The sequence below is a fragment of the Pandoraea commovens genome, from assembly GCF_902459615.1.
In the GTDB taxonomy this organism is placed as follows: Bacteria; Pseudomonadota; Gammaproteobacteria; order Burkholderiales; family Burkholderiaceae; genus Pandoraea; species Pandoraea commovens.
In genome coordinates, this window is sequence record NZ_CABPSA010000002.1 from 1 (window position 1) to 230,686 (window position 230,686).

Annotated in this window: 194 protein-coding genes, 2 tRNA genes, 3 pseudogenes and 2 riboswitches (1 of these 201 cut by a window edge); of the genes and pseudogenes, 85 read left to right on the forward strand and 114 right to left on the reverse strand. The window is 63.3% G+C overall.

The genetic code is table 11. The features are described 5' to 3' along the window. The first annotated feature begins 398 nt into the window (after positions 1-398). The gene (locus PCO31010_RS06305) at positions 399-2,045 is read left to right on the forward strand and encodes a phospholipase D-like domain-containing protein (RefSeq protein ID WP_150663540.1); all 1,647 of its coding nucleotides are present in this window, start codon (positions 399-401) and stop codon (positions 2,043-2,045) included. Between the two features lie 125 nt (positions 2,046-2,170). Here PCO31010_RS06305 and PCO31010_RS06310 read toward each other — a convergent pair whose 3' ends face one another. The 4 genes from PCO31010_RS06310 to PCO31010_RS06325 all read right to left on the reverse strand — a co-directional run bounded on the left by PCO31010_RS06310 (position 2,171) and on the right by PCO31010_RS06325 (position 7,255). Beyond that, the gene (locus tag PCO31010_RS06310; RefSeq protein WP_150663541.1) at positions 2,171-4,696 is read right to left on the reverse strand and encodes a TonB-dependent siderophore receptor; all 2,526 of its coding nucleotides are present in this window, start codon (positions 4,694-4,696) and stop codon (positions 2,171-2,173) included. 148 nt (positions 4,697-4,844) lie between these two features. Beyond that, positions 4,845-5,855, reverse strand: a complete 1,011-nt coding sequence (locus tag PCO31010_RS06315; RefSeq protein ID WP_246184485.1) for a FecR domain-containing protein — start codon at positions 5,853-5,855, stop codon at positions 4,845-4,847. Next, positions 5,852-6,376 carry a sigma-70 family RNA polymerase sigma factor gene (locus PCO31010_RS06320; RefSeq protein ID WP_150663542.1) on the reverse strand — a complete coding sequence of 175 codons (525 nt, stop codon included), beginning with the start codon at positions 6,374-6,376 and terminating at the stop codon, positions 5,852-5,854. Before PCO31010_RS06320 ends, PCO31010_RS06315 begins: the two co-directional genes overlap by 4 nt. 165 nt (positions 6,377-6,541) lie before the next feature. Further along, positions 6,542-7,255 (reverse strand): M24 family metallopeptidase, encoded by a 714-nt coding sequence (locus PCO31010_RS06325; RefSeq protein ID WP_150663543.1) that lies wholly within the window; start codon positions 7,253-7,255, stop codon positions 6,542-6,544. Between the two features lie 256 nt (positions 7,256-7,511). Between PCO31010_RS06325 and PCO31010_RS06330 the strand changes: the two genes are divergently transcribed. After that, on the forward strand, positions 7,512-8,477 hold the full coding sequence (locus PCO31010_RS06330) for a GlxA family transcriptional regulator (protein WP_373275423.1): 966 nt from the start codon (positions 7,512-7,514) through the stop codon (positions 8,475-8,477). Positions 8,478-8,573: 96 nt separating this feature from the next. On the opposite strand, the pseudogene PCO31010_RS27175 reads toward PCO31010_RS06330, so the two are convergent. Then, positions 8,574-8,728, reverse strand: a pseudogene (locus tag PCO31010_RS27175) (integrase core domain-containing protein); the annotation flags it as partial. 378 nt (positions 8,729-9,106) lie between these two features. Between PCO31010_RS27175 and wecB the strand changes: the two are divergent. From wecB to PCO31010_RS06390, 11 genes are all read left to right on the forward strand, one after another. Continuing rightward, positions 9,107-10,264 (forward strand): non-hydrolyzing UDP-N-acetylglucosamine 2-epimerase, encoded by a 1,158-nt coding sequence (gene wecB / locus PCO31010_RS06340; RefSeq protein ID WP_150663545.1) that lies wholly within the window; start codon positions 9,107-9,109, stop codon positions 10,262-10,264. A gap of 91 nt (positions 10,265-10,355) precedes the next feature. Further along, complete coding sequence (locus PCO31010_RS06345; protein WP_246184486.1) at positions 10,356-12,623, forward strand: cellulose biosynthesis cyclic di-GMP-binding regulatory protein BcsB; 2,268 nt, start codon at positions 10,356-10,358, stop codon at positions 12,621-12,623. Between the two features lie 19 nt (positions 12,624-12,642). Then, positions 12,643-14,349, forward strand: a complete 1,707-nt coding sequence (locus PCO31010_RS06350) for a glycosyl transferase family protein (protein ID WP_150663546.1) — start codon at positions 12,643-12,645, stop codon at positions 14,347-14,349. Further along, the gene (locus PCO31010_RS06355; protein WP_150663547.1) at positions 14,346-16,574 is read left to right on the forward strand and encodes an NfrA family protein; all 2,229 of its coding nucleotides are present in this window, start codon (positions 14,346-14,348) and stop codon (positions 16,572-16,574) included. Before PCO31010_RS06350 ends, PCO31010_RS06355 begins: the two co-directional genes overlap by 4 nt. 16 nt (positions 16,575-16,590) lie before the next feature. Then, a complete protein-coding gene (locus tag PCO31010_RS06360; protein ID WP_150663548.1) occupies positions 16,591-17,292 on the forward strand; it encodes an alginate O-acetyltransferase AlgF in 702 nt (233 codons plus the stop codon). 116 nt (positions 17,293-17,408) lie between these two features. Further along, positions 17,409-18,392 carry an alginate O-acetyltransferase AlgX-related protein gene (locus PCO31010_RS06365; protein ID WP_150663549.1) on the forward strand — a complete coding sequence of 328 codons (984 nt, stop codon included), beginning with the start codon at positions 17,409-17,411 and terminating at the stop codon, positions 18,390-18,392. Between the two features lie 35 nt (positions 18,393-18,427). Next, positions 18,428-19,510 carry an alginate O-acetyltransferase AlgX-related protein gene (locus PCO31010_RS06370; RefSeq protein ID WP_246184487.1) on the forward strand — a complete coding sequence of 361 codons (1,083 nt, stop codon included), beginning with the start codon at positions 18,428-18,430 and terminating at the stop codon, positions 19,508-19,510. A gap of 134 nt (positions 19,511-19,644) precedes the next feature. Continuing rightward, positions 19,645-21,540, forward strand: a complete 1,896-nt coding sequence (locus PCO31010_RS06375) for an HAD-IIIC family phosphatase (RefSeq protein WP_217426144.1) — start codon at positions 19,645-19,647, stop codon at positions 21,538-21,540. Then, positions 21,537-21,788 carry an acyl carrier protein gene (locus tag PCO31010_RS06380; RefSeq protein ID WP_150663552.1) on the forward strand — a complete coding sequence of 84 codons (252 nt, stop codon included), beginning with the start codon at positions 21,537-21,539 and terminating at the stop codon, positions 21,786-21,788. The genes PCO31010_RS06375 and PCO31010_RS06380 overlap by 4 nt, the downstream gene beginning before the upstream one ends. 53 nt (positions 21,789-21,841) lie before the next feature. Then, positions 21,842-23,434 (forward strand): MBOAT family O-acyltransferase, encoded by a 1,593-nt coding sequence (locus tag PCO31010_RS06385; RefSeq protein WP_150663553.1) that lies wholly within the window; start codon positions 21,842-21,844, stop codon positions 23,432-23,434. Positions 23,435-23,443: 9 nt separating this feature from the next. Beyond that, positions 23,444-23,851, forward strand: coding sequence for a VOC family protein (locus tag PCO31010_RS06390; RefSeq protein ID WP_150663554.1), 408 nt, complete (start codon positions 23,444-23,446; stop codon positions 23,849-23,851). Positions 23,852-23,887: 36 nt separating this feature from the next. On the opposite strand, the gene PCO31010_RS06395 is transcribed toward PCO31010_RS06390, so the two are convergent. Next, entirely contained in the window at positions 23,888-24,874 is a 987-nt protein-coding gene (locus PCO31010_RS06395; RefSeq protein WP_246184488.1) for a DUF4434 domain-containing protein, read from the reverse strand. 267 nt (positions 24,875-25,141) lie between these two features. Here PCO31010_RS06395 and paaA point away from each other — a divergent pair, with 267 nt between their 5' ends. The 8 genes from paaA to PCO31010_RS06435 all read left to right on the forward strand — a co-directional run bounded on the left by paaA (position 25,142) and on the right by PCO31010_RS06435 (position 31,647). Beyond that, positions 25,142-26,149, forward strand: a complete 1,008-nt coding sequence (gene paaA, locus PCO31010_RS06400; RefSeq protein ID WP_039393800.1) for a 1,2-phenylacetyl-CoA epoxidase subunit PaaA — start codon at positions 25,142-25,144, stop codon at positions 26,147-26,149. A 70-nt stretch (positions 26,150-26,219) separates the two neighbouring features. Beyond that, the gene (gene paaB, locus PCO31010_RS06405; RefSeq protein ID WP_039393802.1) at positions 26,220-26,516 is read left to right on the forward strand and encodes a 1,2-phenylacetyl-CoA epoxidase subunit PaaB; all 297 of its coding nucleotides are present in this window, start codon (positions 26,220-26,222) and stop codon (positions 26,514-26,516) included. Positions 26,517-26,579: 63 nt separating this feature from the next. Further along, complete coding sequence (gene paaC, locus PCO31010_RS06410; RefSeq protein WP_150663555.1) at positions 26,580-27,383, forward strand: 1,2-phenylacetyl-CoA epoxidase subunit PaaC; 804 nt, start codon at positions 26,580-26,582, stop codon at positions 27,381-27,383. A gap of 16 nt (positions 27,384-27,399) precedes the next feature. Beyond that, entirely contained in the window at positions 27,400-28,008 is a 609-nt protein-coding gene (gene paaD / locus PCO31010_RS06415; RefSeq protein ID WP_150663556.1) for a 1,2-phenylacetyl-CoA epoxidase subunit PaaD, read from the forward strand. Between the two features lie 54 nt (positions 28,009-28,062). After that, positions 28,063-29,151: a 1,2-phenylacetyl-CoA epoxidase subunit PaaE gene (paaE, locus tag PCO31010_RS06420; RefSeq protein ID WP_150663557.1), complete on the forward strand. Its 1,089-nt coding sequence runs from the start codon at positions 28,063-28,065 to the stop codon at positions 29,149-29,151. A 140-nt stretch (positions 29,152-29,291) separates the two neighbouring features. Continuing rightward, a complete protein-coding gene (locus PCO31010_RS06425; RefSeq protein ID WP_150663558.1) occupies positions 29,292-30,080 on the forward strand; it encodes a DUF1835 domain-containing protein in 789 nt (262 codons plus the stop codon). 9 nt (positions 30,081-30,089) lie between these two features. Continuing rightward, the gene (locus PCO31010_RS06430; RefSeq protein WP_150663559.1) at positions 30,090-30,746 is read left to right on the forward strand and encodes a TetR/AcrR family transcriptional regulator; all 657 of its coding nucleotides are present in this window, start codon (positions 30,090-30,092) and stop codon (positions 30,744-30,746) included. 244 nt (positions 30,747-30,990) lie between these two features. Further along, positions 30,991-31,647, forward strand: a complete 657-nt coding sequence (locus PCO31010_RS06435) for a GNAT family N-acetyltransferase (RefSeq protein ID WP_150663560.1) — start codon at positions 30,991-30,993, stop codon at positions 31,645-31,647. Positions 31,648-31,732: 85 nt separating this feature from the next. Here the strand turns inward: PCO31010_RS06435 and PCO31010_RS06440 are convergent, their stop codons facing one another. After that, the gene (locus tag PCO31010_RS06440; protein ID WP_150662005.1) at positions 31,733-32,221 is read right to left on the reverse strand and encodes an Lrp/AsnC family transcriptional regulator; all 489 of its coding nucleotides are present in this window, start codon (positions 32,219-32,221) and stop codon (positions 31,733-31,735) included. A 242-nt stretch (positions 32,222-32,463) separates the two neighbouring features. Further along, positions 32,464-32,673, reverse strand: coding sequence for a hypothetical protein (locus PCO31010_RS06445; RefSeq protein ID WP_039393813.1), 210 nt, complete (start codon positions 32,671-32,673; stop codon positions 32,464-32,466). A gap of 629 nt (positions 32,674-33,302) precedes the next feature. Here PCO31010_RS06445 and PCO31010_RS06450 point away from each other — a divergent pair. Continuing rightward, positions 33,303-36,869: an indolepyruvate ferredoxin oxidoreductase family protein gene (locus PCO31010_RS06450; protein ID WP_150663561.1), complete on the forward strand. Its 3,567-nt coding sequence runs from the start codon at positions 33,303-33,305 to the stop codon at positions 36,867-36,869. 133 nt (positions 36,870-37,002) lie between these two features. Here the strand turns inward: PCO31010_RS06450 and PCO31010_RS06455 are convergent, their stop codons facing one another. Further along, positions 37,003-39,282 carry an NADP-dependent malic enzyme gene (locus PCO31010_RS06455; protein WP_150663562.1) on the reverse strand — a complete coding sequence of 760 codons (2,280 nt, stop codon included), beginning with the start codon at positions 39,280-39,282 and terminating at the stop codon, positions 37,003-37,005. Between the two features lie 337 nt (positions 39,283-39,619). Continuing rightward, positions 39,620-40,867: an MFS transporter gene (locus PCO31010_RS06460; protein ID WP_150663563.1), complete on the reverse strand. Its 1,248-nt coding sequence runs from the start codon at positions 40,865-40,867 to the stop codon at positions 39,620-39,622. A 387-nt stretch (positions 40,868-41,254) separates the two neighbouring features. Here PCO31010_RS06460 and PCO31010_RS06465 point away from each other — a divergent pair, with 387 nt between their 5' ends. Next, positions 41,255-41,944: an orotate phosphoribosyltransferase gene (locus tag PCO31010_RS06465; RefSeq protein ID WP_039393823.1), complete on the forward strand. Its 690-nt coding sequence runs from the start codon at positions 41,255-41,257 to the stop codon at positions 41,942-41,944. 114 nt (positions 41,945-42,058) lie between these two features. After that, positions 42,059-42,457 (forward strand): fluoride efflux transporter CrcB, encoded by a 399-nt coding sequence (gene crcB, locus PCO31010_RS06470; RefSeq protein ID WP_150663564.1) that lies wholly within the window; start codon positions 42,059-42,061, stop codon positions 42,455-42,457. 45 nt (positions 42,458-42,502) lie between these two features. Here crcB and PCO31010_RS06475 read toward each other — a convergent pair whose 3' ends face one another. Next, positions 42,503-43,360, reverse strand: coding sequence for a helix-turn-helix transcriptional regulator (locus PCO31010_RS06475; RefSeq protein WP_150663565.1), 858 nt, complete (start codon positions 43,358-43,360; stop codon positions 42,503-42,505). A gap of 180 nt (positions 43,361-43,540) precedes the next feature. Here PCO31010_RS06475 and PCO31010_RS06480 point away from each other — a divergent pair, with 180 nt between their 5' ends. Continuing rightward, complete coding sequence (locus tag PCO31010_RS06480; protein ID WP_150664157.1) at positions 43,541-44,338, forward strand: class I SAM-dependent methyltransferase; 798 nt, start codon at positions 43,541-43,543, stop codon at positions 44,336-44,338. A 122-nt stretch (positions 44,339-44,460) separates the two neighbouring features. On the opposite strand, the gene PCO31010_RS06485 is transcribed toward PCO31010_RS06480, so the two are convergent. From PCO31010_RS06485 to PCO31010_RS06500, 4 genes are all read right to left on the reverse strand, one after another. Next, on the reverse strand, positions 44,461-45,243 hold the full coding sequence (locus PCO31010_RS06485; protein ID WP_373275340.1) for a peptidylprolyl isomerase: 783 nt from the start codon (positions 45,241-45,243) through the stop codon (positions 44,461-44,463). 72 nt (positions 45,244-45,315) lie between these two features. Next, positions 45,316-45,876, reverse strand: a complete 561-nt coding sequence (locus tag PCO31010_RS06490; protein ID WP_039393831.1) for a DapH/DapD/GlmU-related protein — start codon at positions 45,874-45,876, stop codon at positions 45,316-45,318. A 298-nt stretch (positions 45,877-46,174) separates the two neighbouring features. Beyond that, entirely contained in the window at positions 46,175-47,128 is a 954-nt protein-coding gene (gene panS / locus PCO31010_RS06495; RefSeq protein ID WP_150663567.1) for a ketopantoate/pantoate/pantothenate transporter PanS, read from the reverse strand. A gap of 234 nt (positions 47,129-47,362) precedes the next feature. Next, the gene (locus tag PCO31010_RS06500; RefSeq protein ID WP_150663568.1) at positions 47,363-49,024 is read right to left on the reverse strand and encodes a DEAD/DEAH box helicase; all 1,662 of its coding nucleotides are present in this window, start codon (positions 49,022-49,024) and stop codon (positions 47,363-47,365) included. A gap of 338 nt (positions 49,025-49,362) precedes the next feature. On the opposite strand from PCO31010_RS06500, the gene PCO31010_RS06505 reads away from it, so the two are divergent. Then, on the forward strand, positions 49,363-50,286 hold the full coding sequence (locus PCO31010_RS06505; protein WP_150663569.1) for a LysR substrate-binding domain-containing protein: 924 nt from the start codon (positions 49,363-49,365) through the stop codon (positions 50,284-50,286). 54 nt (positions 50,287-50,340) lie between these two features. On the opposite strand, the gene PCO31010_RS06510 is transcribed toward PCO31010_RS06505, so the two are convergent. The 3 genes from PCO31010_RS06510 to mprF form a co-directional block, all read right to left on the reverse strand. Continuing rightward, positions 50,341-51,648: a solute carrier family 23 protein gene (locus PCO31010_RS06510; RefSeq protein ID WP_150663570.1), complete on the reverse strand. Its 1,308-nt coding sequence runs from the start codon at positions 51,646-51,648 to the stop codon at positions 50,341-50,343. 250 nt (positions 51,649-51,898) lie between these two features. Then, positions 51,899-53,683 (reverse strand): virulence factor family protein, encoded by a 1,785-nt coding sequence (locus PCO31010_RS06515; RefSeq protein WP_217426145.1) that lies wholly within the window; start codon positions 53,681-53,683, stop codon positions 51,899-51,901. Further along, positions 53,680-56,430: a bifunctional lysylphosphatidylglycerol flippase/synthetase MprF gene (gene mprF, locus PCO31010_RS06525; RefSeq protein ID WP_150663573.1), complete on the reverse strand. Its 2,751-nt coding sequence runs from the start codon at positions 56,428-56,430 to the stop codon at positions 53,680-53,682. Before mprF ends, PCO31010_RS06515 begins: the two co-directional genes overlap by 4 nt. A gap of 570 nt (positions 56,431-57,000) precedes the next feature. Here mprF and PCO31010_RS06530 point away from each other — a divergent pair. After that, positions 57,001-58,200, forward strand: coding sequence for a serine hydrolase domain-containing protein (locus PCO31010_RS06530; RefSeq protein ID WP_174984446.1), 1,200 nt, complete (start codon positions 57,001-57,003; stop codon positions 58,198-58,200). Here PCO31010_RS06530 and PCO31010_RS06535 read toward each other — a convergent pair. Beyond that, positions 58,172-58,534: a GIY-YIG nuclease family protein gene (locus PCO31010_RS06535; RefSeq protein WP_246184489.1), complete on the reverse strand. Its 363-nt coding sequence runs from the start codon at positions 58,532-58,534 to the stop codon at positions 58,172-58,174. The genes PCO31010_RS06530 and PCO31010_RS06535 overlap by 29 nt on opposite strands. A gap of 106 nt (positions 58,535-58,640) precedes the next feature. Between PCO31010_RS06535 and PCO31010_RS06540 the strand changes: the two genes are divergently transcribed. Continuing rightward, positions 58,641-60,095: an SLC13 family permease gene (locus tag PCO31010_RS06540; RefSeq protein ID WP_150663575.1), complete on the forward strand. Its 1,455-nt coding sequence runs from the start codon at positions 58,641-58,643 to the stop codon at positions 60,093-60,095. Here the strand turns inward: PCO31010_RS06540 and PCO31010_RS06545 are convergent. The 10 genes from PCO31010_RS06545 to PCO31010_RS06590 all read right to left on the reverse strand — a co-directional run bounded on the left by PCO31010_RS06545 (position 60,059) and on the right by PCO31010_RS06590 (position 71,346). After that, the gene (locus PCO31010_RS06545; RefSeq protein ID WP_150663576.1) at positions 60,059-60,496 is read right to left on the reverse strand and encodes a hypothetical protein; all 438 of its coding nucleotides are present in this window, start codon (positions 60,494-60,496) and stop codon (positions 60,059-60,061) included. The genes PCO31010_RS06540 and PCO31010_RS06545 overlap by 37 nt on opposite strands. Before the next feature lie 109 nt (positions 60,497-60,605). Beyond that, positions 60,606-61,244 (reverse strand): hypothetical protein, encoded by a 639-nt coding sequence (locus tag PCO31010_RS06550; RefSeq protein ID WP_150663577.1) that lies wholly within the window; start codon positions 61,242-61,244, stop codon positions 60,606-60,608. Positions 61,245-61,306: 62 nt separating this feature from the next. Then, positions 61,307-62,683 carry a type III secretion system translocon subunit SseC family protein gene (sctE, locus tag PCO31010_RS06555; RefSeq protein ID WP_174984449.1) on the reverse strand — a complete coding sequence of 459 codons (1,377 nt, stop codon included), beginning with the start codon at positions 62,681-62,683 and terminating at the stop codon, positions 61,307-61,309. Between the two features lie 113 nt (positions 62,684-62,796). After that, on the reverse strand, positions 62,797-63,324 hold the full coding sequence (locus PCO31010_RS06560; protein ID WP_246184490.1) for a CesD/SycD/LcrH family type III secretion system chaperone: 528 nt from the start codon (positions 63,322-63,324) through the stop codon (positions 62,797-62,799). After that, positions 63,321-63,947 (reverse strand): hypothetical protein, encoded by a 627-nt coding sequence (locus PCO31010_RS06565; protein ID WP_150663579.1) that lies wholly within the window; start codon positions 63,945-63,947, stop codon positions 63,321-63,323. The genes PCO31010_RS06560 and PCO31010_RS06565 overlap by 4 nt, the downstream gene beginning before the upstream one ends. A gap of 71 nt (positions 63,948-64,018) precedes the next feature. Beyond that, positions 64,019-64,564, reverse strand: coding sequence for a hypothetical protein (locus PCO31010_RS06570; protein ID WP_150663580.1), 546 nt, complete (start codon positions 64,562-64,564; stop codon positions 64,019-64,021). A gap of 10 nt (positions 64,565-64,574) precedes the next feature. Further along, complete coding sequence (locus PCO31010_RS06575; RefSeq protein ID WP_150663581.1) at positions 64,575-64,997, reverse strand: hypothetical protein; 423 nt, start codon at positions 64,995-64,997, stop codon at positions 64,575-64,577. Between the two features lie 225 nt (positions 64,998-65,222). Beyond that, positions 65,223-68,897, reverse strand: coding sequence for a hydantoinase B/oxoprolinase family protein (locus tag PCO31010_RS06580; protein WP_150663582.1), 3,675 nt, complete (start codon positions 68,895-68,897; stop codon positions 65,223-65,225). A gap of 113 nt (positions 68,898-69,010) precedes the next feature. Further along, positions 69,011-70,336, reverse strand: a complete 1,326-nt coding sequence (locus PCO31010_RS06585; protein ID WP_150663583.1) for an MFS transporter — start codon at positions 70,334-70,336, stop codon at positions 69,011-69,013. Between the two features lie 188 nt (positions 70,337-70,524). Continuing rightward, positions 70,525-71,346, reverse strand: coding sequence for a putative hydro-lyase (locus PCO31010_RS06590; protein WP_281357709.1), 822 nt, complete (start codon positions 71,344-71,346; stop codon positions 70,525-70,527). 247 nt (positions 71,347-71,593) lie between these two features. On the opposite strand from PCO31010_RS06590, the gene PCO31010_RS06595 reads away from it, so the two are divergent. After that, a complete protein-coding gene (locus PCO31010_RS06595; RefSeq protein ID WP_150663584.1) occupies positions 71,594-72,526 on the forward strand; it encodes a LysR family transcriptional regulator in 933 nt (310 codons plus the stop codon). Between the two features lie 96 nt (positions 72,527-72,622). Here the strand turns inward: PCO31010_RS06595 and PCO31010_RS06600 are convergent, their stop codons facing one another. The 37 genes and pseudogenes from PCO31010_RS06600 to PCO31010_RS06780 form a co-directional block, all read right to left on the reverse strand. Continuing rightward, on the reverse strand, positions 72,623-72,964 hold the full coding sequence (locus tag PCO31010_RS06600) for a cytochrome C oxidase subunit IV family protein (RefSeq protein ID WP_039393862.1): 342 nt from the start codon (positions 72,962-72,964) through the stop codon (positions 72,623-72,625). 8 nt (positions 72,965-72,972) lie between these two features. Continuing rightward, positions 72,973-73,674: a heme-copper oxidase subunit III family protein gene (locus PCO31010_RS06605; RefSeq protein ID WP_150663585.1), complete on the reverse strand. Its 702-nt coding sequence runs from the start codon at positions 73,672-73,674 to the stop codon at positions 72,973-72,975. Between the two features lie 32 nt (positions 73,675-73,706). After that, positions 73,707-74,351: a cytochrome c oxidase subunit 3 gene (locus PCO31010_RS06610; protein WP_150663586.1), complete on the reverse strand. Its 645-nt coding sequence runs from the start codon at positions 74,349-74,351 to the stop codon at positions 73,707-73,709. After that, the gene (locus tag PCO31010_RS06615) at positions 74,348-76,210 is read right to left on the reverse strand and encodes a cytochrome c oxidase subunit I (protein ID WP_150663587.1); all 1,863 of its coding nucleotides are present in this window, start codon (positions 76,208-76,210) and stop codon (positions 74,348-74,350) included. The genes PCO31010_RS06610 and PCO31010_RS06615 overlap by 4 nt, the downstream gene beginning before the upstream one ends. A 499-nt stretch (positions 76,211-76,709) precedes the next feature. After that, positions 76,710-77,837: pseudogene (locus PCO31010_RS06620) on the reverse strand (cytochrome c oxidase subunit II); the annotation flags it as partial. Positions 77,838-78,018: 181 nt separating this feature from the next. Next, entirely contained in the window at positions 78,019-79,326 is a 1,308-nt protein-coding gene (locus PCO31010_RS06625; protein ID WP_150663589.1) for a glycosyltransferase, read from the reverse strand. Positions 79,327-79,361: 35 nt separating this feature from the next. After that, positions 79,362-81,347 (reverse strand): polysaccharide biosynthesis protein, encoded by a 1,986-nt coding sequence (locus PCO31010_RS06630; protein ID WP_150663590.1) that lies wholly within the window; start codon positions 81,345-81,347, stop codon positions 79,362-79,364. 19 nt (positions 81,348-81,366) lie between these two features. Next, positions 81,367-81,927 carry a sugar transferase gene (locus PCO31010_RS06635; protein ID WP_150663591.1) on the reverse strand — a complete coding sequence of 187 codons (561 nt, stop codon included), beginning with the start codon at positions 81,925-81,927 and terminating at the stop codon, positions 81,367-81,369. Between the two features lie 58 nt (positions 81,928-81,985). After that, entirely contained in the window at positions 81,986-82,939 is a 954-nt protein-coding gene (locus tag PCO31010_RS06640; protein WP_150663592.1) for an NAD-dependent epimerase/dehydratase family protein, read from the reverse strand. Positions 82,940-82,977: 38 nt separating this feature from the next. Next, positions 82,978-83,973, reverse strand: a complete 996-nt coding sequence (locus tag PCO31010_RS06645; protein ID WP_150663593.1) for a WaaS/CpsH family glycosyltransferase — start codon at positions 83,971-83,973, stop codon at positions 82,978-82,980. Continuing rightward, entirely contained in the window at positions 83,966-84,625 is a 660-nt protein-coding gene (locus PCO31010_RS06650) for a serine O-acetyltransferase (protein ID WP_246184491.1), read from the reverse strand. Before PCO31010_RS06650 ends, PCO31010_RS06645 begins: the two co-directional genes overlap by 8 nt. After that, the gene (locus tag PCO31010_RS06655) at positions 84,544-85,680 is read right to left on the reverse strand and encodes an NAD-dependent epimerase/dehydratase family protein (RefSeq protein ID WP_150663594.1); all 1,137 of its coding nucleotides are present in this window, start codon (positions 85,678-85,680) and stop codon (positions 84,544-84,546) included. The genes PCO31010_RS06650 and PCO31010_RS06655 overlap by 82 nt, the downstream gene beginning before the upstream one ends. Before the next feature lie 31 nt (positions 85,681-85,711). Continuing rightward, a complete protein-coding gene (locus tag PCO31010_RS06660; protein ID WP_150663595.1) occupies positions 85,712-86,989 on the reverse strand; it encodes an oligosaccharide repeat unit polymerase in 1,278 nt (425 codons plus the stop codon). A 126-nt stretch (positions 86,990-87,115) separates the two neighbouring features. Beyond that, on the reverse strand, positions 87,116-89,122 hold the full coding sequence (gene asnB, locus PCO31010_RS06665; protein WP_150663596.1) for an asparagine synthase (glutamine-hydrolyzing): 2,007 nt from the start codon (positions 89,120-89,122) through the stop codon (positions 87,116-87,118). A gap of 2 nt (positions 89,123-89,124) precedes the next feature. Further along, positions 89,125-90,327, reverse strand: a complete 1,203-nt coding sequence (locus PCO31010_RS06670; RefSeq protein WP_174984452.1) for a lipopolysaccharide biosynthesis protein — start codon at positions 90,325-90,327, stop codon at positions 89,125-89,127. Positions 90,328-90,500: 173 nt separating this feature from the next. Next, on the reverse strand, positions 90,501-91,616 hold the full coding sequence (locus PCO31010_RS06675) for a DegT/DnrJ/EryC1/StrS family aminotransferase (protein ID WP_150663598.1): 1,116 nt from the start codon (positions 91,614-91,616) through the stop codon (positions 90,501-90,503). Beyond that, complete coding sequence (locus PCO31010_RS06680; RefSeq protein WP_150663599.1) at positions 91,613-92,095, reverse strand: acyltransferase; 483 nt, start codon at positions 92,093-92,095, stop codon at positions 91,613-91,615. The genes PCO31010_RS06675 and PCO31010_RS06680 overlap by 4 nt, the downstream gene beginning before the upstream one ends. Then, positions 92,092-93,156 (reverse strand): Gfo/Idh/MocA family protein, encoded by a 1,065-nt coding sequence (locus PCO31010_RS06685; protein WP_150663600.1) that lies wholly within the window; start codon positions 93,154-93,156, stop codon positions 92,092-92,094. The genes PCO31010_RS06680 and PCO31010_RS06685 overlap by 4 nt, the downstream gene beginning before the upstream one ends. Before the next feature lie 111 nt (positions 93,157-93,267). Continuing rightward, positions 93,268-94,434, reverse strand: coding sequence for a nucleotide sugar dehydrogenase (locus PCO31010_RS06690; RefSeq protein WP_150663601.1), 1,167 nt, complete (start codon positions 94,432-94,434; stop codon positions 93,268-93,270). Beyond that, positions 94,431-94,802 carry a MarR family EPS-associated transcriptional regulator gene (locus PCO31010_RS06695; protein ID WP_150663602.1) on the reverse strand — a complete coding sequence of 124 codons (372 nt, stop codon included), beginning with the start codon at positions 94,800-94,802 and terminating at the stop codon, positions 94,431-94,433. Before PCO31010_RS06695 ends, PCO31010_RS06690 begins: the two co-directional genes overlap by 4 nt. Before the next feature lie 280 nt (positions 94,803-95,082). Next, a tRNA-Ala gene (locus PCO31010_RS06700) sits at positions 95,083-95,158 on the reverse strand. A gap of 104 nt (positions 95,159-95,262) precedes the next feature. Beyond that, entirely contained in the window at positions 95,263-96,972 is a 1,710-nt protein-coding gene (gene soxB / locus PCO31010_RS06705; RefSeq protein WP_150663603.1) for a thiosulfohydrolase SoxB, read from the reverse strand. 100 nt (positions 96,973-97,072) lie between these two features. Then, entirely contained in the window at positions 97,073-97,567 is a 495-nt protein-coding gene (locus PCO31010_RS06710) for a TlpA family protein disulfide reductase (protein ID WP_150664162.1), read from the reverse strand. Between the two features lie 123 nt (positions 97,568-97,690). Continuing rightward, complete coding sequence (gene soxX, locus PCO31010_RS06715) at positions 97,691-98,341, reverse strand: sulfur oxidation c-type cytochrome SoxX (protein WP_150662036.1); 651 nt, start codon at positions 98,339-98,341, stop codon at positions 97,691-97,693. Between the two features lie 19 nt (positions 98,342-98,360). Then, complete coding sequence (gene soxA / locus PCO31010_RS06720; protein WP_150664163.1) at positions 98,361-99,179, reverse strand: sulfur oxidation c-type cytochrome SoxA; 819 nt, start codon at positions 99,177-99,179, stop codon at positions 98,361-98,363. A gap of 171 nt (positions 99,180-99,350) precedes the next feature. Further along, positions 99,351-99,662 (reverse strand): thiosulfate oxidation carrier complex protein SoxZ, encoded by a 312-nt coding sequence (gene soxZ, locus PCO31010_RS06725; RefSeq protein WP_150663604.1) that lies wholly within the window; start codon positions 99,660-99,662, stop codon positions 99,351-99,353. Positions 99,663-99,695: 33 nt separating this feature from the next. Then, positions 99,696-100,163 (reverse strand): thiosulfate oxidation carrier protein SoxY, encoded by a 468-nt coding sequence (soxY, locus tag PCO31010_RS06730; RefSeq protein ID WP_039393898.1) that lies wholly within the window; start codon positions 100,161-100,163, stop codon positions 99,696-99,698. A gap of 108 nt (positions 100,164-100,271) precedes the next feature. Next, positions 100,272-100,601, reverse strand: a complete 330-nt coding sequence (locus PCO31010_RS06735) for a c-type cytochrome (protein ID WP_150663605.1) — start codon at positions 100,599-100,601, stop codon at positions 100,272-100,274. Between the two features lie 81 nt (positions 100,602-100,682). Continuing rightward, positions 100,683-101,930 carry a c-type cytochrome gene (locus PCO31010_RS06740; RefSeq protein ID WP_246184493.1) on the reverse strand — a complete coding sequence of 416 codons (1,248 nt, stop codon included), beginning with the start codon at positions 101,928-101,930 and terminating at the stop codon, positions 100,683-100,685. Next, positions 101,914-103,326: a sulfite dehydrogenase gene (gene soxC, locus PCO31010_RS06745; RefSeq protein ID WP_150663606.1), complete on the reverse strand. Its 1,413-nt coding sequence runs from the start codon at positions 103,324-103,326 to the stop codon at positions 101,914-101,916. The genes PCO31010_RS06740 and soxC overlap by 17 nt, the downstream gene beginning before the upstream one ends. A gap of 32 nt (positions 103,327-103,358) precedes the next feature. Further along, positions 103,359-103,706, reverse strand: coding sequence for an ArsR/SmtB family transcription factor (locus tag PCO31010_RS06750; protein ID WP_150577994.1), 348 nt, complete (start codon positions 103,704-103,706; stop codon positions 103,359-103,361). A gap of 402 nt (positions 103,707-104,108) precedes the next feature. Further along, entirely contained in the window at positions 104,109-105,911 is a 1,803-nt protein-coding gene (locus PCO31010_RS06755) for a ShlB/FhaC/HecB family hemolysin secretion/activation protein (RefSeq protein ID WP_150663607.1), read from the reverse strand. A 209-nt stretch (positions 105,912-106,120) separates the two neighbouring features. Further along, positions 106,121-107,434, reverse strand: a complete 1,314-nt coding sequence (locus tag PCO31010_RS06760) for an NAD(P)/FAD-dependent oxidoreductase (protein ID WP_150663608.1) — start codon at positions 107,432-107,434, stop codon at positions 106,121-106,123. An 11-nt stretch (positions 107,435-107,445) separates the two neighbouring features. After that, positions 107,446-107,931, reverse strand: coding sequence for a c-type cytochrome (locus PCO31010_RS06765; RefSeq protein ID WP_150663609.1), 486 nt, complete (start codon positions 107,929-107,931; stop codon positions 107,446-107,448). 26 nt (positions 107,932-107,957) lie between these two features. Beyond that, positions 107,958-108,755 (reverse strand): BON domain-containing protein, encoded by a 798-nt coding sequence (locus tag PCO31010_RS06770; RefSeq protein ID WP_150663610.1) that lies wholly within the window; start codon positions 108,753-108,755, stop codon positions 107,958-107,960. A 120-nt stretch (positions 108,756-108,875) separates the two neighbouring features. After that, on the reverse strand, positions 108,876-109,463 hold the full coding sequence (locus PCO31010_RS06775; protein ID WP_039393910.1) for a phosphoheptose isomerase: 588 nt from the start codon (positions 109,461-109,463) through the stop codon (positions 108,876-108,878). Between the two features lie 131 nt (positions 109,464-109,594). After that, entirely contained in the window at positions 109,595-109,948 is a 354-nt protein-coding gene (locus PCO31010_RS06780; protein ID WP_150664165.1) for a YraN family protein, read from the reverse strand. 104 nt (positions 109,949-110,052) lie between these two features. Between PCO31010_RS06780 and rsmI the strand changes: the two genes are divergently transcribed. The 3 genes from rsmI to PCO31010_RS06795 all read left to right on the forward strand — a co-directional run bounded on the left by rsmI (position 110,053) and on the right by PCO31010_RS06795 (position 111,638). Next, positions 110,053-110,937 (forward strand): 16S rRNA (cytidine(1402)-2'-O)-methyltransferase, encoded by an 885-nt coding sequence (rsmI, locus tag PCO31010_RS06785; RefSeq protein ID WP_150663611.1) that lies wholly within the window; start codon positions 110,053-110,055, stop codon positions 110,935-110,937. 181 nt (positions 110,938-111,118) lie between these two features. Beyond that, positions 111,119-111,361: a type II toxin-antitoxin system Phd/YefM family antitoxin gene (locus PCO31010_RS06790; RefSeq protein WP_150663612.1), complete on the forward strand. Its 243-nt coding sequence runs from the start codon at positions 111,119-111,121 to the stop codon at positions 111,359-111,361. Continuing rightward, a complete protein-coding gene (locus PCO31010_RS06795) occupies positions 111,348-111,638 on the forward strand; it encodes a type II toxin-antitoxin system RelE family toxin (protein ID WP_150663613.1) in 291 nt (96 codons plus the stop codon). The genes PCO31010_RS06790 and PCO31010_RS06795 overlap by 14 nt, the downstream gene beginning before the upstream one ends. A 45-nt stretch (positions 111,639-111,683) precedes the next feature. Here PCO31010_RS06795 and PCO31010_RS06800 read toward each other — a convergent pair whose 3' ends face one another. The 5 genes from PCO31010_RS06800 to PCO31010_RS06820 form a co-directional block, all read right to left on the reverse strand. Beyond that, on the reverse strand, positions 111,684-119,003 hold the full coding sequence (locus tag PCO31010_RS06800; protein ID WP_174984459.1) for an NEL-type E3 ubiquitin ligase domain-containing protein: 7,320 nt from the start codon (positions 119,001-119,003) through the stop codon (positions 111,684-111,686). 330 nt (positions 119,004-119,333) lie between these two features. Continuing rightward, positions 119,334-120,128, reverse strand: a complete 795-nt coding sequence (locus tag PCO31010_RS06805; protein WP_150663615.1) for an ABC transporter ATP-binding protein — start codon at positions 120,126-120,128, stop codon at positions 119,334-119,336. Between the two features lie 2 nt (positions 120,129-120,130). Continuing rightward, the gene (locus PCO31010_RS06810; protein ID WP_150663616.1) at positions 120,131-121,039 is read right to left on the reverse strand and encodes an ABC transporter permease; all 909 of its coding nucleotides are present in this window, start codon (positions 121,037-121,039) and stop codon (positions 120,131-120,133) included. A 282-nt stretch (positions 121,040-121,321) separates the two neighbouring features. Next, a complete protein-coding gene (locus PCO31010_RS06815) occupies positions 121,322-122,308 on the reverse strand; it encodes an ABC transporter substrate-binding protein (protein ID WP_150663617.1) in 987 nt (328 codons plus the stop codon). A 428-nt stretch (positions 122,309-122,736) separates the two neighbouring features. After that, positions 122,737-123,372, reverse strand: coding sequence for a septal ring lytic transglycosylase RlpA family protein (locus tag PCO31010_RS06820; protein WP_150663618.1), 636 nt, complete (start codon positions 123,370-123,372; stop codon positions 122,737-122,739). Between the two features lie 189 nt (positions 123,373-123,561). On the opposite strand from PCO31010_RS06820, the gene PCO31010_RS06825 reads away from it, so the two are divergent. After that, positions 123,562-124,218: an MBL fold metallo-hydrolase gene (locus tag PCO31010_RS06825; protein ID WP_150663619.1), complete on the forward strand. Its 657-nt coding sequence runs from the start codon at positions 123,562-123,564 to the stop codon at positions 124,216-124,218. An 8-nt stretch (positions 124,219-124,226) separates the two neighbouring features. Further along, positions 124,227-125,000, forward strand: a complete 774-nt coding sequence (locus PCO31010_RS06830) for a 3'-5' exonuclease family protein (RefSeq protein ID WP_150664166.1) — start codon at positions 124,227-124,229, stop codon at positions 124,998-125,000. Positions 125,001-125,061: 61 nt separating this feature from the next. Here the strand turns inward: PCO31010_RS06830 and arsC are convergent, their stop codons facing one another. Then, the gene (arsC, locus tag PCO31010_RS06835) at positions 125,062-125,412 is read right to left on the reverse strand and encodes an arsenate reductase (glutaredoxin) (protein ID WP_150662045.1); all 351 of its coding nucleotides are present in this window, start codon (positions 125,410-125,412) and stop codon (positions 125,062-125,064) included. A 276-nt stretch (positions 125,413-125,688) separates the two neighbouring features. Between arsC and PCO31010_RS06840 the strand changes: the two genes are divergently transcribed. Then, the gene (locus PCO31010_RS06840) at positions 125,689-126,513 is read left to right on the forward strand and encodes a leucine-rich repeat domain-containing protein (RefSeq protein ID WP_174984462.1); all 825 of its coding nucleotides are present in this window, start codon (positions 125,689-125,691) and stop codon (positions 126,511-126,513) included. On the opposite strand, the gene PCO31010_RS06845 is transcribed toward PCO31010_RS06840, so the two are convergent. Beyond that, entirely contained in the window at positions 126,439-128,172 is a 1,734-nt protein-coding gene (locus PCO31010_RS06845; RefSeq protein ID WP_150663621.1) for a hypothetical protein, read from the reverse strand. The two genes, PCO31010_RS06840 and PCO31010_RS06845, sit on opposite strands and share 75 nt — an antisense overlap. 336 nt (positions 128,173-128,508) lie before the next feature. Between PCO31010_RS06845 and PCO31010_RS06850 the strand changes: the two genes are divergently transcribed. The 5 genes from PCO31010_RS06850 to PCO31010_RS06870 all read left to right on the forward strand — a co-directional run bounded on the left by PCO31010_RS06850 (position 128,509) and on the right by PCO31010_RS06870 (position 133,430). Further along, positions 128,509-129,756 (forward strand): dienelactone hydrolase family protein, encoded by a 1,248-nt coding sequence (locus tag PCO31010_RS06850; RefSeq protein ID WP_150663622.1) that lies wholly within the window; start codon positions 128,509-128,511, stop codon positions 129,754-129,756. Positions 129,757-129,880: 124 nt separating this feature from the next. Beyond that, the gene (locus PCO31010_RS06855) at positions 129,881-130,411 is read left to right on the forward strand and encodes an energy transducer TonB family protein (protein WP_150663623.1); all 531 of its coding nucleotides are present in this window, start codon (positions 129,881-129,883) and stop codon (positions 130,409-130,411) included. A 57-nt stretch (positions 130,412-130,468) separates the two neighbouring features. After that, positions 130,469-131,263: a 2-oxo-tetronate isomerase gene (gene otnI, locus PCO31010_RS06860; protein WP_150663624.1), complete on the forward strand. Its 795-nt coding sequence runs from the start codon at positions 130,469-130,471 to the stop codon at positions 131,261-131,263. Positions 131,264-131,929: 666 nt separating this feature from the next. Continuing rightward, on the forward strand, positions 131,930-132,379 hold the full coding sequence (locus PCO31010_RS06865; protein ID WP_039393924.1) for a CoA-binding protein: 450 nt from the start codon (positions 131,930-131,932) through the stop codon (positions 132,377-132,379). Between the two features lie 112 nt (positions 132,380-132,491). Then, positions 132,492-133,430 (forward strand): alpha/beta hydrolase, encoded by a 939-nt coding sequence (locus PCO31010_RS06870; protein WP_150663625.1) that lies wholly within the window; start codon positions 132,492-132,494, stop codon positions 133,428-133,430. Between the two features lie 187 nt (positions 133,431-133,617). Here PCO31010_RS06870 and PCO31010_RS06875 read toward each other — a convergent pair whose 3' ends face one another. Continuing rightward, positions 133,618-134,445 carry a transporter substrate-binding domain-containing protein gene (locus PCO31010_RS06875; RefSeq protein WP_174984580.1) on the reverse strand — a complete coding sequence of 276 codons (828 nt, stop codon included), beginning with the start codon at positions 134,443-134,445 and terminating at the stop codon, positions 133,618-133,620. Positions 134,446-134,700: 255 nt separating this feature from the next. Between PCO31010_RS06875 and hemE the strand changes: the two genes are divergently transcribed. The 7 genes from hemE to PCO31010_RS06910 all read left to right on the forward strand — a co-directional run bounded on the left by hemE (position 134,701) and on the right by PCO31010_RS06910 (position 147,930). Next, a complete protein-coding gene (gene hemE, locus PCO31010_RS06880) occupies positions 134,701-135,771 on the forward strand; it encodes a uroporphyrinogen decarboxylase (protein ID WP_281357711.1) in 1,071 nt (356 codons plus the stop codon). Positions 135,772-136,166: 395 nt separating this feature from the next. Next, on the forward strand, positions 136,167-138,650 hold the full coding sequence (locus PCO31010_RS06885) for a primosomal protein N' (protein ID WP_150663628.1): 2,484 nt from the start codon (positions 136,167-136,169) through the stop codon (positions 138,648-138,650). A 138-nt stretch (positions 138,651-138,788) separates the two neighbouring features. Further along, on the forward strand, positions 138,789-140,126 hold the full coding sequence (gene sorA, locus PCO31010_RS06890; protein ID WP_246184495.1) for a SorA family sulfite dehydrogenase catalytic subunit: 1,338 nt from the start codon (positions 138,789-138,791) through the stop codon (positions 140,124-140,126). Positions 140,127-140,140: 14 nt separating this feature from the next. Further along, positions 140,141-140,491 (forward strand): SorB family sulfite dehydrogenase c-type cytochrome subunit, encoded by a 351-nt coding sequence (gene sorB, locus PCO31010_RS06895; protein ID WP_246184496.1) that lies wholly within the window; start codon positions 140,141-140,143, stop codon positions 140,489-140,491. Positions 140,492-140,640: 149 nt separating this feature from the next. Beyond that, positions 140,641-144,555: a trifunctional transcriptional regulator/proline dehydrogenase/L-glutamate gamma-semialdehyde dehydrogenase gene (gene putA / locus PCO31010_RS06900; RefSeq protein WP_150663629.1), complete on the forward strand. Its 3,915-nt coding sequence runs from the start codon at positions 140,641-140,643 to the stop codon at positions 144,553-144,555. 471 nt (positions 144,556-145,026) lie between these two features. Next, positions 145,027-146,580: a sodium/proline symporter PutP gene (gene putP, locus PCO31010_RS06905; RefSeq protein ID WP_150663630.1), complete on the forward strand. Its 1,554-nt coding sequence runs from the start codon at positions 145,027-145,029 to the stop codon at positions 146,578-146,580. A 207-nt stretch (positions 146,581-146,787) separates the two neighbouring features. Beyond that, on the forward strand, positions 146,788-147,930 hold the full coding sequence (locus PCO31010_RS06910; RefSeq protein WP_150663631.1) for a branched-chain amino acid ABC transporter substrate-binding protein: 1,143 nt from the start codon (positions 146,788-146,790) through the stop codon (positions 147,928-147,930). A gap of 140 nt (positions 147,931-148,070) precedes the next feature. Here PCO31010_RS06910 and PCO31010_RS06915 read toward each other — a convergent pair whose 3' ends face one another. The 9 genes from PCO31010_RS06915 to PCO31010_RS06955 form a co-directional block, all read right to left on the reverse strand. Next, complete coding sequence (locus PCO31010_RS06915) at positions 148,071-149,576, reverse strand: alanine/glycine:cation symporter family protein (protein ID WP_150663632.1); 1,506 nt, start codon at positions 149,574-149,576, stop codon at positions 148,071-148,073. Positions 149,577-149,877: 301 nt separating this feature from the next. Then, the gene (locus tag PCO31010_RS06920) at positions 149,878-151,944 is read right to left on the reverse strand and encodes a bactofilin family protein (protein WP_150663633.1); all 2,067 of its coding nucleotides are present in this window, start codon (positions 151,942-151,944) and stop codon (positions 149,878-149,880) included. Between the two features lie 21 nt (positions 151,945-151,965). Further along, complete coding sequence (locus PCO31010_RS26765) at positions 151,966-152,166, reverse strand: hypothetical protein (RefSeq protein ID WP_150663634.1); 201 nt, start codon at positions 152,164-152,166, stop codon at positions 151,966-151,968. 78 nt (positions 152,167-152,244) lie between these two features. Further along, positions 152,245-154,170 (reverse strand): hypothetical protein, encoded by a 1,926-nt coding sequence (locus PCO31010_RS06930; RefSeq protein ID WP_150663635.1) that lies wholly within the window; start codon positions 154,168-154,170, stop codon positions 152,245-152,247. 223 nt (positions 154,171-154,393) lie between these two features. Then, positions 154,394-155,797, reverse strand: coding sequence for an L-serine ammonia-lyase (locus PCO31010_RS06935; RefSeq protein WP_150663636.1), 1,404 nt, complete (start codon positions 155,795-155,797; stop codon positions 154,394-154,396). Between the two features lie 139 nt (positions 155,798-155,936). Then, positions 155,937-158,864, reverse strand: coding sequence for an aminomethyl-transferring glycine dehydrogenase (gene gcvP / locus PCO31010_RS06940; RefSeq protein ID WP_150663637.1), 2,928 nt, complete (start codon positions 158,862-158,864; stop codon positions 155,937-155,939). Positions 158,865-159,018: 154 nt separating this feature from the next. Continuing rightward, positions 159,019-159,402 carry a glycine cleavage system protein GcvH gene (gene gcvH, locus PCO31010_RS06945; RefSeq protein WP_039393944.1) on the reverse strand — a complete coding sequence of 128 codons (384 nt, stop codon included), beginning with the start codon at positions 159,400-159,402 and terminating at the stop codon, positions 159,019-159,021. A gap of 77 nt (positions 159,403-159,479) precedes the next feature. After that, positions 159,480-160,586: a glycine cleavage system aminomethyltransferase GcvT gene (gene gcvT / locus PCO31010_RS06950; RefSeq protein ID WP_150663638.1), complete on the reverse strand. Its 1,107-nt coding sequence runs from the start codon at positions 160,584-160,586 to the stop codon at positions 159,480-159,482. A 173-nt stretch (positions 160,587-160,759) separates the two neighbouring features. Further along, positions 160,760-160,874, reverse strand: a riboswitch (glycine riboswitch). Between the two features lie 8 nt (positions 160,875-160,882). Next, positions 160,883-160,979, reverse strand: a riboswitch (glycine riboswitch). Positions 160,980-161,090: 111 nt separating this feature from the next. Next, positions 161,091-162,074: a zinc finger Ran-binding domain-containing protein gene (locus PCO31010_RS06955; RefSeq protein ID WP_150663639.1), complete on the reverse strand. Its 984-nt coding sequence runs from the start codon at positions 162,072-162,074 to the stop codon at positions 161,091-161,093. Between the two features lie 320 nt (positions 162,075-162,394). Between PCO31010_RS06955 and PCO31010_RS06960 the strand changes: the two genes are divergently transcribed. Together PCO31010_RS06960 and PCO31010_RS06965 are read left to right on the forward strand one after the other, a co-directional pair. Continuing rightward, positions 162,395-164,503 (forward strand): UvrD-helicase domain-containing protein, encoded by a 2,109-nt coding sequence (locus PCO31010_RS06960; protein WP_150663640.1) that lies wholly within the window; start codon positions 162,395-162,397, stop codon positions 164,501-164,503. 555 nt (positions 164,504-165,058) lie between these two features. Beyond that, positions 165,059-165,835, forward strand: a complete 777-nt coding sequence (locus PCO31010_RS06965) for a metallophosphoesterase (protein WP_150663641.1) — start codon at positions 165,059-165,061, stop codon at positions 165,833-165,835. Positions 165,836-165,931: 96 nt separating this feature from the next. Here PCO31010_RS06965 and PCO31010_RS06970 read toward each other — a convergent pair whose 3' ends face one another. Beyond that, the gene (locus PCO31010_RS06970; RefSeq protein ID WP_150663642.1) at positions 165,932-166,831 is read right to left on the reverse strand and encodes a c-type cytochrome; all 900 of its coding nucleotides are present in this window, start codon (positions 166,829-166,831) and stop codon (positions 165,932-165,934) included. 393 nt (positions 166,832-167,224) lie between these two features. Here PCO31010_RS06970 and PCO31010_RS06975 point away from each other — a divergent pair. Continuing rightward, positions 167,225-167,300: transfer RNA gene (locus tag PCO31010_RS06975), tRNA-Arg, on the forward strand. Between the two features lie 58 nt (positions 167,301-167,358). Here the strand turns inward: PCO31010_RS06975 and PCO31010_RS06980 are convergent. Then, entirely contained in the window at positions 167,359-167,892 is a 534-nt protein-coding gene (locus tag PCO31010_RS06980) for a hypothetical protein (RefSeq protein ID WP_150663643.1), read from the reverse strand. Next, positions 167,892-168,599: a flagellar basal body L-ring protein FlgH gene (locus PCO31010_RS06985; RefSeq protein ID WP_150663644.1), complete on the reverse strand. Its 708-nt coding sequence runs from the start codon at positions 168,597-168,599 to the stop codon at positions 167,892-167,894. The genes PCO31010_RS06980 and PCO31010_RS06985 overlap by 1 nt, the downstream gene beginning before the upstream one ends. A gap of 327 nt (positions 168,600-168,926) precedes the next feature. Here PCO31010_RS06985 and PCO31010_RS06990 point away from each other — a divergent pair, with 327 nt between their 5' ends. The 4 genes from PCO31010_RS06990 to PCO31010_RS07005 all read left to right on the forward strand — a co-directional run bounded on the left by PCO31010_RS06990 (position 168,927) and on the right by PCO31010_RS07005 (position 172,425). Further along, positions 168,927-170,033, forward strand: coding sequence for an ATP-binding protein (locus PCO31010_RS06990; RefSeq protein WP_150663645.1), 1,107 nt, complete (start codon positions 168,927-168,929; stop codon positions 170,031-170,033). A 113-nt stretch (positions 170,034-170,146) separates the two neighbouring features. Then, positions 170,147-170,959, forward strand: a complete 813-nt coding sequence (locus tag PCO31010_RS06995; protein WP_150664168.1) for a response regulator — start codon at positions 170,147-170,149, stop codon at positions 170,957-170,959. Positions 170,960-171,001: 42 nt separating this feature from the next. After that, complete coding sequence (locus tag PCO31010_RS07000) at positions 171,002-171,478, forward strand: hypothetical protein (RefSeq protein ID WP_150663646.1); 477 nt, start codon at positions 171,002-171,004, stop codon at positions 171,476-171,478. 344 nt (positions 171,479-171,822) lie between these two features. Further along, a complete protein-coding gene (locus tag PCO31010_RS07005) occupies positions 171,823-172,425 on the forward strand; it encodes a BPSL1445 family SYLF domain-containing lipoprotein (protein ID WP_150663647.1) in 603 nt (200 codons plus the stop codon). Between the two features lie 86 nt (positions 172,426-172,511). Here PCO31010_RS07005 and PCO31010_RS07010 read toward each other — a convergent pair whose 3' ends face one another. From PCO31010_RS07010 to PCO31010_RS07020, 3 genes are all read right to left on the reverse strand, one after another. Further along, positions 172,512-173,393 (reverse strand): ABC transporter permease, encoded by an 882-nt coding sequence (locus PCO31010_RS07010; protein ID WP_052252378.1) that lies wholly within the window; start codon positions 173,391-173,393, stop codon positions 172,512-172,514. 23 nt (positions 173,394-173,416) lie between these two features. Continuing rightward, positions 173,417-174,250, reverse strand: coding sequence for an ABC transporter ATP-binding protein (locus tag PCO31010_RS07015; RefSeq protein WP_150663648.1), 834 nt, complete (start codon positions 174,248-174,250; stop codon positions 173,417-173,419). Positions 174,251-174,451: 201 nt separating this feature from the next. Beyond that, the gene (locus tag PCO31010_RS07020) at positions 174,452-175,492 is read right to left on the reverse strand and encodes an ABC transporter substrate-binding protein (protein WP_373275341.1); all 1,041 of its coding nucleotides are present in this window, start codon (positions 175,490-175,492) and stop codon (positions 174,452-174,454) included. 262 nt (positions 175,493-175,754) lie between these two features. On the opposite strand from PCO31010_RS07020, the gene PCO31010_RS07025 reads away from it, so the two are divergent. The 12 genes from PCO31010_RS07025 to PCO31010_RS07080 all read left to right on the forward strand — a co-directional run bounded on the left by PCO31010_RS07025 (position 175,755) and on the right by PCO31010_RS07080 (position 188,331). Further along, positions 175,755-176,426, forward strand: a complete 672-nt coding sequence (locus PCO31010_RS07025; RefSeq protein WP_046290162.1) for a response regulator transcription factor — start codon at positions 175,755-175,757, stop codon at positions 176,424-176,426. After that, complete coding sequence (locus PCO31010_RS07030; RefSeq protein WP_246184497.1) at positions 176,419-177,813, forward strand: sensor histidine kinase; 1,395 nt, start codon at positions 176,419-176,421, stop codon at positions 177,811-177,813. Before PCO31010_RS07025 ends, PCO31010_RS07030 begins: the two co-directional genes overlap by 8 nt. A 371-nt stretch (positions 177,814-178,184) precedes the next feature. Further along, positions 178,185-178,985 (forward strand): sensor histidine kinase, encoded by an 801-nt coding sequence (locus PCO31010_RS07035; protein ID WP_150663649.1) that lies wholly within the window; start codon positions 178,185-178,187, stop codon positions 178,983-178,985. Further along, positions 178,982-179,641: a response regulator gene (locus tag PCO31010_RS07040; RefSeq protein ID WP_010807699.1), complete on the forward strand. Its 660-nt coding sequence runs from the start codon at positions 178,982-178,984 to the stop codon at positions 179,639-179,641. Before PCO31010_RS07035 ends, PCO31010_RS07040 begins: the two co-directional genes overlap by 4 nt. Positions 179,642-180,176: 535 nt before the next feature. After that, positions 180,177-181,574, forward strand: a complete 1,398-nt coding sequence (locus PCO31010_RS07045) for a flagellin N-terminal helical domain-containing protein (RefSeq protein ID WP_150663650.1) — start codon at positions 180,177-180,179, stop codon at positions 181,572-181,574. Between the two features lie 156 nt (positions 181,575-181,730). Continuing rightward, positions 181,731-183,776, forward strand: coding sequence for a flagellar filament capping protein FliD (fliD, locus tag PCO31010_RS07050; protein WP_150663651.1), 2,046 nt, complete (start codon positions 181,731-181,733; stop codon positions 183,774-183,776). Positions 183,777-183,791: 15 nt separating this feature from the next. Next, positions 183,792-184,226: a flagellar export chaperone FliS gene (gene fliS / locus PCO31010_RS07055; protein WP_150663652.1), complete on the forward strand. Its 435-nt coding sequence runs from the start codon at positions 183,792-183,794 to the stop codon at positions 184,224-184,226. Continuing rightward, complete coding sequence (locus PCO31010_RS07060) at positions 184,219-184,557, forward strand: flagellar protein FliT (protein ID WP_150578041.1); 339 nt, start codon at positions 184,219-184,221, stop codon at positions 184,555-184,557. The genes fliS and PCO31010_RS07060 overlap by 8 nt, the downstream gene beginning before the upstream one ends. Before the next feature lie 41 nt (positions 184,558-184,598). Continuing rightward, positions 184,599-186,002, forward strand: a complete 1,404-nt coding sequence (gene fliK / locus PCO31010_RS07065; RefSeq protein ID WP_150663653.1) for a flagellar hook-length control protein FliK — start codon at positions 184,599-184,601, stop codon at positions 186,000-186,002. After that, a complete protein-coding gene (locus PCO31010_RS07070; protein WP_150663654.1) occupies positions 185,999-186,370 on the forward strand; it encodes an EscU/YscU/HrcU family type III secretion system export apparatus switch protein in 372 nt (123 codons plus the stop codon). The genes fliK and PCO31010_RS07070 overlap by 4 nt, the downstream gene beginning before the upstream one ends. A gap of 296 nt (positions 186,371-186,666) precedes the next feature. Further along, positions 186,667-187,038 (forward strand): hypothetical protein, encoded by a 372-nt coding sequence (locus PCO31010_RS07075; RefSeq protein WP_150663655.1) that lies wholly within the window; start codon positions 186,667-186,669, stop codon positions 187,036-187,038. A 96-nt stretch (positions 187,039-187,134) separates the two neighbouring features. Continuing rightward, positions 187,135-188,331 carry an ATP-binding protein gene (locus PCO31010_RS07080; RefSeq protein WP_150663656.1) on the forward strand — a complete coding sequence of 399 codons (1,197 nt, stop codon included), beginning with the start codon at positions 187,135-187,137 and terminating at the stop codon, positions 188,329-188,331. Positions 188,332-188,410: 79 nt separating this feature from the next. Here the strand turns inward: PCO31010_RS07080 and fliE are convergent, their stop codons facing one another. Then, on the reverse strand, positions 188,411-188,746 hold the full coding sequence (gene fliE / locus PCO31010_RS07085; RefSeq protein WP_150663657.1) for a flagellar hook-basal body complex protein FliE: 336 nt from the start codon (positions 188,744-188,746) through the stop codon (positions 188,411-188,413). 361 nt (positions 188,747-189,107) lie between these two features. Between fliE and fliF the strand changes: the two genes are divergently transcribed. The 13 genes from fliF (at position 189,108) to fliR (ending at position 200,841) form a co-directional block, all read left to right on the forward strand. After that, entirely contained in the window at positions 189,108-190,805 is a 1,698-nt protein-coding gene (gene fliF, locus PCO31010_RS07090) for a flagellar basal-body MS-ring/collar protein FliF (RefSeq protein WP_150663658.1), read from the forward strand. Next, positions 190,792-191,790, forward strand: a complete 999-nt coding sequence (gene fliG, locus PCO31010_RS07095; protein WP_150663659.1) for a flagellar motor switch protein FliG — start codon at positions 190,792-190,794, stop codon at positions 191,788-191,790. Before fliF ends, fliG begins: the two co-directional genes overlap by 14 nt. A gap of 19 nt (positions 191,791-191,809) precedes the next feature. Further along, the gene (gene fliH, locus PCO31010_RS07100) at positions 191,810-192,469 is read left to right on the forward strand and encodes a flagellar assembly protein FliH (protein ID WP_150663660.1); all 660 of its coding nucleotides are present in this window, start codon (positions 191,810-191,812) and stop codon (positions 192,467-192,469) included. A gap of 344 nt (positions 192,470-192,813) precedes the next feature. After that, positions 192,814-194,190: a flagellar protein export ATPase FliI gene (gene fliI, locus PCO31010_RS07105; protein ID WP_267919856.1), complete on the forward strand. Its 1,377-nt coding sequence runs from the start codon at positions 192,814-192,816 to the stop codon at positions 194,188-194,190. 12 nt (positions 194,191-194,202) lie between these two features. Next, positions 194,203-194,655: a flagellar export protein FliJ gene (fliJ, locus tag PCO31010_RS07110; RefSeq protein ID WP_150663661.1), complete on the forward strand. Its 453-nt coding sequence runs from the start codon at positions 194,203-194,205 to the stop codon at positions 194,653-194,655. 19 nt (positions 194,656-194,674) lie between these two features. Then, the gene (locus PCO31010_RS07115) at positions 194,675-196,129 is read left to right on the forward strand and encodes a flagellar hook-length control protein FliK (protein ID WP_150663662.1); all 1,455 of its coding nucleotides are present in this window, start codon (positions 194,675-194,677) and stop codon (positions 196,127-196,129) included. Between the two features lie 316 nt (positions 196,130-196,445). After that, positions 196,446-196,880 (forward strand): flagellar basal body-associated protein FliL, encoded by a 435-nt coding sequence (fliL, locus tag PCO31010_RS07120; RefSeq protein WP_231965115.1) that lies wholly within the window; start codon positions 196,446-196,448, stop codon positions 196,878-196,880. Positions 196,881-196,887: 7 nt separating this feature from the next. Then, on the forward strand, positions 196,888-197,886 hold the full coding sequence (gene fliM, locus PCO31010_RS07125; RefSeq protein WP_039394002.1) for a flagellar motor switch protein FliM: 999 nt from the start codon (positions 196,888-196,890) through the stop codon (positions 197,884-197,886). Beyond that, the gene (gene fliN / locus PCO31010_RS07130) at positions 197,886-198,332 is read left to right on the forward strand and encodes a flagellar motor switch protein FliN (RefSeq protein WP_150663663.1); all 447 of its coding nucleotides are present in this window, start codon (positions 197,886-197,888) and stop codon (positions 198,330-198,332) included. Before fliM ends, fliN begins: the two co-directional genes overlap by 1 nt. 116 nt (positions 198,333-198,448) lie before the next feature. After that, entirely contained in the window at positions 198,449-198,907 is a 459-nt protein-coding gene (gene fliO / locus PCO31010_RS07135; RefSeq protein ID WP_174984471.1) for a flagellar biosynthetic protein FliO, read from the forward strand. A gap of 59 nt (positions 198,908-198,966) precedes the next feature. Further along, on the forward strand, positions 198,967-199,737 hold the full coding sequence (gene fliP, locus PCO31010_RS07140) for a flagellar type III secretion system pore protein FliP (protein ID WP_150664171.1): 771 nt from the start codon (positions 198,967-198,969) through the stop codon (positions 199,735-199,737). Positions 199,738-199,753: 16 nt separating this feature from the next. Then, the gene (gene fliQ, locus PCO31010_RS07145) at positions 199,754-200,023 is read left to right on the forward strand and encodes a flagellar biosynthesis protein FliQ (protein WP_039394013.1); all 270 of its coding nucleotides are present in this window, start codon (positions 199,754-199,756) and stop codon (positions 200,021-200,023) included. A 26-nt stretch (positions 200,024-200,049) separates the two neighbouring features. Beyond that, on the forward strand, positions 200,050-200,841 hold the full coding sequence (fliR, locus tag PCO31010_RS07150; RefSeq protein WP_150663665.1) for a flagellar biosynthetic protein FliR: 792 nt from the start codon (positions 200,050-200,052) through the stop codon (positions 200,839-200,841). 99 nt (positions 200,842-200,940) lie between these two features. Here fliR and flgL read toward each other — a convergent pair whose 3' ends face one another. From flgL to flgB, 11 genes are all read right to left on the reverse strand, one after another. Further along, positions 200,941-202,176 carry a flagellar hook-associated protein FlgL gene (gene flgL / locus PCO31010_RS07155; protein WP_150663666.1) on the reverse strand — a complete coding sequence of 412 codons (1,236 nt, stop codon included), beginning with the start codon at positions 202,174-202,176 and terminating at the stop codon, positions 200,941-200,943. 18 nt (positions 202,177-202,194) lie between these two features. After that, positions 202,195-204,183, reverse strand: a complete 1,989-nt coding sequence (gene flgK / locus PCO31010_RS07160; protein ID WP_150663667.1) for a flagellar hook-associated protein FlgK — start codon at positions 204,181-204,183, stop codon at positions 202,195-202,197. A gap of 132 nt (positions 204,184-204,315) precedes the next feature. Further along, positions 204,316-205,203: a flagellar assembly peptidoglycan hydrolase FlgJ gene (gene flgJ, locus PCO31010_RS07165; protein WP_150663668.1), complete on the reverse strand. Its 888-nt coding sequence runs from the start codon at positions 205,201-205,203 to the stop codon at positions 204,316-204,318. Position 205,204: 1 nt separating this feature from the next. Further along, on the reverse strand, positions 205,205-206,296 hold the full coding sequence (locus PCO31010_RS07170; protein ID WP_052253141.1) for a flagellar basal body P-ring protein FlgI: 1,092 nt from the start codon (positions 206,294-206,296) through the stop codon (positions 205,205-205,207). A gap of 113 nt (positions 206,297-206,409) precedes the next feature. Further along, complete coding sequence (locus tag PCO31010_RS07175) at positions 206,410-207,132, reverse strand: flagellar basal body L-ring protein FlgH (protein WP_217426147.1); 723 nt, start codon at positions 207,130-207,132, stop codon at positions 206,410-206,412. 51 nt (positions 207,133-207,183) lie between these two features. Further along, positions 207,184-207,966 (reverse strand): flagellar basal-body rod protein FlgG, encoded by a 783-nt coding sequence (gene flgG, locus PCO31010_RS07180; RefSeq protein WP_039394029.1) that lies wholly within the window; start codon positions 207,964-207,966, stop codon positions 207,184-207,186. Positions 207,967-208,020: 54 nt separating this feature from the next. Beyond that, complete coding sequence (locus PCO31010_RS07185) at positions 208,021-208,764, reverse strand: flagellar basal body rod protein FlgF (protein WP_046290182.1); 744 nt, start codon at positions 208,762-208,764, stop codon at positions 208,021-208,023. Positions 208,765-208,807: 43 nt separating this feature from the next. Then, entirely contained in the window at positions 208,808-210,064 is a 1,257-nt protein-coding gene (gene flgE, locus PCO31010_RS07190) for a flagellar hook protein FlgE (protein ID WP_150663670.1), read from the reverse strand. Positions 210,065-210,155: 91 nt separating this feature from the next. After that, entirely contained in the window at positions 210,156-210,884 is a 729-nt protein-coding gene (gene flgD / locus PCO31010_RS07195) for a flagellar hook assembly protein FlgD (RefSeq protein ID WP_150663671.1), read from the reverse strand. 24 nt (positions 210,885-210,908) lie between these two features. Further along, positions 210,909-211,313 (reverse strand): flagellar basal body rod protein FlgC, encoded by a 405-nt coding sequence (gene flgC, locus PCO31010_RS07200; RefSeq protein WP_039394038.1) that lies wholly within the window; start codon positions 211,311-211,313, stop codon positions 210,909-210,911. 5 nt (positions 211,314-211,318) lie between these two features. Next, entirely contained in the window at positions 211,319-211,759 is a 441-nt protein-coding gene (gene flgB, locus PCO31010_RS07205; RefSeq protein WP_150578058.1) for a flagellar basal body rod protein FlgB, read from the reverse strand. A gap of 387 nt (positions 211,760-212,146) precedes the next feature. On the opposite strand from flgB, the gene flgA reads away from it, so the two are divergent. The 6 genes from flgA to PCO31010_RS07230 all read left to right on the forward strand — a co-directional run bounded on the left by flgA (position 212,147) and on the right by PCO31010_RS07230 (position 216,016). Next, on the forward strand, positions 212,147-213,205 hold the full coding sequence (flgA, locus tag PCO31010_RS07210; RefSeq protein ID WP_174984479.1) for a flagellar basal body P-ring formation chaperone FlgA: 1,059 nt from the start codon (positions 212,147-212,149) through the stop codon (positions 213,203-213,205). Positions 213,206-213,354: 149 nt separating this feature from the next. Beyond that, complete coding sequence (flgM, locus tag PCO31010_RS07215) at positions 213,355-213,690, forward strand: flagellar biosynthesis anti-sigma factor FlgM (protein ID WP_150663673.1); 336 nt, start codon at positions 213,355-213,357, stop codon at positions 213,688-213,690. After that, positions 213,687-214,145 (forward strand): flagella synthesis protein FlgN, encoded by a 459-nt coding sequence (locus tag PCO31010_RS07220; RefSeq protein ID WP_150663674.1) that lies wholly within the window; start codon positions 213,687-213,689, stop codon positions 214,143-214,145. Before flgM ends, PCO31010_RS07220 begins: the two co-directional genes overlap by 4 nt. A gap of 620 nt (positions 214,146-214,765) precedes the next feature. Continuing rightward, complete coding sequence (locus PCO31010_RS07225; protein ID WP_150663675.1) at positions 214,766-215,194, forward strand: hypothetical protein; 429 nt, start codon at positions 214,766-214,768, stop codon at positions 215,192-215,194. A 1-nt stretch (position 215,195) separates the two neighbouring features. Then, positions 215,196-215,453, forward strand: coding sequence for a CBU_0592 family membrane protein (locus PCO31010_RS27180; RefSeq protein WP_425495004.1), 258 nt, complete (start codon positions 215,196-215,198; stop codon positions 215,451-215,453). After that, positions 215,453-216,016: a flavoprotein gene (locus PCO31010_RS07230; RefSeq protein ID WP_150663676.1), complete on the forward strand. Its 564-nt coding sequence runs from the start codon at positions 215,453-215,455 to the stop codon at positions 216,014-216,016. The genes PCO31010_RS27180 and PCO31010_RS07230 overlap by 1 nt, the downstream gene beginning before the upstream one ends. On the opposite strand, the gene PCO31010_RS07235 is transcribed toward PCO31010_RS07230, so the two are convergent. The 13 genes and pseudogenes from PCO31010_RS07235 to PCO31010_RS27070 form a co-directional block, all read right to left on the reverse strand. Then, positions 216,013-216,741, reverse strand: coding sequence for an RNA polymerase sigma factor FliA (locus tag PCO31010_RS07235; protein ID WP_150663677.1), 729 nt, complete (start codon positions 216,739-216,741; stop codon positions 216,013-216,015). The two genes, PCO31010_RS07230 and PCO31010_RS07235, sit on opposite strands and share 4 nt — an antisense overlap. Positions 216,742-216,778: 37 nt before the next feature. Next, entirely contained in the window at positions 216,779-217,663 is an 885-nt protein-coding gene (locus PCO31010_RS07240) for a MinD/ParA family ATP-binding protein (RefSeq protein WP_150663678.1), read from the reverse strand. Then, positions 217,656-218,897 (reverse strand): annotated as a pseudogene (gene flhF / locus PCO31010_RS07245) (flagellar biosynthesis GTPase FlhF); the annotation flags it as partial. The gene PCO31010_RS07240 and the pseudogene flhF, both read right to left, overlap by 8 nt. A gap of 20 nt (positions 218,898-218,917) precedes the next feature. Continuing rightward, complete coding sequence (gene flhA, locus PCO31010_RS07250; protein WP_150578067.1) at positions 218,918-221,023, reverse strand: flagellar biosynthesis protein FlhA; 2,106 nt, start codon at positions 221,021-221,023, stop codon at positions 218,918-218,920. Between the two features lie 3 nt (positions 221,024-221,026). Continuing rightward, positions 221,027-222,178, reverse strand: a complete 1,152-nt coding sequence (gene flhB / locus PCO31010_RS07255; RefSeq protein WP_150663680.1) for a flagellar biosynthesis protein FlhB — start codon at positions 222,176-222,178, stop codon at positions 221,027-221,029. A 148-nt stretch (positions 222,179-222,326) separates the two neighbouring features. Further along, on the reverse strand, positions 222,327-222,950 hold the full coding sequence (cheZ, locus tag PCO31010_RS07260; RefSeq protein ID WP_281350031.1) for a protein phosphatase CheZ: 624 nt from the start codon (positions 222,948-222,950) through the stop codon (positions 222,327-222,329). Positions 222,951-223,003: 53 nt separating this feature from the next. Beyond that, positions 223,004-223,402, reverse strand: a complete 399-nt coding sequence (gene cheY, locus PCO31010_RS07265) for a chemotaxis response regulator CheY (RefSeq protein ID WP_039401766.1) — start codon at positions 223,400-223,402, stop codon at positions 223,004-223,006. 145 nt (positions 223,403-223,547) lie between these two features. Beyond that, positions 223,548-224,627, reverse strand: a complete 1,080-nt coding sequence (locus PCO31010_RS07270) for a protein-glutamate methylesterase/protein-glutamine glutaminase (RefSeq protein WP_039394065.1) — start codon at positions 224,625-224,627, stop codon at positions 223,548-223,550. Then, positions 224,624-225,301 (reverse strand): chemoreceptor glutamine deamidase CheD, encoded by a 678-nt coding sequence (cheD, locus tag PCO31010_RS07275; RefSeq protein WP_150663681.1) that lies wholly within the window; start codon positions 225,299-225,301, stop codon positions 224,624-224,626. Before cheD ends, PCO31010_RS07270 begins: the two co-directional genes overlap by 4 nt. A gap of 1 nt (position 225,302) precedes the next feature. Next, the gene (locus tag PCO31010_RS07280) at positions 225,303-226,244 is read right to left on the reverse strand and encodes a CheR family methyltransferase (RefSeq protein ID WP_150663682.1); all 942 of its coding nucleotides are present in this window, start codon (positions 226,242-226,244) and stop codon (positions 225,303-225,305) included. A 53-nt stretch (positions 226,245-226,297) separates the two neighbouring features. Next, positions 226,298-227,932, reverse strand: coding sequence for a methyl-accepting chemotaxis protein (locus PCO31010_RS07285; RefSeq protein ID WP_150663683.1), 1,635 nt, complete (start codon positions 227,930-227,932; stop codon positions 226,298-226,300). A gap of 210 nt (positions 227,933-228,142) precedes the next feature. Next, positions 228,143-229,936 (reverse strand): methyl-accepting chemotaxis protein, encoded by a 1,794-nt coding sequence (locus PCO31010_RS07290; protein WP_150663684.1) that lies wholly within the window; start codon positions 229,934-229,936, stop codon positions 228,143-228,145. An 80-nt stretch (positions 229,937-230,016) separates the two neighbouring features. Beyond that, positions 230,017-230,686, reverse strand: the end of a protein-coding gene (locus PCO31010_RS27070) for a methyl-accepting chemotaxis protein (RefSeq protein ID WP_150663685.1). The gene runs 1,724 nt beyond the window's last position; only the last 670 of its 2,394 coding nucleotides appear in the window; the start codon falls outside the window, past its right edge — the gene reads right to left on this strand; the stop codon is at positions 230,017-230,019.

Consider the following 230,686-nt stretch of genomic DNA (forward strand, 5'->3'; position numbering starts at 1 on the left):
TCAACAGTTTTTTTCGCTTTCTTCGTTCGTCGCCGTAGCGACTCACAAGCTTCAAAACCACTAACCACCGGGCTTTGCGGCCCGTCGCTTCAACCTCGTCGCTGCTTTCGCTGCGTCGCTGTCGTTGCGAGAGACGGAATATTAGTGAAAACCCGGAACGCTGGCAAGCACTTTGTGAAAATAATTTGAAAAGGGCAAAAAAAGGCCCGCGTCGTGAGCGGGCCAAGATCCATGGGACAGGACACATGGAGGAGACGAGTTCACTGTATCCGGGCCACCCCGGGCGACGCAACGAATGAAATCGCATATGCTTCCTGAAAGCTTTCCTATATGGAAAGGCGAGGCCTGCGTCGCAGTCTCCGTGCGTTCCCCTCTATCTCTATATAAGAGCGTTTGAGATGTTCCTAGCGCGCGCCCTTCTGTCTTGCCTCGTCCAGCCGTTTCGCCGTTGGCGCATCGCGACGCTCATTCCGCTCGCCATCCTGGCGGGGGCTTGCACGTCAGTACGTCCGCCGCCGGAGCCATCGCCGTGGACATCCCACACGCCAGCCGCCAAGCCCGGTGAACTGGCCACCGCCCTCGCCCCCGCCATTCGCACACATCCGGGCCAATCCGGCTTCCAGTTGCTCTCGACGGGTTCCGCCGCCTTCACCACGCGTCTCGCGCTCGTTCAGTCTGCCCAGCACAGTCTCGACGTGCAGTACTACAGTGCGGGCGAGGACATCACCGGCCGTCTGCTGCTCCAGTCGCTGATCTACGCGGCCGATCGCGGTGTGCGTGTGCGCATGCTGGTCGATGACATCAACCGTCGCCACACCGACCCGGCCTTCGCCGCGCTGGACCAGCATCGCAACATCGAGGTCCGGGTCTTCAACCCGTTCGGCACCCGCGACACCACGCTACTCGAACGGGCGGGCAACCTCCTCACTCAGTTCGACCAGCTCAACCGCCGTATGCACAACAAGGCGCTGATCGCAGACAACCAACTAGCGATCGTCGGTGGCCGCAATCTGGGAGACGAATACTTCGACGCCAATCCCGATCTCTCCTTCCGCGATTTCGACCTCTTGTGCGCCGGACCGGTGGTCGAGGCCGTCTCCCGAAGCTTCGATCACTTCTGGACGAGTCCCCAGTCATACCCCCTCAAGCAGGTCCAATCGAAGATCGACAAGGAGACGCTGGACGCCACGCGCGACGCCCTCGCCCAACACTGGCACGACGCCGAGAATGTCCCCGCCGGGCACGAAGCGCTGAACCAGCCGTCCCTCGCCGCCGGACTTCGCGACGGCACGGTCCCACTCTTCTGGGCGCCTGCCGAACTCGCCGCCGACACTCCGGACAAACTCGACGCCCCCGCCACCGAAACCCAAAGCGCCCCGGCCGACAAACTCCGCCAGCTCGCCGCCAAGGCGCAAAGCGAGGTGCTGATCATCTCGCCCTACTTCGTGCCACTGGATGGCGGCGTCCGGTTCCTGTCGACGCTGGCGCAACGCGGCGTCAAAGTCCGCGTGCTGACGAACTCGCTGGCGGCGACCGACGTCGTCCCCGTCCACGCGGGATACGCGCGCTACCGTCCGGCCCTGCTGCAAGCAGGTATCGAACTGTACGAATTCAAGCCAATCCGCTCCGATAACGGCGAACGCCCCACGCGACGCGTCACGTTCGGCGGGTCATCGAAGGCGAGTCTGCACGGCAAGGCGTACGTGATCGACCGGCGCGACGTCGTCCTCGGCTCGTTCAACCTCGACCCTCGTTCGGTGCGCCTGAACACCGAACTGGCGATCGTCATCCACAGCCCCGAATTCGCCGAGCGTATGGCACGCATCTTCGACCAGGCGACGTCGCCGCGCAGCAGCTTCCGGGTCGAGCTGGCGCCGCCGGGCACAGCGCCGCCCACACCGACGCCACCGACAATGCCCGCACTTCGCTGGGTCGGCGAGGAGAACGGCAAGCCGCGCATCTTCGACGTAGAACCCTACGCGACCTTCAGCCGCAACGCCGTCGCGGGCGCGTTCACGCTGCTTCCGAGCGACGACTTGCTCTGAGTACCGACCGTCAGTCGGCACGACGGCGACGCACCGACTCGGTGGACGAAAAACCGCCGCCCCGGCCTCCCGGGTGCGGCGGTTTCTATATATAGAGACGACGGAATGCCAGCCTGCGCCGTCGCTCAGAACTCGAACGTCGCCGACAACGTTGCGGAGCGTGCGTCGCCGATGGCCACCACCGTCTGGCTGACACTCGACGGGTAGTAGGTCTTGTTGAACACGTTCTTCACGTTGAGCTGATAGTGAACGGGATGCCGTCCGATCTTCGTGTCGTACGTCGCGAACACATCAGCGACGAAGTACGCGGGCAGCGTAAAGCTGTTCGCCGAATCACCCGGGCGCGCCCCGATGTATCGCCCCACCGCTCCGAGGCGCAAGTTGCCGCTCCCATCGCCCAGCACCGGCCCCCAGTCATACACCCCTGCCAGCGACGCCGTATGCCGTGCCGCATTGACCAGCGTGTTGCCGGTGTACATCGGATCGTCGGTGATCTTCGCATCGATGAATGCGTAGCTCGCGATCACGTTCCAGCGCTGCCCGATGCGTCCCGACACATCCAGCTCGACGCCCCGCGAGCGCGCCGCCCCGGAGGTGCGCCAGTCCAGCGTACTGCTCCCGGGCACCGCCTGCGACACGAGCACGTTGCGCTTGTCGATGTTGAACACCGCAAGGTTGCCGCTCAGCCCGTTCGGCATGTCGAGCTTCGCCCCGACCTCGTACGACTTCGCGTGCTCGGGTGCGACGTTCGAGTCGATGACCACGCCCGTCGACAACGGCGCAATGGTGGACGTCGGCTTGAGCGACTCGGAATAGCTACCGTAGAACGACAGATACTCCCGAGCCTTATAGACAACGCCCGCGCGCGGCAGCCACTTCGAGTCGCTGATGTTCGTGTTTGCCTTGAACGGCCGCCCCTTGCCTGCGACCTGGCTATACGTCAGCAACCGCACGCCACCGACGACAATCCAGCGATCGGTCAGATGGATGGCGTCCTGGAAGAACAGCGAAGCGTCGTGCAGCGTATCGGTCTGATCGCTATCGGCGGCAGACACCGTACTCGGGATCACCTCGCAGCCGTACACCGGATTCAGATAGGAGAACGTGCACTTCGCGGCCTGACGCAGCAGATCGCGCCGATAAATACGTCGATACTCCCAGTCTCCGCCGAATTGCAGGTCGTGACGCATGCCTGCGAGCGTCACCTTGCCGTCGAGATACGCCGTACCGAAGCTGTCGGTGCTGTCCGAGCCGAGCGTACCGTCATTACTGCGCGAGACGATCCCCGTCGTGGAATTCACGCCGGTAATGCGCAACTGCCCCGCGTCGTACGTCTCGGTGTTGTAGCTGTAGCCGAAGTGCGCCTTCCAGTCCGGATTGAACTGATGGTCGACGGTGATCTGCGCCAGATGGGACTGCCCGGCCATTTCGTTGTGGACGTCATCCAGACGCTCCCGTGCCGAAATCGCCAGCGGCCGGTTCGTCTTCGGGTCCAGCGCGGTGCCCCGGTCGAACGGGGTCAGAAAGTTACGGTACTCGTAGGAGGCGACGACCTGCGTATCGCGTCCGTAATAGGCGAGCGTCGGAGCGACGAGTGTCTCACGCTGCGAACCGAAGACGCGCCAGTACTGCTGATTGTTCTGATCGACGACCAGCCGGTAAGCCAGTCCCGAATCACCGATCGGTCCGGTCGTATCGAGCGTCTCCTCGACGCCGTTCTTACCGTGCCCATAGGTCGTGCCCGCCACGCTCACTGCGGTGTAAGGCTTGAGCAGGGGACGCTTGCTCACCACGTTGATCACGCCGCCGGGGTCCATGATCCCGTAGAGCAGCGACGTCGGCCCCTTGAGCACTTCGACCGAATCCGCGTTCGCGTTCAGTCCGCGGCCCTGCACGAGCGGCATACCGTTGTGCATGATTGAGCCGTCGCGATTGCCGCCGAAGCCGCGCTTGAGCAGCGTGTCCTGCGTACTTGCCAGCGTATTGCCCTGCACGATGCCGCTGACATTGATCAGCGCCTCGTCGAGCGTGCGGGCACGCTGGTCGGCGAGCACCTGACGCGGCACCACGTTGATGGCCTGGGGGATGTCGAGGATCGGGGTGTCCGAGCGTGTGACGTTCGCGTCCACCGGCAGACGGTAGGCATCGGACCACGCCTGACCTTGCACGTGGGTCGTCGGCAGTGCGACGTCTCCCGAACCGCCACCGGCGGCCAACGTCGCAGCCGCCGGGGCCGCCTGTGGCACGAGCGTGTAACCGGCCCCTTGCGGCGCCGCCGTCAGTCCGGTGCCCGCGAGCATCTGACCGAACGCCCCCGGCACATCGAAGCGGCCTTGCACGCCGGGACTCTGACGCCCCGCCGTCAGGGCAGGCGTGTACGTCAACAAGATGCCCGCTTCGCGTCCGAAGCGCGTGAGCACCGCGTCGAGCGCGCCCGCCGGGATGTCATAAGCCCGTGCAGCGGCAGCGACTTTGGCCGTCACGGGTGCCTGATCGGACGTCTGCGCATGAGCGACGCCCGCACCAAACGTCGAAGCGAACGACGCAAACGTCAGCGCGACGCCAGCGCAGACGCGGCGTCGACGCAACCCGGTAGCAGTGGATGGCAGGGCACGCGATAGTTCGGGGAATGCGGGTAAAGCGACGGCCATGATGTGAGATCTCGTTCAGGCAATGGAGAGAAGGTTTCACTTCCCTTGTCACGCGAGACCGGCAAATCAGCTCACTGACCGTAAAGAAATTTGAAAAAGAGGGCGGGACGTTCGCCAACGAGTACTCAGGCGTGGTGCGTCCGGCTGCTCATCCGCGAGGTCCGACCGTCGCCCAGTACCGCGTGACGGAAGACACCGATACGGGCAATGCGTGCGGCAGCACGCCGAGAATGGCGTCGATGTCGGCCAGCGGATAGGTGCCGGAGACGCGCAGCGACGCCACCGCCGGATCGCACCGCAAATAGCCGCGCCGATAGCGCGACAGCTCGGCGAGGAAAGCGTCGAGCCGCATGTCGACGGCGACGAGCATGCCGTCGGCCCACGCGCCGTCACCATCCGCCAGCGGCAGCGCCGCCTCGACGCCGCTGGCGTTGAACGTCGCCTGCTCGCCTGCGTGAACGATCCGCACGCTCGCAGTGTCGGTTGAGGACGTACCTTTCGGTGTCACGCGCACGGCGCCTTCGAACACTTGCACGGAGGCGTCGCTGCGTCCGTCGATCTGACCATCGATCTGACGCGCGACGAAACGCGTTCCCAGCGGCTGGAGCGTGCCGTGTGCCGTGGCGACGATCAGCGGCCGGGGCGGTACGTGCGTCACGTCCTTGCCGGTCGTCACCATGATTTCGCCTTCGACGAGACCGATGCGTCGCACGTCGCCGTCCATCGACAAACGCACGGCGCTGCGAGTATTGAGAACGAGCGTCGTGCCGTCGGACAGACGCAGTGTGCGTCGCTCGCCCGCCCCGGTGCGCGCATCGGCGCGCAGCCATTGCACCGCCATCGGATCACTGGCGACCCACGCGCCGGTGCCGACGAACAGCGCGCCGACGATGGCCTTCACCGCCATACGGCGTCCGCGCGAGCGGGGTGCGCGCAGCGCGGCCTGCGCAACGGCCGCCCCCAACGTGCCCGACACGTGACGCATACGGCGGTCGGCGTTCTCGATATGAAGCCACGCACGCTCGTGCTCCGGATTCGCCGCCCGCCAGCGCGCGCATGCGGTGCGCAACGTCTCGGTGGCGTCGCCGCTTTGCAGCGTCACCCACCACTCGACGGCTTGCTGGGCAATCGTCGCGTCGAAAGTCGCGGAGCGCGTCACGCCGTCTCCATCGCGAAGAAACACTGCGTGCCCGCGCGCACGAGATGACGTTTCACCGTCGCCAGTGAAATGCCGAGTTCGGTGGCGATTTCGGGATACGTGAGGCCGTCGAGTTGCGCCAGCAGGAAGGCGCGTTTGACGAGGGGCGGCAGACCATCGAGACAACGGTCGATTTCGAGCAACGTCTCCAGCACGATGGCGCGCTCTTCGGGAGACGGAGCAAGGCCTTCGGGTTGTTGCGCGAGGGCGTCGAGATAGGCGCGCTCGATCTGCTCGCGTCGCCAGTAGTTATAGAGGACGCGCTGCGCGACGGTCGTCAGGAACGCGCGCGGCGACGCCAGCTGGCGTGGCGGATCGCGCTCCAGCAGACGGACAAAAGTGTCATGCGCGAGATCGGCCGCGCGATGCGAACAGCCGGTCTTGCGATGCAGCCAGCCATGAAGCCAGCCGTGATGATCGTTGTAGAGTCCCCGCAGCGTACCCAGCGAAGTGTCGCGCTGCAGCGTGTCGTCGGCGGGCATACGCCCCTCCTGTCCCCGGGCCAGGTGTGGCCGCAAGGCTCAGGCACCGTTTTGCAAATGAGAATCGTTCGCAGTATAGCAAACAAGTTTCACTGGCATGGGACGGACGGTGCGCCACCGTCGCTACGCGTGGCGCGTATGCGACAGCGGCATCCGGCGATGCACTTAGTAATAGGCGTCCTCAAGCAGCATGTCTTCGAAGAACGCACCGAAACGCTGCTGCGGGTCACGCAGGTGAATCTCCAGAATCCATCGCATGGCGGACGGCGTGGTCTCGAAGTCCGCCAGCGAGCCGGTGTGGATCGCGGCGTGAGGGAAGTCCGAGACACGGTGGCCGGGCAGGTCGAAATTCAGCGCCCAGCCCATACGGCGTGCGACGTCGGCGGCGTAGGCATAGAGCGCTTGTCCGGTCGATCCTTCGTGCTGCCACTTTTGGCGGACGTCATGAAACAGCGCCTCGGCGTCGCGGGCGCAGCGCTCGTACTCGTCATGCTGACCGACGACGAAGCTCGCACCGCCGTCGCCTTCCCAAGCTTCGAAACGCGGCGCAATGTCGATGAAGAAGAGATCGTTCTCGCCGAGCACGACGCCCGGCTCGGACGGCCGGCGCATCGGCTTGAGTGTGTTTTTGCCGAAGCGAACGCGCGTCGGGTGCCAGCTCAGCTCCAGACCTGCGGACGTCAGCACGCCCTTGGCCATCGCGACGGCGTCTTCCTCGACCATGCCGGGACGCACGTTCGCCGCGATGTCGCGAATCGCGGTGCGGGTCTTGTTACGGGCGGCGAGCATGCCGTCGACGGAGAACGCGGGGCCGACGCGCTCGGCCAGCGAGGCTTCGTCGGGATAACGGACGGCGGCGGAAGTCACTTGATTGGACATCGAATACCTCTCGGTGGATGCGGTTGTTCTGGGGGGCATGCGACGGGGTTGCCGTCGCTCAGAGCATTCTCGAACCGCCGCTACGCCGCGCCGGGCAACGCGAGCGGGTCGATCAGGCCAACCAGCGGCATCTTCGTGCCAGCGTCCGGCCGACATCTTGCCGATGAGTCGCTTTCTGCCAAAATGGGTCGCATCAACGCCAGTGTTTCCCTGTCGCTTTGCCCCAACCTGAACCGTCTTCCACCGAATCGTCATGATCCGTAACGTCGCCCTGCTGGTCTTTCCCGGCGTGCAATCGCTCGATGTGAGCGGGCCGCTGGACGTCTTCGCCGAAGCCAATCGCTTCCTGCTGCCCGGTGATCAGTACCAGACGGAGGTCATCGGCACGCAGCACGGGGCCATTGCCTGCTCGAACGGCATGGCGTTGCTGCCGCGACGTCACTATCAGGACGTCGGCGGACACGTCGATCTGCTGCTGGTGGCGGGCGGCCCGTCGCTGCTCACAGACGATCTCGGGCCGAACGTCTATCGCTGGCTGAGCGACATGGTCCCGCGTGCACGCCGCTACGGCTCGATCTGCAACGGCGCGCTGATCCTGGCGGCGGCGGGCCTGCTCGACGGCAAGCGCGTCACCACACACTGGAACGATGTGGACGTGCTGGCCGAGCGCGCCCCTGGTGCGAATATCGAAGTCGACCGGCTGTTCATTCAGGACGGGAGTCTGTACACGTCGGCGGGGGTGACGGCCGGGATCGATCTGTCGTTGCATCTGCTAGCGCAGGATCATGGGCAGGAGGTAGCACTGAACGTGGCGAAGCGTCTGGTCGTCTTCACGCAGCGCGCGGGCGGTCAGTCGCAGTTCAGTCCGTACCTGACGCCCTACGCCGAGCCGAACTCTCCCGTCGCACAGGTTCAGCATTACGTGCTGGAGCATCTGGCGGAGCCGTTGTCGGTCGGCGATCTCGCGGCAGTGGCGAAGATGAGCGTACGCAATTTCTCCCGCGTATTCGCACGCGACGCGGGTGTGACGCCAGCCGACTTCGTAAGCGCCGCCCGCGTCGATGCCGCGCGCGTCATGCTGGAGAACGGCAACGCGCCGCTCAAGACAGTGGCGTGGGAATGCGGCTTCGGCGACCCGCACAACATGCGCAAGGTGTTTCAGCGTCGCTTCGGCGTGTCACCGCAGCAGTATCGGGAGAATTTTGGGCAGCCGCAGGGGTAATTCCGCGCAGCCCCGCCAACAGCGCGCCTCATCCGTCGAACACATCGTCCCCATCCGACGGGACTGTGCGCCCGACCTTCCCGTGTCTCCAATCACCATCAGGTGATGGCTGATGTCTCGATGGGCTTGCGGTGCACTCGCGTATCTCACGTTAGGCACACATTCCGTTTCAATCTTCGGAACAGACGCTCCATCGGCGAGTTGTCCCAACAATTTCCGCGTCGGCTCATGCTTTGCTCAATCCGGTCGCGCCGAAAATGCCTAGCCGACGACGCGGCACATCCGCCAAAGACGGCCGCCACAGACTGCCGATTCAGATGTTCGAAACCTGGGGGACGACGAGGGGACGTTGGTCAATTAATATCCCGCTCGATTCAGTCGCGTTGTTAGAGAGCACAGAAAAATACGCGAAATAAGCGGAGAAATTGGGACGTCCTTGTACGCGGCAGCAAATGATCGACGGATGATTGTTGTTGCCACAAGGTTGCTTTTTAGGTAGTACGCCGATTCATTGAACAGTGTTAGCGTCGCCGTTCCATTCTCGTGTCAACTAGGCCGCGCGCGGCGGACCAAGTAAAAAGCGCTGCACCACGTGCGCGTCAAGCAGACTCTGAATGGAATGATGAACGATGAAAGTTCTGTCTATTTTCGGAACGCGTCCCGAAGCCATCAAGATGGCTCCGCTTGTGGCTGCCCTTGGCCAGGAAGCGAGCATTAAGAGCGTCGTATGTGTGACAGGTCAGCACCGCGAGATGCTCGACCAGGTCATGTCGTTATTCGATTTAACTTCGAAGTACGATCTTGGCGTGATGGTCCCGAACCAAACGCTCAATGGGTTGTTCGCGCGCGCGGTCGAACGAATTGACGCAGTACTCGAGGAAGAGAAGCCTGATTATGTGCTGGTACATGGCGATACCAGCACGGCGTCTGCTTGCGCGCTTGGCGCATTTCACCGTCGCATTCCCGTCGGTCACGTTGAGGCGGGGCTGCGCACGGGAGATCTTGCCAGGCCGTTCCCGGAAGAAATGAATCGTCGTGTGGTCGATGCGATCGGCGACTGGCTGTTTGCGCCTACAGCCACCTCCAAAGCCAACCTGCTACGCGAACACCTGCAGGGCCGCATCGCGGTGACCGGCAATACGGTGATCGACGCACTCGCCATCCTCACATCGCGCCTTCGTGACGATTCGCCGCTCTCGAAGGACGTCGCCAAGCGATACCCTTGGGTCGACACTCATCGCCGCATGCTGCTCGTGACGGGCCATCGCCGCGAGAGCTTCGGCGATGGTTTCAGAAACATATGCGCTGCGTTGGCCGACCTGGCCCGGCGCCGAGATTTGCAAATCGTCTACCCCGTGCACCTTAATCCGGCCGTACGCGACGTTGTGATGAGGGAGTTGTCCGGCTTCGACAACGTGCACTTGATCGATCCGCTTGATTATGTCGACTTCGTCTGGTTCATGCAGCGGGCATACATCATTCTCACGGACTCAGGGGGCGTGCAGGAAGAGGCCCCGTTTCTTGGCAGGCCAGTGCTGGTCATGCGCGACGTAACAGAACGGCCCGAAGCCGTCGAGGCTGGCACAGTCGCGCTGGTCGGTGCCCATCGCGAGCGGATTGTGTCGGGTGTGACACGCCTGCTCGACGACCTCGCGTATCACGCGTCGTTTTCGCGACGAATCAATCCTTACGGCGACGGTCACGCAGCCAAGCGTATCGTCGACGCACTGTGCGGACGCCCATTCGCGGAGTTCGATCCCTGCTGCGAGAGCGCCAACAATGTTTGAGTTCTCGAGCGTCATTTCCGCGGCAATGCAGGTGCCGTTACATTTCGTGATGTCGCCGTTGCGCAACGTCACGCCTATTCACGGAAGAGCCATGTCGTTGTCCAACCCTATGCCCCTCCAGAGTGTTCCCTCCCGCCAGCCTTTGCGCGCATTGCGCACGGTGCCCCGGGCAACTTCGACCCTGCTGTGCTGCGTGCTGGCCGCCGGTGTGTGGCTGCCTGGCATGGCGAACGCCAGTGCATTGGGCGACGGTATCCGGTCGCTGGGCACGGGGGCGAACCTCACGCGCAGCATTGCGCTGGCCGACCTGGGCATCACGGCGCCGGTCGTTCTCTCGGGCGACGCCAATCAGGACTTCTATCTGCCGGTCCCCAAGGGCCTGCCGCTCTCCGATGCGTCGATCTCGTTCGACGGCCGCTATCTGAAGGGCGAAAAAGGCCCGGCGTCGTTCGTGCTGTCCATCGACGGACAGCCGATGACTTCGCAATCGATGCCCGATGGTGACGGCCCGCTCCAGCGCACGCTCGCCGTGTCCTCGCGACCGCGTGAGAACGGTTTCGTGCGTCTCGGCGTGAACTGGCATTCGCGCACGGGCAACAACCGCTGCGAGCCGGACCAGTCGCTGGCTAACTCGGTGACGATCACGCCGCAGACGCGCCTGACGTATCGCGTCGATCAGAAGTCGGTGAGCAGCCTCGACGACGCGTGGAGCACGCTGCCGGGCTCGCCCGCACTGCTCGTTGCGTCGAAGACGCTCACGAAGGAAGCCTTCGACAGCGCTTGGCGTATCGGCGTGGCGCTCGAGCGAAACGGCAAGCGCGTGGTGGTGCGCGCACTGCCTGCCGTCGGAGACACGGTCGACACGCGCGACGTGGTCGTGCCCGCGGCGCTGGCCGGGGTGCCCGCGTTCGCCGCGATCAAGGACAACAACGCAGCCCACAAGCTGGCTAACGACGCCGAACTGGGCGCGCTGCTCGCTGTCGGCGCACCCGCCGTGAGCGGTGAAGTTGCTGTGGCCGATGCCGCGCTGCGCACGCGTCTGGTCGCCGCCCTCGACGCACTGCAAGCGCAACTGACCAACGACAGCGATGCTGCTGAGGCGTTCAAGACGTGGCGCACACAACGTGCCGCACTCGCCACGGAAACGTTGGGCGCGAAGCAGGTCCGCCTCGTGTCGATGGGCGCTCAGTCGGTCATCGCCATCGCGGGCGATGCCGGCGCCCAGGCCGCAGGTCTGTTCGACGACTCGCTGCGCCGGATCCTGCTAAGCAACAGCGTGAGCGCGCCGATCGCACACACGCCGGACATTGAGGACAAGCAAGTCGTGCGTCTGTCGAGCCTCGGCGGCTCATCCGACAGCTTCGACGTGCTCGCGCGCGGCGACTGGACGGTGAGCTTCCCGCTTTCCGCTGTGGCTTCGGGCGGACGCATGCCGGGCGAAATCTCGCTGTATCTGTCGGCGGCGCCAGGACCGGCGGCCTCCAAGCCGGTGGCGACCGTGTTCTGGAACGGCATTTTGCTTGCGGCCAAGCAACTGGATGCGAATGGCCATCCGGAGCAGCTCAAAGCGCGCGTGCCGGGCTATGCGCTCGGCGTGAACAACACCCTGCGCGTGTCGGTACAGCGGCAGCCGTATTCGGCCGACTGTAACGAGATTCCGCAGGCCTTCCCGGTCAATGTGTTGCCTGTAGCCAGTTATGTTCGCCCGGGCAAGGCCGAGCCGGACGGCACGTTCGTCGGGTTGCTGCCGCTCATGGCGGGCAACCCGCAACTGATCGTGCCGGAGCGCTATCTACAGTCGGCGCCGGATAACATTCGTCGCGTGATCGGCATTGCGGCCGCTAGCGGTCTGTCGCCGTCGCGCGCCGAACTGACGATCGCAGCTGCCGGCAAGAGCGTGAAACCGAGCAAGCCGTTCGTCGCGATGGAAGTGGCGGTCGAAGGCGCGAAGCCTTCGGCAGTCGTGACCGATCGTCAGCGTCTGGAGATCGGCGGCAAAGACGCCAAGTGGCTCGATATCACGGGGCTGCAACGTCTGTCGACCGCAGAAGTCGTGCGTGGCGATGGTCAGGACGGTCTGCTCTGGTACGCCATTGGCGAGACGAAGGCCGACGTGGGCGTGCCGTTCCTGCTCAATCGCGGCAACCTGGCGATTATCGGACCGACCGGTCCGGTGGCCTGGATCGACACAAGCAACCCGGACGCGAGCGAACCGCCGGGCGCCGGCGAGAGCGCGTTCTACGAATGGCGTCGTTACGTTTCGTGGGGCGTGCCGGGCATCGCCATCGTGTTGCTGGTCATGCTGCTGATTCTTGTGCTGGCGCTGCGTGCGGGCCGCAAGAAACCCGACAGCCATTGATCGGTAGAGACACGTCGCCGTGATCTCCTCGCTCTATTGGCCCTATCTGGTCGCCGACTATTACCACGCGCTGGAAATTGCCAGCGCGGTGGTCGGCATCGTCATTCTGCTCTCGAGCGCCGACGATCTGTTCGTCGATGCCTGGTACTGGGTGCGCCAGATCTACCGGTCGCTGTTCATCCGGCGACGCTACACGCCATTGCAGGCATCGCAACTGCGAGAGGTGCGTGAGCAGCCGCTCGCGATCATGGTGCCGGCGTGGCTGGAGTACGACGTGATTGCCGCCATGCTCGAGAGCATGGTGGGCACGCTCGAGTACAAGAACTACATGGTCTTCGTAGGCACGTATGCGAACGACGCGAAGACGAAGACCGAAGTCGAGCGCATGCGCAGGCGCTACCGCCAGCTTGTGCATGTACAGGTGCCGCACGACGGACCTACCTGCAAGGCGGATTGCCTGAACTGGATCGTCCAAGCGATCTTCAAGCAGAACCAGTCGCAGCCTGAGCCGTTCGCGGGCGTGATCCTGCATGACAGCGAAGATGTGCTCCACCCGTTGGAGCTGAAGTACTACAACTATCTGCTGCCGCGCATCGACTTCGTTCAGTTGCCGGTGACGTCGCTGGAGCGCGAGTGGTATGAACTCGTCGCGGGCACGTACATGGACGAGTTCGCCGAATGGCACACCAAGGATCTGGTGGTACGCGAAAGCCTGTCGAAGATGGTGCCGTCGGCGGGCGTGGGTACCTGCTTCTCACGCAAGGCGCTCGAAGAACTGGCAGCCGAGACGAATAACCAGCCATTCAATACCGACACGCTGACCGAGGACTACGACATCGGCGCGCGCCTGGCGCGCAAGGGGATGAAGCAGATCTTCGGCAAGTTCCCGGTCGAATACGTGGTCAAGCGCGCCGGGCTGTTCGGTTTCGGCAAGGAAAAAGTCTCCACGATTCGCATGCCGCTGGGCATTCGCGAGTACTTCCCCAACACGTTCAGGACAGCATATCGGCAAAAGGCTCGCTGGACGCTGGGCATCGGGCTGCAGGGCTGGGCGCAGGTCGGGTGGCAGGGATCGCTCGCCACGAAGTATCTGCTGTTTCGCGATCGTAAGGGGCTCGCGACATCGTTCATCGCCATTCTCGCCTATGTGCTGTTGCTGAACTTCCTTGTCTTCCTGATCGCCGACAAGATGGGCTGGTGGACGATCTACTATCCGTCGGTATTTCCGCCGGGTGGATGGCTTGTAACCCTCATGGGGATCAATGCCTTCGCGCTGGCGCTGCGCGTAATTCAGCGCAGCTACTTTGTGTTTCATATGTACGGCTGGGAGCACGCGTTGCTTGCCATGCCGCGCATGGTGATCGGCAACTTCATCAACGCTATGGCCGCCGCGCGCGCCTGGCGCCTGTTCATCGTCCACCTTGTGACGGGCAAGCGACTGGTGTGGGACAAGACGATGCACGACTTTCCCACGACCGATCAGCTCACGCAGCAGCGTCAGCGTCTGGGCGAATTGTTGATGTCCTGGCAGGCCATTGACGAGACGAAGCTGGCCTATGCACTGGATGTGCAAAAGCGCGAAGGCCGTCCGCTTGGCGAGATTCTCGTCGAGCAGGGGTGGCTGGACGAAGCCACACTGCACGAAGCGATTTCATTTCAGCAAGGTGTTCCGGGGCTTCCGTCACCTGACGCAGAACCCCATATTTCAAGTAGCGCGGCCACATGACGTTCTTCTCCCGCACCCTTTGCTACACAGCCGTGTTAGCCAGTCTTTCGGCCGGCGCGGTTGCGGCACCCGCCAGCGCGGCGCGCGCCGAAGTCCCGCTGGAAGGCGAGGCGTGGCAGTTCGGAGACGCTGCTTTCAAGGCGTATAACCGTAAGGACTACGCCGCTGCCCAGGCGCAGGCCGCGAAAGCATTGGCTTTACGGCCGGACGTCACGCGCCTGTGGTTGTTGCGTGTCTACGCCTTGCAGAACATGGGGCGTACGAAGCAAGCGCTTGACGTCACGGAGCAGGCACTGGCACAAGGGCACCGGGATCCGGCACTAAGCGCGGCACGAGATAACCTGCGTATCGCACTCGCCCCCAAGGCCAGTGGCGGCAAGGGCGGCACAATGCAGTCCCCGGCGTATAAGGCGGGAGATGCGGCTTACAAGGCCTATGCTGCCGGCCGTTATGACGAGGCCGAGCGCAACGCTCGTGAGTCATTGCGCTACGAGCCGAACAGCGCGGGCATGCGCAGTCTGTTGATCTATTCGCTGGAGCGTCAGGACAAGGCGCAAGCGGCCGCCGACGAAGCAGATGCAGCACTACGTCTCACGCCGAGCGACGAAGCCCTTCAGGCGCTGCGCGACCGTATGCATCGCCGGCTGGCCACGGCGCCTGCGCTGGCCGCGTGGGACGCGTATCGCGAGCGCGACTACGTCAAGGCGGTCGGGCTGGCGCGCCAGGCCGTTCGTCAGGCACCCGACGTGCAGAGTTATCGCTACCTGCTGACCGGGGCCTTGCTGAGCGAAGGACAATACGCCGAGGCTGACGCCGCCGCTTCGGACGCGCTCTCGCAAGACGGGGAGGACGCACTTTCGCTCGCGATGCGCGGCTTCGCCCGCCAGAAACTCGATCGTCCGGACGACGCTCGCAAGGATTTCGACAAGGCAGTGGCGCAGGACTGGCTCTCGGAGCAGCAGCTCGCGAGCGTTAAACGCATTGCCGCCGACACCCAGCAACGCACGGGCCGACCGCGTGCGCGTAGCGCCGCGGATGAAGCGCCGGTGGTCTTCTGCACGTCTGACTCGCAGGACGTACTTTGCAACCTTCTGCCTGCCGGTTCGAGCCTGGCGGGTGCGGGGCCCGGGTACGAAGCCGCGTCGCAGGCGTATGCATCGATGGCCAGGAAGGACTATGACGCAGCGGCCAAAGCGGCTCGCGAGGCACTCGACGCCGCACCGGATAACCTCGCGTACCGTCTGCTGCTCGTCAACGCGCTGAGTCTCGCGGGGCGCAAGCGCGAGGCGCGGGAGGTTTATGCCCCGATTGCGACGTCGGGGAGCGAGGTGCCGCCCGAGAGTCTGCTCGACGCGGCTTACAGTGCGCAGCGCCTCTATGACAACAAGCAGGCGAGCTACTGGTTCTCGCGCGCGATCGACGCGGCGGATGACGGCCAGATCGAACTGGAACCGCAAGCGCGCCAGAACGTGCGTCAGGCCGTATCGGACCTGGATCGCACGTGGGGTTTCAACGCCGCGCTCGGGTACGGCACGGTCGGTGTCATGAACTCGGCCTTCGCGCCTTCGCTCAGCGCTCGCAAGACCCTGCAGTCGTCGCAAGAAATCTTCTGGCGCCCGCCAGTGATAGGCAACCGCGACGGCAGCACGTTCGAGCTGTATGCGCGGATGAATCAAGCGCTCTATGACGGCACCGGCGGTGTTACCGGACTCTCGACAAATCAGGGCGTGCTGGGCGCACGTTGGAAGCCGTTCGGTCGGCAGAATTTCGTGTTCGCGGTGGAGAAATTCATCCCTCTGGGCAGCAACAGCCGGACCGACTGGCTGCTGCGGGCCGCGTGGTCGGAAGGGGAAGGCGGGAGCCTGCGTGTCGACAAATCGAACTGGCAGTACTGGCAGTTGTACGCGGAAGGCGACTACTTCATCGATCATCCGCAAACGCTGGGCACTGCCGAAGCGCGCTATGGCCGGGCTTTTCGCATGGACAGCATCGACAGCAACCTCGTCGTCACACCTTATCTGGGCGCCACGGCCGGTTTCGACAGTCTGCTCGCGCAGCGCTTCACGATGGGTGTTGGCCCGGGCCTGACCGCACGCTGGTGGTTCCGCGAGGACAAATATCATGCGCCGCAATCGTTCATCGATCTGAACGTACAGTATCGCGTGCGCATCGCAGGCGACGATCGCTCTCAGGGCATTTTCGCCGGTCTCTATTTCTCATATTGAAGACGTGATAACAACCATGTTCGGATTCCTCAAACGCGTACCGTGCGCAAACCGGGCACTCGCCGCAACGGCGCTGGCGACGGTCGGTCTCCTGGCGCACGCCGCGCCCGCCGATGACATCGCCAAGCTGTATGCGTTGCCGCCCGAAGGATCGGTCTACGTGCGCGTGCTCAACGCGAGCAACGTGGCAGTCAACGTGCAATTGGGTGCTGGCGCGAAGGCCGAATCGCTCGCCGCGGACCACAAGATCGTGTCCGACTATCGCGTGTTGCCCGGCGCTCAGGCGTATACGCTCAAGGTCAACGGTCGCGCGGTGGAGGTGGCGGGCAAGTCGCCGAAGGGCGGTTTCGTGACGCTGGTTATCGACGGCTCGCACGCCAGTGCACCGGCCAGGGCAATCGTTGATGAGAGTCCTGCGGCCGATGGGCTGAAAGCGGAACTCGCGGCATACAATCTCGTGCCCGGCTGCCTGGCCAAAATCGGTGTGGCTAACGGTCCGACGGTCTTCCCGGGTGTGGCTGATGGCGCACGCAACGCGCGTGCCATCAATCCGGTGTCGGCCTCGCTGGTCGGGTCGTGCGCGGATCATGCTTCTGCGCCGCTGGCGCTGCCGGCGCTCAAGGGCGGTGACCGCTACAGCGTGTTCCTCGTGGGAACGACGCAAGCGCCCGTGCTGGTCGGTGCGACGAATCGGACGCAACCCTATCGCGCCAACTGAGGTGAATATCGAGGCTCCTGTGCGCGCGCTGCGCAGCCGGTCTCGGAGAACCGGACGCCGCCGCGGAGCGGTCGCATGTCAGCGCCAGAACACGACAATCCTTCTTCGTAAGCATTATGAAAATCAACGCTGATTTCCCGGGATTCGCCCGGAAACTGCTGTCCGGCCTGATGATTGCCGGGGCATGCCTGGCGGCCACGAGTGCGCACGCGCAAGCGGTGCTCATCGGCAAGGACGATTGGCTGTTCTACGCTCAGGACAACATGACCGACGCAGGCCGCGCCGGCATCGACAACTCCGTCAATTTGATGCGCGCCGCGCGTGATGCGCTCAAGGCAAAAGGTATCGGACTGGTGGTGGTAGTGGCCCCACTGAAGGCTCGCTTTTACGAAGACAAGCTTCCCGCAGGTACGGCAATCGCCCCCGCCGTGCGCGAGCGCTACGCGCAGATCATCGACAGCCTGCGTCGCGCGGATATTCAGACAGTCGATCTGATGCCCGTACTCAAGAGCGTGGAGCACGACGACCAGACCGCCTTCTTTCAGAAGGATTCGCACTGGACGGCCTGGAGCGCTGAAGCCGCTGCCGCCGCGACCGCTGAAGTCATCAAGAAGAACTGGACGCTTACCGGCCAGGCAGGCACAGGTAAGAAGCTGGGGCACTGGATCAAGGAGCGCCGCTTCGCGGACTTTGCCGAGCTGATGACGGCTGCGCAGCGCAAGGCCGTGGGCCAGGAGATTTATGTCGTGCGCTCCAACAAAGCCGATGAAGGTGGTCTGCTCGACGACGCGGCATCGCCCGTACATGTCGTCGGCAATAGCTTTGTCCAGCCATATCTGGGCTTCCCGCAGGCGCTGTCGGCGGACATCGATCGGCGCGTAGGCCTGACCTGGAAATATGGCAACTTCGGCCCGTGGGCCGTATTCGCTCAGTACCTTGAGTCGCCGGCGTTCCAGCAGGCGCGTCCGCAAGTCGTCGTGTGGCAGCTCAATGAAGTCCAGATGCTGTACGGCCCGAATACGAGCGGGCAGTGGGACGCAGCATCACTTATGACCGACGCTGCATGGCGCGACCGCGTCGCGGCCGCCATCGCCAAGTAACGCATATGAGTTTGTCGACTTCTTCGCGAGATGCGGTGGCGACACCGCCCGCGGCGACCTCCCATCTCCTGAGCGCCTTGTGCTTCGGGATGTTGATGGTCCTGGGGCTGATCTACGGCGTGTACGAGTCATCCAAGGCTGGGCTCGGTGACTACACGCCGAAAGCATGGCTGGACGGCACGGCGGGCAAACGTCTGGATACAACGCTGGCGCTACCGTACCGCGAACCGGTTGAAACCGCCGATGCGGCGTTGCGCTACGTGGCGTTGGGTCAACTCGGCACGCAGGTGCAGCAGGGCTGCCCCGGATGGCTGTTCTACACCGATGGCGTGCGTGCGCCGGTTGCCGACGTGCGTGCCGAGATCGGCAAGCGAATTGCGCTGATGAAGCAGCTCGCGGGCCGGCTGCGTGCCGCAAATGTGCAGGTGTTGGCAGTGACGGTGCCGGATAAGTCGCGTATTGCCGCGAATGCGCTGTGCGGCCTGACGCGTCCTGCGGACACGATGATGGGCATGACGATGTGGCAGCAGGCCCTTTCAGATGCCGGAGTTCCTCACGTCGATCTGATGCAACTGCTTGCATCGATGCCTGACGCTTTCTACCGAACCGACGTTCATATGAATCAGACGGGGGCAGCCGCCGCGGCGCAGGCAGTCGCCCGGGCTGCGCTTGCGTTACTGGGGCAGAAGGGTTCGTTACGCTACGACGTGTCGCGCGCGCCGCGTGCCGAGCCGCGCGTCGGTGACTTGCTGGTGCTCGCGGGGCTGGGCAAGGCGCCGGACGGCTGGCGCCCGGCGCCGGACAGCTACGTGCCGGAGACCTTTACGTTGCCCGCAAGCGGAGGCTTGCTCGACGACGGTCCACCTGTTGAAGTTTTGCTCGCCGGCAGTTCGAATTCCCGCCGAAGCAACTTCGCCGAGCAGTTGGGGCAGGCGCTCGGCCAACCGGTATGGAATCAGAGTCGCGACGGCGGCAAGTTCGCCGACGCGCTCGTTCACACCATGCAGGATCGTGATCGCTGGCCGAAGAGCCTGAGGCTTGTGATCTGGGAGATGTCGGAGATGTCGCTGCTCCAGCCGTTGACCGAGCAGGAGAAATCGCTGCTGCAGGGTGGCTAGCGCATGAACACGACGTCGGCGGCACAGAAGCGCAAGTTCCGACGTATCGATACGGACCCACGCTGTGCGGGTAGGCCCTGTCGGATTGCCTGGCGCGCACGCAGCGCCACCACTATTTCAATGGACACATGCTCATGCCGGAGCTGAACTGGTTGCCTCGCACGCCCGACTGGGCGAAGCAAGTGGATGCCCTTCCAAAGGACGTTGCGCCCGCATGGAGCGAGCTGGTTCGGCTCGCCAATGAGAATCTGGACTTCGTGCAGACGGGGAAGCTGGACAAGCGTCTGGTCAAGGCCTATGGCGCTCAGGCGCCAGCGGATCTGACAACAACCCCGGTGCGTCTGGCGGTCCTTGGCTCGTCCACGATGGATCATCTGCTGCCCGGTCTGCGGGTGGGGGCGCTGCGTCGTCAGCTATGGACACAGATGTACGTGCCGGATTACGGTCAATATCTGCGCGAGACCCTCGATCCGTCCTCCGGTCTGTACGCATTTGCCCCGAACGTCGCGTTGTGCGCTTTCGATACACAGCACCTGATCGGCAACGAGACGGCCGCCATGACGGCGGCGGACGCCGATGCGATGGTGGCGGGCGCCATCGATAACCTGCGCGAGCTTTGGCGCCGTCTGAGAGAAGATATTGGCGCCCATGTGATTCAACAAACGCTGATGCCGACCCACGTCGCGCTCATGGGCAACAATGAGCAACGCATGCCGGGGTCGGCGCGCTGGCTGACGCGCCGACTCAACGAGGCCATGCGCCAGGCGGCTGACGCGGCGGGGGTCGACATCCTCGCGCTGGACGATGCCTGCGAGCAGGATGGGGTAAGCGCTTGGCACGATCCACGGCTATGGCTGCGGGCGAAGCAGTACGTCACGCCTGCCGCGGGGCCGGCCTATGGCGAACTGGTGGCGAGACTTGTCACGGCGCGCCGGGGCGGCAGCGCAAAGTGTCTCGTGCTCGATCTTGACAACACGTTGTGGGGTGGGGTGATCGGCGACGATGGCCTGGCCGGCATTGTCTTGGGACAGGGCAACGGCGAGGGCGAAGCCTTCGCCGCATTTCAGCGTTACGCGCGGGATCTGACGCGCCGAGGAGTGATCCTCGCCGTTTGCTCCAAGAACGACGAAGCCAATGCGCTGCAACCGTTCACGTCGCATCCCGAGATGGTGCTCAAGCGAGAAGACATCGCGTGCTTCGTCGCGAACTGGCAGGACAAGGCAAGCAACCTGCGCTCGATAGCCTCGCAGCTCAATATCGGACTCGATGCGCTGGTGTTCGCGGATGACAATCCGTTCGAACGTAATCTTGTGCGCCGCGAACTACCGATGGTGAAGGTTCCTGAGATGCCGGAAGATCCCGCGTTGTATGCGGCGACCGTTGCAAGAGGCGGCTACTTCGAAGGGGTGGCACTGACCGCCGAGGATCGCGAACGCGCGGGCCAGTATCAGGCCAACCTGCAACGCGAAGTCATGCGCACCAGTCAGAAGGATCTTGCGTCGTATCTGGCCAGTCTGCAGATGGTGCTGGAATGGAACACATTCAACGAGACCGATCTTCCGCGCGTCGTTCAGCTCATGGGCAAGACGAACCAATTCAATCTGACGACGCGCCGTCATACCGAAGACGACGTTCGGGAGATGATGCGCGATCCGCGCGCCGTCCTGTTGCACTTCCGACTGAAGGACAGCTTTGGCGATAACGGCATTATTGCCGTCATCGCCGCCCTGCCAGAGGCGACGGCCGGGGACGATTGGCGCATCGATACGTGGCTGATGAGCTGCCGCGTACTCGGTCGCGAAGTCGAGCGCGCCACGTTGGGTGTGCTCGCAGAGCAAGCACGCGCCGCCGGGGCCAAACGCCTGATCGGCGAGTATATTCCCACCGCGAAGAACGGCATGGTCAAGGATCATTTTCGAAACCTTGGATTTACGCCGTTTGCCGGACACGAGAACGCCTCCGAATGGGTGCTGGACCTTGGCGAATTCTCTCCACAAAGTGCACCCATGGAAATCAGGAGCATGAAATGACCGACAACGACATCCTCGAAGCGCTGACCGACATCTTTCGCGACATTTTTGACGACGACTCGGTCGTGATTACGGCGCAATCGTCGGCTGCCGACTTTGACGCCTGGGATTCTCTGTCGAACGTGAACATCATGGTCGCGACCGAAATGCGTTTCGGTGTGCGGTTCAAGACGTCGGAGATCGAAGGCCTGAAGAACGTTGGCGAACTCATCGAGCTGATCAAGAAGCAATTGGCCGCGAAGGGCTGATCTCGATATAGCCGCAAGCGTCCCTGCGACCTTTTTGACACAGATTTCCCGGTATGCTGTTCAACTCCCTGCCGTTTCTCCTGCTGTTCCTGCCCATCTCTTTGGGCGGGTACTACCTCGCGGGAGCGTTGCGCCCCATCGCGGCGGCCGCATGGCTTTGCATCGCCTCGCTGGTGTTCTATAGCTGGTGGAACCCGGTGTTCGTCACGTTGCTGCTCGGGTCGATTGCGTTTAACTATGTCGTGAGCCTTGGCATTCTGTCGACGGAAAACCGTCCGCGTCTGCAATCATGGATTCTCGCGGGCGGCATTGTCGCGAACCTCGGGCTGCTGTTCTATTACAAGTATCTCGTCGCGTTGCTCGATTTCCTCGCGGGATACGGCCTCGTCTCGCATAGCGTGAGCGAGATGATCCTGCCGCTCGGCATCTCGTTCTTCACATTCACTCAATTGGGCTTTCTGCTCGATTGCCGCGCGGGTGTGGTCCGTGAGCGGGGCTTTGTCAGCTATGTCTTGTTCGTCACATTCTTTCCGCACCTGATCGCGGGGCCGATTCTGCATCACAAGGAAATGATGCCGCAGTTTGCCGACCGCGAGAGTTACCGGTTCAAGGCGGAGAATCTCTCGATCGGCGCGACCTTGTTCATCATCGGTCTCGCCAAAAAGGTGCTGCTCGCGGACAGCATCGCACCGTGGGCCGAAGCAGGCTTCAACGCACCGGGTGAGTTGCAGTTCATGGCGGCATGGGGAACCGCGCTGGCCTATGCACTGCAGTTGTACTTCGATTTTTCGGGGTACTCGGACATGGCGATGGGCCTGGCGAAAATGTTCGGCATTCGCTTCCCACTCAACTTCAATTCGCCCTACAAATCCACCGGCATCATTGAGTTCTGGACCCGGTTCCACATGACGCTCACGCGTTATCTGACCGCGTATCTCTATACCCCGGTGGCGATGGCGATCACGCGAGCCCGGGCACGCAAGGGACTGCCGGTTGGCCGCAAGGCAACGACGACCGCGCGTGGCTTCGGCAGCATGATCTTGTTTCCGACGGTCTTCACGATGGGGCTCGCCGGTATCTGGCACGGTGCAGGGCTTCAGTTTCTTATCTTCGGTCTGCTGCATGGCATGTACCTGAGCGTGAATCACGCCTGGCGCCAGTTCGGCCCGAAGCGCGCGCAGCCGGCGGCTGGGTTGGTGCGCGCCGGGTATATCGTGCTGACGTTCCTCTGTGTTGTATTCGCGTTGCTATTCTTCCGTGCCCACAGCACGCATGACGCGTTCATGCTCATCGGCAACATGCTCGGTTTGAACGGTCTGGAGCCCTTGGCGCCGGTGTTGTATCCGTTGCATGCCCTTGCGCACGCGGCGCCTGAGTGGACCACCGGCGACGTGTTGCGCCTGTTCCTGGAGCGCTGGAGTCAGGGCCTGCTGATCGCGGTGCTGCTCGTGGTGGTGTGGTGTGCACCCAACTCGAACCAGATCATGAACGTGTATTCGCCCGCGTTGGAAGGACCCGCTGCGGGCGCACCGCGCTGGCTGCAATGGCGCCCCACGCTCGCGTGGACCGCTTTGTCGATGGTCGTGTTGGCGTACGCCGCGCTCAACCTGCACAAGACGGCCCGCTTTCTATACTTCCAGTTCTGACGCCAGATCATGCTGACCGACCTTGGTTGTACCTTTCATCACATTGGGATCGCCTGTCGCGACCTGGACGCAGAGCAGGCCTACTGGGAATTGCTCGGATATTCGCAGGAGTCGGCGGAGTTCGAGGATCCTGTCCAGCGGGTGCGCGGGCGCTTTCTGACCGGGCCGGGGCCGCGTCTGGAACTGCTCGCACCCAGCGCCGAAGGCTCACCGGTCGAGGGCGTGCTCAAGCGTCGCACGAAGATGTACCACCAGGCATTCGAGACCCGCGAATTTGATCGTGCCCTCGCAGCACTGGAAGACACGGGGGCACGCCGCACGGCGGAACCTGCCCCAGCCGTTGCATTTGGCGGGCGTCGCATCGTCTTCCTGTTCCTGCCCAACGGCAACATCATCGAGATTATCGAAGGCGCGTGAGACGGCCTGTCCCAGCGGCGATTTCCGACTTCTCGGTCAGCGTAGTGCCGCTTGCCAGCGCCGCAGCAGTACATGTGCCTCTGGTGTGTCGCCCAGAACCCACGGGTCGATCGCGAAGGCGATCACTCGTTGGGCGCCGTAGTCACGCGCGATTTCCCATTGCTTCTCGATGCGGGTGAAGCTCGCCGCGTGTGCCTTGAAATCGGTGCCGTCCTTCTTGCCGTCGGGCGCGCTTTGGAACAGTTCGAGTATCAGATCGAATTTCGTGCCACGTGAGACGAACAGGTCACGCAGGGGCGCGAGTGCCACGTAATTTTCGATGCCCCACTCGCCCACACCGTCCTGAATCATCGGATAAACGTCGGAGCGATCGAGCAGCGCGCGCCACAGCTCCGCCAGCGATCCCGGCCCCGGAATATGACTGTAGAAAGTGGAGATAGCGGGAGCACGCGCGCAGGATTCGTGCGACAGGCGTGAGACTGCGTCGAGCCACGTCGCGAGTTTGTCGAGCCGCGTCGGGTCAGACCAACTGTATTGCTCGATCTCGTGCGGCAGATACCAGCCTCGAAACGCCGGGTGTCGTGGCAGAGCGCTGTTATGCAGCGTGAGCGCGATGCGCTCGCGTGCATCGTTCAGATAGCGCTCCAGCAGCCCGGCGTCGGGGCTGCCGAGCACGGTCCACCAACGCTCGTCGTAAGGCACCCCCAGATACACGCCCATGCCTTGAGCATGGCATTCATCGAGCAACAGCTTCAGGAGTGCGGGTGACGCCTGCCACTCGCTCGCGGGATTGCCGGTCAGCGCGATCCACTGAATGAAGAGTTCCCGGCACCCCAGTGCGCGCGTCATGGCAATGCGGGCACGCCATTGCTCGGGACGCCAGTCCAGATGCTCGCGCCAGAGCTGCAGGAAACTCCCTCCGATCTCGACACGCTCGCTACAGGCGGAGAGCGGCAGGCAAGCAGCGATCACCGCGGCCTGCATCAGACGGCGGCGCATCGGGGAGACGATGAGTTGGCGCATACAGTTCGAAGGAGTCAGGCAGACGAGAGTGTAAGCGCAATTGTTTCGCGCTTGAGTCTAGTTTTGACCTGTTCGGATATTCCGGGGACACATGACCTCCGCATAGCCCCGCCGCCAACCTCGGCGCGCAATCTCATTTCCACTGAAAAATCTCAAGCGCTGTAGAAAACCACACCTCTCCGGCCTAATGGAAAACATTTATTGACCGACCGGCCGGTCGGTTTATAATGCGTTCCATATCCCCACATGCCGCGGAGGCCTTCCTCTATGTATACGCAAGCCATCGATCTGGCCGGCAACAGCCCCAAGGGCGTGCAAGCCCTGAGCGAGGCCGAGCAGGCGCAGCAAGCTCGCTTCGACGCGCGCGTCGCCGCCGACCAGAAGATCGAGCCGCAGGACTACATGCCTGCCGAGTATCGCAAGACGCTCGTTCGCCAGATCTCGCAGCACGCGCACTCGGAAGTCGTCGGCATGCTGCCGGAAGGCAACTGGATCTCGCGCGCGCCCAGCCTCAAGCGCAAAGCCATCCTGCTCGCCAAAGTGCAGGACGAAGCCGGTCACGGTCTCTATCTCTATTCCGCCGCCGAAACGCTCGGCACGTCGCGCGACCAGATGATCGACGCCCTGCACTCCGGCAAGGCCAAGTACTCCAGCATCTTCAACTACCCGACGCTCACGTGGGCCGACGTCGGTGTGATCGGCTGGCTTGTCGATGGCGCCGCCATCATGAACCAGGTGCCCCTGTGCCGCTGCTCGTACGGTCCGTACGCGCGCGCCATGATCCGCGTCTGTAAGGAGGAGTCGTTCCACCAGCGTCAGGGCTTCGACGCCCTGCTTGCGATGATGAGCGGCACGCAGTCCCAGCGCGACATGGTGCAGGAAGCGGTGAACCGCTGGTGGTGGCCGGTGCTGATGATGTTCGGCCCGAGCGACAAGGAATCCATCCACAGCACCCAGACCATGAAGTGGGGCATCAAGCGCATCTCGAATGACGACCTGCGCCAGAAGTTCGTCGATGCCGCCATCGAACAGGCCAAGGTGCTCGGCGTGACCTTCCCCGATCCGGACCTGAAGTGGAACGAAGCCCGCAAGGCCCACGACTACGGCGAGATCGACTGGAGCGAATTCTGGCGCGTGGTCGGCGGTGACGGCCCGTGCAACAAGGAACGCGTCGGCACCCGCGTGGCCGCCCACGAGAAAGGCGCCTGGGTGCGCGATGCCGCCCTCGCCCACGCCGCGAAACAGCGCCAGCGCGCCGAGAAGCAAGCGGCATAAGCAGGCTGCTGAGCAAGCTGCATAAGCGGTTGCAAGAGCGCGCCGCCCTCACAAGACATCAGGAACGATCATGACGCAAGCAAGCAACAAGGAATGGCCCCTCTGGGAAGTGTTCGTGCGCAGCAAGATGGGCCTCGAACACAAGCACAGCGGCAGCCTGCACGCCGCCGACGCCGAGATGGCGCTGCGCATGGCGCGCGACGTCTACACGCGCCGCCAGGAAGGCGTGAGCATCTGGGTCGTGCCGTCGGTCGCCATCACGGCCTCGGCTCCGGAAGACAAGGCCGAGCTGTTCGATCCGGCCGCCGACAAGATCTACCGTCACCCGACCTTCTACCAGTTGCCGGAAGAAGTGAACCACATGTAAGCGGCTGCGCGCCGACGTGACGAAACGCACGTCAATGGCGCGCCCCAAGCGAGACCCCAGAACATGAAACCGACGCAGGAACATCTGTCCTATCTGCTGCGCCTCGCCGACAACGCGCTGATCCTCGGTCAGCGCAACGCGGAATGGTGTGGTCACGGCCCCGTGCTGGAAGAAGACATCGCGCTCACCAACCTGAGCCTCGATCTCATCGGCCAGGCACGCATGCTGTATCAGCACGCCGCCCAGCTCGAAACCGAACTCACCGGCTTTGCGAAGCAGGAAGACGACTACGCCTTCTGGCGCGACGAATTCGCCTTCCGTAACTGGACGCTCGTCGAGCTGCCCCACTACGGCCCGACTGCCGGCACCACGGCTGCCGAGCGCGATTACGCCGTCACTATCGTGCGCAACTTCCTCTACTCGGCCCTGATGGTCGAAGTGTGGCAAGCGCTCGCGCAGTCGACCGACGAAACGCTCGCCGCCATCGCCGCCAAGTCGGTCAAGGAAGCGCACTACCATCTGCACCACGCACGCGACTGGCTCGTGCGCTTCGGCGACGGCACGGAAGAATCGCATCGTCGCGCACAGGCCGCGCTCGACTATCTCGTGCCGTACATGAACGAGATCTTCAAGCGCGACACGCTCGAAGACACGGTGGCTGCCGCCGGTACCGGCGTGACGATGGCCGATCTGAAGGACGCATGGCAAGCCACCGTGAGCGACGCCCTCGCGGAAGCCACGCTCACCGCGCCGGTCGGCGGTGCGTTCGAGAGCACGGGCAAGTTCGGTCATCACTCCGAGCACATGAGCTATCTGCTCGGCGAGATGCAGGGTCTGGCCCGTCAGCATCCCGGCGCCACCTGGTAAGCCACGCGCGCACATCATGCCTACGACGAACCTGTTTGCCGACGCGATGACGAATCTGCCGCTCACCCCTCCCGTTGCGCCCGACGTGCTCACGCCGGCCTCGGAGGCGTCGCTGCCGCTCGCCTGGCAAACGCTCGAAGCCGTGCCCGACCCGGAGATTCCGGTCGTGTCGATTCGAGAGCTCGGCATTCTGCGCGATGTGCGCGTGGTGACGAACGACGAAGGCCGCGCGGCGTTCGAGATCGTGATTACACCCACGTACTCGGGCTGCCCGGCGATGCAGCAGATCGCCGAGGACATCGCGGCGGCCATGACGCGCGCAGGCCTCGGCCCGTGGCACGTCAAGACCGTGCTCGCGCCCGCGTGGACGACGGACTGGATCAGCCCGGAAGCCCGCGAAAAGCTGCGCGGCTACGGCATCGCGCCGCCCACCGGGGCGCAAGCGGTGTCGGCCGACGCGCCGCGCAAGATCACGTTCTATGGCCGTCCGAAAGACGGCGTGCCGTGCCCGCACTGCGGCTCGACGCATACCGAAGTCGTCTCCGCCTTCGGATCGACCGCCTGCAAGGCGCATTACGTTTGCCGCACGTGCCAAGAGCCGTTCGACTACTTCAAGCCATATTGATTGGCGGATTGACCCCGCGTTGACCCCGCGTTTGACCCAATTGGGAAGCTGACAATGACGACCCCGCAATTCCATTCGCTGACGATTCGCGAAATCCGGCCCGAGACCGCCGACGCCATCTCCATCGCCTTCACGGTGCCGGACACGCTGCGCGACGCCTATCGCTTCACGCAAGGCCAGTTCCTCACGCTCAAGACCGAGATCGACGGTGAAGAAGCCCGTCGCTCCTACTCGATCTGCGTAGGCGTCCCCGAATACGAAGCCACGGGCGAACTGCGCGTGGGCATCAAGCGCGTACCCGGCGGCAAGTTCTCGAACTTCGCGAACGATCAGCTCAAGCCGGGACAGCAACTCGACGTGATGACGCCTGACGGCCGCTTCTTCACGCGTCTGTCGGCCACCAACGCCAAACATTACGTCGGCTTCGCCGGTGGCTCGGGCATCACGCCGATGCTCGCGCTCATCAAGACCACGCTCGCCACGGAGCCTGACAGCCAGTTCACGCTCGTCTACGGCAACCGCTCGGTGCCCGCGATCATGTTCGCCGAGTCGCTCGAAGACCTGAAGAACACGTATCTGGGTCGTCTGCGTCTGTATCACGTGCTGTCGGACGAAGCGCAGGAAGTCGAGCTGTTCAACGGTCTGCTCAATCAGGACAAGTGCAGCGCGTTCCTGGAGACGCTGATTCCGGCAGCGAGCATCGACGAAGCTTTCATCTGCGGCCCCGGCCCGATGATGGACGCCGCCGAAGCCGCGCTGGCCGCCGCCGGTGTCGCCAAGGAAAAGATTCACGTCGAGCGCTTCGGTGTGCCGTCGCCGCAAGCGGGCGTGAAGCCGGTCGTGATCACCGACGACACGCCGATGGCCGAGTTGGTCGTCGTGATGGACGGCAAAGAGCGTCGCCTGCGTCAGCCGTATGAAGGTCAGAGCATTCTGGACACCGGTCTCGCCGCTGGCCTGTCGCTGCCGTACGCCTGCAAGGGCGGCGTGTGCTGCACGTGCCGCGCCAAGGTGCTCGAAGGCGAAGTCGCCATGGAAAAGAACTACACGCTCGAAGACTACGAGGTCGAACAGGGCTTCGTGCTGACGTGTCAGGCGCGTCCGCTCACGGAACGCGTCGTGGTCAGCTACGACGAGCGCTAATCGAACGCCTGTTTGCCGCCGCGTGCGAACGCGACGGCAACGCGAGCGAAACTTGCGTGAAATCCCGCCAATGCGTCGATTATTCCGGGCATTACGGGAGCGTCAACCCGAGGTAGCGGGAATACCGTAAACTACCGGGCATGAATACCATCCATGTCGTCTGTGGCGATATCGCCGCGCAGCAATTGCGTGCGGCGATGGCGCAAGCGCAACGCGCCGACCCTATCCTGGTTCTGCGCGACGATCTGGCCATCGGCCCGTTGCGTGAGATCGACGAGAACGAACGTCAGCGCGCCGCTTTCTGGCAACGCGTCATCCCGTCGGCCGGTCGCGACTACGCCGGCGAGCTGCGCGAGGAACTGGCGTCGCTGCAACGCCTCGTCGAAGGCGACAACGCGGTGGTGTGCTGGCACGGCGACAGCGCGTCCGATCAGTTGACGCTGCGTCGCGTGGCCTTCATGCTGCGCGGCACGCCCGCCCGCCTGAACGAGATCGTGCTGCGAGGTAGCGACCTGACGGGTGCGGTGAACGGGAGCGACGCGAACCGTCGCACCAGCGTCGGCATGTACGCCCCGGAGGTGCTGGCCGAGCGCTTCGTTCGCATCGCCCCGATCTCGCTGCTGCGCATTGGCCGTCTGTCGCTGGAATGGCGGGCGCTCAAGCAAGTGAATACGCAGGTCCGTCGCTGGGTGCACAACACGTTCGAAGGCGCGACGTTCGCCGAGATCGACGATCAGATTTTGACCCGCGCCCCGGTGGCCTGGACACCGATGGCGGCATTTCTCGGCGAAATGATGCCGCGCGTCGAAGGTTTTTTCGCCACCGACAGTTTTCTTTTGTGGCGCTGCCGCGAACTCGGTGCGGCAGGCCGACTCGCGTTACGCGGTGACACCACGGCCGCCGCCGCGTGCGATTTACGACTGGAGTAACCCCCGTTTATGGCACGTACCAAAGCGCCCGATCACGAATCGCAGCGCGAACAGATTCTCGACGTCGCCGCCGACGCCTTTGCCCGCGCGAGCTATCCGAGCACGTCGATGTCCGAACTGGCCGCCGCCTGCGGCACCTCCAAGGCCCGGCTGTATCACTACTACGCCAGCAAGGACGCCATCCTCTTCGATCTGCTCGAGCGCTACACCAAGCGCCTGATGCTGATCGTCACCGAGGTCGAGGCGCTCGGCCAGCGTCGCGGCCTGTCGGAGCGCGACACCTTCCACGAACTGATCCGTGCGTTCCTCGACGAGTACGAGACATCGCAGACGCGTCACATCGCCCTGCTCAACGACGTCAAGTTCCTGAACGACGAACAACGCGAGATCGTGCTCAACCGCCAGCGCGATGTGGTCGCCGCATTTGCGCGCCAACTCACGCGCGCCTTCCCCGACCGGGTCGCCAAGCACAACCAGACCGCGCTGACGATGATGCTGTTCGGCATGATCAACTGGACCTTCACCTGGCTCAAACCGGGCGGCCGCATGCGTTATCGCGACTTTGCCAATGAAGTCATCGCGGTGCTCGAACATGGCCTCGCAGCCCCGCTGCCTGACGGAATCGAAGCCGCCATCCCGGCCCCGGCGATACCTGCGAAGCCATAATCGGAGTTAGTGGTCACTTATGCAAAAAGGGCGAACTCTCGCTCTTTTTTGTTGCCTCGCAGCAACTCTTATAGAAGAGCCGTCAGACGAGAAATCCAGAAAAGACGCCATTCTTCAGAGACTTAGACACTTCCTTCCACGGTCGAGGCTTAATTTCCTAGGGTTTTTACCTAGCCCTTCGGGTATAATTCTTTTGCGTCGCACAATCAGGTGGACGCACTAAAGATTACCCAAGGATTACGCCATGACTGCCCCGAACCACACGCCCGACGTCGCACGCGCGACGGTTGCCGCCAACGAGCGGTCGAGCGTGTTGATTCGTGAGCTGACGTCCGGCGACATCCATCGACTCCAGCGCCATTTCCTGGCGCTCGGCGAAGAAGACCGCCTGCTGCGCTTCGGTCAGGCCGTCTCCGACGACATCGTCACGCGCTACGTCGCCAGCCTCGATTTCTCCCGTGACAGCGTCTTTGGCGTCTATGACGACAATCTCGCGCTCGTCGCCGTGGCTCACGTCGCCCAACTGCCGGAAGGCAAGAACGGTCGTGTCGCGGAGTTCGGCGTCTCGGTGCTCGAATCGGCCCGTGGGCTGGGCATCGGCTCGCGCCTGTTCGAGCGCGCTGCGATCCATTGCCGCAACAAGCGCGTCGACACGCTGTACATGCACTGCCTCTCGCGCAACGCCCGCATGATGCGCATTGCGAAGAAGGCCGGTATGGAGATCAACTTTGCCTACGGCGAGGCAGACGGCTACCTGAGCCTGCCCCCGGCCGACACGCAATCGATGCTCTCGGAAATGATGCAGGATCAGATCGCCGCGTTCGACTACGCGCTCAAGCGGCAGTTGCGCAACGCGCGTCGTCTGGTCGGTGCGCTGCTGCCGAATCAGCGCGCAGCCTGAACCGCGGCCTGACGCTTCGGCGTCGCCCATGAAAAAACCCGGCCTCAGCCGGGTTTTTTGCTTTCTCGCGTTCGTCGAGCGCGATTCAGGGCAACGGCAGCGCCGTCGTTTCCTTCAACTGATCGAGCACGAAGCTGGTTTTGACGTCCACCACGCTCGGGTGCACAAGCAGTTGCGTCTGCATGAAGCGCGAGAAATGCGCCATATCGCGCACATGTACACGCAGGAGATAATCCATGTCGCCCGCCATCGCGTAGCAGCCAACGACCTCCGACCACGAATCGACAACGCTGCGGAAATGTTCGATCACCGAACCGCCCTCCCCGTCGCCCGGGTGACGCTTGTCGAGTCGCACATTCACATAGGCCAGCAGTCCGAGCCCAAGCCGTGTAGGCTCCAGCAAGGCGACGTAGCCACGAATCACGCCAGCCTCTTCAAGGCGACGAATGCGACGCAGGCAAGGGCTCGGCGAGAGCCGCACCTGTTCGGCGATTTCGAGATTGGAAAGACGCCCGTTGCTTTGCAGCAAGGCGAGAATCCGCCGGTCGATCTTGTCCAGTTCCAGCTTTGACATACCCCCTCCCTGTTTTTGGTATTTATGCGCAATATTATTGCGCATAAACTCACTTATGAGGAAGTTGGTATCAAAAATAGCCGGTTACGGGAAATTACAGCGGATGAGAATCGAGAAAGCGGGCAAGAAAAAGGCGCCCGCCGCTTCCGGCTGCGCCCTGTGTCCGTCAATAAATGAGGGGTTTGAATGGAACGCCGACGTAGCCGTTTGGCGCCCGATTCGGGTGGATCGGGCCGATGGGATTATCGGCGCTGGAATTCTCGCGGATCGATCGTGCGCTGGTCGAGCGGGCCTTCGTAACGCTGCGGCGTTTGGGTGGTGCGCTGCTGCGTAATCGGGGTAGGTTCGGCCGTCTTGTCGCGCGCCAGTTCGTCGGCGCGGGCGACGCTCACTTCCAGGGTCAGGAACGAAGCGGAAACCAGCAGGAATTTGGCGATGTTTCGTTGATTCACAGTGACTCCTTCTTACGTGTCGCTTTGTTGTTGCTGCGTGCTTTCACAGCACGCTATGAATGTGCCCGAGGCGACGATAACGGCTTTGTCACGCATCGGGTAACGCATTAGTGAGCATTCTGCCCGCTGCGTTCCCATTCGCCCCGCACCGTTACACGTTGTTACCCCCGTGTCAGAAGGCACCGACAAGCGTACGGTTGCCGACATAATCGCGACACATTGCCGCCATTTTGGGGAGGATTCCTAAAGCACGGAAGCGGCTCAATGCCGCACCTGTCGCTTATATGGGGGGTGTCCGGCCGGAAGACCAGACAGGGTTTACGCCATGCGTCTTACGTTTACGTAAACGTCATAATCCTCGTTATACTGCCGTCGATCGGCAACCCATGGAACGTCGCCGCCAACGTCATCCGCCGTCAGGCAATGGCATGACACCGGTGCTACCATGAGTCCGACTGGCATCAGCATCACGAAAAAAGGCCCCGCCCGACGAGTGACATCACGAATGTGAGCCCTCGGAAGCGCAAAATCAAAAGGCCGGCATTCACGCTGCCGTCCTGCTTCACGAGAGCGGGAGGGGCAGGAAGTTTTGGCGATCCCAAAATCAGTGAGAGTGAGGAGCACACCCCATGAACGCCCCCGTCAATCCGAGCTTGCTGGCCGCACTAGAATCGGTCACGCTCGACGACAAATACACGCTCGAGCGCGGTCGCGCTTACATGAGCGGCATCCAGGCCCTGGTTCGACTACCGATGTTGCAGCAGGCGCGCGACGCCGCTGCCGGGCTCAATACCGCAGGTTTCATCTCGGGCTATCGCGGCTCGCCGCTGGGCGGTCTCGACCTCTCGCTCTGGAAAGCGAAGCAGCACCTCGCCGGTCATAACATCGTCTTCCAGCCGGGTCTGAACGAAGACCTCGCGGCCACGGCCGTGTGGGGCTCGCAGCAGGTCAATCTGTATCCCGCCAAGTTCGATGGCGTGTTCTCCATGTGGTACGGCAAGGGCCCGGGCGTCGACCGGTCGATGGACGTACTCAAGCACGGCAACTCGGCCGGCTCGTCGAAGCACGGCGGTGTGCTGGTGCTCGCAGGCGACGACCACGCCGCCAAATCCTCCACGCTCGCGCACCAGTCCGAACACGTCTTCAAGGCGGCCGGCATTCCGGTGCTGTTCCCGTCGAACGTGCAGGAGTATCTCGACTACGGCCTGCATGGCTGGGCGATGAGCCGCTACTCCGGACTGTGGGTCGCCATGAAGTGCGTGACGGACGTGGTCGAATCGTCGGCCTCGGTGATGATCGATCCGCACAACGTCGACATCCGCCTGCCGAACGATTTCATCATGCCGCCCGACGGCCTGAACATCCGCTGGCCCGATCCGCCGCTGGTGCAGGAAGCGCGGATGATCGACTACAAGTGGTACGCCGCCCTCGCCTACATCCGCGCCAACAAGCTCGATCGCGTAACGGTCGACTCGCCCAACGCGCGCTTCGGCATCATGACGGGCGGCAAGGCGTATCTCGACGTGTGTCAGGCACTCGCCGACCTCGGTCTGGACGACGCCACGTGCCAGCGCATCGGCATCCGTCTGTACAAAGTGGGCTGTGTGTGGCCGCTCGAAGCGCAAGGAGCGCGCGCGTTCGCACAAGGACTTCAGGAAATTCTGGTGGTCGAGGAAAAGCGTCAGATCCTCGAATACCAAATCAAGGAAGAGCTGTACAACTGGCGCGATGACGTGCGTCCGCGCGTGTACGGCAAGTTCGACGAAAAGGACGGTGCCGGTGGCGAATGGTCGGTGCCGATGGCCAACTGGCTGTTGCCCGCACATTACGAACTCTCGCCCGCGCTCATCGCGAAAGCCATTGCCACGCGTCTGGAAAAGTTCGAGTTGCCGAGCGACGTGCGCGAGCGCATCGCCACGCGTCTGCGTGTAATCGAAGCGAAGGAACAGGCGCTGGCCAAGCCGCGCATCGCCGTGGAGCGTAAGCCGTGGTTCTGCTCCGGTTGCCCGCACAACACGTCGACCAACGTGCCCGAAGGGTCGCGCGCCATCGCAGGCATCGGCTGCCACTACATGACCGTGTGGATGGACCGCAAGACGGACACCTTCTCGCAAATGGGCGGCGAAGGCGTGCCCTGGATCGGTCAGGCGCCCTTCTCGTGCGACGAACACATCTTCGCGAACCTCGGCGACGGCACCTACTTCCACTCGGGTCTGCTGGCGATTCGGGCAGCGATCTCGTCGAAGGTCAACATCACCTACAAGATTCTGTACAACGATGCGGTCGCGATGACCGGCGGCCAGCCGGTCGACGGCACGCTTACCGTGCCGCAGATCGTGGCGCAGGTCGATGCCGAAGGTGCGGCAAAGATTGTCATCGTGACGGACGAACCGGAGAAGTACGACGGCGTGAAGCTGGTGGGCGACATCCCCGTCTATCACCGCAGCGAACTCGACCGTGTACAGCGCGAATTGCGTCTGGTGAAGGGCACGTCGATTCTGATTTACGACCAGACGTGCGCCACCGAGAAGCGCCGCCGCCGCAAACGCGGTGCGTATCCCGATCCGGCCAAGCGTGTGGTCATCAACGAGTCGGTCTGCGAAGGCTGCGGCGACTGTTCGGTGAAGTCGAACTGTCTGTCGGTGGAGCCGCTGGAGACGGAATTCGGCACGAAGCGTCAGATCAACCAGTCGACTTGCAATAAGGACTTCTCGTGCCTGAACGGCTTCTGCCCGAGCTTCGTGACGGTAGAAGGCGGCCAGCTCCGTAAGCCCAAGACGGCACAGGTCGACAGCAGCGGTCTGCCGCCGTTGCCGGAACCGGCACTGCCGACGATTGCGCGTCCGTACGGCATTCTCGTGACGGGTGTGGGCGGCACGGGCGTGGTGACGATCGGTGGCCTGCTCGGCATGGCGGCGCACCTGGAGAACAAGGGCGTCACGACGCTCGACGTGACCGGTCTCGCCCAGAAGGGTGGCGCAGTGACGAGCCACGTGCAGATTGCGCAACAGCCCGAAGACATTCACGCCACGCGTATCGCCATGGGCGACGCGCGCGTGGTGATCGGCTGCGACGCCATCACGACCGCCAGCGACGACACGCTCTCGCGCGTGCAGCACGGCGTGACGAACATCGTCGTGAACAGCGCGCACACGCCGACGGCCGAGTTCATCCGCAACCCGAACTGGCGCTTCCCCGGCGCAAGCACGGAGAACGACATTCGTGCAGCGGCTGGCGAGAACGTCGATTTCGTCGACGCGAACCATCTCTCGCTGCGACTGCTCGGCGACACGATCTACACGAACCCGTTCGTGCTGGGCTACGCGTGGCAAAAGGGTTGGGTGCCGCTTTCGTACGCAGCACTCACGCGCGCCATCGAACTGAACGGCGTCGCCATCGAGAAGAACAAGCAGGCGTTCGAGTGGGGACGTCGCGCCGCACACGACCTCGCCACGGTGCGCAAGCTCGCGCAGCAAGGTGAAGCGCCCGAGTCGTCGGCCACCGGCGGCAAGCTGATCACGCTGCATTCGCCGCGCGCGCTCGACTTGCTGATTCAGCGTCGCTACTACCAGCTCGTCGCGTATCAGGATCGCGCTTACGCAGAGCGCTTCAAGCAGACGGTGGATCGTGTGCGTGCTGCTGAGTCGGCCCTGCCGAACGAGAGCTCGCAAATGCCGCTGACCGAAGCCGTCGCCCGTGCGCTGCACAAGCTCATGGCCTACAAGGACGAGTACGAAGTCGCGCGTCTGTACACCGACCCGGCGTTCATGAAGAAGCTCAACGAGCAGTTCGAAGGCGACTTCTCGCTGCGCTTCCATCTCGCCCCGCCGTCGCTCGCCAAGCATGACGACAAGGGCCATCTCGTGAAGAAGGCGTACGGTCCGTGGATGATGAAGGCGTTCGGCGTGCTGGCGAAGTTCAAGGGCCTGCGCGGCGGTGCGTTCGATATCTTCGGTCGGACGGAAGAGCGTCGCACCGAGCGTGCGCTGATCGGCGAATACGAGGTGCTGGTGAACGAACTGCTGTCGCGTCTGAACGAGCACAACGTCTCGCTGGCCGTGCAACTCGCGGAGCTGCCGCAGGAGATTCGCGGTTACGGTCACGTGAAGGAGCAAAACCTTGCGGCCACGCGCATCAAGTGGACGAAGTTGCTCACGCAGTTCCGTGACGGCGATTCGCATCGCGTCGCCGCCTGATTCGTCGACACTGACGACGGCTGTTCCATAAAAAATCCCGCCAGCGCGTAAGCGACTGGCGGGATTTTTTTATGCGTGTCCGACGGTGACGTTCACCGGTGATCCACCGGCGGATGCCTCCATCAGCCCAGCATCAACGCGTGACGTTCGCCGCAGCGACGGCCGTCATGTTGATGATGCGGCGCACGGTCGCGGCGGGCGTCAGGATGTGAACCGGCTTGGCGCAGCCCAGCAGGAACGGACCCACCGTCACACCTTCGCCGCCCGTCATCTTGAGCAGGTTGTACGTGATGTTGGCCGCTTCCACGTTCGGCATGACGAGCAGGTTCGCTTCGCCCGACAGACGCGATGCCGGGTAAGCAGCGCGACGGATCGTCTCCGACAGCGCGGCGTCGCCGTGCATTTCGCCGTCCACTTCCAGCGACGGGGCACGTGCGGCCAGCAATTCGGCGGCGCGAGCCATGCGCTGAGCCGATGCCGACTTCACGCTGCCGAAGTTCGAGTTCGAGAGCAGCGCCACCTTCGGGGCGATGCCGAAGCGCTCGATTTCCTTCGCGGCCAGCACGGTCATTTCGGCGAGCTGTTCCGACGTCGGCACTTCGTTCACGTACGTGTCGCTGATGAACAGGTTGCGGTTCTCCAGCATCAGCAGGTTCATCGCCGCGTAGTTCTCGACGCCCGCTGCACGGCCCAGCACCTGATCGACCACATCCAGATGGCGGTGGTACGTATCGATCATGCCGCAGACCATGCCGTCGGCTTCGCCCAGATGCACGAGGATCGCACCGATCAGGGTGTTGTCCTTACGCATGGCGGCCTTGGCGACTTCCGGCGTCACACCGTGGCGTGCGCCAAGGTTGTGATACGCCTGCCAGCAGCGCTGATAGCGCGCGTCGTCTTCCGGATTCACGATCTCGAAGTCGACACCCGGCTTGAGCTTCGAGCCGATCTTCTGCAAACGCATTTCCACCACGGCCGGACGACCGATGATGATCGGCTTGGCGATACGCTCGGCCAGCACGAACTGCGCAGCGCGCAGCACGCGCTCGTCTTCGCCTTCGGCGAATACGATGCGGGCAGCGTCGTTACCGAAGCGGGCACGCGCGGCAGCGAACACCGGACGCATGATGAAACCGGTGCGATACACGGTCGTGCCGAGTTGTTCGCGGTAGGCGTCCATGTCCTTGATCGGACGCGTGGCCACCCCCGAATCCATTGCAGCTTGCGCCACGGCCGGGGCGATCTTGATAATCAGACGCGGATCGAACGGCTTCGGAATGATGTATTCCGGACCGAATTCGAGCGACTGGCCTTCATAGGCACGCGCGACTTCTTCGCTTTGCTCTTCTTCCTGCGCCAGTTCGGCGATGGCACGCACGGTGGCGAGCTTCATCTCTTCCGTAATGGTGGTGGCACCCACGTCGAGCGCGCCACGGAAGATGAACGGGAAGCACAGCACGTTGTTGACCTGGTTCGGGTAGTCCGAACGGCCCGTAGCGATGATGCAGTCCGGACGCGCAGCCTTGGCGATTTCCGGGCGGATTTCCGGCTCCGGGTTGGCGAGCGCGAGAATCAGCGGCTTCGTGCCCATCGTCTTGACCATGTCGGCGCTCAGCACGCCGGCGGTCGAGCAGCCGAGGAACACGTCTGCGCCGTTGCTGGCGTCGGCCAGCGTACGGGCTTCGGTCGCCACGGCATAACGCGCCTTGCTCTCGTCGAGCTTGTCGCGACCCGTGTGGATCACGCCCTTCGAGTCGAGAACGAGAATGTTCTCTTTCTTGAGGCCGAGGTTCACCAGCAGATCCAGACAGGCGATGGCGGCAGCGCCTGCGCCCGAGCAAACCAGCTTGACCTTCGCGATGTCCTTGCCGACGACCTTCAGGCCGTTGAGGATAGCGGCCGAAGCGATGATGGCGGTGCCGTGCTGATCGTCGTGGAAGACCGGAATCTTCATGCGCTCACGCAGCTTCTTCTCGATGTAGAAGCACTCCGGCGCCTTGATGTCTTCGAGGTTGATGCCGCCCAGCGTCGGCTCCAGCATGGCGATGGCTTCGACCAGCTTGTCCGGGTCGTGCTCGGCGAGTTCGATGTCGAACACGTCGATACCGGCGAACTTCTTGAACAGGCAGCCCTTGCCTTCCATGACCGGCTTGGCGGCGAGCGGGCCGATGTTGCCCAGACCCAGCACGGCCGTACCGTTGGTAATCACGCCCACGAGGTTGCTGCGCGACGTGTAGCGATTGGCGGCGAGGGGGTCTTCCGCAATGGCTTCACAGGCGTAAGCGACGCCGGGGGAGTAAGCCAGCGACAGATCGATCTGGTTCGACAGCGGCTTGGTCGGCGTCACCGAGATTTTGCCCGGACGCGGGTTCTCGTGGTACGCCAGGGCGCTTTGTTTCAGTTGTTCATCCATATCTCGATACCTAAGAACTGGGCGACGGCCGGGCCTGTGCCGCATGCGGGCAGCGTCTGGACTCAGCCGTCTTTTGACGGATCACGGCGGGGGGAAGAGCCAACCGGAGGGATTCGGCGATTGTGTCGTCGACGGGGGTTCTTCGCAGCGCAATGGCGTGATGACCATCGCTTCCCCGATCCTGAATACCGCGCTCGCGCGCGTCGGACCGTGGGACTTGCGGTGGCCGGTGCTCACCGCAGGACGCAAAGTGTACACCTTGCGCCGCAAGCGTGATGCCGCACGCACAGCAAGGCTGGCGTGCGGCTGGGAACGAAATATCGCCTGCCGGAGCGCCTTACAGCAGCGCTTCGCCGCGACGCTCCGGAATCAGGAACAGCGTCGCGAGAATGTCGAGCACATAGATGCCCGCAAGGAACACAAGCGCCATCTTGAACGAGTACGCCGCCGCCAGCGCACCGACCGTCAGCGGGCCGAAGCCGCCGACCGCACGGCCGATGTTGAACAGCACGTTTTGCGCCGTGGCGCGCGCTGCCGTCGGATACAGCTCCGAAATCAGCGCGCCGTAGCCACCGATCATGCCGTTCACGAACATGCCCATCACCGCGCCGCCGATCAGCAGCGCGAACTGGGACTGAAGCTGTGCGTAGACGAACACCATCACGACCGCGCCGATCTGATAGCCGATGAACGTCGGACGACGCCCGAACCGATCGGCCAGACGGCCGAACAGCCAGATGCCGAACGCCATGCCCAGCACGGTCACAGCCGTCCACATGGCCGACTTGGTGAGCGAATAGCCGAACGTCTTCGACAGATACGACGGCATCCAGATCATCAGGCCGTAGTAGCCGAAGTTCTGCACCGAACACAGGATCGCCACGCCGAGGCTCGCGCGCGTGGTCGCACCATCTTTCACCAGCAGCTTGAGCGGCGCATGTTCGCGCGGCTGTTGCTGTTGGGCGAGGAACATCTCCGGCTCGCCCAGCGTGCGACGCATGACGAACGACACCACCGCAGGCAGCAAACCGACGGCGAACATGCCGCGCCAGCCGATGACCGGCAGCAGCAGCGGCGTGAGGAGTGCGGCAGCCAGCACCCCGGCCTGCCAGCCCAGACCGACGAACGACGACGCGCGCGCACGGCGTTCCGGCGCGCAGGCTTCCGCCGCCAGCGCCATGCCGATGCCGAACTCGCCGCCCAGACCGATACCGGCGATGGTTCGGTACGCCAGCAGATCCCAGTAGCCCTGCGCGAGCGAGCACAGACCGGTGAACACCGCAAACAGCAAAATCGTCCACGAGAGCACGCGCACGCGGCCGTAGCGGTCCGAAAGCATGCCGAAGACGATGCCGCCGACGACCGCACCGATGAGCGTCCACGTCACGAGCGCGCCGGACTGCGCGCTGGAAAGCGCCAGATCGGCCGCGATGGCGGGGAGGATGAAGCCGAGGATCAGCAGATCGAAGCCGTCCATGGCGTAGCCGATGGCCGAAGCCCACAGGGCGCGGTTCGCGTAAGCGGTGTCATGCTTCGCGACGGCGGAGGCCGGTGCGGCAAGGGAAGGCGAGGAATCGTTGGGCATGGGAATGGTCTGGACGGGTCTGATTTTCGGCGAGAGTGTATGCCTGTCATAAAGGCTCGGCAACTGTCTCTTTTTTTGGACACATCTGTCGGAGACGCTTTCTCATATGCGCCGTGCGCGCACACTGTGCGTACTAGTGCGTCGACGAATGTACGCTCAGTGCATAATTGACCTCGCATTTGCTGAAACTTGTGGCATAATTCGCGTTTAAGCGCAGGCCGTTCGTCGCAAGACGCGCCGCCCGCTGCCTCAGACGGTGTCCCGCCGCAGTAAGCTGTTCATCTGCGTAGCGTGTTTTGCGCGGTATCGGGCGCGGCACACCGCTGACTCATCAACGACTCCTGGCTGCACGCCGCGTGGCGGGCAGCTATGCTAAGGAACCGCATCATGATTGGCATCGACCGCCAGGCGATTTCCGACATCACCGCCAAGATCCTGCTCGAAGTGGGCGCGGTGCATTTCAACGCCGAGAAGCCGTACATCTTCACCTCGGGCTGGGCCAGCCCGGTCTACACCGACTGCCGCAAGCTGATCTCGTACCCGCGCGTGCGCCGTACGCTGATGGACTTCGCAGAGGCCGTCATCATTCAGGACGTGGGCTGCGAGCAGTTCGACACAGTCGCTGGCGGTGAAACCGCAGGCATTCCGTTCGCTGCCTGGATCGCCGACAAGCTGATGCTGCCGATGCAGTACGTCCGCAAAAAGCCGAAGGGTTTCGGCCGCAATGCGCAGATCGAAGGCGACCTGCCGGAAGGCTCGCGCGTGCTGCTCGTCGAAGATCTGACGACCGACGGCCGCAGCAAGATCAACTTCTGCAAGGCGCTGCGCGAAGCCGGTGCGAAGGTGAACCACGTGTTCGTGGTGTTCCACTACGACATCTTCCCGGAAAGCCGTCAGGTGCTGAAGGACATCGACGTGGAGCTGCACTCGCTCGCCACGTGGTGGGACGTGTTGCGTGTCGCGAAGCAGCAGAACCACTTCGACACGAAGACGCTCGACGAAGTCGAGAAATTCCTGCACGCACCGGCCGAGTGGTCGGGCGCGCACGGCGGCGCCACGTCGTTCCCGAAGGACTAAGTCCTTTGGCCATGTCAGTGGCATCGCACGCAGTATTCGCTTGAGAGGCGAGGACGGTCAGCTCGAAACAGCTGGCCGTTTTTTTTTCTGTGGGATGGTCGGGAGGAATCACACATGCTGGCTTCGGTCGTCGCCATCAGCATTGGCGCTGCCCTCGGCGCGCTGCTGCGCTGGGTACTGAGCGTGCAACTCAACGCCATCCTGCCGACGCTTCCCCTCGGCACCCTCACCGCCAATCTCGGCGGCGGCTATCTCATCGGCATCGCCGTTGCGCTGTTCAGCTACATTCCGTCGATCCCCGTCGAGTGGCGGCTGTTCGTCGTCACCGGGTTTCTCGGCGGCCTCACCACGTTCTCGACGTTTTCCGCCGAAGTCACCACGTTGCTACGCGAAGGCCAGATCGGCTGGGCGTCGCTCGTCGTCGTCGTGCATGTGGGCGGCTCGCTCGTCATGACGCTGCTCGGCATGGCGACCGCCACGCTGCTCGTGCAGTGGCTGCGTCCGGCGGGTTAAGCAACGCATTGGCGACGCGTCGACTCGGCCTTTCGGCGTCGCGGCTCACGCCAGCAACATCACCAACTTGACGTCGTCGTGCCCCGACAGCCGGAACGTCACCTGCGCGAAATCGATGTCACCGCGCTCGGGGTGATGGAAACCACGCCGTCCGCCTTCGCGCTCCACCACGTCCTGCTGCGACCACAGCGCCGCAAACACGGGGCTCTCCCGTTGCAGCGCATCGGTCAGCGCGCGCACCGGCGTGTCGTCCAGATACGCGCTGCACTCCGCACGAAACTCGGCAACGACGCGCCGCGCACGGCTTTCCCAATCCTGAATCAACGTGCGCGCGCCCGCGTCGAGGAAGATGTAGCGCAGCAGGTTCTTCGTGCCAGCAGCCCCTGCACCGCCTGACACGCCCGGCGCATCGAGCCAGCCACGAAAGATGTCGGCCGCCGCCGCGTTCCAGGCGAGCACATCCCAACAGCGGTCCAGCGCGTAGGCAGGTGCGGCCACCGCCGCCACCGCCGCTTGCACTTGCGCCGTCGCATGATGCGGCAGCGGTGCTGCGCCCCGCTCCGGATCGCGTTTGCCCGCGAGGTCGAACAGATAGGCCCGCTCGGCGCGCGAGAGCCGCAGCGCGCTCGCCACAGCCGCCAGTGCCCCCGCCGAGATCGATACCTCCCTCGCCTGCTCGATCCACGTGTACCAGGTCGACGACAAGCCGCATAACTGTGCGACCTCCTCACGGCGCAGCCCCGGCGTGCGACGTCGGCCCATCGGTGGAAGACCGACGGCGGCAGGCGTCAGTCGTTCGCGATGGGCACGCAGAAAGTCACCGAGCGCCCGACGCTGGCGAGCATCGTCGTTGTGGGGCGAAGTCGGCGTATGCTCGGCCGAAGGCGAGGAAGGTGCGGGCATGGGGGTAGTTTTCATACCAGGATAAACAGGCAACTTGTACCGGTATCGGTGAGCCATTATCGTGAGACCCATCGATGTCGCGCAAGCCCCCCCGTACATACGGAATACACGGAACATGCCGAGCAAGACGCGACAGATTGCACCCCGCCCCACAGACGAAGGAGACTCCCCGTGAGCAACATGAGCGACACCCACCGGTCCAAAGCCACCCCCTCGCATGAGGCGCACAATGCCGTCGTCACCGGCCAGTTCGGCCCTCAGGCATCGGCCTATCTGACGAGCGCCAACCATGCGCAAGGCGCCGATCTGGAGCAACTCGCCGCGATTGCCCGCGCGCACCCGAATGCGCAAGTCCTCGATCTGGGTTGCGGCGCAGGTCACGTGAGCTTCTTCACCGCGCCGCACGTCGCCCGTGTCGTGGCGTATGACCTCTCGGCGGACATGCTCGGCGTCGTTGCGGGCGAAGCGGCCAAGCGCGGGCTGACGAACGTCGACACGCAACTCGGCGCAGCGGAATCGCTGCCGTTCGCCGACGCGTCGTTCGATCTCGTTTTCAGCCGCTACAGCGCGCACCATTGGGCGGACGTCGGTGCGGCACTACGCGAGATGCGCCGCGTGCTCAAGCCGGGCGGCCGCGTCGTGATCTGCGATGTCGCCTCCAGCGGACAGCCGTTGTTCGACACCTACCTGCAAGCGGTGGAAGTGCTGCGCGACACCTCACACGTGCGCGACTACACGTCGGGCGAATGGCTGACGATGGCGGCAGGCGCGGGCTTCTCGGTGGCATCGCTCACCCCGCGCACGCTCGACCTCGACTTCAAGACGTGGACGACACGCATGCGCACGCCTGAACCGATGCAAGTGGCCATCCGCGCCCTGCAAACGGCGATGGCGGACGGCGTACGACAGCACTTCAAGATTCAGGACGACGGTTCGTTCACGCTCGACACGCTCACGCTCGAACTGATCGTCGGCTGACGACGACGGAGGACGTCAAAAAAGGGCGCTGCCCGAGCTGCTTCGTTCGCGAAGTCAGCTCGGGCAGCGCCCTTTTGCATGCATTGCGCCTAACGCGCGTAATGCGCCTAATGCCGCGCCGATTACTGCATGCGTGTCGGTCCTTCACCCTCGTTCCAATCCTGCATTTTGTTCTCGTCGTTCGCACCGCTGATCTCGGCGGCGTCTGCGAGCAACGCCACGTAGTGACGTAGCGCACGCGCACGCGCCTGCTCGTACAACTGCGCGGCAATACGGTCGGCCACGCGCTCGAACGGCGGCATGCGGCCTTTCACGCGACGCTCGATACGCAGGACATGAAATCCGTAACGCGTATTGACCAGCCGCGGCAACACTCCCAGCCGGTCGCCGCAGAACAGCACCAGTTCGAACTCCGGCGCGCCGCTGCCACGTGCGAGCATGCCGAGGCTGCCGCCACTGCGTCCCGACGGACAATCCGACATCGCCTGCGCGACGGTTTCGAACGACGTCGGCTCAGCGAGCACGGCATCGAGCGCAGACTGCGCGCGCCCCAGCGTGCTGGAGAGCGGCACGCCTGCCGACAAGGCAAACAGGATGTGACTCGCCTGCACTTTGTCGCCCACGCGGAACTGCCCGGCGTGATCGTGAAAGTAGGTCCGGCACTCAGCTTCCGTGGGATGACGCACCTGCACGTCGCGTGTGAAGAGCGCGTCGACGACCGCGTCGTCGCTCGCCCCGGCGTCCTCAGCCAGCAGGCGCAGATCGCGCGCCCGCTGGCGCAGCAACTCGCGACTCACGAGTGCACGTTGCGCCGCCGCTTCCGGATCGGCCGCGTCCCGATGCTGATCGATCTCATCGGCGACGCGGCGTGCGTCGATGACAATACCGTTGACACTCAAAGACATGACGGACTCCAACAAAACGTTCATGGCCACCGCGCACTCGCCAGCAACATGCTGGCGAGTCGCCACCTATCGTCAAAACTCGTTCTGAATCCGACGATAGGCGCGCGCGAGCTGCACATTCGTGCGGCTCACCGATTCGGAGAACTCGCGCGCATCGACAGTGACCTTCGGGATGGTCGCGAGATCGGTCTCGCGGCTGATATGTGTGGTCGAGGGAATGTAGAAGTTTTCAGGAATATCTCGCCCGTCGATCACGCTGTTGTGTCGCACCACCACGCCGTCGTGCACGACGCAGTTGAACAGCACCGAATTGAAACCGATGAAGACGTTGTTACCGATCACGCAAGGTCCATGCACGATGGAGCGATGGGCGATGGACGTGTTCTCGCCGATAGTCACGCGTGCGCCGTCTTTCGAATGGATCACGACCCCGTCCTGAATATTGGAATTTGCGCCGATCACGACCGGCTCCATCTTGCCGTCTTCGTCGACCTCGTCGGCGCGAAGCACCGCATAAGGTCCGATGAAGACGTTCTCACCCACGATGATCTGGCCGCACAAAATGGCCGTGGGATCGACGAACGACGTTTCGTGCACCACGGGGTAATCCCCGCGCGGATTCTTTCGCAACATGCTTGAGTCACTCCAGACCGCTCGCTCGTACGCCGGACCACGACAGCACATCGCGCAACAAAGCCATACGCGCAATGCGGACTGTCGGCGCTGGTCACGCCGGAATACGCCCTGTGGGCGAGCGGGGGAAGGGAAACACGGACGGGCGCCGTGCTACAGACTCTCTCACCGCCGCGAACGGTATATCGAAGTTGTAGGCGATGAGAGACGGAAAGGCAAATGTCCGCGATGACGGTGCGGACTCCCGTTGCGCGCTGCACACACCGGTGTGCGGCACGCAGAAAACTCGATGCGAAACTCAGTGCGTCGGACGCGTTGCCGTCGCCTGGTTGTCGTTGGCTGTGCCCGTCGGGCGACCGCGCCAGTAACCCGCGAGCAGCGAGCCCGAGAGGTTGTGCCAAACGGAGAACAGTGCCCCCGGCAATGCCGCCAGCGGCGTGAAGTAGACCTTGCCGAGCGTGGCGGCCAGACCCGAGTTCTGCATACCGACTTCGATGGCCAGCGTGCGGCAGATCGATTCGTCGAAGCCCAGTAGACGACCGCCCCAGTAACCGCCGAGCAGCCCCAGTCCGTTGTGCAGAATCACGCCCACCATGACCAGCGGACCCACCGTGGCAATGTTGCCCTGATTCGCCCCGACGACGGCGCCGATGATGAGCACGATCGCCACCATCGAGACCAGCGGGAGAACACCTTCGATGGCACGCACCACGCGGCCGAAGAAGTGATTGATGAGCAGACCCGCGCCAATCGGCAGCGCCACGATCTGAAGAATCGACAACAACATACCCTCGACGTCCACAGCAATCGAGGCATCGACGTACAAGCGCGTGAGCAGCGGCGTCGCGAACACGCCGACGAGGGTCGACATGGCACTGATGGTGACCGACAGCGCAACGTCGCCGCGGGCGAGATAGATCATGACATTCGATGCCGTGCCGCTCGCTACGCTGCCAACAAGCACCATGCCTGCCGTCAGATCGGGGGGCATGTGAAGCACGCGTGCAATGATCCAGGCGGCCAGCGGCATCACCAGATAGTGCAGCACCACACCCGCAACGATGGGGGCGGGACGGGTGAATACACGCTTGAAGTCGTCGAACGTCAGCGTGACGCCCATCGCAAACATCACCACGGTGAGCAGTGCCGTGACATGCGGCGTAATGCCGGTGAAACTGCCCGGCGAGAAGAAAGCGAAAACGGACAGCAGCAAGGCCCACAAGGGGAACAGCCGGGTGACACGGGCGATCATGAGAGTCTCGGGCGCAAAAAGTTAATATTTTACTTATTTTGCGCAGCGCACCCGTCGGGGCTGACCCTGAGTCACCTGACAGCACTCGCGAAGGCGCGTCTTTGCGCTCGTTCGCGTGCGTGCCGGAGCATGCATGCCGAAGCTGCCGGGCGGCATCTCTCAGACCCATGCCGCAGCTCAAATTCACCGGAATGTTGAGCTGCGTGCACATCGTCGATGCCTCCGGCGAAGCGCTTAATCGCGCTTCGGTTTGCCCATCAGCAGCGCGCCACCGGCGCCGTCGCGGCGCGCCGGACGCGGACCGCGCTGGCCGAAGTCGCCGCGCTCGCCGCCACCGCTGCCGTTCTGCGTGCGCGGTGCGTTCTGTCCCTGACGCCCATTGCCGCCACCTTGTGCGGCGCGCGCGGGTGCGCGCTGAGCGTCACCCGGATTGCCCGGACGCTTCGGTGCCTGTTCGCGGCGTCCGGCGGACTGCGCGACGTTGATGCTGTTGCCAGCATTACCACCGTTCCCGCCATTGCCACCATTGCCACCATTCCCGCCCTGACGGCCGCTGCGTTCGCCCTCGCGACGCGGCTTTGCTTCACCGCTCTGGCGCGCGCCACGGCCACCGTCACGAGATTCGCGAGGCGCACGTACGCTTTGACGCGCGTCGTCGCCACCGCCATTGCGGCCGCCACGACCACCGCCGCCACCTGCGCCACGACCGTTACCCTGCTGATTCTTGCGAATCGGCTGTGCGACGGCGTGCGGATCCGGCTCAAAGCCCGGAATGACTTCGCGGTCGATGGTTCGCTTGATGAGACGCTCGATTTGCTGGAGCAGTTGATGCTCGTCCACGCACACGAGGGAGACGGCTTCACCGTTCGCGCCTGCACGACCCGTACGGCCGATGCGGTGCACGTAGTCTTCCGCCACTTCCGGCAGATCGAAGTTCACGACGTGCGGCAGTTGGTCGATGTCGATACCGCGCGCAGCGATATCGGTCGCGACCAGCACTTGCAGCGTGCCGCTCTTGAACTCGGCGAGCGCACGCGTGCGTGCGCCCTGACTCTTGTTGCCGTGAATGGCGAGTGCGGGAATGCCGCCCTTCGTCAGTTGCTCGGCCAGACGGTTCGCACCGTGCTTGGTGCGCGTGAAGACCAGCACCTGAAACCAGTTGTGCTCGCGCACGAGGTGTTCGAGCAGTTCGCGTTTGCGATCGCGGTCGACCGGATAGATCTTCTGGTCGACGGTCTCGGCCGTAGTGTTGCGACGCGCGACTTCGATCAGCGCGGGCGACTTAAGCAAGCCGTCGGCCAACTGTTTGATTTCGTCGGAGAACGTTGCCGAGAAGAGCAGGTTCTGGCGTTGTGCGGGCAGCACGGCCAGCACACGACGGATATCGCGAATGAAGCCCATGTCGAGCATGCGATCCGCTTCGTCGAGCACGAGAATTTCGACGCCGGACAGATCGACCGTCTTCTGTTGCATGTGGTCGAGCAAACGGCCCGGCGTGGCAACGAGGATGTCGACGCCGCGTGCGAGTTGCTTGACCTGCGGCACCATCGACACGCCGCCGAACACGGTCATGGAGGTCAGACGCAGGTACTTACCGTATTGCGTGACGCTCTCTTCGACCTGAGCGGCCAACTCGCGCGTGGGGGTCAGCACGAGAGCGCGCACCTTACGCTTGCCGTTGGCGGCAGCCGGTTGCGAACGCGACGAGAGCATTTGCAGGATAGGCAGCGTGAAGCCTGCCGTCTTACCGGTTCCGGTCTGTGCACCGGCGAGAAGATCGCCGCCTTGCAGAACGGCCGGAATCGCTTGCAGTTGAATCGGGGTCGGCTGCGTGTAACCGAGATCGGCTACCGCACGCAAGATGTCGGCCGACAGGCCGAGCGTTTCAAAAGACATATAAAGACCAATGCGCGGACTCCACGATGTGTGTCCCCGCGCGTATCGATGTTGTTTGTTCTTGATGGAATGCCCGCGTGGGCGTGCGACACGCATCGCGCTCATCCGGGCGACGCGTCTGAAGACGCCAGCAAGACGACCCGCCAGCGGATGAAACTCTGGGGCTTGGCGGGCGAGACCGTCGCGGGTACGGCCGTGTCTTGAAAGCGCGTAGTTTACCATGCGCCCTTGCCCAAGTCAGTCGACATCGCGCCCGGACGAACCGCTACACTGATGGCACACCGTCCTGCATCCGTGCCCAGCGCCTGTCCATCTCGTGCCCATCTCGTGTATCTCTCATGCGATTTGACCTGACCGATCTGCGTCTTTGCCTCCTGGTGGCCGAAGCCGGCAGCATCACCGGCGGCGCCGAGCGCGCACATCTCACACTGGCCTCCGCCAGCGCCCGCATTCGCGGCCTTGAAGAGACGCTGGGCGTTGCGTTGTTCATGCGCCATCCTCAGGGCGTCGTGCCCACGCCCGCCGGACGCGCTCTGCTTGCGCACGCTCGACGCGTGCTGCTTCAAATCGAGCAGATGCGTGGCGAACTCGGCGAGTACGCCGCTGGCCTCAAGGGCAACGTGCGCATCGCGTCGAACACGGTCGCCATGTCCGAATTCCTGCCCGATCTGCTGGGCGCGTTCCTCACCGAGCATCCCAACGTGGAAATCGCCTTGCGCGAACAGACAAGTCCCGCCGTCGTGCAGGCCGTACTCGAAGGCGCAGCGGACATCGGCGTGGTATCCGACTGGATCGAGCTGACGGGGCTGGAGACGGTGCCGTTCCGGCAGGACCGTCTGGTGATCGTTACGCCGCCGGGACACGCGCTGACAGCACACGAAGGCGTGGCGTTTGCCGACGTGCTCGACGCGGAGTTCATCGGCCTGCCCGCGCAGAGCGCGCTGGCCGAGCACATCGACGGTCATGCCAGACGCGCGGGACGCGCCCTGCACTACCGCCTGCGGCTGCGCGACTTCGACAGCCTGTGCCGTGCGGTGGCGACGGGCGCTGCGCTGGGCATCGTCCCGTTGAGCGCCGCCCATCGCTCAGCCGCCGTACTGGACATCGGCATCGTGCCGCTGATCGACCCGTGGGCGCTGCGCACGCTGGTGCTGTGCATGCGCGAGCGCGACGCCCTGCCCGTCTACGCACGCCAGTTGCTCGATCACTTGCAAGCGCCGCCCGTCGACACCAACCACACAAACAAAAACGGCACGACGTAATTGTCGTGCCGCTTTAGTCTCACGCCCCGGTACTCACAGGCGTAGGGTGAACCGTTACATCGCCGCCGGGCGCGACGCACCGCGTCCGCGCAGCAAGGCGTACAGAATGATCGCGCCGAACGTCGCGCAACCGATGCCGCCCAGCGAGAAGCTTCCGAACTTCAGCGTGAAGTCGCCCGCGCCCAGCACCAGCGTCACTGCCGCGACGATCAGGTTGCGATTGTCCGAGAAGTCGACCTTGTTCTGCACCCAGATGCGCGCGCCAGCCACCGTAATCAGACCGAACACCACAATCGATACGCCACCCAGCACCGGCCCCGGAATCGTCTGGATCACTGCGCCGAACTTCGGCGAGAAGCCCAGCACCAGTGCCAGCACCGCCGCGACCGCGAACACCAGCGTCGAGTAGATCTTCGTCACGGCCATCACGCCGATGTTCTCGGCATACGTCGTCACGCCCGTGCCGCCGACGCTGCCCGACACGATGGTCGCCAGCCCGTCGCCAAGGAATGCGCGCCCCATGTAACGGTCGAGGTTCTGTCCCGTCATGGCGCTCACGGCCTTGATGTGCCCCAGATTCTCAGCCACCAGAATGATGGCGATGGGTGCGAGCAGCACCATCGCTTCCGGCTTGAACACCGGTGCGGCGAAATGCGGCAGACCGAACCACGCGGCGTTGGCCACGACAGCGAAGTCGATGGGCTTACCGAGTCCCATGCCGTTCGTCAGCACGGCGTAGAGCACGTAGGCGAGCAGCAGGCCGACCAGAATCAGCAGACGCTGGACCATGCCGCGCGCGAACACGGCCACGAGACCTACGCACAACACCGTCGCCAGTGCCATCCACGTGTCGAAGCTGGTGGCCGAGACGCCCTTGACCGCGACCGGGGCGAGGTTCAGGCCGATCACCGCGACGACCGCCCCCGTCACGACCGGCGGCATGAGCGCTTCGATCCAGCGTGTGCCGACGACCATCACGATCAGCCCGATGATGGCGTAGAGCACCCCGCACGCAATGATCCCGCCGAGCGCGACGGGAATGTTCAGGTTCGGGCCGCTGCCCGCATAGCCCGTCACCGAAATGACCAGACCGATGAACGCGAAGCTGGAGCCGAGATAGCTGGGCACGCGTCCGCCGACGAGCACGAAGAACAGCAACGTGCCGATACCCGACATGAAGATCGCGAGATTCGGATCGAAGCCCATGAGCAACGGGGCCAGCACGGTCGAGCCGAACATGGCGACCACGTGCTGCACGCCCATCGCGATGGTCTGCGGCCACGGCAGACGCTCATCGGGGGCGATCACGCGCCCCGAGGCGGTGTCCTGCGATTGCCACTTCGGAAAGTAACCCTCGGCCATATCGATCTTCTCCTGTGTGTCGTGCCGTATCGTGTGGTCCCTACCGTGCGCATCACACGCCAAACACGCTAAGTGTGTGAGGCGATAGGGAAAAACTGGCCGCAGTGTACGGAGCGCCCGCACGGAAGGCAAGGCGAGAAAGCGCGGATACCTCGCGGTTACCCGATACGTTGGGACGGCACGACAGATGAGAGAGCGTCTGCCCGGCCGCGACCGTCCGTCGATGCCGGGCGGGGCGGACGGGCGTGGATCAACGCTTGGCGAGTCCCTGCAGGATCACGTCCGCCAGCGCGGTGTAGTTGCCGTCGAAATGGTGCCCGCCGGGCATCTTCACGACCTGCACCCGTTTGGGATCGAGTCCGGGACAGTTGCTGTCGTCCTCGTCCGCGCCATAGATGCACATCGCCATGCCATCGGGCAGACGCTCCACCTCGGGCCGGATCGGCAGCCCGTTCTGGCTCGACATCACCCAGTTGGTCATGCGGAACTCGAAATCGGCCTTCTGACCGAGTCCCATCAGCACCAGCAGGCCCACACGCTCACGCGCCGGCGGCGGCATCCGGTTGACCATGAACGGCAGCACATCGGCCCCCTGCGAGTAGCCGATCAGGATCGCGCGCTTCTTGTTCCAGCGAGTCTGATAGAAGCGCATGAGACGGTCGATGTCGAGTGCGCCCGACGCGGGGGTGCGCGCCGACCAGAAGTACCGCAGCGAATCGACACCCACGACGGGAATGCCATGCGCGGCAAGTGCCCCGGCGACATCGCGATCGAGCCCGGCCCAGCCGCCGTCGCCCGACATCAGGATGGCGAAGGTATCGGCCAGATTCGCGGCAGGTTTGCCCGTCGCTGGCACCTCGATCACGGGTAAATCGGCCACGGCCGCAGGCGGTCGCGCCGTGCCTGCCACATGGTGCGCATTCAGACGCCGGAACGCATTCTTGTACTGCGTCACCCAATCGGCCAGCACCGGCGTGGACGAAGCGCCGGTCGCCGAGGCGGACGTCGTACCGCTCGTATCCATCGCCCCCAGACTGCCCGCCAACCCGCCCACGAGCCAGTTTGAATTGGGTGTGCGCGCGGCGAACTCCTGCGCGACGTGGTCCGAGCAACGCGGTGCGCGCGCAGGACTCGCAGGGCCGCCGGACGGGCCGCCCATCGCCAGCCACGGAGCGCTCATCACCGGCGCGGGTAGCAGACGCATCGGTGCGCCGCCCGGCGTGTGTGTGATGCCGCGCCCAAAATGCACGCCTTCGCCCTGACACAGCGGGCGCGACATCGGCAGCACCGGACAGAAGTCGACGGACAACGCGCCGGAGAACGTGTCGCTACCGGCCTGCGCGAGCATGGCGTACGCGAACGTGCCGCCCACGCCATCGCCCACAAGAATCGGCGGGGTGTAGCCCGGCAGTTTGACGGCGGCCTCGACCCATCGGCCGAAGTTATCGAGATCGCCCGCCGCGTAGACGCACGCGATGTCGTCCTTGGTGTAGTTCGCCATCAGCCGCGCGGTGTCGATGCCCGCGACCAGCGCGCCGGTGTCGGCCAGCGCACGGGCCATGCGTTCGGCGCGTGGCGTCCAGCCGTCGTCGTCGGAGAAGAACAGCACCGTCGCGTTGGGTTCGCCCTCCGGCCGGAAAATGGGAACGCTCTCGAAGCGTCCGTGCGTCATGATCTCGGGGGCAGCGCCGCCCGAGCCTGCATTACCGGCGCTACGAAAGGCCGCCGCGCCAGCCGCCGCAGCTGCTGCCTGCGGCATGACCGGTGCGGGGACGCTCGACGCTGCGGCGCGCGATTGCGCCACCGGTCCGGCTTTCGGCGCGGGCTTGAGCACGTTCAATGGATTGCCGCCATTGGCTGCTGGTTCGGCGGGCTTCGACGTCTGCGCTATCGCGCAAGTGGCGGACACGGTGATCGCGAGCGCCGCCGCATACCGCGCAGCCCGCGTCATGCGCGCGCGTCCGACGTCCGGTTTCACCGATCCCGCTCGCCCGCCGTCGCCCTTGCCATCCATCGCCATCGCGCTCCCTGTCATTTCGTAATCATCCCTTTCCAGCCACCGCCCACGAGCGCGGCGACGTCGGCCAGCGTCAACATCGGTGCAATACCGCCCGGTGTCATCAGATAGCGCGCCTCCCATTGCGGATCGAATTTGTCCTTGAAGCTGCGCAGCCCCCGGAAGTTGTAGAAGCGCGCGCCGTGCGCGAACATCATCCGCCCGAAGCGGTGCCAGCGCGGCGCAAGCTGATGCGTCTCCATGCCCGACATCGGCGCCATGCCCAGACCGAAGCGTTGATAGCCCTGCGCCTTGAAATGCAGCATCAGTTTCGCGAAGAGGAAGTCCATCGTGCCCGGTGGCGAATCGGGCACCTGACGCATCAGATCGATGCTCGCTTCGATGCGCTGCACATCGGGGCACATCAGCGTGGCGAACGCGACGAGCCGGTCTTCGCGCCGCACGAGCGCCACCGGCTGACGCGCGACGTACGTATCGTCGAACGCCCCCAGCGAAAAGCCCTTCTCGCGTGTGTGCTGACGCGCAAGCCACGCATTCGACACAAGCCGCATCTCCGCCAAATGAGGCGCAACGTTCTCCGGCGGCACAATCTCCAGCGTCAGTCCTTCACGCTCACCGCGCGTCACACCATGACGCAGATTCGCACGACGCGCGCCTTGCAGACCGAACTCCGGCAGCGAGACGAACGCCTCCTCACCCAGTTTGTACGCGCGCAGTCCTGCGTCGATGTAAAGCGGCAACGCCTGCGGACGCGTCTTGTAGAACGCCGCGCGACCACCGTGCGCATCGGCCAGTTCGATAAACCGCCAGATCAGCTCCGGCCATTCCTTCTGATCGCCGACCGGGTCCGAGAGCGACACCCACGAGCGGCGATGCTTCGCGTACATGATGAATGCGTTACCCGACGGTGAGAACAGGAAGCTCTTGTCGCCCATCAGCGCGAGGCACGCGTCGGCGGCAGGTTGCTTGCGGATGACGGCCTTCGCGCGCGCCAGTTCGTCTTCCGTCGCGGGCACCATCGCGCCCGGCGATTGCCGCAGCAATTGCCATAACGACAACCCCAGTCCGATTACGGCGACGACCATCAGCGCACGCATCGAGCGCGGCGCATCGCCGTCGAACGTGAATTGCCACCAGAGTTGATTCGCGTAACCGACGCGTCGGTACGACATGAACATCAGCCAGGTACACGCGCCCAGCACCGACAGCACGGCGATGATCCAGCCCGGTTCGAACGACTGCGTGAATAGCGACGAGCGCCGGTCAAACTGCTTGCGCGAGACGAGCAGCAAGGTCGCGAGTACGGCCAGCACGAAGAATTCCGACAGCGCGATGCCCTTCGGAATCGCCAGCACCGCCGCGATGACGGTGAGGCCCAGCGAGCCCCACCACGCCGCGTCGAGCCGGTGCAGCAGTCCGCGCGCGAGGAACAGCATCGACAGCCCCGCCACGCTGCCCAGCAGGTGCGACACCTCCACGAGGAACAGCGGCACATGGCGTCTCAGGAAGTCCTCGGCATCGCGCGTTGCAGGCGTCACCCCTGAGATCAGCAGCATCACACCGGCCACGAGCGTGAGTGCCGCGAGCAAGCCGGGGAAAAGGCGCACGGCGGCACGTCCGATCGGGGCGGCCGGTCCCTGCCGCAATTCGAACGCCGCGAGCAGGCACGCGGCGAAGATCAGCGGCAGCAGATAGTAGATGCCGCGATACAGCACCAGCGCCCCCGCGACCTGACTGATCGGTGCGTGGCCGTTCGTCGCCAGCAGAATCACCGCTTCGAACACGCCGACGCCACCCGGCACGTGGCTAAGCACGCCGAGCGCCATCGCGATGGCGTAGAAGACGACGAACGTCGGCAGATCGACCACACCGGCGGGCAGCAGGCACCAGAGCGCGGCGGCGGCCATGCCGAGGTCGGCGGCGGAAATCACCAACTGACGCAACGCGAGGCGCAGCGGCGGCAACGGCATCGACCAGCGGCCGAAGATCGCGACCGAGCGTTTGCGGGCGCACAGGACGAGGAACGCGGCCGCGCCCGCCAGTAGCAGCACCGCGAAGGCCTGCAACATCCACGCGGGAATCGGCACCAGCGCCGAGACGCGCGACGCGCCCCACAACATCCCCAGCGAGCCGAACACCGTCATCCCGAGACCGAACGCCCCGGCGTTGAACGCGACGGCCTGCGCGACCTTCGAGGCATCGACGCCCGCTGCCGCGTACATCCGCATGCGCACCGTGCCGCCTGTCAGCACGCCCAGACCGACGGAGTTGCCCAGCGCATAGGCGATGAACGACGTCAGCACGACGGTCGAGCGCTTCACCTTCGCCCCGGCGAACGCCAGTCCAGAGATGTCGTAGCCGGTGAGCGCCGCATAGCTCGCCAACGTTGCCAGCATGGCAAGCACGAGGCGCGTGACCGGCGTGGCGTGAATGGCCGCGATCACGTTGTCGTAATGCACGTGTCGCAACATGTGATGCAACGCGTCGAAGACAAACAGGCCAAGCAGCAACACACCGGCGACGATCAGCCACGGGCGGGCCGCACTCCACGGAAAGCGTCTGATCAGGCGGATAGGCGCAGGCAAGGCCTGCCAGGCGGCCTCGACCGGCGACGGGGAGGAAGCACTGGGTAATTCGGGCGGGTTGCCGTCACCCCCGCCAGCGGCAGAGGCCGCAGCGCCGTGTCCGGCAGTGGCCGGAGAAAGCGCCACAGGGGAAGCTGGATCGGCGGGCCGGCTCGGGCGCGCACGGGACGGTTCAGTCATGTTTCGGTCGTTCCTTCGGCCGGCACGACGTCATCGGGACGCCGCCCTTAAGGCCTGTGGGCGAGTCGGAGCCTGTCAATCTTGGGAGATAGCTTACACCGCGATGCGTAACAGGTCTTGTCGGTGCGCCACTGACAAGGGCTTCACTTACGATGCCGGAACGCCCGCAAAACGCCGCCGGACGGGCGTCTGCGGTCGATGCTTCACGTTATGAGGAAGTTTCGGCAGCGCAATATCGGTGACGTTCGCTGCGCCATGCCCGTCGCACGGGGCTGCGCCCGGCCGATTGCATCCGCCTATCGCCAGAAATGCGCGATATATGCAACTTAATGTAAAATGCGCAGGTTTTGCTGGGTATTTACCCGAAGTTTTTCCTACACTTCGATTTCGAACATCGCCGCAAAGCGGCACGTGCGCACTCCGAACCATTCCGACTCCGAAGAGAGTTGATTCGCGGTTCGAAGTTTTGTGCGCGGGGGGAGTTAAGTAATGAACGTCGAACGGCATAGCCGTCCGGCAGCAGGGGCACGTTGTACAAAGCTATGGGCGATGTCAGGCGATTGGCATGACATGGCACGGGCTATGGGGCGTACCGGCGCGTCTGCACGCCGTGTTGTCCTGACTATCCTGCTGGGCGCTGCCACACTGATGACGGCGAGTCACGCGCTCGCCCAGACGCCGTCAAGCGCGTCGTCCGCCGCATCCGCCACCGGTGCGGTCGTCGCCCTGCCATCATCGGGCGCGGTCACGCCGATCAAGCCCGCCGTGCCGATCGGTCAGTCGACCATCGCGCAGGGTGTCGCGCAGCTCAAGGAGCGCTACAACCTCTCGCATGTCTGGCTGCGCACCGAGTCGGACGGCGGCGTCGCGCTCGAAGCCGCCACGCCGGGCGACGAAGTCCAGCAATTGCTGCCCGTCGCGAGCCTGTCGAAGTCGGTGACGGCTATCGGGATCGCGCTGCTGGTACAGCAAGGCAAGTTGTCGCTCGACGCCAAACTCAGCGATCTGCTCACCGACTACGCAAAGGAACACGGCAAGCCGCTCGACCCGTCGTTACGCGATCTGACGGTGCGACGCCTGCTCGCCCACCGCGCGGGGCTCGCAACGAACGGTTTCAACGATCCGGTCAACGGTCTGTTCAGCGGGCTGGCGATCCGTCGTGTGGGCGGTAGCGCCGACTTCTTCAACTATCTGGATGCGGGCGAGGCCAGCCATTCGACGGGCCGCTCGGACTTCGTCTATTCGAACGTCTCGTATCTGTTGCTCGGGATGGTGATCGAGGCGGTGTCCGGCGAGGATTACAAGGACTTCTGCGAGAAGAACATCTTCGCGCCGCTGGGCGTGACGGATGCGAAGCTGCCCGAAAGCTGGCGTCTGCTTGCACCGTTCGCGGGCTGGCAGATGTCGACGGGCGCGTTGCTCAAAGTGTGGCGCGTGTTCGACGTCCGTCACCCGAGTCTGCTCACGGAGAAGACGCTGCGCACGTTGTTGCTCGATAAGCAGTCGGGGCCGGTGAATTCGGATCGCGATGTGTATTACACGCTCGGCGTGTTCCTGCTGCCGGGGGCCGGGGATCGAAGCTATCGCATCAGTCACGACGGCATCGCCGACTTCTTCCGCACGCAGTCGACCTATTACACCGTGGTGGAAAAGACCGTGCCGGGTGACAGTTGGGCGCTGGTGGTTTCGCCGATTCCGTCGCGCGGCCAGTTCGGTGCGCTGCAACGCGACGTGCGACGCATCATTCGACAGGCGCGTCTGGTGCCTTGAGGGATGACTCGGCGACGGGGGCGTCGCTGAGGAAATCTGAGAAGTCGCAGACGTACGTCCCCGCAATCAGGCCGCGTTTCTGCGACGCACTCAATTGCTTGATGCGGTACTCGGCACGCGAGGCCGTCGACCGGTCGGAAAACGACAGTGAGAGCAACACCCGCGACGGCGGATACGCCCGTGTGAAGCGCGCCCCCTTCCCCGCCACATGCGCCGCATAACGCGCCTCCACGTCGACCGTGATCCCCGTGTAAATGCGTCCACCGGCACACTCCAGCAAATAGAGATACCAGGGCTTCGGTGCGGCGACGATTGCGACTTCGTTCGTTTCCAACGTCTGAATTTGCTTCTGAAGGGATGCCCGTATTGTAGTCGCACCATCCCATAGACCGAACCATGTAAGATCGCTGTTCTGGCCCATCATCAAAACGACAAGCGCCATGAACGAAACGGTTTCGTCGGAGACACTGCACGCTTCGAATCTCTTGCGTCGCGAACGATTGCGCGCCCGGTTGCGGGCGCTCGGCGGTTACGCCGCGTTCGCGCTTCTCGCACTCGCGCTTTGGGCTGCGAGTCACGGAAGTACAACGCTCGGGCTATCGCCCACGGCGGCGCAAGCGGCTGTCCTCGTGCTCTTCACCATTGGCGCGTGGGCGTTCGGTCTGTTCCCCGAACCCGTCACTACGTTGACCTTCTTCCTGCTCGCAACGCTGCTACACGTCGCGAAGCCCGAAGTCATCTTTGCCGGTTTCCATTCCGCCGCATGGTGGCTCGTCTTCGGCGGTGCCGTCACCGGGCTGGCCGTGCGCACGACCGGGCTCGGTTCGCGACTTGCGTCCACGGTGTTCGCGCTCAAGCGTCCGACGTACCCCCGCTATGTCGCGTCCGTCATGGTGGCCGCCGTCGGCCTCGCCTTCGTGATGCCCTCGACCACCGGCCGCATTCTGCTGCTCATCCCCATCGTGCTCGCGCTCGCGGATCGCATCGGTCTCACCGAAGGGCGACGCGGACGCACCGGTCTCGTGATGATGGTCGCCGCCGCGAGCTACATGCCACCGACGACGATCCTTCCCGCGAACATTCCGAACAGCGTGCTGATGGGCGCGGCCGACGCCTTCTATGGCGTGAAGCTGCATTACGCGCCGTATCTGCTGCTGCACTTCCCTGTGCTCGGAGCACTCAAGGCAGTCATTCTCGTGTGGGTCGTCTGTCGTCTGTTTCCGGACGACGGTCCGCTCACGAACACATCCACCACGACCCCGCCTGCGCTGACGAACGACGCCCGCCATCTGTCCATTCTGCTAGCGCTTGCGCTCGCAGGCTTTGCGACGGACGCATGGCACGGCATCTCCCCCGCGTGGATCTCCGTGGCTGCTGCGATCATTTGTCTGCTGCCCGCGATTCATATCGTGACGCCGAAAACCTTCACCGATCAGATGCAGATCACACCGCTCATCTACGTCGCAGGGTTCCTCGGGGTAGGCGCCGTCGTCGCGGATAGCGGACTGGGAGAGAAAGTTGCGCGGCTATGTCTGGACGCCGTGGGCATGGTGCCCGGCACGCCGGTCATCAATGCTGCATGGCTCATCGCCATCGGCGCGGCCATCGGGCTTGTGGCGACCCTGCCCGGTCTGCCCGCCGTACTCACACCGCTCGCGGGTCAGCTCTCCACAGCGAGCGGCCTGCCGCTCTACACCGTCCTGATGCTTCAGGTGCCGGTGTTCTCCACGGTGTTGTTGCCGTATCAAAGCCCGCCGATGATGATTGCGATGCACCTCGGCGGCGTCGGCATGCGCGACGGCACACGGCTGACCGTCGTGATGACGGTCATCTCGCTCGTGCTGCTTTTCCCGTTGGACTATGTGTGGTGGCGTGTGCTCGGCATGTTGCCGTAAGCTACCGGAGATGAAGACGACGACGTGTCGCGAGCGGCCATGCGACGCGTCGGAACCCCTTGATGATCGCGGCAGAACACCAGCCAGCGATCGCCGTCCTCGTCGCGCCAGAATGCGCCTTCGCGCTCCAGAATCGCGCCCAACCGAAGCCTCACTTCACGCAGATGCGCGTCGCTCACGCCCGGCAGAATCATCCCGCGCACGTAGCTCAGATGCGGCACCGTTCGCAACAACGTACGGATCAGCTGACAGAATCGCCTCACCGCCTGATCGCTTGACCGCGCATCGGCATCCAGCCGGAAATCGGTAATCGTCAGCACGTAGCCCGCAGCGACTTTGTCGAGACGATGACAAAGGGACAACTCGCCGTTCTCGACGCGTTGTCCCAGAGTAATGTGCATGCGTTCGCAGACCTCCGCGCGCGCCGTGAAACGGTGAGTCCTGAAAAATGCCGCAACGGCGCGCTCGCAGACTGTCATGAATGGGTCACTGGATAAGTCACTGGCTGAGTTAGCGGATGGCTTCGTAAAGCTTGGTGAGATGTTGCCCTGCGAGGCCGTACAACTGACGCGTGACCTCGCGCAACTCACCGCTCGCCGCATCGATACGCTGACGCAAACGGTCGTTGCTCTTGCGCGTCTCGTCGGTCAGTCCGGTGGCGAACTCGCCGACCACCTCGTTATCGCGTCCCCGGTTCGATAGGTCGGCGGCCGCAAACTCGAACGCCGGTTTTCCGAACTGTCCGACGCCGCTCACCACACCACCGAACATCTGCCCGATCTCCATCTTGTCGCGCATGCCGTAGCGCGCACCGATCACACTGCCGCCGAGCGACATGAAGCCCGTGAAGAGCGACCCGCCAGCGGAGGTCATCGCAGACTCGTAGTGCTTCTTGTTGGCGCGATATTTCTCGTCGCGCGCCGCCACGCCTCTCGCGAACAGCATCACGTCGTGACGTGATCGGTACGACTGATCTGTGTTGCGCTCGCCGGCGCGAATTTCCATCATCAGCTTCACCAGTTGCATGAGCGTCACCAGTCCGTCGACGGCACGTCCGCCACGATCCGGCATCCGAACATCAGACACCCACGCGCTGCGCTCACTCTGCGCCGTGGTCTGCCACGACGTCGTCGTTGCTATACCTGCCATTTATGTACCCCTTTTTGGAAGACGCGACCGAAGCCGCGTCGATGATCGATAACACGCACCGCTCACGCCATCGAGGCAGCGATGCGAATGCGCACAGCGCCCGTCTTGGTCACCGCGTCGCTGGCCGATTCTGCGATCTCGCCCTGCTGCGCCGACAACGTCTCCATGCGTTTGGCGACACGCTTCTTGTCGTCGCCGTTGAGCTCCATCAGGAACTGCAACCACATCATTTCCGTTCCCATGTCGCGCGCCTGGCGTTGCAGCTTCGCGCGCTGAATGCCGATCGCGCCCGCCGTGATCTCGCGCGCGCCGACCACGCCACCGCGAATCACACCGGAGAGCGACCACATGCCACGCACGATGGCCCGACGTCCCTGCGAGCCGATCTGCTTGCCGAACGACTTCGTCACATCGGTCGCCGTCACGCGTGCGCCCTTGGCCACTTGCTTGCCCGTCGACTTGACGACGTTGTCGAACGACCGCGACACCATCCGCTCGACCATCTCCTGCGTGAATTGCTCGGCCATGCGGTTAAAGCCGCGCTTGACCAGATTGCGCGCAGTGCGCGTGCCGTTCTGCGCGAGCGACTTGCCGACGCGTTTGCCGACTTCCATACCGACCTGATACGAGACCTCGGAGACGACACGCTGTTTGATCGCGCCAATCGCTGCGTCGTCACCCGCCTTCACCGCTTTCGTGAGCGCGTCGCCCGCGCCGCCCTTCATCACACGCGTGGCAGTCTTCGTCACCGAGCGAGATGCCATGAATCCGCGCACCGACGTACCGAAGCCAACGATCATCCCAAGCGCCTGAAACGCCATTTGCGCGTAACCCCACTTCGTCGCTTCCGCCTCGTACTTCTCGGCGTTCTTCGGGTCGACGAGCGCCATCGTTTTGTAGACCGCCGCGCCGATGCCCGCAACGCCCGCGCCGACGTCCGCAATACCGCCTGCAATCATCAGCGGGTTCATCGTCAGCACGCCGGTCACGACCTTGACGGCGCCGACAACGACATCGATCGCCGCAACGACCCAGTCGAAGATCACACCGAAGATGCCGCCCTTGCGCGCCTTGTCGGCGTCTTTCGTGGCGGCGTCCATCTGCTCGCGGAATTTCTGGAGGTCTTCCTGCCGCAGCTTGTCCTGACGCTCCGCCAGCAGCTCCAACGCCTTCTGTGTCGACTTCGCCGTGTCGCCCATCGCTTGCATCGATATCATCGACGCCACCATCACGAGTGTGGACGGATCGAGCGTTTCGAGACTCGCCAGATCGGTCACACCGAACTGCGATGAGGGACGCATGCCGTCCGCCGCCATCGCATTGCCCAGCGAGTACAGGCGTTGCAGCAAGCGAGCAAACGCACCCTCCGCGTCTTGCCACGCCCCGGCGTCGGTCGCATCGGGAAGGAAGTCTTCCAACGCGAGCCAATCGTCGGACATCGTGTCGTTTCGCACGGCATGCGGCGCGGGCGTGTCCGTGCGCTGCCTCGTTGGCTCCCGAACATCACCCAGGGATGACGGACGGTATGCCGCGCCTACTGCGCCAATCACAGTCATGTGTTTCCTTTCGATGGAGAAGTTGACAGCGCGTCGCACCGGGCGCGCGCCGAATGTGCGAGCTTGCGATGTTGCGCGTTCTCGCCGCAAAGCCTCAGCGTCGCGAGGTAGGCCTTCGTCGCGTAAGACGCATTGCCCACGCTCTCGTAACTCATGCCCGCCAGATACGACGGGCGTGGGTCTGCCGCGCGGATCACACCGGCCTTGGCGAAGCACGGCAGCGCGTCGTCGTGCTGGCCGAGTCGCTGATAGCACAGGCCAAGACCGAACCAGTCGTCGAACGACCATTGGTCGAGCGTGGCGAGCATGAAATAGACGCGCTGGGCGGCCGCGATCTCGCCTTCCTTGAAGCGCTGAAGCGCGTACGCACGAACACACGCCAGATCGCCTTCGTCCAGATCCGCAAGCATGCGCAGCGCGCCGCCCCGCTCGAAGAAGCGCGAGAAGATCGCCGCTGCGTCGGCGGCTGACGCGTCATGCGTCTCACACGCCTGCGCCGAGGACGTCAATGAAGAAGCGTTCACGAGCGCATCGAGCCGTTGATCTGATTGAGCTGCTGCCCGCGCGAACTGATGATCGTGTTGGCGAGCGTCGAGACGCCGTTGTATTCCTGCAGGAACTTGTTGATTTCGATGTTCTCGATGGTGCGGCTGTCGGTCGCTTCTTCACCCCGGCTGTCCGCTGCTGCCTTGAGCGCGCGCAGATGGTCGGCGCGGTAGTCGCCCGACGACCCTGACGGTCCTGAATAACCGTCCTCGCCGATCTTCTTGCTGCGCGACTCCCAGTCCATTAGCGTCTTCTTCGTGCCACTGTCGTCGATGCTGATCTTGAGGTCGTGCTTGTCGAAAAATTCACGGATACCATCGCCGACTTTGGTCGTTGCCGTCGTGCTGGTGCCGAGCTTGTTGATGAGCGTCTCGATCTGATTCGCCACATCGCGCGCCTCGCGACCGTGCGCCTGACGCGCGCGCATCGAGTCGATCTTCAGCTTGGCGTCGCCGCAGCTGGCCTGCATGAGCGTGGCGGCGTGCGCCAGCAACAGCGAGTGAATGTCGACGGTGCGCGCGGACGTCAGCGTGACGTCCGGCGACATCTGCTGCGAGGCCGACGCGCCGTAGCGATACGCGTTCGATTGGATTGAAGTCATGAGGTCGTTCCTGAATTCGATTAGATATGAGGGAGGCAGACAGAGATGAGACGTGAAGTTAAAGACAGCCGTCAGAGGCTGCTGGTGATCTTGCTCATGATGTCGCGCAACTTGACGATGACCGCGTTGCTCAACGTCAGCGCGTTCTCGTAGCGCGACAGAAACTGCTTGAGTTCGATCTGTTCGACGGTGGTCGACTCGCTCGCGCCCGACGCCATCGACTGCACGCTGGCCCTGAGGCTGGCCAGGGCGGCGGTGCCAAGCGCACCCGACGCGGGCGACGTCGACATCAGCGCGTTGCGCACCACAAACTCACGCAATCCATCCGGCAAAGTCACTGTGGATTCGCCTGCGCGCAAGCGCCGCTGCATCTCGTCAATCGACGTCAGCCAGTTACGGGCATCGCGAGCGTTCGCCGAACGGGCGCGCGCCTTGCCCAGCCATTCGTCGACGCGCACCTGCAAGCCGTCCATCTGCTCGCTTGCGCGCTGCATCGTGCTCAACAGCGGGTTGTCGCCTGCGCGGCTTTGCGATGCGGAACTCGCACCCTGCGCAAACGCGCCACCCAGTCGCGGCGCGTGGTGCGTGGAGGGCATGTCGATGGTTCGATAGATCATGAAGCCTCCGTCACGCGCAGGTCCGATGCATCGCCCGGCTACGCGCCGGGACGCGCCCCGCTTCAGCGTCCGTCGCGGGCACCTCGGCGTTCAACCGTTCGATCACACCGGCCAGAGCGACGGCCATGCGTTCGATCTCGCGCGCTTCGCGCTGAAATGCTTCGCTGTCGAGGAGGGCATCGAGACGGGCAAGCTTGTCCGTCGCCTGCGGTGTCCCAGCCTTTTCCATCCGCTCGATCTCGTCGAGTACTGTCTGATAGTCGAGCGTCTGACGTGCCAGCTTGCGACCGGCCATCTGGATTTCGCCACAAGCGCGCTCGTACTGCGCGAGCAGGGCATCGGGGTCATGCGTTTCCGGGAGCGGGGAAGAGGACGTCGCCTCAGTGGCGTTCAGAGCGTTCGGCTCTTGGGGTGTTGCGGACATCTGGGACATTTCAGGGCACCTCCGTACGTTTCGTAGCGGTTGTCATCACGACAACGGCATCGTACGGAGGTCCTCATGGTGCGCCTTTGCAAAGCCCGCAATCCCTTCCGGGAACCGGTCTCACTTCAGTCATTTCCCAGTGACGAAGCGGTTACGCGCATCGCGTTGCACGATGCGCAGCCCCTTATCCGGCGGGACGTTCCGGTCACGCGACTTTAGATCGAGCCTTCGGCTTCACGCCTGCCCGAAGCCACCGCCTCCCGGCGTCTCCACGACAAAGATGTCGCCCGGCTGCATCTGCGTGCGTCCGATGTGTGCCAACTCCTCGCGCGAACCGTCTACGCGTTCAACGTAGTTGGCACCCAGAGCGCCCGTCCCACCGCCCTGTGCACCGAACGGTGCGTGCACACGATTGTTGGAGAGAATCGACGCCGTCATCGGTGTGAGGAAGCGAATGCGTCGCACCGCGCCGTTACCGCCTTGCCAGCGTCCGCTGCCGCCCGACCCCGCACGAATGCGATGACTCTCGAGACGCACCGGATAGCGCCACTCCAGCACTTCCGGATCGGTCAGACGCGAGTTCGTCATGTGCGTCTGCACAGCATCCGAACCGTTGAAGCCGTTGCCCGCCCCGCTGCCGCCCGAGATGGTCTCGTAGTACTGGTACGTCTCGTTGCCGAAGGTGAAGTTGTTCATCGTGCCCTGGCTCGAAGCCACGCTGCCGAGCGCACCATAAAGCGCGTTGGTGATCGCCGACGACGTCTCCACGTTGCCCGACACCACTGCCGCCGGATACACGGGGTTGAGCATCGACCCCTCCGGCACGATCACCGTGAGCGGTTTCAGACAGCCTGCGTTGAGCGGGATGTCGTCGTCCACAAGTGTGCGGAAGACATACAGCACCGCCGCCATGCACACCGCACGCGGGGCGTTGAAGTTGTTCGGCAGTTGCGCCGACGTACCGGTGAAATCGATGGTGGCGCTTCTCGACGCCTGATCGACACGAATCGTCACGTCGATGACCGCCCCGTTGTCGAGCGGATAGCGGTAGTGCCCGTCGCCCAGCGCTCCGATCACGCGACGCACCGCCGCTTCGGCGTTGTCCTGCACGTGCCCCATGTACGCGAGTACGACGTCGCGCCCGAAGTCGTTCACCATGCGGCGCAGCTCGTCCACGCCCTTCTGGTTCGCCGCCACCTGCGCGCGCAGATCGGCCATGTTCTGGTCGATGTTGCGCGCCGGGTAGCGTGCGCCGCCGAGCAGCTCGCGTGTCTCACGGTCGCGCAGCTCGCCTGCGGCCACGAGTTGCCAGTTGTCGATCAGCACGCCCTCTTCTTCGACGTGCGTGGAATCCGGCGGCATCGAGCCCGGCGTGATCCCGCCGATATCCGCGTGATGGCCACGCGATCCGACGTAGAACAGCGGCTCCGCCACACGTGAACCCGATGCACCGTCGTCATCTTTGACGAACACTGGCGTGATGACAGTGACGTCCGGCAAGTGCGTACCGCCGTGATACGGGTCGTTAAGCATGAAGACGTCACCCTCGCGCATGCGCCCGCGATTGCGCTCGATCACCGTCTTGATGCTCTCGCCCATCGATCCCAGATGGACCGGCATGTGCGGTGCGTTGGCGATGAGGTTGCCGTCACGGTCGAACAGCGCGCACGAGAAGTCCAGACGCTCCTTGATGTTCACCGAGTACGCCGTGTTTTGCAGACGCAACCCCATCTGCTCGGCAATCGACATGAAGAGATTGTTGAAGATTTCAAGGCGCACCGGATCGGCCTGCGTGCCGAGTCCGCGCTGTGTCTCCCGGGGCACCACGCGCGTGAGCACGAGGTTGCCCTGCCCGGTCATCTGCGCCTGCCAGCCCGGCTCCACGACCGTCGTGCCGCTCTTCTCCGCCACGATGGCGGGACCGTCGAGGGTGTCGCCCGCGAGCAGCGTGTCGCGCTCGAACAGCGCCGCGTCGTGCCACGTGCCAGCGGCGTAGAGCTTCACCTGATCGATGGCTTGCGGCGCACCGGACGTGCGTGCTTCGAGCGGGGCAATGTCGACCGGCGCATCCGACAGTCCGATGGCCTCGACCGATGCCACTTCGACGATCAGCGCCGCCCCGTCCATCAGGAACGAATAGCGCTGACGGTACGCGGCTTCGAACGCGTCGCGCATCTGCGCCACGCTGCCGAACGGCACGGCGATGGCCGAGTCCGTGCCCGCATAACGCACGTGCACGCGGCGCACCGTCTCGATACGCGACGGTGGCACGCCCTGCGACAGGAGCGCATTCACCGCATCGTCGGCCAGCGCGCCGAGCGCGTCTTCGAGGGCCACAAGACCGTCATCAGCCAGCGGCGCTTCGATCATGCGTTCGCGCATCGCCGTCTGGTCGGCCAGACCCATGCCGTAGGCCGACAGCACGCCCGCGAGCGGATGAGCGAAGACCTGGGTCATGCCGAGCGCGTCGGCCACACCGCATGCGTGCTGACCGCCCGCGCCGCCGAACGTCGTCAGCACATAGCGGCTCACGTCGTGACCGCGCTGCACGGAGATTTTCTTGATGGCGTTGGCCATCGCGCCGATGGCGATGTCGAGGAAGCCCTCGGCGAGCGCCTCGGGGGTCTGACGGCGGCCCGTCGCCTTCTCGATCTCGGCGGCCAGTGCCGTGAACTTCGCGACCACGACGTCGCGGTCGAGCGGTTCGTTGGCGTGCGGACCGAAGACCTTCGGGAAGTGCGCGGGTTGAATCTTCCCGAGCATGACGTTGCAGTCCGTGACCGCGAGCGGGCCACCGCGACGATACGCCGCCGGACCGGGGTTCGCGCCCGCCGACTCCGGCCCAACGCGCAGGCGCGTGCCGTCGAACGACAACACCGAGCCGCCCCCCGCCGCCACCGTGTGAATGCTCATCATCGGCGCACGCATGCGCACCCCGGCGACCTGCGTCTCGAACACGCGCTCGAACTCGCCGTTGTAGTGCGAGACGTCCGTCGACGTGCCGCCCATGTCGAAACCGATCACGCGCTCGAAGCCCGCTGCGCTCGACGCACGTACCATGCCGACGATGCCGCCTGCGGGACCGGAAAGAATCGCGTCCTTGCCCTGGAAGTTGTCGGCGCGCGTGAGGCCACCGCTGCTCTGCATGAATTGCAGATTCACGCCCGGCATTTCCTTCGCCACCTGTTCGACGTACCGGCGCAGGATCGGCGACAGATACGCGTCCACCACGGTGGTGTCGCCGCGCGAGACCAGCTTCATCAGCGGCGAGACTTCGTGTGAGACGGAGACTTGCGTGAAGCCGATGTCGCGCGCCATCGCGGCGAGCGTCTTCTCATGGGCCTGATAGCGGTAGCCATGCATCAGCACGATGGCCATCGCGCGGATACCCTTCGCGTAAAGCGCTTCGAGCGCACTACGGGCGGACACCACATCCAGCTCGCGAACGACTTCGCCGTGCGCACCCACACGCTCGTCGATTTCCACGACGTCGGCGTACAGCGCTTCGGGCAGTGCGATGTCGAGATCGAACAGTCGCGGGCGATTCTGATACGCGATGCGCAGTGCGTCGCGAAAGCCGTGCGTCGTGACGAGCGCCAGCGGTTCGCCCTTGCGTTCGAGCAAGGCGTTGGTCGCTACGGTCGTGCCCATCTTCACCATATCGACGAGATCGGGCGTGATCGGCTCATCGGCGCTCAGCCCCAGCAGGTGCCGGATGCCCGCGACGGCTGCGTCGCGGTACTGCTCCGGGTTCTCCGAGAGCAACTTGTGCGTGACGAGCGTGCCGTCCGGGCGGCGCGCCACGATATCGGTGAAGGTGCCGCCACGGTCGATCCAGAACTGCCAGCGCGACGCGGTCTGATGCGCGGGTGCGCGGTTTTGGGCGGAGGGCGTGAGAGCGTTCGTCATGATGTCATTCGCAAAACGGGGGGTGTCAGTCAGGGGATCAGGCGAGAAGCGATAACGCGGCGATAACGTGGCGATGACAGGCGGTGCGCGGGGCACCGCCTTGCGTCAGTCGATCAGTGCGTGGTGGTTTCAAGCGATTCGAGTTCGCGACCGCGCGTCTCGGGCAGCGTGAGTGCTGCGATGATCAGCACGCCGTAGGCCACACCGGCGAAGATGCCGATGGTCGTGCCCAGGCCGTATTCCTTCGAGAGCATGCCGATCAGGAACGGGAACAGTGCGCCGACGGCACGGCCGACGTTGTAGCAAAAGCCTTGCCCTGAGCCGCGAACCCGCGTGGGGAACAACTCGGTCAGGAACGCGCCCATGCCGCTGAAGATGCCCGATGCGAAGAAGCCGAGCGGGAAGCCGAGCCAGAACATCGCGCTATCGGTCAGCGGCAGCGAGGTGTACGAGAACGCAATCACCATCGAGCCCACAGCGAACAGAATGAAGTTCGGCTTACGGCCAAGACGGTCCGTCAGATACGAACTCGCGAGGTAGCCGACCCACGAGCCGAAGATGATCATCGCGAGATAGCCGCCGGTGCCCATCACGGTGAGGTGGCGCTCCGTCTTCAGGAACGTCGGCAGCCAGGTCGTGATGGCGTAGTAGCCACCTTGTGCGCCGGTCGTGAGCAATGCAGCGCGAATCGTCGTGGAGAGCAGCGCCGGGCTGAAGATGGCGGTCATGCCGGGCGCGTCTTCCGACTTCGTCTGCTTGGCCTTCTCCTTCTGGTACACCTCCGGCTCCTGCACATAGCGGCGGATGAACAGCACGAGCAGTGCAGGCAGCAGCCCGATCAGGAACAGCGCACGCCATGCCAGTTCGCCCGGCATCAGCGAGAACAGCACCGAGTAAAGGATGGCCGTTAGCCCCCAACCGATGGCCCAGCCCGATTGCACGAGACCCACAGCTTTGCCGCGGTCCCGAGCACGGATGACTTCGCCGATGAGCACAGCGCCCGCCGTCCATTCGCCGCCGAAGCCGAAGCCCATGAGCGCACGCGCGGCGAGCAGTTGATGGTAGTTCTGTGCGAGGCCGCACAGCCCGGTGAACACGGCGAACCACAGCACCGTGAGTTGCAGCGTGCGCACGCGGCCGATGCGATCCGAGAGGATGCCCGCGACCCAGCCGCCGAGGGCCGAGGCAAGCAGCGTGAGTGTGCCGATGAAGCCCGCGTCGGCGAGGCTGATGCCCCACGTGGCGATCAGCGTCGGGATGACGAAGCTCAGCATCTGGGTGTCCATGCCGTCGAGCATGTAGCCGACCTTGCAGCTCCAGAACGCGCGCTTCTCGCGCGGTGTGGCGTCGCCGTACCAGCCGAACAGGCTACCGCCCGCTTCGGCGGGCGCAGAGGAATCTGTGCCTACGGGGGGCGCGAGGGGGGTTTTGCTTTCCATGAGAATAAGACTCCGGTGATGTCCTGACTTGCCGTGTGATGCACTCGGGCCGCGCTCATCCGACAGGCGTAAGTCGTCACCGGCGGGCAATACCTCTCCCGCCGCAGCCCTTTATGGCGCGGTTCTTTTGCTGATTCGTTAATGCCGGGTGGTGCGAGTGATGCGGGTATTGCGGGTCCTGAATGACTTCAGAAGACGGCCAGCGACGCGTTCGTGATATCCGTCATCAGCATGTAGCCGGGACGATGCCCGATCGCGAGCGGCAGCTTTGCGCCCATGAGCGCCGTTTGCGGCGTGACGCCACAAGCCCAGTACACGGGCAGCTCACCGTCGCGAATCGTCACGGCGTCGCCGAAGTCCGGTTTCGCCAAGTCCGCAATGCCCAGCGCCGACGGGTCGCCGATATGGATCGGCGCGCCGTGCACGCCGGGAAAGCGGCTCGTGATCTGGACAGCGCGAATGGCGTCTGCGCCCTTCATCGGCCGCATCGACACGACCAGTTCGCCACCGAACTTACCGGCGCGCTGATTCGCGATGTTGGTGCGGTACATCGGCACGTTGCGGCCCTCATCCACGTGACGCAGCGGAATGCCCGCCTTGGCCAGCATGTCCTCGAACGAGAACGAGCAGCCAATGGCGAACACCACGAAGTCGCTCTGCCAGAACTCGGCGAGGTTATCGACCTGGGCGTCGAGCTTGCCGTCGCGATAGACGTTGTAGCCCGGCACGTCGGTGCGGATATCGACTTCGCGGCCCAGCGCGGGCACGTGCCATTGTCCGGGCTCACCAACGCCCAGCAGCGGACACGCCTTCGGATTGCTCTGGCAGAAGCGCAGGAAATCGTGCGCATGCGCTACCGGCACGATAGCGAGATTCGCCTGTGCAAAGTCGCCGCAATAGCCAGCGGTCGGCCCACGGAACTGCGCCGAGCGCACGGCCTGACGAAATTCGTATGGCGTAATGGTGTCGCGTTGCGAAGTGAAGTCGTGCGGGGTGGCTCGGTGGTTCATGGCAGATCCAGCTTGAGGGGGAGACGCCAATGCGGCATCGGATGGGAGAAGCATAGGAAGAAAAAAAAGTTGCCGCTAACGAGTTTTTGTTCGCCTCTGTGTATAGAATTTCTTAACGACCTCGGGGGTTTTCCCGAGGTCCGTTGCATTTATTTTCACTGCACCGTTCAGCACACTGCACACCTTGCGTCGCAGACTTTGGGCCGCTTCCCGCCCCCTCCCGGTCCATCGACGCTCACGGAGCCCCATGAACACGCGCTTTCTCGAAACCTTCGTCACGCTCGCCAAGCTGCGCAACTTTCGCGCAACGGCCACGGCGTTGCATGCGACGCCTGCGGCCATCTCGCAGCGGCTCAAGGTGCTGGAAGAGGAGTTGAAGACCGAGCTTGTCGACCGCGACAGCCGCGAGTTTCGACTCACACCGAACGGGGAATACCTGCTGGGCTATGCGAAGGCGGTGGTGGAGGCTGCGCGTCGTTTGCAGGCGGCGGCGTCCGGGGAAAGCACGTTGCGAGGACGGCTGCGTTTGGGGGTGATCGAGACGGTCGTGCACAGCTGGCTGCCGAACTATCTGCGACGCCTCGCCGCCGACTATCCGACGCTCGAAGTCGAGCTGACGGTCGACGTCTCCGTGCAGTTGCAGCGGCGTCTCATGGCCGACGAACTCGACCTCATCATTCGTGTGGAAGGCAGCGACGACAGCAGCGTGGTGTGCAACGCACTCGCCAACTATCCGGTGCACTGGATTGCGCGCAAGGGGATGTTTCCGAACACGCGCAGCGGGCTCGCGAAGCAAGTCTTACAGCATCCAATCCTGACCTACGGACGCGGGACCGCGCCGCATCGCGCGCTGGAAGACATCGTGGCCAAGCTGGCCGGCGTGCACGGCGTGCCGCTGTCCGAGACGCGCATTACCGGCTCGCCGTCGATTGCCGTGATCGTGCAACTGGTGCGCGACGGGTTCGGCGTCGCCGCAATTCCGCGTCTGTTCGTCGACGCGTTGATCGCCAACGGGGAAGTCGTCGAGTTGCCCTTGCAGCCAGCGCCGCCGTCCATCGTGGTGTCGATGTCGCGCCGTGCCGATGCGCCGCTGTTCGTGCACGGTGCGGGCACCGCCGCGCGCGCCGCATGTGCGGAGTACTGTCAGAAGAGCGACCGGCGGTTGGTGGAATTGCTGTGAGGCGCCGACGTTGCTGACGTTGCTGACGTTGCTGACGTTGCTGACGTTGCCGACGTTGCCGACGTTGCCGACGTCGCTAACGAATCGCTATGCCACTCAGTGAAAGTGCGCCAGCCGCGTGACGAACGTGAAGTCCGCCTCCGACGCCATCAGCGACATCAGCACTAGCAGCGCCAACGGCGGAATCAGAATGGCGTAGACGAGCGCGAGCCGCTCCCATCGCATGTGCATGAACACCGCGACGATGAGACCCGCCTTGGCGATCATCAGCGCGAGAATCAATCCCCATCGCAGATAGCCCTGGAGATTCGCGTAGTCGACGAGATACGAGAACGTCGAGAGCACGAACAACAGCCCCCATACCTTCAGGTAGAGGCCGACTGCGTGTTGTTGGCCGGTGTGACCGGCACTTTGCGTCGCTGCCGCAGAGGATTCCATCGCGCCTCCTACCAGAGATAAAACAGCGCAAAGATGAACACCCACACGAGATCGACGAAGTGCCAGTACAGGCCCGCGATCTCCACCAGTTCGTAATTGCCGCGTCGCTCCAGCGTGCCGTTGAGCACTTTACGCATGACGGTCAGCAAATAGATCACGCCCGCGCTGACATGCAGCCCGTGAAACCCCGTGATCATGAAGAAGCACGCGCCGAACTGCGCCGCCCCCATCGAATTGCCCCACGGACGAATGCCTTCGTGCACGATCAGGTTCGTCCATTCGAAGGCTTGCATGCCGACGAAGGCGATGCCGAAATACGCCGTCGCGAGAATGCACGCTGCGGTCTTGTCGCGGTCGCGCCGGTAGGCGTAATTCACCGCCATCGCCATCGTGCCGCTGCTCGTGATGAGCACGAACGTCATGATCGCAATGAGCAGGAGCGGCACCGGATGTCCGCCCACGTTGAGCGCAAAGATCTCCGCCGGATTCGGCCACGGTGCAGTAGTCGACATGCGCACCGTCATGTAGCCGATCAGGAAGCTGCTGAACACAAAGGTGTCCGAGAGCAGGAAGATCCACATCATCGCCTTGCCCCACGGCACACGGAACGTGGCGCGGTCGCCGGACCAGTCGGTGACGACGCCGCGCCAGCCGTCAGGCGGTGTGATGGCAGACGCAGCGGAGGATGGGGTGGACGATGGCGTATTCACGGGGCGTCTCCTGGCCGGGCCGATGTATGGACTTACGGCGCAACGCCGGTGCCGCACAAACGCTGCGCGATCTCCGGCGTGAGATTGACGATGGCCGCGAACAGCACCACCCACAACACAAACAGGAAATGCCAGTACTGTGCGGTGAGCGAGAGACGTCTGGCCCGTGTGGTGTGCGTCACACGACGCGGAATCAGCAACGCCCACGCCACCACACCGCCGATCAGATGCAGCGCGTGCAGCCCTGTCAGCAAGTAGAAGAAGCTGTTGGCCGGGTTGCCCGACACGCCGTAGCGACGCAGCGCGAGATCGCGCCATACCCAGAGTTGTCCGGCAATGAACGCGAGTGCGAGCGCACCGGCGAGTGCCCAGTCGCGCCGCGAGCGTCGTAGTTCACCTCGCTTTGCCTGCGACGCTGCCGACTGCATCACGATGCACGCCGCCGCCAGCACGCCTGTGTTGACCCACAGCGCATTGACGGGCGGCAACGGACGCCAGTCGCCAAGGCTCATGCGCATGACGTACGCCACGAGCATCAGCGCAAACAACATGCCGATCACGCCCATGAGCCACCAAAGCGCCACCTGCGACGCCGCACGTCGACGCGGTTGCATCACGGGAACGCCGCCGGGAATGCCATCCGGTGGCATCGGCGGCCACGACGGAACGGGCCTCATGGTGTCGCTCCTTTCGGGGCATCGGGCGAAGGCGGTGCTTTGCCGCCACCGCCGTGCAGCGCCGCCGAGTCGCCATCCACCAGCGTGGCGGGACGTCGCGGATCGGGGGCGAGATTCTGCGGCACGAAATCGTCGATGTCGCCCGGCACGCTGTATTCATAGGGCCAGCGATATGTCGTCGGCAACACCGCGCCCCAGTTGCCGTGGCCGGGTGGCGCATGCGGTGTCTGCCATTCGAGCGACGCCGCGCGCCACGGATTCAGACCGGCCGGTTTGCCGTGTCGCACACTCCACGCGAGGTTGAACAGGAACAACAACTGCCCCAGCGCGACGAAGAACGCGGCGACCGAGATGTAGGTGTTCATCGTGTGCGCGGACTCGGGGATGAAGCTGTAGTTCTGGAACTCGTAGTAGCGTCGCGGCATGCCGAGAATGCCGAGGTAATGCATCGGGAAAAAGATCGCGTAAGTGCCGAGGAACGTGATCCAGAAGTGCCACTGACCGAGGCGGTCGTTCAGCCGTCTGCCGGTGACCAGCGGATACCAGTGGTAGATCCCGCCGAAGACCACCAGCAAGGGGGCGACGCCCATCACCATGTGAAAGTGCGCGACGACGAAATAGGTGTTCGACAGCGGCATGTCCACACTCACGTTGCCGAGGAACAGCCCGGTCAGTCCACCGATCACGAACGTGCTGATGAAGCCGATGGCGAACAGCATCGGCACGGTCAGATGGATGTCGCCACGCCAGAGCGTGAGTACCCAGTTGTAGACCTTGATCGCAGTCGGGATCGCGATGATGAGCGTGGTCGTCGCAAACAGAAATCCGAAGTACGGATTCATGCCACTGATGAACATGTGGTGCGCCCACACGACGAACGACAGCACGCCGATGGCGAGAATCGCCCAGACCATCATGCGGTAGCCGAAGATGTTCTTGCGCGCGTGAACGCTGATGAGATCGGACACGATGCCGAACGCAGGCAACGCGACGATGTAGACCTCGGGGTGGCCGAAGAACCAGAAGAGATGCTGAAACAGCAGCGGACTGCCGCCGCGATAATCGAGCGGCTGTCCCATCGACACCACCGCAGGCATGAAGAAGCTCGTGTGCAGCGTCTTGTCGAGCAGCATCATCACGCCGGAGACGAACAGCGCCGGGAAGGCGAGCAGCGCCAGCACCGTCGCCATCACGATGCCCCACACGGTGAGCGGCATGCGCAACAACGTCAAGCCTTCGGTGCGCGCCTGCAAGGCCGTGGTGACGTAGTTCAGGCCGCCCATCGTCGCCGCGACGATGAAGATCAGCAGAGAGACGAGCATGAGCACGATGCCCCACTCGGTGCCCGGTGTGCCGGGCAGGATGGCTTGCGGTGGATAGAGTGTCCAGCCTGCACCGGTCGGACCGCCGGGCACGAAGAAGCTCACCATCAACACGATCACGGCCAGCAGATACACCCAGTAACTGAGCATGTTCAGGAACGGGAAAACCATGTCGCGCGCGCCGACCATCAGCGGAATCAGGTAGTTGCCGAAACCGCCGAGGAAGAGCGCTGTGAGCAGATAGATCACCATGATCATGCCGTGCATGGTGACGTACTGATAGTAGTGACTGGCGTCGATGAACGAGAATTTGCCGGGGAAACCCAGTTGCAGACGCATGAGGTTAGACAGCACCAGCCCGACCAGTCCGACGGCAATGGCGGTGCAGGCGTACTGCACGGCGATCACCTTGTGGTCCTGGCTCCAGACGTACTTCGTCCAGAAACTCTGCGGGCCGTCGTGCCCACCATAACCACCATGGTCGCCGTGGGCACCGGCATGGGTGGAACCGTCGGCATTCTCGGCATTGCCAGTCATGACGTTGTCTCCCTTTGTTGCCGGTGCGGCCCGCGCGTGGCGCTTTGCGACGCGCGTCGGGCTATGGCGCCGGTCTGATCATCGGCACACTCGGTTGCGCCGGTCCCGACGATTGCGGACCGGTGGACTGCCGCGGCGGGATCGCCAGCGGCGGGGCGTATGTGTTCGGATCGTTCTGCAACGGCAACCCCGGCGTGCCCCCTTGGCGGCGCGCAGGCTGTGACGGCGGCTGTGTGCCCTGATTCGTCTGGTTGCCAGGTGCGGATGGCGTCAGCGGTGCGTATTGCACCGGCGGGCGCGGCGACTGAAGCGTGTTCTGCGCGAGCAGCATCACGGGCGTTTCGGTGCGGGGCGAAGACTGCGCGGGGACGACGGCAGCCGCCAGGGCAGCGGCGGTGAGCGCAATAGCGAGATGTCGGACAGGTTTGGGCATGGCGGACGAATGAGGTGTGTCGGATGAAGCAGACGGCGTGGTCGGCGTGGTCGGCGTGGACGGCGCTGGCGCCCCGGGCTGCGCCGCCGGTTGGGCGCTCAGCGTCCGGATGTAGGCGATGAGCGCCTTCAGATCGTCGTCGCTGAGTTCCAGTTTAGGCATGATCGGGGCGAAGCCCTTGGGCACGCGTGCCGTCGGGTTGCGGATGAATTCGGTGAGATAAGCGTCGTCGACGTGCGCTGAACTGCCATCCTGAAACGTCTCCGTCTTCCCGTAAAGCCCGTGCCAGGTCGGGCCGACGCCTGCCGAACCGTCCACCGAATGGCAACCGGCGCATCCTTTGGCTTGCGCTAGCAACTTACCCTTCGCGGCGAGCGGGTCCAGCGCGCCCGCCCCGGCGTGCTTCGTTTGCAGTGCAGCAAAGGTGGGGAGCTTGGCCACCCAGGCGTCGTAGGCGGGCTTGTCGTCCACGACCACCACACCACGCATGTTGGCGTGACCCACGCCGCATAGCTGGGCGCAGAGGATGTCGAAGCGTCCGGTGCGGGTCGGTGTGAGCCACATCTGCGTGACCATGCCCGGGACCATGTTCATCCGCGTGCGAAACGGGGGAACGTAGAAGTCGTGAAGCACGTCTTTGGCGCGCAGCAGCAATTTCACCGGCTGGCCGACGAGCAGGTGCAGCTCGGGCGCGTCGACGATGCGATTGTCCTGATTCGCCGGATCCTTGGGGTTCAGACCTAGCGGATTGTCGGCGGTGACGTAGCTGGGATCCGACGTGCCGAGCCGCCCGTCCGGCCCCGGCAGACGGAAGCGCCACTGCCATTGCTGGCCGACGACTTCGACGACATGGGCGTCCTTTGGCGCGTCGATCAGCTTCGCGTAGACGAATAGTCCCGGCGCGAGCATCGCGACGATGCCGACCGTCGTAATGCCGATCAGCCAGAATTCGAGACGTCGGTTATGAGGTTGATACGCCGCACGGTGCCCGTCGCGATGGCGGTAGCGAAAAATCGCCCATGCAACGAAAAGATTGATGACGACGAAGGCTACGCCGGTGATCACCAGCGTAAGGGTGAGGGTGTCGTCCATCTGGTGCCAGTTCGACGCCAGCGGGGTCTGCCACCACGGACTCCAGAAATGAAACGCGAGCGCCGCAGCGACAACGACGATCAGGAGGATGGGCAGGGCCATGACATGCCTCGACGGCTCGCCGCACGGTCGCGCGCGGCGCACCTTCTCTAGGCTAGACGCTGGCTTCCCGGAGTCAAGTCAATTCTGACCACCCGACGCGATTGTCGGGTCTGCGCCGCTGCGGCGCATCAATCCATGAAAGCGGCTTGCATAAGCGGACGCCCTGCGCCCGCTTACAGCCTTACGACGCGCGGCCCTGCGCCTTGCCGAGCAGCGTTCTGGCGAGATCGCGATATCCGTCGAGCAGCGGGCGCACGCGTTGCGGGTCGTCCATATGCGGCAACGTTTCGTTCGCCCCCTGTTCGACGACGCGCTCGAACGCCGTCGTCATTTCGTCTGCCGTGTGCAGGCAGAGGCTCCGTGCGCAATACGTTTCGAGCAGACGGTCCACGTCGGAATTCTGGTGCAGCGAAACCGGATAGATCGGCTTGCCCAGTGCCATGTATTCGAAGATCTTGGTCGAGACCACGCCCTTGTTACCCGGCGCGAAATACGCCAGGAACATCAGCACGTCGGCGTTCTGCTGAATTGCGCGCGCCGTGTGGTGATTCACGTGCGGCACGAAGATCACGTCGTTGCCGCCGCCCAGTGCTTCCCACGCCGCCTGCACCGGTGCGCACGCGCCGACGAAGATCACCTGAAGACGATCGGCCGCCGCCGGGTTGCGCTCGCGCAACTGGCGGATGCCGCGCGTGAGCGAATCCAGATCGTAGAATCCGATCGGTGTGCTGCCCGTATAGACGGCCTTGATGCGGTTCGGATCGATGTCAGGATTCAGCGCACGCCAGTCGATCTCGCGCGGTGCCGACGGCTCGAAATAGTGCGTTGCGACATTGAACAGCGTGCCGACCTTCACACCGTAATTCGATTCGAATTCTTCGGCCAGTCCGTAGGACACCGTGGTCACGGCATCTGCGCGACGGAGCACCGCCCCTTCGATGGCACGCTTGATGCCACGGTTGCCGCCCAGCGAATCGTGTAGCGCCCAGGCGTCGCGCATATCGACCGACAACGTCACCTTCTGCGGAAACCGGCGCTTGAGCAAGGCCCCCACGACGGCCATCGAGAACGGTGGCGACGACGCCATGATGACCACGTTCCCCTGCGTCTCCCGCAGCAACTGCGCGCAGCGTCGATACAGCGCAATGACGTTGGGCAGATAGAGATCGATGAAGAACGTGTGCTTGATAAAGCGAATGATGTTGATGACCGTGCCTTCGCGCACCGACGCCTTGGCCACCGACACGTTCATCACGGCCTCGCGAAACGCTTCGATTTGCTCCGGCGAATCGAACGTCTTCTCCAGTACGCGATTCGCTCCCTGCACATTGAACACGCGCACCGGACAGTTCAGACCGGTGAAGACCTTGCTCCAACGTTCTTGCCGGAAACTACCGGCGCGCTGCCCTTCGAATTCGGAAGTCAGGAACCAGGTCTCGATGGGCTGGCTGGCGCTCGCTTGCGAGGGCATCGCGATAGAAGAAGTCATGAATAGGGTCTGAATGAAAAAATCGATCCGCGCGCTTAGTTGCGCCGCGTAAGCCTGTCGGCGACCGGCGCAACATGCACCACGTTGCCGCCGGACACAGCGGGCGTCGGCGCAGGAAGGCCCGGGCCGGTGATTTCGCACAAGTGGTCGCGAATCTTCTCGCCGTAATTGAAGCCGGACACACAGCGTCGCAGATAGTCGATGATGGCGGCGTGATCGCCTCGCTCGCAAGCGCGGCGCAATCCGCTGAGCAGCCCGTTGAGTTCGCTCAACGGGAAGAAGTGTTCGTTGGCCATCATGATCTTCTGATGTGCCGTGCCGGTCGTGTCATCGCCGATCAGCAATTCCTCGTAGAGCTTTTCACCGGCGCGCAGTCCGGTGAACTGGATCTCGATATCGCCGTGGGGATTGGCTACGTCGCGCACCGAAAAACCGCTCAGGTGAATCATGCGTCGCGCCAGATCGACGATGGTGACCGGCTCGCCCATGTCGAGCACGAAGACCTCGCCGCCGCGTCCCATCGCGCCCGCCTGAATGACCAGCTGCGCCGCTTCCGGGATCGTCATGAAGTAACGCGTGATGTCCGGATGCGTGACCGTCACAGGCCCACCATCGCGAATCTGGCGGCGGAACAACGGCACGACCGAGCCGGAAGACCCCAGCACGTTGCCGAATCGCACCATGCAGAAGCGGGTGCGACCGGTCGCCGCGGCCGAATGCGCCTGCAGGATGAGTTCGGCGCAGCGCTTCGACGCGCCCATCACATTGGTCGGACGCACCGCCTTATCGGTCGAAATGAGAACGAACGATTCGACGTCCGCTGCCAGTGCCGCGTTGACGGCAGCGAGCGTACCGAAGGTGTTGTTCAGCACGCCTTCGGTCAGATTGAATTCAACGAGCGGCACATGCTTGTATGCCGCAGCGTGATAGACCGTCTCGATGCCATAGCGTCGCATGATGTCGGTGAGACGCGTCTCGTTGGCCACCGAGCCAAGCACCGGAATCACCTGTGTCGTCGAGCGGCGCAGCGATGCCAGTCCCTGAAGCTCCTGATCGACCGAATACAGCGCGAATTCCGATTGCTCGTAAAGTACAAGGATTCTGGGCTGATGCAGGATGATCTGACGGCACAATTCCGAGCCGATCGATCCCCCCGCGCCGGTGACCATCACGGCCTTGCCACGAATGTTGGCTTGCAACAACGTCTGATCCGGCGGCACGGCGTCCCGGCCGAGCAGTTCGTCGATGCTGACTTCCCGGATATCGGAGAGCTGGACTTCACCGCCGACCAGATCCTCCATGCCGGGCACCACGCGAACTTCGACCTGCAGCTTTTCCAGCTTGCGGATGATCTCGTGCCGACGGCTGCGGCTGGCAGACGGAATCGCGAGCAGCACCTGTTCGACGTTGTAACGGGCAATCAGATGCGGCAACGCGTCGCTCAAGTGGACTTTCACGCCCAGGATTTCCAGCCCTTCCATGCGCTGTGCGTCGTCGATGAAAGCGACCGTACGGTACTGCGCGCCGGCGCGCAGTGCCATCGCCAACTGGCGACCGGCGCTGCCCGCGCCGTAAATGGCGACTCGCTGCGCATTCATGGCGCGCGATCCTTCGGCCTGCCGCAGGATCGCGCGTGCGATAAAGCGGCTGACACAAATATAGAAAACCGAAATGAACCAGTAGATGGCCAATGCGCCGCGCGGAATCGGTGCCAGTTGCAGCAACGTCAGCACGCCGACGAACAAGCCGATCGACAGCGTGACCCCAACGGTCACCATCAGCAGCGCGCGCTCTTCGATATAGCGCACGACCGCCCGATACAACCCGATTCGGATAAAGATGGGAATCGCGGTGAGCGACGTCAGCAAATAGACCCACGGCGCATGAAGCTGTGGAAAATGCCACGCATCGAGACGAAGACCGATGGCAGTCCACAGGGAAAGCGGCAATAGGAAAGCATCGGCGGCCAGCATCACGGCGCCCTTCACCGAGCGAGGCATATCTGCGATGTATCGAATCATGACATTTCGTCCCGGCTGATCAGTGCGCTACACCTTCGCGAACCACGACTTTGAGGAAGGTCAGCACCAGAATTCGGAAGTCGAACACGAACGAACGGCGCTCCATGTACTCCACGTCGAACTGCACTTTGACGGGAATCGGCAAGTCGTCGCGACCATTGATCTGCGCCCAGCCGGTCAGGCCGGGACGCAGCACGTCCACGCCTCGCTCCGTGCGCAGTGCAATCAGGTCGTCCTGATTGAATAGCGCGGGGCGCGGTCCAACAAAGCTCATTTCCCCGGTCAGAATGCTCCAGAGCTGCGGCAGCTCGTCGAGACTCGTCTTGCGCAGGAAGCCACCCAGTGGCGTGATATGCGACTTCGAGTCCTTCAACAAGTGCGTAGCGACCGCCGGCGTATCGATGTACATCGTGCGGAACTTCGGCATCCGAAAAATCTTGTTCTTCCGACCCACGCGATCGGACCAGTACACAGCCGGCCCGCGCGACGTGACGCGCACAAGAATCGCTATGACCAGCATCGGCACCAGCAGGACAACGCCTGCCGACAACGCCAGAATAAAATCAAACGCACGCTTCATCGCTTCTTCCGAGGGGTAAGTCGACACGCCCGGGGGCGTCCCCGCTTACGTATCCTTGTTATTGTTTTGTCGAGTGCTGCCCGGCATACCACTCGCCGGTGCGGCGCAATCCCGCGCCCGACGTCACGGGCGCCTGCCAGCCCAGTTCGTTGCGCGCAAGAGACGCGTCGACGACCAGACTTCCGCACAATTTGCTGTACAACGCGCCCTTTCCTGCGAGCGTCGCCGCGCCCTGCAACAATGCTTGCGGCACCGGCAAAAGTCGCGCGGACCGACCCATTCCCGACGCCAGCTCGCGCAATACCTCCGGCAACGCCAGTGGTTTGTCGTCGGCGATCACAAACGTCTTGCCAGCCGCACGCTCATCCTCGATGCACACACGCAGGAAATCGCAGAGATTGTCGACGCCGACATAGCTGCGCAACGCGGACACCGACCCAAGGGGCAGCGGCAGACCGGTCGCGACCAGCTTCAGAAGTCTCAGGAAATTGCCGGGACATCCCGGGCCGTAGACGAGCGGCGGACGGACCACGACGACGCCCATGGACGTCTCCCCCTCCAACCGCTTCAGACCCTGCTCCGCCTCCCACTTCGAGACGGCGTAATCCTCGCTCGGCTGCGGTGCGTCGCGCTCCGTGAACGGTCCGCGGGCATTGCCGAGCGCCCCATTCACGCCGATCGAGCTGACGAAGACAAAACGCTTTACGCCGGCTTCGCTCGCCTGACGCGCAAGGTTCAGCGTGCCGTCCGTGTTCGTGCGACGGAATTCCGTGAGCGGATCCTGCGCGGCATCCTGTAAGACGTGCGCGCGTGCGGCAAGATGCACGACCGCGTCGCAACCGCTCAGTGCCGCGCGCCAATCCGTGTTGCCATCGATGTCGCCCATTGCGACGGTGCCGTCGCGACCATCGCGCGAACCGACGACGACATCGAATCGACCTGTCGCACGCAGCGCCCGTACGAGCACCTGTCCGACAAATCCCGTCCCTCCCGTGACCAAAACTCTAATCATTGTTCTCTCATCTCGACACGTTCCTCATGAAACAAGGATCAATCTTCCAGTGTTTCGTCCATCCATCCCGCGATACTGTACTTTCGGTAAATTTCAGGAGCGCTGGCACGATACGGAGTCGTGAGAAAATCCGCAGGAATTTCCGGCCGGTGCCGGTCGATGCAGCAAACGTTGCTGGCATCGTAGAAATCATAATCTCGGATGCGCTGATTCGTTGTAACGAGTTTTTTCTGCGCGCCGAGCGTTTCCAGCGTACGGATCGTCAATCCCGTCTGGCTGGGGTGCTCGATGTCGAGAATGCCTAGCGAACGACGGAAAACCGACTGAACATCGCTTTTGGCGACGGGTGCGAAGCGGAAATCCGACTTCGGCGCCTGACGCATCGTGGCGTTAGTCACCCGATACGCCCAGTAGACCCAAGGTGCCTGGAGATACAGGTAGAAGAAGCAATTTGTCTTCGCCGGCACCGCCTGCTTTACGCGTGAGGCCACGGCCCAGCGATCCGTATGCGCTGTGCCGATAAAACTCAGATCATACTCGTGTGAATCGGATTCAACCGGTGTTTGCTCAAACCCCGACGAGAAAAACAATGGTCGGAAGACCATGCCATAGGTTTGCGCGGACTTGCGGTCGAACGAGAGGGTGCGGTCGAACAACGGCAAATTGGGCAGCACAGCCGCCCGATTGTCCATCGAATCCCACATATAGAGCACGAATCGTGCGCCCGGATAAGCGGCGCGCAGGAATCGCAACATCTCCGGCGACAATGTCTGCCCGTTGACCACGAAGATGAGGTCGTAGTGCGTGCGCCCGAAGGTCTCGAGCGACTGCTTATAGAGACGGGTTGCCGCCCCGATGACCCAATCGCGCCGGAACCGCGTCACTGCGGTCATGAACGGCGTATCGAACGGGCGATCGGCGAGGACATCCACCTTGGCACCACGCCGTTCGAGTTCGGCGCGAATTTCCTGATCGTAGCCAAAGAACCGGGGAGCGATCAGTAGTGCTTGCTTGCCTTGCAGAGATTCAGACATTTTCAACGTCACGGGGAATGACAACCTTCGCCGGGACACCAACAGCAAGCGCGCCTTCGGGAACGGATTCCACCACCACGGCATTCGCGCCCACGCGCGCCCGGTGGCCAATACTGATACCGCCGAGCAACTTCGCTCCGGCGCCAACGATCACATCGTCGCCCAATACCGGGCGTGCGTCTTCCGAATACCCGATGTCGAGTTCCTTCGCACCGAGCGTCACGCCCTGGAAGATCGTGGCATTCTCACCGACCGATTTCGCACCGATGACCGTGCCCTGCGTATGCGGGAAAAACACGCCTTTCCCGATCGGGCAACGCGGTGAAATCTCGATGCCGAAGACCACGAAGTTAAGCAACGACACGATTTTCGCGAGCGGCCCCAAATGCCAGCTCTGTAACCGGAACGCGCAGCGGCACAGCAGCACCGGCGCGAAGCGCGGCGACAGCATGTGCAGCCAGAGGCCCGGGGACGCGTTGACGTGCGCACCGGTCATCAGGAACCGGTATCGCAGCAAATCCGCGCGCAAGTATTGCCTTAAGGAAAACGTTGTCGAAGGCATCGGGTTCGTCAACCCATCAACTTGCGTTCGACCAACTCCTTGTTGGCTTGCTCCAGCTTGTCTTCCGGCAACGGCTGCGTCTTCACCCATGCGGCGAATCGCGACAGTCCTTCGCTCAGCGACACCTGGGGCTTCACGCCAAGGCGTTCGTTCAGTCGCGAGACATCCGCAAAATTGTGACGAATGTCGCCAAGGCGGAACTGACCCGTGACCTTTACATCGGGCGTACCACCCAGTGCGACGGTCAGCTCGCGCGCGACCTCTTCCACGCTCGTGCCCACGCCGCTGCCGACGTTCAGCACGTCGTTGGCCGGCGTTTCCGAGCGGATGCCCGCCACCAGTGCTTCGACCACATCGGCCACGTGCACGAAATCGCGCGTTTCCTTGCCGTCTTCGAAGATCGGGAGCTGCAGGCCACGGCGAATGCGCGTGGAGAAAATCGACAGAATGCCGGTATACGGGTTCTTCAGCGACTGCCCTTCGCCGTACACGTTTTGCAGACGGAAAATGGCGTAACCCAGACCCATCGAATCGCACGCGATACGCACCAGATCTTCCTGGGCGAACTTCGTCGCTGCATAGATGGATGCCGGGCGAACGGCGTCGCTCTCGGTCGTCGCGACTGCCACGAGCGGCACACCGCAATGCGGGCACAACGGCTCCCACTGGTGCGCACGCAGTTGATCGGCCAGACGTGCGCCCGGATAGACGTGCTCCGCGCCGCAACCGTCGCAGCGGTAGGCCCCTTCGCCGTACACCGAGCGGCTCGACGTGAGCACCACGCGTTGCACGCGACGCTCGGGCATGCGGCCCAGCACGTCGAACAGCAAGGCGGTGCCCATCGAATTGACTTCGCAGTAGCGCGCCACTTCGTACATCGACTGGCCCGTGCCGGTCTCGGCGGCCAGGTGGACGATGTGGTCGACGTCGACGAGCGCACGGCTCCAGTCGGCGGCAGACGTCACCGAACCACGAATGAACTCGACATCGCCCGACATCAGCCAGTCGACGCCGGTCGGCACTTCGCCGTGCACCTGCGCGGTCAGCGGATCGAGAATGCGAACCTGATAACCCAGTTCCAGCAAACGCCGCGACAAATGAGTACCGATGAAGCCAGCGCCGCCAGTGATAAGAATTCGTTGCATTTTCAAAGTTGAAATCAGAAAACTGTTGCCGCTATACGGTGCGATCAATTCGTTTCGACGACTTAAGTCGCACGAATACGATGATCATCAAAAGAACGATGAAGCCGTTACTCAGCATTGTCCCGATCAATCCAGCAGTATACAGGCCAAGCGCGAAGAGGAGCCAGCATGCACCCGCAGCGACATCATGGGACCGCACCAACAACCGGAGAATGCAACCGGCCATCAACGAGAAGAAAACGACGCCCAAAATACCGAAATTTACATACGATTCGATAATAAAAACCGAATTCGCGGAACCGGTACCCGTCTCGTTTTGGCCCCATTGCAATGCAAAGACCAGTTGCTCGAAAGGAATACGCACCTGGCCGGTCAAGCCGGCAAGAAAACTGCTGGTTGCGCCGTCGAGCAGCGAACCGCTGAACTGCGTATCGAACAAGCGCAGACCGTCGGCCGCCGTCACCATGGGAATGACGATCGTTCGCCAGACCACATGCTCGAGCGGACTCGACGGAACGTAGTTGGGCGAGAAGAAACTGACAGTCGATGCCACCCCTGTCTCGCCTGCGCCTGAAACCACCGCCATGAAAAGCACCAGGCCGACCATGGCGAGCAACAGTACGCCTGGGCGAATTCGCGATCGGATATGTCCCGCGACGACCAGATAGAACAGCGGAATGAGCGCCTTGAGAAAGAACGCTTTTTCAAGAAAACTGATGGAATAGAAAAAGAAGAAGAACAGGCCCAGCCATCGCCCCCGCATGCGGCTAAGGAACATGCGTGCAAGGCAATAAGGAATCAATGCGCCGGTAAAAAGCGCATTGATGTAGACAAAACTCTGCTGCCATCCTTCGCGCGCTTTTAGAAAACGCTCGCGCAATTCCGCCAATGTCGCCGGATCTGCACCGGCAATGGCCGCCAAAATAGGAATGCGTTCGGCGGTCGCCCAGGCAAGCACGGCGAATAACGCAAAGGCAATCCATACCGGCCAGACGAATCCCTTCTCGCTCAACACCAGGCGTTTGCGGTGCGAAGAGACCAACGGATCGAAAATCGGCGTTATCGAACCCAGCGTAATGCACAGCGCCGAAATGATCGAAAGGAACGAGAGTTCGAGAAGATACGGGTAGTCGAAGAACAACAGGCTAACGACGAGCGGCACAAGACAATAGCCGATCACGATCATCAGCGGAAACACAATGCCCGACGACCGGATATCGACGATAGCTTCCAACGCTGTCCGGCGACGTGACTTCGTTTTCTGACGGTCGTCGGAAGTGAGGGCATTCGCGCTAACGGGTTTAACCATAAGTTCCTATGTTTCGTGGACGCGCCAGCCAATAGCCCGCTGACGCTCTCTCCATTGAAATCCCACGTGAGGGGGCGCGGTCTGCATGATCCACAGGCCCATGCCGCCGGCCGCCGACGTGGAAGATCAAGCGGCCACGTCGAATGTCTTTGCCCACTTACCGGCGGAAATGGTTCGCCAGTAACGGAAATCAAACTTCTTCTCGCCACGCACCACGGCGTCGAAGCGATCGACGATGCCCGGCGAGACGTATCCCGGCAACCGTGCCACCGACTCCTCAAGCTCGCGCCGGAACATCTGCACGTACGCAGGGTCGCGCACCCATGCCGGCTCGGCGGTCACAAACCCCATCTTGTCGCGGCGATCCAGCACCGCGTCCGGGACCAGCCCGCGCATCGACTCGCGAAGCACACGCTTGGACACCCCGCCGCCGACCTTCTCGGCGTCGTCCATCGCCAGCGCGCATTCGACCACGCGATAGTCGAGGAATGGCACGCGAGCCTCAAGGGAGAACGCCATCGAGTTCCGGTCCTCCCAATGCAGCAGGCGCGGCAGGTTCGTGGACACCAGTTGGGCCACAGACAACTCCCGGACCGACGTGGTGCGCCCACCCACAACCTCATACGGGTTGCGCTCCAGCACGCGCCGTGCGCCCGGTGCCAGCCAATCCTGGTCACTGTAGGCACGACCATCGAACTTGCCGAGCAGGCTGACGAGTTTCGGGTACAGATACGCGGCAGTGTAGCCTATCGAACGAACGCCCGAGAATCCGATCTCCTGACGCATCGCAGCCGCCTCGCGCATCCACCCCGAGAGATTTCCGCTGCGCACGAGTCCTGCCAGATAGGCACCGAAGAATCCACGGTAGCCGCCAAAGATCTCGTCGGCGCCCTGGCCGTCGAGCATCACCACAATATCGTTACGGCTTGCCAGATCGAAAACGCACCATTGCGCGAAGATCGACGTCGAGCCGAAAGGCTCGTCCTGATGCCAGACCAGCTTGTCGACCTGATCGAACAGTCGCGAAGGCTCCGGCGTGACGAAATGCGCTTCCGTGCCCGCCGCCTCGATGACCGTGCGTGCGAATCGGGTCTCGTCGAAGGCGGCGTCGTTCGAGCCGGCCGTGAACGTCTTCAGTGCCGCCGTACTGCCGACCGCGCTCAGTCCCTTGCGCATCAGGCAAACAATGGCAGACGAATCCAATCCACCCGACAGGCAGGAGCCGACCGGCACATCGGCACGAAGGCGCAGCGACACGGCACTCGCCATCAGCTCCGGCAGCATGTCGACCGCCTCGCGCGACGAATAGCTCGCCGGCTTGACCTCGTACCAGCGCTCGATGTGCAGCGCCTGTGCACCGGCCTTGCCCGTCGGCGACTGCCAGTCCTTCAGGTTCAGCACCATGAAGCTTCCGGCCGGCAACTGACGGACGCCAGCGAACGTGGTGCGATCCGTATGGTCCGTGATGTCCCAGGCGAGGAAATCGAGCAACTGCGTCTCGTCTGCCCGGGCCTTCCAGCCGTCGGCCTGTGCAAGCACCTTGATCTCCGATGCGAAGGCAAACCGACCGCCTTCCACCGTGTAATAAAGCGGCTTCACGCCGAAGCGGTCACGGGCGAGGAACACCTCTTGCGTGCGCGCGTCGTAAATCGCCAGCGCCCACATGCCGTTGAACCGGCGCAGGCAGTCCTTACCCCATGCCATATAGGCGGCGAGAATGACCTCGGTATCCGATTCGGTCTCGAACCGGAAACCCTCGGCCTTCAGCTCTTCGCGCAACTCGATGTAGTTGTAGACCTCGCCGTTGTACGTGATCCAGTAGCGGTCGCCGTACATGCACGGCTGGTGGCCGCGCAGCGACAAGTCGACGATCGACAGGCGGCGATGACCGAACGCCAGTCCGCCCGCCGCACTGCGCCATTGCGGGTCGATACGCTCGCGCGGCGTGTACGCCAGATCGGCCTGCATGACGTGGTCGGGCGTATCCGCGCCACCGAAATGCACCTCGTGGCCGTCCGAAATCACCATGAAGCCCTCGTCGTCCGGCCCGCGGTGACGAATCGACTGGCTCATGCGAATGAGCTCGTGCCCGTTAAAGGGCTGCGACTGAAGTAAACCGAAGATCCCGCACATACTTATTTACGAAGAGCCCAAAGAATGATCTTGAGATAGATGCCGTAAAGTACCGCTTCGTGTACGGCATACGCAGTGGCGTACGAATTCAGGTCCAGATGCCTTGCCAGCCACGGCAAGATCGTGACGGCCGAACAGAAATACAGAATCTGCCAGGCCAGCGCCAGATCGAACCGGCGTAGCGAAATCAACACGGTACTGAGCGGCGACACACACGCCCGCACCGCCACAGCAAACGTGACCGCCACGACCAGCTCACGGTCGATCGTCCACTTCGGACCGAGAAAGAAGCGAAGGATGTCGGCCCCCGCGAACCACACGACCGGTAGCGCAACCACCAACCCCGCGCCCATGAGCATCATCAGACGGCTCACAAGATGTCGGATGGCCGGCTTGTCGTCGCGAATCTCAGCCGTGTGACGCAACATGATCTGGCCGAGACTGATGCTCGCCAGCATCATCGGCGCGCCGATCAGACGTTGAACCTGCGAATACACCCCGGTCGACGCGGTGCCGTAATGGGACACCACGATCCAGATGCACAGGCTGTATCCGACCACGTCGAGTACCGCCCCCGGCAGACTCAGCATCGGCAATTGCCGGTGTCTCGCCGCCGCTTCGCGCCAGGGCACCGCATCGGTGGCCGCTTTCGCGAAATATCGCCCGCTACGCCAGCCCGCGACAAGGAACGACAGCGCGTAGGCCCACAACACACCCACGGCCGGAATCGAGGCCAGCGCGATAAACACAATGCCCTGGCTGGCGCGCTGAATGCCCGCGCCGCGATAGTCGCCCTGACGCAGCAAGTAGGCGTTCGTCGCCTGAAAGATCCCCACTGCCGCCACACACACGCCGATCAGCCAGGGGCGCTGCGCCATCGTGTCGAGCACCGCGCCCAAATGCCATGAACCGGGAAGCAACGCGAGACAAACGGTCACGACCACGGCAAGCAACAGACACGACATCACGGAGACCGACATCAGGCCGCGAATCTCGTCCTCGTTCGCGCCCGGAATCGCCATGTCGTAACGAAGGCACGCGAGCGCCATCGAAATATTGCCCACCGTGAGCAACACGGCCAGCGTGCCGAAATCGGCCGGCGAGTAGATACGCGACAACAGCGGCGTCGCCAGAACGATGGCACCTTGTCCGACCGCCGTTCCGATCGCAACGGCGCCTGCACTGCGAAACAATCGAGCTAGCAAAAACTCACCTTGATGAAGTCGCTTCGTCCCGGATGCGTTAACCCTCGGGACGCGCAATGCAATGAACGAAGCGGCATCGTCTGCCGGGGCATCCGCACGACATGCGCCGGCACCCGGGCCAGTGCATACCGCAACATGCGGTATGCGTGCCCTGCGTGTGAAGCGGATCGTGCTTACTTACCCTCGTCGAACGCCTTGATAGCGGCGACCACGATGTCCATCTGTGCGTCGGTCAGTTCCGGGAAGATCGGAATCGACAGAATGCGCGACTGATTGGCGTAGGCGTTGGGGAAGTCGGCAGGCGTGTGACCCAGACGTTGATACGCCGGCAGGAACGGCAAAGCGACCGGGTAGTTGATCACGGTCGGGATGCCCTTGGCGCCCAGATACTTCGCCAGCTCATCACGACGCTCATGCTCGATGACGTACAGATGCCAGACCGGCTCGCGCCCTTCGGCGATATGCGGGACCTTGATCGAGGGCACGTCAGCCAGCAGCTTCGTGTAGCGTGCGGCGCGCTCCTGACGCTGCGCCGTCCACTTCGGCAGATGCGGCAGCTTGACCGACAGAATCGCCGCCTGAAGACCGTCGAGGCGGCTGTTGATCCCTTCGATCTGGTGATCGCCCTTCGTCAGACCACCGTGACGTGCAAACATGGCCATCTTGTCGGCCAGCGCGGAATCGTTGGTCGTTACGGCACCGGCATCGCCCATCGCACCGAGGTTCTTGCCCGGATAGAACGAATACGAGGCGGCATCGCCGAACGTGCCCACTTGCTTGCCCTTGTACTGCGCGAGGTGCGCCTGGGCGCAATCTTCGAGCACCCAGAGCTTGTGCTTGCGGGCGATTTCCATGATCGGATCCATGTCCGCCGCCTGACCGTACAGGTGAACGGGGATGATCCCCACGGTCTTCGAGGTGATCTTCGACTCGAGCGAACGCGGGTCCATCGTGTAGGTTTGCGCGTCCGTATCGCAGAAGACCACCGTGCCGCCAGCCTGCGTAATCGTCTCGGTCGTCGAGATCCACGAGTGCGCCGGCGCAATCACTTCGTCACCCGGCTTCACACCCAGCGCGAACATCGCGATGTAGAGCGAGTCGGTGCCGTTGGCGCACGACACGCAGTGCTTGCTTTGCATCAGTTCGGCGAACGCCTTTTCGAACTTGTCGACGTACGGGCCGCGCACGAACATCGATTTCTCGATGACTTCGGCGATCACAGCGTCGATATCGTTCTTGATGCCCAGATACTGGGCGTGCAGGTCGACGAAGGGGATGTTATTGCTCATAGCGTCTGCTCAATGTCCAGTTTTTTGACGAGGCGTGCGGGATTGCCGGCGTAGATGCCAGGCACTTCGATGTTCTTTGTCACAACGGCGCCGGCGCCGATCACCACACCGTCGCAGATCGTGACCGGCAAAATGGTGGCATTGCTACCGATGGAAACGCGATTGCCGATCCGGGTACTCTTCCAGAGCGACTTGTTGCCACGCGCCGGACCGCCGGTCGAAAACACGTCGTTGATGAACATCACGCCGTGCCCGATGAAGCAGTCGTCGCCGATGTCGACCAATTCGCAAACGAATGCATGCGACTGCACCTTCGTGCGATGACCGATGGTGACGCTTCGTTGAATTTCGACGAAGGGACCGACGAATACGTTGTCGCCGATGGTGCAGCCGTACAGATTGGCAGGCTCGATGACCGTCACGTTCTCACCGAACATGACGTCGACGATGCCCGACTTCAGAATCCGGGGCGAACTCAAAAGGTGCCCCCGAGCTTGCAGTGCTGCGGACGGAAGCGCAGATGCACTTCCTTACCGGTCTCGATGGACTCGTAAATGGCGTTGATCAGTTCCAGGCTCTTGCGCCCTTCCAGACCGTCGACCAGATGGCGACGATTGTTCTGAATGCAGTCCACCACGTGTTCGTAATAAGCCTGGTGACCGAAACCGTACACGTTCGGCGGATTCACGGAGTACTTCTCCATGACGTCTTCGTCGCCCGGCATCGGTTCGGTGAAGTTCCAGACCTTCATCTTGTTCACGGCGAATCCGCCCACTTCCACGGTACCGGTCTCGCCCAGCACCGAGATCGAACCTTCGAGGTCTTTCGGACGCACGGCCGTGGTCGCCTCGATGACGCCCAGTGCCCCGTTGCGGAACTTGAGCGTGACAACTGCCGTGTCTTCGGCTTCGATCTTCGCCAGTGCCGTCGTGCCGCGAGCGAATACGCTGTCGACTTCGCCGAGCATCCATTCGAGCATATCGACGTGATGGCTCGCCTGATTGGTCAGCACGCCGCCGTCCATCGCCCAGGTGCCGCGCCAAGGGGCCTGATCGTAATATTCCTGCGTACGGCACCAGCGCACGCGCACCGTGCCGAGCACGAGCTTGCCGAAGCGGCCTTGCTCAAGCGCTTCGCGAAGCTTCACCACCGGCACGTTGAAGCGGTTCTGCTTCACGACGAACAGCTTGACGCCCGCGTTATCGCACGCGCGAATCATGGCGTCGGCGTCGTCGAGCGTCAGCGCCATCGGCTTTTCCACCACGACGTGCTTGCCGTACTTGGCCAGGTCCACCACGTTGCGGGCGTGATTGCCGCTTTCCGTCAGCACAACGACCGCATCGATGTTCTTCACGGTCTGCATCATTTGATGCATATCCGTGTAATGCGGGACCGAAAAGCGCTCGCCGAAGTCCTTTGCTTTCGCTGCATCGATATCGCACACGGCAGACAGCTGTGCACCTTCAATCTGCTTCAGACCGAGAAGTTCTGCATGTCGCTTGGCAATGCGACCACATCCCACCAACGCAAAATTCAACATCACACCCACCTGTATGTATGCAAATCAAATGATCATTCGTGGATTTCGCAAAACCCGTTGGCTTTGCTCACGACGCTTGTCGCTACGCCCCGGCGGAGATCATCGGGCGAATTAATCGCTGCCGAAAAGATCCCGCGTATATACCTTGTTCAGAACGTCCGCCAGCGCATCCGTTTTTCGGTTAGCGATGATAACGTCTGAATCTCGTTTGAACTCGTCCAGATCCCAGACGACGCGGAAGTGATTGAATTCTTCTTCTTTCAGCGTCGGCTCGTAGACGATGACTTCAATCCCGCGCTGCCGGATCTTCGTCATGATTTCCTGAATACTCGATGCGCGGAAATTATCGGAACCGGCCTTCATGATCAGACGGTAGACGCCGACCACCTTCGGCTTTTGCCGACAAACTTCATTGGCGATAAATTCCTTGCGCGTCGCATTCGCTTCCACAATCGCGTGAATCAGATTCTGCGGAACGTCGCGATAGTTCGCCAACAGCTGCTTGGTGTCCTTCGGGAGGCAGTAGCCCCCGTAACCGAAGCTCGGGTTGTTGTAGTGCGTGCCGATGCGCGGATCGAGGCCGACGCCGTCGACAATCTGACGCGAATCGAGGCCGTGCGCGGCCGCGTAGCTATCGAGCTCGTTGAAGTAAGCGACGCGCATCGCGAGGTACGTGTTCGCGAACAGCTTGATCGCTTCGGCTTCCGTACTGCCGGTGAATAGCGTCGGAATGTCCTGCTTGATCGCACCGCGCTTGAGGAGATTCGCAAAGGCTTCGGCACGCGCGGACTGCTCACCCACGACGATCCGCGAGGGATGGAGGTTGTCGTAAAGGGCTCGACCTTCGCGGAGGAACTCGGGTGAAAAAATCAGGTTTTCCGTACCGAATTGCTCGCGAGCATTGAGCGTATAGCCGACCGGAATGGTCGACTTGATGATCATCACAGCGCTCGGATTCACGTCCAGAACATCGCGAATCACCGCTTCGATCGACCGGGTGTCGAAATAATTCGTATCGGGATCGTAGTCCGTCGGCGTCGAAATGATGACGTAATCCGCACCGGCGTACGCTTCGTGCTTGTCGAGCGTAGCGCGGAAATTCAACGGCTTGTGCCTCAGGTATTCCTCAATCTCCGCGTCGTCGATGGGCGACTCGCGGCGATTGAGCATATCGACCTTTTCCGCAACGATATCGAGGCAGACGACTTCGTTATGCTGGGCCAGCAGAATGCCATTGGAAAGGCCAACGTATCCGGTTCCCGCGATGGCGATCTTCATTGGGTCACTCCCTGAAAATCGCCGTCCTGCTCGTCTTTGACTTCCTGCTTCAACGCCATGATCTCTGCTTTCAGCAATTCGTATTCTTCCATCTTGCGTTTGAGGAACCGGCTCGTCAGCGCCGCCTTCTGCGAAATACCGCGCGGCGTAAGAACGTAGACGTATCCGAACTTATTCTTCGAATTCGCAAAGTTCTGCATCTTCACCCAGCCCTTGTCCATCAGCGCTTTAAGGCAGTAATTCAAACCGCCTACACTGACGCCCAATTGCTCCGCCAATTCGCGTTGGGTCAGGTCCGGATTTTCATGCAGTATTCGCAATACCCGAAAATAGGTGTCCTCTTGTGTCTTGGCTTGTCGGCTTTGCATAAAACTGCCCATATCCCTCTGAATGGCACAGAACTCGACACATCTCGGTATACGCCACGCCTTTGCCCGCCCGGGAAATACCGGCGCACGACAAATGAGGTTTGTTTGAAGTTGAACAATTGTACTCGGAATCCCATTTGCCGGTCCAGCGCACTGGTTTCACCTTGGTGAAAGCGACCGGAACGGCACGGAAACCCGAAATTGATAAGCAGAAAAGACCGGGACGCCGAAAGCAAAAAACCTTGGAACACATTGTGCTTCCAAGGTTTTCCGATTCGGGTGGTGGAGCGGAGGAGGATCGAACTCCCGACCTTCGCATTGCGAACGCGACGCTCTCCCAGCTGAGCTACCGCCCCACACGAAGCTCTAATTATAGCGATTTTTCCGGGCGCGGCGAGCCGCCGACAAAATTGCTCGGGATTGCCCGTCCGGCGAGCCATCCCTGCGTTTTCGGAACGCTTCAGGCGGACCCCAGATTGCCCTTCATCCCCTTGATGACAGGGACTTTCGGCGCTTTCGCGACAATCGTCTTTTGCGCCTTGAGATGGCGAGCCACGACGTCCCAGACCGGCTCACCCTGCGCGCCTTCCGCCACCGGCGCCCAACCGGCCACCTTGTAGGTCTTGCCCGCCTCGATGAGCTTGCCGTTCAGGCGCATTTCCGAAATCCGCTGCCCCATCGGCGCCATCGGATCGATGGTGTAGTCCATGCCGCCCACGCGCACCATATCGCCGCCCTGCTGGTAATACGGGTCCGGGTTGAACAGGTTGTCCGCCACGTCTTCGAGCACCGTCTTGATCGTCTCACTGGTCATGGGGGTGAGGGTCGTGTACGGATAGGTAATCGCCGTCTGGTCGAGCAGTTGCTCCATCGTGATCGCCTGGCCCGGCAGCAGCGACGTCCCCCAGCGAAAGCCCGGCGAGAAACCGATCTCGGCGTCCTTCTCGGCCATCACGGCGTCGAGCAGCAACTGGTCGAAGGTGCCATTGAAGTTGCCTCGGCGGTACAGCGTGCCTTCGGTGACCGCCAGCGGCTCGGCCAGCTTCGCCGCGAACGGTGCGCGCACGCGCTCGATGAGCGTCTGCATTTGCGCGTCCGCCGGCAGCAGGTTCGCGAACACCGGCAGGAGCTTGTAGCGGAAATCCACCGGCTTGCCGCCCTTCACGTCGAAGTCCAGCACCGCGAGGAACTTGCCGTTCGAGCCTGCATTGGTGACGAGCGTCTTGCCGCCAGCGTTTTCCACCACGACCGGCTTGGGCACGCCGTCATGCGTGTGGCCGCCGAGAATCGCGTCGATGCCGCGCACGCGCGACGCCAGCTTCAGGTCGACGTCCATGCCGTTGTGCGAGAGCACCACGACCACCTGTGCGCCCTTGCCGCGCACTTCGTCGACCATCGACTGCAAACGCTCTTCCTGAATGCCGAACGTCCAGTCGGGCACGAAGTAGCGCGGATTCGCGATCGGGGTGTACGGGAACGCCTGACCGATGATGGCCACCGGCACGCCGTTCATTGTCTTGATGGTGTACGGTGCGAACACCGGATCGCCGAAGTCGTTCGTCTGCACGTTCTGTGCGACGAAGTCGATCTTGCCCTTGAGTTGCTCTTCGACGACGGACTTCACGCGCTCCGCGCCGTAGGTGAATTCCCAGTGCGCCGTCATGACGTCGACGCCGAGGGCCAGCGTGGCGTCGACCATGTCCTGACCCTTCGTCCACATGGCGGTGCCGGAGCCTTGCCACGTGTCGCCGCCGTCGAGCAGCAGCGCCCCCGGGCGCGACGCCCTCATGCGCTTGACCAGCGTCGCCAGATGCGCGAAGCCGCCGACCTTGCCGTACGTGCGCGCAGCGGCGGCGAAATCGAGATAGGTGAAGGCGTAGGCATCCTGCGTGCCAGGACGCAATCCGTAGGCCTTCAGGAAAGCGTCGCCCACGAGGTGCGGTGCCTTGTTGGCCTGCTCGCCAATGCCCAGATTGACGCTCGGTTCACGGAAGTAGATCGGCAGCAACTGCGCGTGGCAGTCGGTGAAGTGCAGCAGATGCACGTTGCCGAATTTCGGCAGATCGTAGAACGCGGCGGCTGCCTTGGCCGCTGCCGTCTCATGATGCGACAGCGCCATCCCGCCTGCGGCCGCCACTGCCAGTACTTGCATGAACTCGCGTCGATTCATCTCGTCTCCGTTGCATCTGCGGGGCGAACGCATCTCACAATGCGTCGCCGCTGTTATTCGTGCGCGTTGGCTTTTGCGTCGATTCGCTCGTCGCGCCAGTTCACTTGCCTGCGTAGTCCGCGAGCGCCGCCACGTCCTCACCGAACATCTCGCCGACTTCCTTGCGCAAGACCTTGCCGTTGCGTCCGATCACGTACAGCTCCGGCAACCCGCGACGCTTGCCCAGCGCCGCCTGCCAGGCGTCCGTCTCCATCCCGGCGGGGAACGTGTAGCCGTGCGCCTTGATGTAATCGATAGCCTCTTGCGGCTTCTTGTCGATGGACAGCGTGACGATCTGGATCGGCTTGCCGCGCGTCGCTTCGTAAAGCTTCTGCACGTGCGGATTCTGCTGCGCACAGAACGGGCACCACGACGCCCAGTACTCGACGATGACCGTGCGGTCCTTGAAGGCGCTGGCGGGCAGCGTCTTGCCATCGAGCAACGTGAGCGACGGCAGTGTCACGGTGTCGCCGACTTCGACCGCCTGCGCAGGCGCGCTCGCGAGCATCGCCACCGCACTCAACACGATGGCCAGTCCATTAGCAGCGCGTGCCATGCGTGCGCGCACACGGCCGGGCCGTTCAGACCGGGCGAAAGCGTCAGATAGGGAAGTCATGCGGCACTCCGGAAGCCGTCGGCGGAGGTTGCCCCTCCGCCCGCACGGCAAAGGACAATCGCCTTATTGATTGACCGGCGAGGCCGGGTCGAGCAGCAGTGCCATGACATCCTTCAACTGCTTTTCCGTCAGGATGCCTGCCGCCCCGAAGCGCGGCATATTGGAGCAGGCCATGTAGCTGTGCGAGTCGTAGACCTTCGCCCACGTGTACTTGACCACTTCGGGCGAATCGCCGCGCAGCTTGCCGTAGTTATAGAGCGACGGACCGATGTTGCCGAACGAGATCTCGCTCTTGGTCAGTTGATGGCAGGCGTAGCAGTTGCCGCCGTTGACGGTGTCGGCCTTGTCGGTGAACTGCATGCCGCGTCCGTTCTGGGCGACCTTCTCGCCCTCCTTCCAGTCGCCGAGGTACTTGCCGTCCGCCGGTGCCTTGACGTTCGCCAGTTCGGCCTTTTGCAGACGCTCGGCGATCTTCGCCGGCATCGGCTTGGTCGCGTACTGCGTGCACAGCTTCTGCAATTCGCTCTGATCGATGCGATCGAGCTGCGCGATGCCCGAGCCACGGAACGAGTCGCGCAGTTCCTGCACGACGGCCGCGTCGGTAGTGCCGGTGACGCGCTTCACGCCGTCATCCTGAGCGAAGGCTGCGCCGACGACGAGAGCCCCGGCCGCTGCCAGCGCGACACACGTCGCGCGCAATGCGAATGATTTCATGGGTGTGCCTCGCAATCGGTCAGCGCTTCAGGCCGGGGGCGTCCATCTTGCCGCCGTTGGCCATCACACCGAGGAAAGTAATCAGATCGATCGACGCCTGCGAACCATAGTTCAGCTCGGGCATGCGCTGCTGACGGAAGCAGTCGTACATGCGCCACTGAATCGTGCGCAGCGCGCCTTGCGAGACACGGTAGCCCGGCCACGTCGCGAAGGCCTGACGTGCGGCCGCCGGTTTGGTCAGGTTCGGCAGATCCTGCAAGCGAATGCGCTTGTCGTCCGCCCCGTGGCACGAGGCGCACGAGAAGTCGTACGGACCGGCACGGTAATAGAAAATCTTCTGGCCGCGCGCGTAGGCTTCCTTCTCTTCCTTGTGCGACTGCGGCACGCGAATGAGTGCACCGCGCGACTGACCTGCCACGTAAGCGGTAAGCGCTTCGAGATCGGTCGGATCCTGGCCTTCCTTGGAGAACGGTTGCTTGATGACGTCCGCGCGCTTGAAGCCTTGCAGATTCACCATGCATTCGACGATGCGCGACTCGCCATCGAGCACACGTTTCGTATCCGGGAAGTAGCGCGGCAGTTGCGCGTAGGCGTCTTTCACGACACCGGCGCCGAGCCCGAGGTCGCACTGCGCGAGCGACACGTTGTTCGGGCCACGCGGCGTCTTCCAGAGTTCTTCGCCGCGCATTTCGATAAGTTCCGCCGGGTTGCCGTCGGCGAGCATTTCGCGATATTGCGCGATGGCGTCGGCCGTCGAGTTGTCGGCCGCGTTTGCGGTGCCGACGAGCGTGGCGACGGGCACGCCGACGCCCGCAATGGCGAGCAGGCCACCCAGCACGGTACGGCGCAGCCATGCCGCCGATGTGATGTCGCGTGGGGTGCTCACCCGTGCGCTATGTTGCGCCTCTAGCATCTGACTCTCCTCTTTTTGTGGGTTGTTCGGCGCACCACGGGCAGACGCGTTTCGTCTTCCCGCGAGCGCCACCGCACAGCTTCCCGGCATCGCCTGTCAGGCGACGGTCACCTCGTCGGTACGCGAGTCGCCCTTGTTGTCGGTCCACGTCACCGCGACCTTGTCGCCCTTCTTGCCGCCCTTGAACTTGAACGACATGAACGGATCCTTCGACACGGCCGGACCCCATTCGGCCGTCAGCACCGTCTTGCCGTTGCAGGTGACCGTGACCGTCTGGATGAAGTGTGCGGGGACGATGTTACCGGAAGCGTCCTTGCGCTGGCCGGTTTCCATGATGTGGCTCATCAGCGCCTTCACTTCGACGACACCGCCGGCCTCGGTTGCGCGAATGCGCATCGGATTACCCATGTTGTGCTCCTCTAGCCTTATTCGATGCGTCGCTCAACCGCCGCAGCCACCCAGCGTGACCTTGATTTCCTTCTCGGCCACGAGGTACTTGTTGTCTGCCTTGACCAGCGCGTAGACCTTCGACGTCTGGCCCATCTTCACGCGCGTGGTGACCGACGGCTCGGTGCCGTCGGGAATATCGAACGACGCGGCGAGCGTGTTCGGATTCTTCTCGATCAGGATGGCGATCGATTGCGTATTCGGGGCCTTGCTCGTCACTGCCACCGGCACGACCGCGCCGTTTTCGGCGATGTCGGGAGCCGTCAGCACGACCAGGTCGCTGGGGCTCGCGCTCGTGCCGCCGAGCGCCTTGACCGTATCGGCCACGCTCTTGGTGGCAAACGCCGCCTTGTTCCATTCCACCTGTGCCGCGCGGGCCTCTTCGGGCTTGATCAGCCCGGCGGCCACCGCCAGTCCCATTACCGCGGAAAACCGCAGCATGTCGCGTCGCTGTTGGTTCATCTCTGTGTGTTTCCTCTTTGAAGGCCGCCGGCGCACGTCTGAACACTTCATGCGTGACGCCGGCCGCCGTTCGCTCGTCCGATGTTCCGGCGAGCCCCCTGCCCCTGCTTACTTCGCCGGGGCGCCAGCCAGAACCCAATCCACCAGGATCTTGGCGTCAGCATCCGACATATTCGGGTGAGCCGGCATCGGGATCGGCCCCCAGACACCCGAACCACCACTCTTCACCTTCTTGACCAGCTTGGCCACCGCATCCTTGTCGCCCTTGTACTTGGCAGCGACTTCCTGATACGACGGGCCCACGAGCTTCTTGTCGACCGCGTGGCAACCCATACAGGCGTTGGCTTGCGCGAGCTTGGTCGCAGCGGCGACATCGACACCTGCATGAGCCAGCGAAGTACCGGCAAGCATGGCCGCAGCGATGAGCATCTTCTTCATTCTTACTCCTTCGGTTTGTGTTGGGGACGGGGTCCTGCGGCGGCCTGGAGAGTCGGCGCATCCGTCGGACACCCTGCCCGCTCAATGTGCACCACGAAGAATCCAGTCGACCATCGTACGGATATCGGTTTCTGCAACCTGTGATTGCGGCGGCATAGGCATGCTGCCCCAATTACCGGCACCTCCGGCACGTATCTTCGCCACCAGTACATCAGTCGCATTCGACTGCCCATGGTACTTGGCGGCGACCTCCGAGAAGGCGGGCCCGATCTTCTTGTCGGTAACGCCGTGACAGGCCAGACAACCGTTCTTATCCGCAAGCGTTGCTGCCGGTGACGTCGCAGCGGCGGTTTGGGCCGGCGCGTCCGGACTCGCCATACCGAGCGTGGCGAGAGCCGCAGTCCTGCGCACCGACGCATTTTGCGCGGCGGTGCCCGACAGCGGCGGCAGCTTCGTATCGACACCACGCACCGGGCCGATGACCCGGTTTTGCGCGGCCAGATCTCCATGTGCGTCGCGGGCGTACGCAGGGAGTGCGGACGTCACGATACCAGCCTCAGGGCAATCCTGCATACACGCCTTGTTATGGGTATCCGGTTTGTCGCCCACGCGCCACATGCCGTGCGCACGCGTCATGCCGTTGCGATTGGGCATCAGTTTCTGCACGTCGCCGATGTTCTTATCCGACAGCACGAAGTCCGCCGGCACGATCTCGCCGAGGTTCAGGATGTAGGCCGTCACCGCGTACACCTCGTCGGGTGTGAGCGAGCGCGGCGCGTTCCACGGCATGGCGCGACGGATGTAGTCCCACATGGTGGAGACCGTATCGACCTTCATGAGCGTGGTGCGCACCGGCTGATTGTTCGCGCGCAGCGAGGCGACGTGGCCCGTCTTGATGTCGTCGGCCGTCGTGCCGCCCACCAGTGGATTGAAGACCTCGTTGCTCTCCCCGAACGTGCCGTGGCACGACGCGCAGCGCGCATCGAACAGCTTCTGCCCGTCGGCGACCGAACCTTGCCCCTTGGGGAGCCCCTTGAAATCGGGACGTACGTCAATGTCCCACGCGCCGAGTTCTGCGGGCGTGGCGTCGCGTCCGATACCGCCCGGGGCTTTGATAGGCGATGCAGGCGTCGCCGACGTCACGGAGGCGGCCTGCGACGCCTGCGTTGCCTTCGCGGCGTGTGCAGGCGTTGCAAACCACGTGGCGACGGTCAGTCCCGCGACGGCCAGCGCACCGGCCCAGAGCGCAGCAATCGCGGTGGATTGCGCGCGACGGCGCAGCGTTCTCATGGACACGCGCATCGGCATGCGCTCAGTCGACGTGAACATTGGTCACCTCCCCGTTCGCTGCCACCTGCCACGTCTGGATCGCATTGTTGTGATAGATCGACTTGGTGCCGCGCACTTCGCGCAGTTGTCTGTAGCGCGGTTGCACGAAGCCGGTTTCGTCGACGGCACGGCTTTGCAGCAAGGCGGGCGAGCCGTCCCACTGCCAGTCGAAGTTAAAGCGCGTGAGGCATTTCGGGAGCACCGGCGATTCGAGCCGCGCGGCGCGCCACGATTTGCCGCCATCGGTGGAGACGTCCACGCGTTTGATCCGTCCTCTGCCCGACCATGCAAGGCCCGTCACATTGAAGTAGCCCCGGTCGAGCAGGGCCTGTCCACCCGAGGGCGACGTGATGACGGACTTGCACTCCTGAATCGACGTGTACTGACGGTGCTGGCCGTCGGGCATCAGATCGACGTAGTGACTGGTTTCATCCTTGGTATTCCACGGCGCGTCGCCGACTTTGATGCGACGCAGCCATTTCACCCACGACACGCCCTGCACGCCCGGCACCACCAGACGCAGCGGGTAGCCGTTCTCCGGGCGCAGCATTTCGCCGTTCATCCCCCAGGCGACGAGTACGTCCGAGAGCGCCGCCTCCATGGAGATGGTGCGCGTCATGCCGGAGCCGTCGCCCCCTTCAGCCAGCACGAACTGGCCTTTCTTCGTGTCTGCGCCCACATCGTCGAGCAACACGGACAGCGGCACGCCGGTGAACTCGCAGCACGACAGCATGCCGTGCGTGTACTGGACGGTCGGCACGGCGGCATTGCCCCACTCCATGCCGGTGTTCGCCCCGCATTCGATGAAGTGCATGCGCGAGACGGACGGCAGTCGCATGATGTCGTCCATCGTGTACACCTTCGCTTCGCGCACGAGGCCGTGCACCATCAGTCGGTGCTGCGTCGGATCGATCTCCTGCCAGCCCTGATGGTGACGCTCGAAGTGCAGGCCGCTGGGCGTGATGATGCCGAACAGGCCCTGAAGGGGCGTGAAGGCGACCGAGGCCTGCGCCGTCTGCGTAAGCCCCGGCGACTGACGCCGTTGCAGGTTCGCCTCGTACTTCGACGGCATGCCATAGGGACGTGCCGCCACCGGCTGGCCAAGCGACGTGGCCCACGGGCGCGGCTCGAGAATCATCGGGTCACCGGCACCCGGCACGCCGTTGGGCGCGTCGGCGGCAAATGCCGCACCGCCCGCGAGTGCCGCGCCTGCGGCGAGGAAACTGCGTTGCAGAAAGCCGCGTCGCGAGGGGTTCAACCCGTCGCGCGTGACGTCGGCAGCGAACGTGCCGTCGATGAAATTCTCCGGAGCCCGGCGCAAACGGCCGGCTCGCGATTTGTCATCGCTTGTTTTGCTCACCCCTGTCTCCTCGCGTTTTGTGGCGTCCGCCAGCATCGCGAGGACACTGGCGGGTTACAGCTTATGTATTAATTTCCGCGTGGCATGAAGCCATCGACGGCACGCTCTGGCAGCGCTTCCTCCTCGATTCGGCCAGCCACCTGCACGCACACGGCGCGACAGATCTCGACCACCCCGGTATCCGCAATCGTGTAGTACACCTGGTTCCCGTCGCGACGCCGCGAGAGCACCCCCGCCTGATACATCGCGCCGAGATGCCGGGACACGTTGGTCTGCGACGACCCGACTTCCGTCACCACCTCGTTCACCGAGCGCTCGCCCCCGCACAGCGCGTGTAGGATCTTCAGCCGCGTCGGCTCGGACAGCAGGCTGAAGTAGTGCGACACCTTTTCGAATACGCGATCGAGTTCTTCCATGACGGTCAGTCTTCAAGTTCGTGCGAAGGCACATAGAATTTCGTATATGCCTACATACGCATATACGGATAATCAAAATAATGGGCGAAGGAAGCAAGCTGCACTGCAACATATCGGACACCGATCTATCGGCTGCGCGATGATCGCGGGCGTCCGAAAAGGCGAAGTTTCCGTGTATACGGCTGGATATAGCGCGCGACACTGCAATCGACTGCGAGACGCACGTCGCCATCGGCGTCAGAAGACGCGTCGGAACACACGAAGACCGAGGGAGCATCGGCATCAGGGAAAAACCTGATAAGAAAATTGATGAGGGACGACACAAACAATCGGGGCGACGCTCATGCAGATATTGCACGAGCGTCGCCCCGCAGCATCCTACCGGACCTGGCGGTCCCCCGCTTATTCGAACTGATACGACCAGTTCGCGTTAAAGCGCACCGGACGGTTCGGTGAGTTGGTCGGCGCGTCTGCCATCGGCTTGGCGACCGACAGGTCGAGCGTGTAGTACTTGCTGTCGGAGATGCGCACACCGAGGCCCACGGACGCCAGTTGATTGTGGAACAACTGACCGGCGTTCAGATAGACGCGGGCAGTGTCGAGCAACAGATACGGCTGAATCGTCTTCAGATACCGGAAATCGGTGCGGAACATGCGGTTCAGCTCTATGGATGCGCCCCAGCCCTTGTCCGCCGCAATTTCACCCGCCGGATAGCCCAGACCGTAGCGCTGACCGCCGAACGTCGCTTGCTCGGACGTCGGCAGCGTGTTGCTGCTGTACTGCGCGCCCGCCGAGACGACGACACCGAAGTCCCACGGCAACACCAACCCTTGCTTGGCGTCGAGGTTGAAGCGCCAGAAGGCGAGATCGTACGGCCCGAGAATCTGCTGGATGCCCGCAGGCTGCGTCGTGTACGACTGGCTCGCCCCCATCCCGTTAAAGCCCTTGAAGACGCCCAGCGTGGCGCTGCGCGTTTGCTTCTCGGTCACTTCGTTGTACGCCAGTTGCACCTGTCCGGCGCGAACGTTCGTCTGCGAGTTGATGTTGTTCGGCGAGTTCGGCACTTCGTAACGGTCGCGGGAGTTCACGCCATACATGCCGCCGCTGACCGTCAGGCTGCGCTGGTTGTTGAGCAGGATCGGATACGACAGGCTCACCGCGACGCGCTTGGTGTCGAGGTGACGCGTGAGGCCCGCGAGCGCCTGATCGTCCGGCTGGCCGCGATAGTGCGAGGCGTCGAGCCGCGCCTGAAGCCCGTTCGAGCCCAGCGGCTGTACGTACGACGCTGCGTAGAACTCTTCGTCGTTGTGTCCCTTCGGGGCGATGGCCGTCAACTGGATCTGTTCGCCCAGCGGCGTGAGCGCGTTGCTCGTGACGGTGAAAACGCCGCGAATGCCCGGGTTGTTATACGTGAGCGACGTGCCCAGCGCGACGGGCTGACGCTGCACGTCCAGCGACAGTTCGGTCGCGCCATCGGTCTGCGTGGGTGGCTGCACGTCGGCCTTGATCTTCATGCCGGGCACAAGCGTGAGCAGATTCAGATAGCGCTCGAAGGTCGCGCGCTTGAGCGGACGCTCCGCCTCGATGTGCGCGGCGATGTCGCGCAACCGCTGCTCCGACGGCCCGGGCTTGCCGCTGATCTTCGTGCTGGAGATATACCCTTCGACGATAGTCACGCGTACGAAACCGTCGTTGAAATCCTGCGCGGGGACGAAGGCGAACGACAGCAGGTAGCCCGCGTCCTGATACATCTTCGTGACCTGATTGGCCTTCTCGACGAGATCGCCGACGGTGACTTCCTTGCCAGCCATCGGCGAGAACAGCGCCGCGATCTGCTCGAACGGCAGCGACTTCACGCCCTCGATACCGAAACGCTGCGGGGTGATCTTGCGCGCGAGCAACGACTTGAGCGCGTCTTCCTGTGTCGGCGGCTGGATGTGGATGGTGGCCGGTGCGGCTTTGGGCGCTTCGATCTTCGGCAGACTCTGCATCGGATCGCCGCGCACCGGACTGGCATCGGCCCAGGCGTACTGCGTGCCGAGCAGACTCAGGGAGCAAAGCGATACGGCGACGATCTCGGCAACACGTACGGCACTTCGGCGTACGGTATTGCGGTGTACGACATCACGATTGCGAACAGACTTGACCGAGTCCTCACGCGCGACGCGTGACGCAAGACGGGACTCTCCCTGGCGATACGCCATCCCTATGCCCCCCAACGCTTATTTTTTCGTGGAGCCAGTGTAACCGCGAGGGGTAAGGCCCCGTCAACGGGGGAAACCGGGGGATTGCAGCGCGCCGACAACACGTGCGTCGGGCGCGTCGTAAGGACGTAGGTTGCGCCGCTTAGAGACTCTCCTCCAAACGCGATTCGACCGCGTCGAACGTCGCCCAAACCCGCCTGAACACGGCGTCAGGCCAGCATGTCGGCCCAGATACCCTGCGCCCATGCGAGTCCCAGCGCGAATTCCTCTTGCGTGGCCCGTGGCGACGCGCCGCCCGTGCCTTGCACCGGCATCATGGTGTGCTGCGCTGCGTCATAGCGATGCACGCTGGCGACGTGCATCGCTTCGGTGGACGAAACGAACGTGTAGCAAGTGTTGCTGTATAGCGGTTCGGGATTGACGGGACGGCCGGCTAACGTCGCGACGATGGCCGCCGCGCAGACCTTGCCGTGCTGATTGGCCATGTGACCCGATTTCGGCATTTGGGGCGCGATCTGGATGGCGTCGCCGAGGATATGGATGTCGGGTTGCGCAGCGGAGGCAAAGGTCAGGAAGTCGACGTCGCACCAGCGACCGTTGGCCGTCGCCAGTCCGCTTTGCACGGCGATGTCGCCCGCGCGCATCGGCGGAATGACGTTCAGCACGTCGGCGCGGATTTCCTCACCCAGCTCGAAGCGCGCCAGCGGCGTCTTGCCGTCGGCCACGACCTCCGTGCAGTTGAACTGCGGGTGGTACTCGACCATGTCCGCGAATTGGGTTCGCCAGACGTCGTGGAACTGCTCCGCTTCGGCCAGCACTTCGTTGTTGGCGTCGAAGATCAGCACTTTGGCGCGCGGATTGTGCTGTCGCAGCCATGCCGCCGCCTGACACGCGCGCTCGTAGGGCGCGGGTGGACAGCGGAACGGCGCTTCGGGAATCGTGATGGCGAACACGCCACCGTCGGGCATCGCCTTCAGCCGCGCGTGCAGCGTGGCGGTCTCGCGCGCGTCCGTCCAGCCGACGGACAACGCCTCGCGCGTCGCGGCATCGTTCAGACCGGCGATGGCGTCGCGACGAAGCGAGACGCCGGGCGCGACGATCAGCTTGTCGTAGGCGAGGCTTGCGCCGTCCGCCAGCTTGACCTGCTTGCGCGCCGCGTCGATGGCAGTGGCACGCGTGCGTCGCCAGGCCACGCCGTGCCGCGACACGAGCCGGCCGTATGGCACCGTGAGGTCGCTTACGCGCAGGTTGCCGCCGACCACGAGGTTCGATAACGGAGACGAAACGAAGGCGGGATTCGGTTCCACGAGCGTGACGTCGATCGTGTTACCGGAGAGCACGCGCAGCGCTTTCGCAGCCGTTGCCCCGCCGAACCCGCCGCCAATGACAACCACGCGGGCGCGGCTTTTGACAGGCGTCGGCCAGAGTGGCGCAGCGGATGCAGCGCACGGGATGGACATGCCGACCGTTCCGGCGAGCGCGGCCGTCGAACTCAGGCCGAGAAGGAATTGGCGGCGGTGCATGCGCGGGCGGCCTATCGGGACGAAGCAGAGGGTTGGGGCTGCGCAGCGAAGTACGCGGCGATGCGCTGCAATTCGTCCTCGCGATAGCCCTTGAGCAGTTGCGGCATCAGCGTCGCGGGACGCTTTCCATCACGCAGGGATCGGAGCGAGTCCATCAACTCTGCCGCCGGACGTCCGTCTAGCACGGTCAGCGTCGCCTTCCCCGCGCTGACCGGGGCCGACGCGTTGTGGCAACTCATACAAGCCATCGCCCAATCGCGCGCCTGCCAGTCCGGTTCTGCGCGCGAAGACTGCGCCGCAGAAGGTGCCACGTACACCGGTGACGCCGCGCGTACGCCCGAAGCGGGCGACGCCTCGGCTGCCGAAGCAACCTCCGATACGGCAAACCCAAGGCTTGCCGTCAAAACGAACGCCGCCGCAATCGTCCGGCTCGCCTTGCGGCGAAGGGGACGATTGCGGCGGCGTGTGTCCGGGCAATACCCGGTAAGCATGCGCAAGGAGAAGCTCCGCAGCGCTGCGTCGATCAGTTGCCGGTCTTGTTCGACGGACCCGGCTTGACCGGTCCTTCGCTGATCGGCGCGGGCGACGAGAGCGGCTTGGCCGTCACGGTGTCGTTGCCAATGGGCGTAGTCGTGACCGTGGCCGCATTGGTGTCATCCTGCACCGGCGCCGGGTTCTTTTCGGCTTCGGTCGACAGGCGCTGCGCCTCTTCCGGCTTCACGTATTCATACAGCTTGACGACCTTCTGCACGCCGTCGATGCGGCTCGCCACGTTCGCGCCGATGGTGCCCTCTTCCTGCGACACCAGCCCCATCAGATAGACGTCGCCACGCTCCGTCACGACCTTGAAGACGTTGGCCGAGATTTCCTTCGTGTTGATCAGGTTCGCCTTGACCTTGCTGGTGATCCACGCGTCGTTCGAGCGCGAGCCGAACGAGCTCTTCGGCCCGATGGCCAGTTCGTCGACGATGCCGCGCACGTTGCTGATCTGCTTGACGATGTTCACGGCGGCTTGCTTGGTGGCGTCGTTCGGCACTTCGCCGGTGAGCAGTACGCGACGGTTGAAGACGGTCACATTCACGTGCACGGCGTCGTCGGTCAGCGTATTGGCGATGTTGGCTTCGGCCTTGACCTGAATCTCGCGGTCTTCCGTTTGCGCGCCGACCGAGCGACGGTCAGTGGCAACGAGTGCGCCTGTCGCGGCGCCGCCGAGGATGATGGGGGCGCAACCGGCGAGGGTTGCGGTAATCAGGGCTGCCGCAATCAGCGGCTTAATCACACGTTGCAGACTTTGAACGCTTTGGGCGCGTCGGAAACTCATCGGGCTTTCTCCTTCCAGGATGTTCGGACGGGACGGCCCCCGCCGCGCCCGGTCGGCACCGCTCGCCCCCGCGACCCGGTGCCCGTCACATGATCTTGACGCCTTAAGATGACAATAGGTTCACTCGTCGCCAAGCAGCATCGAGTCGATCAGGTCGCACAGACAGTGAATCGTGAGCAGGTGCACTTCCTGAATACGGGCCGTGCGCTGGGCCGGCACGCAGATGTGCACGTCCAGTTCGCCCAGCACGTCGTTGGTCTTGCCGCCACCCTTGCCCGTGAGCGCGATCACGTGCATGCCGCGCTCGTGTGCGGCCTCGATCGCCTTGAGCACGTTGCCGGAGTTGCCCGACGTGGTGATGGCCAGCAGCACGTCGCCTTCCTGGCCGAGCGCGCGGACCTGCTTGGAGAAGATGACGTCGAAGTTGTAGTCGTTGCCGACGGCCGTCAGGATCGACGAGTCCGTGGTCAGGGCGATGGCCGGCAGTTCGGGGCGTTCGCGCTCGAAGCGGCCGACGAGTTCGGCGGCGAAGTGCTGGCAGTCGGCGGCCGAGCCACCATTACCGCATGCGAGAATCTTGTTGCCGTTGGCGAGGGCCTCGACCATGACGTCCGCAGCGGCGGCGATATGGTGAGCCAGTTCGTCGCGCGCGGCCAGCTTGGTCTCGACGCTATCCGTGAAGTGTTGCTGAATTCGTTCGATCGACATGGTCGTTTGCCAGGGTGTCGCAAAAGCTGCCAGCCTTGCGTGGGCTGGCGTTCAGATGCCGTCAGTCTTGAATGGCGGCAATTTCGCAAGTGTAACAGGGCCGACGGGCAAGGGTTCGGCCGCGCCCCGACTCAGAGGTCGTCCGCTTGAAACGCGTCGGGCAGCCAGTGCACCACGGGCGGACGCCCGTCGAACGTCACCACATCGAAGCGGCATCGCGCCGCCGGACGCCGCAGCAGATAGTGCCGGGCGGCGAGTGTGAGGCGTCGCCGCTTTGCGAGCGTGATGCTTTGCGCCGCCCCCCCGAAGTCGCTGCGCGCACGGGCGCGCACCTCGACGAATACCAGCACGCCGGTTCGATCCCGCATAATGAGGTCGATTTCGCCGCCCCGACACTGATAATTGCGGGCGACGAGCCGCCAGCCGCGCCGCTCCAATAGCGCCTGCGCGCGCCCCTCGAACGAAACTCCTAGCTGATTCGACATGGTTGTTCCGATGCTTTTCGTGACCGGCAAGGCCGGCACTGTCCGAATTCCGATGCACGTCATGCCCTGCATGCCGGTGCCCACACGTATGGGAGACCGATGCGATGGATGAGCGTCTGATGTCGCTGGCCGAGGGTCAGCACTACCCCCCAGGCACCCTGTACGTCGTGGCCACCCCGTTGGGCAACACGGCCGACATCACTGTGCGGGCCCTGCATATCCTCGGCATGGTCGACGCCATCGCCTGTGAAGATACGCGCAACAGCGCGTTGTTGTTGCAGCGTTACGGCATCGATAAGCCGCTGATTGCGGCCCATCAGCACAACGAAAACGAAGCGGCGACGCGACTCGTGGAGCGCCTGCGCGGCGGCGAACGGATTGCCTACATTTCGGACGCTGGCACGCCGGGCATCTCGGATCCGGGGGCACGACTGGTCGATGCGGTGCGTGCGGCGGGCCTCGGCGTGGTACCGGTGCCGGGCGCGAGCGCGGTGATCACGTTGCTGTCGGCGGCGGGCGCGTGGGTGGAGACGTTCACGTTCGTGGGCTTCCTGCCGTCGAAGTCGCAGCAGCGCGCACAGGCGATTGCCACCCTCACCGGATCGACGGCCGCGCAGGTGTTCTACGAAGCGCCGCACCGGATCGTGGAGACGGTGGCGGCACTGGCCGAGGGGCTGGGCGGCGAGCGCCGCCTGCTGATCGGACGCGAATTGACCAAGCGCTTCGAAGACATTCACGAGTGCGCGTTGAGCGAAGGTGTCGCGTGGCTGAAGGCGGACGCGAACCGTCAGCGTGGCGAATTCGTACTGGCGGTCTCGGGTGCGGCGGCAAGTGAGAGCGACGATGGCGTGGATGCCGAAGCGCAGCGCATCCTCGCACTGCTGGTCGCGGAGCTACCGACGAAGAGCGCCGCCAAGCTCGCCGCCGCGATTACGGGAGCGCCGAAGAACGCGCTGTACGAGCGGGCGCTGGCGTTGAAAAACGGCTGATCGAGCGACGTCTGACCGCCACATTCAAGCGCACAAAAAAATCGGAATTCTCTGGTGGGATTCTCGGCCATCCCCCAAAGCCGAGAATCGACAAACGACCTATGATTGGCTCGTTCTCAGGGTCTCGGCCAATGCGCGCAAGCGGATGGGCCGCCTCCCCCCGGGCCTGATGAGACATGACATGAAAATCATCCTTGCCAGCGCATCGATCGGAATCAGCGAATTGAAATCAAACCCCAGCGCCGCCATCAACCGTGCCAACGGTCCCGTCGCCATCCTGAATCGCAACACGCCGGTGGCATATCTCATTCCCGCCGCGGATTGGGAAACGATCTGCGAACGCCTGGACGACGCCGACCTCGCCGACATCATCCGTTCACGCGCCGGTGAAACGCCGGTGAGTACGAAGCTTGACGACTTATGACCTGCAATTTCTCCCTTCTGCGCTCAAGGAATGGCAGGCTCTCGACGCCTCGATCCAACGCCAGTTCAAGACAAAACTGCGCAGGCGCTTACAGCAACCGCAGGTGCCTGGCAGTCGATTGAAAGCCATGCCCGACTGCTACAAGATCAAACTTGCCTCAGCGGGCTATCGACTTATCTATCGAGTCAATGAATCAGCCATCACCGTGCTGGTCGTGGCCGTAGGGACACGAGAGAACCTCAAGGTCTACCGCAACGCCAGTGAGCGATTGACATAGGTGCGCGAACGCCCTCGGCCAAACCGAGGGCGTTTGCATGAGCGGTTAGCCCTCAAGCAGATCCCTGACGAGCGGACCGTAGAACTCGTGCGTCAACGTCCGCAAGACGACCGGGCCGGCTTCGCGAATCGCATCGGCGTCGTCTTCCATGCCGGTGTCCTTCAGGTGCGCCTTCACCCGCTGCTCGAACGCCTCGGCATCCGCTGTGATGTCGGTCAAAGCGTCCTCTGCCTTGGCGAATGCCTCCGGGTATTTATTTTTGATGGCTTTCTGCATGGGAGCAGAGTTCGACAGGTAGCTGTCGAAATGCGTCTTCTCCACGGCCAATACCCGCGCCTTCGCGGCCGCCAGATCCGCCTCCGTCACGCCAGAGATCGCGAAATAGCGCATGTCGGTCGCATCGGTCGGCAACGACAGCGGGCCGCGCAACTTCACCTGATAAGCCAGATATACGTCGATTTCGTCGCCGCCGCCCATCGCCCTGAACTTCTCGCGCGCGATCTGCTCAAGCACCTCGAGGTCGAACAGGCCGCGCATCGTCTCGCGCAGCAGCTTCGGATCGTCGTTGTACACGCCGTTTGCGACATCGGCAGCCAACAACACCTGCTTCATCTGACCATGCGCGTGCGTTACGCGATCTTCACACGATGCGGTCGCACACAAGCTGACAGGGAACGTATCGTCGCGCAGCGCCTTGTCGGCCTCCAACCGCTCCAGCCATTTCTGCACCCGCGCACGGAACGCCGGCTCGTTGAAATTCACCGTTCGACGCAACCGATCGAGAAATGCGGAAAAATCCATCGCGTTCGCCTCCTCCGCGAAAGCCTCCCAGACCTTCCGATGTGCGTCCTGCGTCAGTGCCGGGAACCAGTCGAACACGGCATCGGCAAGCGGGCGCGCCTCCAGATGCGCAAACGGATTCGCCATCGAGAAGTAGATTCGCGCTTCGTTATTGATTTGCACACGCCCTGTCCACTGCCTAATGCGTTCCTCGGAAATCGGATTCTCTTCCAGGTAAACATTGAGTCGCCGCGCAAAGATGTTCTCCGCCGGGCTTTCGCCACGCCAGCCCGCCACCGACGCGGGAATGCTGGCGAACTGGTTTCGATCCAGATTGAGCGTCTGCAAGTGCGGCGCGTGTGGCAAACCGCCGAGCGTGGCGATACGGTTGTTGCGCACATTGAGCGTTCGCAGCGTATTCATGCGATGTTCGGACGTCACCGGAAATCGTGTCAGATCGTTGCCCGCGAGATTCAGGTTCAGCAACTGAGGCAATTCAAGCGGCAACTCGATCTCCTGAAGTCGTCGGTTGTTCAGTATCTCGATCACCAGCGCGTTAGGCAGCGCATCGACAGCGCCCGGCGGCGCAGACGCCACGACGACAGAGCGCAGCGCTGAATTGCCGTCCATCCCTATATTGCGAATCCCGTGGCAGCCATAGGGAATGCGAATGGTGTGCGCGTTCGTCGCATCGATGACGACGGTGGTCGCGCGCGCCCCGACCGGCACGCTGAAGTCACGCGGTACACGAGCGCCTTTAACGATGAACGACTTGATCTTCGGCAGTTCCACGGGCAGCGTGAGATCGATGGGGCCGGTAATGTGCAGGGTTCTCAGGTGTGGCATCACCGTTGGCAGTTCCAGACGGCCCGCTTCCGAAGCATGGATGGTCAGACTGCCGATATTGCGCGGTATCCGATCCGGTCCGAACAGCGCCAACACGTCTTGCGCTTCTACCAGCTCGAACGACCATGCGGGTGGCACCCCCTCGAGAATGCGCGTCAGTGCGATCTGCTTTATTTGATCGTTCATCAGCTTGCGCCTGAGCGGGTTATACGTTGTGAACTTCGACAGGTACGCGCTGGCCGCCCGTTGGGTCGGGAATATCCCGGCATCGATCAGCATCTTCGATGCCGGTTTGCGGATATCGATAGGCGTTCGCAGAAACTCACCGAGCCCCAAGGGCGTCGCACCGGACAGCAACCGCCGTTGCGCAATCCACTCGCGGGCGTCGCCATGTATCTGCATCTTCGAGATGTCGAACTGACTCAGGTAATTGCGGACCGCACTATCGCTCGCAAACGCTCCCGTCGCGACGAGCATCTGCTCCGCCGTCATCCCTTCGCTTCTGAGTACGGCTATCGCCTCGGTGGGACGCAGGTACGGATAAGCCCACTCCGGTGTATGCCGCAGCCCCATACGGTCGTTGGCCAGACGCGTGCGATCAGACGCATCGAGCGGGTCGAACGAGGACAGATATCGCTCCGCCGCCTCGGGACTGTCGAAGATCCCCTTGGCTGCCAGCACCTCCTCGGGAGCGAACATGCCGTCGAGCGTCTTCGCATACTTCGCCGCCCACGTCGGACGCTCCCCCTTGGACAACGCCAGATCGAACCAGTCCCACATCGCGGCGTTCGGAAATTCGAACTGATCCCGATTCAGCCGCCGTGACGGATCGACGGAGCCGCCCGATTTCCCCAGTACCTCGACCGGCGTCTGCCCCATGCTGCCGAAGACTTGCCCACGCTCGGACGCGCGAACGTAGCGGCGCGCCCAACCCGGGACTTGCAGACCGCCATGCATTTCCTGCACGAGTGCAAGGCGTCGCGAATCCTCCACTCCCGGCGGAAAAACGAAGGCGTCCAGGAAAACACGTGCATCGCGGGCAGACATGCCGAGGTCGACCAGATAATTGACAGGGTCGGCAATCCGGGGGCGTTTGGCCGACGTCGGCGCGCCACCGAGCAATCCGCCGTCGTCCCATTGCCAGCGCCCGTTGCTGAACGTCACCGGCACGCCCGGCCCGTTCACGCGCTGCGGATCACGCACGCGAACTGTCGACCACGCATTGTCGGAGAACACTTCGAAAACTCGACCGCGGTCCTTGATGTAGTCGCGCCCCTCATGTTCGTAACGCACGCCGCCGCTCACAGTACCGGCGCGGATCGGCGTCGGTCGGGCGGCCCCGATGTCGATCCCGTGACGCGCCAACGTATCGCGCAGATGCCCGGCATCGTCGAACGCCGCACGCTGGCCCCTGACCTGACTCAGCACCTCGCTGACTTCCCCCGCGTTGGCAAAGTGAGCCTTCCCCGCCCACTTGAGCAGACGTCCCGGATTCACGACGCGCAGCGCCGGACCGATATCGAGCGCATCCGCCCACAGGAACGCCACGTCGAGCAGTGCACCGTTCATGTCGCCACGGCGCACGTTCGATACTGCGCTCTCGATGTCGATACCGGCGAGCACCGCCGTATCGAGCCCGCACAGCAGAAAGCCAGCGCCACCCGTCGTCGCGACGCAAAGCGGCATCGCTGCAAATCGAAGCCCCTTCACCACCTCGCCCCAGATCACTTCCCCACGGCTCGTGGTGTCTTCCTGCGCGTTAGAGATGCGGTCGAGCAGACGCTGGTCACTCAAGCTTGCGAAGTCGGTCAGCGGCTGTGTCTTCACGCGGGAGGCATCGACGCCCCGGCCGTGGTTTAACGCGTTGTCGATCACGACGCGATCCGGGTGGAGCACGCGCCCACGCAAGTCGTCGTCGTACGGCGACTGGTGCATGACCTGGCGATACTCATCCAGCGGCAGCCATTCGGTGCCATAGGGCCCCTCCGGCAACCACACGAAATCGCGGCGCAGCACCTCGCTTGTCGTGTCGCTCGACGAACGCTTGCGCTGCGTGAACACCAGCAGCCCCGGAATGCGGCGATCGTCGATCGACAGTTCGCTGATGAAGGTATCTCCGCTCGCGACGTGCAGCGGCAAGCCATCGACGAGCGTCGTCATCCACGAGGCATCCTGTTGCTCGATACGGCCGTTCGCGATCTCCCGCGAAAGCGTCACCTGCAATTGCATACGAATCGCGGCTTGCGTCAGGCGACGAAATGTCTGCGACTCGGCGTCGGTCGATGCCAGCCAGTCACGCAGATGCCTGATGAATGCATCGCCCGCATAGGTCGCGCGCAGGTTGCTCTCGAGACTCTGCTTGTACGCTGGCGTGCTCAGGCGAGCTGCAACTTCGGCGTTCCCGGCCGAAATCTGCGCGTCGCGCTGGAAGTTGTTTGTGCTCGCAAGCACGTTATCGCCATGCTTGCGATAGCCTTCGAGCACCCAGTCGGTCACCGTCATGTTGCGCCCGTTGAAGTCGATGAAAATCCGGTCCGCGTCGATTTCACCCAGATCGGGCAACCCCTGGCCACGCAGCCCGCGCGTGAGCTTGGTGCTCTCTATGCGACGGGTGAATTCGCGCAGCGGCGGGAGATGTTCGTCCTCATAGGCTTTGAAGTGACGCTCAAGCGCGGCGGCATCGACCAGTTGCGACGCCAGACCGGGCACTCTCGCCAGCGGTTCGAGCTGCTGCGTATGCAGTTCCAGTTGTCGCTGCGCCCACGCTTGCATGCGCGTGGTGAGGCGCTCGCCCTCGTACGCTTCGAACCGCAGGTATTCGGGCTTCCAGTTCGACGGGTTCTCGGCCTGCGTCCTGAAAAACTTGCGCAACTCGGTGCGATGGCGCGGAGCGGCCGATTCGAGTGCGACCTGCGGCATCAAGCGCAGCGCGTCGTCCCCCCCGGTCGTGACCGTCGCCGGGTTCATCTCACCGGCCAGCGTGTTGCGCATGCGCGCCACGTCGAGGTACTGAAACAGTTCTTGCCGACTGTTGAATACCGACCACCTCTTTTCAATGGGTCGGTACAGCACGACGCAGCCGTTCGGATCGGTATCCGGACGCGGCTTGTCGGTGATGACCAGCCACGGGACCAGCGCAATTTCCGACATACCCGGTGGCGCGAGACGCAATTCCCCAACGCTGACATCCGGCGCATCGCTCATCGCCTTATGCATCAGATCCAGCGCGCGAATCCACGCGTCTCGGCCTCCCGTCAGATGGCCTTTGAGCTTGGCTTCCAGAATGTCGCGATGAAGTTCGCTTTCGAGGAGCGCAGCGAGGTGGATCTTCAGCGACGGAATGTTGGACGTCATCGACATCAGGCGCGCTTGCGGCGACGTGCGGCACTCACTGGCACCCAGCAACTCGCGCATGCGCCGGGTCTGGTCTGCCGACGCGGGCACGCCGTCGATGAAGCCTTCGAACTTTTGCGGATCGCGTCGCGTATCGCCCGCAAGGCAAGCTTCGATGAGGGTTTGGCGCGCGGTGATAGGCGTCTGTAATCCGGGGACTGTGACGGGATACGTGACCGACCATGCGGCGGGCAAGGCATCGAGCCCCAGGTTCGCGAACGCCGCGTAAATGCCGTCGAGCGGTTGGGCGTCGTTGATGGCTTTCGAGAAGCTGTTGAAGCGGTCGTTAGCCTTTTGCACCGCATGTACCCAAAGCTTCTGCTCCGACTCGGGCGCTCTTGAGAGCCAATCCAGCGCCGGATCGGTCCGCCAATGAGCGGGCAACGCGCCGAAAAGAAGCTTCTCGTCGTTTGACGAGGCGGATTGCTGGTGCTGAGCGACGGCATCGATGATTTCGACGACGCGCGCCTTTGTCGCCCGGTCTTCCGCTTCCTCGGAGCGCTGTTGTTCCAGCTTCTGCGCGGCACCGCTCTCATCGACGGCGCGACGGAATCGCCGGTGCGGCAGATCCTCGGCGTCGACGTCGTCCGGCACATCGAATTCACCGAAATCGTCAGCTTCGCCGAGACTGCCGAAACCATCGATGAAGCTTGGCCCATCGAAGTCGTTCGCGTACACCGACGCGACATCATTGAAATCCTCACGCAGCACTACCGTCACACTGGCGATCACTTGCGGCGCGTGAGGGTCGGGCTCACCGCGCAGGATGACTGCGACGGCATCGAGTGTGGAACCCCACGTTCCGTTCTCGTTCGCGTGAACGCTGCCCGCAAGTGTGTCGATCAACGCTTGCTGTAGTGGCGTGAGTGACGACGCAGCCAGACCGGCTTGCGAAGCCGGTGACGGTTGCGCGCCCGATGGGCCGCGACTGTGCAACCATTCGAGGCCCGCGTAGCCGGTATAGAGAGACGCGCTTCCTAACGTCGTCTTCAATGCCCCTGCGATCCACGTCCGGACGGCACTCTGCGGCGCCTCCACGACCCTCACCGCACCTTCGATGTCGACGGGCGCGGCGACCGGCCTGCCATCGCGGAAGTCCGTGAGCGGCGTGCCCTGCTCCACGTCGGCAGATCGTGTGTTGGGCGAATCCGGCGCGAATATCGACGCGACGAACGCACCGATCGGGCGGCCGATGTGACCTAACGCACGCGACACCGACTGCAACGCACCACCATGCCGAGGGGCCGCAGACATGGCCGTCATGAGTGGCTCGCCTCCCACGAATATGCCGCTACCGCTTTCGTTGCACGCCGATGCCTCGCTCACAGAGACAACGCGGCGCGGTTCCGGCAGGGTTGGGGGAGCGAACGGCGCGAGCCCGACACGTTCTCTGTGTTGGGCGGTGCGCTCGCCTTTCGTCAGATGCCAGACGTCGATGGCTTGCTTTAGCTCGCGCAATTCTCCACGCAGCACATCGCGTTTGGCCGGGATGGGCTCGCCAAGCAGCGCTTGCTGGAGCTCAATCGCTCGTGCCTGACGCGCCAATTGGCGGCTGTGTGTGCCCGCTTTGATAGGGTCTTTCTGCTCGAGCAAGGCGTCGCGCTTGCGGCGCAGCACGTCCTGAGCGGTACGCGCCTGCCAATCGCCCAGCGCGACTTCGGCGCGTCCGGCGTCCATGCCTCGCAGGTCGTTGTTCTCGATCCATGCGCGCGCATCCCGGTGTTCGACTGCCGTGCGCTCGGCCTGGGCCGCACTCACCGGCGTCGGATCGACCGGCGTGGGGCGAAAACTGCCGTACAAGTGCGACAGCACTTCTCGCGCTGCTGTCGCCAGCGGCTTTTCCACGCCGACTTTGCTCGGATCGAATTGCCGGGCGTTCTCCGCTTCCTGCGAGCCGACCCAGTAGCCCACGGGCAGCATTCGCAGGACTTCGTCGGGATTGCGCTGCGGTGCCAGATTGAGTGCCTGTCGCAGTTGGAAGACCACTTTGCCGAAGTCGAGTAGCCGATACGCGTCGAGTCGCTCGACGTCTTTGAGCCACATCGCGAGTGCCGGTGACGACAACTCGGGAAAGATAGCGTGAAGGAGCGCGGCCTGCGATCGGTTGTCGCGACACACGCCTGAGAGTTTTTCGATGTCGGTGTCGGCTACCCCGGCCGCGCGCATCTCCGTGACGAGCTCCTGAAAGGCCGCTTCCCGCGCAGCCGAGTCCGTCGGCCCCCACTTGAGCAACGCCGAGAACGCGCCACCCAGCGCCAACCCGACGCCAAGAATCGGCGCACCGCCGGTCGCAAGACCGGCAGCCGTCCCGAGAACCGCGAAGCACGACAGCACGTCACGCTTCATGGTGGGCCAAGGATCGTGACGGGCGATTGCAAGCGAGTGCGCGCCGTCGTCGGCAGGTGTTACGTCGACAGGCGAAGGCGCATCGAAGCATGACTGATGCAACGCTGCCGACGTACTGGGAACACTGTTTGAGGCGTTAAGCATAAGACACTAAAAATCCAAATTCGAAAGCCGGGATTTTTTTGTGAATGCGTTAGCGCGTCTTTCAGGATCTGTCTCCCGCGCGGAAATTGCCCGATTTGGATGGGGATTTGGCGCAAATATGAAATTACGCAGGCGCAAAAAAACCCCCGGTTCGACCGGGGGTTTTCTCTCTTTCTCAAACGCCGTTCAACTCAGCAACAGCGCATCGTCATCGAGTTGTTCGCCGCGCGTGCGCTCGAACATCTGCAGCAGATCCGGCACGTCCAGTCCCTTGCGCTCTTCGCCCGAGACATCGAGAACGACCTTGCCCTGATGCAGCATCACGGTCCGCTCGCCGTAGTCGAGGGCCTGACGCATGCTGTGCGTGACCATCATCGCCGTGAGCTTGCTCTCCTGCACGATGCGCGCCGTCAGTTCCAGCACGAACGATGCCGTCTTCGGATCGAGTGCAGCCGTGTGCTCGTCGAGCAACAGAATGCGCGACGGTTGCAGCGACGCCATCAACAGACTCACGGCCTGACGCTGACCACCCGAGAGCAACCCGATACGGTCCGACAAGCGATTCTCCAGCCCCAGGTTCAGAAGGCTGAGCTTTTCGCGGAAGCGCTCGCGCAGATCCTTGTTCAGAGCGATGCGAAAGCCGCGACGCTCGCCGCGCTTCACCGCCAGCGCCATGTTTTCCTCGATGGTCAACGCTTCGCACGTACCTGCCATCGGATCCTGGAATACACGCGCCACCTGATTCGCGCGCTGATACGCGGTCTTCTTTGTGACGTCACTGCCGTCGATGGAAATCGTGCCCGAATCCACCGACAGGTCACCGCTGATCGCGTTCAGGAAAGTCGACTTGCCTGCACCGTTCGAGCCGATCACGGTGACGAACTGGCCCGTCGGAATATCGAGCGACATGCCGCGCAGCGCGCGATTTTCGATGGGCGTGCCCGGGTTGAAAGTGATCTTGAGGTCTTTTGCGCTCAGCATGATCAGGCACCTCCGTTCTTGCGCGGGAACAGCTTGCGACGCGTCGCAGGCAGCACGAGTGCCACCGCCACGAGCAAGGCCGTCACCAGGTTGAGGTCCTGCGCCTTCAGACCGATGAAATCGCTATTCAATGCGAGTGCGATGAAGAAGCGGTACAGCACGGCCCCGACGACCACGGCCAGCGTGGTCAGGATGAGGCGTCGCGCCGGCAGAATCGTCTCACCGATAATCACGGCAGCCAGACCGATCACGATGGTACCGATCCCCATTGAGATGTCAGCGCCGCCCTGCGACTGCGCGAACAGCGCGCCTGCCAGCGCCACGAGGGAGTTCGACAGCGCCATGCCCGCCAGAATCTCGCGACCGGTGTTCACGCCCTGCGCACGCGCCATGCGCGGGTTCGCGCCGGTCGAACGCATCGCGAGACCTTGCTGCGACGAGAAGAAGTAATCCAGACCGAGCTTCACCACGACCACGACCACCAGCAGCAGCAGCGGACGCAGCACATAGTCCGGCAGCCAGTCCGGGGCGTTCTCCGGCAGCAGCATCGTGAAGACCGTCGGCGAGGTGATCAGCGGCACGTTCGGCGCGCCCATCACACGCAGGTTGACCGAGTACAGCGCGATCATCATCAGAATACTGGCAAGCAGATCCATGATCTTCAGGCGCACGTTCAGCCAGCCGGTGATGAAGCCCGCGCAAGCGCCGGCCAGCATGGCGACGAGCGTTGCGACAAACGGATTGGCCCCGCCCGCGATCAGAATGGCCGCCGTTGCGCCGCCAAGCGCAAAGCTGCCGTCTACGGTCAGGTCGGGGAAATTGAGGATGCGAAAGGAGATCAGCACCCCGAGCGCCACGAGGCTGAAGATCAGACCGATCTCCAGAGCGCCCATCATCGAGAAAAAGGACATGTTCGTAATTCCACTGCGCAAGACGGCCCATACCGGGTCTCGGCATCGGCGCCCGCACGGCCGAGTCGGCCAGTTCAGGTCATAGCCGGTCGTTGTGCGACCGCGTTTCGGGGGGAGCCATCTCGCCCGTTCGATAGGAAAAGAGCGGCGGGGACAGATCGTGTCCGGACGCCGCCCTGTCGCTCGCCAATGCTACGGGCGTTAGCCCGCAGCACCGGTGTCACGCATACACCGCCACAGCGGGATAACCGTCGTGGTGCGCGTGAGTCGCGGGTGAGTCGCTTACTGCTTGATGACCGTCTTGGCTTCCTTCACCAGATCGTCCGACAGCTTCACCCCTTGCTTCTCGGCAGCGGCCGTGTTGACGAACAGTTCCAGATTCGTGCTGGTCTGCGAGGCAATCGTGCCCGGCTTTTCGCCCTTCAGGATACGGCCCACGACCTTGCCCGTCTGACGACCGAGGTCATAGTAGTTAATGCCCAGTGCCGCAATCGCGCCGCGCTTCACGCTGTCCGTGTCCGAAGCCACCAGCGGGATCTTGCGGTCGTTGGCTACCTTCACCAGCGATTCGTATGCCGACACGACGTTGTTGTCCGTGTTGGTATAGATCACGTCGACCTTACCGACCAGGCTGTTCGCGGCCGAGCTGATGTCGACGGTGCGCGGTGCGGCGGCTTCGACCAGCGTCAGGCCAGCGTCAGGCAGCAGCTTCTTCAGTTCGTTGACGACCACGACCGAATTGGCTTCGCCCGGGTTGTACACCATGCCGACCTTCTTCGCGTTCGGCACGACGCGCTTGATCAGCGCAATCTGCTTATCCAGCGGCAGCTTGTCCGACACGCCGGTCACGTTGGTGCCCGAAGCACCCCAGCTCTTGACCAGTTGTGCAGCGACCGGATCGGTCACGCCCGAGTAGACGAGCGGCACCGACTTGGTGGCAGCGGCCACGGCCTGAGCCGTCGGCGTTGCAATGCCGATGATCGCGTCCGGCTTGTCGCCCACGAACTTGCGGGCGATTTGTGCTGCCGTACCCGTGTTGCCCTGTGCGCTCTGGTATTCCCACTTGAGGTTCTTGCCGACTTCGTAACCTTCGGCCTTGAGTTCGTCGCGCGCGCCATCACGGATGGCGTCGAGTGCCGGGTGCTCCACGATCGCCACGACTGCGACCGACTTCGTCTCCGCCGCGAATGCCGCGCCGGTCGTCCCCAACAACGTTGCGGCCACCGCGCACAGCACGGTGCGCTTGGCGTATTTGCCCATCGTCGACATCAAAACTCCTCCAGGAATGCTTCTTGATAGGTGCGCCGTGCCCGGGTCTCGGCGGGCCTCTTTCGGATGCACACAAAGCGTGCACCTGCGCGTGGGGCACAGTCTACCCACATCCCCGGCAGCGAACAACGGTTGCCAACGCAACTTCCCGGGACGCCCGTGGAACATCGGATTGCGCCCAAACGCTGGCATTTTTATGCGGCAATCGGAAAAAAATTAGCCGATTCGGTCGTGCGCAATTCGATGCGCGCACGTTCGTGCGAGGCGTTCAGCCAATGGGATGCGCCGAAAATCGAAAGAATGCGGCGTGTTTCACCCGCAATGTGCGTTGTTTGCACAATAAATGCGCAGTGGATGTCCCGCTTTTTAAGACACGTCCGAAAGGAATTCGGAATGACGTTCGGGATTGAGGGAGGTAGCCGGTGGAATTACTGCACTTTGCTCGGGGTGCTCGGCGTGTTGTTCTGCGCGCTGCTGGCGTCGTCGAGGCCGAGGGCTGCGACTTCGCTGCGCGAGAGGCGGCGAATTTCGACCTTGGTATGTCCGGCGCGAATGAAGTCGAGTTGCTTCGCCGCGCCGTAGGACAGATCGATGATGCGATTGCGGGTGTACGGGCCGCGGTCGTTGATCTTCACAACGACGGTCTTGTTATTGGCGATGTTGCGCACCAGCGCGAAGCTGCCCAGCGGCAATGTCGGATGTGCGGCGGTCGGTTCGTTCATGTCGAACGCTTCGCCGGTTGCGGTGCGGCGACCGTGAAACTTCTTGCCGTACCACGATGCCGTGCCCGACTGGAAGAAGGTGCCTGCGTCGGCGCGCAGACGCGCTTCGCCATCACGCTCGGGAGCATCGGGATCGCCGGGGTTGAGACCCTCGTTTCGATAGGATCGGCCCGGCCATTGCAAATCGAAACTGGACCCGACGGGTGAATTGGCTTCGCGCGCACGGGCGCGCGCGCCTGTCGCCGAAGTGGCGGCAGCCGTCTGGCTGGGAGGTTCGAGCGGCGTTGTGCAGGCTGTCAACGTCAGGGCGAGGGCGCAGCAGACCGCGAACCGTGTGAGCATGTCGCGTGTTCGCATAGCCCGCAAGTCTAACACGCCACAAAAATCAACCTAACAGCGAGCGTTCACTTACGCGTTGAGACTTGTTTACAATGCGTTACCTTGAATTGGGCGCGGCAAACGGGACAGGGCTGCGGGCGACGACACGCGTGGCCGAATACAATAGACAAAAATTGCGTCCCCGATAGCCCAATGAACGTCACTCTGATACCTGTCACGCCCTTCCAGCAAAACTGCACCCTGCTCGTCTGCGACGCCACGAAGCGCGCTGCCGTGGTCGATCCCGGCGGCGACATCGACCGGATCGTGGGCGAGATCGAACGTCAGGGTGTGACGCTCGAAAAGATTTTCCTGACGCACGGCCACCTCGATCACTGTGGCGGCTCAGGCGCACTGGCGGCCAAATACGACGTGCCCATCGAAGGCCCGCATCCGGACGACGCGTTCTGGATCGACCAGCTTGAGGCGCAAAGCGCGCGCTTCGGCTTTCCGGAGCCGGAGCCGTTCACCCCCGACCGCTGGCTGGGCGACGGCGACACCGTCACCTTCGGCGAGGTCACGCTCGACGTCTTCCATTGCCCGGGCCACACGCCGGGTCACGTGGTGTTCTTCTCGAAGGACGAACGGTTGGCTAGCGTGGGCGACGTGCTGTTTGCCGGGTCCATCGGGCGCACCGACTTTCCGCGCGGCAACCACGCCGACCTGATCGCTTCGATTCGCGACAAGCTCTGGCCGCTGGGCGACGACGTCACGTTCATTCCGGGTCACGGCCCGGTGTCGACCTTCGGTCAGGAGCGTCAGACGAACCCGTACGTCGCCGATGCCGTGCTCGCCCGGAGCGCTTCATGAGCGAGGCGATGTCCCGTACCCCGTCGCGCATCATTCCCGTGGACGAGGAGATTTTCGTCAGTACCGACGTCGAGGCCGATGGCCCGATCCCGGGTCCGCATTCGATGTTGAGCTTTGCGTCGGCTGCGTATACGGCCGATAAGGAACTGATCGGCACGTTCAGCGCTAACCTGGAATGTCTGCCCGACGCCAAGGGGCACCCGCTCACGATGAAGTGGTGGAAGACCGAGCCGGAAGCGTGGGCAGCCTGTCGCGTGGATCCGGAAGACCCGGCCAAGGCGCTCAAGGCTTACGTGAAGTGGGTGGAGAAGTTGCCCGGCAAGCCGGTCTTCGTGGCCTATCCGGCGGGCTTCGACTTCACGTTCATGTTCTGGTACATGATGCGCTTCGTCGGCCGTTGCCCGTTCTCATGGTCGGCGCTGGATATCAAGACGCTCGCGTTTGCGATGACGGGCATGCCGTACCGCAAGTGCATCAAGCCGCGTCTGCCGCAGGTCTGGCTCGACCCGCTACCGCACACGCACGTGGCGCTGGACGACGCGCTCGAACAAGGTGCGCTCTTCTGCAACATGCTCGCGGAACTGCGCGAGCAGCAGAAGACGCTCGCCGAGTTACCCGGCTGGCGTGGCGCGGGCCTGACGGCCAATGCCGACGCCCCGGTGTTCGGTTCGACCACAGCGAAGGCCGCAGCGCAAGCCGAGGCAGCCGAATCGGCGGAATCCGCCAACGACGCAGAATCCCCGGCCACCGGCCCCGGCAAGGACAGCACGGTGCATCGCTAACCTTGCGCGCACAGGGCAGGCATCAAGTCCCTGCCCTGCTGCCCCTAAAGTTCCTCCGCGCTTACAGCACGCCGCTGACCAGCTCCGGCGGCCGTGCGATCACCGCCTTGTTGCCGTTCACGACGATGGGCCGCTGCAACAGCTTCGGATGCTTGGCCACCGCAGCCAGCAGTGCATCGTCGCTCAGCGCCGTATCGGCCAGTCCCAGTTCCGCGAATTCCGTCTCGTTGCTGCGAATCATCTCGCGCACCGGCACGCCCAGCAATTGATGCAGACGCTTGAGATCGGCAAGCGTCGGCGGCGTCTTCAGATACTCGACGATTTGCAGGTCGTGGCCCGCCGGGGAGCCTTCGACGAGAGCCAGCGCTTCGCGCGACTTCGAGCAGCGCGGGTTGTGGTAGACGGTAATCATGGTCACTCCAATGCGTTCGAAAAGCGTCCGGTGTGGCGCCGTCGTGATGACAACGCGATCCGCGGTCCGGCTGCGAGTATGCCCGATCGCTCCGTGAGCGGCCAATCCGTGGCGTGCGACCCGCCATAACCGTGCCCCAAATCACGCGCCGTGATCGCCGCAATGCGCCCCAATGCGCCCCAATGCGCCCATTTCCCGGCAACTTCAGGGCGTTTACAACAACTCCGTTCTGTCGACGCGTCATATTTGGCCGCTCACCTCGAATGGAGATCGTCCTTGATCGACCCCGCCGCCTCGGCTACTTCAACCTCCTCGCCCCTTTCCCCTTTCTCCGATGTCTGTCCCCTCGTCGTTGCGAGCCAAACGACCGGCCACGCTCCCCACCCAATGGCCAGGCAACTCTCCGACGCCGTCAACGTTGCCGCGTCCCGCGAACTGCAAGGGACTGCACCGTCCATGCTCGATCCGACCGGATGGGAAGCATCCCTGTTTTTGGAGTTGCGCCCGACCCACCGACTGCACCTGACCTGGCGCGACTTCTCCTCAAGCGGGCTAACAGATGCAGCGGCTTCGCAGTTGGATATTGCGAAAGTGGAATTTCTCAACTTCCGGAATAACGGACTGACCGGTTTCGTTCCTGGCCCGGCTACCGCAGGCGCTATCGGCATCAATCTCGCGAACAATGCGGTGACGACGCTGGTCTTTCCCGATAGTGGCCTGCCTGAACTATGCGCACTGAATATCTCGGCGAACCCGCTCGACGCGCTTCCCGAGGGGTGCGCTGAGCGCATGCCGCATCTCGTGCGTCTGCACGCCTGGCAATGCGGACTGGCAGCGTTACCTCAAGACTTTCATCGACTGACGCACCTGAGAGCGGTCAATCTGGCGGGCAATCGGTTGACGTCGTTGCCCGCCATGCCACCGCATCTGCGAGAAGTGCACTTGTCCGGCAATGACTTTCACGACATCCCGTCGTCGCTGAGGTGTTTGCATCCCGGTTGCCACGTCTACCTGCACGACAACCCGCTAAGCAGCGAGGCGATAGCCGGGTGGCACGCCGTGCGCGGCCCCAAGCCGATCCTCCATGTCTCTGCCGCCTGAACGCCCGCCGCCGGATGCCTCACGGCCCTCGGCGATGTTCATCGCGTTCCGGTAGGCGCTAAAGGTCTCGCGGATGTCTGGACAAAGTCTTTCGACTGCCGCTGCGACACGTCCATAAAGCTGCTGACGGGCATTCGTTTTCACGTTGACAGAAAACGTCTCGCCATCGGCAAGTGCGAAACTGAGCGGCAGCACCTCGACAAACGTGTGGTATCCGCCGAAGTTCATGAACGACGCAATGCCCAACGCGGCGGCTTCCACCATATCTCGCTTGCCGCTCAGTGACTCACCTTCCAGATAAGTCAGCGCGTAAAGCGTTTCGAACGCACTGGCCGAGTGCGCGCATGCCACCGGCATGCCCGCGTCGCGACTCTGCCTACCGTAAGAACCCATCACGATCCATCGATTGATGGCATTGCCGTGTGTAAGCTCATGCGACGCCAGCGCCGGGATCAGGCGCGCCCTGAACGGTTCGGGCATACGTGCGTAGCCATCGTCGGTCAGCACCCCAGGGCGTCCCATTTGCCGGATGGGTTCATGAACGCGCGCCATCGCCATGCGTCCCATCGCCCGCACCTGGGCTTCATGCCGCGTACTTCCCGCCTGCGTCGCAAAGCTCGGTGCCGCGTAGACACGGCCCGTCCCCGCGTTGTGCGTGCGACCATCGACCCGCTTCGCGCCGGTCGTCAAATCGACGCCGTTTTCATCGCGGACCATCGGTCGACGCTCCCATCGATCCCGTGTTTCGGGCGAGTCGAATGCCGCGTGCCGCAATGAGCGCATCATCTCGTCGTGCAGCGTCTGAACCGCGCCTTCGTTCATTCCCATCAGGCGCGCGATGAATTGACGGTTTTGCCCACCGGCGTCGGCGTCCGTCAGGAGGTCATACAGTAGCGTGCCGAAACTGCTCAGCAACCAGATCTGAGTCAGCGTGTTTCGCCATTGGCCGTCACCCGGCACATTCCCGTCGCGTTGCAGGACCGATTCGACCCACGTCCAACCCGATGGCTTCGCGCCGGTCATCCAGCTTTCGTTGAGCTCCATCGCTGCGCATCGGCCGATCTCATCGCCGACGGGAGCGACTTTCTTGAGCATCTTGCTATCGAACAATTGACGCCACGAGTACGTTTGTCCCGCAAGTCCCAGCGCAAGGTCGGAGAATTTCCCATCGTTGTATATCGACGCAAGCACCCGATGAAGCGCCCGAGCCTTGTCGTTCAGCACATCGCCCACTGCGCCCGGGGAATCCAGAATCGCCAGCGAAACACCGGTCTCGAAACACGTCGCAGCGATGGGATTTAGGACGGTGTCGTGCAACACGGGAAGCGCATTGAGCGCGTGAGACGAGATCAGATCGCCGGCCAGCGGCACCGCATGCCGCGTACGTGGCTGAGTAACAGCGTGCAAGGCGCTCGCCAGTTCTGCGGCACCCGAGGCGACGAGTGGCCGCTTGGGTCGACCGGAGGCAGGCAAATGCTGAAGCACCCTGCCTGCGTTGGCGGCGGAGTACGGCGGCGGGTCCGATCTCGTACGACCTCGCAGCGCGACGCAGGACAGGTCCGCGGCCAGGTCATTTTTGACGATGGTCTTGAAAAGCGCGGGCAGAACAGATGCAGCGCGAGCCATATCGCTTGCCGGAAAGTAGGTGTGATTTGGCATGGAATTTCAACGTCCTTTGATTTCGAATGAGAATGCGCGGATGCCGTGCCGCCCGCCGTGAATGGCAGTGAGCGGGACGACATCAGTCCAGGAGATGTCTCTCTTGTACGAACCGGGTCATTAGAGGCGAGACGCTCGATAAGTGCCGCTATGCTTCGCGGTTTGGGTCACCGCAATCGTCGTAGACCTTCTTTTGTCCCCCTCGGGCGCGATACCTGTAGTTCTGCACGCTTTTAGAAAGCCGCCCACCTGGATTGCGGAATGCGGCGTCCCGATTCAAAATCGGTCGGTCAGATCACGGCATGGCTATCCGCAAACCTTTCGGAGGACAACGACATGGCAGGACGCTTCATCAGCATCAAGTCACGCGACGGCAAAACCTTTCAGGCCTATCTGGCGACGCCCGACAACAAGGGTTCTAGCGCAGGCAAGGGTCCGGGACTGGTGTTGTGTCAGGAAATCTTCGGGGTGAACGCCTATATCCGCGAACTCGCCGATCGTTACGCCGAAGAGGGTTATGTCGTGCTGGCCCCCGATCTGTTCTGGCGCATCGAGCCGGGCATCGAGCTCGGGTATTCGTCCGGTGACTGGCAGCGCGCGTTCGCGTTGTTCCAGAGCTTCGACGTCGATCTCGGGATGGAAGACGTGGGTGCCACCGTCGACGCGCTGCGGGCACTGCCCGAATGCGTCGGCGGCGTGGGTGTGGTCGGGTACTGCCTGGGGGGCAAGCTCGCCGCGCTGTCCGTGACGCGAACGAGTGCGGACGTCGCGGTCGGGTACTACGGCGTGGGGCTGGAGCAGCATGTCGAAGAACTCGCGGGCGAGCATCCGCCCCTCGTATTGCATATCGCCGAACTCGACAAATACGCGCCCGCAGAAGTGCGCGACGCGCTGACCGAACGTCTCGGCAAGCATCCCAGCGTCACCCTCTACAGCTATCCGGACGCCGATCATGCGTTCGCGCGTCCCGGCGATCACTTCAACCGCTCGGCCACGCAACTTGCGCACCAGCGCACCATCGCCGCGATCCGCAACGTCGTTGGACCGCATTTCGACTTCGCGTCGCTTTGGGAAACACATTGTGCGTATGAGTTCGCCATTCGTGAGATCGACCCGCTCATGAAGACGATGGTGCCAGAGCCTTACGTCAATCACATTCCGACGATGACCGGCGGCGTGGGTCACCAGCAACTGGCGCACTTCTACCGAAATCACTTCGTCAACAGCAATCCGCCCGATACCCAATTGATTCCGATCTCACGGACCATCGGCGCGACGCAACTGGTCGACGAATTGCTGTTTTGCTTCACGCACACGACGCCGGTTGACTGGATGCTGCCGGGGGTCGAGCCGACGGGACGCCGGGTCGAGATTCCGCTGGTCGCCATAGTGAGATTCCGGGGAGACAAACTGGAGCACGAACACATATATTGGGATCAGGCGAGCGTGCTGGTGCAGATCGGTCTGCTTGACCCGAAGGGATTGCCCGTCGCGGGTGTGGAGACTGCGCGCAAATTGCAGGACGAGAATCTGGCATCCAACGCCCTGATGCCGAACTGGTCGTTCGGCACACGCGCCGGGTAACCCCGGTAGTCCCGGTAGTCCCGGACGGTGTCCCGCCCGTGCCCTGCGTCGGGCGCGGATGCCGTTCGTGCAGCACCGGTAGTCAAAACAAGAACAGTGTCGCGATCGTTGCGGGAGACAAGTCATGAATACGCAACTTTCCCGGTGCGGGCATTTGCCGCGTACCGCCCGCATCGCTTGCACCGCCGTGCTCGGCGGGTCCGTCGCCGTTGCCTGCGCTCTGCTGGTGACGGGCTGTGCCAACCCGGACTTCGAACCGAAGAAACCGCTCATCCTGAACTTTCCATTCGGTCAGGCCCCGCTCACGGGTCTCGATCAATACAAGATCGCGGCGGCCCGGCGCATCGTTGAAGTCAACGCGCGCGAAATCACACCGGGCAATCCACAGCCAATGTTGCGCTCCGTGGTGTCGCTCGAATACTGGGTGGACCGCAATGGAAACGTGACCGGCGTGGCGCTCTACCGCAGCAATGACGATCACGAGGCCGAGCGCATTGCCATCGCCAGCCTGCGACGGGCGAGCCCGCTCCCGGCACCGAGCCGTGCGCTGGTCGACAGCAGTGGGCGCGTGCGTGCTGTCGAGACGTGGCTCTTCAATAACGACGGACGCTTCCAGTTGCGCAGCGTGGCGGCGCCCCAGATCGACGGGCAGTGATATCGTGGGGGTCATCCGCCCACCCTGCCCCGCCGGAAGTCGGCGACGGAGACTCCCATGCCGCGATTTGCTGCGAACCTCACCCTGCTCTACCAGGAAGTACCGTTTCTCGACCGTTTTCGCGAAGCGGCGAGCGATGGCTTCCGGGGCGTCGAATTTCTGTTTCCGTACGAGCATCCGGCGCAGGAAATCCGGACCCGTCTGAATGACACCGGCCTCACGCAAGTGTTGTTCAATGCGCCGGCAGGTGACTGGGCCAGTGGTGAGCGCGGCCTCGCAGCGCTGCCTGGACGCGAAGCGCAGTTTCGCGATGGCATTGAACTCGCCCTCGACTATGCCGACGCGCTCGGCTGCCGTCAGTTGCACGTCATGGCAGGCTGTCCCGATGCCACCGAGTCACCCGAGCGTTGCCGGGCCACGTTTCTCGAGAACCTCGCGTATGCGGCGGGGCAGGCGGCGGCGCACGGCGTCACCGTCATGATCGAACCGATCAATCCGCGCGACTTTCCGCGCTATTTCCTGACGCGTCAGGATCAGGCCCATGCCATCCGCTCGGAAGTTGGCGCAGGCAATCTCAAAGTCCAGTTCGACGCTTACCACTGTCAGATCGTCGAAGGCGATCTGGCGATGAAGCTGCGTCAGTACATCGGCAACATCGGCCATGTGCAGGTCGCCGGGGTGCCTGCACGGCACGAACCCGACACGGGAGAGGTGAACTACCCGTTCCTGTTCCGGTTGCTGGATGAATTGGGATACGCGGGATGGGTGGGGTGCGAGTACCGCCCGCAAGGCGAAACCCGTGCGGGACTGGGCTGGCTCAAGCCATGGCTCAGAGCGACTGCGTCGCGCTGACGCGGCGACGTCTTATGCAGGCGCGAATCGATTTCCGAAAAAAAAATCGGATGTCGAAACAATCGTCGGGTGAATATCGGGAAACGTCGGGAAACGTCGGAGAAAGTCTTAGGAAAGATGTAGGACGAAACAGGCAAAAAAAATGGCGGGACACACGGGCCCGCCAAAACCACACGCTACGGGGTTAGCGCGAGGAGACCAGATTCGGAGCACTGCATCGAACCACTTGCAATTCGCGCCGGGGGACGCCTCTTGCCGATACAGTCGCGCTGCTGTGTTACCGGGGGATAAGCACTTCAGCGTTGAGATGCATTGTGGTGGAAAGGTTTGGACGGAGGGGTAACAAAGTGTTTCAGGTTGTAACACCTTGAGCGTTACATCATCGCAGCGACACCCCTGAGAGCCTTATCCGGCAAGGACTTCAGAGGAGACACAAATTGCTCGTGTTGGTTCGTCATCCTGAATAACTCGCCGGATAAAGCATTTCGTCGTCACCTCTGCGTCACCTCCCAGACATCTCATCGACATCTCGGAATTCACCTACTCAAGCCCGACAATCATCCGCTATTGCCCTGCCCGGACTTAACTGCGCGAGGTGTCACGTCTTGCACGTCGTCGGTTGCGATGTGCTACTTTCAATCTTTGTGCGTGGCAACAAAGTGAGCAATGGAAACCATTGAACGACTGGGGCAGATTCTGGCGCGAGACCGGGTGATCGCTGTCGTGGGATTGTCGCCGCGACCGGACCGGCCGAGTTTCACCACATCGCGCTATATGCAGCAGCATGGCTACCGGATCGTGCCGGTCAATCCGCAGGCGGCGGATTCGGGCGAAACGATACTGGGCGAAACCGTTTACGCGAGCTTGAGCGAGGCGGCGGACGCTTTGCGGGCCGAGGGCGTGCGCATCCAGATGGTCGACTGTTTTCGGCGCAGTGCGGACATTCCGCCCATTGCGCAGGAAGCCGTGGACATTGGTGCGACAAGTCTGTGGATGCAGCTGGGCATCGAGAACGACGAAGCCGCTGCGGTAGCGCTGGCGGCGGGGCTGGATGTCGTGATGGACCGCTGCGTGAAGATCGAACATCAACGTTGGCTGATGCAGGGCGGTGGTTAGCCGAGTCAGCCAAAGCAGGTCGGCGACCGACGCAATGTCGCATCGCCACGTCCCGAAAAACAAGAAATCCCGACGTCCTCCGCTCCTCCTAAAACGCCAACCTATTGCTGCCATGACCATCGATGCCGATTTGCTCGCTTACTACGACCTGATGGCGCGTAAGTACCCCACCCCTGAGAACGCGCCCGCACCGACGCCGCAGGAAGTCCGGGCCAAATTCGCGACCGTCGCGGTCGAGGCCTTGCGTCCGTTACCGGCGGGTTTGCGCAGCGAGACGTTCGACATTCCTTTGCCGGGTCGCAACCTGCGCGCGCGCCTGTATCGTCCTGTGGGTCGCACCGTCCCGCTGGTCGTGTACTTCCACGGGGGTGGCTGGGTCGTCGGCGACGTCGACACGCATGGCACCGTGGCGGCCTTGCTCGCGCAGGATGCGGACGTCGCGGTGTTGAGCGTCGACTACCGTCTGGCGCCGGAGCACCCGTTCCCGACGCCCATCGACGATGCGCGAGAAGCGCTTGCCTGGGCGGCGGAGCAGCGAGCGCGACTGGGCGTGAGTCTTGACCGTCTGGCTGTCGCGGGCGACAGCGCGGGTGGTCATCTGGCGGCGCAGGCGGCAGCGTGGTTCAACGACAAACATCCCGGAATGGTCGGTGCTCAATTGCTCATCTACCCGGTGGTGCAGTATCGGTTCGACACGCCGAGTTATGAGCGATTGGCGGACGGTGTGGGATTAACGCGTGACGAGATGCGTTGGTACTGGAAGGAATTTCTGGGTGACGTAGAACCTGCGGAGGACGATGTCCGGGTGAATTTGATGGCGGAGGCACCACGTCATCCGTTGCCGAACAGTTTGGTGATTGCGGCGGAGTATGACCCGTTGCATGACGAGGCGGTGGAATATGCGCGGTTCGTTGCACGGACGGGCGCAAGGGCGGAGATCATCGAAGCGGCGGGCCTCACGCACAGTTTTGCGAGATTGCAGCCGTTTGTGCCGCAGGCGAGGATGGTGATGCACGACGCTGCGCAGCGACTAAGAGAGTGGTTGGGATAAAAGGAAAGGCGGCGGCCCCAGAAGACCGAGGGGTTTTCTGGGCCCTGGGCAAGGCAGGCCGGAACAAGGGGGGCGCTCACCGCAGTGACTTAAAGGTAGTGGAACGGAGGGGAGCGCCCCCCTTGTTTCGGTGTCGCTGCGGAGTGGGGAGGGTGAGGCGTTGGCCTTACCCGACAGCGTTAGCCCCTCACTTCAGCCACTTATCGACAACGGCTTGATACTCACCGGTTTTCTGGGCGAGGTTGAGCCACTGATCGACGTAGTGTTTAAAGACGTCATCGCCGCGAGGCAGCAGGTAGGCCTTCTCGCCAAACTGAAGCGGCTTATCGGGATTGACCGGGCATAAGGCAGGATTGAGCTTGTGCTGGAGCAGCGTCTCGGAGGAGTCCGTGACCATGACATCCGCTTTCCCGTCGGCGATCTGTTGGAAGATCGTGACGTTATCCGGGTAGATGGTGAGGGTGGCGTTGGGGAGGTACTGACGGGCGAAGCGTTCATTGGTGCCGCCGGGGTTGGCGATGGCGCGCGTGCTGGGTTTATTCAGATCGGCGAGCGTCTGGTACTTCGACACGTCGGCGCAGCGAACGATCGGCGACTTCCCGTCGATCATGACCACCTTGCTGTAATAGGCGCGTGCGGCGCGATCGAGCGTCACCGAGATGCCACCGACGGCGATATCGCACTTCCCGGCGGTGAAATCGTCCATCAGTGCCTTCCACGTCGTGGGAACGATCACCGGCTTCACGCCGAGCGACTTCGCCAGCGAGGCGACCAGATCCACGTCGATGCCTTCGAACTGGCCGTCCGGGCGGCGGAACGAATAGGGCTTGTAGTCGCCCGTTGCGCAAGCGCGCAGGGTGCCCGACTTCACGATGTCGTCGAGCCGGGAGTGGACGGCGGAAGGCTGGGGCGTGGCGGACTGTGCCTGCGCGAGGGTGGCAGTGGCGATACCGGTGGCGAAGGTGACGGCGAGCGCCGCCCCTGCCATGAAAGCCGCGCGGGCGGCCGTCTTCATGACTGTCATGCTTGTCTCCGTATTGTTTTACTGGCGTTGTGACGCACGAGTTTCCCGCGTCGTCTGTGGCGGCGCGTGGGCCTCTCATACTACGGGTTCGGACGCGACGCCGCCAACCCGCGCAAAAAAATCGACGCCACAGCGCACGTCCCTCCCAAGCGCTTATCTGCGGCATAACAGCCCGGCCCGCGACCAGCCCCCGGATACCCGAGTAAAATGACCGCTTGCCCAAAACCAACCGACCCTCCCTGCGACGTGTCCCAAGCTCTGCAAAACGATACTTTCCTGCGCGCCCTGCTGCGCCAGCCGACCGAGTACACGCCGATCTGGCTGATGCGTCAGGCGGGCCGGTACCTGCCCGAATACAACGCGACCCGTGCCAAGGCCGGCAGCTTCCTGGCGCTGGCCAAGAACCCTGCCTACGCCACCGAAGTCACGCTTCAGCCGCTTGAGCGCTTTCCGCTCGACGCCGCGATCCTGTTCTCGGACATTCTCACCATCCCCGACGCCATGGGCCTCGGCCTGTCGTTCGAAGCGGGCGAAGGCCCGCGCTTCGCGCATCCGCTGCGCACCGAAGACGACGTGCGCGGCCTTCAGGCCCCGGATCTGGACAGCCTGCGCTACGTGTTCGACGCGGTCAGCGAAATCCGCCGCGCTCTGAACGGCCGCGTGCCGCTCATCGGCTTCTCGGGCAGCCCGTGGACCCTCGCGTGCTACATGGTCGAAGGACAAGGCTCCGCCGACTTCCGCACCGTCAAGACGATGATGTACGAACGTCCCGATCTGATGACGCACATCCTCGAGACCAACGCACGCGCCGTCGCCGCCTATCTCAACGCTCAGATCGAAGCGGGCGCGCAGGCCATCATGGTGTTCGACACCTGGGGTGGCGCGCTGGCCGACGGCCTGTATCAACGCTTCTCGCTCGCCTATATGAAGAAGGCGCTCGAAGGCGTGCACCGCGAATGGAACGGCGTGCGTATTCCGCACATCGTCTTCACCAAGGGCGGCGGCCAGTGGCTCGAAGCCATCGCCGACACCGGCCCGGACGCCATTGGTCTGGACTGGACTGTCGATCTGGCGGCGGCCCGTCGTCGTGTGGGCGAGCGTTGTGCACTGCAAGGCAATTTCGACCCCACCGCCCTGTTTGCCGCGCCCGACGCCATCCGCACCGAGGTGCGCCGACTGCTCGACGCGTACGGCAATGCACCAGGCCATGTCTTCAACCTCGGACACGGCATCTCGCAATTCACCAACCCCGAGCACGTTGCGGCGCTTGTGGACGAGGTACACAGCTATAGCCGGAAGATCCGTCAGACGGCGTGATCAAAAATACGCGCAAGCGAAGACGCGGGTTCGCGGGGCATTTCGCCCTGCAAACCCAACCGCCGTTTCAAGTGGGGAAAGTCAAGGGATAAGCGGTCGAAGAACCCCTCCAATTTGCGGAGTTGTCCCGAAGACTTATGCACAAATTCTCGCTGCGCCGCCGCAAGTGAGAGACGTCGATAAGGCACCGTCGACGTCATTCATAAGCTATTGATCAAAAAGCAATTTTGATTCAAGCAAAGTCGGGGGTCCAAGCGATGCGAGGGCCGCGTAGCGAGGCTGGCGCGCCATAATCCCCACAGTTCTCAACATAGTTATCCACAAGCGTTTCGAAGCCGCCGGAAAGCCGACTCAAATCCGGGGTTTACCGAGACTTCTCAGGATTCACTTTAAGTTTGACCCGCACCGACGACCTTTCCGAACCGAGCGACGCATCGCACGACGACGCACTTGCTCCGGCGGCCCCGCCCCGTGCGGGTACGCCCGCCATCGCTCGCGTTGCGCTCGATACGCCGCTGATCACGCTGTTCGATTACCGTCTGGATCAGGCGGCGAGCCTCGGTCAGCTGGTGCAGGTTCCGTTCGGACGACGACAGGTTGTGGGCGTTGTCTGGGAATTGACGCAGCGCAGCGAAGTTGCGCCTGCGAAGCTGCGAGAAGTGACGTCTGTTTGGCACGAATTGCCGCCGCTCGGTGATGACTGGCGCGATCTGATGCAGTTCGCGTCGCGGTACTACCAGCGCGGTATCGGGGAAGTCGCACTGCCCGCGATCCCCGGCCACCTGCGCACGCCGATGCGCTGGTCGCGTCTGCTCGCGCAGCGCGGCGTGCAACGTTTTCGCATCGCCGACGGCGCGCTGTCCACGCTGATGGAGAACGTCCCGGCGCGACTGCGCGCACAGCGACGGCTCGCCGAAGGGCTTGCGCAGGCGGGCACGCTCGATGCCGACGAAGCAAAGGCGTTGTGTTCGAAGGCTGCGGACGTGCTCAAACAATGGGCTGCCGCCGGATGGGTCGTCGTCGAGACCGTGCCGTTCCATGAAACGGTGCGCGATATCGAGGATGCAGAGGATGCAGAGGACGACGAAGCTACCGACGTCGGCGACGCGTCGCCCGCCGCCCTCGCCGAAGTGCTGGACGATGACACCGACAGCGCCAGCCCGCTCGGAACGAAGACGCTTACCGTCGGACAGGCGGACGCAGTCGGTGCCATCCACGACGCCCTGATCGCCGCTGGCGCCCAGCGTCTGGACCAGACGACGGCCACCGACGACGCACCCGACACCCCCGCTTGCCCGCCCTTTCTGCTCTACGGCGTCACCGGCAGCGGCAAGACCGAAGTCTATTTGCGCGCGGTCGCCGAAGCGTTGCATACGCGGAACGTGCGCGATGCTCAGGTGCTCGTTCTCGTCCCGGAAATCAACCTGACGCCGCAGCTCGAAGGCGTGTTCCGCGCGCGCTTCCCCGACGAGACGCTCGTCACCCTGCACAGCGGACTGGCCGAAGGCGAGCGCGCCCGGCACTGGCTCGCCGCCCATCGTGGCGAAGCGCGCATCGTGCTGGGCACACGGCTGGCGGTGATGGCCTCGCTGCCCCACCTGCGGCTGATCGTCGTCGACGAAGAACACGATCCGTCCTACAAACAGCAGGAAGGCCTTCGGTACTCCGCACGCGACCTTGCCATCTGGCGGGCAAACCGCCTGCGTATCCCTGTGGTGCTCGGCTCGGCCACGCCGTCGCTCGACAGTTGGAACCGTGCCGAGCAAGGCCGCTACGTGCGTCTGGCCATGCCCGAGCGCGCCACCCCCGACGCCGTGCTGCCGCGCGTGTCGCTCATCGACATGGAGATCGAGCGCAAGCGTCAGCGTGTCGTCCACGAAGGGCTGTCGCAGCCACTGCTCGCGGCCATCCGAGCGCGGCTGGAAGCGGGCGAGCAAAGCTTGCTGTTCCTCAATCGTCGCGGTTACGCGCCCGTGCTCAACTGCGATGCCTGCGGATGGATCAGCGACTGCCGCCGATGCAGCGCGCACATGGTGCTGCACAAGCCTGAGCGGCGCCTGCGTTGCCACCATTGCGGGGCAGAATCGCGTATTCCGCATGCGTGCCCCGATTGCGGCAACCTCGATCTGGCGCCGCTCGGACGCGGCACGCAACGGATCGAAGAAGCACTCGCCGAACACTTCCCCGACGCGCGGCTCGCGCGGATCGACGCCGACAGCACGCGTCGCAAAGGCAGCGCACAAGCCCTGTTCGCACAGGTGCATGCGGGCGAGGTCGACATCCTGATCGGCACGCAGATGGTGGCCAAAGGACACGATTTCCGTAACGTCACGCTGGTGGGGGTGGTCAACGCCGACAGCGCCCTCTTCTCGCATGACTTCCGGGCTGCCGAACGTCTCTTCGCCCAGCTCATGCAGGTGGCGGGCCGTGCCGGACGCGCCGCGCGGGCCGACGGCCCCGGCGACGTGCTGATTCAGACACGCTACGCGTCGCATCCGCTGTTCGCGTCGCTCATGCGCCACGACTACGCGGGCTTTGCCGCGCAGCAACTGGAAGAGCGCCGCGTCGCACTCTTGCCGCCGTACACTCATCAGGCCCTCCTGCGCGCCGAAGCCCGCAAGCTCGACGACGCCATGGCGTTCCTGAAGCAAGCCCGCGAAATCGCCGCCACCCCGGCGCTGAACGACCCGCGCATCTCGTTGTGGGACCCCGTCCCCATGACGATGGTCCGCATCGCGGGCACCGACCGGGCGCAACTCGTGGTCGAGAGCCCCCACCGGGGCGCGCTCCAGCGCTTCCTCACCCACTGGATGAGCGAGTTGCGCGCGTTAAAAGCGCCTGTTCGCTGGCATCTCGAAGTCGACCCTCTCGAAATATAAATCGGTATATAGCGTTCCGGAAATTTGACAACATCGGAAGAATCTCCGACGATGCGGCCATAAGAACGCTGCACGTCGAACGGTTCACGTCATCTGCACTGCATTTGAACGATAAGAAGTCCCTACAGGAGACATCCGATGAAGTCGCACGACCGGAGCGCCGCCCCCACGGCGCCGCAAACCGCATCCTCTCTCGTTCCTCCCGAATACGCCTTTTCCGAGTCACCGGCCGAGTCCGCTGTGGCTGAAGTGTCGCGCCGTCGATTTTTGCGACGTGCCGGTGCGCTCGGCGTCGGGGCCAGCCTCGCGGGCCGCGCACTCGATGTGCTCGCCGCCACCACCGCACCGCAGACGGTGACGCTGCCGTTCGCGAATGGCGAGCGCGAACTTGTCGCGTATCCGCAGAAGCGTCCGCTGATCCGGCTGACCGCACGTCCGCCGCAGTTGGAAACACCGTTCGAAGTGTTCAACGACGGCCTGATCACGCCGAACGACGCCTTCTTCGTGCGCTATCACCTCGCGGGCATTCCGACCGACATCGATCCGGCGAAGCATCGGATTCGCGTCGGCGGCAGCGTCGCGAAGCCACTCGACATCTCGCTGGCGTCGCTCAAGAAGGATTTCGGCGCACCGGTCGAACTGGTGGCCGTGCATCAGTGTTCGGGCAACAGCCGGGGCTTCTTCGAGCCTCGCGTGGGCGGCGGCCAGATCGCCAACGGTGCGATGGGCAACGCGCGCTGGCGCGGCATTCCGCTTAAGCGCATTCTTGAGCGCGCGGGGGTTTCCGCCAGCGCGAAACAAGTGACGTTCGAAGGCCTCGACCGCCCGATCGTCCCGGCGACGCCCGAATTCGTGAAAGCGCTCGACCTCGATCACGCGATGGACGGCGAAGTGATGGTCGCATTCGCGATGAACGGCAAAGACCTGCCAATGCTCAACGGCTTTCCGGTGCGCCTCGTCGTGCCGGGCTACTACGGCACGTACTGGGTCAAGCACCTGGCGGACATCAACGTCGTGGACAAAGTGTTCGACGGCTTCTGGATGGCTACCGCCTACCGCATTCCCGATAACGACTGCAACTGTGTCGAACCGGGCAAAGCACCCGAGAAGACCAAACCGATCGGTCGCTTCACCGTGCGCTCCTTCGTCACCAGTCACACCGACGGCCAGCAAGTGGCGGCGGGCAAACCGATGCGCGTGCGCGGCATTGCGTTCGACGGCGGCGAAGGCATTCGCGACGTGCAGTTCTCAACCGACGGCGGCCAGACATGGCAGGCCGCAAAACTCGGCAACGAGCTGTCGAAGTACTCCTTCCGCGAATGGACGGCGTCGTTCACACCGCCGCAAGCCGGCGAGTATGTTCTGAAAGTTCGGGCGACGAATCGCGCGGGGGTCACGCAACCGCTGCAATCGTTGTGGAATCCGGCGGGCTATCTGCGCAACGGGGTGGAAACCGTGCGCGTAGTCGCGGCTTAAGGCGGGGGACGATCATGAACTTCTCGAAACTGATGCGCGGCACCGCCCTGCTGTCCGGCCTTTGCGGCTTGTTCGGCGTCTTCGGCCTGACGGCCGTCACACCCGCCCATGCACTCGACATCAAGTTGCCTCGGGAAACGTCGCAACTCAAGGCGTCGACGCTCGCAGGCCATCAGGCCGCCAGCGCATGGTGCGCGATGTGCCACTCCATCGACTACATCAATTCGCAGCCGCCCATGCCGTCCGCGTTCTGGCACGCCGAAGTGACCAAGATGGTGAAAGTCTACGGTGCACCGATTCCCGAAGATCAGGTCAAGCTGATCTCCGAGTATCTGGGCACGACTTACGGCACCGACCACAAGTAACGTCGTTGGTTAGCCCATGAGCAGTACCGGGGTGCAACCCTAATTTTGACTCTGGTTGCACCTCTTTCGAAACCCGGTTACGATGCCGCCATTCACCCGCTATGGGTGTCACGCATTTTTGCGTTTTCGCGTCATCAGGGTCCCTTCTCATGGCTAATACCACTCTCGGCGTCAAGGTCGACGATATCCTGCGCACCCGTCTCAAGACGGCCGCCCAGCAAATCGAGCGCACTCCCCACTGGCTCATCAAACAGGCGATCTTTGCCTATCTGGAGCGCATCGAAAGCGGCGCGCTGCCGCCCGAGCTAAGCGGTGCAACCCAGTCGGGCACCGAGGTGATCGACGGCCATGCCGGCGACGACACCGTGCCGCACCCGTTCCTGGAGTTCGCGCAGAACGTGCAGCCGCAATCGGTGCTGCGTGCGGCCATCACGGCTGCGTACCGTCGTCCGGAACCCGAGTGCGTGCCCGTGCTCGTCGGTCAGGCCAAGCTCGCACCGGCCACGGCCACGCTCGCGTCCGATCTCGCCCGCAAGCTCGTCGTCGCCCTGCGCGGCAAGAGCACCGGCGGCGGCGTCGAAGGTCTGATCCACGAATTCTCGCTGTCGAGCCAGGAAGGCGTGGCGCTGATGTGTCTGGCCGAGGCGCTGCTGCGCATTCCCGACAAGGCCACGCGCGACGCGCTCATCCGCGACAAGATCAGCAAGGGCGACTGGCACGCTCATATGGGCAACTCGCCGTCGATGTTCGTCAACGCCGCGACCTGGGGCCTGATGATCACCGGCAAGCTCGTCACCACGACGAGCGAGGCAGGTCTGACCAAGGCCCTCACGCGCCTGATCGGCCGCGGCGGCGAACCGCTCATCCGCAAGGGCGTCGACATCGCCATGCGTCTGATGGGCGAGCAGTTCGTCACCGGTGAAACCATCTCCGAAGCCCTCGCGAATAGCCGCAAGTACGAAGCCCAAGGCTTCCGCTACTCGTACGACATGCTCGGCGAAGCTGCGACGACGGAAGAAGACGCGCAGCGTTACTACGCCAGCTACGAGCAGGCGATTCATGCCATCGGCAAAGCGTCGGCCGGACGCGGCATCTATGAAGGCCCGGGCATCTCGATCAAGCTCTCGGCCCTGCATCCGCGCTATTCGCGCAGCCAGCACGAGCGCACGGTCACCGAGCTGCTGCCGCGCGTGCAGGCGCTGGCCAAGCTGGCCCGCTCCTACGACATCGGCCTGAACATCGACGCCGAAGAAGCCGACCGACTCGAAATCTCGCTCGATCTGCTCGAAGCGCTGTGCTTCGATCCGGAACTGGCTGGCTGGAACGGCATCGGCTTCGTGGTGCAGGCGTATCAGAAGCGCTGCCCGTTCGTGATCGACTTCATCATCGATCTGGCGCGCCGCAGCCGTCACCGCATCATGGTGCGTCTGGTCAAGGGCGCGTACTGGGACACCGAAATCAAGCGCGCGCAGGTCGACGGCCTCGAAGGCTATCCGGTCTACACCCGCAAGATCTATACGGACGTCTCGTACCTCGCCTGCGCGAAGAAGCTGCTCGCGGTGCCGGATGCCATCTATCCGCAATTCGCCACGCACAACGCGTACACGCTGTCGGCGATCTATCACCTCGCGGGCAATAACTACTACCCCGGCCAGTACGAGTTCCAGTGCCTGCACGGCATGGGTGAACCGCTGTACGAGGAAGTCGTCGGGGCCATCGCCGCAGGCAAACTGGCGCGACCGTGCCGCGTGTACGCCCCGGTCGGCACGCACGAAACGCTGCTCGCTTACCTCGTACGCCGTCTGCTGGAAAACGGCGCGAACACGTCGTTCGTCAACCGTATTGCAGACGAAACCGTCAGCGTCGACGAACTGATCGCCGACCCGATCACCGAAGCCGAGAAGGTGCAACCGCTCGGCGCACCGCACGCCAAGATTCCGCTGCCGCGCGATCTGTACGGCACGTCGCGCGCCAACTCGTCGGGCTTCGATCTCTCGAACGAACACCGTCTGGCCTCATTGTCGTCGGCCCTGCTCGCCAGTGCTGGCACGCCGTGGCGCGCCGCCCCCATGCTGGGTGACGGCGAACGCACCGCAGGCACGCCGCGCGCCGTACGCAACCCGGCAGACCTTCGCGACATCGTGGGTCAGGTGATCGAAGCGACGTCCGCCGACGTGGAAGCCGCGCTCACGCACGCCGTGGCGGCGGCCCCGATCTGGCAGGCCACGCCGGTCGAAGAACGCGCCGACTGCCTGATGCGCTCGGCCGATCTGCTCGAAGCCCACATGCCTACGCTCATGGGCCTGTGCGTGCGTGAAGCGGGCAAGTCGCTGCCGAACGCGGTTGCGGAAGTTCGTGAAGCCGTCGACTTCCTGCGTTACTACGCCGCACAGATCCGTCAGGGCTTTTCGAACGATACGCACCGTCCGCTGGGCCCGGTCCTGTGTATCAGCCCGTGGAACTTCCCGCTCGCCATCTTCGTCGGTCAGGTCGCCGCAGCGCTGGCGGCCGGCAACCCGGTCATCGCCAAACCGGCCGAGCAAACCCCGCTCATCGCCGCCGAAGCCGTGCGTCTGATGCAAGCTGCCGGTGTGCCTTCCGGCGCACTGCAACTGCTGCCGGGCACGGGCGAGACCGTCGGTGCTGCGCTCGTTGCCGACGCCCGCACCAAGGCCGTGATGTTCACCGGTTCGACCGAAGTCGCCCGCATCATCGCGCGCACGCTGGCCGATCGTCTGGACGCCAATGGCCGTCCGATCCCGCTGATCGCCGAGACCGGCGGTCAGAACGCCATGATCGTCGACTCGTCGGCGCTGCCCGAACAGGTCGTGTACGACGTGCTCGCCTCGGCCTTCGACTCGGCCGGTCAGCGCTGCTCGGCCCTGCGCGTGCTGTGCTTGCAGGACGACATCGCCGACAAGACGTTGCACATGCTCAAGGGCGCGATGCAGGAGCTTGCCATCGGCAACCCGGATCGTCTGTCCATCGACGTCGGCCCGGTGATCGACGCCGAAGCGCAGAACGGCATCACCCGTCACATCGAACAGATGCGCGGCAAGGGCTTCCCGGTCGAGCAACTGACGCTGCCGGACGCCGCTCGTCACGGCACCTTCGTGCCGCCGACGCTCATCGAGCTCACCGACCTGAAGTCGCTGCAACGCGAAGTCTTCGGCCCGGTGCTGCACGTGATTCGCTTCAAGCGCGCGCAACTCGACAAGCTGCTCGACCAGATCAACGGCACGGGCTACGGCCTGACGTTCGGTGTGCACACGCGGATCGACGAGACCATTGCTTATGTGACGGAGCGCGCGCACGTCGGTAACGTCTATGTGAACCGTAACGTGATCGGTGCTGTGGTCGGTGTGCAACCGTTCGGCGGCGAAGGTTTGTCTGGGACGGGTCCGAAAGCGGGCGGTCCGATGTATCTGCCGCGACTGCTGGCGACGCGTCCCGCCGCCCTCGCCCCGGAGCTGAACCGCAACGAAGCCGCGCTCTCACCGCTCGTGAACTACCGCGACTGGCTCCGTCAGCAAGCGGACAGCGCCCCCGCCATCGATCGCGTCGACCGTTATCTGGCGACGTCCGCACTGGACGCCACCGCCGTGCTGCCCGGACCGACCGGCGAGCGCAACACGTACGGTCTGGAGCCGCGTGGCCCGGTGCTGTGCGTCGCGGCGACGACACTCGGTGCACGCACGCAACTCGCGGCCGTCCTGGCCACGGGTAACAACGCGGTGTTCACCGACAGCGCCGCCGCCCGTGAACTCGTGGGTGCGTTGCCCGCGACGCTCAAGGGACGTGCATCGGTGCTGGCGGCCGGCGCAGACGCCGCAAGCGAAGCGGCGCTGGCTGCGGTGCTGTTCGAAGGTGACAGCGACGAGTTGCGCGCCCTGAACCGCCGCATCGCCACGCGCAACGGTCCGATTCTGTCGATGCAGGGTCTCGCCCCCGAAGCACTGGCGGCTGGCGACGACTACGCGCTGGAACGTCTGTTGTGCGAACGCTCGGTGTCGGTCAACACGGCCGCCGCTGGCGGTAACGCCAACCTCATGACCATCGGCTGATCTTTCGAGCCATCGATGTCACCCCGCCGGATTTGGCGACGTCTCCTCCCGGATTCGTCCTAAATCTGGCGGTGTCGTTTCCTTCAGTTATCCCGTCATTTCCCCGCTAACGCGCCGGTTTCACCCTGAATCCGGAATGCGTCGTCACAGCAACGCCCGCCTCAAACGTCTCGCACAAGACCGCTCCCAGCGCACGCCGCAGCCTCTGTAATACCGTCCGTAATTCCTGCGCACTATCGTTACTTCACTTGCGCCTTCGTCGCACCGCTAATTGCGTACATGCGCAATTTGAGCGAAATCGGGGTATCGTCGCGCCCGCCCCCGACATATAACGCGTCTCACCGCCTTCGAGCGGTTAACCCGTGCCGACGACACGTATCGTCGGCCATTGCGGTCTTCAGCACGCGTTTGCCCCTTTCGTCATGCCGGAAGACAGGCACGGCGCGCTCCTGAGCCGTACAAGGAGGCAACATGTCCCTTTGGAATCCCACGGCGGTCTCGTTCACCGTCTATTTGCTGTTGATGCTGGTGATCGGCTGGCTCGGTTACCGATCAACCAACAACCTCTCGGACTACATTCTGGGTGGACGCCGTCTCGGCAGCTTCGTTACCGCGCTGTCCGCAGGCGCCTCCGACATGAGCGGCTGGCTGCTGCTCGGCTTGCCCGGCGCAATCTACGTCGGTGGCCTGTCCGGTGTCTGGATCGCCATCGGTCTGGCCATCGGCGCGTGGGCCAACTGGCGTCTCGTGGCGGCACGGCTACGGGTACACACGGAAGTCTGCGGCAACGCGCTGACGCTGCCCGAATACCTGACGCAACGCTTCGGCGACCGTAGTCACGTATTGCGCATCGTCACGGCGCTCGTGATTCTCACGTTCTTCACGATCTATTGCGCCTCGGGCGTGGTGGCCGGTGCACGTCTGTTCGAGACGATGTTCGGACTCGACTATCACACCGCCCTGTGGATCGGCGCGGTCGCGACCATCGCTTACGTCTTCATCGGCGGCTTCCTCGCTGTGAGCTGGACGGACACGGTGCAGGCCTCGCTGATGTTCGCAGCACTCGTCGTCACGCCGATTGCCGTCATTACCATCGACGGCGGACCGGTCGCGGCGGTCACAGCAGTCACGGCCGTGCATCCTGCACACACCGACTGGTTCGGCGATCTCGCGCCCATCGGCGTGATTTCGATGCTCGCGTGGGGCCTCGGCTATTTCGGCCAGCCGCACATTCTGGTGCGCTTTATGGCCGCGCGTTCGGCAGCGGCAATTCCGCAGGCGCGTCGCATCTGCATGACGTGGATGGTGCTGTGCCTGGCGGGCGCGGTGGCCGTGGGCTTCTTCGGTCTGGCGTTCTATAGCGCGCGTCCCGAGCTGGGTGCGGGCGTGCAGGCGAACGCCGAAACCATCTTCATGGCGCTCACGACGCAACTCTTCACGCCGTGGCTTGCGGGCGTACTGCTGGCCGCGATTCTCGCAGCCGTCATGAGCACGCTGTCGTGCCAGTTGCTGGTGTGCTCCAGCGCGCTCACGGAAGACCTCTACAAGACCTTTGCGCGCGGGCCGGTGAGCCAGAAGCGTCTCGTGTGGATCGGTCGCGCCATGGTGCTGGCCGTGGCCGTCGTGGCCGTGCTGCTCGCGATGGATCCGGAGAGCCGCGTGCTGGGCATGGTCAGCTATGCCTGGGCGGGTTTCGGAGCGGCCTTCGGTCCGCTGGTACTGGCTACCCTGCTGTGGCCGCGCGTCACGCGTAACGGGGCCCTGGCGGGCATCGTGGTCGGGGCGGCGACCGTCCTGATCTGGAAGCAATTCGGCTGGTTCGACCTGTACGAAATCGTGCCGGGCTTCGCGCTGGGCGGTCTGGCACTGTATGTCGTCAGCCGACTGGATCGTGCGCCGAGCGCCGAGGTACTGGCCCGTTACGCCGCCGCCGAAACGATGCTGAAGGACATTCGCGAAGGCAAATCGACCGGCGAAGTTATGGGCGGTGGCACCGACGCTCCGGTGGCGCAACCTTCGCCATAAGGCGGTAGCACCTTCTATCGGAATTTCTCCCTCTTGACCGACGCGAGCAGCCATCCAATACTGCCGCGTCGGACGCATTTTGCGTTTGATTGCGATTGATGCCGCCACGGGTCAACCGGCCCGATGTTGACGGCGTTTCAAGAAAGGCGTGCCGCGGCGATCCCGCAGACACGCCACTCACGACAAACACATGCAAGGAGAGGGTTGATGCAATCGAAGCTTACGGCTAGCGCCGTCGCAGTCGCGGGGCTGCTCGCATTTGGCGCGGCTAACGCGCAACAGGCGCAGGAAGTGAAGGTTGGTTTTGCCGCACCGCTTACGGGCGCACAGGCCCACTACGGCAAGGACATGCAGAACGGCATTCAACTGGCCATCGACGAGTACAACGCCACCAAGCCGACCATCGAAGGCAAGCCGGTGAAGTTCGTGCTGCAATCCGAAGACGATGCGGCCGACCCGCGTCAGGGCGCGCTCGTTGCACAGAAGCTGGTCGACAACGGCATCAAGGGCATGCTCGGCCACTTCAACTCCGGCACGACCATTCCCGCGTCGCGCATCTACGCGCAGGCCGGTATTCCTGAAATCGCCATGGCCACGGCCCCGGAATACACCAAGCAGGGCTTCAAGACGACGTTCCGCATGATGACGTCCGACATCCAGCAGGGTTCGGTCGTCGGCTCGTTTGCTGTCAAGAAGCTGGGCTTCAAGAACATCGCCATCGTGGATGACCGTACCGCTTACGGTAAGGGTCTCGCAGACGAGTTCGAAAAGGCCGCCAAGGCTGCCGGCGGCAAGATCGTGCGTCGCGAATTCGCCAACGACAAGGCCGTGGACTTCCGCGCCATTCTCACGAACCTGAAGCGCTCGAACCCGGACGTGGTGTTCTACGGCGGTGCCGACGCACAAGCTGGCCCGCTCGCCAAGCAAATGCGCGAACTCGGTATCAAGGCCACGCTGATGGCTGGCGAAATGGTCAAGTCGGACGCCTTCCTGAAGATCGCCGGTGACGCCGCCAACGGTTCGGTCGTCTCGCTCGCCGGTCTGCCGCTCGACAAGATGCCCGGTGGCGCCGCTTACGAGTCGCGCTACAAGGCCAAGTTCGGCGCTGCTCCGGAAACGTACTCGCCGTACGCTTACGATGGCGCAATGGCCATGATGTCGGCCATGAAGAAGGCCAACTCGACGGACCCGGCCAAGTACCTGCCGGCGCTGGCGAAGACGAGCATGCCCGGCGTAACCACGCGTGAGCTGGCTTACGACAACGTGGGCGATCTGAAGTACGGCTCGATCACGCTGTACAAGGTCGTGGACGGCAAGTGGACCGTGCTGGAAACCGTCAGCGGCAAGTAAGCCATCGACGTGCCTGAGCGTCGACACTTAGCGCGCAAGGCACCGCAGTAAAACGGCAAGGGCCGGTGAGGATGACTCACCGGCCCTTGTGCTTTTTGACGCGTCTGGAACGATGGTGCGCTCCGGACCGCGCCGTTCGATCAGACAGCGTTCGGGGTTATTGCATCCTCGGCATCTTCGCCGCGCCGACCGGCCACCTTATCGCCAGCGGTCTTCGACTCGCGCGTCGCGGGCCAGACATCCGCGGGCAACTTCGCGCGCAACTCGGGCGGCAATGCGTCGCGTGCGAAGACGGGTTCGGCAACCCCCGCCTTGCGTTGCGTCTGATAGTCGCACCACGCCGCCTGCGCGTAACGTATCAACAGGCCAATCGCGACGAGGTTGATGAACGCCATCAACGCCGTGCCGACATCGGCAAAGCTCCACACCAGCGGCAAGCTCGCGACGGAACCCAGCATGACCGCGAGCAGAACGAAGGCACGGAAGATGTTGAGGAGCCACACGCGTTGCGTCAGGAAGTCCATATTCACTTCGGCAAACGCGTAATTGCCGAGCACGCTCGAATATGCGAGGAAAAATACGGTGATACCGGTGAAGATCACTGCCCAGTCGCCGAAGTGCACGCCCAGCGCGCGTTGCGTCAGCACAGCGCCTTCCGGTCCCGAGCCGGGGATGAACTGCCCCGAAAGCAAAATCATGAATGCCGTGGCCGAACATACGACGATGGTGTCGAAAAACACGCCGAGCATCTGCATGAGTCCCTGCTGCACCGGATGCTTCGTCGTGGCCACCGCCGCCGCGTTGGGCGCACTGCCCATGCCAGCCTCGTTAGAGAAGAGGCCGCGCTTCACGCCCATCAGCATCGCCTGACCGACAGCGTATCCCACAATGCCGCCCGCCGCTGGCTCAAGGCCGAACGCATGACGCCAGATCATGGCGATCATGCCGGGGATTTGATCGATGTTCACGAGACAGACGTACGCCGCCATACCAAGATACAAGACGGCCATGACCGGCACGATCCATTGTGCGAAGCGAGCCACGCGCCGCACCCCGCCATAGATGATCGGCGCGGTCAGCAGCACGAGCGAGATACCGATCCACTGCGGCTCCCAGCCGAATGCCGCTTCGAGTGCATTCGCAATCGAATTGGACTGCACGGAGTTCAGCGCAAAGCCGAACGTGTAAAGCAACACCACGGCGAAAACGACGGCGAACTTGTGCGAACCGAGTCCGAGCCGGATGTAATACGCCGGTCCGCCGCGAAACGTGCTGTCGTGGTGAGGAATTTTGAAGATTTGCGCGAGCGTCGATTCGACGAACGCCGAGGCCATGCCCAGCAACGCCGTCATCCACATCCAGAAAATAGCGCCCGGACCGCCAATGGTCAGCGCGACCGCGACACCTGCGATATTGCCAGTGCCGACGCGGCTGGCGAGCCCGGTCGCGAAGGCCTGAAACGGGGAAATGCCAGACGTACCGCCAGAAGTGCGCAGCAAGCTGACGCTATGCACAAATGCGCGGATCTGAATGCCGCCGAACCGCAAGGTGAAATACAAGCCCGCGCCAAGCAGGGCAATGACCAGCGGGTAGCCGGATAGCGTCCCGCCAATCGCGTCGACCGCCGAATTGAGCCAACTTTCCATCGATTGCGTCTCCTTTCGTAACCGCCTGTCGTCCCCCGGGAAATCAGGGTGTGAGGCAGGAGAATCGCAACATTTCGCGCAGTTCGGGACTTTGTCGCTGCACTTTACGTTTATTCCTAATCGCCGACGCCTTTGAGGTCACCACCCTCCGCGCGCGGGCAATAAAAAAGCCGCTCGGCATTCGCCGGGCGGCTCAAAGACAAGGCAAGGAGACATCGGCGGGTAGATTAACCGGGGAATATGTCGAGGGTGTGACGCGCGGAAGGACTTGCGGTGGGGAGGGTAATCGGCAGGCGGCAATTCAACGCAACGGGCAAGTTGAGAAAGTGCATTCGCTCATACCTCTCGGCCAGTCAGCTTGTCTCATTATTGCGCATTGCAGGACGATATTTGCGCCGTAGGCAGCACGCCGATGGAACCAGATGCCGCCCGGTTCGTAAGTGAGTGAAGCATCGTCGCCGGTGAGCCTTCCATTAAAATTTGCCCTGATCTTGCATGAAGCCATATTTGCAGGCCTCGAAAAAAGCCACCATGAATTGCCGTCGGAGCGTCCGTTGACGGTTGTAGTTACCATCGCAATGCTGTAGTTCAGCTGAGATCGGGTGCTCTCCAATCCAAACGTGCGAAAGAGTACCTGCAATTCCTCGTTGAACTTCCGCGCATCCTTGTCGGCAACCACACTAATCGGTTTGACCGACGCCTCGTGAATTGGCGGCATCGTGCTGTAGGTCCGGGTATAGTTCCACCTCGTGGATTTGCGTCCACTTTCCAAATAGCCTCCATGCTCATCGAAGGTCGGCCATCCCCACCAATACCAGGCATTTTCACCCACGTTCGGTGTACCGGAGCCCTTGGACAGGCAGATCAATTGCTCACGTCCACTCGGGGACTGCGTGACAATAAAATTTCCCTGATCTTTCGCAGCCCGCAACTCCGCGCCCTGTCCGTTTCCATTGACGATCGTGCACGCCAGGACTTTGGCGTCTCGACGAGACGAAACGTAGAAATACAATGCCGATCCAAGCTTCGCCCCCTCCCGGCTGGGTGCAAGAGAAAACCGCGAGACCCTCCACTGCTGGTCGACCAGAATTGCTTTTTCGATCTCCTTGATGATTTCCTTCGGCACCTCCTTGACGCTGCCCGGGGTGCTGGCGAGTTTCCACACCCAATAGTTGCTGCCCGGCGAACTCCGTTGGCATGAAAGCAGTTTGCCGTCGTCATCTCGCGTCAGGCCCCACACGTCACAGGTCGTGCCAGCCATTTTGCCCTTCTTCAACTGCACGACTCCGGACTCCGCCGAAAACGACTCCGTGAGCAAGTTCTTGGCCGATACGTCGCCAGCCTCATCGATGTTCTTGCCCTGCATCTTCAATGCCCCACCCAGCGTTGCACCTTTCGACGCATGCAGACTCCCGACGTTAGCGGTGCCGGTTACGTTGGCCTGCCCGACTTGAAGGGTGCCCGTACCCGTAATGTCTTTCGCGCCAACGATACTGTGATTCGTGCCCTGATCGCTCAGGTCGAGTTCACCTTTGATGTTCGCACTGCCCGTGATCTCGATCTGCTTCGCTTTTACTTTTCCGTCCGCAACAATGGTGTTCGCCTTAACTTCGCCAACACCAACGATGTTATGTCGGGTAATCGTTTTGTCGTTCTTGTCACGTTCCTCAAAATCCAGCGGCCCTTTCATTTTGGAACCATCGCGTCGCACGAAAACGCTCTGGGCACTTGTGGCGTACCCCCCTCTGATGGCAACCAGTCCTGCCGCACCAACCGGGTTGAATACACGACCGGTACTTCCGCCAGAATCCAGGAACCTGAATTCCTTCTTGCCCTCGTCTGAAGACACGCCGCCCAACGCACCGATTTTGCGTGCGGCAATGACCGCTGCATCGATATCCGGTTCCGCGGAGTAGCGTTTCAACATGGGCTTACTGATGTAGGTCAATGTCTCGACATTGCAGGTGCCTTTCGCGTCACACGCGGGATACACGCGAATAGCGTACTCTCCAACGTTACCCGGCGGCGTCGTCCCCATACCGACTGCTCCGGTCACCTTGATGAGCGTCGTCGCATCCAGATTGCCGACGAAACGGCCTAACGCATCGCTTTTCTGAACGAACGTGACGCCGTTCACTTCGAAGGTTCGTTTCGAGTCCCTCAAAAGCGCGTCGATTTCATGGTGATGCGCTACGACAAAGCTCTCCACCCGGCCACCCACCGCCTTTAACGCCTCCCCCACACGCTCGGCTTTCTCGATACGCATATGCCTCGATTGATTGATCCCCCAGAACGAAATCAATAGCCCAACGACAGCGACGGCCACCGCCGCAGAAATCAAGAAGACACCCGATTGTCTCTTCCGCATCGCCCCTCCTCTGACGAAACTTTATTGCGCCATATCGCGCGTGGCAGCAAAGTCGTCAAAAAATCGGACATTTTGCGAGCGGACATGCCCCCCGAAAATCAGGGAACCCCTGAAATTTGGCATCGGAGATGTCCGAAAACTGAAGCGATTACCCAAAAAGAAAAATGCCGCACAGTGGTCGCGCGCACCGTCGCCATGCAGGGCGATGCGGGTGGCGTTCATGTGCCGGACAGATGAGCATTCGGTAGCGAGTCGCGCGCTTCGACGCAGAGAGGCATGACGTGGGGAACCCGACTGCGCTCACCACGTGGATGCACAGTTGTTGCCGCCGTGACTGCAAACGGAGAAACCTGCGGCTAATGCGTCTGCCTTCGTGGGAAATGCACAGGTCACCTCGCCATACGTATTGCCAAAGTCGACGATGGGCGTTCCGTCGGCATCCATCTCAACAGAGGCCCGTTTGGAACCTCCGGATGTCGAATAGCACCAGTTCCGCTCCATCACTGTGCATGCCAGCGCACCTTTCATTCGGCCCCGATAGCTACCGGTGCAATTTTTCCACTCGTAGCTCCAGATGCCCATCACGATGTGCTCTTGTTGACGGCGCGCAAATATGGCGATGGCTTTGTCCTGGAACTCGGAGGTATAGCTAGCGTACAGTTCACGCGGTGGAATGTTGACGTAATTCCATGCATTCGAACTGATTATCGAGTACACCTCCGCTTTTATATGTTTCGATCGCGATAAGCACGCAACGGCGGCGCCATTTCCGGTCCGGGAAAACGATATCGAGCCGTCGGACATCAACGTAATCTCAGGACTGCCCGCATGGTCGCTGCCCGCAAGGAATGTTGCGGACGTCATGTTACTGCGCGGCATGTCGACCAGCGCACAGGCCAACGCGCCCCAGACACGGGACATCCCCTGATGCTGGGCCGGCCGAAAAAGGGAGAGCCACATCGCCTCATTTTTTCGGATGACCTGAATAATGGGATCCGGCACTTCCGTTACGGTTTTCGGCGTACTCGCCAATTGCCAGGACCCGCTTTGACATGAGAGCACGCGCCCACGGGCATCGAGCGCGATGCCGTTGGACGCAGAACGGTCGATGCCGCCGACGCCACTGCAAGCGCCACCAACGCGGTACTCCTGTTCCAGCACGACCACACCTGATCCCGACTTCAAGGCCTGCCTCGACGTGATCGTGTCCGCAACTGCCTTGCCTGCTCGCAAATCGCCGCTGACCTTCAGATCCTTTGAGACCTCGACGCTTTCCGCACCCAGCGCACCATCGACCTTTGCACTGGCGACATCGAGTCTCTTCATCGTCAGCGTTCCGTCTCCCGTAATGTCTCCCGCCCCAAGGATATTGCTTCGCTTCTTGGTGGTCGGATCGGTCAGATTCAGCGGGCCGCTTATCGTGGCACCGCCCATATTCACCGTGCCTTTCACGGTCGCACTCGTTACCTCAAGGGACTGTCCCTCGATCTTTCCCGCGCCCACGATGCCGTGCTTGCCCATCTGCAGATCGCCAGTCATTGCGCGCGAACCGTCGCGACGAAGATAAGCGTCCGCCGCACCGGTCGAGTAACCCCCTCGCATTGCCACGAGGCCGCCCGTCGTCGCGAACTTCTCAACGGTACTGTTGCGTCCATTAGCCTCAAGAAATCGGAACGCGTGCCCCCCTCCCATCTGCGATACGCCACCTAACATGCCGATCTTGCGCGCAGCAATCGCCGCCGCGTCCATGTCCGGCTCAGACGCATAAGGTTTTGGAATCGGCTTCTCGATGTACGTCAGGGTTTCGACGTTGCAGTTGTTTCCCTTGCCGTCGCATCCGAGATAGACCCGAATGACGTAGTCCCCGACATTCCCCGGCGGACGCTCACCGATGCCGGTCGCGTTCGTCGCCTTGATCAGCGTAGCGGCCGTGAGTTTGCCGACATATTCGTTGCCAAGCGCATCCGTCTCTCGTTGGAATGTCATTCCACCGGCTTTGAGCTGCTTCTTCCCATCGCGTAACAACGCATCGATCTCATGATGATGCTCGACGACGAAACTCTGCACTCTGTCGCCGATAATCTTGAGCGCCTCGCCGATACGTTCGGCTCTCTCGATTCGCATCTGACGCGCGTAATTCACGCCCCAGAACGAGATCAGTACGCCCAGGATGGCGACCGCAATCGCGGCCGAAATCAGGAATGCGCCTGTTTGCTTCTTTCGCATTGTCCGTGCCCTCTCTCTCAGTCACGTCACTGCCGCGCAACGCGATATCGTGCGTGGCAGTAAAGACGTCAAGCCCGCTATTCTCTAGGCAAGCGCCCGAAAGAGGTCTGGGAGGTGTCCGAACTTCGCGAACCGCGCTCCCGAAACCGACAGTGCGGGCCTCAAAAAGAAAAAAGCCGCACGGCGAAAACCGTGCGGCTTTGATGTTGCTACGCAGAACGCGTCAGCACTCGACGATATTCACCGCCAGTCCACCGCGCGCCGTTTCCTTGTACTTCGTCTTCATATCGGCACCGGTCTCGCGCATCGTCTTGATGACGGAGTCGAGCGACACGTAGTGCGCACCGTCGCCGCGCAGCGCCATGCGGGCGGCATTCACCGCTTTCACGGAGGCCATCGCGTTGCGCTCGATGCACGGAATCTGCACGAGGCCGCCGACCGGGTCGCACGTCAGGCCCAGGTTGTGCTCCATGCCGATCTCGGCCGCGTTCTCGACTTGCTCGACCGTCCCGCCCAGCACGGCGGCCAGTGCACCGGCCGCCATCGAACACGCCACGCCGACTTCGCCCTGACAGCCCACTTCCGCGCCTGAAATCGACGCGTTGAGCTTGTACAGAATGCCGATGGCCCCGGCCGTGAGCAGGAAGTCGATCACGCCCTGTTCGTTCGCGCCGTGCACGAAGCGGTCGTAGTAATGCAGCACCGACGGGATGATGCCCGCAGCACCATTGGTCGGCGCCGTGACCACACGACCGCCCGCCGCGTTCTCTTCGTTGACGGCGATCGCGTAGAGGTTCACCCAGTCCATCACCGACAGCGGATCGGACAGCGTGCGCTCCGCACGTTGCGTCAACTGACGATACAGTTCCGGTGCACGACGTCGCACATGCAGCGGCCCCGGCAACTCGCCGTCGGCCTCGTCGTTACCGATGCCGCATCCGCGCGTCACGCACGACTGCATTACGTTCCAGATGTTGAGCAAGCCGCGACGAATGTCCTCTTCTGCGTTCTCGCCGTGATGCCAGACCTTTTCGTTCTCCCACATCAGCTGAGCGATCGACTTGCCGCTCGCGCGGCACATCTCCAGCAACTCCTTGCCCGTTCGGAACGGGTACGGCAACTGGTTATGCGCGGCGAGCACCTGCGCGTTCGACGCACCGGCCGTCACCACGAAACCGCCACCGACCGACAGATAGCGCCCTTCGCGCAGCTTGTTGCCCGAACCGTCGAACGCATGGAATTTCATGCCATTCGGATGCTCCGCCATCGCCTCGCGACGGTAGAACACCATGTGCTCCTTCTCGACGAACGGCACCTCATGCTTGCCGAGAATCGACAGCACTTTTTCCTTGCGCATCGCGGCCAGACGCGCGGCAATCGTCGACGGATCGACCGTGTCGGGCGCTTCGCCCATGAAACCGAGCAACACGCCCTTGTCGGTGCCGTGACCCTTGCCCGTTGCGCCGAGCGAGCCGTACAACTCGGCACGCACCGACGCCACTTGCGGCAGCAGGCCGTCGCGCTCCAGACCCTGAACAAACATCAGCGCCGCGCGCATTGGCCCGACGGTATGCGAACTCGACGGTCCGATACCGATCTTGAACAAATCGAAAACTGAAACGGCCATGGGGCTTTCCTGAAGTGCTGAAACGAAGTTGTGACTCGACGGATACCGCTAATCTGACGCATCCGCGTTACATCTATAGAGACAAAAAGGGGCCAGCAATGTTTCTGCCGGCCCCCGTTTGTCGAATTATCGCGACGTTTTACTCATAGTCGCTCATCGGCACGCAGGCGCAGAACAGGTTCCGGTCGCCGTAGACGTTATCGGCACGTCCGACCGGCGGCCAGTACTTGCGCTCGCGCAGGGCCTTCACCGGGTACGCCGCCTGGCTGCGCGCGTACGCGTGCGTCCATTCGTCGGCGGTCACGACATCGGCGGTGTGCGGTGCGTGCTTGAGCGGGTTGTCTTCGCGATCGGCACGGCCTTCTTCCACCGCACGAATTTCCTCGCGAATCGTCACCATCGCCTCGATGAAACGATCCAGTTCGTGCTTCGATTCCGACTCGGTCGGCTCGACCATCAGCGTGCCCGGCACCGGGAAGCTCATCGTCGGGGCGTGGAAGCCGAAGTCCATCAGGCGCTTGGCCACGTCATCGACGCTAATGCCGCTGGTGTCCTTGAGGGGACGCAGATCCAGAATGCACTCGTGAGCCACCAGACCGCCCGGGCCCGTGTACAGCACCGGGTAGTGCGGCGCGAGCTTCTTGGCAAGGTAGTTGGCGTTGAGGATGGCCGTCTCGGTCGCAGCCGTCAGGCCTTGTGCGCCCATCATGGCAACGTACATCCACGAGATCGGCAGAATCGACGCCGAACCGTAGGGTGCCGCCGACACCGCACCGATGCCATCGGCATCGCGCGAATAGCCCGTGGAGCGCTGGTTCGGCAGAAACTGCGCCAGATGCGCGCCCACCGCCACCGGACCGACGCCCGGGCCGCCACCGCCGTGCGGAATGCAGAACGTCTTGTGCAGGTTCAGGTGCGAGACGTCGCCGCCAAATTCGCCCGGTGCGCACAGGCCGACCATCGCGTTCATGTTCGCGCCGTCGACATACACCTGGCCGCCATTGGCGTGCACGATTTCGCAAATCTGACGCGCACCCGCTTCGAACACGCCGTGCGTGGACGGATACGTCATCATGATCGCGGCCAGACGGTCGCGATGCTGCTCGGCCTTCGCTTGCAGATCGGCCAGATCGACGTTGCCGTTCGCATCGCATGCGACGACCACGACCTGCATACCGGCCATCTGCGCCGATGCCGGGTTCGTGCCGTGGGCCGACGCCGGAATCAGGCAGATGTCGCGATGCGCTTCACCGCGCGACGCGTGATAGGCCTGAATGATCAGCAGGCCCGCGTACTCGCCTTGCGAACCGGCGTTCGGTTGCAGCGAGACGGCAGCGTAGCCGGTCGCGGCGACGAGCATCTGCTCCAGCTGGTCGATCATCGTGCGGTAGCCGACGGTCTGCTCGGTCGGTGCGAACGGGTGAATCTGACCGAACTCCGGCCACGTCACCGGCAGCATTTCAGACGTTGCGTTGAGCTTCATCGTGCACGAGCCCAGCGGGATCATCGTGCGATCGAGCGCGAGATCCTTGTCCGACAGGCTGCGCAGGTAACGCAGCATTTCGTGCTCGGAGTGATAGCGATTGAACACCGGGTGCGTGAGGTACGCGCTCTGACGCGAGAGCGACGCCGGGAAACCGTTGGCGACGGTGGCTTCGATGGCGTCGAAGTCCAGCGACACTGCGCTCTTGCCCAGACCTTCCGCGACGACTTCCCACAGCGCGATCACATCGGCGCGCGTGCTGGTCTCGTCGAGCGAGATGCCCACGGTGTCGGCGTCTTCGCGACGCAGGTTGAAGCGGCGGGCCGCAGCCACCGTGTGGACGGTGTCCGCACGACCGGCGACGGGCACCGTCAGCGTGTCGAAGAACGTCGCGTTACGCGGAGCCGCGCCCAGCGTTGCGAGACCGGCGGCCAGCGTGGCCGTCAGACGGTGCACGCGCTCAGCGATCACACGCAGGCCCTGCGGGCCGTGATACGCGGCGTACATGCTGGCCATGATGGCGAGCAGCGCTTGTGCGGTACAGATGTTCGACGTCGCCTTCTCGCGACGGATGTGCTGCTCGCGCGTTTGCAGCGCCAGACGCAATGCAGGCTTGCCCTGCGAATCGACCGACACGCCGACCAGACGGCCCGGCATCGAGCGCTTGAGTTCGTCGCGCGTCGCCAGATAGGCGGCGTGCGGGCCGCCGAAGCCCATCGGCACGCCGAAACGCTGGCTGTTACCGACAGCGACGTCAGCACCCCACTCGCCCGGCGGCGTGAGCAGCGTGAGCGAGAGCAGGTCGGCCGCTGCAATCAGCATGCCGCCCTTGGCGTGGATCGCGTCGGCCAGCGCACGGTAGTCGCGCACGTCGCCGCCCACACCCGGGTATTGCACCAGCACGCCGAAAGCATCGATTTCGGTGGCGGCGGCCACCGGGCCGACCTGCACTTCGATGCCCAGCGGCTTGGCGCGCGTCTGCACGACTTCGATGGTTTGCGGCAGCACGTCGTCGGCCACGAAGAACGTGTTCGACTTCGACTTGCCCGTACGCTTGACCAGCGTCATCGCCTCGGCGGCGGCGGTCGCTTCGTCGAGCATCGACGCGTTGGCAATCGCCAGCCCCGTCATGTCGATGATCATCTGCTGGTAGTTGAGCAGCGCTTCGAGGCGGCCCTGCGAGATTTCCGGCTGGTACGGCGTGTAGGCCGTGTACCAGGCGGGGTTTTCCAGCACGTTGCGCAGAATCACGCCCGGCGTGAGCGTATTGAAGTAGCCCTGACCGATGAACGACTTGAAGACCTGATTCTGGTCGGCCAGCGCGCGCAGTTGCGCCAGCGCCTGCGCTTCGGTCTGCGGTGCGGCGAACTGGCCGAGCGACGTGGCGAAGCGCGCGCTGTCGCGGCGGATCGAGTCGGGCACGACGGCGTCGATCAGCGCGGCGCGCGAGGCGTAGCCAAGCTCGGAGAGCATGGCCTGTTGTTCGGGAGTATCCGGGCCGATATGGCGCGCGGAGAAGTTGTCGCGCTGCTCAAGCTCGGCAAGCGAGCGGCGCGCGGCCTGCAGGTCGGTCAAAGCATTCATGGGTCAAATCTCTCGTTCGATCACGGCAAGTGACGGCGTAGGAGGTATTGCGTAATTCACGTCGACGCAGAGACGGTTTGCGAACAGCGCCGCGCGAGCCGAGGCCACGCAGCGCCGTCCACCGACCGGACTCGGTCGTCAGACCGGTCGCAGATTACGCGCCGATCTTCTTGGCGTAGGCGCCAGCGTCGAGCAGCTTGTCCAGCTCAGCTACGTTCGACGGCTTCACGCGGAACAGCCAGTTGCCGTAGGCGTCGCCGTTGATCAGGTCGGGCGAGCCCGGCACTTCTTCGTTCACTTCGAGGATCTCGCCGCTGACCGGCGAGTGGACGTCCGCAGCCGCCTTGACCGACTCGATCACGGTCGAGGCTTCGTCAGCGGCCACCGTGCGGCCGACATCCGGCAGCTCGACGAACACGATGTCGCCCAGGGATTCCTGTGCGAAGTCGGTAATGCCGACCGTCACGGTGCCGTCGGCTTCGAGACGCGCCCATTCGTCGGATTCGGTGTACTTCAGGTTATCGGGGATGTTCGCCATGTTGACGCTCCGGGATTCAGTGTTTGGGGTATTCGGTTTTCGGTACTTCGTGTCGCCGTGCCGTAATGGAGTCTTGCTCAGGCCACCACGGCCTTGCCGTGACGCACGAACGGTAATTTGACCACACGTGCGGGCAATTGCTTGTCACGAATTTGCACATGGACGATGGCACCGTCCGGCACGCCCTTCGGCAGGCGGGCAAAAGCGATCGATTGCTCGAGGCTCGGGCTGAACGTGCCGCTGGTGATTTCACCGTCGCCCGCGTCCGTCACCACGACCTGATGGGCGCGCAGCACGCCGCCCTTGCCGTCGAGCACGAGACCGGCGAAGCGCCACGTCTGGCCACGCGAGATCAGCGAGTCCTTGCCGACGAACGTGCGGTCGCTTTCCTTCTCGACGGTCCAGCCCAGACCGGCGTCGAGCGGCGACACGTCGTCGTCCATGTCCTGACCGTAGAGGTTCATGCCCGCTTCCAGACGCAGCGTGTCGCGCGCGCCAAGACCGGCCGGGCGCACGCCAGCGGCGACCAGCGCCTTCCACAGCGCCGCCACGTGATCCGAGTTCACGACGACTTCGAAGCCGTCTTCACCCGTGTAGCCGGTGCGCGCGATCATCAGCTCGCCGAAGGCGGTGTCTTTGGCGAACGCGGCGTTGAACGGCTTGAGGGTTTCGCTGACTGCCTGGCTGCCCGGCACGGCCTGCCACACCTTGGCGCGCGCGTTCGGACCCTGCACGGCCACGATCGACAGATCGCGACGCGGGGTGATCGTCAGGCTGTAATCGCCGTGGGCGTTGAGCTGACCGATCCACGCGAGATCCTTGTCGGCAGTACCGGCGTTCACGACGATGCGGAACCAGTCTTCGGCGATGAAATAGATGATGAGGTCGTCGATCACGCCGCCGCTCGGATTGAGCATGCAGGTGTAGAGCGCCTTACCCGGGGATTGAAGCTTGTCGACGTTGTTGGCGACGGCGAAGCGCAGGAATTCGCGGCAGCTCGGGCCGTGCAGGTCGACCACGCACATGTGCGAGACGTCGAACATGCCTGCGTCGGTACGCACGGCGTTGTGCTCTTCGATTTGGGAGCCGTAGTTCACCGGCATGTCCCAGCCGCCGAAATCGACCATGCGGGCACCGGCTGCGCGGTGCGTCTCGTTGAGCGGAGTACGTTTGAGTTCGGTCATCGGGGCGTCTGTCCGTAAGGCTCCAAGGTTCATGAATTCCGGACGACGTCTGGCGCGTGTGTCATTCGCCGATTTCGCCGTCCGAAAATGCAAAAAGGGGTCATCTCGACGACCGGCACTTGTCGCGCGGGGCGCGTGCCTGTGCACTAGCCCGGCGCAATGCCAGTTGGCGAGATGACCCCTCTGTCCTTGGTACCTGAGAGATTGCCCGGTTCATTCGATGACCGGCCCCTTCGGTGGGTTGCCCGCGTGCCATGCACGCCGCAACCGCTCTCCAGAGATCGAAGGCGATGCCTTCGGCGCGGCCGGTCCTTGATGCCTGAGAGTTTGTGGGTATTACCCCTTCGGCGGCGCCGGCATGTGCTTCCCGGCGCGCTCTCCCGACCACGCTCGCGCACTTTACGGGGAAAGCCGGGGACTGTCAATTTGGGCCAAAAACGGCTCGACGTGCCGTACGCGCTCGGCGCAATTTCAATGCCGATTCAATGTCGGCTCAGTGTCGATTTAGCGCGATTCGCCCGGATTCGTACCCGCCGGACACCCATCCCGTCCCCATCGTCCACTGCACACCGCCCAGATGCAGCGCTGCTTCGGAATCACTTCGAACCAGCGATAGCGGTCACATTGCGCGAGCGCTGCGGCAATCGTCGCCGCCGCCGTTTGCGCCGTGGGTGCAGACGCCACCGCAGCCGAGGCCACCTCGGACTGCCCTTGCGCTTGCTGCGCGGCGGCAATCGCGCCGATGTCGTCGTTGTCGTAATGGGCTGGCAGATCGGAGTTGGCCGCCGTCCGGGGCGGCGCACTGGGCCCAGCCCCTGCCGCCCTTCGGCTGAGCAATTGCATCATCGGATCCGGAGCACTATTCGAGGTCACCGTCGATGGCGACGTCGATGGCGACGTCGCAGCCGCCGTCAGCGCCGCCGTGGCCGCCGATGCGGTCAATGGCGTACCTCCTCCGGCCGTGGTCGCTGCGATTTCGGCCGCCGCGCCGGACGCCGCCGCATCCACCGCAGCGAGCGCCTGTGCACGCGCCAGGGCAGCCGACGCCTCGCTCGCCGCGCCAGCCACGGGGCTCGACGCCAGCGGCGCGTCGTTACCGGAATTGAAAGGGGTGACGGCGATTCCGCCGGGCGGCTTCGGCACCGGATCGACAAACGGCGCGCGCAGGTTCCACCAGATGCCGAGCAATGCGATGGCGGCGAATATCGCCGTGCCGATGACGAGCGCGCTGTTGAGCCAGCCGGGCTCTTCGCCACGCGCACGACGTTCCCGACGCGTGGGCTTTAGAGAGGGAGGAATGTCGGACGCAGCGGCGTCGGGTTCGGCAGACACCGCAGGCGAGCGCATCTCGGGCATCGCCCCGACGGCAGCCACGCTCAGCCCGTCATCCGGGAGGAATCCGGGTTCGGCATCCGCGAGTGTTGCGCCGCACTTCACACAGTGCAGTGCACGCGTCGCATTGTTCGTCCCACAGGTTGGACATTGCACGGCGACCTCACCACGATGGCAACGTTTTTCATTATAGGCACCCGGTCGGCGTCGACGCCAGCGCGACACCTTCTGCCAGCGGTCACGCGTCGCGCCGGCCCCACAGTCGGGCCCCCACGCTCAGCCCTGCGCGGGCCTTCACACGCGCGTCGTTAGGGACAACCCCTCGATGTCACGGCGGCGTGCATCCTGCGTGATAGACTTGCCCACCACCCGGCGCATGCCCGTTTTGACCGACGTTTCGACCGAATCGCGGAACCTCCATCAGGCATGTCGCACGCGGCCAGCGCTTTCAATCTTCGTCCCCATCGCTTCACACCATGTCGTCCTTTCCGCTCAATCCTGCCCAGAACGAAGCCACGCACTATTTCGACGGCCCATGCCTCGTGCTGGCTGGCGCGGGCAGCGGCAAGACGCGCGTCATCACGCAGAAGATCGCATGGCTCATCGAAGCCAAGGGGTTCGAGCCCAAGCACATCGCCGCCGTGACCTTCACGAACAAGGCGGCCGCCGAAATGCGCGAGCGGGTGGCGAAGCAGCTCGAAGGCAAGACGCTCACCACGCCGGGCAAGGTCGGACGCAAGGTGCCCGTCAATCAGCTCACCATCTGCACGTTTCACTCGCTGGGCGTGCAGATCCTGCGGCGCGAAGCGGAAAACGTCGGCCTCAAACCGCAGTTCTCGATTCTCGACGCCGACGACTGCTTCGGCCTGATTCAGGAACAGCTCGGCACGACCGACAAGGCGATGATTCGCGGCGTGCAAACCGCCATCTCCCTGTGGAAGAACGGCCTCGTCACACCGGAAGTGGCGCTCGCCGCCGCCGAGACGGCCGACGAGCATCAGGCGGCTGTCGTCTATCGCAATTACATGGCGACGTTGCAGGCCTATCAGGCGGTCGACTTCGACGATCTGATCCGCCTGCCCGCCGAACTCTTCGAGCGCGACGAAGAAGTGCGCGAGCGCTGGCAGAACAAGCTGCGCTATCTGCTCATCGACGAGTATCAGGACACCAACACGTGTCAGTACCTGCTGCTCAAGCTGCTCGCCGGTCCGCGCGCGGCGTTCACCGCCGTGGGCGACGACGATCAGGCAATCTACGGCTGGCGCGGCGCGACGCTGGAAAACCTGAAGCAGCTGCAAGTCGACTTCCCGACGCTCAAGGTCATCAAGCTCGAACAGAATTACCGCTCGACGTCGCGTATCCTGACGGCGGCGAACAACGTCATCGCGAAAAATCCGAAAATCTTCGAGAAGAAGCTCTGGAGTGAGCACGGTCTCGGCGATCCCATCACCGTCACCGCGATGAACGACGAGGAGCACGAAGCCGAGTCGGTCGTCTTCCGCCTATCCGCGCACAAGTTCGAGCGACGCGCGGAATTTCGCGACTACGCCATCCTTTATCGCGGCAACCATCAGGCGCGCATCTTCGAGCAGGTGCTGCGCCGCGAGCGCATTCCGTATGTGCTCTCGGGTGGTCAGTCGTTTTTCGATAAAGCGGAAATCAAGGATCTCTGCGCATATCTGCGACTGCTCGCGAATCCCGACGACGATCCCGCGTTCATCCGCGCCGTGACGACACCGCGCCGGGGCGTGGGCAGCACCACGCTCGAAGTGCTGGGCAGCTTTGCGGGTCAGGCGAAGGTGTCGCTGTTCGAAGCAGTCTATATGGGCGCGGTCGAAGCGCGCCTGCAACCGCGTCAGCTCGATCCGCTGCGCGCGTTCTGCGATTTCATTCAGCGCATCGCAGCGCGGGCCGCCCGCGATCCGGCCAACGAGGTCATCGACGACCTCATGGAAGGCATTCACTACGAGGCGTATCTGTACGACACGTTCGACGAGCGTCAGGCGCAATCGCGCTGGACCACCGTGCTCGAATTCCTCGAATGGATGAAGCGCAAGGGCACGCGCAGCGAGACGTCGGCGACCGCCGAAGGTCTCGATTCGCTGGAAGATCAGGATGACGACGCCAAGAGCCTCATGGAACTCACGCAGACCATCGCGCTGATGTCGATGCTCGAAGGCCGCGATGGCGACGATCCGGACGCCGTGCGTCTGTCGACGCTGCACGCGTCGAAGGGGCTGGAGTATCCGCACGTGTTTCTCGTCGGCGTGGAAGAAGGCATCCTGCCGCACATTCGCGAAGACGAGGAAGTCACCGCCGAGAAGATCGAAGAGGAGCGCCGGTTGATGTACGTCGGCATCACGCGGGCGCAGCGCACGCTGCAACTGTCGTGGTGCAAGAAGCGCAAGCGCGCCCGTGAGACGTACACCTGCGAAGTCTCGCGTTTTGTGCCCGAAATGCAACTGGACGAAGCGCCGCCCCCACCGCCCGAAGACGCACCCATGTCGCCCAAGGACCGGCTCGCCAGCCTCAAGGCGATGCTCGCTGGTGGCGCGAACAAGACGCCGTCTGCCTCGGGCGCTTAGCGCTCAAGCGTCGCCCGTCCTCCACAAGCGAATAGCCCCCGCGAGCGGGGGCTGGACCAGGACACGGCCAGACTGCGGGCCGGATGGCGAATTACGGCGACATACGACGACGTCCTTACCGAGGCTGTCGGCGGCGGCAGGCACGCCGGGAACGCGATGCTTACCGCTACTACTTGCCACTACCTGAAGACGTTTGGTCACATGCGGCAGCCGGGCTCGTTGCCACGACCACACCCGCCAGACCGGTCATACAAAGCAGGACTGCAACCATCACTTTTCGCATAGGCACGCCTCCTCTCGTCAGGTGAAGTTTCACTATAGGAGCGCATCCTTTCGAAGACAAAGACATCTTGACCATCGGCGCGGGCCGGGTGATAGTCGGTAAAAAACGGGCGAAACGATACGCAAGTTGCGTCGATTTCGATCCAATGCCCACACCCTCCGCATCTTCGTCAGGCGCTTTGTCAGGCATGCCGTATGTTTGACGTGCGGTTTGACGTGCGTCGCGGTCGCGCGTGTGCGGCGCCGATCCCCAGTTTTTGTGGAGCGTGGTGCGTGAGACTGCATATTCTGTCCGACCTGCATTTGTCCGTGGCGCCGTTGGCCATCCCCGACGTCGAGGCCGACGTCACCATCCTCGCCGGTGACATCAGCCGCCCGGCGCAAGCCATCGAATGGGCGACGCAATTGCCGCGCCCCGTCATCTACGTTCCCGGTAATCACGAGTTTTACGGCGCGACGCTCGCCGGCACGCTGGCCGAATTGCGACGGCTGACGACTGGCACCAACGTGCATCTGCTCGAACGCGGCGCGGTCGTCATCGGCGGTGTGCGTTTCGTCGGCACAACGTTGTGGACGGACTTCGCGCTTTACGACGCCGAGGGCAAACACGACGCGGCCGTCGAAGAGTCGCTGAAGTTCGTGCGCGACTTCACGCGCATTCGCGTTGGCGATCCCGCCGCGCCGTGGTCCGATCTGCCCTTCTTTTCGCCGGACGACTGTGCAGCGCTGTGTCGCGAGAACGTGGCCTGGCTCGCGCGCACCTTCGCCGCGCCGCACGATGGCCCGACGGTGGCCGTCACGCATCACGCGCCGACACCACAGAGCATTCACCCGCGCTTTGCGGGCTCCCTCGTCAATCCGGCATTCATTTCGGATCTCACCTCGCTCATCGAGCAATCCGACGCCGCACTGTGGATCCACGGCCATACGCACGATTCGTTCGACTATCGCGTCGGGCACACGCGGGTGTTGTGCAATCCGCGCGGTTACTGCTTCGAGGGACGTGTCGAAAATCCGGCCTTTGACCCGCAGATGATTATCCGCGTGTAACGCGGCGGGTGAAACACCGGCTTCACGCGAACATAGAAGCAAAAATCCCCGCCGAAGCGGGGATTTTTCGTTGTGACGTGCGCAGCCGCGAAGCGCTTACTTCGCCGCGCTCACCATATAGTCGACGGCAGCCTTGACGTCGTCGTCCGACGCGTTGGCTGCCCCGCCCTTCGGCGGCATGGCGTTCAGGCCCTTGAGCGCGGCGTTGTGCAGCGTCTCGATGCCGGTCGCGATACGCGGTGCCCATGCGGCCTTGTCGCCGAACTTCGGTGCGTTCATCACCCCGGCGGCATGGCACGCCATACACACGGTGTCATAGAGCTTCTTGCCTGCGTCGAGGTTGCTGCCTGCGCTGGCGGCGGCCGGGGCGGCCGTCTTGAGCGACGCCATCGCGGCGGCGGCCGCTGCGGCCGAACCTGCGTCGGCGCCCGAAGCGGCGGCCGGCGCCGCAGCCCCCGACGCTGCAGCGGCACCCGATGCAGGTGCCGCCGGCTCGGCAGGCTCCTGCAACTTGCCGCCCGACGCGTTCGCCATATAGACGATAGCGCGGCCGATTTCGTAATCCGTCACGTCGTCGGGGTTGGTACCCCCGCGCGCGGGCATGCCACCTTTACCGGCCAACGCGATCTTGAGCATGTCGTCGTAACCGGGCTTGATGCGCGGGGCCCAGTCTTCGGACGAACCGACTTTCGGCGCACCTGCCACACCGGATGCGTGGCAGGCCGCGCAAACGGCCTTATAGAGTTGTTCGCCGGTTTGATAGACGCGCGGAGCGTTAGCGTCTTTGACCTCGACGTGCGCCACGGGCGCAATGCGCTCGGCAATGGCTTTTTCCGTCATGGCGGAACTACCGGCGCCGGTCAGGGCGTTGTTGCCCACGTAATTGACCAGCAAAACGATGATGACGATCGGGACGAGAAAACCGGCAATGACTGCGGCGATGAGCTGCTTGGGTGTTTTAATCAGGGACTCGTGCTCGTTATGTGCTTCACTCATGCGGGATCTCTCAATAGTTTTTGTGGAAACCGAGTGCATCACACTGGATAGTTCGCATCGGCCGCGGGCACCATCCAGTCAAAATAACGAACCATTGTAGCAACAAACCCTCAGCCGATGACGTGCCAAGGCAGTGCGCAGACGCCGCAAAAGTCCCGTATTTTCCCTAACTTACGCGAAAGCAAAAGCGGTGTTCCGCGTAGTTCGTGCGCAAAGTGTGGGCGTGTTGCATACACGTCAAATCCGCGCGGGATGGGCGTCCGACAGAGAATCGCCGCATTGTGAGGCGAGAGAATGCACGGGGCATGGACGTCACGCGGCAAAACCGCTATGCTTCTACCTCTTTGCCTGCCGGTACGCGCGTTCGCGCCTTCTCCCCCGGTGGTCAGCACAGCGCCCGTAGCTCAGGGGATAGAGTATCGGCCTCCGAAGCCGAGGGTCACTGGTTCGATTCCAGTCGGGCGCACCAATCTGCCGTTTGCCTCCCCCGTTGGACGCCCCCCGCTCTACCCGCCCTCCCTCTCGACTCAAAACACCACCAGCCGGTCCACCAGTTGCGCCATCCGTGAATTCGACGCCGACCACGATTCCACCGTCGACGACCGTCCGTCGAAATACACCGTATTGATCACTGAGCCGTCCTGACTCAGCGTCAGCGTCGCGTAGGCGAGGTACTCGCTCGGTGAGTTGCCCCACAAGGAATTACGCCATGCACGGCGCACGGTGTAGTTGAGCACGACGCAGCCCGTCGGCCAGGTGCCCGGACTGTAGATCGTGCTGATGATCCCGTAGGCCCGCAAACGCCCCTGAATCGCAGGCAGCAAATCGGAAATGCCGTCCGGGGCCAGTTCGATGCACATGTTGCGCGAAAGCAGCTCGGGGGCCGCCGGTTGCGTGGGCGGCGAGACGGATGGCAACTGGTCCGAGAGCACCACCCCCGTCGATACGACGCTCGCCGCGACCTGCGCCGCGAGGATCGGCGCGGGCGTGGTGAAAAGACAACCGTTAAGCGTCGCGCTGGCCGTCGCCGCCAGCGCCAGCACCCTCGCGAGGCGCTTCATCAGAACGGTGAAACGCCAAGGAGAATCGTCTGCAACCAGCCGCCGTTGCTGCCATCGGCGACCTGGCCGTCGTCCACGCGCGCCACCTTGGCCTGCCCGACCTTGCTCGACGCCACCACATTGGCGGGCGAGATATCGAACTTGTTGACCACGCCGGTGAAGCGGAACGTTTCCATATTGCGTCCCTGCATGACCTGCTTTTCTCCGCCGACCACGTAAGCGCCATTGGGCAGCACCTCCACGATCGCCACCGCGATCGTGCCGGTCATCGCGGAACTCGACGTATTCGTGCCGTTGCCCTTGAAGCTGCTCGCCTGCTGGCCGATGTTGAACCAGCGCTCCAGCACCGAATCGGCGCCGTCCGCCTTGGCGCTCTTGGCCGTCATGCTGGCGTTGCGCGACGTGTCGCTCTGCGATTTGCTGTTGCCCGTAGAGTTCTCCGAGACGGCAATCGTCAGCAGGTCGCCAATGCGGTGCGCCACCGGCGTTTCGAACCAGTTCGTCGCGGTGGTGGACTGGTAGATGGAACCGCCGGTCTGGACGTTCGCGACGCGCGGCATCGGCATGACCGCCATCGGCGTTGCCGTGACCTGCGGCCCCACACAACCGCTGAGCGCGACACTTGCGCTCGCGATCATCGCCAGCCAGGCCAGCGTACGGGTCAGAACGCGCGTTGCCGCGCTCGGTAGCATCGACAGTTTCGACATGGTGAGGCGCCCCCGCGCCGGTCCCGGATGCCGTATCCGGATGTCTTTCGAAAGTGGTGAACGGTTGGGCAGCGGCACGGCCCCCGCCAGACGAAGGCAGCACGGCGGCCAGCTTCGTGATGGATAGTAAGAACCGCGCGTGCAGCCACTGCGCACAAATAGAGGAAAATTTGTGGAGGCACGACGCGCGGCGTCCCGAAGCTGAGAGAATGGCGCGCCGACCACGGGAGGGCCGCACTCGCTTGCCCGGTCGTCACGCGGTCGACACGGTCGCCAATAAGGCAGCAGTCAGCTTCAGCCGCTAACTTCGTCAGAACACCCAAGCGCATGAACTCAGGCATCACCCGCAAGCTGTTCCTCGCGATCTTCGCGACGGGTCTGGTCACCATGGCGGCCACGACGGCCGTCGTGCGTGCCGCTATGGGCGGGCACAGCTGGTTGCGCGGCGACAACCTGATGTATCTGGCGATCCTCGGCGTCGCCCTGCTCGGCGCTGTCGCGCTGCGGCTCGCCCAACGTCTGCTCGTGCCCGTCACACCGCTGCTCGAAGCCACGCACCGCATGGCGATGGGCGACTACAGCGTGCGTGCGCCCACCGCCGGGGCGGATGAACTCGCGCGGCTCGCCGTCGATCTGAACCGTCTGGCCGACACGCTGGCCCAGAACGACCGCCTGCGCCGCAACCTGCTCGCCGACATCTCCCATGAACTGCGCACGCCGCTGTCGATCCTGCGCGGCGAAATCGAAGCGATGGAAGACGGGGTGCGCCCGCTCACGCAGGACGCGCTCGCCTCGCTGCGTGTCGAGATCTCCCTGCTCTCCAAGCTGATCGACGACCTGTACGAACTGTCGCTCTCCGATGTGGGCGCGCTGACCTACGAGTTCGCGCAGGTGGACATGACCGAGCGCGTCGCGACATCGGTCGCCGCCTTCGGCGACTGGTTCGAAGCCAAGGGCATTGCGCTGAACGTCCACCTCCCGGACGACACGCTCACGGTCGACGGCGACCTGCACCGTCTGACGCAACTCATCGGCAACCTGTTTGAGAATTCGTTGCGCTATACCGACGGCGGCGGCGCAGTGCGCGTCTATCTGTCGGCGACCGAGACACAATTGCGTCTGGAGATCGAAGACTCCGCGCCCGGCGTGCCGGACGACGCCCTGCCCCGCCTGTTCGAGCGTCTGTTCCGGGTGGAAGCGTCGCGCAGTCGGCGCAGCGGCGGTGCGGGCCTCGGACTCGCGCTTTGCAAACATATTGTCGAAGCGCACGGCGGTCAGATCGCCGCGCGACACTCGCCGCTGGGCGGTCTGGCGCTGGCGATCACCCTGCCGCGTCAGAACCCGGCCGCCACCGGCGCTTCGACATCGACGGCCTGCGCGTTGAGCGCGGCCGCCAGCTGTTTTGGCACCCAAGCCCTGACGACCCTGAGTTGAGCCTGCCCTTTATGCACACGCACTCGTCGACATCCCTGCAAAGCGCATCAAACCTTTCCTCCCTCACGCCCACGCCGCCAGCGCATTCGGCAGTCGTCTCGACGCCCGTCGGCATGGCGCTCTCGGACGCCGCGCCGATTCTGATCGTCGAAGACGAACCGAAACTCGCCGCGCTGCTCGCCGAGTATCTGCGCGTGGCGGGCATGCCGTGTCGCATCCTGACGGACGGACGCGACGTGCTGCCAGCTGTACGCGTGACGCAGCCGCGTCTGGTGCTTCTCGATCTGATGCTGCCGGGCATGGATGGCCTCGAAGTCTGCCGCGCCGTGCGCGAGATTTCCGAAGTGCCTATCGTGATGCTGACCGCACGCGCGGCGGAAACCGATCGCCTGCTCGGACTCGAACTCGGTGCCGACGACTACATCTGCAAGCCGTTCAGTCCGCGTGAAGTGGTCGCGCGCGTCAAGGCGATCCTGAGACGCGTGCGTGGCGGCGCGATGGCCAGCACCGGCACCGCAATGCCCACGCCCGCCGCCCCGCCGATGCCCGCGCTCGTGATTGACGCGGTGCGTCATCACGCGAAGCTCGACGGGCACGAACTGCCGCTCACGCCGGTCGAGCTGCGACTGCTCGCCACACTCGCGAGCCATCCCGACAAGACGTTCCCGCGCGCGCATCTGCTCGACCGGATGTACGACGATCACCGCGTGGTCGCCGACCGCACGGTGGACAGCCATATCAAGAATCTGCGTCGCAAGTTGCAGGCGATCCGGCCGGACGAAGAGATCGTGCGCTCGATCTACGGCGTGGGTTATCGGCTGGAGTTGCGCACGGACGTGCCCGCAGTGCCAAGCACTCCGTCGGTGCCGACAGTGCGACCGGGCGTCGCGGCTATCGACAACCCGGCCGGGGCGGTGCCAGAATAGGCGCACCCGCTGCCCAAGCGGGATTCATTGAGGAGAATGTCGATGCCACGCCGCACCGCCACGCTGTCCCCGATGTTCCTGAGCGCCGCTTCCCCTGCCACACACCGTGCGTCGACAATCGTTGGCACTGCCGAGTTTGACGGCGCACCGTCGTCCGCCCAATCGTTCCACCGCCTGCTGAAGATCACTGCCGCATCCCTGTTGCTCGGCGCGAGCGGCTTTGCCTTTGCGCAAACGCCGGTATGCTTCGATAGCGTCGGCCGCGCGCTACCGCCGGAGCAGTGCTCGCAAGCCGCCCGCAATCAGGCCGCGGCACAGGAGGCATCTTCCGCCGCTGCCGCGCCGACCAAACGCGACTACTGCAAGTCGCTCGCCGACAAGATCGCCAATACACCGGACAAGCCGGTGTACACCCGCGATCAACGCGTCGATTCGCCCGCAGGCAATCGCGTCGACATTCCTACACGCACAAACCCGCGCAAAGCGCTCAAAGAGCAATACATGCGCGAGTGTACGTAGGCGGACGCCTACAAGTTAGCGAAAGATGGCAACACGTTAGCGGAACTTATCGCGTGATTTTCTTGACAATACCGACAGAGACCGCATAATCGACGTCACGCCGATGCATTGATTTCCGCCCTCGCGACACCGCAAAACACGCCGCGAAACGGACATCACGCTACGCTCTCTGGCCGGTCAACTGTCACCATCGGCATCCGTCGGATGCCAAACGATCGTCCTCATCACCCGCTTCAATGCTGCGGGGCCCCGTGCCGAAAGGTGCGTCCCCATCGGCCTGACGTTTAATCCACATCCACGCCGCTACGCTTTGCGCACGGCACACGCTTTCCGGAGGGAGAAAAATGCAAAAACGCGAATTCCTGATGAAAACTTCCGTCGCTGTCGCCGCTGCCGCCTTTGCGCTTGCAGGCTGCACGACAACCACGCCATCGCAATCCGATAAGAGCGACAGTTCGCCCGCTGCGAACGCCAGCAAGCGTCAGACGATCGACGCCTCGGTGAATGGCGCGCTCGACAAGATGTACGCCTCGGTGAAGGGCTCGCGCGAACTGGTGAACAAGGCGCGCGGTGTGCTCGTCTTCCCGTCGGTGCTGCAAGCGGGCTTCGTGGTCGGTGGCGAATACGGCGAAGGCGCGCTGCGCGTAGGCGGCAAGACGCAGGGTTACTACAACACGGTGACGGCGTCGTTCGGTCTTCAGATCGGTGCGCAATCGAAGGCCGTCATCTTCCTGTTCATGACGCAGGACGCCCTCGACAAATTCCAGCGCACGGACGGCTGGACGGCCGGTGCCGACGCCTCGGTCGCCGTCGTGAAGATCGGCGCGAACGGTGCAGTCGACCTGAACACCGCGACCTCGCCGGTGGAAGTGATCGTGATGACCAACGCCGGTCTTATGGCCAACCTGAACATCGAAGGCACGAAGGTCACCAAGCTGAAGATCTGACGCCCGGCTGTCGTCAGCGTCTCCAAAGGAAAAGCGGCGTCACTTGCAAAAGTGACGCCGCTTTGTTTTTGAGTCGGACGAGAAGATTACTCGTTAGAGAACGCCGCCGGACGCCACTTCAACAGCCGTTTCTCCAGCGACGTCAGCAACCAGTCCGCGCCCAGCGCAACCACGGCCAGCACGATCATCGCGGCGAACACACCGCTGGCGTTAAATGCACCCTGTGCAGTCGAGATCAGCAGACCGATGCCTTGCTTCGACCCGAGGAATTCGCCGACGACCGCACCCACGAGGGCGAAGCCGAAGCTCACGTGCAAGCTCGCGAGAATCCACGACAGCGCCGACGGAATCACCACCGACATCGTCACCTGACGGCGCGACGCACCGAGAATCTGTGCATTCGCAATCATGTAGCGGTCGGCCTCACGTACGCCCTGGAAAGCGTTCGCGAACACGACGAAGAACACCATCACCACGGCGAGCGCCACCTTCGACGCCATCCCCAGTCCGAACGCGATCACGAAGATCGAGCCGAGCACCACACGCGGAATCGAGTTGGCGATCTGGATGTAGAGACTGAACACATCCGAGAGCAGCTTGTTGCGACCGAGCACGATGCCGCAGATCACACCCGCCACACCGCCGATCAGAAAGCCCAGCACGGTCTCTTCGAGCGTGACGAGTACCTGCGTCCACAGCGGCCCTTGCGACGTACCTTCCACGCACCAGTCGTAAATCTGCTGAACGATCAGCGTCGGCTGCGAGAAGAAGAACGGATCGATCCAGCCGATGCGCGCCGCCACTTCCCAGCCGCCCAGCCCGACCACCAGAATCGCCACGCGCAGAAACACCACCAGCGCGCGACGTTGTTTGATACGGCGTTGCGCGATAGCTTCTTCGCGTGCCAGATCGGCGTCGCCGAGTCCGGCGGGCATCGCCGCCTGCATAACTTGTTCACTCATGTTCATATCCTCCGTGCGGTCCGTGCCACTTAACCGATCTTCACTTCTTCACGCAGATCCGCCCAGATCTCGCGCGAGATGTCGATGAAGCGCTGTTCGTAGCGGATCTCGGACATCACGCGCGGACGCGGCAGATCGATCGTGTACGTGTTCTTCAACGTCGCCGGGCGCGCCGTGAGCACGAACACCCGGTCGGCCAGCGCAATCGCTTCTTCGAGATCGTGCGTGACGAACACCACCGAGCCCGACGTCGACGACCACAGTTGCAGTAGCTCGTCCTGCATGAGCGTGCGCGTTTGCATGTCGAGCGCGGAGAACGGTTCGTCCATCAACAGGATTTCGGGGTTGTTGATGAACGTCTGCGCGAGCGCCACACGCTTGCGCATCCCGCCCGAGAGCTGGTGCGGATAGTGACCACCAAACTTGTCGAGCCCGACGCGCTTGATCCATTCGTCAGCCAGCGCATAAGCAGCTTCCTTCGACTGACCGCGAAACAGCGGCCCGGCGGCCACGTTATCGCGCACGCTGCGCCACGGGAAAACCGCGTCGTTCTGGAAGACGAAGCCGATGCGCGGATCGATGCCGTTGACCGGCTGACCCATCACGCGCACGCTGCCAGCGGTCGGACGCAGCAGGCCGGTAATCATCGACAGCGTGGTCGACTTGCCGCAGCCGGTCGGGCCGACGATGGCGACGAATTCGCCACGCGCCACCGACATGCTGAAGTTGCGCAGCGCGATGGTGGCTTTGCCGTCCGGCGAGATGAAGCGGCACGACACATTGTCGAACTCGATGGCGGGCGTGTCGCGTGACACGGCGCTTGCCGCGCGCGCCGGTGCCGTGGGGGTAATGGTCTGGGTCATGCCCGGCTCCTGAATGACGTCGGAACGGTGTTAAGCACTGATATTGCGTTTGCTAGGGCTGAACCGGTCCGCACACCGGACATGGGTCGGGTGCGGGCGGCCTGGCGTTTTACGGGTAAGGGCTGCGCGTCGTGGGGACCGCGCGCCGGTACTACAGGGTCAACCGATGCAAGTCGGTGCAGCGAGTCGTTTCAAACCGGCTTACTTGGCCTGATCGACGAACTCGTTGGTGTACGTCTTCGACAGATCGATGTGCTTGCCCTTGACGTTCGGGTTGAACGCGGAGAGCACCTTCAGCACGGTCTCCGGACCGTCCTTCGGCATGCGGCCGTCCGGCGAGTACATCGGCAGCGAATTCTGCAAGGCCTGCACGTACAGCGCCTTGTTGTTGCCGTAGTAGTCCTTCGGCATCTTCTCGGTGATCTCGGCCGCCGAGTGCGTGTTGATGAACTTGAGCGTCTTCACGAAGGCGCGGGCGAGCTTCTGAGCTTCCGGCTTGTGCTTGTCGAGCCACGCGCGCTGCACGTACAGGCTCGATGCCGGGTAAGCGCCGCCCAGCGCAGCGACGGTGCCTTCCATCGTGCGCATGTCGACGAGCACGGCCGCGTCGCCGGTCTTGATCAGTTGCGACGCGGTCGGCTCGGTGGTCATGCCGGCGTCGATGCGGTTTTGCTTGATGGCCGCGATGAACGTGTTGTCCGCGCCCACCGGCAGCACCGAGTACTGCGCCGACGTCAGACCGTGCTTGGCGGCCAGATACTGCGTAAGGAAGTTCGTCGACGAACCCAGGCCGGTCACGCCGAGGGTTTTACCCTTCACGTCGGCCATGCTCTTGATGGTGTCTTTGCTCTTGGCGTTGACCAGTTCCACTTCGCCCGGCACCTGCCCGAACACGACAATCGACTGGATCTCCTTGCCCTTGCTCTGCAAGTCGATCGAGTGATCGTAGAAGCCGACCACGGCCTGCACGGCGCCGGCAAGCAATTCGTTTTCGGCGTCGACACCGGCCGGCTGCGACAGCAGCTCGACGTTCAGCCCTTCGTCCTTGAAATAACCAAGCTGCTCGGCAAGCTTGGCCGGGAGGTAGATCATCTTCGTGATGCCGCCGACCATGATCGTGATCTTGCCGCTATCGGCAGCGAAACCCGGTGCGGCGCTCAGCGCCAGCGACACGCCGAAAACGGCGGCCAGAACGGGTTTCACGAAGGCTTTCGGCGCACGCACGCCAAGGCTTGCTCGCATTGTGGTGTCTCCATCGTTTTTAGGGATAATGGCCCGAACCGATTGCGGTGCCGGCCGGCCCGTCGTGATATCTCTGTCACTGGGCCCGGGCAGCGGTCCTCTGATGCGTATCCTCTGCCTTGGAGCAAATTGTAGAAAACCGAAGCTTTCATCAAGCTTTCGCCCCCTGCAGGTTTTCGCCCAATGCTCATGGGTGTTTACCCGCTGTTGGCGCGCCCACGTTCCACGGGCACACTCGCCGTCGCATTCTGCATTCGCCGTCATGAAACTGCTGCTGATCGAAGATAACGAGACTCTGGCCCACTGGCTCGCCCGCATGCTGCGCGACGACAACTTCACTGTCGACGCCGCACGCGATGGCGACGCCGCCGACCGTCTGCTGCAAACGGAAACGTACGACGTGGTGCTGCTCGATCTGATGCTGCCCAAGCTCGGCGGCAAGCACGTCTTGCGGCGGCTGCGCGAGCGGCGCAACAACGTACCCGTCATCATCCTGACGGCCAGCGGCTCAGTCGACGAAAAGGTCGATTGCCTTGGGGCCGGGGCCGACGACTATCTCGTCAAGCCGTTCGAAGTGCGCGAACTGATCGCTCGCGTGAAGGCGCTGGCGCGTCGCCACGCCCCCGAGCAAAGCGCCGATCTCGTGTGCGCCGATCTGAGCTATCACGCAGGCACGCGGCAATTCACGATTGCCGGTGCACCGCTTGCGTTGCCGTCGCGCGAGCACGCCGTGCTCGAAATCCTTATGCGCAAGCAGGGCAAGACCGTGGCGAAGAGCGCGCTGGTCGATGGCGTGTTCGGACTGGACGACGAACCCAGCGCCGACGCCATCGAGATCTACATCCACCGGCTTCGCAAGAAGCTCGAAACGAGCCGGGCGGCCATCATGACCCTGCGCGGTCTCGGCTATCTGCTGCGCGAGAAAGATGCTTAGTCTGCGCGTCCGGCTGCTGATGTGGCTGATGCTGCCGCTCTCGCTCTACATCGTGGCGACTGGCTGGCAGGCTTATCGCAGCGCACACGACACCGCCGAACTCGTGCAGGACCGGGCATTGCTCACCTCGGCGCAGGTCATTGCGGGCGAGCTGACTTGGGTGGACGGGGCGCTGCGTGCAACGGTCCCGCCTTCAGCACTGGAGTTATTCGCGTCGCCCGCGCGCGACCGGGTGTTCTATCAGGTGATCACCGAAGACGGAAAGCTGCTCGCCGGACCGCCCGACTTTCCGCATCCACCTCTGTTTCCGCAGACAGTGCCCACTTATTCGAACGTCACAGTGAACGGCGAGCCGCTGCGCGCGATCAACTTCGTGCGTACGATGTACGACTCCGGCCAGCCGCATCGCGTGGCCATCGTGGTCGCTGAGACGATGCATGCACGTGACGAGATGCTCGCGCAGTTGTGGAAGCCTTCGCTGCACAGACAGATCGCCATGGCCGCTTTAGCCGCCGTGCTGGTACTCATCGGATTGACGGTCGAGTTGCATCCGCTCATCCGGCTCAAGGACGAAGTGGCCGGACGCTCACCGCAGGAACTGGTGCCGATTCGCGCCGGACAACTGCAAACAGAACTGAGACCCATCGTCGACGCCATCAACCTGTGTATTCAGCGGCTCTCGGCACAGGCGCAACAACAGCGTCGCTTTGTCGCCGATGCTGCCCACCAGTTGCGTACGCCGCTCACGCTGCTCGACACGCAGTTGCAGTTCGCCGCGCAGCTCGACGACCGCGCCGCGTTGGCCGATGTGCTGGCCGCCATGCAGACGAGCAGTCGCGGCCTCGCCGATCTGACGAACAAGCTGTTACTGCTCTCGCAGGCCGAGGCGGCGGACACGCCGGCGTTCTCACGTTCGCGGGTGGATCTGGTGACGGTGGCCGCCGGGGTGCTGGAAGAACTGGTCGGGCTGGCGCAGCGACGCAACATCGATCTCGGGCTGGAGACGTTGGATGCGCACGTGTGGGTATCGGGTAATGGCGAGCTGTTTCATGCGATGGTCATGAATCTTGTCGACAATGCGATCCGCTATATCCACGAGGGTGGACGTGTGACCGTCGCGATCGACTGTCCGGACAGCACCGCCCGCCTGCGCGTCATCGACGATGGACCCGGCATCCAGGCCGAGGCACGTCAGCGCGTATTCGAACGTTTCTACCGTAACGCGCCGCCGGGTCAGCCCGGCACGGGTCTGGGGCTGGCCATCGTGAAGGAAATCGTGGCGGCCAGCCATGGCACGGTGACGCTGTCGCCGGGCGCGCAGGGTATCGGACTGATCGTCAGCGTGACGCTCCCCTTAGATTCGGAGACCGAAAGCAACGTCTCATAGGGAACGCCACCCGAGGCGGTTCACCGATGAGGCGCGTGGTATACCCGCGCCCTCAGCTGAAAGAAAATAACAATCGTATGAAATAACATCGTAAATTCAGGCGTTACGACTGTTTTGGACCGAGAATGTCGTTTGAAACATACGCTCGACTGGATACGCTAGGACAAACCCTGATATATTCAGGGTCTTCGCAGAAATCCCCTCAAGCAAGCGAAAACTTCTTGATCCAAATCAAATAGTTACGCATCGCTGTCAACCATGCGGGTGCCCGCCGCGTGTAATTGTGACGAAATGTAAAGTTTGTTAAATTGAATGTGGGTCTCGCCGCGTGGGTTGCGGCACGGGACTTTTTCTCTCAGGGATTTGCCTCCATGCCGTTTCTCGTCGATCCTGCCGCACAGGCTGCGAGACGTCGCGTGTCGATTGACGACGCGTTGCACACGCGCGCCACGTCGCCGCAGACGGTCGCACGCAAGATCGACGCGGCACGCGAAGCCGAGCGCACGCGACTCGCGCAGGAGATGCACGACGGGCTCGGCGCTCACCTCACGGCATTGCAACTGGTCGTCGCACGTCTCACGACGCGCGCGCCCGCAGACGCCGCCGAGTGGCAATCCTTCTGCACCCAGATTCAGAACGTAGCGAACGCTGCACAAGACGCGGCCGACGAACTCGTCGGACGCAACCGCCCACCCGTGCTCGATGCGGGCCTCGTCACTTCGCTGCGCGTATGGCTGCGCGGCTTTGGCGAGCAAAGCGGTCTCACGTGCATCTGGCGCTGCGACGACGTGACGCGCGAGCGCGTTGCGAACCTCACTCCCGACGCGGTGCTGGCGTTGTATCGCATCGCTCAGGAAGCGCTGACCAACGTTGCCCGTCATGCCCGCGCCACGCGCGTGGTCGTGGCGCTCGATGGCAGCCACCGTTCACTCAAACTCACGATTTCCGACGACGGTTGCGGGCTGGCCCGCGGCTCGCGTCGCAAGCAGGGACATTTCGGATTGGTTGGCATGCGCGAGCGCTGTACGGCGCTCGGCGGCACGCTACGTATCGGCAGTGTTCAAGGATCGGGGACGCTCGTCAGCGCACGGCTTCCCTGGCATCAGATCCTGCCTGCCCCGACCGGCCAGCACGGCCCGGAATCGCTTGCTCTTCACGGATACGCATCATGACGCTTAGAGTGCTCATCGTCGACGACCACGCCATCGTGCGCCAGGGCGTCCGGCAATTGCTCTCCGATAGCGGGAGTATCGCCGTCATTGGCGAAGCCGACTGCGGCGCAGAAGCGCTGGAGATGACCGACGCGGCGCAGTGGGACATCGTCCTGCTAGATATCTCGCTGCCGGACACCAACGGTCTCGAGATTCTCAAGACCCTGCGACGCAAACACCCGCGTCTGCCGATCATGATCTTCAGCATGTACGGCGAAGGTCAGTTCGCGCTACGCGCGCTCAAGGCGGGTGCCGCCGGCTACCTGAGCAAACGCTCGAATGCCCAACAACTGGTCTCGGCTGTGCGACAAGTCGCCGCGGGCCGCAAATACGTGAGTCCGATGGTCGCCGAAACGCTCGCCGACTATCTCGGACCGGACGCCGACCAGCCGCCGCACGAACGTCTGTCGGATCGCGAATACCAGACGCTGTGCATGATCGGCTCGGGCAAGCGCCTCACCGACATCGCCAACGCGCTGTCGCTCTCGGTCAAGACCGTGAGCGTGTATCGCACGCGTCTGCTAGAGAAGATGCGTCTGAATAACAACGCCGAGCTGACCTATTACGTGATGCAACACGGTCTGGTCAGCGCGGAGATGGGGCCGGTCTGCGCCTGATCACGGCGAGGGGCGCAACAGCGTCACCACATTTCCTGCCAGATTCCGCCGGGAATCCTAAGAACTAAGTACTCACTTCGTGGCCCGCAATCGCGGGCCACGCGCATTTCCGGGGACACATTCGACGGTCGATGCGCGGCCCTTAGAGGAATTTTCACGGCGACGCGAAAATTTTTTTCATCCACCGGGCGGGGTTTCCGCCGCTTGAGAATTACCGACCGCGCCATCGGGAATCGCCGACGGCGGTCAGCGCCTCGTCACCTCTCCGAGCCTTACAGGGCATGAATAGGCGGCACATTGCCCCTTTCCTTGACGGATCAATCGTGGAGGAATTTTGTAGACTGGCTTACTAGCGTTTTTCCGACATCGGCCTGGCAAGTCGATGGGGGCTGGCAAAGCATTTTGCAAATCCACCCTAAATTTTCCCAATGGCCGTCCGATATCCCCTACAACGGCGGCTTTCGGCGATTGGCTGGTGAGCCAAAGTTACGGCGCTTAAGCCGGAGCCAAAAAATTTTGGGAAAGGAGTGGCTAAATGTCATCTGTCATCAATACCAACATCTTCTCGACGATCGCCCAGCGTAACCTGAGCACGTCGCAATCCAGCCTGCAAACGTCGATCACGCGTCTGTCGTCGGGCCTGCGCATCAACAGCGCCGCTGACGATGCCGCCGGTCTGGCCATTACCGACCGTATGACGTCGCAGATCAACGGTCTGACGCAAGCTCAGCGCAATGCCAACGACGGCATCTCGCTGGTGCAGACCGCTGCTGGCGGCCTGTCGTCGATCTCGGACAACCTGCAACGTATCCGTACGCTGGCAGTGCAAGCAACGAACGCCACGAACTCGGCTTCGGACCGCGCCGCTATCGACCAGGAAGTTCAGCAACGTCTGTCGGAAATCACCCGCACGGCACAACAAACGCAGTTCAACGGTCTGTCGGTGCTCAACGGCACGATGGGCACGGCGAACTTCCAGGTTGGCGCTAACGCCGGCCAGTCGATCTCGGTCTCGCTGAGCCAGAACATGGGCGCCGGCTCGATCGGTGGCGTTGCTCTGGCAACGGCAACGACGGCTGCCAAGTTCGGTTCGATCACGCTCGACGCCGCCAACTCGATCTCGGTCGGTGGCACGGCAGTTGCGAACGGCACGTACAACACGGCAGCCGACCTGGCCGCCGCGATCAACACGGCCGCTGGCACGAACATCGCCGCCGCTAACGCGACGACGGGTGAAATCGACTTCACCAACACGACCGCTGCTGCGATCAACATGACGACGACCGGCCTGACCGGCGTCACCGTCCCGGCCACCCTGGCTGCTACGACGGGTACGGGTTCGTCGACCGGCGTGAAGACGGCTCTGTCGCCGCTGACCCTGACGGGCACCGACCTGACGCTGCAAGCCGCTGGCTCGGCCACGGCTACGTCGATCACCGGCACGTTCAAGACCGTGGGCGAACTGGCTGACGCCATCAGCGCCAGCGGCAGCGGCGTGACGGCATTCGTCGACTCGACCGGCAAGCTGAACCTGGTTTCGAGCCAGAACTTCACGGTCGGTGGCACCGCCGCCAAGCTGACGCAAATCGGCGTGGCAGCAGGCAGCTCGGCAGTGAGCGGCAGCCTCTCGACGGCTAACGCACTGACGGTTGACTCGGCTACCAAGCTGGTCGCTCAGATCGACGCCGCCATCGGCACGGCTGACTCGTTCAACGCAACGCTGGGCGCAATTCAAAACCGCTTCCAGTCGGCTGTGAGCAACCTGTCGGCAACGACGCAAAACCTGACCTCGGCACGTTCGGGCGTTCAGGACACGGACTACGCAGCGGAAACGGCTAACATGACCCGCTCGCAGATCCTGCAACAAGCGGGTATCTCGATGCTGTCGCAAGCTAACCAGCTGCCGCAGCAAGTGCTCAAGCTCCTCCAGTAATACCGGAGTAGTGCTTGACACACCCGGTGGGCGCGAGTCCGCCGGGTCGACGGCGGCGTCACTGCGAAACGGTGCCGCCGCCGCGTGTTTTACGGGCCATCGCATTTTTGGGCGGTCCGGGTAGCAACGATCAATTCAACGGAGTGAGAGCACATCATGGCAACTTCTAACGGACCGGGCACAATTTCCTCCCCAGGGATCGGGTCAGGCCTGGACGTCAATGCACTCGTCAAGAGTCTGATGACGCCTGCCACGAACAAGCTCACTCTGCTGCAAAACCAGGAAGCGGCGTACAACACGAAGCTTTCCGCCATCGGCCAGCTGCAATCGGCGTTGTCTGCGTTCCAGACCTCACTCAACACGCTCTCCAGCGCTTCGCAGTTCCTGCAAGTCGCAGCGGCAGTCGGCGACAACACGATCCTGTCGGCCACCGCCGACTCGACGGCCAACGTCAGCCAGTGGTCCATCGCCGTCTCGCAGCTCGCTCAGGCGCAAAGTCTGACCACATCGGGCTTTTCGAGCCAGACGAGTACGATCGGCACGGGCACGTCGACCAAGGTGACGATCACCCTTGGCACGATCACGGGCGGCACGCTGACGGACGGTAAATATTCGGGCGCGAGCTTCGCCGCCAACGCCAGCTCCTCGCCGATCAACCTCACGATCGACAGCACCAACAACTCGCTGACCGGCATTCGCGACGCGATCAACGCGCAGAACGGCGACGCCGTAGCGACGATCGTCAACGACGGCAGCGGCACGCCTTATCGTCTCGTGCTCACCTCGAAGACGACGGGCCAGAACATGAGCATGAAGGTCGATGTGGCCGCTGGCGGCGACCCTACGGTCACCAACCTGCTCGCCAACGATCCGACCGGCACGCAAAACCTGACGCAAACGAGCGCCGCGCAAAACGCTAACCTGACCATCAACGGTCTGGCGGTTACCAGCGCCACGAACACTGTGACCAAATCGGTCACCGGCGTCACGCTCAATCTGACGAAGGTCGGCTCGACCACGGTGACGACCAGCCGCAACTCTGCGGCCGTCACGCAAGCCGTGCAGTCGTTCGCCTCGGCTTACAACACGCTGCAATCGACGATCGGCAAACTCACCGCGTTCGACTCGGCCGGTAACGGCGCGAACAACGGTCCGCTGATCGGCGACTCGACGGTTCAGCTCGTGCAGAACCGTCTGACCCAGATTCTGAACGGCAAGCTGCCGGGCGTCGGCTCGACGGGCCTCGCATCGCTCGCGCAGGTTGGCGTGGGCTTTAACAAGGACGGCACGCTGTCCGTCGACACCACCGCCTTGAACAAGGCGATGAACTCGACGAACGGCTTCAACGCGCTCGCCTCGCTGTTCGCGACCAACGGTCAGACGACCGACAGTCTGGTGAGCTTCACCAGCTCGACGAACGCGACGCAGCCGGGCCAGTACGGCATCAACATTTCGCAGGCCGCCACGCAAGGCACCACCACCGGCGCGATCACGCTGGGTGCGACGACCACGATTGCCGCTGGCAGCAACGAACTTCAGATCTCGCTCGATGGCAACATCGCCAGCGTGCTGATCCCGCCGGGCACTTATACGCAGGACAAGCTGGCCTCGGCCATTCAGTCCGCGATCAACGGCAACAGCAAGTTCACCACTGCCCAGTCGGGCGTGTCGGTGGCGTCGAACAACGGCATTCTGACGATCACGTCGAACCGTTACGGCTCGGCGTCGAAAGTGATCGTCACAGGTGGCTCGGCCTACAACCAACTGTTCAACGGCAACAACACCACGACCGGGCTGGACGTCGTCGGCACCATCGGCGGTTTCACCGCAGTCGGTAGCGGTCAGACCCTTACCGGCGCCGCAGGCACCCCGATCGACGGCCTCAAGGTCACGGTGTCGGGCACGGCCACGGGCAATCGCGGCAACATCGGCTTCTCACAGGGCTTCGCATCGCTGCTGAACACGCAGGTCGGCGACTTCCTGAGCGCCAAGGGCGCGGTGACAAGCGCGACGAACAACCTGAACACGTCGATCAAGCAGATCAAGCAGCAGGAAACCGACTGGCAAGACCAGATGACGCAGATGCAGAACCGTTATCTGGCGCAGTTCACGGCGCTCGACGCGACGATGGCTAAGCTCCAGAACACCAGCGACTACCTCAAGCAGGTGCTCGGCGGTTCTTCTTCCTCGTCTTCGAAGTAAGCGGGGCAAAGAGTCATGTACGGTCAGAACGCCGCCAATGCGTATCGCAAAGTCGGGCTCGAAACCGGCGTCGTCGCCGCGAGCCCGCACCAGCTCATCGTGATGCTGTTCGACGGTGCCAAGGCTGCGCTCACCAAAGCCCGCATTCACTTCGAAGCTGGCCATATCGTCGAGCGCGGGCAAGCCATCTCGAAAGCCATCGAGATCATCGGCGGTCTGCGCGATGGTTTGAATATGGAAGTCGGCGGGGAACTGTCGCGCAATTTGCGTGATCTCTACGACTACATGGGGCGACGTCTTCTCGAAGCTAACCTCGAGAACAACGTAGCCAAGATTCAAGAAGTCGACACCCTGCTCGAGACAATTGCATCGGCCTGGCGAGCGATCGCCCCGGCTGCCGGCACGGGTGCCCCCGCCGCGCAGGCGGGCACCGGAGTGCGCTATGAATGAAGCCACGACTTTGCTGAACTGCTACGAAAGTATTGCCGGTCTCACGGAGCGCATGCTCGGTGTGGCGCGCGATGGCGACTGGGATGCCCTCATCGATCTCGAGACGCAGTATCGCGCACAGGTCGACTCGATCAAGCAACTCGACGCCGATCTGCCGTTGTCCGACGACGAGCGTACGCGCAAGCACGCCATCATCCGCCGCATTCTGGCCGACGATGCTGCCATTCGCGATCTCGCGGTGCCCCATCTGGCGCACCTGGACGCCATGATCAACAGCACGCGCCGTCAACGTGCCCTGCACGAAGTCTACGGCCTGAACCTGGGCGCCTGACGCGCGCCGCGCGTCACATCGCCCGCATTTCGGAGTAAGGCATGGCCGGTCTCGACTCGGTTCTGGCCACGACACTCGCACGGCGGCTCGACACATTACTCGGCGTGGGGGTGTCTTCGACGACCGCGCCCAACGCCGTCGCCGGTTCACAGCCGACGGGCGACGCCACTTCCGCACTCGGCGACCTCGCCACCAAGACCTCACCCACAGCCGTCGCGCTGGGCAATGCAACGTCGCAAACGGCCGCGCGTGTCCCCACGCCGGTTCAGCAGGCGACGCTGTCCGCCGCTGCGCGCACCATCGATACCATTCTGCGTCTTGCCCCCGACTCGCCCGGCCCCGTGCAGGCGAGCGCGCCGGTGTGGCCTGCGGCACCCGGCACAGGCGCTCCGGCGCTGGCACCGCTCGTTGCTGCCGCGCTGAAGGAAGCGTTGTCGGCGAGTGGCCTCTTCTATGAATCGCATCTGTCGCAATGGGCCTCGGGCAGCCGCTCGTTCGAGCAGTTGCAGGCCGAGCCGCAGTTGCGCTGGCCAGCGTCCGCCAATCTTGCCGCGCAGTTGCGTGCGGCCGGTGCGGATGCCACGTTGCCCGGGCCCGGGCCGCTGACGCGCCTGCTCGGCCCGGCAGGCGGCGAGGCTGCGCTGGCCACTGGCTGGCCGACGTTGAGTCCGTCCGCCCTGGCACCGTCCCTGCCGTCGGCCACGCCGAATCCCACACCCGGCCAGCACGGCACGCCCCCCGCTCAGGGCGATACCAGCGACGGTGGACTGCGCGCCAGTGCGAATCTTCCGAACACGGCGACTGCGCTTGCGCACGCCGCAAGCGTGGCGCATACGACAAGCAGCGTGCTGCCGACGGGACATGACGGCGGCGATGCCTCGCTGGCGGCAAGTGGCACGTCGGCGAACGCACAACAGCACGGTGCGGCGGGTGCGATTGCGGCCGTCGCGAATACGCCAGCGGAGAGCGTGACGCTGGTCCGTCAGCAACTCGACATGCTGGTCAATCCGCAGTTTCAGTGGAACGGTATGGCATGGCCCGGCGCGCCGATGGAGTGGCGCGTCGAAGAGCGTCCCGGACAGCAAGCGCCGGGCGAGGCCGCTGCGCCGTCGACGTGGCATACGCATTTGCGTCTGACGCTGCCGTCACTGGGCACCATCGACGTCACGCTGGGCTTATCGGGTCAGCAGTTGCAGGCACGCCTGCTCACCGACTCGACGGCGTCGACAGATGTACTGTCGAACGAAGGCGAAGACCTGCGCCACCGGCTGGCGGCCGTCGGCCTGATCGCGAGTCAGTTGTCGTTCGGCGCGTTGGACGAAGCCGGTGAGGTCGCGGCGCAGGGGGATACCACGGTGCCCAGCGTGTCACCCGCCGATGTTGAAGTCGCAGCGTTACCCGTACCCGTGACAGATACCCCGCCGCAAACCGGAGGTGAGGCATGACGTTGCCACCGGAACGCCGCACTGCGGTCGCCCTCGCCTACGGCGCAAAGGATTCCGCCCCGCGTGTCGTCGCGAAGGGTTACGGCCTGCTGGCCGAGACCATCGTGCGCACGGCACGCGAGCATGGCCTGTACGTGCACGAGTCGCCGGAGCTGGTGAGTCTGCTGATGCAGGTCGACCTCGATCAGCGTATTCCCGCACAGCTGTATCAGGCAGTCGCCGAGCTGCTGGCATGGCTCTACAAGCTGGAAGCCGGACGCGGCGGCAAACCGCCCCCGCTCCCCCCGGGCATCCTGCCCCCGGAAGTCCCGGCCGACGCATCCGCCGAAAACCCGCCACGACTCCCCGCCTCACCCCCGTCCGCCTGACACCGCAAGCGCTAGGTCGCGCCATACACGCTTGATGCGTGTGTGGCGTGAAGCTTCCGAATTGCACTCCATGCGAGTGCGTGCTACTCGCTTGATTTTCCGAGGTATTTGACGTTGCTGACGCGTCGGGATTCGACACGCCCGTCTCGTCGTTTGCACAGGTCAATAGCATGAGTCTTCGGACGTTCACGCGAAACGCCCGTCTCTCCAGACAGCTTTCTTGACCGAAGACTATGCAACTCATCTCTTTTCCCGACGCTCGTCGGTCCGGCGCAATGCCTTGCGCCTCACATTTCATGTCCCCGCCTATGCCGACGCTTTCGCACGACGCATTTCTCGATTGGATTGCCGCAGAGAAATCCGGCGTGTTCGCGATATCAGAGGCGGAATTCTGGCGAATCGAAGTCATCGTCGACGATGAGATTCGACTGCTGGCGGATACGACATCGACTGCCGCAAGAGCCTTTGCGACGTTGAGCGACGTCTCCGATTTCCTGCTCGCCCTGGGCATCAACGAATTCTCCGTGATCCCGAATCCTTCGGCGTTACGCGCCGCGGACTATGACAACTGGGTCTTGCAGGCGATTCAGGAAGCCGTTCGCGAAGCGGATGCCCCCGATACGAAGTGGGTTGCTAACGACGAGGTTGAGGAAGCGACCAAAACCTGATCGAGGGCAATCACGAGCGATCCCGATCGTCTGGAGTGCCATGGCGCTACAGCCAAACACAACGCTTTGCTTACCTCTTTTTAGAACCCCATCGCAATGGACGGCATCTTAAGCCCCTTTAATCCCGGCGCTGGCGCAGCCCCACCCGCCCTGACCGGTCGCGATGACATCCGCGAGGAGGTTCGAATTTGTATCGAACGCCTTCGTATCGGGCGGCATGCCAATGGTCAATTGCTAGTCGGACTTCGCGGCGTTGGCAAGACCGTTTTGCTTGAACGATTGCTATACGAGGCCGAGCAACGTGACTCGATTACGCTTCGGCTCGAAGCGCCGGAATTCAAATCGTTGCCCGCTTCACTCGCTCCGGCGCTACGCGTCGCTTTGCTTCGCATGAACAGAATGCGGAGCGCAGAAGACGCCGTCACCCGAGGGCTGCGAGCACTCGCGGGCTTCGTGACGGGACTGAAAGTATCGTTCGGCGATATTGAAGTCGGAATGGATTACCCTCCGGAGCCCGGACTGGCCGACTGTGGCGATCTGGAGTTGGATCTTTGCGCATTGATGGTTGAAGCGGGGCGTGCAGCCCGCGCCGCGCAAACGGTGCTTGCAATCTTCATCGACGAGTTTCAGGGGATGCCGCAGCGCGAGTTGTCTTCGCTGTTGTACGCCCTTCATCGATGCACCCAGCTTCAGTTGCCGGTCATTCTTATCGGCGCAGGGCTTCCACCAATGATCAAGCACATTGGCGACGCCAAGTCCTACGCCGAGCGGATGTTCGATGTCCATCGCCTTGGACCGCTTACGCTGGAAGCCGCTCGAGATGCGATCACCGAGCCTGCCGCTCAGGCGGGTGTCGCGATTCAGCCAGCCGCACTTGACGCCATCGTCGAGCAGTCGGGGGCTTACCCATACTTCCTGCAACAGTGGGGAAAGCTCACGTGGCGAGCGGCAAGCGTGAGCCCGATTACACCCGATCATGTCGATAACGTCTCGGATGCCGCCATCGCCGCGCTAGACGACGGCTTCTATGGATTTCGTTTTGAACGCCTGACTCAGCCGGAGAGAAGCTACTTGCGTGCGATGGCAGAACTCGGTGAGGGGCCTCACGACTCACGCCGCGTCGCTAAGGCGATGGGGCTACCTTCAGCGCTTCTCGAACCCGTTCGCAACGATCTCGTCACCAAGGGCATGCTATACACCGCCCCACTTGGGGACGCCGCGTTCACCGTACCTCGCTTCCACGAGTTTCTGATGCGAATCATGCCAAACACGGTCGAGGCCGAGCCGGTATGAAATCGGCTTTCGGGCCCTAACGTGAAACAAAAAAGCCCCGTCAAAGACGGGGCTCCTTCAGCAGTCATTCAGCCAGCCATCAAACCTGCATATTCATCACAGTTGTGTAGGCCGAAACGAGCTTGTTGCGCACTTGCAGGCTCATCTGGAAGCCGATGTTGGCTTTTTGCATGTCGACCATCACGTCGTTCAGCGCTACGCCCGGGTCGCCCATTTCGAAAGCCTTGGCCTGCGCTTCGGCACCGTTCTGCGATGCCGACACGCGCTTGAGCGATGCCTCAAGCTCGGACGCGAAACCGCCCGACTTCGACGCAGAACCCACGCCAGCACTGGACGTGCCCATGATCGAGCCCGCCGCCTGCGACGCTACGCCGCCCAGCTTCTGCAGTACCGATTCGATCCCCGGAATGGCCATTTTGCTTGTCCTTGCTTATGTCGATGCGTCGATACAACAACCCCGGTACCCCGCGAAACATCCGCAGCCCACACCGGATTGCCTTTTATCAGTCACGTCGGAGCTTACCACCCCTTGGCAAGCCCTCAATAGCTTAATTAACGGGAAAAGACCCGCCTAATCCTCAGAACGATTCCACATTCACCAACGAATAATCAGGACCATCGGCATCGTGCGCACCTGTACCAGGTTTCTTTCCAATCCTTAGCAACTTGAGGATGTGCGCCCCGATGCCACGCGTACCCGGAGAATTCTGTCGCATGTTAGTGAGCACTTCCACCGCGATGACCGTCATCACAATGCCCCTGGCGTGGAGCCGCGCATGAACGCCGCCACCCAGACGGCTGACGTCGCCGCCAAGCCGCCCCTGCTCGCGCAGCTACGCTCGCGTGAGCGCCTGCCGTTGCTCATCGGCGGCGCGGCCATCGTCGCATTGCTGATCGCCGTCTTCCTGTGGAGCCGTGCCCCCGATTACAAGGTGCTGTACAGCAACCTGAGCGATCGTGACGGCGGTGCCATCATCACGTCGCTCCAGCAGATGAACGTGCCGTACAAGTTCGCCGAGGGCGGCGGGGCCATTCTGGTGCCGTCCGAACAGGTGCACGACGTCCGTCTGCGTCTGGCCTCCCAAGGCTTGCCCAAGGGCGGTCTGGTCGGCTTCGAACTGATGGACAACCAAAAGTTCGGTATCAGCCAGTTCGCCGAACAGGTCAATTACCAGCGCGCCCTCGAAGGCGAACTCGCGCGCTCGGTCGAATCGCTCTCCGCCGTCTCTGCAGCTCGCGTACACCTCGCAATCCCGAAGCCGTCGGTGTTCGTGCGCGAGCAGCAAAAGCCGAGCGCCTCGGTGCTGGTCACGCTCTACCCGGGCCGCGTACTCGATGACGCGCAAGTGAGCGCCATCGTGCACATGGTGGCGTCGAGCGTGCCGGAACTGCCCGTCAAGAACGTGACGGTGCTCGACCAGAACGGCAATCTGCTCTCCGCCCAAAGCGGTAACGCGCTGGGTCTGGACGCCAGCCAGCTCAAGTACGTCCGCGAACTCGAACAGTCCTACGCACGCCGCATCGAAGCAATCCTGAACCCCATCGTCGGGCCGGGCAACGTGCATGCGCAAGTCACGGCAGACGTCGACTTCAATCAGGTCGAGCAGACGTCGGAGAACTACAAGCCGAACTCGGGCGAACAAGCCGTTCGCAGCCAGCAAAGCAGCGAAGCCTCGCAGATTGGCGCGAACGCCGCCGGTGGTGTGCCGGGCGCGCTGTCGAACCAGCCGCCGGGTCAGGCCACTGCGCCGATCACGCAGCAGCAGCAACAACAGCAGTTCGCCCAGCAAGGCGCCAACCCGGCAAGCGCCGCCAGCGCTCCGCAAGGCCCGCGCAGCGACCGCAAGGACGCCACGACCAATTACGAAGTCGACCGCACGATTCGTCACGTGCAGCAGGCGACCGGCGGCCTCAAGCGTCTGTCGGCGGCGATTGTCGTGAACTACCGTCCGGGCACGGATGCCAAGGGCAAGCCCGCGATGGTGGCGCTCACGCAAGCGCAGCTCGACCAGATCCAGAATCTGTCGAAGGAAGCCATCGGCTTCTCCGGCCAGCGCGGCGACACGATCAACATCGTCAACAGCGCGTTCACGGTCGAAGAAGATCCGGAAGCGAACCTGCCGTGGTGGCGTCAGCGTCAGAACATCGAACTGGCCAAGCAAGTCGGCAAGTGGGTGCTGATCGGTCTGATCGGTCTCTATCTGTGGTTCGGCGTGATTCGCCCGGCCATCCGCAAGCACCTGACCCCGCCGCCGCCGGCCGAGCCGACGATGGCAGGCGCAGGCGGTGCGGGCGGCGCAGCAGGCGCAGACGGCGGTGAAGGCGAAGGCGCAGACGGCGAAGGCGGCAAGCGCGGTGAACTCAGCGCTTACGAACGTAACTTGCAGTACGCGCGTCAGGTGGCGCGACAGGATCCGAAGATCGTGGCAACGGTAGTCAAAGCATGGGTGGGTGGTGGCGATGAGCGCGGCTGAGGGACTCCAACGCAGCGCCATCCTCCTGATGTCGCTGGGCGAAGATGAAGCGGCGGAGGTCTTCAAGTACCTCGCGCCGCGTGAAGTGCAGAAGCTCGGCGCAGCGATGGCTCAGCTTCGACAGGTCACGCGCGATCAGATCGCCGACGTGCTGCAGGACTTCGTGCTCGAAGCGGAACAGCACTCGGCGCTGTCGCTCGATTCGTCCGAATACATTCGCTCGGTGCTCAACAAGGCGCTGGGTAACGACAAGGCCGCGGGCCTGATCGAACGCATTCTGCAGGGCGGCGACACGAGCGGCATCGAGGGTCTGAAGTGGATGGACTCCACGGCCGTGGCCGAACTGATCCGCCACGAACACCCGCAGATCATTGCGACGATTCTGGTGCACCTCGACCGCGATCAGGCGTCGGAAGTCCTCGCGCTCTTCACGGAACGTCTGCGTAACGACGTGGTGTTGCGTATCGCCACGCTCGACGGCATTCAGCCCGCCGCGCTGCGCGAACTGAACGACGTGCTGACCAAACTGCTCTCGGGCAGCGAAAACATCAAGCGCAGCCCGATGGGCGGCGTGCGTACCGCTGCGGAAATCCTCAACTATCTGGGCGGCGTGCACGAAGAATCGGTCATCGAGGCCGTGCGCAACTACGACTCGGACCTCGCGGCGAAGATCGTCGAAGAGATGTTCGTGTTCGAAAACCTGCTCGACGTGGAAGACCGCAGCATTCAGGTGCTGCTCAAGGAAATCGAGTCCGAGTCGCTCATCATCGCGCTCAAGGGCGCGCCGGCGGAGCTGCGCGAGAAGTTCTTCAAGAACATGTCGGCCCGCGCGGCCGAACTGTTGCGCGAAGACCTGGAATCGCGCGGACCGGTCCGTGTCTCGGAAGTCGAAGCCGAACAGAAGAAGGTGCTGCAAGTCGTGCGGCGCCTGGCCGATCAGGGCGCCATCATGATCGGCGGCCGCGGCGACGACGCGTACGTGTAACGAAACGGGGCCCGCGCGCATGTCGACCATCATCCCGAAGGAACGCCTTTCTGCCTGGCAGCGCTGGGAGATGGCGTCGTTCGACCCGCCGCCGCCCCCGGCCCCGCCGCCGCCGCAACCGCCCAGCCCGCTGGACGATCCAGCGCTCGTCGAGCAGATCGCCGCGTGGCGCGAAGAAGCGCGCGCCGCCGGACACGCCGAAGGCTATGCCGCCGGTCACGCGCAAGGTTATGCCGCAGGTCAGGCAGACGGAAAGCACGAAGTCGACACGCGCGCCGCACAACTCGCAGATATCGCGCATGGCTTCGGCAACGCCGTGAACGCCATTGACCGCGAAGTCGCCGAACCGTTGCTTGGACTGGCGCTCGACATCGCGCGTCAGGCATTGCACCAGACGCTGACGATTCGTCCGGAAACGCTGCTGCCGATCGTGCGCGACCTGCTGGCCAACGATCCGCTGACGGGCTCGCCGCGTCTGCTGCTCAATCCGGAAGACGTCGAACTCGTCGAGTCGCACGTCGGCGCAGAACTCCGCGCCGCCGGCTGGACCGTGCGCCCCGACCCCACCATCGAACGCGGTGGCTGCAAGGCCGAAGCCGCGAGCGGCGAAGTCGACGCCACCATCGCGACCCGCTGGCAGCGCGTCATGGCCGCACTGGGCAAGGATCTGCCGTGGTGAACGCCGAACTCACCCCACTCTCCGCGCATGCGCCGGTGCTGCCCAGCACCGAGAATCTGCGTGACGAGGCGACGCCGTCCACGCCCGCCCCGGCGAACGATGGCACCACGCCGACCGTGCGTTTGTGGGATGAGATCGACACGCATACGGTGCAAGCCGGTGCGTTGCAGCCCGACGATCACGATCACGATCACGACGCTGACGACCACGCCGAATCTGCCGCGCAAGCCAGCGACGACGCTTCTATCGACGCAATTTCCGCGACCGACGTCGACACGTCGGCCGCCGCAACACAGCAACCGCACAACGCGCTGAACGCCCGCGAACTCGCGCGCGACGCACACCTGCGCCGCTGGCAGAACACGTTGCGTGAGCGCATCGCGCACGTACACGCCGTCGAGCCGACGCGCCGCTGCGGTCGCCTCACGCGCGCCGCCGGTCTGGTGCTCGAAGCCGTCGGTCTGCGGTTGCCGGTCGGTGCGGGCTGCCTGATCGAGTTGCCCGTGCACGACGCCTCGCGCGAACCCGCCACGGCCGAAGCCGAAGTCGTCGGGTTTGGTGGCGACCGCCTGTTCCTCATGCCGCAAACGGAAGTCGCCGGGCTGCTGCCCGGTGCGCGCGTGTTCCCGATGGAACCCGCCGCCGACGGCCCACTCCCTTCGCAACGTCACAACGGCAAGCGCCTGCCGGTGGGCGAAGCCCTGCTCGGCCGTGTGGTCGACGCCGCAGGTCGCCCGCTGGACGACTTCGGCCCGCTCGGCATGACCGACAGCGCCTCGCTCGCGTCGGTGCCGATCAATCCGCTGGGCCGTGCGCCCATCGAGTCGGTGCTGGATGTCGGCGTACGTGCCATCAACTCGCTGCTCACCGTGGGACGCGGCCAGCGCATGGGTCTCTTCGCAGGTTCAGGCGTGGGCAAGAGCGTGCTGCTCGGCATGATGGCCCGCTTCACGCAGGCCGAAGTGATCGTCGTCGGTCTGATCGGCGAGCGCGGACGCGAAGTGAAGGACTTTATCGAGAACATTCTCGGACCGGACGGTCTGGCGCGCTCGGTCGTCGTAGCCGCACCCGCCGACGTCTCGCCGCTGCTGCGCCTGCAAGGCGCGGCCTATGCCACGACGCTGGCCGAGTACTTCCGCGATCAGGGCAAAGACGTGCTGCTGATCATGGATTCGCTGACCCGTTACGCGATGGCGCAACGCGAGATCGCACTGGCCATCGGCGAGCCGCCTGCGACGAAGGGCTACCCGCCTTCGGTGTTCGCCAAGCTGCCCGCGCTGGTCGAACGTGCCGGTAACGGTCCGGACGGCGGCGGCTCCATCACCGCGTTCTACACCGTGCTGACCGAAGGCGACGATCAGCAGGACCCCATCGCCGACTCGGCCCGCGCCATTCTCGACGGGCACATCGTGCTCTCGCGTCAGCTCGCGGAATCGGGTCACTACCCCGCCATCGACATCGAACAGTCGATCAGCCGGGCGATGGCCGCACTCATCGACGATGCGCAGTTCGATACGGTGCGTCGCTTCAAGCAGATGCTTTCGCGCTACCAGCGCAACCGCGACCTCATCAACGTGGGCGCGTACGCGCCGGGCAGCGACCCGATGCTCGATCAGGCGATCGAGCTGTATCCCCGTCTCGAAGGCTTCCTGCAACAGGGAATGCGCGAGCGGGCCAGTTATCCGGACGCCGTGCAGCAGTTGCGCGGACTGTTCCACTAATTGGAGGCGGCCATGAATTCCACCCTGCCCCTCAAGTTGCTGATCGAACTCGCCCAGAAGGACGTGGACGAAGCTGCGCGCCTGCTTGGCGAGCGTCAGACGCAACGCGCCGAAGTCGAGCGTCAGCTCGAAGCGCTGCGTCAGTATCGTCACGAGTACCGCACGCGCATGCAGACGGCAACGATTCAGGGCATGGCGGGATGCGACTGGCGCAACTTCCAGCAATTCATCGATACGCTCGACACCGCCATCGGGCAGCAGGCCATGCTGCTCCAGCAAGCGGAAGAGCGTCTCACCGTCGCGCGCCGGGAATGGCAGGCACAGCAACGCCGCCTGAACTCCTTCGGCACGCTCGCCTCGCGCGAAGAAGCCTGCACCGCTGTGCGCGTGGCGCGTCGCGAGCAGAAAGAAAACGACGAGTACGCCGCGCGCAGCCTGCGCCGTCGTGCCGAATCACCGATTTGAAGGAATTGAGGGGCCCACTATGTCGATTCTGAGCTTCCTGACCGATGCCGCCGGCGCTGCCCGGCAAGCCGTGAACCGCGCCGGTTCGTCGAACAGCGACGATGCCAGCGCGTTGCCGTTCTCCACGGTACTCTCGCAGCAAACGCGTCAGACCGTCCAGCCCTCGGCCAGCAGCGCGAATAACAACGCCGCGCAGGCCGGTCAGACCAAGCAGACGAATGCGTCCAGCGACTCGTCGAACAGCACCAAGTCGACCGACAACACGTCGTCCGGGCAAACCGGCCAGACGGCGCAGTCGGGACAGACCGGCCAAACCGGTCAAGCGAACGCTTCGAACAAACCTTCGAAATCCTCGAATGCCGATGATGGCAAGGACGAGGAAGACGACACGCAAACGGCTGCCGCTCCGGGCGATCCGGCCGCGGCACTGGCCGTCGCCCTCGCTGCGATGAACAACGCACCGCTGCAAACGGCCGCACCTGCCCCGGCAACGCCGACGGGCGACGCAGTCGCCACGGCGACCGACGGCAAGCCGGGCACCGGCGCTGCCATCACGGCCGCCGTCGCTGGCGCGATTCAAGCGGCAGGGGCCGCCCAACTGACAGGCCAGCCCCCGGCAGGCACCGATGCCGACGCCAAGCCGGTGAGCACGGCCGCCACCACCACAGCGCCGGTCAAGGGCACCGTCACGCCCGCCGCATCGACGACCAACCCGACGGGCGGCATCTCGCTCGACACGCTGGCGAAGAACGCCACCACCGCACACGCCGCAACGACCGCCCAACCGGCGGCAACGGACGCAAAGGCCGCAACGTCGGTCGCCGGTACCGATGCGCAGGCACAACAACGCGTGGCCGACGCGCTGGCACAGGCTCAGGGCAATCGCGACGCCGCCTCGCAAGCCGCCACCGCCGCGACGCAAGCCGCCGTGCAGGCGGCCCAAAGCGCCACTCCGGCCGTCGACGCCCAGCCGCAGCTCCAAGCGCAGGCCAACCTGCCTGCCGCCCTTGCGCTGAACGCACGCGTTGGCACGCAGGACTGGAACAACCAGCTCTCGCAGCAAGTCGTGTGGCTCTCGAGTGCTCATGCACAAACGGCCCAACTGAGCCTGAACCCGCCCGATCTCGGTCCGCTGCACGTGGTGCTCAACGTAGCGAACGACTCGGCGCAGGCCATGTTCGTCTCGCAACACGCCGCCGTGCGCGACGCCGTTCAGGCTGCGCTCCCGCAGTTGCGCGACAGCCTTGCCAACAATGGCATCGCGCTCGGCAATGCGACGGTGAGCAGCGACAGCTCGCAGCAACAGGCCTTCGCGCAGCAGGGTGCGAACGGCAATGGTGGCGGCAACGGTAGCGGCAATGGCAACGGACGCGGCACGCCGGGCTTCGGCCAGACGGCGGACGACGCCCCGATCGCCACGACCGTGAACGTCCCGGTGCGTGCCAGCAACGGCTTTGTGGACACCTTCGCGTAAGTTTTCCTGAGACTGGCGCCGGTCACACGATAGGTGCATGACCGGCGCGGAAGTCGGCGCAAAACGCCATGCCACGCGGGCTGCCAGCTGTCGCCATAGGTGCGACAGGGTGACGCGGCGCCGCAGTGTGGCGGCAAAGTACCCTAAAGCAAGCGGGTTTTTCTGCCGTTAAGACAAAGACGCGAGTTAGACGCGATTGTCCCTTCTTTTCGGCCGATCACCCCCAGGCGGGTTGGCCGACAATCACTACCCAATAGCAGGCGAATACATGGCAAATCCCGCACCGACGCAAGCCGCGGCTCCCTCCGGAGGGGGCATGCGCAAATGGATTCTGTTGATCGTGGCGGTAGCGCTCATGGCAGCGGCCGGCGCGGCAACGGCCGTGTATTTGCTGACAGGACGCAGCGAAGCGGCCAAAGCACCGCCGCCCCCGCCGCCGCCCGTGTTTGTCGGCATGGATCCGTTCACGGTGAACCTCTCGGGCGAAGACGGCGAGCGTTACCTGCACATCGGCCTCTCGCTCAAGGTGGCAGATGCCGAAACGCAGGCCCGCATCACGCAACATATGCCCGAAGTACGTAGCCGAGTGTTGTTGTTGCTGTCGTCGAAGCAGCCGCAGGATCTCGCAACGATTGACGGCAAACGCCGTCTGGCGAGCGAAATCCGTGCGTTGGTCGCACAGCCGTTCGCAGCCAACATGCCGCAGCAAGCCGTGGGCGACGTCCTGTTCACCGCGTTTGTAATTCAGTGAGTGATTCATGGCGCATGAGGAGTTCCTGTCGCAGGAAGAAGTCGATGCCCTTCTGAAGGGTGTCACCGGCGAACAGGATGAACGGTCGGAGTCGGAAGATCATTCCGGCATTCGGCCATACAACATCGCGACGCAAGAGCGCATCGTGCGCGGGCGCATGCCCACGCTCGAAATCATCAACGACCGCTTCTCGCGACTGTTCCGCATTGCGCTGTTCAACTTCATGCGCCGCAGCGCCGAAATTTCGGTCAGCCCGGTGCGCGTGCAGAAGTACAGCGAGTTCATTCGCAACCTGCCTGTCCCGACCAACCTCAACCTGGTCCACATCAAGCCGCTGCGCGGCACGGCGCTGTTCGTGTTCGATCCGAACCTCGTGTTCCTCGTGGTGGACAACCTGTTCGGCGGCGACGGCCGGTTCCATACCCGCGTCGAAGGGCGCGACTTCACACAGACCGAGCAACGCATCATCGCCCGTCTGCTCGATCTCGTCTTCGAGAACTACGGCGCGTCGTGGAAGCCGGTGTACCCGGTCGAGTTCGAATACGTGCGCGCCGAAATGCACACGCAGTTCGCCAACGTCGCCACGCCTAACGAAGTCGTCGTCACGACCACGTTCGACATCGAGTTCGGCTCGGTGGGCGGCGAATTCCACATCTGCATGCCGTACTCGATGATCGAGCCGATGCGCGACCAGCTCTCGAGCCCGCTGCAAGGCGAGACGCTCGAAGTCGACAAGCGCTGGGTGCGTCTGCTCTCGCAGCAGGTGCAGGCCGCCGATGTGGAAATCGTGACGAACCTCGCCCAATTCGACATGACGCTCTCGCAACTGCTCAACATGCGCGTGGGCGACGTGATCCCGCTCGACGTGCCTGAGGTGCTCGAAGCCAAGGTCGACGGCGTGCCCGTGATGCACTGCAATTACGGCGTCTTCAATGGTCAATACGCGCTGCGCGTGAACCAGATGATCAACCATTCGCACAGCGATTACAGCAAGGACAACGAGTGATGAGCGATACCCCTCAAACGCCCGGTGAAGACGCCCAGGCCATGGCGGACGAGTGGGCCAGTGCCATGGCCGAGCAGACCGCTTCGGAGCCGGCACCTGCCGCGGCCGCTGCACCGCAACCTGCGGCAGCCCCCGTGTTCCAGCCGCTCGCCGCGACCGCCGGCAATCCGGCCGGTGCCGCGCACAACGACATCGATCTGATCCTCGACATCCCGGTCCAGATGACCGTGGAGCTGGGCCGCACCAAAATCGCCATCAAGAACCTGCTGCAACTCGCACAGGGTTCCGTGGTGGAACTCGACGGCATGGCCGGCGAGCCGATGGACGTGCTGGTCAACGGTTGCCTAATCGCCCAGGGCGAAGTGGTGGTCGTGAACGACAAGTTCGGCATCCGCCTGACTGATATCATCACGCCATCCGAACGCATCCGTAAGCTCAACCGATGATTGCTTTGAAAGTCCGCGGCACGCCCGTGGGGCGCGCTGCGGCAAGCGCCGCCAGTGCCATGCAACGGCTTGCACGCCCGCGCTCCCTTCTGACCGGTCCGGCCGCAACGGCTGCCATGACAGCCACCGCTGGCATGGCCCTCCTCCCCATCTCGATGGCTCACGCACAAGGCACCGCTTCGCAAGCAGCGGCCGTGCCGAGCCTCGGCGGTGCGGGCATCGTACAAACGGGTTTCGGCCTCGTGCTCGTGCTGGCGCTGCTCTTCGGGCTGGCGTGGCTCGCAAAGCGCTTCGGACTGCAACGCCCGCTTGGCGGCGGCAACGTGCGCATCGTGGGTAGTGCGGCCGTCGGACAACGCGAACGCGTGGTCGTCGTGGAAGTGGCTGGCGACTGGGTCGTGCTCGGCGTGGCACCGGGTCAGGTCCGCAGCCTTCATGTGATCGACGCCGATCGCGTTGCCGACCATGTCGCCGAATCACCGGCCCCTGCCGTCACCCATCCGGGTGCGCAAGCCAACCGCGCCGCGCAAGCTTTTGCGCAAAAGCTGCGCGAAACGATGAAAAAGGACACCTGATGTCACGCGGCGTGTTGCTGGCCGGACAAACACCGGGCCCGGCGCGTATTTCCCGTCCGATGGCCGGTCTGAAGCCGGGTCTCGCACTCGCCTTGCTCGCGTGCCTGCTTTGCCTGATCGGGCTGACCCTGCCCGTCTCCGCTTTCGCGCAGGCCACCCTGCCCGCCTTCACCACGACACCGGCACCGGGCGGCGGACAGACGTACTCTCTGTCCGTGCAGACGATGCTGCTGCTCACGTCGCTGGGCTTTCTGCCCGCGATGTTGCTGATGATGACGGCCTTCACGCGCATCATCATCGTGCTCTCGCTGCTGCGTCATGCCATCGGTGTGACGACCTCGCCGCCGAACCAGATCCTGATCGGCCTCGCGCTGTTCCTGACCTTCTTCGTCATGTCGCCCGTGTTCGATCAGGTCTACACGAACGCCTACCAGCCGTTCGCGGCGAACAAGATCAGCTTCGAGCAGGCCATCGACACTGGCGCTAAGCCGTTTCACTCGTTCATGCTCAAACAGACGCGTGAAGCGGACCTCGCCCTGTTCGCCAAACTCGCCAAGACGCCGCCGATGAACGGTCCGGAAGATGTGCCGATGCGCATTCTCGTGCCCGCCTTCGCCACCAGTGAACTGAAGACGGCCTTCCAGATCGGTTTCACGATCTTCATCCCGTTCCTGATCATCGACCTCGTGGTGGCCAGCGTGCTGATGGCCATGGGGATGATGATGGTCTCGCCGTCCACCGTCTCACTGCCGTTCAAGCTGATGCTGTTCGTGGTGGTCGACGGCTGGCAACTGCTGCTGGGCTCGTTGGCCCAGAGCTTCACGACGTAGCGGGGAGGCCACCGAGATGACTCCGGAAACCGTGATGGCGCTGGCCCATCAGGCCATGCAGGTCTGTCTGCTGCTCGCCGCACCGCTGCTGATCGTCGCCCTCGTCTCCGGTCTGCTCGTGAGCCTTTTTCAGGCGGCCACGCAGATCAACGAAATGACGCTGTCGTTCATCCCCAAGCTGCTCGCCGTGTTCATCACGCTCGTGGTCGCAGGTCCGTGGATGCTCAACCTGATGGTCGACTACATGCGCCAGTTGCTCACCGGCATTCCCGGCCTCGTCGGGTAAGCCGGGGCATCGGGCATCGGCCAGCCTTGATCAGCTTCACTTACGACCAGCTCTCGGGCGTCATTGCGACGTTCCTGTTCCCGTTCGTCCGCCTGCTCTCGCTGTCCATGACGGCGCCGATCTTCGGCGACTCGCGCGTGCCCGGCACCGTGAAGATCGGCCTGGCGGGTATCGTCGCGCTCACGCTCGCACCGGTCATTGGTCCTGCGCCGTCGGTCTCGCCGTTCTCGTGGGAAGGTCTCTGGATTCTCGCGCAGCAAATGATGATCGGTGCTGCGCTCGGCTGGTGCATGCAGCTCGTGTTTTCCGCTGTCAGCATGGCGGGCGACTTCGTCGGCCTGCAAATGGGCCTGTCGTTTGCCACGCTGCTCAATCCCAATGCGGACGGCAGTACCGCTGTGCTCGGCATGCTGCTCAACGTCGTGATCATGCTGGTCTTTCTCGCGACGAACGGGCATCTGGTGATGTACGCCACGCTGGTGCAAAGCTTCACGGTGCTACCGATCTCCGGCACGCCGATCTCGGTCATGGGCTGGCATTACCTCGCCATGCTCGGCGGGCAGTTGTTCACGCTGGCACTGATGTTGTCGCTGCCGCTCGTCGCCGCGCTGCTGATCTGTAACCTTGCGCTCGGTATTCTGAACCGTGCCGCGCCGCAACTGAACATCTTCGCCGTGGGCTTTCCGCTCACGCTCGGTGTCGGTCTGGTGGTGCTCGAACTGATGATGCCGCGTCTCGCGCCGGTGATGGACCACTTCGTGTCCATCGGCATCGACATGATGATGCGCGCCACGGCCGCGTTCGTGCCGAAGGCATAGCGCCTCGGCTGCGTCGACACTCGACAATCTCCGCCGCCCAAAGCAAATCAGGCCACCCGAAGGTGGCCTGATTTGCTTTGGTGCCAAACAGTCCTGCGATCAGAGCAGGCTGAACAGCGAGAGCTTCTGCGTCTGGATGAAGGTCTGCTGCGAGGCTTGCAGCGCGGCCTGTTGCTGCGCGAACTGGCTCGTCGCCGAGATGATGTCCACGTCCAGCAGATCCTGCATCTGCGACGTGTAAGCGAGATCGTTGGCGCTGCCGATGTCGTTGAGCGTCGAGATCTCGTTCATGCGCGAGCCCACGGTCGTGCGCACGGTCGTCACGTTGTCGTAGGTGTTGCTGAACATCTGGTTGAACGTGGTCAGCGCGTTGCTCAGGTTAGCCGAACCGGCCTGACCTTGTGCCGAGATCGGCGTCTTGAGCGTGTTGATCAACGCTTGCAGGTTGTCGAACACGTTCGTGCTGGACTTGCCCGCAGGATTTACGTTGTAGGTATCGCCCGTGGCCGGAGCGCCCGTGAACGTCACCGACTTGCCTGCGAACGTGATCGGCTGGCCCGACGTGTACGCGCCCGTCACATCCGCCGCGGTCGTGTCCGTCAGATCCTTGACCGTGTAGTTCGTCGTCGGCGGCGTGGTCGTGTTGTCGATGGCGAAGCTGATCGAGAACTGGTGATCGGCCGCCGCGTTGCTCGCGTCGGTCGTCGAGACCGGCGTGAACGTGGCCGTGCCGGTGTTCGTCAGGCTTCCGCTGATCACCGTGCTGGCGGTGGCGGGCTGAATCGCCTGGAAGATGTTCGAGCCGATGTCGTTGATCGGAATCTGACGCCCGCTGCTCACCTGCACGTAACGAAGACCGGTGTCGCCTGCGTAGCTGGCACCCGTCGGCGTGGCGACGTAAGCGGCCGAGCTGCCCATGAAGCCGGAGAACAGGTACTGGCCGTTCGCGTCGGTCGTGTTAGCCAGCGAGAGCAGTTGCTGGTAGCTCGATTGCAGATCGGTGGCAATGGCCGTGCGATCGTTGTCGTTGAGCGACGGGCTGCCCGCGGCGATCACTTGCGACATCACGTGCTGCAGCGTGTTGACGATGCTGCCGAACGTCTGGTCTTCGAGCTGAAGGGCCGTCGTCGCCGAACCTCGGTTCGTCGCGTACTGCTTGTTCATGTCCTGGGCTTGCGACACGGCCACGGCCTGTGCCGACGCGAGCGGATCGTCGCTCGGCGTGGTCACGCGCTTGCCCGACGAGAGCTGCGCCTGCGTGTTGAGCAGATCGGAGACGTTACGGCTCATGGCCGACGACCCCTGATCGAAAATCATGCTGGTGCTGATACGCATTTTTCCGTCTCCTCAGCCTTAATTGACCATCTGCAGAATCGTGTCGAACAGCTGCGACGCGGTCTGGATGACCTTTGAGTTGGCCTGATAGAGCTGCTGGAACTTGATCAGGTTGGCGGCCTCTTCGTCGAGGCTGACGCCGGAATTGGACTGCTGGGCGCTCTTCGCCTGCGTGAGCAGCGTTTGCTGCGCGGCGCTCGTCGCCTTGTAGGTGTTCGTGGTCGAACCGACGTACGAGACCAGATTGGCGTAAGCGGACGCATAGCTGTCCTTGCCGCCGACCTTGGTCTTGTCGTTCTGCAGCGCCGAGAGTGCGAGGCCGTTACGGTTGTCCGTCGTCGCGCCCGCAGCATTCGGGGAGATCGTCAGCTTGTCGCCGTCGGCCGGGGTACCGCTCACGTTCACGGTCATGCCGTTCATCGTGATCTTCGCGCCGTTGGTAGCGTCGTACGGAACGGTGTCGCCAGCCGCGTACGTGGTCGTCGTGCCGTTGACCGTCACGGTCATCGGCGACGGCGCGACCAGCGTGATCGCGCCAGTCGTGGCGTTCTTGCTGAACGTGAACGAGACCGGCGCGGTCAGCACATTCGACAGGTAATTGGCGTCGACGGAACCCTGATCGGTCTTGAGCGAGCCGGTGTTGGTCGTCGGCGTGGACGCGAGGATCGGCGCGGCCAGGGCGATCTTGCCCGGGTCGGTGATCGCCACACCGATGTTGCCAGCGGCATTGCGCGTCGGCTCGATCGTGAAGCTGTCGCCCGCGACGTTGTTGCCGACGGTGACGTTGAAACCATCGTTGAACGCGTTACCGCTGCTGTCCGTGAACGCCAGCGGTGCGCCAGGGGTGCCCGGCACCGGGGCCGTCCACTTCGCGCCGTCCGACGAGCGGGTCATCGTGTAGTTCGTGCCGTCGAACGTGACGTTGTAGTCGCTGGCCGTGATCTTCGAAGCGTCGGTAATCGTCGAATTGAGCACCGCGCCGTTCGAGTTCTTCGTGTTGGCGACGATGGTCGGGTTCGGCACCGTGAACAGATTGCCGCCGAGCTGGCCGTACAGGTCCAGACCGAGCTGGTTCTGCGCGTTCATCGTGCCCGCGAGCGACAGGGCGATCTGACCGAGCGAATTCTGGGCTTGCGTCAGCGCGCCGCTACGGAACGACAGCAGACCGGCGAGCGAGCCACCCGTGATCGACGATTCCGGCACCGGCACCTTGGTGCCGTTGGGCGTTACGTAGGCAATCGTCAGTTCCGACGGGTCGTTGGTCGACGCCATGGTCGTGAGCTGGTAAGCCGAGTTGCCCGTCACGAGCGACTGGCCGTTACCGACGTAGACGTTGTACGTGCCGTCCTGCGCCTTGACCACATTGGTCTGGATGATGGCGTTCAGGTTGGCCACTGCCTGATCGCGCTGGTCGAGCAGGTCGTTCGGCGAAGCGCCGCCGCCATTGGCTTGCGCCTGCACGATAGCGTCGTTCAGTTGAGCGATCTGCTTGGCGTAGACGTTGATCTGGTCGGTCGACTGGGAAATGCTGGCATTCGTGCTGGAACGCAGCGTCGACAGCGTGCCGGAGAGCGACTGGAACATGCTCGCCAGCGTTTGCGCCGACGACACGACGGTCGCGCGCGTGGCCGAGTTGGCCGGGGCGGACACGATGTTCTGCAGGTTCGTGAAGAACTGCGACATGGTGGCCGACAGGCCGGTCGTCGAGCTACCCAGCGCGTTGTTGATCTGCGAGATCTGCTGGTAGTACGTGTTGAGCTGGCTGTACTGGGTCTGTGCCTGGTTCGTCTGGTTCGACAGGAATTGGCTGTACACGCGCGAGACGTCGTTCACCAGCACGCCTGTGCCGATGTAGCCTGCGCCGGAATACTGGCTGGCGGCCTGCGAATAGTCGACGATCTGACGGTTATAACCGGCCGTGCCCGCATTGGCGACGTTATTGCCGGTGGTGCTGAGGGCGAACTGGGCGGCGTTCAGCCCGCTCATGCCAGTATTGATTAGGCTCATGATCTCGCGGCTTGAGTTAGAGGCACGCCCCGCGGTGAAAAGCCCGCTCGCGCACCGTTACCGATGTGTTTACGGCAGTCCGGCGACAAAATTGAGGCCCGGACTCGCTTGAATCTCAGGAATCCCGCGACGTCAGGTGAAGTGCTTCATCACTTTCATGAGCTTGCTGGCGTACTGCGGATCGGTCGCGTAACCGGCGCGTTGCAGATTGTTGGCAAAGCTCGCGGCATCATTGGCGCTCGCGACCACCGACGAATAGCGCGGATTGTTCGAAATCAGCTTGGCGTAATCGGCGAAAGCCTCGTCGTACGAGCCGTAGGCGCGGAATTTGGCCATCACCTTGCGCGGCTGGCCGTTCACGTACTCGGTCGTCGCCACTTCCACGGTCGGGCCGTTCCAGTTCTTGCCCGCCTTGATGCCGAATACGTTGTGGCTCGTGCTGCCGTCCGCCCGGCGGATCTCGCGCTTGCCCCAGCCCGACTCGAGCGCCGCCTGACTCAGCATGAAGCGCGCCGGAATGCCGCTGTTGGCGCTGGCGTTCTGGGCGGCCGTGGCCATCCGGTCGACGAATTCGCCTGCGACGGCCGGGGCGTTGTCGGCCACACCGATGGCGTCTGCCGAGTTATACGCACGTCCGGCCAGCGGCTGCTGACGGCCCATGGCCGCCGGCGGCAGCGTGGTGCCGGTCTTGGCCAGTTGCTTGAGCATAAGATCGGCCAGCCCGATGCCTTTGTTGGACGCCAGTTGCTGGGCGAGCTGGTCGTCCAGCATGCCGTTGAACATCTTTTCCTGATCGCTGCCGAGCAGGCCGCCGGACATGGTGGCGTCGCGCATGCTCTTGACCATCATCTGCGTGAAGACGGCTTCGAACTGCTTGGCCGCCTGCTGCGTGGCCTGCGGCGTTTGCTGATGGGCGGCGGCGCGCAATGCCGAGAGGCCCTGCATTTCGTAGGACGCGCGCTGCGTCAGGTCGGGCAGAGGGGCGCTCGCAGCCCCCGTGAGACGATTGCTGTCGGCCATATCAGATGATCTCCAGGTCGGCGCGCAGGGCGCCCGAGGCCTTCATGGCCTGCAGAATCGACATCAGGTCTGCCGGACTCGCACCCAGCGAGTTCAGCGCCTTGACGACGTCGGCGAGGTTGGCGCCCGCTTTCACCATCTTGAGCGCGTTGTTCTCCTGTTGAACGGAGATTTGCGAATTCGGGGCCACGACCGTCTGACCGCCCGAGAACGGCGCCGGTTGGCTCACATTGTTTTGCGTGTCGATGACGACCGACAGGTTGCCGTGCGCGACCGCGCATTGCTGGATCGTCACGTTCTGGTTCATCACCACCGACCCCGTACGGGCGTTGATGATGACGCGTGCGGCCGTGTTGTCCGGGCGCACTTCCAGGCTTTCGAGCTGCGCGAGGAATTGCACGCGCGAGGACGGGTCGGTCGGCGTGCGCAGCAGAATCACGCGACCGTCGAGCGCCTGGGCGGTGCCGTAGCCAAAGCGCCGGTTCACGGCGTCGACCACGCGCTGCGCGGTCGAGAAGTCGGTGGCGTTCAACTCCATCTGCACGGTGCCCGGCTGACCGCCCATGGCGGTCGGCACGGCGCGCTCGACGATGGCGCCGCTCGGAATCCGGCCCGAGGCCAGTTGGTTGATGGTCACGCTCGATCCGTTGGCAGCCGCGCCCGCGCCGCCGATCAGCAGGTTGCCCTGCGCCAGCGCGTAGACCTGACCGTCCGGCCCCTTGAGCGGGGTCATCAGCAGCGTGCCGCCGCGCAGACTCTTGGCGTTACCCATCGACGAGACCACCACGTCGATGGCCTGACCGGGACGCGTGAACGCCGGCAGCGTGGCCGTCACCATCACCGCGGCCACGTTCTTCAACTGCATGTTGGTGCCCGGTGCGACCGTGATGCCCAGCTGCGAGAGCATGTTGGTCATACTCTGCACGGTGAACGGCGTCTGGGTCGTCTGGTCGCCCGAGTTGTCGAGACCGGCCACGAGACCGTAGCCGATCAGTTGGTTGTCGCGCACACCCTGAATCGACGCCAGTTCCTTGAGACGCTCGGCGTGGGCCACGCCCGGCGCAAGCAGCACAGCGCCGCCCGCGACGCTCATCGCCGCAGCCACAGCCAGCGCGGAGGCGGTGCGACGAAGTTGGCGGATGGGGCCGAAGGAGCCGGTTGAGCCGGTGTTAGGCGCGCGGCGCGACAGGAACGACATGATCGACATCAGAAGGGCGAAACGTTAAGGAAGAAGCGCTGCAGCCAGCCCATGGTTTCGGCTTCGTTGATGTAGCCCTTGCCACGGTATTCGATGCGCGCATCGGCCACCTGCGTCGAAGGCACGGTGTTCGCGCCCGAAATGGTCTGCGGGCTGACGATGCCCGAAAACTTGATGTACTCCGTGCCCTGGTTGATCGCGATCTGCTTCTCACCAGCGACCGCGAGGTTGCCGTTGGAGAGCACGTCCATCACGGTGACGGTGATCTGCCCCGAGAACACGTTGTTGGCGTTGGCCGCGCCCTTGGCGTCGAACTTGTTCGCGCCGCTTGCGTCCAGTGCCTGATTATTGAGCACGCCGCCGATCACGCCCGGCGTCTGGTTCAGCGTCAGATTGCCACTGCCCGCGCGCGTGGTGTTCGCGGCGGAGTTCTTGCTCGCCGCCGTGTTTTCGTTGATGACGATCGTGAGAATGTCACCAACGTTGCGCGGACGACGATCTTCGAAGAGCGGCCGGTTCGAGTACAGCGGACGGTAGATCGAACCTTCCGGGTCGGCAGACACGGGCGGAGGCGGCGGACGCGTGGTCGTCGGTCCGGTGACGACCGGCTCCTGCGGCACGTAGGCGCAGCCCGCCAGACCGGTCAACGCCACGGCAGCCGCGAGCGCGAGGAACCGAGCGAGGCCCGCGCTGCGTGGCTTGCGTTGAGATGCGGTCGTGCTTGCGGACATATCGACGTTCATTTCCTAAGTGCTGAGTACGTTCGGCGGCTGTCGCCCCGATTACATCTGCGTCAGACGTTGCAGCATCTGATCCGATGCCGTCACGGCCTTCGAGTTGATTTCATAGGCGCGCTGCGCCGAAATCATGTTCACGAGCTCTTCCACCACGTTCACGTTCGACGTTTCGACGTAGTTCTGGTTGAGCACGCCCGCGCCGTTGGTGCCCGGCTGTGCGACGTTCGGTGCGCCCGAGGCGGCCGTCTCGGCGTACAGGTTCTCACCCATGCTTTGCAGGCCAGCGTTGTTGATGAACGTGGCGAGCTGGAACGTACCGATCTGCACGTTGGCCGTGTTGCCCGGCTGCGTGACCGAGACCGTACCGTCGCGCGCGATGGTCAGCGACAGTGCGTTGGCCGGGATCGTGATCGCCGGTTGGATCGGGTAGCCCGAAGCCGTCACGAGCTGGCCGTTGTTATCGACCTGGAACGAGCCGTCGCGCGTGTAGGCGGTCGTGCCGTCCGGCATGAGCACCTGGAAGAAGCCGTCGCCGTTGATGGCCACGTCCTTCGCGTTCGCCGTCGACGTCAGGTTGCCCTGCGTGAAGATGCGCTCGGTCGCGGCCGGACGCACACCCGTGCCCAGTTGCAGGCCCGAGGGCAGCAGCGTCTGCTGCGACGACTGAGCACCCGGCTGGCGGATCGTCTGATACAGCAGATCCTCGAACACCGCGCGGCCTTTCTTGAAGCCGTTCGTGCTGGTGTTGGCGAGGTTGTTCGAAATCACGTCCATGTTCGTCTGCTGGGCGTTCATGCCGGTGGCAGCGATGTAGAGCGAACGGATCATTTGATGTTTCTCCCCGTGTACGGTGGCTGGCGTCGTCTGGCGACTGGCCGTCCGTTAGCTGAAGTTCAGCAACTGGTTGGCGGATTGTTCGTTGGTGTCGGCCGTCTGCAGCATCTTCATCTGCATCTCGAAGGCCCGCGACTGCGAAATCATGTTCACCAGACCGCTGACCGGATTGACGTTGCTGGTCTCGATCGAGCCTGCGACCACCACGACATTCGGATCGACCTGCGCCGGTGCGTTATTGCCCATGCGGAACAGTCCGTCGTCACCACGCACGAGGTTGCCCTCGGGCGGGTTGACCAGCTTCAACTGGCCCATCACGGCGATGGAGTTAGGCGGATCGCCCTGCCCCAATGCCGAGATCGTGCCGTCGGTGCCCACGGTCACGGCAGCGCCCGGCGGCACGGCGGCCGGACCGGCGTCGGTCATGACCGGCAGGCCATGCAACGTGATCTGGCCGTCGGCCGTCATTTCGAGGTTGCCGCCACGGGTGTAGGCTTCGCGGCCCTGCGCGTCGCGCACCGCCAGCCAGCCCTGCCCCTGAATGGCCACGTCGAGCGCACGGCCCGTCTGCTGCATGGCGCCGGGCGTGAAGTCGGTGCCCGGCGTGGACGTCGTCACGAACGTGCGCGTGCCGGTCGAACCGTCGGCCCCGCGCACCGGCGCCTGGCGAAACGCCGAGAGCTGGGCACGAAAGCCCGGCGTCGAGACGTTCGCCAGATTGTTGGCGGTGGTCGACTGCTGCTCCATCGCCTGCTTTGCGCCGGTCATGGCGATATAGATCAGACGATCCATCGACGCCCCTCCTGCAAGTTACGCATACGCGCCGCTCCGTGTCTTACAGGTTGACCATCGTTTGCATCAACTGGTCTTCCGTCTTGATCGTCTGCGCGTTCGCCTGATAGTTGCGTTGCGCGGTGATCATGTGGACCAGTTCGGCCGTCAGGTCGACGTTCGACGCTTCGACGGCACCGGCTTGCAGCTTGCCGAGGTTCGTACCGCCCGGCACGCCGACGATGGGGATGCCCGAAGCTGCCGATTCCGACCAGAGGTTGTTACCCAGCGGGATCAGGCCGTTCACGTTGTTGAAGTTCGCGAGTGCGACCTGGCCGAGCACCATCGATTGCGTGTTCGAGTACGTACCGACGATGGTGCCGTCCGCGTTGAACGTGAAGCCGGTCAGACGACCCGACGAATAACCGTCTTGCGTCAGCGTGTTCGGCGTGTAGCTGTTACCGAACTGCGTGGTGCCGGTCAGGTTCAGCGTGAGGTTGCCCTGCGCCGCGCCGTTGCCGTAGGTGATCGTCGGCAGCGTGATCGGACCGGTCACGGCCGCGCCGGTCGAATCCGTTTGCGAGACGAGGCTGCCCGACGAGTTGAACGTCAGCGTGCCGATCGGGCCAGCGCCGACTTGCGTCGTGCCGTCGACCGAAGCGTATACGGTCCACGTGGCATTGTTGGTCGTGGCATCGACGCTCGTCTTCTTGAAGTACAGGTTGACGTCGTGCGAATTGCCCAGCGAGTCGTAGACCTTGAGCGACGTGGCGTTGGTGTACGAGTTCGGGTCGGTGATCGAGAACGGCGTGGTGTTCACGGCGCTGCGCGAGTCGAGGTTGAACTGACCCGTGATCTTCTTGGAGGCCGTCGGGGCCAGATCGCCCGTCGGGATCTGCAGATCGACCGGCGAGACGCTGTTGATGATGCCGTTCGGGCCTGCCAGATAGCCGGTCAGGTGATCGCCGTTCGAGTCGACGATGTAACCGTTCTTGTCGAGCGAGAACTGGCCGTTACGCGTGTAGGCGATGGTGCCGTTGTTCGACACGCGGAAGAAGCCGTTGCCGGAGATCGCCAGATCGAGCTGACGGTTCGTGACCGTGATGTCGCCCTGCGTGAACTGCTGCGCGATGGCGGCCACACGCGTACCGATACCGACGGTGTTGTTGCCTGCGCCGAACAGCGAGTTGGCGTAGATGTCGGCGAACTGTGCCTGACCCTGCTTGAAGCCGACGGTGGCCGCGTTGGCAACGTTGTTGCCGATGACGTCCAGGTCCTTGGAGGCGGCGTTCAGGCCGCTCAATCCGGTCGAAAAGGCCATGGTGTTACTCCTGAAATTCGGTTGTCGACGACGGGTATCGCGACGAATACGGTTCGAAAAGAGTTAAGCGCTTACGAATCAGAGCTACGGATCAGAGAATTTCGCGAACGTCGGAGAGCTTGATGTTCGAGCCCGTACCCACGTTGAGCAGCGGCGAACCGGTCGTGCTGGCGACAACGCTTTGCACCTGCGCGTACGAGAGCAGCGTCGGCGTCACGGCCTTGCCGTTGGCGGTCGCCGTCACGCTCAGGGTGTACTTGCCGTCTGCCACGTCCGTGCCCGAATCATCCTTGGCGTCCCACGTCAGGGCTTGCACGCCCGCGTCGAGCGCGCCCGCGTTGACGGTGCGGATCGTCTTGCCGGTGCTGTCCTTGATCTCGATCTTGACGGTGTCGGCGTCGCTCGGCAGTTCGAAGCCGAACGGCGTGGCCGTCTTGGTGACGGTGCCGTCGTCGGCCTTGGTGCTGCCCACACCGATGTTGGTGCCCGGGATCAGCACGCCCTTGCCGACCAGTGCCGCGGCTTGCAGGCTCTGGGTCGAATTCAGTTGCGAGGTCACCGACGACAGGGTGGTGTTGAGCTGCGTGATGCCCGAGACCGTGCTGATCTGCGCGAGCTGCGACGTGACCTGCGAGTTGTCCATCGGATTGAGCGGGTCCTGGTTGTTCATCTGAGCGACGAGCAACTTCAGGAAGCTGTTTTGCAGATCGTCCGCGCTGCCCGCCGACGACTTCGAGCTGCTGCTGTTGGCAGTGCCGTTGATCGAGTCGAGGAAGTTCTGCGAAAAGTTCGCGGCGTTCGACGTATTGATGCTGGCCATTTCTTCTGGTCTCCGCGCGGCCCCTTACTGGCCGACCGTGAGGGTTTTGAGCATGAGTGTCTTGGCGGTGTTGAGCGCTTCGACGTTGGCTTGGTACGAGCGGGAAGCGGAGATCATGTTGACCATCTCTTCCACCGGATTCACGTTGGGCATGGTGACGTAGCCCTGTGCGTTCGCGGCCGGGTTCTTCGGGTCGTACACCGTCTTGAGCGGCGACGGGTCTTCCACCACACCGGCGACCTTCACACCGCCGACATCGGTGCCCGTGACCGGATTGACCTGAAACACGACCTGCTTGGCGCGGTACGGCTGACCGTCCGGGCCGGTCACCGATTCGGCGTTGGCCAGGTTGCTGGCCGTCACGTTCATGCGCTGCGACTGCGCAGTCATGGCCGAACCGGCAACGTCGAAGATGCTCATGAGTGGCATGGCGCTTACCCTTGACTGGTGATGGCGGCCAGCATCGTCTTGATCTGGCTGCTCAGGACCGTGAGGCCCGTCTGATAATGCACGGCGTTGTCGGCGAAGTTCACACGCTCGGCATCGAGTTCGACGGTGTTACCGTCGACGCTTTGCTGATACGGCACGCGGTAGAGCAGCTCCGGGCCGCCCATCGGCGGTGCCGTCGTCACACCGCGACCGGCGATGTGGCGCGAGGACGTGCGCGAGAGCGATACGCTCGACTCGGTAGCGAGCTGCTGCTGCGCGCCACGCTCGACGGCCTGATTCAACGCGTTATTGAAATCGACGTCGCGCGACTTGTACCCCGGCGTATCCGCGTTGGCGATATTCGACGAGATCACCTCCTGACGGTAGGCGCGCATAGCCAGCGCCTGCTGGGAGAATCGCAATGCCGCGTCCAGTTTGTCCATGATCTCGTCTCGCCCGATGCTTGCCTTGATGCTGGGTACTTGGGTAATGCTCAAGAAACTTGCCCGTGCTGCACGTTCTGGCTGCTGGGCCTGCTCAGTCGTTTGCTGCGCTGACTGGCGGCCATCGCGCGGTGCGCAGACGGGGTGCCCTGCCCGGTCCGGAAAAAATAGGGACCTTTTGGCATGCTTCGCATCGTATGCGTACCCCCCGGGATTCAATCGGAGGAATAGGAAGGAGATTGACCGCCATTTCGAGCCATGCCCCGTGACGCGACATCTCTAGAATGGCTTCCTGACGGCATCGGGCGGGGTTCGCCCCCCAGGCACAGGGACACTGCCCGGTGTCGTCGGCTTCGCAACGCGAAAGCCGTTCAAGCAAGGAGAGTGAGCATGGCAGGCAAATTCGGCGACCCATTCGCCAATGCCCCGCGCACGTTTGGCGTGCAGCGGCCCGGCCAGCGCTCGTCCGCAAAAATGTCCCCGGACTTTCAAATACTTACGAGTGTGCGACGTGGCTTGATGGCCGCGATGCTCGCGACCGTAAGCATGGCTGGACTCGTGACGTCCGTGCAGGCTGCCACGGGTGCGAACCCCGGCGTCGCCACCGACCCTGCCGCCCAGAACCTCGGCAATACGCTCGGCCCGAGCGCCATCGTCATCCCCGGCAACAATGCCGCTGCAGGCGGTGTCGCGTCCAACGTGCCGAACATGGTGCGTCCCGCGACTGCCACGGCGAACGCGCCCGTTTATACGCAGCAGGCCCCGGTTGCGACGGCTGCGCCTGTGCAACCCCAGCCGCAACCTCAGGCATCCCAATTCCAGAACACGCAGGTGATCCGGCAGACCGCCGAGCGCTTCCTGCGTGAGCAGACCACCGGCTTGCCCGGTCAGGTCAACATCACCGTGGGCGAATCGGTCTCGGACCGCATGCCTGCGTGCGCGGCACTTGAGCCGTTCCTGCCGCCGGGTGCGCGCCTTTGGGGCACGACCAGTGTGGGCGTGCGGTGTGCGGGGGAGCGTCCGTGGACGCTGTATCTGCAAGCGCGCGTGAGCATCAACGCCACGTATTTCGTCGCCGCACGCCAGATCAATCCGGGCGAGACCATCGGGCCGACGGATCTGTCGCCGCGTCAGGGCGATCTCACGCTGTTGCCGCGCACGGTCGCGACCGATGCCGGTCAGATCGTCGGCACGGTGGCCGTGAACCGGATTACCTCGGGGCTGCCGATCCGCTCCGACCTGCTGCGCAGTGCGATTGCCGTCCAGCAGGGACAAACCGTGCGCGTGGTCTCGCGGGGTTCGGGTTTTGAAGTGAGCACGGAAGGTCAGGTGCTCTCACGTGCCAGCGCGGGCGATCCCGTGCAGGTGCGCACGCGTGCCGGACAAGTCGTCAGCGGCACCGTGAAGTCAGGAAAAAATGGCAACGTCGAAGTCGAAGTTGCACTGTAAGAAACAGGAAGAAAGCGATGGAAGTAATCGCTTACTTACGTTAAGTATTCGCTGAAATCACCCGGGCACTTGAACTGGTAACAGGATGTTACTTGCCTAAAGTTATGGCGGATAATGCCGTTACACAGGCAGGTTTCTGGGGAAAGCACATGAAAATCGAACCACCCGCCAATCCGCTGACTGGTGTCGGCGCGAGCAAGGCGACGACGGATCGGACGACGGCCGGCGCTGTGAATAGCGACGCTGCGGCGGCACCTGCTGCGAGCACTGGCGGTGCCAGCGTGAGCACGAGCGCCTTGTCGTCGGAGATGCGTGCCTTGCAGGAAAAACTGGCAGCCAGCGGCACGGCCGACATCGACGTCGCGAAGGTCGAGCAGATCAAGGCGGCGATCGCTAACGGCCAGTTGGCTATTGATACCTCCAAGATTGCGGACGGTCTGATCTCGACCGCACGCGATTTGCTCTCTGCGCAATCGAAGTCATGACCACCGATGCCCTGCTGAACGCCCTGACTGCTGAAACGGCCGCTATCGGCACGTTTTCGACATTGCTCGGGGAAGAACAGCAGGCATTGGTCAACGGCACGCTCGACGCGTTGCCGGATCTGACCGAACGCAAGACGCGCGCCGTGGCGGAACTGTCCGCTCTCGGTCGTGAGCGCGATGCGCAGTTGAAAGCGTTGGGCTACTCGCCTGACGAAGCAGGCGCGACGGCAGCAGCAGCAGCCGATCCCAAGGTCGACACGGCGTGGAAGGCACTGCTTGCGGCTGCCGCCGAGGCCAAGCGCGCGAACGACACGAACGGCCTGCTCATCAATACCCGCCTGACGTACACCCAGCAAGCGCTGAACGTCCTCTACGGCCCGGGCAACAACACTCCCCTCTACGGCCCCGACGGCCGCACCACCCCGCGTTCTAGCGGGGGGAGTGTTACGGCTTAACTCTGGCGCGCTTCCGGGACCGCTTCACCGTTCGTCCGCATATCGTCGACGACTTCGCAGACCGTCTTCCGAATACCCTCCAGCGCCTCGTCCGGGGTTGCACTCAGCCAGGATAAGGCGGGGAATTCTGCGCATCGACCGACATGCTCGCCATCTTCCGACGACCAAGCCAGGTAGTAAGTGTAGTGATTCGTGTCCATTCCGGAATGGTGGCAAAATCGGCACCATTCATTCAAGCAGCCATTGTCCGAAAAATCTGCCGACGGATCCTCGGGCAATAGAAAATCCCTCGAAGCCAAACGCATTCGAGGGATTCTTTCGAGCCTTGCTACCGTTCAACGCGCCGAAGTCCAAGCCTTCTCACGCAGCGTTGCGCGCAAGCGCGAAGATCGCCTGGCTGTGCACCCGCACACGCGGCACTCTCCAACTTCGTTCCCCAGCTTAGGCACCGTCCGAAAACATGCTTCGGCGGTCGGACCCGACGACTCACGAGGCCCCCCTCCGGCGAAGCGTGCCACGGCAAACACGAATCGATCCACACCATATCGTCCGTTCAACACCTCTCGGTTGAGGGCAAACTCGCCAATCCCTCAACGCTATTGGACTTGATCGGAGGCACTATGAACGTTGATCACGAATTCGTCGTCATTCCGAACGTCATTAGGCAACAGGCCCGTATGCGCGCCTACGAAGTCACCTTCGATGTACCCGCATTTCGCACGAATGAACATCTTCATCCATCTGAACAGAATGTCGCTCGGCTGAAATTCAGATATCACCCGCGCAGACAACTCGTCGAGTTCTTTTCGTTTCAGGAATACCTCTCCAGATACGCAGGACTCGCGATGACACTCGAACAGGCCTGTTGGTCGATTGTCGACGACTTTTTCGAGTCGTTAGAACCCATTCGATGTGACCTGATCATTCAAAACGAACTATCGGACAGCGCAAACGTCACGATTCACGCTTCGCGTGGATGGACCGATGCGATCCAACTGACGGCCGGGTCAGTTTCTCCGTTCGAAAAGAAAATCGCGGCCCCCATCTGACATGACATCAATAAATGCCTCCGACGTCATTGGCATTGCGGGTGCGCTGACCGTAGTCATTGCCTACTTTCTAAATCTGCACGGGACGCTCAGCACGACATCGTACAAATATTCGGCATTCAATCTGGCTGGATCGCTAATGATTGTTTACTCGCTGATCTACCACCCGAATCCAGCCTCGATGCTGATCGAAGGCTTCTGGGCGTCGATCAGCCTGTATGGTTTGTACAAAGCTCATAAGAACAGGAGGGCGAGGTGATGCAAAGGCGAATCCTTCTGGGCACGACTGGCAACATCGGTGCGAAAGATACGATCCAACTCGTCGAGTTGCTAGCGTTGACGTATGACGTCCAAGTCGTGGCCTCCACGCCGTCGCTAGCATTTTTCGATCTCGCCACGGCAAGACGAATGACTGACGTTCACACCGATGACGACGATTGGTATACATGGCGCCAGCGCGGCGATCAGATCCTGCACATCACGCTGAGAAACTGGGCGGATCTCTTCGTCATCGCCCCGTTGACGGCCAACACCCTGGGGAAGCTGGTATCCGGCATTTGCGACAATCTGCTGACAACCACGTACCGGGCGTGGCAAGTGAAGTCAAAACCATTACTGGTGGCTCCCTCGATGAACAAATATATGTGGGAGCACCCGCTAACGGAAAAGCAACTTGAGCTGCTTAAGTCTTGGGATGTTGGCGTGATACCGCCGAGAGAGAAGTGGTTAGCGGGCGGGGATTTTGGCCCCGCCGCTATGGCGACTCCCGAGCAGATCGTCGAATCTGTCGAGAGCACCCTTTCAATACACAAAGCGCCTTAATTCGCCGAAGTCCAAGCCTTCTCACGCAGCGTCGCGCGCAAGCGCGAGATCGCCTGGCTGTGCAACTGACACACACGTGACTCGCTGACTTCGAGCACGGCGCCGATTTCGCGCAGGTTCAGACCCTGCTCGTAGTAAAGACTCATCAGCAACTTCTCGCGCTCCGGCAGACGGTCGATGGCGTCCACCACGCCGCCGCGCAAACCTTCATCAAGCAGCATCGTCAACGGATCCGCACCCGGGTCCGCGCAAATGCGGTCGATGAACGGCTCTTCGTCCGCCGATTCGAAATCTTCGTAATAGATCAGCTGGCAGCCGTGCACGTCCTGCAGCATCTGCTGATACTCGGTCAGCCCGATCGACATCTCGCCCGCAATCTCGCTTTCGGACGGACCCCGTCCCAGCCGCTGCTCCAGTCGCTGCACCGCTTTCTCGATCTCGCGCGCCGTCTTGCGAATGCCGCGCGATGCCCAGTCCAGCTCGCGCAACTCGTCAAGCATCGCCCCGCGAATGCGCTGGCTCGCGTACGTTTCGAACTGCGCGCCCTGCGTCTCCTGATACCGGTTCGCCGCATCGAGCAGCCCCAGCATGCCAGCCTGAATCAGATCTTCCAATTCAACGCTCGCCGGCAGCTTCGCCATCAATTGCAGCGCCAGGCGGCGCACCAACGGCGCGTATTGGGTCAGCGTGTCGTTCGTGTCGACCTTCCCGCGCGCGGTATACATGTTTCCCTCCGCTTCCTCTCGACGCGTGCCGTGACGCTCAGGCCGTGTGCGCGCTCACCGCGCCCACGCCATGCGTCATCTCGGCACCGCGATCGCCGCCGCAATCGCCCACCTGACCGATCCCGGCACCCAACGCCGCCGGTCCCGTGTCCCGAATGGCCAACGGCCAATGCATCACCTGCGCGGCCAACTGACGGTAAGCCACCGCCGCCGGCGCCATCGGAAACGCATCGACCACAGTGCGCGTCAATTGCCGCGCCCGCATGACCTGACGGTCCGACGGCACATGCCCGGCCAACTCCAGCGACACCGCCAGATAACGACTCGCCGTCGTGGCCAGATTGCGGCACACGACGCGTGCCTCCATATCCTCCGCCCGGTTCACCAACACCCGGAACTGCGCCAGCGCATATTCGTAATGCGCCTGCTTAATCCACGAGTACGCGCCCGTAATCGACGCCGGTACACACCCGAGCACCACCAGCACGTCGTGCGCATGCGCTGCCAACGGACTCAGCACGCCACCGGCGTGCGTACAGTCGACGATCACGACGTCCGGCTCGCCAAGGGTCAGCACCGGCAGCGCACGCTGCGGATCGATGCGCTCGGGATGCCGATGCGCCACCGGCACCAGCACCACGTTGTCGCGCGTTTGCACACGCACCGCGTCGGGCGAAACGCGCCCCGCCAGCACATCGTGGATGTCGCCTCGCAACGGCAGACCGAGCGCCGGCGCTGCATGGCCGCTCTCGTCGGCCAGCACGACATCCTGACCGTGATGAGCCAGCGCGCTGGCCAGATTCAACGCAACACTCGTCTGACCGGCTTCAGGCGCACTTCCTACCACCGCGACGATGCGCGTGGTATGGCGCGCCACCAGTCGGCGCAGCCCCTCAGCTTGATCGAGTACGAGTTTAACCAAAGCAGGCCTCGCCTGAAGGTTGTGCGGGCGCAAACAGCCCGCTGTAGTTGGGATCGACCCCGCGCACCACTGCCGGCAAATCTTCCTCGGACGGCACGAACGGCGAACCCGTCACCGGCGCAGACAGCGCCGTATCGATAAGGAACTGTCGGTCCGCCACGTGCAGGTTCTCCGGTACGCGCTGCCCCGTCGAGACGTAATGCACCGGCAGACGGTGACGAATCACCGTGTCGAGCACCGAACCCAGGTTGGTCGTCTCGTCGAGTTTCGTCAGAATACACCCGGCGAGGTCGCCACCGCCCTCGGCGCTCGCGCTGCGATAGGCGTGCACCACTTCGTTGAGCGTGTCGCCGTGGCTCGTGGCATTGAGCAACAGCAGACGCTGCACCGGCGTCTCCGCCCCGCACAGCATCGCCACCTGCTCCGGCACCGTGCGGTCACGCTGGCTCATGCCGACCGTGTCGATCAGCACCATGTGCTTGTTGCGCAGTTCGGTCAGCGCCAGACGCAGATCCGTCGCGTCCTTCACCGCATGCACCGTCACGCCCAGAATCTTGCCGTAGATGCGCAGCTGCTCATGGCCGCCGATACGATAACTGTCGGTCGTAAGCAGTGCGAGCTTCTCCGCGCCGTGACGCATCACGCAACGCGCCGCGAGCTTGGCCGTGGTCGTGGTCTTGCCCACGCCAGTCGGCCCCATGAGCGCATACACGCCGCCGCGATCCATCAATTCGTCTTCGTTCGGCATGATGGGCAGATTGCGCTTGAGCGCGTTCTTCACCCAGTCCAGACCGCTCTCGCGGTCGCTACCTTCCGGCAGATGCTCCAGCAACGCCCGGCCGAGCTGCGCCGAGAAGCCCGCCGCGAGCAACGTGCGCAGAATCTCGCCCTGTGCCGGGGAACGACGTTGCTTGTCGTTCCACACAAGACCTGCGACCTGCTCTTCGAGCAACCCGCGCATGCTTTGCAACTCGCCCATCATCGACTGCGCGAAGGCGCTGGTCGCGGCGATGTCGTTCGCGGCGGTGGCAGGACTCGCCAGGGGTGCCGGGGCCGGTGCGGCAGGTCGGGGACGTGGCCGATGCGTCGGCATGTCGCCACCCGCGAGCGCGTCCAGATCCTCTTCCGCCAACGCCACGATCTCGACGCCGTTGGCGACCGAGCGATTGGACAATACGACCGCGTCGGGTCCGATTTCCTCGCGAATCTGGCGCAGTGCGTCGCGGCACGTGCCCGCAAAGAATTTCCGAATCTTCACGCTTGACCTCCGATGAGTGCCGTCATTTTCACGTTACGGGTGTCTGGCACTTCCGCATACGACAAAACCTTGAGCTGCGGCAGGCTGCGGCGCAGGAAGCGCGAGAGCAGCGAACGCAGCGGATGTTGAACCAACAATACCGACGGCAGACCCTGACGCTCCTGACGCGTCACGGCTGCCTGGGTTTCACGCAACAGCGTATCGGCGAGGCCCGGCTCCAGACCGGTGCCGCCGCCGGCCGACAACGCCTGCGTGAGAATTCGTTCGAGATTGGCGTCGAGCCCCACGACTTCCAGATCGCCACTGCCCGGGAACACGCTCTGCGTGATCGCGCGACCCAGCGACAGGCGCACCAGCGCCGTGAGGTCGTACGGATCCTGCACGCGTGCGCCATGCTCGGCGATGGTATCGATGATGGTACGCATGTCGCGAATCGGCACCTGCTCTTCGAGCAGGTTCTGCAACACCTTCTGCAACGTGGTGAGCGCGATGGTCTTCGGCACCAGGTCTTCGATGAGCTTCGGCGCGTCCTTGCCGATGCGCTCGATAAGCTGCTGCACTTCCTGACGTCCCAGCAATTCGTGGGCGTGCGCGTTAATCAGGTGATTCAGGTGGGTCGCCACGACCGTACCGGCATCGACCACGGTGTAGCCGTACGCCTGTGCCTGATCGCGCTGGCCGACGTCGATCCACGTGGCGGGCAGACCGAAGGCCGGATCGCGCGTCGGCGTGCCTTGCAGCGGTGCACTGACCTGCCCCGGATCGATGGCCAGCAGTTGGCCCGGGTACGCTTCGCCTTCGCCGATGATCACGCCCTTAAGCGTGATGCGGTACTGATTCGGACGCAGTTCCAGGTTGTCGCGGATGTGCACCACCGGCGCCAGGAAACCGATCTCCTGCGCGAACTTCTTGCGGATGCCCTTAATACGCTTGAGCAGTTCGCCGTCCTGATTGCGGTCGACGAGCGGGATCAGGCGATAGCCGACTTCCAGCCCCAGCGGATCGACCAGCGCCACGTCGTCCCAGGACGCTTCCGCCACTTCGGGCGCTGCGGTCGCCGCGACCGGCGTCGGACGCGTTGCCTGCACCTTGGCGGCAGCTGCCTTGCGGAACTGCCAGCGGGCCAGTGCGCCGAGACCCAGCGCGAGCAGCAGGAAGGCGAAGTGCGGCATGCCCGGGATCAGGCCCATCAAGCCCAGAATCGCGGCCGTGATGCCCAGCACCTGCGGGTTGTTGAAGAGTTGCGAGACGACCTGCTGGCCGACGTCTTCGTCGGTGGCCACACGCGACACCACCACACCGGCGGCCGTCGAGATCACCAGCGCCGGGATCTGCGCGACGAGACCGTCACCAATGGTCAGCAGCGTGTAGTTCTTGGCGGCGGTCGCGAGATCCAGATTGTGCTGGACCACGCCGACGATCAGCCCGCCGATGATGTTGATCAGCATGATCAACAGGCCAGCGACCGCGTCGCCGCGCACGAACTTGGACGCACCGTCCATCGAGCCGTAGAAGTCGGCTTCCTGCGCAATCACCTTACGACGGGTGCGCGCTTCCTCTTCCCCGATCAGACCGGCGTTCAGGTCGGCGTCGATGGCCATCTGCTTACCCGGCATGGCGTCCAGGGTAAAGCGTGCGCCCACTTCCGCGATACGCCCCGCGCCCTTCGTAATCACCATGAAGTTGATGACCACGAGGATGATGAACACCACGATACCGACGGCGTAGTTGCCACCCACCAGGAAGTGACCGAACGCCTCGATCACCTTACCGGCAGCGTCCGGGCCAGTGTGGCCTTCGAGCAGCACCACACGCGTGGACGCCACGTTCAGCGACAGACGCAGCAGCGTGGAGAACAGCAGCACGCTCGGGAATGCCGCGAAGTCGAGCGGCTTCTGCGTGTACATGGACACCAGCAGCACCATCACCGCGAGGGCGATGTTGAACGTGAACAACAGATCCAGGATGAACGGCGGCAGCGGGAGGATCATCATGCCCAGAATCATGATGATCAGCACCGGCGCGGCGAGCGACTTCAAGTTGCCGCCGAGGAGCAGTTGCGACGCACGCAATAGCTGGTTCGCGCGAGGGTTGAGGTTCATTCGTTACACTCGTTTCGACCCGAGGCGCCGGGGCGCGTCGAGCTCAGTCGGCACGGGCAGATCCGACGGGGTCAGCGGCTCGATGCCCCCCTCGGTACGCCAGCGGCGAAGCTGGAAGACCCACGCCAGCACTTCGGCCACGGCCGTGTACAGCGTGGCCGGGATTTCGTGACCGATTTCCACGTGACGATGCAGCGCACGGGCCAGCGGCGGGGCTTCGAGGATCGGGATGCGGTGCTCTGCCCCCATCTCACGGATACGCTGCGCGACCAGATCGGTGCCCTTGGCGAGCACACGCGGCGCGCGCATGTTGTCCTTGTATTCGAGGGCGACTGCAAAGTGCGTCGGGTTCGTCACGATCACGTCGGCCTTGGGCACGTCCTGCATCATGCGACGGCGTGCAGCCTGACGCTGCAACTGACGGATCTGTGCCTTGACGTGTGGATCGCCCTCGGTTTCCTTGTTTTCCTGACGCACTTCCTCTTTGGTCATGCGCAGCTTCTTGTAGTGCTGCCACAGCTGGAACGGGATATCGATGGCCGCCACCAGCAGCAGCGACGCCACGATAAACGCGCAGCACACCACGATCATCTCGCCGACGTACGGCAGCGCCACGCGCGGCGACTGCGTCATGAGGCCCATCACGGCTTCTTTGTCGCGGGCGATAGCCCAGTACGCCACGCCGCCCACGAGCACGGTCTTGGCCACGGCCTTGACCAGCTCGACCAGCCCCTGCGTCGAGAACATGCGGCCCAGCCCCTTGAGCGGGTTCAGGCGGCCGAAGTTGGGGGCGAGCGATTTGGTGGTGAACAGCCAGCCGCCCAGCGCCATCGGTGCGACGATGGCCGCGATCACGAGGGCGACGAAGAGCGGTGCGATGACCATGAGGGCGTCCGCGCCCGAGTGCGCTGCGTACGACAGCATGCGGCGCGTGTCCATCGCCGTGCCCGGCTCGAACTGCATGCCGTGGCGCATCAACTGGGCGAATCCCTGCGAGATACGGTCGGCCGTCATCCACATCCCGGCGACACCGGCGGCCAGCAGGGCGAACGTCGAAAGCTCGCGCGAACGCGCGACCTGCCCTTCCTCGCGCGCCTTCTCCAGACGCCGGGGAGTGGGTGATTCCGACTTTTCGAGATCGCTTTCCTCAGCCATGCCCTATCCACAGCGGGCGGACGAACCCACCCTATCGCGACCGATTATGGCCGTAACCGTCAAGTCACAAAGGGGGGAATAGAGGCGGGATTGGGCGGTATTTCGCGCAAGCGCGATTCCGCCAGCCGGGGCGCGGCTGGCGGCGGGGTCAGAAACCGAGGCTGGCGAGCAGGTCGTCGACCTGTCCCTGATCGGCCACGATGTCGGTGCGGCCTTCCTTTTTGACCTGCGGCCCGTTGAGCAGCGAGTCTTCGGCTTCCTTGCGCTTCTCGGGCGGCATGTTCTCGAGCAGCGTCTGGAGCAGATGGCTCTCGATCTCCTGCACCACTTCCATGATCTTCTTAATGACCTGCCCGGTCAGATCCTGGAAGTCCTGCGCCATCATGATTTCCATCAGATGGTTGTTGGTCGCGCGGGTGTCGTCCGGCACGCGACGCAGGTAGGTGCGGGTCTCGGTGACGAGCTGACGCGCGTCTTCGAGTTCCAGCGGCTGGTCGAACCACTTGGCCCAGCGCGCGTCGAGCGCATTGGCGTCCGCTTCGAGACGGTCCTGAATGGGCTTGGCCAGTTCGATGGCCGTCAGCGCCCGCACGGCCGCCTGTTCCGTCATGGTCGCGACGTAGTTCAGACGGTCGCGGGCATCGGGAATCGCCTCCGCCGCCTGCTCCAGTTGCTTGTCCAGACCGAGTTCGCGCAGATTGTCGCGCAGCATGCGCGTCAACTGCCCGATGCGCATCAGCATGCGCTCCGCCGGATCGGCCTCGCCGGTCACGTAAGCGCCGCCCGGCTCAGCCGGCCATTCAGTGCTCGACTCGTGGGTCACGTTCAGGCCCCCGTTTTTTCCATTTTTTCGAAGATCTTGCCCAGCTTCTCATCGAGGGTCGCGGCCGTGAACGGCTTGACCACATACCCGCTCGCACCAGCCTGGGCGGCGGCGATGATGTTTTCCTTCTTGGCTTCGGCCGTGACCATCAGCACCGGCAGCTTGGCCAGGTTCGGGTCGGCACGGATCGTCTGGAGCATCGTCAGGCCGTCCATGTTCGGCATGTTCCAGTCGGACACTACGAATTCAAAGCTACCGCCGCGCAGCTTGGCCAGCGCCGCCACACCGTCTTCCGCTTCGTCGACATTGGAGAAACCCAGCTCCTTGAGCAGGTTTCGCACAATGCGGCGCATCGTCGGAAAATCGTCGACGACCAGGAATTTCATGTTCTTGTCTACCATCATCACTCCAATTCTGCCGGTCCCCCTTTGGGGGGCCGACAATATTCAGGGGCAAGTTCCGCCATCACTCAGTGCCCTGAGTGTGAACGCAAATCGTTGCGGACCATACGGCGAAAACAAGCCAAAAACAACGCCAAAAGCCGAACTATACCCGTTGCGTGCGTTCGCCGAATTTCGCGACCTGATGAAGCACTTTTCGGGCCATCTCGTGCAGCGGCACCACTTCCTCGGCGCCGCCCATGGCAATGGCTTCGCGCGGCATGCCGAACACGATGCAGCTCGCTTCGTCCTGCGCGAACGTGTGCGCACCGGCACGGCGCATCTCGACCAGACCGGCCGCACCGTCGCGGCCCATGCCCGTGAGAATCACGCCGATGGCGTTACGTCCGGCATGCACGGCCGCGGAGCGAAACAATACATCGACCGACGGACGATGTCGATTCACCGGCGGTGCCGGATCGAGCAGTGCCACGTAGTTCGCGCCGCTGCGCGAGAGTTGCAGGTGGGTGTCGCCGCCCGGTGCAATGTAGGCGTGGCCCGGCAACACACGCTCACCGTGCTCGGCTTCCTTCACCGTAATGCGGCACAGCCCGTTCAGGCGTTGCGCAAACGACTTGGTGAAGCCCGCCGGCATGTGCTGCGTGATGAGAATCGCCGGTGCGTCCGGCGGCATCGGCACGAGCACTTCGCGAATCGCTTCCGTGCCACCCGTCGACGCGCCGATGATGATCAGCTTTTCCGTCGACACGAGCGGATTGCGCAGCATCGGCGCGGCTTCCACCGCCACCGGGGCCGCGCTCTTGGGCGGGGCGCTGCGCACACGGGCACGGGCGGCCGCACGAATTTTGTCGGCGATCATCTCGCCGTATTCGAGCATGCCGTCACGAATACCCAGTCGCGGCTTCGTCACGAAATCGACCGCGCCGAGTTCGAGCGCACGCATCGTGACTTCCGAGCCACGCTCGGTCAGCGACGACACCATGAGCACCGGCATCGGGCGCAGGCGCATGAGCTTCTCAAGGAAGTCCAGCCCGTCCATGCGCGGCATTTCGACGTCGAGCGTGAGCACGTCCGGGTTGTGCTGCTTGATCAGATCGCGCGCCACAAGCGGGTCGGGTGCGGTCGCCACTACGGTCATGTCCGGATGCGCATTGATGATCTCGGTCATCAGGCTGCGCACAAGTGCGGAATCGTCCACGCACAGGACTTTGATTGGTTCGCTCAAGCCTCCTCCATTTTTCGGTTGTCAGGCCCCGGCCGAGGCTTGGCATTTCTGGCCGGTGGCGCAAAGAGTTCTACGGAGCCCCGTACTTCGCGTGCGCGCAGACGCTGCGCGTACGCCTGTTCCCGCTGGGCGATGGCCGGATCGCCCCGGTCGCCCAGCTTCTTGACCATCACCCGCCCGGTGCGCGGCAAAAAGCACACCTTGCGCGGATGCGGCCCGAGCAGATCCTGCGCCGTCACGCGAATCTGCTCCATCTCGAGATAGCGCAACACGAAGTTCGCGTTGCGATCGCCGATATTCAGGGTGGTCATGCCCGCGAGCACCGCGCCGCCGCCGAAGACCTTCGCCTCCAGACGCTCGCGCCGTGCGCCGAGCTTGATCAGCTCGTTGATGAGCATTTCCATCGCGTATGCGCCATAGCGCATGGACGCAGAGAGTAGCCGATCGCGCTCGCTCTCGCCATCGTCCGGCAGCATGAAGTGGTTCATGCCGCCGATGCCGGTGACGCTGTCACGCACGCAGGCGGCCACGCACGAACCGAGCACCGTCACGAGCATGATGTCTTCGGTCGTGACGAAATACTCCGACGGCAGCAGCTTCACCGCCTGCGTATTGAACGCATTGTCGAAGTAGTGGTTGGTCGCGAGTGCTTCGGCCAATGGCTGTGCTGCCATGTCAGGCTCCCCGTGCTCCAGCGCCTGCCAGTTCGTACACCGTCTGACCACGCAGACGGAACGCCCGGCTTACATAAGTGAAGTTCTCCGAATGCCCGGCGAACAGCAGGCCGTCCGGTTTGAGCAAGGGGACGAAGCGCTCGAGAATGCGCGCCTGCGTGGCCTTGTCGAAATAGATCATCACGTTGCGGCAGAAGATCACGTCGAACGGCCCGCCGATCTGCCACGACGGTGCGAGCAGGTTGAGCGGCTCGAACGTCACCAGTTGCTGCAATTCGGGACGCACCTTGATCTTCCCCGAGTTCGCACCTGTGCCGCGCAGGAAATGCTTGCGCAGCTGTTCCTGCGAGATCTTGCCGGTCTGCTCGCCGTTGTAGACGGCGGCCGACGCGCGGGCCAGGACCTGCGTGTCGACGTCGGTGGCCAGCACCGTGGCGTTGGGGCGCGAGCCGAGCGTGTCGACCAGCGTCATCGCGATCGAATACGGCTCTTCGCCGGTCGACGCCGCGCAGCACCACACCGAGATCGGCTTGGGGCGATTGCGCACGAAATCGGCGAGCAGCGGGAAATGGTGCGACTCGCGAAAGAACGACGTGAGGTTCGTCGTCAGCGCGTTGGTGAACGACTCCCACTCGCTGTCGCCGGTGTCGGCTTCGAGCATGTCGAGGTATTCGGTAAAGCTCGTCATGCCCAGCGCACGCAGACGTCGCGCGATGCGGCTATAGACCATTTCGCGCTTGTGCTCCGCCAGCGCAATCCCGGCGCGCTGGTAGATCAGATTGCGAATACGGCTGAAGTCGGCCAGCGAGAACGCAAAGTCGCGCTCGCCCGACAGGGCGGCGCCACTGGCGCGCGCGAAATCCGCGCTGCGCGAACCCGCGTCGCCATCGGGGCCGGAGCCGCCGCGACGCGTCAGATGCGAGGTGTTGCGCGAATCGGTCATGATGTCTCGGTTGCGTCGAATTACGTCGGACAGCGGTTATGTCTTATGCCGCCTTATGCCGCACGGGCCAGCGGCTGTGCCGCCGGCTCGCGCCGGGACGTGCCAATCGCATGCACGCTCCCCGCACCTGCCCCTGCGCTCGTCTGGAAGACGGACACGGCCGCGCGCAGCTCCTGCGCCTGCGACTCCATCGCGCCGGCGGCAGCCGCCGCTTCTTCCACGAGCGCCGCGTTCTGCTGCGTCACCTCATCCATCTGCGTCACCGCGCGATTGACCTGTTCGATGCCGCTCGACTGCTCGGCAGATGCCGCCGAGATCTCGCCCATGATGTCCGTCACGCGTTTGACCGCCTGCACGATCTCTTCCATGGTCTGACGCTGACGCGTCACGAGCGCCGTGCCGTCCTGCACGCGGCGCGACGAGTCTTCGATCAGCGCCTTGATTTCCTTGGCGGCCGACGCGCTGCGCTGCGCCAGCGTGCGCACTTCGCCTGCGACCACGGCGAAACCACGACCCTGTTCGCCCGCACGCGCCGCTTCCACTGCGGCGTTGAGCGCGAGGATGTTCGTCTGGAAAGCGATGCCGTCAATCACGGCGATGATGTCGACGATCTTGTTCGAGCTAGTGGAGATGCCGTCCATCGTCGCCCCGACCTGCCCCGAGACTTCGCCGCCACGCGTGGCGATTTCCGATGCATTCACCGCCAACTGGCTAGCCTGACGCGCGTTGTCGGCGTTCTGGCGCACAGTTGCCGTGAGCTGCTCCATCGACGAAGCGGTTTCTTCCAGCGACGCGGCCTGCTGTTCGGTACGGGCCGACAAATCGGTGTTGCCTGCCGCGATCTCGTGCGCCGCCGTGGTGATCGACTCGGTCCCCTGACGGATCTGCGAGATGGTCTCGGCCAGCGTGTGCTGCATGCGTTGCATGGCGTAAAGCAGGCTGTGCGTGTCGCCCGGGGCCACGTTCACGCGGCTGTGGAGATCGCCGCTGGCGATGCGATGCGCGATGCCCGCCGCGTACTCCGGCTCGCCACCGAGGCTGCGCTGTACGTTGCGGATGATCACGAGCATCGCCGCCGTCACAATGCCGCCGATCAGCAGAAGTGCAATGCCGAAGCGAATGAGCGTGGCGTAGAACGCCTCATCGACGTCCTGCACGTACACGCCGCTCATCAGACCCCAGTCCCAGGGCGCGAAGTATTTCACGAACGAGACTTTGGCCATGCGCTTGTCGCTGCCCGCGATACGGCCGTAGTAGTCGACGAAGCCGGTGCCCTTATCCTTGGCCACACGGGCCATTTCGACGAAGAGCAGCTTGCCGTTCGTATCCTTGTAGTTGGAGACGTCTCTGTTCACCAGATCCGCGAGTGTCGGATGCATGAGGACGACCGGCTTGGTGTTGAAGATCACCAGATAGCCGTTGCCGCCTTCGCCGTAGCGCATGACTTTCAGTCGCGCCATGGCCTGTTGTTTCGCCTCGTCGACGGTGATCTTCCCGGCCGCTGCCTGCGCGGCGTAGTCGCGCAGAATGCCATCGGCACTCGTGACGACGTTTTCCACTGCCGCGCGCCGCTCCGACATCATCGTGCTGCGCTCGTGAAAGGCAGCCCAGCCACCGAGAATCAAAAGCCCCAGCCACATAAGCGCAAGCGCCGACCAGAGTTTTGCCTTGAGACTCAACTGCATCATGATGTGACCTCCACTACCCGCCTGCCGTGGCGCTGCATGAGATGCAGTGCGCACGACGGCTTTGTCTTACCGATTGTTGCCACTTGCCGACACGCCCCTCGGGGTGCCCGGCGGTACTGAGTCGCCGGGCGAGGTGCGTGCACCGTTCCTATAGGTACTGCTTTGTTGCCGCGTGCATTGAGGCACGACGGCAACCGTCTCGTCATACGATCAGAAGGTTTCCCAATCGCCGTTTGCGTCGTCCGTGCCCGTGCGGGAAGCGGCCGGTGCAGCAGCAGCCGGTGCAGGCTTGCGCAGCGGTGCCGGTGCGGGCGCCGCCTTCGGTGCAGCGGCCGACGCCGGTGCTGCCGATGCGGCGGGGGCTGCGGCCTTCTTCTTCACCGGCGTCGGGCGCGCGGCAGGGGCTGCCGACGGGAGCGCCGCCAGCGCCGGGGCTGCGTAGCCCGTCGCGACCTGGCTGGCGTCCACACGGAACACCGAGACCGTCGTCTTCAGACGATTGGCCTGCTCTTCCAGCGAACCGGCGGCCGCGGCCGCTTCTTCCACCAACGCAGCGTTCTGCTGCGTCACTTCGTCCATCTGCGTGATCGCGCGGTTGACCTGCTCGATGCCGCTCGACTGCTCGGCAGACGCTGCCGAGATCTCGCCCATGATGTCCGTCACGCGCTTCACGGCCTGCACGATCTCGTTCATCGTGTGGCCTTGCTGTGCGACGAGCGCCGTGCCGTCCTGCACGCGACGCGACGAGTCTTCGATCAGCGCCTTGATTTCCTTCGCGGCGGCCGCGCTGCGCTGTGCCAGCGTGCGCACTTCGCCCGCGACCACGGCGAAGCCGCGACCTTGTTCGCCTGCACGCGCCGCTTCCACCGCAGCGTTCAGCGCGAGGATGTTCGTCTGGAACGCGATGCCGTCGATCACGCTGATGATGTCGACAATCTTGTTCGAGCTGGTCGAAATGCCGTCCATCGTCTCGCCGACCTGGCCGGAGACCTGACCGCCACGCGTGGCGATTTCCGAAGCATTCACCGCCAGTTGGCTGGCCTGACGCGCGTTATCCGCGTTCTGGCGCACGGTCGCCGTGAGTTGCTCCATCGACGACGCGGTTTCTTCCAGCGATGCGGCCTGCTGTTCGGTGCGTGCCGACAAGTCGGTGTTGCCTGCGGCAATCTGCTGTGCCGCCGACGTAATCGACTCGGTGCCCGAGCGAACTTCCGCCACGGTGCGCACAAGACTGTCCTGCATGTGCTTTACGCCCTTGAACAGGCGTCCCGTCTCGGTCTCGTTCCACACGTCGATGCGTTGCGTGAGGTCGCCACCGGCGATCTTCTCGAAGTGACGGATCGCGTCGTCGATCGGGCCGACGATGGCGCGCGTGAGCGTGATCTGCGTGATGATGCCGACGATCAGGCCGAGGCCCAGACCGATGCCGACCATCCACATCACCATCGTGTAGCGGGCCTGTGCGGCCAGATAACGGTCTTCGGCGTTCTTGACCTGCAAGTCGGCCAGCGCGGTCATCGCTTTCGTGTAGTCGGCGAACAGGCGCGGCACGTCCATCACCGTCTTGGCATGGAAGTCGGGGATGTCGCCCGATTCGATGGCCTTGAGCGCGGGGAGGATGCCGTCGTTGTTGACCTTGCCGCGTGCCGCGATGACGGCGTCGGCGAGTGCCTTCTCGCCGTCGTTCATCGGCAAAGCGGCGTAGCTTGCCCACGAATCGTCGGCCTTCTTGAGGTTGTTGCGCACACTGTCGATCGCCGACTTGATCTCAGTCGGATCGGCGATGAACTCGATGCGCGAGAGCGTCACGCGTGCGCCCAACGTCGAGATCGTGGTCTGTGCCAGCGATCGCGCCGATGCCATGTCGTTCGTGTAGATCTCTTGCAGCGACGCATTGCTCTGTCGCAGCGAGACGAGACCCACCGCAGCGCCCACGACCAGCAGCACCATGAAGAGTCCCAGCGCCAGCGTAAGCCGCGCCCGGATGGTGACATTCTTAAACATAACGACCTCTACCCCGTGAAGACCGGCCCGTAGCCGGTTGATCCATCACAACAATCTCGTCTCTTTGCACCAACAAACCGTCAAAACTCTTCCCAGTCGCCCGGGTCGCTCGCCGCGTTGCTCGACTTCGTATTCGAAGACGACCCCGTCGCGCCGTCGGGCTGTGCCTTGCCCCGGCGCGCCGCCAGTTGCAGCACCTGCGCATCTTCTTGTGCGTTGGCTGCGGGTGCGCTGGCCTGCGGACGGCGCGTAGCCGTTCGCGTGGCAGCGCCGCCAGCGCTTGCGCGAGCAGGCGCGGCGCAGGCGTTGTTCTGTGCGGCTACCGGTGCCGCTGACGCTGCTGCCACCGGCTTCGCGACCGCCTGACGCACAGCGGCCGTGGCTTGCGTTTGCTGAACTTGCTGCCCTGCACCGTTCGCCACGCGGCGCACCGTCGGTGCGCCAGCGGCCTGAAGCGCGTCGCCCACCCGGAAGACGGACACGGCGTCGCGCAGACGATGCGCCTGATCTTCCAGCGATCCCGCCGCTGCCGCCGCTTCTTCCACGAGCGCCGCGTTCTGCTGCGTCACTTCGTCCATCTGCGTCACGGCGCGGTTGACCTGTTCGATGCCGCTCGACTGCTCGGCCGATGCGGCCGAGATCTCGCCCATGATGTCGGTGACGCGCTGCACGGCCTGCACGATCTCGTTCATCGTCTGACCAGCTTGCGCCACGAGGGACGAGCCGTTTTCCACGCGTCCCACCGAATCT

Coding starts and splice junctions, on each gene's coding strand:
- PCO31010_RS06385 (WP_150663553.1), top strand. CDS start 21,842: ATGCTGTTCAACTCCCTGCCGTTTCTCCTGCTGTTCCTGCCCATCTCT.
- PCO31010_RS06440 (WP_150662005.1), bottom strand. CDS start 32,221: ATGTCAAAGCTGGAACTGGACAAGATCGACCGGCGGATTCTCGCCTTG.
- sctE (WP_174984449.1), bottom strand. CDS start 62,683: ATGTCCGACGATTGGCTCGCGTTGGAAGACTTCCTTCCCGATGCGACC.
- PCO31010_RS07060 (WP_150578041.1), top strand. CDS start 184,219: ATGAATGAAGCCACGACTTTGCTGAACTGCTACGAAAGTATTGCCGGT.
- fliF (WP_150663658.1), top strand. CDS start 189,108: ATGAACGCCGCCACCCAGACGGCTGACGTCGCCGCCAAGCCGCCCCTG.
- fliH (WP_150663660.1), top strand. CDS start 191,810: ATGTCGACCATCATCCCGAAGGAACGCCTTTCTGCCTGGCAGCGCTGG.
- putP (WP_150663630.1), top strand. CDS start 145,027: ATGTCCCTTTGGAATCCCACGGCGGTCTCGTTCACCGTCTATTTGCTG.
- PCO31010_RS06615 (WP_150663587.1), bottom strand. CDS start 76,210: ATGACTGGCAATGCCGAGAATGCCGACGGTTCCACCCATGCCGGTGCC.
- PCO31010_RS06490 (WP_039393831.1), bottom strand. CDS start 45,876: ATGTTGCGAAAGAATCCGCGCGGGGATTACCCCGTGGTGCACGAAACG.
- soxY (WP_039393898.1), bottom strand. CDS start 100,163: ATGAACCAACAGCGACGCGACATGCTGCGGTTTTCCGCGGTAATGGGA.
- panS (WP_150663567.1), bottom strand. CDS start 47,128: ATGATCGCCCGTGTCACCCGGCTGTTCCCCTTGTGGGCCTTGCTGCTG.
- PCO31010_RS06460 (WP_150663563.1), bottom strand. CDS start 40,867: ATGCCCAACGATTCCTCGCCTTCCCTTGCCGCACCGGCCTCCGCCGTC.
- soxX (WP_150662036.1), bottom strand. CDS start 98,341: ATGAAATCATTCGCATTGCGCGCGACGTGTGTCGCGCTGGCAGCGGCC.
- flgE (WP_150663670.1), bottom strand. CDS start 210,064: ATGGCCTTTTCGACCGGATTGAGCGGCCTGAACGCCGCCTCCAAGGAC.
- PCO31010_RS06610 (WP_150663586.1), bottom strand. CDS start 74,351: ATGAGGCCCGTTCCGTCGTGGCCGCCGATGCCACCGGATGGCATTCCC.
- PCO31010_RS06810 (WP_150663616.1), bottom strand. CDS start 121,039: ATGTCCTTTTTCTCGATGATGGGCGCTCTGGAGATCGGTCTGATCTTC.
- PCO31010_RS06935 (WP_150663636.1), bottom strand. CDS start 155,797: ATGGCCGTTTCAGTTTTCGATTTGTTCAAGATCGGTATCGGACCGTCG.
- fliD (WP_150663651.1), top strand. CDS start 181,731: ATGGCAACTTCTAACGGACCGGGCACAATTTCCTCCCCAGGGATCGGG.
- PCO31010_RS07030 (WP_246184497.1), top strand. CDS start 176,419: ATGCTTAGTCTGCGCGTCCGGCTGCTGATGTGGCTGATGCTGCCGCTC.
- asnB (WP_150663596.1), bottom strand. CDS start 89,122: ATGTGCGGGATCTTCGGTTTACTTCAGTCGCAGCCCTTTAACGGGCAC.
- PCO31010_RS06600 (WP_039393862.1), bottom strand. CDS start 72,964: ATGGAATCCTCTGCGGCAGCGACGCAAAGTGCCGGTCACACCGGCCAA.
- PCO31010_RS06455 (WP_150663562.1), bottom strand. CDS start 39,282: ATGGATGAACAACTGAAACAAAGCGCCCTGGCGTACCACGAGAACCCG.
- PCO31010_RS06655 (WP_150663594.1), bottom strand. CDS start 85,680: ATGCAACGAATTCTTATCACTGGCGGCGCTGGCTTCATCGGTACTCAT.
- PCO31010_RS06305 (WP_150663540.1), top strand. CDS start 399: ATGTTCCTAGCGCGCGCCCTTCTGTCTTGCCTCGTCCAGCCGTTTCGC.
- flhB (WP_150663680.1), bottom strand. CDS start 222,178: ATGGCTGAGGAAAGCGATCTCGAAAAGTCGGAATCACCCACTCCCCGG.
- mprF (WP_150663573.1), bottom strand. CDS start 56,430: ATGACTGAACCGTCCCGTGCGCGCCCGAGCCGGCCCGCCGATCCAGCT.
- paaA (WP_039393800.1), top strand. CDS start 25,142: ATGTATACGCAAGCCATCGATCTGGCCGGCAACAGCCCCAAGGGCGTG.
- wecB (WP_150663545.1), top strand. CDS start 9,107: ATGAAAGTTCTGTCTATTTTCGGAACGCGTCCCGAAGCCATCAAGATG.
- PCO31010_RS06920 (WP_150663633.1), bottom strand. CDS start 151,944: ATGCGGAAGAGACAATCGGGTGTCTTCTTGATTTCTGCGGCGGTGGCC.
- PCO31010_RS06590 (WP_281357709.1), bottom strand. CDS start 71,346: ATGAACCACCGAGCCACCCCGCACGACTTCACTTCGCAACGCGACACC.
- gcvP (WP_150663637.1), bottom strand. CDS start 158,864: ATGAATGCTTTGACCGACCTGCAGGCCGCGCGCCGCTCGCTTGCCGAG.
- fliM (WP_039394002.1), top strand. CDS start 196,888: ATGGCGCATGAGGAGTTCCTGTCGCAGGAAGAAGTCGATGCCCTTCTG.
- PCO31010_RS06575 (WP_150663581.1), bottom strand. CDS start 64,997: ATGTCCCAGATGTCCGCAACACCCCAAGAGCCGAACGCTCTGAACGCC.
- PCO31010_RS06985 (WP_150663644.1), bottom strand. CDS start 168,599: ATGTCGAAACTGTCGATGCTACCGAGCGCGGCAACGCGCGTTCTGACC.
- PCO31010_RS06770 (WP_150663610.1), bottom strand. CDS start 108,755: ATGAGTTTCCGACGCGCCCAAAGCGTTCAAAGTCTGCAACGTGTGATT.
- PCO31010_RS06800 (WP_174984459.1), bottom strand. CDS start 119,003: ATGAAGCGTGACGTGCTGTCGTGCTTCGCGGTTCTCGGGACGGCTGCC.
- PCO31010_RS07070 (WP_150663654.1), top strand. CDS start 185,999: ATGACGTTGCCACCGGAACGCCGCACTGCGGTCGCCCTCGCCTACGGC.
- PCO31010_RS06475 (WP_150663565.1), bottom strand. CDS start 43,360: ATGCCCGCACCTTCCTCGCCTTCGGCCGAGCATACGCCGACTTCGCCC.
- PCO31010_RS06735 (WP_150663605.1), bottom strand. CDS start 100,601: ATGAAGAAGATGCTCATCGCTGCGGCCATGCTTGCCGGTACTTCGCTG.
- PCO31010_RS06675 (WP_150663598.1), bottom strand. CDS start 91,616: ATGAGCAATAACATCCCCTTCGTCGACCTGCACGCCCAGTATCTGGGC.
- PCO31010_RS06505 (WP_150663569.1), top strand. CDS start 49,363: ATGCGATTTGACCTGACCGATCTGCGTCTTTGCCTCCTGGTGGCCGAA.
- PCO31010_RS06685 (WP_150663600.1), bottom strand. CDS start 93,156: ATGTTGAATTTTGCGTTGGTGGGATGTGGTCGCATTGCCAAGCGACAT.
- PCO31010_RS06360 (WP_150663548.1), top strand. CDS start 16,591: ATGTTCGGATTCCTCAAACGCGTACCGTGCGCAAACCGGGCACTCGCC.
- PCO31010_RS06990 (WP_150663645.1), top strand. CDS start 168,927: ATGAACTCAGGCATCACCCGCAAGCTGTTCCTCGCGATCTTCGCGACG.
- fliP (WP_150664171.1), top strand. CDS start 198,967: ATGGCCGGTCTGAAGCCGGGTCTCGCACTCGCCTTGCTCGCGTGCCTG.
- flgM (WP_150663673.1), top strand. CDS start 213,355: ATGAAAATCGAACCACCCGCCAATCCGCTGACTGGTGTCGGCGCGAGC.
- PCO31010_RS06465 (WP_039393823.1), top strand. CDS start 41,255: ATGATTGGCATCGACCGCCAGGCGATTTCCGACATCACCGCCAAGATC.
- PCO31010_RS06355 (WP_150663547.1), top strand. CDS start 14,346: ATGACGTTCTTCTCCCGCACCCTTTGCTACACAGCCGTGTTAGCCAGT.
- fliO (WP_174984471.1), top strand. CDS start 198,449: ATGACAGCCACCGCTGGCATGGCCCTCCTCCCCATCTCGATGGCTCAC.
- PCO31010_RS06510 (WP_150663570.1), bottom strand. CDS start 51,648: ATGGCCGAGGGTTACTTTCCGAAGTGGCAATCGCAGGACACCGCCTCG.
- gcvH (WP_039393944.1), bottom strand. CDS start 159,402: ATGGCGAACATCCCCGATAACCTGAAGTACACCGAATCCGACGAATGG.
- PCO31010_RS06915 (WP_150663632.1), bottom strand. CDS start 149,576: ATGGAAAGTTGGCTCAATTCGGCGGTCGACGCGATTGGCGGGACGCTA.
- PCO31010_RS06395 (WP_246184488.1), bottom strand. CDS start 24,874: ATGCGCCAACTCATCGTCTCCCCGATGCGCCGCCGTCTGATGCAGGCC.
- PCO31010_RS07080 (WP_150663656.1), top strand. CDS start 187,135: ATGGACGGCATCTTAAGCCCCTTTAATCCCGGCGCTGGCGCAGCCCCA.
- PCO31010_RS06805 (WP_150663615.1), bottom strand. CDS start 120,128: ATGCTGAGCGCAAAAGACCTCAAGATCACTTTCAACCCGGGCACGCCC.
- otnI (WP_150663624.1), top strand. CDS start 130,469: ATGCCGCGATTTGCTGCGAACCTCACCCTGCTCTACCAGGAAGTACCG.
- fliN (WP_150663663.1), top strand. CDS start 197,886: ATGAGCGATACCCCTCAAACGCCCGGTGAAGACGCCCAGGCCATGGCG.
- PCO31010_RS06345 (WP_246184486.1), top strand. CDS start 10,356: ATGTCGTTGTCCAACCCTATGCCCCTCCAGAGTGTTCCCTCCCGCCAG.
- PCO31010_RS06750 (WP_150577994.1), bottom strand. CDS start 103,706: ATGGAAGAACTCGATCGCGTATTCGAAAAGGTGTCGCACTACTTCAGC.
- PCO31010_RS06545 (WP_150663576.1), bottom strand. CDS start 60,496: ATGCACATTACTCTGGGACAACGCGTCGAGAACGGCGAGTTGTCCCTT.
- PCO31010_RS07280 (WP_150663682.1), bottom strand. CDS start 226,244: ATGACCGATTCGCGCAACACCTCGCATCTGACGCGTCGCGGCGGCTCC.
- PCO31010_RS06365 (WP_150663549.1), top strand. CDS start 17,409: ATGAAAATCAACGCTGATTTCCCGGGATTCGCCCGGAAACTGCTGTCC.
- PCO31010_RS06960 (WP_150663640.1), top strand. CDS start 162,395: ATGTCGTCCTTTCCGCTCAATCCTGCCCAGAACGAAGCCACGCACTAT.
- PCO31010_RS06870 (WP_150663625.1), top strand. CDS start 132,492: ATGACCATCGATGCCGATTTGCTCGCTTACTACGACCTGATGGCGCGT.
- PCO31010_RS06640 (WP_150663592.1), bottom strand. CDS start 82,939: ATGATTAGAGTTTTGGTCACGGGAGGGACGGGATTTGTCGGACAGGTG.
- paaE (WP_150663557.1), top strand. CDS start 28,063: ATGACGACCCCGCAATTCCATTCGCTGACGATTCGCGAAATCCGGCCC.
- PCO31010_RS07075 (WP_150663655.1), top strand. CDS start 186,667: ATGTCCCCGCCTATGCCGACGCTTTCGCACGACGCATTTCTCGATTGG.
- PCO31010_RS06645 (WP_150663593.1), bottom strand. CDS start 83,973: ATGTCTGAATCTCTGCAAGGCAAGCAAGCACTACTGATCGCTCCCCGG.
- fliK (WP_150663653.1), top strand. CDS start 184,599: ATGGCCGGTCTCGACTCGGTTCTGGCCACGACACTCGCACGGCGGCTC.
- PCO31010_RS06930 (WP_150663635.1), bottom strand. CDS start 154,170: ATGCGAAAGAAGCAAACAGGCGCATTCCTGATTTCGGCCGCGATTGCG.
- PCO31010_RS06690 (WP_150663601.1), bottom strand. CDS start 94,434: ATGAAGATCGCCATCGCGGGAACCGGATACGTTGGCCTTTCCAATGGC.
- sorA (WP_246184495.1), top strand. CDS start 138,789: ATGAAGTCGCACGACCGGAGCGCCGCCCCCACGGCGCCGCAAACCGCA.
- PCO31010_RS06695 (WP_150663602.1), bottom strand. CDS start 94,802: ATGCAAAGCCGACAAGCCAAGACACAAGAGGACACCTATTTTCGGGTA.
- flgJ (WP_150663668.1), bottom strand. CDS start 205,203: ATGGCCGACAGCAATCGTCTCACGGGGGCTGCGAGCGCCCCTCTGCCC.
- PCO31010_RS06530 (WP_174984446.1), top strand. CDS start 57,001: ATGGCACGGGCTATGGGGCGTACCGGCGCGTCTGCACGCCGTGTTGTC.
- PCO31010_RS06550 (WP_150663577.1), bottom strand. CDS start 61,244: ATGGCAGGTATAGCAACGACGACGTCGTGGCAGACCACGGCGCAGAGT.
- sorB (WP_246184496.1), top strand. CDS start 140,141: ATGAACTTCTCGAAACTGATGCGCGGCACCGCCCTGCTGTCCGGCCTT.
- PCO31010_RS07045 (WP_150663650.1), top strand. CDS start 180,177: ATGTCATCTGTCATCAATACCAACATCTTCTCGACGATCGCCCAGCGT.
- PCO31010_RS06435 (WP_150663560.1), top strand. CDS start 30,991: ATGACTGCCCCGAACCACACGCCCGACGTCGCACGCGCGACGGTTGCC.
- PCO31010_RS06755 (WP_150663607.1), bottom strand. CDS start 105,911: ATGGCGTATCGCCAGGGAGAGTCCCGTCTTGCGTCACGCGTCGCGCGT.
- PCO31010_RS06500 (WP_150663568.1), bottom strand. CDS start 49,024: ATGTCTTTTGAAACGCTCGGCCTGTCGGCCGACATCTTGCGTGCGGTA.
- PCO31010_RS07235 (WP_150663677.1), bottom strand. CDS start 216,741: ATGTATACCGCGCGCGGGAAGGTCGACACGAACGACACGCTGACCCAA.
- PCO31010_RS06910 (WP_150663631.1), top strand. CDS start 146,788: ATGCAATCGAAGCTTACGGCTAGCGCCGTCGCAGTCGCGGGGCTGCTC.
- PCO31010_RS06660 (WP_150663595.1), bottom strand. CDS start 86,989: ATGGTTAAACCCGTTAGCGCGAATGCCCTCACTTCCGACGACCGTCAG.
- PCO31010_RS06390 (WP_150663554.1), top strand. CDS start 23,444: ATGCTGACCGACCTTGGTTGTACCTTTCATCACATTGGGATCGCCTGT.
- PCO31010_RS06815 (WP_150663617.1), bottom strand. CDS start 122,308: ATGTCGACGATGGGCAAATACGCCAAGCGCACCGTGCTGTGCGCGGTG.
- fliJ (WP_150663661.1), top strand. CDS start 194,203: ATGAATTCCACCCTGCCCCTCAAGTTGCTGATCGAACTCGCCCAGAAG.
- PCO31010_RS07035 (WP_150663649.1), top strand. CDS start 178,185: ATGCCGTTTCTCGTCGATCCTGCCGCACAGGCTGCGAGACGTCGCGTG.
- PCO31010_RS07230 (WP_150663676.1), top strand. CDS start 215,453: ATGCAAAGGCGAATCCTTCTGGGCACGACTGGCAACATCGGTGCGAAA.
- PCO31010_RS06780 (WP_150664165.1), bottom strand. CDS start 109,948: ATGTCGAATCAGCTAGGAGTTTCGTTCGAGGGGCGCGCGCAGGCGCTA.
- fliE (WP_150663657.1), bottom strand. CDS start 188,746: ATGGCCATTCCGGGGATCGAATCGGTACTGCAGAAGCTGGGCGGCGTA.
- PCO31010_RS06875 (WP_174984580.1), bottom strand. CDS start 134,445: ATGAAGACGGCCGCCCGCGCGGCTTTCATGGCAGGGGCGGCGCTCGCC.
- PCO31010_RS07290 (WP_150663684.1), bottom strand. CDS start 229,936: ATGTTTAAGAATGTCACCATCCGGGCGCGGCTTACGCTGGCGCTGGGA.
- PCO31010_RS06635 (WP_150663591.1), bottom strand. CDS start 81,927: ATGAAGCGTGCGTTTGATTTTATTCTGGCGTTGTCGGCAGGCGTTGTC.
- PCO31010_RS06790 (WP_150663612.1), top strand. CDS start 111,119: ATGAAAATCATCCTTGCCAGCGCATCGATCGGAATCAGCGAATTGAAA.
- PCO31010_RS07010 (WP_052252378.1), bottom strand. CDS start 173,393: ATGAACATGAGTGAACAAGTTATGCAGGCGGCGATGCCCGCCGGACTC.
- PCO31010_RS07175 (WP_217426147.1), bottom strand. CDS start 207,132: ATGTCCGCAAGCACGACCGCATCTCAACGCAAGCCACGCAGCGCGGGC.
- PCO31010_RS06310 (WP_150663541.1), bottom strand. CDS start 4,696: ATGGCCGTCGCTTTACCCGCATTCCCCGAACTATCGCGTGCCCTGCCA.
- PCO31010_RS06995 (WP_150664168.1), top strand. CDS start 170,147: ATGGCGCTCTCGGACGCCGCGCCGATTCTGATCGTCGAAGACGAACCG.
- flgK (WP_150663667.1), bottom strand. CDS start 204,183: ATGAGCCTAATCAATACTGGCATGAGCGGGCTGAACGCCGCCCAGTTC.
- PCO31010_RS07025 (WP_046290162.1), top strand. CDS start 175,755: ATGAAACTGCTGCTGATCGAAGATAACGAGACTCTGGCCCACTGGCTC.
- PCO31010_RS07040 (WP_010807699.1), top strand. CDS start 178,982: ATGACGCTTAGAGTGCTCATCGTCGACGACCACGCCATCGTGCGCCAG.
- PCO31010_RS06865 (WP_039393924.1), top strand. CDS start 131,930: ATGGAAACCATTGAACGACTGGGGCAGATTCTGGCGCGAGACCGGGTG.
- cheY (WP_039401766.1), bottom strand. CDS start 223,402: ATGGTAGACAAGAACATGAAATTCCTGGTCGTCGACGATTTTCCGACG.
- PCO31010_RS06375 (WP_217426144.1), top strand. CDS start 19,645: ATGCCGGAGCTGAACTGGTTGCCTCGCACGCCCGACTGGGCGAAGCAA.
- PCO31010_RS06825 (WP_150663619.1), top strand. CDS start 123,562: ATGAACGTCACTCTGATACCTGTCACGCCCTTCCAGCAAAACTGCACC.
- PCO31010_RS06830 (WP_150664166.1), top strand. CDS start 124,227: ATGTCCCGTACCCCGTCGCGCATCATTCCCGTGGACGAGGAGATTTTC.
- flgG (WP_039394029.1), bottom strand. CDS start 207,966: ATGATCCGTTCGCTCTACATCGCTGCCACCGGCATGAACGCCCAGCAG.
- soxC (WP_150663606.1), bottom strand. CDS start 103,326: ATGCTGGCGGACGCCACAAAACGCGAGGAGACAGGGGTGAGCAAAACA.
- PCO31010_RS06450 (WP_150663561.1), top strand. CDS start 33,303: ATGAACGCCCCCGTCAATCCGAGCTTGCTGGCCGCACTAGAATCGGTC.
- soxZ (WP_150663604.1), bottom strand. CDS start 99,662: ATGGGTAATCCGATGCGCATTCGCGCAACCGAGGCCGGCGGTGTCGTC.
- PCO31010_RS06760 (WP_150663608.1), bottom strand. CDS start 107,434: ATGCACCGCCGCCAATTCCTTCTCGGCCTGAGTTCGACGGCCGCGCTC.
- PCO31010_RS06430 (WP_150663559.1), top strand. CDS start 30,090: ATGGCACGTACCAAAGCGCCCGATCACGAATCGCAGCGCGAACAGATT.
- PCO31010_RS07020 (WP_373275341.1), bottom strand. CDS start 175,492: ATGCGAGCAAGCCTTGGCGTGCGTGCGCCGAAAGCCTTCGTGAAACCC.
- PCO31010_RS06565 (WP_150663579.1), bottom strand. CDS start 63,947: ATGACTTCAATCCAATCGAACGCGTATCGCTACGGCGCGTCGGCCTCG.
- PCO31010_RS06485 (WP_373275340.1), bottom strand. CDS start 45,243: ATGTCTTTGAGTGTCAACGGTATTGTCATCGACGCACGCCGCGTCGCC.
- PCO31010_RS06595 (WP_150663584.1), top strand. CDS start 71,594: ATGAACACGCGCTTTCTCGAAACCTTCGTCACGCTCGCCAAGCTGCGC.
- PCO31010_RS07285 (WP_150663683.1), bottom strand. CDS start 227,932: ATGATGCAGTTGAGTCTCAAGGCAAAACTCTGGTCGGCGCTTGCGCTT.
- fliL (WP_231965115.1), top strand. CDS start 196,446: ATGCGCAAATGGATTCTGTTGATCGTGGCGGTAGCGCTCATGGCAGCG.
- PCO31010_RS06480 (WP_150664157.1), top strand. CDS start 43,541: ATGAGCGACACCCACCGGTCCAAAGCCACCCCCTCGCATGAGGCGCAC.
- PCO31010_RS06820 (WP_150663618.1), bottom strand. CDS start 123,372: ATGCTCACACGGTTCGCGGTCTGCTGCGCCCTCGCCCTGACGTTGACA.
- fliS (WP_150663652.1), top strand. CDS start 183,792: ATGTACGGTCAGAACGCCGCCAATGCGTATCGCAAAGTCGGGCTCGAA.
- arsC (WP_150662045.1), bottom strand. CDS start 125,412: ATGATTACCGTCTACCACAACCCGCGCTGCTCGAAGTCGCGCGAAGCG.
- PCO31010_RS06630 (WP_150663590.1), bottom strand. CDS start 81,347: ATGATTCGATACATCGCAGATATGCCTCGCTCGGTGAAGGGCGCCGTG.
- PCO31010_RS06775 (WP_039393910.1), bottom strand. CDS start 109,463: ATGTCGATCGAACGAATTCAGCAACACTTCACGGATAGCGTCGAGACC.
- PCO31010_RS06710 (WP_150664162.1), bottom strand. CDS start 97,567: ATGGCACGCGCTGCTAATGGACTGGCCATCGTGTTGAGTGCGGTGGCG.
- PCO31010_RS06650 (WP_246184491.1), bottom strand. CDS start 84,625: ATGGGTGAAGACGCAGCCGTTGCCGGAAGACAAGCTGGAGCAAGCCAA.
- PCO31010_RS07220 (WP_150663674.1), top strand. CDS start 213,687: ATGACCACCGATGCCCTGCTGAACGCCCTGACTGCTGAAACGGCCGCT.
- PCO31010_RS26765 (WP_150663634.1), bottom strand. CDS start 152,166: ATGAACGCCACCCGCATCGCCCTGCATGGCGACGGTGCGCGCGACCAC.
- flhA (WP_150578067.1), bottom strand. CDS start 221,023: ATGAACCTCAACCCTCGCGCGAACCAGCTATTGCGTGCGTCGCAACTG.
- PCO31010_RS06570 (WP_150663580.1), bottom strand. CDS start 64,564: ATGATCTATCGAACCATCGACATGCCCTCCACGCACCACGCGCCGCGA.
- PCO31010_RS06855 (WP_150663623.1), top strand. CDS start 129,881: ATGAATACGCAACTTTCCCGGTGCGGGCATTTGCCGCGTACCGCCCGC.
- PCO31010_RS07005 (WP_150663647.1), top strand. CDS start 171,823: ATGCAAAAACGCGAATTCCTGATGAAAACTTCCGTCGCTGTCGCCGCT.
- PCO31010_RS07000 (WP_150663646.1), top strand. CDS start 171,002: ATGCCACGCCGCACCGCCACGCTGTCCCCGATGTTCCTGAGCGCCGCT.
- PCO31010_RS06845 (WP_150663621.1), bottom strand. CDS start 128,172: ATGCCAAATCACACCTACTTTCCGGCAAGCGATATGGCTCGCGCTGCA.
- flgL (WP_150663666.1), bottom strand. CDS start 202,176: ATGCGTATCAGCACCAGCATGATTTTCGATCAGGGGTCGTCGGCCATG.
- gcvT (WP_150663638.1), bottom strand. CDS start 160,586: ATGACCGAACTCAAACGTACTCCGCTCAACGAGACGCACCGCGCAGCC.
- PCO31010_RS06515 (WP_217426145.1), bottom strand. CDS start 53,683: ATGACAGGGAGCGCGATGGCGATGGATGGCAAGGGCGACGGCGGGCGA.
- PCO31010_RS07225 (WP_150663675.1), top strand. CDS start 214,766: ATGAACGTTGATCACGAATTCGTCGTCATTCCGAACGTCATTAGGCAA.
- PCO31010_RS06540 (WP_150663575.1), top strand. CDS start 58,641: ATGAACGAAACGGTTTCGTCGGAGACACTGCACGCTTCGAATCTCTTG.
- putA (WP_150663629.1), top strand. CDS start 140,641: ATGGCTAATACCACTCTCGGCGTCAAGGTCGACGATATCCTGCGCACC.
- PCO31010_RS07185 (WP_046290182.1), bottom strand. CDS start 208,764: ATGGATCGTCTGATCTATATCGCCATGACCGGCGCAAAGCAGGCGATG.
- flgD (WP_150663671.1), bottom strand. CDS start 210,884: ATGGCCAGCATCAATACGTCGAACGCCGCGAACTTTTCGCAGAACTTC.
- PCO31010_RS07170 (WP_052253141.1), bottom strand. CDS start 206,296: ATGAGCGTCGCGGGCGGCGCTGTGCTGCTTGCGCCGGGCGTGGCCCAC.
- PCO31010_RS06580 (WP_150663582.1), bottom strand. CDS start 68,897: ATGACGAACGCTCTCACGCCCTCCGCCCAAAACCGCGCACCCGCGCAT.
- PCO31010_RS06585 (WP_150663583.1), bottom strand. CDS start 70,336: ATGGAAAGCAAAACCCCCCTCGCGCCCCCCGTAGGCACAGATTCCTCT.
- PCO31010_RS07115 (WP_150663662.1), top strand. CDS start 194,675: ATGTCGATTCTGAGCTTCCTGACCGATGCCGCCGGCGCTGCCCGGCAA.
- paaB (WP_039393802.1), top strand. CDS start 26,220: ATGACGCAAGCAAGCAACAAGGAATGGCCCCTCTGGGAAGTGTTCGTG.
- paaC (WP_150663555.1), top strand. CDS start 26,580: ATGAAACCGACGCAGGAACATCTGTCCTATCTGCTGCGCCTCGCCGAC.
- PCO31010_RS06425 (WP_150663558.1), top strand. CDS start 29,292: ATGAATACCATCCATGTCGTCTGTGGCGATATCGCCGCGCAGCAATTG.
- paaD (WP_150663556.1), top strand. CDS start 27,400: ATGCCTACGACGAACCTGTTTGCCGACGCGATGACGAATCTGCCGCTC.
- PCO31010_RS06325 (WP_150663543.1), bottom strand. CDS start 7,255: ATGTCCAATCAAGTGACTTCCGCCGCCGTCCGTTATCCCGACGAAGCC.
- crcB (WP_150663564.1), top strand. CDS start 42,059: ATGCTGGCTTCGGTCGTCGCCATCAGCATTGGCGCTGCCCTCGGCGCG.
- PCO31010_RS06625 (WP_150663589.1), bottom strand. CDS start 79,326: ATGACTTCTTCTATCGCGATGCCCTCGCAAGCGAGCGCCAGCCAGCCC.
- PCO31010_RS06980 (WP_150663643.1), bottom strand. CDS start 167,892: ATGAAGCGCCTCGCGAGGGTGCTGGCGCTGGCGGCGACGGCCAGCGCG.
- PCO31010_RS06320 (WP_150663542.1), bottom strand. CDS start 6,376: ATGCCCGCCGACGACACGCTGCAGCGCGACACTTCGCTGGGTACGCTG.
- PCO31010_RS07015 (WP_150663648.1), bottom strand. CDS start 174,250: ATGACCCAGACCATTACCCCCACGGCACCGGCGCGCGCGGCAAGCGCC.
- PCO31010_RS06850 (WP_150663622.1), top strand. CDS start 128,509: ATGGCAGGACGCTTCATCAGCATCAAGTCACGCGACGGCAAAACCTTT.
- PCO31010_RS06740 (WP_246184493.1), bottom strand. CDS start 101,930: ATGTTCACGTCGACTGAGCGCATGCCGATGCGCGTGTCCATGAGAACG.
- PCO31010_RS06970 (WP_150663642.1), bottom strand. CDS start 166,831: ATGAGTGAAGCACATAACGAGCACGAGTCCCTGATTAAAACACCCAAG.
- soxB (WP_150663603.1), bottom strand. CDS start 96,972: ATGAATCGACGCGAGTTCATGCAAGTACTGGCAGTGGCGGCCGCAGGC.
- rsmI (WP_150663611.1), top strand. CDS start 110,053: ATGGATGAGCGTCTGATGTCGCTGGCCGAGGGTCAGCACTACCCCCCA.
- fliG (WP_150663659.1), top strand. CDS start 190,792: ATGAGCGCGGCTGAGGGACTCCAACGCAGCGCCATCCTCCTGATGTCG.
- PCO31010_RS06380 (WP_150663552.1), top strand. CDS start 21,537: ATGACCGACAACGACATCCTCGAAGCGCTGACCGACATCTTTCGCGAC.
- flgC (WP_039394038.1), bottom strand. CDS start 211,313: ATGCCACTCATGAGCATCTTCGACGTTGCCGGTTCGGCCATGACTGCG.
- fliQ (WP_039394013.1), top strand. CDS start 199,754: ATGACTCCGGAAACCGTGATGGCGCTGGCCCATCAGGCCATGCAGGTC.
- PCO31010_RS27180 (WP_425495004.1), top strand. CDS start 215,196: ATGACATCAATAAATGCCTCCGACGTCATTGGCATTGCGGGTGCGCTG.
- flgA (WP_174984479.1), top strand. CDS start 212,147: ATGGCAGGCAAATTCGGCGACCCATTCGCCAATGCCCCGCGCACGTTT.
- cheD (WP_150663681.1), bottom strand. CDS start 225,301: ATGGCAGCACAGCCATTGGCCGAAGCACTCGCGACCAACCACTACTTC.